Below are 228,667 nucleotides of genomic sequence, written 5' to 3' on the forward strand. Positions count from 1 at the left end.
GCGACATTTTAACGATGATGCGCGAGGAAATGCTTTATTTTTGGCCGCAGCTGGAGACGAAAATCATGAACGAAGGATGGGCGACGTATTGGCATCAGCGCATTTTGCGCGAGATGGATTTGACGAGCGATGAGGCGATTGAATTTGCGAAACTGAACGCCAACGTCGTGCAGCCGTCGCGCACCGGCATCAATCCGTACTATTTAGGGCTGAAAATTTTTGAGGACATCGAAGAGCGCTGGAACAACCCGACGGAAGAGATGAAAAAATACGGTGTCAAGCCAGGCTCAGGACGGGCGAAAATTTTTGAAGTGCGCGAGCTGGAATCCGATATTTCGTTTTTGCGCAACTATTTGACGAAAGAGCTGATCATGCGGGAAGATATGTACTTATTCCAAAAACAAGGGAAAGATTACAAAATTGTCGACAAGCATTGGGAACATATTCGCGACCAACTCGTCAGCATGCGGGTCAACGGCGGGTTTCCGTATATCACGGTCAATGACGGCGACTACATGCGCAATGGGGAGCTGTATTTAAAACATTGGTATGAAGGGATCGAACTCGATCTGAAGTATTTGGAAAAAGTATTGCCCTACATTTATCAGTTGTGGGGCCGTCCGGTCCATATGGAGACGGTTGTTGAAGAGAAGCCGATGTTGTTTACGTATGACGGGAAGACGGTGCATCGGAAGTATTTGTGATCACGAACGGCAGGGGCATCCTGCTTTTTTTGTTTGTCACGGCAGATATGTGAAAAATGTCACAAATTATTCGAATTTGCGATGGATAAGAGCGGGAAGTTTATGGGATAATAAACACAACTGATTTGTGATGTTTATCACAATTATGTCGTGTAGGACTTTACGGAGGGGAAGGAACGTGTGGAAACGGCAAGAAACGTGGCTCATATGGATTAGTTTTTTGGCGGCGGCCGCCGTGTTCGTTTCGTTGATGGGACGGCTGTTTTCACAGGGGGATGAAATATGCACGAGTATGATTCAGTGTGGCTCAGCCGCGTGCTGACAGAGTTGACGCTGACGTTTCACATCATTTACGCCACGATCGGCGTTGGGATTCCGCTTATGATCGCCATTGCCCAGTGGATTGGGATTCGGAAACATGATATGCATTATATTTTGCTTGCCCGTCGTTGGACGCGCGGCTTTGTCATCACGGTGGCGGTCGGGGTTGTGACCGGAACGGCGATCGGCTTGCAGCTGTCGCTTTTATGGCCGAACTTTATGCAGCTGGCTGGCCAAGTGATCAGCTTGCCGCTGTTTATGGAGACGTTCGCCTTCTTTTTTGAAGCCATTTTTCTCGGCATTTATCTGTATACATGGGACCGGTTTGAAAACCAGAAAAAACATTTGCTGTTGCTCATTCCGGTGGCGATCGGCTCTTCGGCTTCGGCCATGTTTATTACGATGGTGAACGCCTTTATGAACACGCCGCAAGGGTTTGAGTTGAAAAACGGCGAGCTTATCAACATCGACCCGATCGCCGCAATGTTCAATCCGGCCATGCCGACAAAAGTCGCCCACGTGCTGGCGACGGCGTATATGACGTCGGCGTTCGTGCTCGCTTCGATCGCGGCGTGGCATTTATGGAAGGGCAACCGACACGTGTACCATCGCAAGGCGCTTCATTTGACGATGAAAACGGCGCTCATTTTTTCCGTAGCGAGCGCTCTTGTCGGCGACTTGTCAGGCAAGTTTTTGGCCGAATACCAGCCGGAAAAGCTGGCGGCGGCCGAATGGCATTTTGAAACGAGCTCCCACGCGCCGCTCTTGTTATTTGGCACGCTGACGGAGGATGGGGAAGTGAAGTATGCCATTGAAATTCCATATGCGTTAAGCATTTTGGCGCACAACCACCCGGGGGCGGTCGTGACGGGGCTGAACGACATTCCGAAAGATGAGCGCCCGCCGCTTTATATCCACTATTTGTTTGATGCCATGGTGACGATTGGCGTGTTTTTAATGATTTTATCGGCTGCTTATTGGCTTGGATCGATTTTTCGTTGGAAATGGACAGCGAAAAACTGGTTTTTTGGATTGTTGACCGCAGGGGGCCGTTGTCGATGATCGCGATTGAAACCGGATGGTACTTGGCGGAAGTCGGCAGGCAGCCATGGATTTTGCGCGGCTATATGAAAACGGCCGAGGCCGCAACATCGTCTGCCCATGTCGATGTGATGCTTGTGTTGTTTTGTGCGTTATACCTCGTATTAGGAATCGCAAGCGTGATCGTCCTTGTCCGTTTGTTTCGCCAAAACCCGATTGAGCGGGAGCTGGCGGAGCGCGGGGAGGTGGCGCCATGACGCTCGAAGTGGTCGGGATTTCGGTGCTATGGCTGTTTTTGTTCGGCTACATTATCGTGGCTTCAATCGACTTCGGAGCTGGGTTTTTCAGCGCCTACAGCCATTGGGCGAACAAACAACATATTTTGCATCGCATCATCCAGCGCTATCTGTCGCCAGTATGGGAAGTGACAAACGTCTTTCTCGTCTTTTTCTTTGTCGGAATCGTCGGCTTTTTCCCGAAAACGGCGTATTATTATGGCTCGGTGTTGCTTGTTCCGGCCAGCATTTCGATTGTTTTGCTCGCCATTCGCGGCTCGTACTATGCGTTTCACACCTACGGAGGGACGGAGCGGAACTGGTATTTGCTCGTTTACGGATTGACAGGCTTGTTGATTCCTGCCTCGCTGTCGATCGTTTTGACGATTTCGGAAGGCGGATTTGTTGAAAAAAACGGCCATGCATTGGCGCTTGATTACGGTGCGTTGGTTGCCAGCCCGCTGTCGTGGAGCGTCGTGTTACTGAGCGTTACAAGCGTCCTTTACATTTCCGCCGTGTTTTTGACGTATTATGCGAACGCGGCCGGGGATGAGCGGGCGCGGGAGCTGCTGCGCCGCTATGCCCTTCTTTGGAGCGGGCCGACGATGTTGTCGGCGCTGCTCATTATTTACCAGCTGCGCTACCATAATCCGGAGCATTACGCCAACTTATGGAAGATGGCATGGGTGTTGGCTGTTTCATTTTTGTTTTTTGCCGCTACCGTGTATTGGCTTTGGAAAAAGCAACGGTTCGGCCGGGCGTTTATCGCACTGGTGTGTCAATACGCGTTTGCATTTTATGCGTACGGTATTTCGCATTATCCGTATTTGCTTTACCCGCACTTGACGATTTACGATGGGTTCACCAATGAAACGATGGCGGTGGCGTTAATTGCGGCGTTTATCGCGGGGCTGTTGCTGCTCATCCCGTCTTTGTATTTGTTGATGCGCCTCTTTTTGTTCAATAAAGCGTACGTCAAAGGGAAATGGGAAGGAGGGAAAGGATGATGCAAACGTTTTTGATCATGTATGCGCCGCTGATGATTGTTGCCCTTTCCGTCGTTGCCGCCTTTTGGGCCGGATTGAAAGATGCACGGATCAATGACTGAACGCGATGGAGACAAGGATGCATAGTTTGCCGCCAATCGCTCACACTAGCGGATGACAACGAATCAAGGAAGGGTGGGCGATCATGAAAGAAGTGCTGCAACGTGTAAAAGAACAATTGGAGCAGGCATTTGAAGAGCCGCGTTCGACGAGTCTTGACGGGGCGATTCGTGAGCTCGAACGGTTAAAAGCGAGCGCCGGGGACAAACGGCAAATGATCGAAGACGTCATCCAGGCGGTGACTCACGCGCGCAATGCACGAATGGAGCTGGCCGAGGCTGGAGATGAATCGGCGACAAACGCTTTCGCTGAGGCCTATCGGGCGCTCGATCAAGCGATTGAATCGTACAGCGGCGTCGATAACGACCCGGTGTAAGACGGATGGGGGCCCCCTCGGCCTTCATCTGTCGGAAATACGCGGAAGGCGGATGGATTGCAAGCATTTGGCTGATGTGTTATACTGATTGGCAGCCAAGTAAATACAGGGAATGTTTTCTAGGGTTCCGCAGCTGCCTGGCGGCTGGACTGCGACCGAGAGAAAACGCGCGTCATTCTCGCGTACACGGAGCGACAAAAGCCCGGGAGGAGTATCATTTTTGATATTTCTCACGGCTTTTTTATTTTTCGAAAGGAGGAATGAAACATGGCGTGGGTATACTTAGTTGTCGCCGGGATATTCGAAATCGTCTGGGCCATTTCCCTGAAATATACGGCTGGGTTCACCCGTCTGTGGCCGTCTGTCGTCACTGTTGCGGGGATGGCGGCCAGTTTTTACTTTTTATCGATGGCAACGAAAACATTGCCGATCGGCACCGCCTATGCGGTTTGGACGGGAATCGGGGCGCTCGGGGCGGTCATCATCGGCATGCTGTTTTTAAATGAGCCGATAAACGCGCCGCGGATTGTCTTTTTATTGTTCATTCTTGTCGGGATCATCGGTTTAAAGTTCACAGCCGGGCAATGAAAAGGCGGAGGGAATTGTTGCGCTGTTTGGAAAGGGAGTGGAGGCGGTTTTTTGCAACAGATGAAAAAATGGTATTGACAGGATGCACAAACATTGAATATCATGAAATTGCAAAGTGAATATGCATTTGTTAAAGGGGAGTAGCTTTAACAGCAAAGTCGTCAGTTCAGGGCGTGCGCCCTCGGCTTTGTTGGCAACGGCAACGTTGTTAGCGAGACCTTTACCGATGTGGGTAAAGGTCTCTTTTACTTATGAAGGCCTTTACCAAGGATGGTAAAGGCCTTCTTTCATGTCATGAAACAAAAGGGGGGAAGATAATCGTAAAAGAAGATAGGTTCGGCTTCAAAAAGAACAAAAAGCGGAGGGGATGACATGCGCAAATGGTGGAAACGGCTTCGGTTCATCGTCCATGTCCGGCGTTTTCTACCGTTTTTGTTCGAATTTTTCGTTTCTCATGAAGTGCCAATGCGAAAAAAATTGTTTTCCGTCGGTTTGCTGCTTTTGTATATAGCGCTGCCGCTTGACCTCATTCCGGATTGGCTTGCGTTGTTTGGTTTGATCGATGATTTGGCCGTCTTCCTATTTATTTTGCAACAAATCATTAACATGGCACCTATTTCATTAAAAGAAAAATATAACTTGTAAAGGGGGATTGTTCCATGGATGTATTGTCAGCAGAGTTTTGGACGGCGTTGCTGTCGATCGTCATTATTGATCTTTTGCTGGCAGGGGATAACGCCATTGTGATCGGATTGGCGGCCCGCAACTTGCCGAAACATCAGCAAAAAAAGGCCGTTGTCTGGGGAACGGTCGGCGCTGTCGTCATCCGGGCGCTGGCAACGATTTTTGTTGTCTGGCTGCTGAAAATCCCAGGGCTTTTGCTTGTCGGCGGTGTGTTGCTTGTCTGGATCGCCTATAAGCTGCTTGTTGAGGGGAAAGATCATGATGATGTTGAAGCCGGGGGAAGTTTATGGGAGGCGATTCGCACCATTATTATTGCCGACGCGTTGATGGGGCTTGACAACGTATTGGCGGTCGCCGGAGCCGCGCACGGAAGTTTTCTCCTCGTGATCCTTGGGCTGCTCATTTCTGTGCCGATCATGGTGTGGGGCAGCACGCTCATTTTAAAATGGATCGAGCGCTTCCCAATCATGATTACGATCGGCGCCGGTGTCCTCGCCTGGACGGCGGCGAAAATGATCGTCGATGAGCCGTTTTTAAAGGCGTATTTTGCCAATCCTGTGGTGAAATACGGGTTTGAGCTGCTTGTTGTTGCTGCCGTCATTATGGTTGGGACAATGAAAAAAAGAAAGTCCGCCAAAGAGCCGCAACCGAAAGCCGCCAATGAATAATTGGCGGCTTTTGTGGTGGGGCAATCACCAAGCGGATGGCTATTTCCATTTCAGCAGCAGAAATTGTAGCAGCCATCCAATGGAGAGCCCGGGGATGACAGATAAGATCGGCAGCCAAATCGGCCCAAAAAACACGCCGCCGATCGTCACGTGCGCCGAGTACATCAAGCCGACCGTCACAAAGTAGGCGGAGAAGACAAACGGCAAAAACGAGTACGGCGTCCGTCCGCCGCCAGCGTCTTTAAACGCATCCCACATGGCGAAAAAGTATAAACATGGGTAAAACATCAGCCATCCGATATCGGTGATGCGGGCGGCCTCATCCGTGCGCCCCAAGAAGCTGAGGCGGATGGCTTCATTGAAATGAGATTGGGTGTTAATCACAAATTCCAACGCAATAAACAAAATTCCTTTGACATACTTTTTGTTCAACAGTTGCCCGAATCCAGGCAAAGCAATGCTCCATAACAATGCTTCGATCGCCTTCACCTTCTCGAACCCTTTACTGAAATAGTAGTTGATCGTTGTTTTGTCCATTGCGCCGTCAGATGGAGCTGGAGACAATCAATGGGTGCTTCATAGTCAGTTGCTGGTTAAGCCGATGGGTGCAATTACATTTTTTGCGCCAAAGACTTGTTTTATACTTTTGTGAAATAGGAATGGGGAAAAACGTTCCTATAGAACCAAATGATACGTTAGTTGAAGATGAAAAAATATCTTTAAATTTTTCAGAATAATGAATATAATAGTAGCGTAAAGGATTCTGACAAATAAAAAAGGAGGAAGCCGTGTGAAGGGGCTAAAATCGATTTTGTTATGGGGCCTGATTTCCATCCTCGGGGCTGCCGCGTTTGCCATTTTGGCTTTAAGCCGCGGTGAGTCGGTCAACGCGATGTGGCTCATCGTGGCTGCGGTGTGTACGTATGCGGTCGCCTACCGTTTTTACAGCCGGTTTATCGCCCGCAAAGTGTTCGGTCTTGATGATAACCGAAAAACGCCGGCTGAGATGTTCAACGACGGGAAAGACTATGTCCCGACGAACAAATGGGTGCTGTTTGGCCATCATTTTGCCGCTATTGCGGGAGCGGGGCCGCTTGTCGGACCGATTTTGGCCGCGCAGATGGGGTACTTGCCGGGGACGCTTTGGATTGTGATCGGCGTTGTGCTCGGCGGAGCGGTGCAAGACTTTGTCATTTTGTTTGCGTCGATGCGCCGCAATGGGAAGTCGCTTGGCGAAATGATCAAGGAAGAAATGGGACCGGTGACGGGCTTGATCGCAGCGCTTGGCATTTTGGGCATTATGATTATTTTATTGGCCGTATTGGCGCTCGTTGTTGTGAAAGCGCTTGTCGGAAGCCCGTGGGGATGTTTACGATCGCCGCGACGATTCCGATTGCGATTTTGATGGGCATTTACATGCGCTTCATTCGCCCGGGGCGTGTTGCCGAGGCGTCGCTTGGGGATTTGTGCTGTTGATTTTGTCGATTGTGGCCGGTCAGTACGTCGCAGAGCATCCGACGCTTTCGGCGATGTTTACGCTCAAAGGGGAAACGATCGCGATCTTAATGATCATTTACGGATTTGTCGCTTCGGCGCTGCCGGTATGGCTGCTGCTTGCGCCGCGTGACTATTTGAGCACGTTCTTGAAAATCGGTACGATCGTTGGACTGGCGCTTGGCATTTTCGTCGTCATGCCGGATTTGCAAATGCCGGCAGTGACGAAATTTATCGACGGTACAGGACCGGTCTTCGCCGGCAATTTGTTCCCGTTCTTGTTCATCACGATTGCCTGCGGCGCAGTGTCCGGGTTCCACGCGCTCGTTTCATCCGGCACGACGCCGAAGATGATTGAGCTTGAAAGCCATGCGCGGCCGATCGGCTACGGTGCGATGTTGATGGAGTCGTTCGTCGCGGTTATGGCGATGGTGGCGGCTTGCGTCTTGACGCCAGGGGCGTATTTTGCCATCAACAGCCCGGCGGCGGTGATTGGCCAAGATGTGGCGCAGGCGGCAAAAGTGGTATCGTCATGGGGTTTCACCGTCACACCGGATATGCTTGCGCAGCTGGCGAAAGACGTCGGCGAGCAAACGGTGTTGTCGCGCACGGGCGGGGCGCCGACGTTGGCGATCGGGATGGCGCACATTTTATCGAGCGTCATCGGTGGCAAGGCGCTTATGGCATTCTGGTATCACTTTGCCATCCTGTTTGAAGCGCTGTTCATTTTGACGACGATTGACGCCGGCACGCGCGTCGGCCGCTTTATGATCCAAGATATTATGGGGACGTTCTACAAGCCGCTTGGCAAAACGGATTCGCTTGCCTCGAACTTGATCGCCACGACCCTTTGTGTGTTGGCGTGGGTTACTTCCTGTACCAAGGCGTCGTCGATCCGCTTGGGGCATCAACACCCTATGGCCGCTGTTTGGCATCGCCAACCAAATGTTGGCGGGCATCGCCTTGTTGTTTGCGACGACCATTCTATTTAAAATGGGCAAAAAGGCATATGTTTGGGTCACGCTCGTGCCGACGACATGGCTTTTGGTCGTCACGCTGACGGCAGGGTATCAAAAGCTGTTCCATGAAAACGTTAAAATTGGGTTCTTGTCGCATGCGAAAATGTTCCAAGACAGCTTGAGCCAAGGCAAAATTTTGGCGCCGGCCACGAATGCGGCGCAAATGCGGCAAATTATTATGAACGACTACATTGATGCGACATTGTGTGCGATTTTCATGCTCGTTGTGATTGCGATGTTGATCTCGGCGTTGAACATCTGGATCAAAGTGCTGCAAAACAAACATGTGCCGCTCAAAGAAGCGCCGTACGTGCCGCGCGATGGAGAAGGAGCGAAGCATTATGCCTAAATGGCTGCAAACTGTGTTGGCCTATCGCCGGCAGTTTCTTGACTTGCTTGTCGGCGTGCCGAGTTATGAAAAATATGTCGAGCATATGAAAACCCATCATCCGGGTGAGCCGATCAAGTCGCGGAAAGAGTTTTTCTGCGAGGCGCAAGAGGCGCGCTACAATGCCAAGGGCGGCAAAGTGTCGCGTTGCTGCTAGCGGCTGGAAAGGAAGGAGGGGGTCCCCTTCTTCCTTTTTTCAACGTCTGCATCGAAACGCTGTCCATTCCAGCCTAGGCTTGGCTATGAACATGTGGGAAAAGGGGATACATAACATGCGCGTTCTTGTCGTGGGAGCGGGGCGGTTGGCGGCTATTTCGGCGGACGCCTGCTCGAAAAAGGCGTCGATGTGACATTTCTCGTCCGTGAGCGGAGAAAGCGGGAGCTTGAGGAACGCGGGCTTGTCATCCGCAGCGTCCACGGCGATGCAGTGCTCGCGCCGAAACTGATCGCGGCCGGTGAACGGACGGAGCCGTTCGATCTTTTTGTGTTTTCAAACAAGGCGTATCATTTGGCGGGCGCCATCGCTGATGCTAAACCGTACGTCGGTGAGACAACGATGATTTTGCCACTCTTAAACGGCATGGCCCATATGGATGTGTTGCGGGAGTCATTTGGCGATGACAAGGTGTTGGGGGTCTTTGTTTCATCGAAACGACGTTAAACGAAAAAGGGGAAATCGTTCAAACAAGTCCGGCCCATGAAGTTCGTTTCGGCGAGTGGTCGGGAGAACGGACAGGGCGGGTGAAAGCGTTGGAATCGTTGTTTGCCGGCGCCAATGCCCGGTTTCGGTTAAGTGAGCGAATCGTTTCGGACATGTGGAACAAGTATTTGTTTATTGCCACTATGTCAGGGGTGACGACGCTGTTTCGCGCTCCGATCGGGCCGATTCGTTCCGGCGAGTACGGGAGCGTCATCATCAGCCGACTGCTTGGGGAAATCAAAATGATTATGCAAGCGCACGGCGCGCCGCTCACTGAGGAGATGGCCGAACGACAGCGCGTTCAGCTCGAACAGATCGCCCCGACGATGAAGTCATCGATGCAGCGTGATATGGAAAAAGGGCTGCCGATTGAAGCCGATCATTTGCAAGGGTATTTGCTGGAGCTGGCGAAACAGTATGACATCCACGCCCCGATGCTTGAAACCGTCTATCATAACTTGAAAATTTACGAAGCGGGCCGCACCGCTAATGAACGTTGATTATCGTTCGAATCGGCCGTTTGCCAGCATGTCGATCGTCTGGCAAACGGCTGTTGTTTTACGGGCGGCAATTGAAAACAACAGCCTAAAAATATTCATCAATCATTTTTTCGCTAGTCTTGAAAAAGAGAGTTGTATATTGCCGTCATGTAGTGTACAGTGGATAGTGAAAACGTGTGCACAAAGGGGAGGCAGCCTTGAAAAAAACATGGTGGAAAGAAGGCGTTGCGTATCAAATTTATCCGCGCAGCTTTATGGATGCCAACGGCGACGGCATCGGTGATCTTCGCGGCATCATCGAAAAGCTGGATTATTTGGTGGAGCTTGGAGTCGACATCGTTTGGATTTGTCCAATTTACCGGTCGCCGAACGCCGATAACGGATATGACATCAGCGATTATTATGCCATTATGGATGAGTTTGGAACGATGGATGACTTCGATGAATTGCTTGCCCAAGCCCATCGGCGCGGGTTGAAAGTCATTTTGGATTTGGTCATCAACCATACGAGTGATGAGCATCCGTGGTTTATCGAATCGCGGTCATCGCGCGACAATCCGAAGCGCGACTGGTACATTTGGCGCGACGGCAAAGACGGGCGCGAACCGAACAACTGGGAAAGCATTTTCGGCGGCTCGGCGTGGCAGTATGACGAGCGGACGGGTCAATATTATCTGCATATTTTTGATGTCAAACAGCCCGACTTGAACTGGGAAAACAGTGAGGTGCGCCAGGCGCTTTATGAGATGGTCAACTGGTGGCTGGATAAAGGTATCGACGGCTTTCGCATCGACGCGATCTCCCACATTAAGAAAAAGCCGGGTCTTCCCGATTTGCCAAACCCGAAGGGGCTGAAGTATGTACCGTCGTTTGCCGGGCATATGAACCAGCCTGGCATTATGGAATATTTAAGAGAGTTGAAAGAGCAAACGTTTGCGCGATATGACATTATGACGGTCGGCGAGGCGAACGGAGTAACGGTTGATGAGGCCGAACAATGGGTCGGGGAAGAAAACGGCGTGTTCAATATGATTTTTCAGTTTGAGCATCTAGGGCTATGGGAAAGGCGTGCGGATGGTTCCATCGATGTCCGCCGCCTAAAGCGGACGTTGACGAAATGGCAAAAAGGGCTTGAAAACCGCGGGTGGAATGCGTTGTTTTTGGAAAACCACGATTTGCCCCGCTCCGTTTCGACGTGGGCAATGACCGCGACTATTGGGCGGAAAGCGCCAAGGCGCTCGGCGCGCTTTACTTTTTTATGCAAGGGACGCCGTTCATTTATCAGGGGCAAGAGATCGGGATGACGAACGTGCGGTTCGATGACATCCGTGATTATCGTGATGTGTCCGCTCTTCGCCTGTATGAACTCGAACGGGCGAAGGGGCGGACCCATGAGGAAGCGATGACGATCATTTGGAAAACCGGGCGCGACAACTCGCGCACCCCGATGCAATGGTCTGGTGCCCCAAACGCTGGATTCACGACAGGTACGCCATGGATCAAGGTGAACGAAAACTATCGTACGATCAATGTCGAGGCCGAGCGGCGCGATCCGAACTCGGTATGGTCGTTTTATCGACAAATGATTCAGCTTCGGAAAGCGAACGAGCTGTTTGTTTACGGAACGTACGATCTGCTTTTGGAAAACCACCCATCCATTTACGCGTACACAAGAACGCTCGGACGTGATCGCGCGCTTGTAGTCGTCAACTTGTCGGACCGCCCGTCACTTTACCGCTATGACGGCTTCCGCCTTCAGTCAAGCGATTTGGCGCTCTCGAACTACCCGGTCCGTCCGCATAAAAATGCGACGCGTTTTAAGCTGAAACCGTACGAGGCGCGCGTATACATCTGGAAAGAATAAGAAGGAATTTGCCTTTCTGTGTGGAATGAATGAATACGGAAGGGAGATGATCAACATGGGACGGTCGATCCGATTCGCTACCCGATCGGAACGTTTCAAGCGCCGCAGCAGTTTGAGGCTGGGAAGGTGCAAGAGTGGATTGCTGCCATCCGCGGGCTGCCGAACGACTTAAGAACCGCTGTTTCCGGCTTGAACGATGAGCAGCTGAACACGCCGTATCGCGACGGCGGCTGGACGGTGGCCCAAGTCGTCCACCATTTGGCCGATGCAAGCATGAACGCGTTTTTGCGCACGAAATGGGGAGTGACGGAAGACGACCCAACGGTGAAGCCGTTTGCGGAAAGCGAATGGGCGAAAACAGCTGATGCCCGTACATTGTCGATTGAATCGTCGCTTTTACTGCTTGACGGGCTGCATGCGCGCTGGACGGTGTTGCTTGAATCGATGATGGAGGTGGATTTTCACCGAACCATTCGGCCGAAAGGGGCAGCGGGGGAGATGCCGCTGTATGTATTGACCGCGTTGTATGCATGGCATGGGAAACATCATACCGCACAAATTGTGTCGTTGCGCAAACGAAAAGGATGGTAAAGGCTGCCGATTGTTCGGCGGCTTTTTTCTTCATCCTATTTCGCGCAGGAGAATCCCACTTCAACGACCAAAGGGAGTAAGTGGGAGAGGAATGCGCGTTCCCCCTTTCTTTTGTGTATGATAGAATAAAGGCATGGAGAAAACCGTTCAATAAAGGCACTCCCATAACGGCTGCTCGATGGATGGAGTTGGTTGCAGGAAACGTTGCAACCGTCAAACATCGATCGTAGGTCCGTCTGTTGTGTGTGGAAGCCAAGTACTGCCAACAGACACACCGAGAGAATCGGTAACGATGCAGACATGACCTGCGTGGTTGGGCAGTTGTCAACCTGCCCCTGATGCAACCCCAAGTCAAGGAAGGAGGACGAAGTCCGTTTGCACTTCTGGGGAGTTGCAAGCCCTCACTTCAAGCGTTCGCGAAGTGGGGGTAGTTGACGCATCATAGAAGGATGGTGCTGCGCAAACAACACCCGGGAACCGCCGGCTGGGCGGGGCTTTTTTGTCGTCATCTTGCCGGGAGAACAGTGAAATCACATTTTGCTTAAACGGCGGCATAGGATTATGTTATACTAACAAATATTAAGGGACACGAAATACATCGTTCGCAAGGGGATCGGTATGGGAGCGGAGCAGCAGCCGCTTATGGCAGAACAAAAAGAAAAAATATGGACGAAAGATTTTGTTTTGATTTGTTTGGCCAATTTTTTTGTGTTTCTTGGGTTTCAAATGACGCTGCCGACCCTTCCGCTGTTTGTCGAGCATTTGGGCGGCAACGATCAGCTGATTGGCGTTGTCGTCGGTGTGTTTACGTTTTCGGCGCTCATCGTCCGTCCGTTCGCCGGCCATGCGCTTGAGACGAAAGGGCGCCGGTTTGTGTTTTTATTGGGGCTTCTCATTTTTGTCATTTCTGTCGGTTCCTACAGCTTGATCTCAAGCATTTTCCTTCTCTTTTTGATGCGGGTCGTCCAAGGAATTGGCTGGGGTTTTCGACAACCGCTTCCGGAACGGTGGCGACGGACATCATTCCAGCGAGCCGCCGCGGGGAAGGAATGGGCTATTACGGGCTGTCGGGGAATATCGCCTTGGCGTTTGGTCCGTCGCTTGGACTTGTGCTTGCCGCTATGATTCCGTTTAGCCATCTGTTTGCCATTTGTGCGGCGCTTGGAGTTGCTTCGGTGCTGTTTGCCGCCGCGATCACGTATAAAAAAGCGGAAGCCGTGCATGGCAAAGGGGCGAACAGATGGGATTTGTATGAAAAAAGCGCTTTGACCCCGTCGTTGCTGTTGTTTTTCTTGACGGTGACGTTCGGCGGCATCGCCTCATTCTTGCCTCTATATACGGCGCAAAAACAGATCGGCGGCCTGCAGCTGTACTTTTTGCTTTACGCGCTGGCCTTGATGGTGACGCGAACGTTCGCTGGCCAGTTGTATGACCGAAAAGGGCATCGAGCCGTCTTTCTCCCTGGTGCGGGGCTTATTTTGCTGGCGATGCTTCTTCTCGCTTGGCTGCCGGGAGAATGGGCGTTGCTTTTGGCGGCGGTGCTGTACGGTTTCGGCTTTGGCATGGTGCAACCGGGGCTGCAGGCGTGGTCCGTCGAGCGGGCGCCTGCCCACCGCAAGGGAATGGCGAACGCGACATTTTTCTCGTTTTTTGATTTAGGGGTCGGCGTCGGGGCGATGGTGTTTGGCCAAATCAGCCATTGGTTCGGCTATCCGAGCATTTATTTAGCTGCTAGCGGTTCGGTGCTCCTTTCGATGCTTGTCTATCTGTCGGTCTTGCATAAAGAACAATCGCTTCGCCCCAGGGAACGAAAAAACGCTTAGGGATAACCCCTAGGCGTTTTTTCTGCCCAGCGGCGCATCGAAACGGCCTTTGAGAGCGGCTCGTCACCGCCGGGAATGCACTTCGTAAATGGCGAATTTTAAGTAGTCGCCTTCTTCCGCGGCAAGGAGTTTCGGGTGGTCGTAGCCGGCGCCGTTCCAATATACTTGGCGCAGCACTTTTTTCGCGTCAAATGCGGCATCAGCGATCATCTCTTGAAATAGGTGCGGGCGGACGTGGTACGAGCAGCTTGATGTGACGAAAAAGCCGCCGTCTTTGACAAGCTTCAATCCGTTTAAGTTAATGTCTTTATAGCCGCGCAGCGCCTTCGGGACGGCATGGGCCGATTTCGCGAACGCCGGCGGGTCGATGATGACGACATCCCACTGTTTGCCGGCGCGCACCGACTCGCGCAAATAGTCGAAGGCGTTGGCGACGACAAATTCAACGTTCGTGAATCCGTTTAACGCGGCGTTCCGTTTCGCCGTTTCGATGGCATGTTCAGAAATATCGACGGCAGTAGCATGTTTTGCCCCATACAGACAAGCGTTTAGCATAAACGAGCCGGTATGGGTGAAGCAGTCGAGCACGGTCGTCTCCGGGCCGATGAGCGGACGAAGAGCGGCGCGGTTTTGCCGTTGGTCGAAGAAAAAGCCGGTTTTTTGTCCGTTTTCAATATCGACGATGTATTTCACGCCGTTTTCCTCGATTTCGATTTCCGTTTCCGCTTCTCCGTACCAAAAGCCTTTTTCTTGTTTGAGGCCTTCAAGCTCGCGGACGGACACATCGTTGCGCAAATAAATGGCCCTTGGGGCAAACACGTCAAGCAAGCCGCGCAAAATCCAGTCTTTCCGCCTTTCCATGCCGAGCGCCAAAATTTGCACAACAAGCACATCTTCATATTTGTCGACGATCAATCCGGGCAAAAAGTCGGCTTCGCCATAGACGGCGCGGCAGGAGCGAACGCCGGGAATCATCCGTTCACGGTACGCCCACGCCTGACGGATGCGGTCGATGAAAAAGCGCTCATCGAGTTCATCGTTTCGGTTTTGCGTCAAGACGCGGACGATGATTTGCGAAGCGGGGTTGATATATCCTTTCGCCAGCCAATAACCTTGATGATTGTAAACGTCAACGAAGTCGCCCGGCGTCGCATCGCCTTCGATGCGGTCGACTTCACTTCGAAAAATCCATGGATGCCCTTGCTCAAGCCGTTTTTTCCGTTCTCTTTTCAGGATGACCTTCGCCATCGTTTCCACTCCCATTCCGTCGTCAATTGCTGCGTTTCCATCATAGCGGATTGCAACGCATAGCGCAACGTCGGAGAAAAAAAGATTGACAATCGTTCGTGCCATGGTATGATTAAGTGTAAAGAAAACTGAAAATTGCACCATCATCCACTAGGGGGCCTTTAGAAAGGCTGAGATCAAAGTGTGCCTTTGAGACCCTTAGCACCTGATCTGGGTAATGCCAGCGTAGGGAAGTGGAGGAGCAGCACAGCAAGGCTAGGCTTTGCCTTGCCAACGTCGCATGCCCACGCCGCTTTCTTTACGCCAATCGGCAAAGGAAGCGGCGTTTTTATTTTGCCAAAAAGGGGGAAAACGAATGTCATTTGCCAAACAATTGCGTCAAGCGGCCGATCCGATCTGGCAGGCGAGTTTCCGCCATCCGTTTGTTCAGGAGCTTGGCCAAGGGACGCTTGCGCGCGAGAAGTTTCGCTATTACGTGATGCAAGATGCCTATTATTTGCGCCATTTTGCCCGCGTGCAGGCGATCGGGGCGGCGAAATCGCCGGATTTGGCGACGACAGCCCGGTTGGCGCACCATGCACAAAGCACGTGCGAAGCCGAGCTGTCGCTGCATGAAACGTTCGCCGAGCTCTTGGGCATTACGGAAGAGGAAAGGGCGGCGTTCATTCCGGCGCCGACGGCGTACGCCTATACGTCGCACATGTACCGCGCGGCGTACGAAGGGCATCTCGGTGATGTTATCGCCGCCATTTTGCCGTGCTACTGGCTGTATTACGAAATTGGCGAGCGCTTGAAAATGTGCCGCCCGAATGATCCGATTTATGAAAAATGGATCGGCACCTACAGTTCGGACTGGTTCCGCTCGCTTGTGGAAGAGCAAATCGCGTGGCTTGACGACATCGCTGACGAGGTCACCGAAGAGGATCGCCATCGGATGAAGCGGCATTTCCTCATCAGCAGCGAATATGAGTACGAGTTTTGGGAGATGGCGTATCGGCTTGAGCAGTGGCCGTCGGCTGAATTGGCGGCGAGCCGTTGACGCAAGACAAGGAGGAGAACAGGATGGAAGTGAAGACAAAAGGGTTAAAATTGGCGGATATTTTAACGACGATCGTCATTGCGATTGTGTTTGGCATTATTTACAAATTATGGGGCCCGCTATATAGCGCGGTGGGAGCAGTAGGGTTTCATCTCGATCAACTCATTTACGGCATGTGGTTTATCGCCTCCTCGCTCGCTTATTTGCTCATTCGCAAGCCAGGGGTGGCGTTGCTCGCGGAGATTGCGGCTTCGTCCGGCGAGCTGATCATGGGATCGCAATGGGGGCTTGAAGTGCTCATTTACGGGGTCGTTCAAGGGCTGTTTGCCGAGCTCGTCTTTGCCGCCTTCCGCTATCGGCGCTTTGATGTGTTCGTTGTATCGCTCGGCGCGGTCGGGGCGACGATTGGCTCGCTCATCATGGACTTTTACAAAGGCTATATTGAGGCGCTCGCCCCATGGAATATGGCGCTCTTTTTGCTGGCGCGTTTTATCGGCGCCATCCTCATCTCCGGCGTGCTTGCTGTTTCATTGGCGAAAGCGCTCGAAAAAACCGGAGTGACGCAAATGTGGCGGCCGGCCTCGAAAGACGATTACGATGCATTGAACCGGTAAGGCGGCGAATGGCGATGAAACAAGCAATTGCGATTGATCGGCTGCGCCTGAAATTTCCCGGGAGCGACGGGCTGCTGTTTCGCGACTTGTCGCTTTCGATTGCCGAGGGGAGAAAGTGCTCCTCCTTGGTCCGTCGGGATGCGGCAAGTCGACATTATTGCAAGTGATGGCTGGCATCATTCCCCACTCGATCGATGTGCCGATGAAAGCGGAGCGCCTTAAGCGGCCGGAACGGTGGGGCTATGTTTTCCAAGATCCTGATGCGCAATTTTGCATGCCGTATGCGGACGAGGAAATCGCTTTTGCCCTCGAAAATCGAAGCGTGCCGCGCCACGAGATGCCCGTCCGCATCCGTGCGCTGCTGAACCAAGTCGGTTTGGAGATCGCTCCGCATACTGATATTCATACGCTTTCCGGCGGGATGAAACAGCGGTTGGCGCTCGCTTCGGTGCTGGCGCTTGAGCCGGATGTGTTGTTTTTGGATGAGCCGACGGCGCTGCTTGATGAAGAAGGGACGAAGGCGGTATGGCAAACGGTGAAGCAGGTGAGCCGCGGCAAAACGGTCATCATCGTCGAGCATAAAATTGACCATGTGCTCGACTTTGTGGATCGCATTGTCTTGTTCGGCCGCGATGGGCGCATCATCGCCGACGGCGAGGCGAAGGCGGTGTTTTCCGACTATAAAGACGTCATTGCCGCTGAAGGGATCTGGTATCCGGGTGTTTGGGACGACTATGACCGGACGGCAAGGCGGCGAAATCGCCATCAAGGCGAGGAGCTTCTTCGCCTCGCCCGTTTTCGCGGGTTCCGCGGCCGGGAGGCGAAAATCTATGTTCCTAAAGCAACGGTGCACGCCGGCGAATGGATTGCCGTCACCGGAAAAAACGGCGCCGGTAAAAGCACGTTGCTGCACGCGCTTATGCAACTCATCCGCACGGACGGAGAGTATATGCTGCTAGGCGCCGACATCAAGCGGCAACACCCGCTCTACCGCCATATTGCGTTTGTTTTCCAAAATCCGGAGTGGCAATTTGTCGCCCATTCCGTCCGCGAAGAGCTCGCCTACTCGCTTCGGCTTGAAGGGCGGCCGGAAGCGGAAATCGAAGAAACCATCACCCGCCTGTTGCGTGAATTTGACCTTGTTGAGCAGCAAGACCAGCACCCGTACCAGCTGTCAGTCGGGCAAAAACGGCGGCTGAGCGTGGCTGCTTCGATCGTCGCCGGCCAACGCCTCTTTTTGCTTGATGAGCCGACATTTGGGCAGGATGCGAAAAACACGTTCGCGTTGCTGGCGATGCTTGAATCATACCGTGAGCAAGGGGCGGCAATCATCATGGTCACCCACGACGAGCAAATTGTCCGTCGTTTTGCGACGAGACGGTGGGTCGTTGAAGATGGAGCGCTTGTTCGCGATGAGCGCCTTGCTGCTGTGGAGCCTGTATTGGCCGAAGGAGGAACATGGCGATGAACTGGGACATTCAGCGCCGTGAAACATGGCTTTATGAAGCGAACCCGAGTTTGAAGCTCATTGTGCTCGTCATGCTCTTTTTTGCGGTGTTGTTCATTCATAACCCGAACGTGCTGATTAACGTTTCGCTCGCTCTCTTCGTTTTGTTTTGCTTTGGCACCGGCTATCCGGCGAATGTGTTGTTTTGGTTGTTTTTGCCGTTTTTCCTCGTGTTTGTTTCGACGGCTTCATCGATGATGATGTTTGGCGAGGGAACGACGACATGGTTTCGCTGGGGGCTCATCCATGTTACAGCGGAAAGTTTTTGGCGCGGGGTGCACATCGGGTTTCGCGCTTTGGCGCTTGGGCTTCTCGGCTTGATTTTTTCGCTGACGACCCGGCCGGTTCCGTTGTTTTATTCGCTCATGCAGCAGTTGAGACTGAAGCCAAAGTATGCATACAGTTTTTTGGCGGCCGTTCGCCTATTGCCGATTATGCTTGAAGAGTTTCAGGCGATCCGCTATGCGTTAACAGTGCGCGGCGTGCCGAATAAGGGCGTCCTCAGCAAAATGAAGCGCTACGCCATTCCGCTGTTGTCGCAAAGCATCCGCCGCGCCCAGCGCATCGCCGTGGCGATGGAAGCGAAACAATTTTCTGGCAGCGGGCGGCGCACGTTTTATTATGAAATCGGGTTCGGCAAATATGATATTTGGCTTGTCGCCTTGTTTGCCGCTTTGATGTTCGCTGCCTACTATGTCGGTGTTCATTATCCGTATATTTCTATAAGCGATGTACGGTAGAAAGAAAGGGATGGCGATGGGGTTCTCCATTTCGTTTCCACCGGGCGTCAGACGGTTGACGAATTCGCCGCGATTTGTGCGCACACCCATCCGTATGCCGACCTGATTCATATTCGCGAAAAAGGGAAGACGGCGCGTGAAGTGGCGGCGTTTGTCGCGGCACTGCTTCGCGTCGGGGTGCCGCTGCAAAAAATCATCGTCAATGACCGGGTTGATGTCGCCGCTGTCTACGGTGTCAAAGGTGTGCAGCTTGCTTATCACAGCCTGCCGGTGCGCGCCGTCCGCCGCTCGTTTCCGGACTTGACGGTTGGTTGCTCGGTGCACGGGTCGGAGGAGGCGAAACAAGCCGAACAGGATGGCGCTCACTTTTGTTTGTATGGCCATATTTTTCCGACGGACAGCAAGCCCGGTTTGCCGCCGCGCGGTCTGGACTCGCTTGCGGAAATCGTGGCCGCCGTGTCCATTCCAGTCATCGCCATCGGCGGCATTCACGCCGGCAACGCCCGTCGGGTGCTGGAAGCGGGCGCAGCCGGGGTGGCAGTATTGTCGGCTGTTTTTTTCGCTGCTGACCCCGTTGCTGAGGCCAAGCGGCTGTCAGACATCGTGAAAGGGAGGGGATAGGGGATGACGCATCGGTATGACGTCGCCATCGTCGGCGGCGGAGTGATTGGGGCGGCCATCGGTTTTGAGCTCGCCAAGCGGCGGCATCGCGTCGCCATTTTTGAAAAAGGAACGATGGGAAGCGGGGCGTCAAGCGCGGCAGCCGGCATGCTTGGGGCGCAATCCGAGTTTTCGACGTCAACCCCGCTTGTGCCGCTTGCCTTGCAAAGCCGAGCTCTCATGCCGGCCTTGGCTGAAGAGCTGAGGGAGAGGACCGGCATCGATATCGGCCTTGTCGAAAAAGGATTGATCAAACTAGCGACAACGGAAGAGGAAGCAGACGATCTCTATCGCCATTATACATTTTGGCGGGGCATAGGCGAACCGGTGCAGTGGCTCACGAAAGGGGAGGCGCTTGAAATGGAGCCGCGTCTTGCGGCGGAAGCGCTTGCCGGCGCGATGTACATCCCTGGCGATGGGCAAGTGAGCGCTCCGGATTTGGCCGCCGCTCTCGCCTATGCCGCCGCCTCCGCCGGCGCTTGTCTGTACGAGTATACGGAAGTGTTCGACATCCGTTCCGACAGCAGTGGGCATGTGGTAGACACAACAGGCGGGACGTTTGCCGCCGAGGCGGTCGTCATCGCTTCCGGCGCTTGGGCGGCGCGGCTCGGCGCGCGGGTCGGGCTTTCGCTTTCCGTTTATCCGGTCAAAGGGGAATGCGTCATGGTGCGCACTCCGGTTCCGTTGTTAAAAACGACTGTATTTGCGAAAAACGGCTGCTACATCGTTCCGAAATCAGGAAACCGGCTGCTCATCGGAGCGACGTCCACGCCCGGCACGTTCGATCGGCGCGTATCGGCCGGTGGGGTGATGAACTTGCTTCACCGCGCCGCCAGTCTTGTTCCGGACATTGAACAGGCGGAATGGGTGGGGGCATGGAGCGGCATTCGGCCGCAGACCGAAGACGGCTTGCCTTATCTAGGCGAGCATCCGGAGCGGCGCGGCTTATTCGTCGCTGCCGGCCATTACCGGAACGGCATTTTGCTCAGCCCGTTGACCGGTCTGCTTGTCGCCGACTTAGTGGAGCGGAAAGAGACGGCGTTTGACCTTGCGCCATTTTCGTTGACACGCCATATCGGAAAGGTGGGGGTGGAATGACGTTAGTGATTAACGGGGAGGCAGTCGCCGTGCCCGACGAGGTGAAAACGGTGGGCGATTTGCTTGCCCATTTCCGGCTTGAGAACAAGCTTTGCATCGTCGAAGTCAATGTCCGCATCATCCAAAAACATGAGTATGAGACGACGGCGCTATGTGATGGCGATCGCGTGGAAATCGTTCATTTTGTAGGAGGCGGTTGAGATGTTGAAAATTGGCCCATATGAATTCTCTTCGCGGCTGTTGCTCGGCACGGGCAAATATCCGAGCTTGGACGTGCAAAAAGAAGCGGTGGAAGCATCAGGGGCGGAAATTTTAACGTTCGCCGTCCGGCGGATGAACATCTTTTCTCCGGAGCAGCCGAACTTTTTAGAGCAGCTCGATTTAAGCAAATATAAGCTTTTGCCGAACACCGCCGGGGCGAAAACGGCCGAAGAAGCGGTGCGCATCGCCCGGCTCGCCAAGGCATCCGGATTGTGTGATATGATAAAAGTAGAAGTGATCGGCTGCGACAAAACGCTCCTCCCAGACCCGATCGAGACGTTGAAAGCGGCGGAAATGCTGCTTGATGAAGGGTTTATTGTGTTGCCGTACACATCCGATGATGTCGTGCTGGCGAAGCGGCTAGAGGAGCTTGGCTGCCATGCGATCATGCCAGGCGCCTCGCCGATCGGGTCCGGACAAGGCATCATCAATCCGCTCAATTTGAGCTTTATCATTGAGCAGGCGAACGTGCCGGTCATTGTGGACGCTGGCATCGGTGGACCGGCGGACGCGGCGCTGGCGATGGAGCTTGGCGCGGATGGGGTGCTCTTGAACACCGCTGTTTCCGGCGCGGCCGATCCAGTGAAAATGGCGAAAGCGATGAAGCTGGCGGTGGAAGCGGGCCGGCTCGGCTATGAAGCCGGACGCATCCCGAAAAAACGGTACGCGTCAGCGAGCAGCCCAACGGAAGGAATGAGTGTTGTTTGAACGAACGGTATTCCCGGCAGCAATTGTTTGCACCGATTGGCGTGGAAGGGCAAAAGAAAATACGGGGAAAGCATGTCGTGTTAGTCGGCGCCGGAGCGCTCGGCACAGGCAACGCCGAAGCGCTCGTTCGCGCCGGCATCGGCAAATTGACGATCATTGACCGCGATTACGTCGAATGGAGCAACTTGCAGCGCCAGCAGCTTTACAGCGAAGCGGATGCGAAGGAGCGGTTGCCAAAGGCGATCGCCGCCAAACGGCGCCTTGAACAAATCAACAGCGAGGTTGAGATCGAGGCCATTGTCGGCGACGCCGGCCCGGAAGAATTGGAAACGATCGCCCTCAAGCAACGCCCTGACTTATGGATCGATGCGACAGACAATTTTGATACGCGCCTTGTCATCAATGACGTTGCCTACAAGTACAACATTCCGTGGATTTATGGCGCTTGTGTCGGCAGTTACGGTTTAAGCTGCGCCTTCATTCCGAACCGCACGCCTTGTTTGTATTGCTTGCTTGAAACGGTGCCGCAAGGGGATTGACGTGCGATACGGCCGGCATTATCAGCCCAGCGGTGCAAATGGTTGTCAGCTATCAGATGGCTGAGGTGTTAAAAATTTTAGTGGAGGACTGGTCGGCGCTCCGCGGCAAGCTCGTTTCGTTTGACCTTTGGACGAACGAATATGCCGCCATTCGGATTGATGGGGTGAAAAAGGACAGTTGCCCGACGTGCGGGCGTTATCCATCTTATCCGTTTCTTTCCTATGAACAACGGACGAAGACTGCCGTCTTGTGCGGGCGCGATTCCGTGCAAATCCGTCCGCCTGCTTTGCGCCAGTACGACTTGAATGAATTGGCGGAGCTGTTTCGCCGCCAAGGGCTTCAAGCGGAAGCGAACCCGTATCTTGTCTCCGTTTCGCTCGGTGACAAGCGATTGGTTGTCTTTCGCGACGGCCGTGCGCTTGTGCACGGCACGAAAGATGTGCAGGAAGCCAAAGCCATTTATTATCGCTATTTAGGCTAAAGCGAGACCCCATGCATTGGCGGCCGCTTTCGTCTTAATATGGCAATGTCATCAAACTGTCAAATCCATCTCCTTCCTCTCCCCTTTTTTTCGCCATCTATATGGTATGATGAAAGCGGGATGGAAAGGGAGGGAGAAGGAATGGACGAGTGGTCGGTGACGTTCAACATTGCCTCATTGCTTGTTCTTGTGTATTTCATTGGTTCTTGTTGGTTTGAGTCATGATGTGAAGGTGTCCCAAAAGGATCGGGACACCTTTTCTTATTTGTTATTTGCTGTATAAATTCAACACGATCAAAACGATCTATTGCTCCCTGCTTAGGAGAGCACGGTCTTTTAAGACAGCCATGTTTTCATTCAAGAAACTGGATTTATGGTGGAAGAAAAACCGCCAGCTGTAGTCAGTTGGCGAAAAATTTGTTATATTTTAAAGTAAGGAGGGCAACGCCGGCTTCCGCCGGCCGCGCGCTCCGTGCAGCCAACGTTGTTTCCATAAGCATGATTCGGCGGAAAAATGGATATGAATAACATCGTCACCATCCATAGGAGTGTGAAGATTCGTTGGAAGAGTGGCCGTTAAGGTTATTCGGGTGGTTTTTCCTCTCCCTGCTTGCCAATGTGCTGTTCGCTTCAGCAGAAGCCGCGTTTTCCCTGGCAAGCAAGGCACGGTTGCGGCATTATGCGGAAGAGCATCTGCACAATAAGCGCCTCCAAGCGGTGATCGGTCAGCTTGACCGCGTGTTGTTGGCGCTTGCTGTGGCCAACCGCTTCACCAACGTCGTGACGGTCGTGCTGTTTACGGACATCGCCGTTTCGTTGCTTGGGGAACAGATGGGCTTGTTTGCCACGCTGGCGGTGATGACCGTATTATTTGTCGTCTTCGGTGAAATTTTGCCAAAATCGATGGCGAAAGAGCATGCGGAGCAGCTCGCCATCCGATACGCCAGTCTTGCCTATGCGCTGATGAAGTTGATGACGCCGGTTACGGCGTCGCTCCAAGCCTTAAAAGATCGAATCGCCAAGAGGTTCGCCAATGGGGGCTGTGCCGGCTGTGACGGAGGAAGATATTAAAGTGATGGTTGAGCTGAGTGAAGAGGAAGGGTCATTGACAACAAAGAAAAAGAATTGATCCAACGTTCGCTCGATTTTGATGAAATTTTGGTCGGAGAAATTTTCACGCCGCGCGCTGATATGGTGGCGGTGGAAGTGAACCAGCCGATTGAAGAGATTCGCGACGTGTTTTTGGAAGAGAAATATTCCCGCATCCCGGTTTATGAAGGGATATTGACAACGTGATCGGCATTTTGTCGGAAAGCGACTTTTTCAGCGAGCTTGTGCAAAAGCGGGAGGTGCGCATCCGCGATTTGTTGCGCCAGCCGTTGTTCGTTGTCGAGTCCATGAAAGTGTCCGATCTCCTGCCGGAGCTGCAAAAAAGCAAAGTGCATATGGCGATCGTCGTCGACGAGTTTGGCGGCACCGCTGGCTTGATTACGCTCGAAGATATTCTCGAGCAAATTGTCGGCGAAATATGGGATGAGCATGATGAGGCGGTGAAAACGGTGCGTCAAATCGACGAGCACAGCTTCGAGTTCAGCGCCGAACTGCCGCTGGATGAATTTTGCGAAGTGATGAACATCGACGTGCCAAAGAGTGAATCGCATACGTTGGGTGGCTGGATTTTTGAGATGTTTGAGCGCATTCCAGCCGTCGGCGAAACGTTGCAATATGGATCGCTGACGTTCACCGTCCGCCAAGTCGACAATCGCCGTATTCGCAAAGTGCTTGTCTCATTGAGCCAACCGCTTGCCGAGCAGGCGGGAGGCGCCTGATTCGCTCCCCGTTTCCCTATGAAAGCGCCCCGGGCTGACGGCCCGGGGCGTTTGCCATCTATATGAAGTTGTTCGTTAAGGCGGTTATTGAATGTTGCCGAATTGGCCGCCAAGTTGTTGCTGAGCCATGGCGACAAGACGTTTCGTAATTTCGCCGCCGACCGAACCGTTCGCGCGAGAAGTCGTGTCAGCGCCGAGGTTCACACCAAATTCTTGGGCGATTTCGTACTTCATTTGATCAATGGCTTGTTGAGCACCAGCGACTAACAATTGGTTGTTGTTATTGTTGCGTGCCATCGTTGATCATCTCCTCTTAAAAATTTTTGATGGTTGGGGTGGTTGGATTTGCACCAACACTTCACGCTACAAGGCATGTGCCAAGCTTGGCTGAACCCACCGGCCCACCCGCTTTTGGCTTCGCCAGCGTCACTGTTGCAACGGATGGGTGGTTTCGCTGGCGGTACTCATAGTTTGGGACGTTTTTTGCCTGTTATGCATGGGGAGAATATGGGAATTTTTAACGTTTTACCGCTGTCACCATTAGGGAATATGTAAAGATAAGGAACATCCTAGAGGAGGAAGCAACATGAATGTATGCCCGCTGTGCAACGGGCTGCGCCGGGAGACGGTGTATTGTAGCTACTGCCGTCAACCAATGGAAGATCATGGGAAAGTTACAGATTATTTCGATGACTACAGCCCGTACATGGATGCGGACGTCATGAAACTTGTCGACGGCTATTTGCGCACGTATACGAATCATGAATGTGTTCATTTGTTTTACTGTCCGACTTGCCATGAGGAGGAAGTGCGTTTTATCAAGGAATAAGGCTGTTGATGGAGTGGAAAGGAAAGGCGTTCCGTTTTTTTCGGAACGCCTTCGAATGAATCTATATGAACAACAATGGGGGTTACTTTTCATCCGCCGCCCGGATGCGCCGTTCCGTTTCAACGTCAAAGAAATGCGCTTTGTTCATATCAAGCGCCAGGTCAATTCGGTGGCCCGGCTTGATTTCCGTGCGGGCGTCGATGCGAGCGACCAATTCTTGGTTGTCGATGCTAAAATAAATCATCGATTCAGCGCCAAGCAGCTCGGCGACTTCGACGAGAGCGGTGACTTTCGTCGCCGGAGATGCTTCAAGGAAGAGCGGTTCGTCGTGAATGTCTTCCGGACGAATGCCTAAAATCACTTCCTTGCCGACATACCCTTGCTCACGCAGCACTTTCATTTTTCCTTCCGGAATGCCAAATGATGTTTGGCCGACGACAAACTTGCCGTCTTGGAGCGTTCCACGAAGGAAGTTCATGGCCGGTGAACCGATAAAGCCGCCGACAAAAATGTTTTCCGGTTTTTCGTATACTTCGCGCGGCGTTCCGACTTGCTGGATGACGCCGTCTTTCATGACGACAAGACGGGTGGCCATTGTCATGGCTTCCGTTTGGTCGTGGGTGACGTAAATGGTCGTCGTTTCCAAACGCTGATGGAGCTTCGCGATCTCCGAGCGCATTTGCACCCGCAGTTTCGCATCCAAGTTCGAGAGCGGCTCGTCCATTAAAAACACTTTTGCATCGCGGACGATGGCCCGTCCCAATGCCACGCGCTGCCGCTGCCCGCCGGAGAGCGCTTTCGGTTTGCGGTCCAAATATTGCTCGAGCCCAAGAATGCGCGCCGCCTCGCGGACGCGTTTTTCAATTTCCGCTTTCGGGAATTTGCGCAGTTTTAAACCGAACGCCATGTTGTCATAGACGCTCATATGTGGATACAGGGCGTAGTTTTGGAACACCATGGCGATGTCGCGGTCTTTCGGCGGCACATCGTTCATTCGTTTGCCGTCGATGTAAAGATCGCCTTTGGAAATTTCCTCAAGGCCGGCGATCATCCGCAACGTGGTGGATTTGCCGCAGCCGGACGGGCCGACAAATACGATAAACTCTTTGTCTTGAATATGTAAATTGAAGTCTTTGACGGCGACCACATTGTTGTCGTAAATTTTGTAAATATGATCAAGAATGAGTTCTGCCATAACCATCCTCCTCATCGCCGAAATCGTTTTCTTGCCATTAGTGTATAGAAAAATAGGAACATTCGTAAATGGACGAGGTGCACAAAAAATGCCGCCGATTTTCGGCGACATGACAAAAAAGCGGGGGATTACGAACGGCGCCGGTGCAAGATAGCCAAATAGATGGCTGCCGCCCCTTTGAACCGTTTGATGTCAACACCAGTTTGCTCCGCCCATTTATCGATTCGATATTGCAAACTATTGCGGTGCATATACAGCTTTTTCGCTGCCATCGAGACGTTTAAGTTGCATTGCAAAAACGTCTCCATCGCCCGCACTTCCTCTTCGTCGAATCCGTCAAGAAACGAGAGGGTTTGGTGAGCTTTCTCACTGACTGCTCCTTCTTCAAAGAGCGGAAGCGGAATGACGTCTTCCCATTCGTACACCGTTCGTTTCGGCCAAAAGCGCCGAGCGGCGGAAAAACACTCTTTTTCAAGGAGAAACGATTCATATAGCCGTTCATCGACGGAGCGGATTGGGCCGATCAAGAAATGAATGGCCGTATAAAAATCAGCGGCGAGCGCCTCCGCCATGTCCGCTAACGAAGGCGGCTCCGTCGTCCGCTTTTGTTTCGCTTCGACGATCAGCCCGCGCCGATCTTGTTCCCAGACGATGGCAACCGGGGAGGAAAATAAGCCGCGAACGGCGTCAGCAAACTCCTCTTTGTTGGTGATCGGCCGGCTGGCTGTAAAATGAATGAACCGGCAATACGGAGCAGCGAGCCGAGCGAGCGCGGCTGGGTCGCCGGTTGCCATCCATCGTTTCCATGCCCGCTCCTCTTCGCTTTCCGGTTCGCGTCGGCGCTCGGCGGGGTGAAAAAAAGCGCCAGCAATCGCCGCTCCTGCTCTGTCAATCGATGCTTGGCGATGCCGATCTCATCACCATCGGCGGTATAAAACCATTCGTAATCTTCGGGGTGTTCCGGCTGACCGTTGATGACGATGTCCCCTTCATAAAGCGATTCGAGCTCTTTTAGCATCGCGGCGCACCACTTTCCGTCAAGGATGATATCACGCCGAAGAGGAATCGGCGTTGTTTTTATTATACCAAATCCCCGCGAATGGAAAGAAAGACAATGGATGAAAGCAGGAAAGCCGCAGGATGAACGGGCGGCCTGGCCAACAGCGGTCGTTTCGAACGATCCCTGCCTAACGCATTGGCGGAGAGGCTTCATAAAACAAAAGGCCGACTTTCCCGAGGCGGGAAAATCGGCTCCGTTTACTGGCCGGCTTCGTACGGCGGCTCTTCTTTGACAAGATCGCGCGCTTCCTCCATGTTGACGTCATCGCCGTGGCCGTACACAGCACCTCCGGCCATCCCTTCGTTGATCATGCGGTCGATGTCCATATAGTATTCATCGCGCCCTTCGTACAATGAATCCCGGCGCTCGGCTTCATTTCGTTCCATCATCTCGCTCCTTCCTCTCATCGTTTTTCCTAAAGTTTGTCCAAAAGAGGCATACGCTATCCATGCCATTCATATGGATGAAAGAGGACAAGCGGGAAGAAAGGGGCGGCACGCGATGATCATGCTGATCAAAAAATTGCTCGAAACAACCGCTGCGGCGGAAGAAAAAGCCCGGCAGCTCGCTGAGATGGAAACGGATGAGGCATGGGCGGTCTATTTGGCTGAAGCCGAGCGGCAGCGTAAACTTTGGCAATACGTGCATTATTTAGTTGCTGGGGCTAACGCCGACGGTCGAGCGGAAAGAGAGCAAAGCAAAGCAGGCGCACCTCGTTGTGATCTCTTGCAAGCCATGGCGGCGGCTGAGTGGGAAAAAGCGATGTTATGCCAGAACGTCTGCCAAAGCTTAAATGGAGCCGCCAAACAAGCGGTTGATGCTGTGTTCCGCCAGGCGCTTCGCTACAGCGGCCAGTTTCTCGCTATGGCGTACGATGAGCGAGCTCGGCAAACAGCTGATTGAGCCTCTCGAGCCGCCGCGTTTCGATCTCCGGCTCATCAAACACCATCGGCTTGGCGTTGATTTCATAAATGTAAAGCTCGCGTTCGCTTCCGACGCCGATGTCGGCGGAAAACTCGCCGACAAAGCCAAACCGTTCGCCAAGGCGTGCGCCGCTCAAGGCAATAAGCCGCTCGAGCGCCGCTTCATCGATGCGTTCCTTGACTTCTTTGTACGGGAGGATGGTTCCGCCATGAAACACATGGGTCGTCACTGACTCGACGTCGGCCGAACGAACACCGATGCCGGTGATCGTATGGCGGCCGTTGTGCCAATGGGCGAGCACGCGCAAATCGTAGCGGCGTCCATTCCACTCGTCCGTTTCAGCCAATGCTTGGGCGATGTAGCGGCCGGACTGAATGAGTGATGCGAGCGCATCGAGCGAGCAGAACCGTTTTTGGCCGCCCGGATATTCGCAAATGGCTTCCGTCTCCGACAAGGCGGTGAGACGAAACAGCCCCATTCCTCTGGCGCCGTCATCCCGCTTCAAGTAAATGCAGCTGTATTGGCGGAGCCAAGCGCGAAGATCGGCCGCTGTTTGGACAGGCGCCGTCGGCAATAGATGCGGCCAGAGCCGGCGGTCGGACCGCAGCGCGTCATAAACGTCCGATTTGCGGAAAAAAGAGCGGTTGACAAGTGGAACGCCATGGGCGCTCAACTGGGCAGCCGCCGTTTGAAACGGCTCGCTTTCTTCTTCTTCGCGGCTTTTTACTCGATTGTAGACGACATCGGGCAGTGGAGCGGCCGCTTCGATGAAACGATGAAGCGTCGGAACGAATACATATCCGGAGACCGTTTTCTCTCCGATGCCGGCGGCCGCACTGACGACGGAGATGCCGCCGGCTTTGTGGATGGAGCGGATGACGGTTTCAAGCCACGGCTTTTTCCCAGCCAGCAAAGCGGAAAGGGACGAGGCGCTGACCAGCACGCCGACGAGCGGTCCCACCCGTCCATATTGCTCGCTTACGGGAAAGACGAGATCGGGAAGGACAGCGGCGGGAGCAACCCAGCCGCTGCCGAATCGATAAGGGCTGCCCGGACTGTTGCACACCCACTCCCCGATGTCAGGACGGTAGCCGATCGTCAGCATGGCCAAAGCGCCTCGGGTTCGGTGATGGCTGTTTTGCTGAGGTGGACGGCGTAAGCGAGCGGCAACCGCGCTGTTCGTTCGTCTGCGTCCTTTAATTTTGGATGCTTAAAAATCGACCGTCCGGGTTTGGAATTGGCTTCAAACATCCAAATCCTTCCTTGTTGGTCAACGCCAAGGTCAAAACCGATTTCGCCGATCAACGTTTCTGATGCTTCATCAAGGCAACGGCTGAGCGTAAGGGCGGCGTCAGAAAGACGGGCGAGCATGATTTCGCGCTCGACGGCATCCGGGAAAATTTCTTCCAGCGTTTTGACGATGCCTCCGCTGTTCATATGGGTCGTGATGCTTTGTTTTCCAGCAATTTTGGCGGCGATGGCGCTCACTTGCCATATGCCGTGTTCGTTTTTGTTAACGTGAACGCGGAAATCAGCCGGTCGGCCGTTGACGGCAAGAAGCGGAACCGCTTGTTGGATGACATAGCGGTGAAGCGGCGCATGGGCGAGCAAATGATGCCACACCGCCATGGCGGTCGGAAACAGCACTGTTTGGATTTCTCCGCTTTCATCGCGGAACCGGCATTCATAGGCGTTTTTTTTCGCTACATGATAAATGCCGCGGCCGAGGCTGCCGTCGGCCGGCTTGATGTACGCTTCACGGTAGCGGGCAAGAAACTGCTCAATGGTGTGCTGCGTCACGTGGGCGGACGTCGCCGGCAAATACGGCTGCGCCTTCGGATGAAGAGCGAGCCGGCGGTAAATGTCCCATTTGTTGAAAAAACACCCGTTAAAGATCGGGATGCCGTAGGTGGTTTGCAACGTCTTCGTCATCGTTTGAAACGCTTCCTCCTTTTCGACGCGCCGGTTTGGCAGCCGGTTGTAAACGACATTCGGCAACGGCACCGTATGGCGTTCCCAGCCGCGCTCTGTGTAAAAATAGCCGTTCGTCATGCCGTTTTCCCAGTCAATATGGGGCGCGCCAAACAAAAAGGCAAATCCGCCGACTTGCTTTTCTTGCGCCAGCAACTTGGCAAAAAAGAAGCTCCGGCTGCCGACTGGGCGGTGGAGCGACTTTGTGAATCCGGCGGTCAAAATGCCGACAAGCGGCCCGAAGTGAACCGTTTCATCGGTCAAAAAGACATGAACGTCAGCGGCAAATGGGATCGACAAGCATCGGGCAACGTCATGCGACACAATCACACGGTCGACAAGACGGGGGAAGAAATGACCCGGCATGGGGTGACAAGGCTGCCGAACGCGGCTGATGTTTGCCTAGATGCTTGGAGCGTGGCGGGAAGAATCACCGTATTGGTTTGTTTTTCGTCAATGATCAACGTGTAGGTCATTGGCTTTTTCCCCCTCTGGCCAAAAACAAGCAATACCGAAGCGGCGCTTCGTACAGTTCGTTTTGTTGCTCCGGGGCAGAAGATGCGCCACTTTTCTCCCCGGCTTGGAATTGACATCCAAAATCCACACCGCCCCGTTGTCGGTCGCGCCAAGATCCAAGCCGATTTCAAACAAAGGTCCGAACATGTGATCTATATAAACTGGCAGCGTGCGGATGATCGTCTCAACGCCATCGAGCACGAAGAGACGTTTTGAAGAGGAAAGGCGGTCGAGCCACTCGGAAAACGGACGAATGTCCGCGCCGGCGCGGACGTTGGCCACCCATGCCCCCGGTCGGCCGACTCGCACGGCCCGCACCCGCTCCACCCAGCGTCCGTTTTCATCCTTTTGCAAAAGAATGCGGAGGTCAAACGGTTCACCCTCCGGGGTTGATAGCTGAAGCAATGGCTGCAGGACATACTCGCCGCGGCGGCTCCAAGAGGCGAGGAGTTGTTCCAGCTCGCTTCGGCGGGCAATGACGGCCTGTTCTTGACCGTGACTGTCTTGGACGGACAGCGCCTTCCCTTTCTTTTGAAAGATGCCAATACCGCGTCCCCCGGAGCCGTGCACCGGCTTGGCGATGGCGGCTTGTTCGCGGCGGAGAAGCGCAAGCACATCATCGGCGCGCTCAAGACGGACAGTCGGAGGCACGTATGCGGACAAGAGCGGGTGAGAGGAGAGCGCTTCATATACGTCCCATTTGCCCGGCAGGCCATAGCCTAAAAACGTGAGGTCAGGTCGCTGCTTCAACCAGTTCATAATCGGTTTTGCTTTTTTGGACCGCTCATCATGGCCGTAAAAGCAGCGGTCATATAAAAATGGCGGAATGGCAAAGACGGCGTTTGTCCATTCGTTCGTTTCCTCTTGAAAGAGAAAGCCGCGGACGTTTTCCGTCTGCGGATCGATCGATAGCGGTGAAAAGCGGCAGACGGAAATGCCGTAGCGTCTGGCGCATTTCGCCACCTCCGTGCAATACGTGTGGTCTTGCTGTTCGTCAAGGGTGACAAAACCAAGTGAAAGCAAAACGGTTCACTCCTTTTCCTCCATCAATGTCAAACTATAGTCGATGATCGCCTTCGCCGACGGGCGAACCGATTGGTAGGAAGCGGCCATATCCGTCTGTTTCGACGGCTTCGTATTCACCTCGATGATCCACGGCTGGCCATGGATGTCAATGGCAAGATCAACGCCAAACTCTCCATACAGTCCCTCCGCTTCCGAGGCGAGAACGGCGGCGGATTCCAGTGCGATTTCTCTCAGAAGCTGTTTTTGCTGGAACGCGTCAACTCTCGTGTACCACTTCCGCAAGACGTCATTGACCGCCATGAGCTCCCCGCCGCGGGCAAGGTTGGCCACGAATTGGCCGGGCGGCGCGATGCGGGCGACGGCGGAAGTGACGCGCCAATCATGGTGGCGGACGCGATGACAAAGCAGGCGAAAATCGACCGGGCGGCCGTCGAGGGTGCGAAGTTCAAGCCCTTGTTGGATGATCATCGGCGTTCGGATTTGTTGCCGCAAAGCGGAAGCTAAAGCGTCCATCGAACGATATACGGACGTTGAAGCGGAAGTGGAATGGCGAAGACAAATTCCGTCGTCCGAATGTTGGAGGCAGAAAATCCCTCGCCCTTGGCTGCCATAGATCGGCTTGAGAAAGACGGATGGGAAAGCGTCAAGGAACGCCTCAAGCGTATGTTGACCGCTCCAGAGCGCCGTTTTCGGCAAGTGCGGGTGCAAGTACTCGTGCCGCTCAAAATGGCAGTGCACTTCCCATTTATGCAAAAAGCGATGGTTGAACATCATCCCGTTTTCTTCGGCAAGCCGGGCGAGCAGCTCGGCAAACAAAGGGGAGCGTTCGAGCTTGCGCGAGTGAAGGCGATTGTAAACGACATCGGCTGGAGGCACGTCCCGCTTGCCCCATCCGCTTTCGGTCCACTGATAGCCGACTCCCTCTAAGTAAAGCGCCGGCGAGGATACGTAAAAAAAGAGACCACGCTTTCTAGCATATGCCGCCAATTCCTCGCAAAAATGATGGATGGATCCAAAGGCAGCCCGTTCACTTGTTTCATTGATTTCCGTCAGCACAGCCATCGTTCGTTGTTTGCTCATCGCAGTCCCTCATTTGCGCATTCGTCAGGCAAGCTCTATAATGAACAATTAGGCAAACGTTTATATCGCCATCGTATGATGACGGACGCCGTTTGGTGACAGCGGCGGGGACGGAAGGAGAAGAGGATGGAAACGTTCGTTTATTTGCTGTTTATGGTGGCGGTCGGGGCGCTCATTGGCGGGGTGACGAATTTGATCGCCATCGTGATGCTGTTTCGCCCATATGAGCCGATGTACGTGTTTGGAAAACGGCTGCCGTTTACGCCGGGATTGATTCCAAAGCGGCGGCGGGAGCTGGCCGAACAGCTCGGGAAAACGGTCGTGGAGCATTTGGTGACGCCGGAAGGATTGCGGCGCAAACTCATGGATCCGTCCTTTACGGCCGAGATGGCCGAGTGGGGCGGGAATGGCTTCGAAAGTGGCTTGCGCGCAAAGAAACGCCGGCTGAGTTGCTTGAACGCCTTGGTATTCGCTCTCCCGCCGAGCGGCTCGAGGCGATGGCGGCCGAGCAAGCTGAGCGAGCGTACGAACGGTGGAGCGAAACGTGGCGTCTGCGGCCGATACGCGATGTATTGCCAGCGGAGTTGAAGCAGACAATGGAAGCGCGCGTCGAAAGTCTAGCGGGTTATTTGGCCGACAGGACGCTTGACTACTTTCGCAGCGAGGAGGGAAAGCAGCAGATTTCCAGCATGATTGAGCGTTTTTTCCAAGAGCGTGGGATGGTTGGAAATATGCTGCAGATGCTGCTTGGCAATGTCCATTTCGTCGATAAGGTGCAGGCGGAGCTCGGTAAATTTTTGCGCCATGCTGGCACAAGAGAGGTGCTCTTCCGCCTTCTTTGGGCGGAGTGGAACAAATGGTTGGACTATCCGCTTGCAGCCGTGGAAGAGATGATCGGCCGCCGGCGCATCGATGAAGCGGTGCGGTCGGCTGTCCGCCGCTTGGTGCAAAGCGGCGGCTGGCTGCATCGCTCGCTTGATGAGCTGATTGCTCCGTACGAGCAACCATTATTTGACCGCCTGATTCCGCAGGCGGCGGCAGCAGCCAGCCGCCTGCTTAGCGGCAAGATTGAGGCAATCGTGGCGCAGCTTGGTCTTGAAGATATCGTCCGTGAACAAGTAGAGTCATTTTCGTTGCAACGGTTGGAAGCGATCATTTTATCGATTGCCCGCCGCGAGCTAAAGATGATTACGTATTTGGGCGCCTTGCTTGGCGGGCTGATCGGCGCCGTTCAAGGCGTCATTGGCTTATGGCTGTAGGCTGTGGCATATCGCCGTCAGATGGCGCATACGTTAGAACGTGAACGATATTCGTATAGGAGGCTCTTTTTATGTCTGAACCCCTTCATGCGCTCGCTAGACAGCTTGAGCAGGCGATTCGGGCGAGCGAGCCGTTTCAGCAGCTGAAACGGGCATACGAAGATGTCCGCCGAGATGAAATCGCCTATCGAATGTTCGCGAATGTCCGCGACATCCAGCTTCGGCTCCATGAAAAACAGATGCGCGGGGCGGCCATTTTGCCTGATGAAATCGAACAGGCGCAAAAGGCGATGGCGCTCGCCCAGCAAAACGAGAAACTCGCCCGCCTGATGGCGCTCGAGCAGCAAATGAGCATGACGATCGCTGAAGTTCAGCAAATCGCCATGAAGCCGCTTGAGGAGCTGCACCGTTCATTCATGGAAGGAAGATAGGAAAAACACCCGGTCGGGTGTTCTTTTTTTGTCCGTTTCGTCATAGTCATGAAAATGATAAGGAATGCAAAGCCGCCGCCAGCTTGCTGGCGGCGGCAAGAGAGGTTGAGACGGACAAAAGGGGGAGACAGCCGTGTATAAGCTGTTGGCGCTCAACATTGACGGAACGATTTTAAAAAACAACGGCCGCCTGCCGCGCGAAACGAAAGAGGCGGTCGACTATGTGAAGAAAAAAGGAGTTTATGTTACGTTAATCACGAGCCGCAATTTGCTTTCCGCCCGCAAAGTGGCGAAAGCGCTGCGGCTTGATGGGATGCTCATTGCATTCCAAGGAGCGATGATTGCCAGAACGCTTGATGATCGGCTGTTTGACGCCGTGATCCCTGAGGAGCGGACGTTTAATATCGTGCAAATTTTGGAAAACTTCAACTGCAACATCCGCCTCATGCATGAGCGGTATTCGCTCGGCAATCGGAAGAAAGTGAAGAAAAACCTTGTCGTGCAAACGGTTCTCTCCTCAAGCGACCCGTTTTTCTATCCGACCCAATTTGTCGACTCGCTTGGCGACGTGTTGATGGACGAACCGATCGCTGTGCCGAAAATTGATGTATATTTTGCTACAGACGAAGAGAGGGATGCAGCGGCCGCTTTATTGACGAAATCGATTCCGTCCATTGATATGATTATGCAGCCAAACGGAAAAATGGAAATTGTCCCGCAAGGAGTGTCTAAACTAGCGGGGCTGCGCCGGCTTGCTCAATATCTCGGCGTGTCGCTGAAGGAAACGGTCGTCATTGGCGACGGCCTTGACGATCTGCCCGCCATTGAAGCGGCTGGGCTCGGCGTTGCCATGGGGAACGCGCCGCTCGAGGTGAAGCGGGCGGCCGACTGGGTGACGCGTTCGAATGAACAGCTCGGCGTCGCCTACATGGTGAAAGAACATTTCCGCAAACAGCAACGGATCGAGTTTTTGCAAAAACTCAAAACGAAACAGTAAGAAGCTTGAGCGGGGAGCGAACCGTGAGCGGACAACTGGCGCTTGCCGTTTTCACGAAAATCATAAAAATGAGGCCGGAGCGAATGCCCGGCTTTTTTAATCTAGTTGGCCGGGCGGGAGTCATTTCCATAAAGTCGGCGGCAAAGGTGCATTCTTCCGCTTGACGAAGGAAACAGCCGTTCAGTACACTGAAAGAAGTTTGAAAGAAAAGGTGATGAACGTGCGGATTGAAATTCAAGGACTGCCGCATCCGGAACGGTTTCGACGCCCGCTTGAGGTGATGACTGAGCTGTTTTTCGAAGCGCCGGAGCTGTCGTTCGCGCCGCTTCCTGAGGCTGATATGGCCGCTATGTTTTCCGTCAAGGAAGACGGGGGCGTCGCTGTTTCGGGGACGCTGCTTGACAAGACGTCCGGGCGCGTGGAGGAAGCGCGTCATGAATGCAGCACGCCGGCGGATGCTGACGGGAAAACGTACGAAAAACAGCTGAAAAACGCCGTTTTGCATGTCTATTTGACGTTGCTTGAGCGTTCTACCGGCCTCATTCAGCCGTGGGGCGTGCTGACCGGCGTGCGTCCGGTCAAGCTGCTTCATCAGCTTTTGCGCTCAGGCCTTTCGAAAGAAGAGGCGCATCGGAAGCTGGCAGAAGAGTATTTAGTGACAAACGAAAAAATCGAATTAATGCAAGCGATCGTGGACCGCCAGCTCACGGTCGTGCCGGATTTGTACGATTTGGCTCACGAAGTGAGCATCTATATCGGCATTCCATTTTGCCCAACGAAATGCGCCTATTGCACATTTCCAGCGTACGCCATCAACGGCCGCCAAGGGTCGGTCGACGCCTTTTTGGCCGGCCTTCATTACGAAATGGAGGCGGTCGGCCGCTTTTTGCGCGAGCGCGGCATTCGCATTACGACGATCTACTACGGCGGCGGGACGCCGACGAGCATTACGGCTGACGAGATGGACCGGCTGTACGCTCATATGTATGACGTATTTCCAGACGTCGACCGCGTCCGCGAAATCACGGTCGAAGCCGGGCGTCCGGATACGATTACGCCGGAGAAGCTCGAAGTGTTGAAAAAGTGGCGGATCGACCGCATCAGCATTAACCCGCAATCCTACATTCAGGAGACGTTAAAAGCGATCGGGCGCCATCATACCGTTGAAGAAACGATTGAGAAGTTCCACTTGGCGCGGCAGATGGGGATGAACAACATCAACATGGACTTAATCATCGGACTGCCGGGCGAGGGGCTGCCGGAGTTTGTGTATACGCTTGAACAGACGGAACGGCTTCTGCCCGAGTCGCTGACCGTTCATACGCTGTCGTTCAAGCGGGCGTCGGAAATGACAAAGAACAAACAAAAGTACAAAGTCGCCAGCCGCGAGGAAGTGCAGGCGATGATGAAGGCGGCCCAAGAATGGACAAAGGAACACGGTTATGTCCCTTACTATTTGTATCGACAAAAAAACATTCTCGGCAACCTTGAAAACGTCGGCTACGCGCTGCCGGGGAATGAGAGCATCTACAACATCATGATTATGGAAGAGCAACAGTCGATCATCGGCCTTGGCTGCGGGGCGTCAAGCAAATTCGTTGATCCGAAAACGCGGAACATCACCCGCCAGGCGAACCCAAAAGAGCCGAAAGTGTACAACGAGCATTTCGCCGAATATACGGAAGAGAAAATCAATATATTAAAGGAAATATTTGGATAAATAACAACATCCCGGGAACAACCCCGGGGTGTTTTGATTAGCGGTGAAATAAAATGAGCTTGCCGCTGGCATTGACGCAACGGTGTGTTTTGTCCCAACAGCCGCGCTCGCGCAGCTTTTGTTCACCGATTTTTTTCGCTTCTTCATCATTGGCTGCTTCAAACGTTTCATCGAGCAATTTTTCCCCGTTGCGTTCAAAAGCGGTCAACGTATACATCGGCATGTCACCATCTCCTTTCGCTGAATCATCATTCATTTCTCTTTCATTTAGAGGTTGGATCGGCAAATTCCTGCTTCTGTCTGAAACTTTTTTTAAGATTGTACGTTTTAATAATGTGGGTGGAAAATTTGTTTTACGTTGGGGGAATGTGGATGAGTTTAGAGATCATTGAGGTGACGAAACGGTTTGGTCAGGCGACGGCCGTCGACCATTTGACGTTGACGGTTCCAGAAGGGGAGATGTTCGGATTGCTTGGGGCGAACGGAGCGGGAAAAACGACGACCTTTCGCATGATTTTAGGCCTTCTGCTCCCGACGGAAGGGGTGATCCGTTGGCAAGGCGAACCAATTGATGACTCGAAAAGCCATCTGATCGGCTATTTGCCGGAAGAGCGCGGGTTGTACCCGAAGCTGAAAGTGCAAGAGCAGCTTCTGTATTTAGGGCGGTTGCGCGGAATGAAAAAGACGGATCTTCTTCCGGAAATCGACCGCTGGCTCGAGCGCTTCCATATCCGCGATTACGCCAACAAGCGGGTGGAGGAGCTGTCGAAAGGCAACCAGCAAAAAATCCAGTTTATCGCTGCTGTGCTTCATCGACCGAAGCTATTAATCTTGGATGAGCCATTCAGCGGTCTTGATCCGGTGAACGTTGAACTGTTGAAAGAAGCGGTGCTTGATTTAAAACGGAACGGCACGACCATTGTCTTCTCGAGTCATCGGATGGAACATGTGGAAGAGCTGTGCGAACATGTCTGCATTTTGCGCCGCGGCCGCGCGGTGGTGGCGGGAGCGCTGCGTGAACTGAAACGCTCGTTTGGCAAACAAATACTTGTTATTCAAGGCGACGGGCCGTTTGAAGAATTGGCGCGGTTTCCTGGCGTTTTGCAGTGGAAGAGGACGGCGGAAGGGGTGCGGCTGCAAATCGCCAATGAGGAGGCAGCGCAAGCGATACTCGGTCATATAGCAGGAAAATTCGCGGTTCGTCTGTTTGCCTTGGAGGAACCGTCCCTGAATGATATCTTTATTGAAAAAGTAGGTGCGGCGTATGAATAAGTTTTTCCTTGTGGCGGTACATACGTATCAGACGAAGCTGAAGGCGAAAGCATTTTTGGTGACCACTGCCATCACTTGCCTGTTGATCATCGGGGTGGCCAACATTCAGTCGATCATCGAGTTTTTCACCGGTGATGAAAAGACTCATGTCGCGGTCATTGACCGCACGGGATCTTTGTACGGTCCGCTTGAGAAGCAGGCAAACCATGACCAAATCGCGTTGACAAAAATTACGGATATGGAAAACGAAGCGAAAGAAGCAGTCAAAGAAGGCAAATGGGACGGATTGCTCGTATTGTCCAGGGATGCGGAAGGATTGCCGGAAGCGGTGTATTATGCCAATACGATTGTGGACAATCAGACGCCTGAGGAGCTGGAACGAGCGCTGAGCCAGCTGAAAACAGCGCTTTCAGCCGCTAAACTCGGGCTGACGGATGAACAAATGGCGGAGCTTTCCAAACCGGTTCCGTTCCAAAAGGTGGCATTGGAAAAAAACGCGAAGACGGAAGAGGAGCTGAACGAAGCGCGCTCTCTCGTTTATGTCCTTCTGTTCGCGATGTATATGTTCGTTTTGATGTATGGCGGCATGATCGCGACGGAGGTGGCGACGGAAAAATCGTCGCGCGTGATGGAAATTTTAGTGTCAAGCGTCCCGCCAGTCCAACAGCTGTTTGGCAAAATCATTGGCGTTGCGCTTGTCAGCTTGACGCAATTTTTCGTTTTTTTCGCCGTCGCGTTCGCCGCGTTAAAAACGAGCGGGCAGGAAGTGTGGCGTTTCCTCGGATTGGACCACCTGCCGGCATCGATCTTTGTGTATGCACTCGTTTTTTTCTTGCTTGGTTACCTCTTGTACGCGGTGCTGTTTGCCGTGCTCGGTTCGCTCGTCAGCCGGGTTGAGGACGTGCAGCCGGCGATTACGCCGGTCATGATGTTGGTTGTCGCTGCCTTTATGATCGCGATGTTTGGCTTGAATGCCCCAGAGTCGGCGTTCGTGACCGGCGCTTCGTTCGTTCCTTTTTTCGCGCCGATGCTCATGTTTTTGCGCATCGGCCTCGTGTCCGTGCCGGGGTGGGAAGTGGCGCTTTGCCTTGTGCTTTTGGTGGCGACGATTGTTTTGCTGATCTATTTTGGCGCCAAAGTGTATCGAGGCGGTGTGCTGATGTATGGGAGAATGAACATTTTCAAGGATATAAAACAGGCCATTCAGCTAACAAAAAAATAAACAGCGTGACGGGACGTTTGGGCTAATGTTTCCTTGCCGTTTCGGCAAGGCTTTCTTTTTGCCCTCTAACCGTTATGATATACTAGAAAGTACGTACAGAGAAACGGAGGAGAACGAAGTGGCGAAAGGCATCATCCATTATGAGGTTGGGGAACAAGTTGATCTCTTTTTGCTCATCAAATCCGCAACGAAAGGCATCGCCAGCAACGGCAAGCCGTTCTTGACGTTGATTTTGCAAGATAAAAGCGGCGACATTGAAGCGAAACTGTGGGATGTCTCGCCGGATGACGAAGAGCGGTATGTGCCGGAGTGCATCGTCAAAGTGGCGGGAGACATCCATAACTACCGCGGCAAATTGCAGCTGCGCATCCGTTCGATCCGTCCTGCTCATCCGGGCGATGCCGTGCGCATCGATGACTTTTTGGAGAAGGCTCCGCTCGGCCGCGAGGAAATGAAGGCGAAAGTCATGGAATACATATTTGCGATGGAAAATCCGAACATCCAGCGCATTACCCGCTATTTGTTGAAAAAATACGAAAAGGCGTTTTTTGAGTACCCAGCGGCGACGAAAAACCATCATGAATTCATCTCCGGACTGGCGTACCACGTCGTGTCGATGCTTGAACTCGCCAAGGCGCTCATCCATCTCTATCCGTCGCTCAATAAAGATTTGCTTTATGCCGGCGTCATTTTGCATGACCTTGGCAAAGTGATGGAATTATCTGGTCCGGTATCGACGGTGTATACGCTGGAAGGCAATTTGCTCGGACACATTTCGATCATGGTGAGCGAGATCAGCAAGGCGGCGGAACAGCTCGGCATTCAAGGGGAAGAAGTCATCATTTTGCAGCATCTTGTGCTCGCGCATCATGGCAAGGCGGAATGGGGCAGCCCGAAGCCGCCGCTTGTCAAAGAAGCCGAGGTGCTTCATTACATTGACAATTTGGATGCGAAAATTACGATGATCGACCGTGCGCTTGAGAAAGTAAAACCAGGTGAATTCACCGAACGCGTCTTTGCCCTTGACAATCGCTCGTTTTACAAACCGGCGTTTTTGTCTGTTTCAAAGCCAAAAAACGCGGGTAGTAAAGAGTAAGGGGCGGACCAAGGGAGGGATGGATCATGATCGAACCGATCATTGAAATCGTCCCGACGGCTCAGTATGAACAGGCGAAAGAAGAGTTGAACGAGCTGCGCCGACAGTGGAAGAAAGCGAAGAAGAAAACAAAGAAGAAGCGAAACGAAGCATAAGCGTTGTCCCTAAGAAAGAGGCGGCTTTCCCGCCTCTTTCTCCATGCATACTGCCCCTTGTTGCGCGTATAGTGTACTAAGACAAGACAAGCATACAAGGGGGAATGGCGATGCTCAGTTTGCCTTGGTGGGTGTATTTGGTTGTTGCCGGTATTATTTTCAGCGGCTATATGACCGTAAAAACGGCGGCGCGCGAGCGGGAAATTGACGAAGCATTTATTGAAAAAGAAGGGGAGATTTACATGGAGCGCATCCGAAAGGAGCGCGAGCGGCGGAAACAAGCGAAGTCCTTGCAATAGCCAAGGGCTTTCTTTTTTTGATTTTTGAAAACGCTTTTTTCAAAAAATTCTCTTTCTTTTTTTTTGAATCGTGTTAGGATAGTAATATCAACGGACTACCAGGAGGCAAAGTGAGGGATGACAATGAAACGCGCGTACAACTTCAACGCCGGCCCGTCAGCGCTGCCGCTTCCGGTGCTTGAGCGGGCGCAAAAAGAGCTCCTTAATTTTCAAAACACCGGCATGTCGGTGATGGAATTAAGCCACCGAAGCAAGGAATACGAGGCTGTCCATAATGCGGCGAAAGAGCGGCTCAAGCGGCTTCTTGGCGTGCCGGACGGATATGACATTTTATTTTTGCAAGGCGGGGCGAGCTTGCAGTTTTCCATGGTGCCGATGAACCTCCTCACGGAAGGGAAAATCGGCTGTTATGTGCTGACCGGGGCGTGGTCGGAGAAAGCGCTGAAAGAAGCGCAAAAAATCGGTTTGACAACGGTCGTCGCTTCGAGCAAAGAAGCGAACTACACGTATATTCCGCCGCTTGATGACGTCCAATGGCCGAAAAACGCCGCCTATGTCCATATTACGTCAAACAACACGATCTTCGGCACTCAATGGAAGGAATTTCCGAACACGCCGGTTGACTTGGTCGCGGATATGTCGAGCGATATTTTAAGCCGTCCGTTCGATGTCAGTCAATTTGCCCTCATTTACGCCGGGGCGCAGAAAAATCTCGGCCCGTCAGGAGTCACGGTTGTCATTCTCCGCAACGATTTGCTTGAGCGCATTCCGGACGGGCTGCCGACGATGCTTGATTACCGGACGCACCAGAAGAGCAATTCGCTGTACAACACACCGCCGACGTTTGCGATTTACATGCTGTCGCTCGTGCTCGAATGGGTCGAAGAGCAAGGCGGTGTGGCGGCGATGGAAGAGCGCAGCCAGCAAAAGGCGGCCGTGCTGTATGAGGCGATTGATGAAAGCGGCGGCTTTTACAAACCGCACGCCGAAAAGGGGAGCCGTTCGCTCATGAACGTCACCTTTACGCTTCCAAATGAGGAGCTGACGAAAATGTTCCTCGCCGAGGCGAAAGAACGCGGTTTTGTCGGGCTCGGCGGACATCGTTCGGTCGGCGGATGCCGGGCGTCGATTTACAACGCGGTGCCGCTTGAGGCGTGCGAAGCGCTCGCGTCGTTCATGAACGAGTTCCGCCGCCGTTTTGCCTGAAAATTTCTTCTTCACTTTTACACTGCAAAGTGATATAATGATAGAAAAATTCTCGAGCAAAAGATATAGACGAGGAGAGATGAGGAGAGATGAGCATGAATGTGAGAGCATTAGTATCGATGGCGCTGTTAGTCGGAATCGGAGCCGTGTTGCACGCGGTCATTCCGGGGTTATTTTTCGGAATGAAGCCGGATATGATGCTGGCGATGATGTTTTTGGCGATTTTGCTTTTTCCGAACGTCAAAGCGGTCGGCCTTGTCGGCGTCGTCACTGGCTTGATCTCAGCCATGACGACGACGTTCCCGGGCGGACAGCTGCCGAATATGATCGATAAGATCATCACCGCCTTTGTCGTGTTTGCCCTAGCGACTTTGATGAAAGCATACAGCCAAACGGTCATTGGGGCTTCAGTGCTGGCGGCAGTCGGCACGGTCATTTCCGGCGGGGTGTTTTTGGCTGCGGCGCTCTTGCTTGTCGGGTTGCCGGGCGGAGCGACGTTTTCGGCGCTGTTTGTCACCATCGTGTTGCCGACAGCGGCGTTGAACGCCGTGGCGATGGCCGTCATCTATCCGATCGCATCGTCGATTTTCCGACGGATGAACGTGACAGCGCACGTGTAAACGGCGAAAAACCCGATCATGGCTGGTCGGGTTTTTTGCTATCAAAGAGAGAGTAGGAAAAAATACTTATGCTCTCAGGCGTGTTGATTAACCATTAAAAACCAGTTGAAATCGCTCTATTATCAGCTTTTTCTGCCGTAGTCGGCAAGCGAACCGCTTGCCGACTGGGCATGCTGTACGCATGCCTTCCTCGAACAATGAACGCTTTGCGGGCAAATGACATTTGCCCGCCGGCGTTCTTGTTCGAGGGAAGAGGCAGAAAAGCTTGTGTTCAGTCAAATGATTCTGTGCTTTTAGTAAAATAATGGATCATCAACACTCGTGTTATGCTCCATTTGTTTTTAACGCGTATTAGACATAGCTGAGAAGCCAAGCGGTGAGCAAGCAAATGAACGCTATTCCAATATAGCGCAAAGTCCGTTCTTTCAGCAATGCTTTCGGCGGGTACGCCCGCGCTTTCCATAAGGCGAAAAATGCGTTTATAAAAAGACAGAAAAATAAGAATCCGACAGCGATAAGCAGCCATTGTATATACACCATGGCATTCTCCTCCTGTATGCGCTAAGCGCCTTATGCTTACTACTATGAATATGCAAAAAAATCATAAAAATAAATACTTTTGTCTTTATTCCTTTTTGTTTTATTGATATAATGGAGAGTAAAAAATACGGTGAGGGAAGAGTGGGTGGAACGATGAAAGCGACAGAACAGCATTATTCCATCAAAGAGGCGATGTTATTCAGCCAACGAATTGCCCAGCTGAGCAAAGCGCTATGGAAATCCATTGAAAAAGATTGGCAACGGTGGATCAAGCCGTTTGACTTGAACATTAACGAACATCACATTTTATGGATCGCCTACCACTTCAAAGGGGCCTCGATTTCGGAAATCGCCAAGTTCGGTGTGATGCATGTGTCGACGGCGTTCAACTTCTCAAAGAAATTAGAAGAAAAAGGATTGCTTTCGTTTTCCAAAAAACAGGATGACAAGCGCAATACGTACATTGAGTTGACGGAAAAAGGCGAAGAAGTGTTGATGAAGCTGATGGAGACGTATGACCCGACGAAAAATGCCGTTTTCAATGGGGCGTTGCCGTTGCGCGAGTTGTACGGAAAGTTTCCAGAAATTTTAGAAATGATGTGCATCGTCCGCAATATTTATGGCGATGATTTCATGGAAATTTTTGAGCGGGCGTTTGAAAACATTAAAGAAGACTTTATCGAGCAGGACGGCAAACTTGTCAAGCGAAAGCCGAAAACGGAAGAGCACGAGAAAGAATTGGCCAGCCAGGCTAACTGATGGTGCGAATGAGCGTTTTCAGCTCGGTCATCAGCGGGACAAACATTTGTTGGGCCAAAAGAGCGTCAACAGTCTGTTCCAGCGGAAGGTTCGGATGAAGCATCCCAGCAAACTGCACGAGCAGGGGAGTGAAAATCGTCAATCCTTCCGCTTTTTGCTGTTCGTATTGGTCGGCAAGCTCTTGGCAAAACGCCAAGAAGGCGTCGACTTCTTCTTTGGTCAAATCCGCGCGGATGATGAGGGAATAAAATGGTTTTTTCGTTTCGTCGATCATTTCCATCAGCAGAGACTGGTGAAATTCCAGCTTGGCCACTCGCTTTTCCAACGATTCCATATATCGTGCTCCTTTTGGTGACGAAAATGCGACCGTTTTTACGTATATTTTACCGAATTTGTGCGCATTCACCAATAGAAAAATCGGTTTGTGTCCGGAAAAAGAAAAATGATTGATTTCCTGCCATGAACGATGTAAAGTTAAAGCCATGGGCGGCGTTTGGCGAAGAATCAAAGAGGAGGGGAACAGTTTTGGTGCTTTCTTTCATCCTCCTGGCGGTTGTGGTCTTATTTTTTATCAACCAGCTCACATACTCGCTTTGCGCGCAACGTGACATCCCGGAGGAGCAGCAGCCGGCGGTTTTTCGCACGATCAATGTCCTGATTACGATTTTATTAATCTCTTCTTACTTTGAAGTGTTGTTTACATAACTTTTCTCTCTTCTAACGGTTGATGCGGGGATTGTTATGTTTTCCTTTTGATGGAGCGAGTTCCATTGTCGTTGCCTCTCCCTTCGTTTCAAGGAAGGCGGCAAAAAAGGGTGCTCCTTTTGCGGGAGCACCCTCTTTCGTTTAGTAGATGACGCAGGCGCAGCCGACAATGATTAACAAAATAAACAGCACAACAATCAACGCAAAGCCTCCGGAATAAGGTGCGCTCATCGTAACACCCCTTTCGGCAAGAAGAAGCCTGTCGAGCGCTTCATCCTCATCATATGTATGGCAAGCGTGCATGTTATGGGCGGATGACTAAAGCGGAAAGAGGTTTTTTTTTCGATGGAAATATGGTATAGTTATTGTCGTGGCTGAAAAGGCGAGCATGTTGTTTCTTGGGCGCTCTTGGGCGCCATTCGATCCGCGCCGCTTGAAAGCGTGGGAACATTCAATCGAAAAAAGATGTAGGAGTTGTGAAGCGAATGAAAAAATGGATGATGGCCGCTGCCGTCGTTTCGCTCATGGCTTTGTCGGCCTGCAGCAACGACGGTTCGGAAGCGATTGTGGAAACGAAAAACGGCAATATTACGAAAGACGAATTTTATAATGAGATGAAAGAGCGCGTCGGCAAATCCGTCCTTCGTGATTTGATTGACGAAAAAGTGTTGAGCAAAAAATACAAGGTAACCGATGAAGAGATCGACCGCGAAATCGAACGAATCAAGGAGGCGTATGGAACGCAATATGATTTGGCCGTGCAGCAGAACGGAGAAAAAGTGATCCGCGAAATGGTCAAGCTCGATTTGTTGCGGACGAAAGCGGCCGTTGAAGACATAAAAGTGACGGAGAAAGAGCTGAAGGAGTATTATGACAACTACAAGCCGAAAATTCGCGCCAGCCATATTTTGGTCAAAGATGAAAAAACAGCAAAAGAAATCAAGGCGAAGCTTGATAAAGGCGAGGATTTCGCCAAGTTGGCCAAAGAATACTCCCAAGATCCGGGCTCGGCGTCCAACGGCGGCGATTTAGGCTGGTTTGGCCCAGGGAAAATGGTCAAGGAGTTTGAAGAAGCCGCCTATAAGCTGAAAGTCGGCGAAGTGAGCGATCCGGTGAAAACGGATTACGGCTACCATATCATTAAAGTGACGGACAAAGAAAAGAAAAAGTCGTTCAACGAAATGAAAGACGAAATTGCGTTTGAAGTCAAACGGAACAAGCTTGATCCTACGACGATGCAGTCAAAAGTGGACAAACTGGTGAAAGATGCCGGTGTTGAGATCAAAGACAAAGATTTGCAAGATGTAATCGGGCAGCAAGGAAAACAGTAAAAAAACGGAAGCAGAACATCCCTGCTTCCGTTTTTTTTATTTGTGGGCTTGACCTTTCTGCTGTTCAACAACGGGAGATCAGCCGAGCTGTTCGCGAATGGCGGCCGCGATCGCCTGCAGGTCAGCGGGTGTATAGTCGCTTGCATGCGACTTCCAGACCGCGCCAAACCCATCCCCTTTGCCGTAGCGTGGAATGAGGTGAAGATGGTAATGGAACACTGTCTGCCCCGCTTGCTCGCCATTGTTGTTCAGTAAGTTGAGCCCGACCGGGGAAAATGTTCGTCTGAGTGCATTGGCAATCGTCGGCACTGCGCGAAACAGTTGGCTGGCCGCCTCCGACGTGAGGGTGAAAATGTTTTCCGTATGTACTTTCGGGATGACAAGCGTATGCCCTTTTGTCACTTGGCTGATGTCCAAAAACGCGAGCACATGGTCGTCTTCGTACACTTTCGCCGCAGGCAATTCGCCGTTAATGATTTTGCAAAAAATGCAATCGCTCACTGTGGTCACCCTTTCCTTCCTATTTTCTTCATTTTACCATAAAAAAACCGGGATGTAATCCCGCAACGCAGGTTACATCCCGGTTGGTGAAAAGGGGAGAGGATGATTCAAGCAAATGTGCGTTTGATGAACACCCCATTTGCAACAAAAGTTGGTTCGGCGTGAGCGCTTCCTTTGTTCAACGTGACCATCCCCTTTGGACAGGCTCGTTGCTTCCCAGCAACGAATGCGATGGTCGCTTCCTAGGAACGTTTACAACGTTTTGCGGCTCACAACGGTGTCTTTGACGAACACCCCATTTCGGATGGATCGTTCATCAACTTTTTGATTCCTCATCCCCTCTTCGCTATTTATCATGCCCGGCTTGAGTGAGTTTATGCAAAAGAACGGTGTGATCTTTTTTTGGTAAGCGAGGCTATCGTTTGGTACAATGGGGACAAAGGCCAGAACGGAAAGGGAGCGGACGATGACGCTTTTAGAAGTGAAGGATCTATCCGGAGGCTACACGGCGCAAAACGTGCTTGAAGACGTGACGTTTGCGGTCGACCGCGGCGAAATGGTCGCCTTGATCGGCCTAAATGGAGCGGGCAAAAGCACGACGATCAAACATATTATCGGCTTGATGGAACCGCGCCGCGGCGCGATTTCCATTAACGGCTATCGGCTTGCGGACGGGCCGGAAACGTATCGAAGGCAGTTTGCTTATATCCCGGAAACGCCGGTGTTGTATGAAGAATTGACGCTTGAGGAACATTTGCGTCTAGCGGCGATGGCGTACGGGTTGAGCGAAGCAGAGTATGAACGCCGCCTTCCGCCGCTGCTTCGCGAGTTTCGATTGGAGCGGCGGCTTTCCTCGTTTCCGGCTCATTTTTCGAAAGGAATGAAGCAAAAAGTCATGATTGTATGCGCCTTTTTGCTTGAACCGCCGCTTTATATCATCGATGAGCCGTTTCTCGGCCTCGATCCGCTTGCCATTCACGCCCTGCTTGAGCGAATGAATGAACAGAAAGAGAAGGGGGCGGGCATTTTGCTGTCGACGCACATTTTAGCGACGGCAGAGCGGTATTGCGACTCATTTGTGATTTTGCACAACGGCCGCGTCAAAGCCAAAGGGACGCTCGATGACATTCGCCGCCAGTTCGGGCTCTGGGGGGCGTCGCTTGATGAACTGTACGTCGAATTGACAAAGGACGATGCGCCATGATTGACGCCCGCCGTCTTTGGAAGCAGCGTTTCCAAGCGGAATGGCGAAAACGGGTCCGCTACTTGCGCTATATGTTCAACGACCATTTGCTCGTCGGTTTGATCATTGTGCTTGGCGGCATAGCGGTGATGTACGAGCGCTTTGCGGCGGCGCTTCCTGACTCGTTTCCGTATCCGGCTATTGCGGCGGTCGTGTTCGGCTGGGCGGCGGCCGCTGGATCGGTGCGCACCTTGTTCCGCGAGGCGGATGCGGTGTTTTTGTTGCCGGCGGAAGAACGGCTCGGTCCGTATATTCAGCGGGCGTTTTTCGTCTCATGGTTATGGCAGGCGTACGGCCTTTCTTTGCTTTTGCTGTTGGCGGGCCCACTTCACGCTCGCTTTTCTCCGGTGCCATGGCCGCTTTTTTTGTTCGGTCTTTTCTGTTTCAAAGGATGGAGCTTATGGGCCAGTTGGCAAGGAAGCTACATCGCCGATCCGTCTTTTCATCGCTTTGGCGCCTTTACCCGTTTCAGCCTAGCGGCGGTGTTCGTTTATTTGGTGCTGGTTGCAGCCCCATGGCCATTTTTCGTTGTTTTGGTCGGTTTGATGGTTGTTCTGTCCATCTGTTTGTCAAGATCGGCCAGAGGTAAAACATGGAAATGGGAACGGATCATCGCGGAAGAACAGCGAGCAGTCACGGCGTTTTACCGGTTGGCCAACTTGTTTACCGACGTTCCGGAATGGCGGGAGGCGGCGAAGCGGCGGCGCTGGCTTGATTCGCTGCTCGCTTTGATACCGTACGACGAGCGGCATGTGTTTTTTCATTTGTATGCCCGCACGTTTTTGCGCACCGGCGGGTATGCTGGTCTGTATGTCCGCCTCACCGCCATTGGAAGCGTCATGCTGGCTGTGATCGATCACCAATACGGGCGGGCGGGCATCGCATTTTTGTTTCTTTACGCGACCGCTGTTCAATTGGCCGCGCTGCCTTCCCATCATCGCTATTTGCTATGGCCGCGGCTGTACCCGTTGCCGCAGGCGCAACCGGATGCTGCGGCGGTTCGGTTGCTTTCCATTCTGCTGATTGGGCAAAATACGATATTCCATCTCGTACTGTTGGCTGTTTCCCCGCGCCTTCTTTGGCTCGCCACTTGGCTTGGCGGAAATATATGGGGGCTTTGGACGGCAGGGCGGTACGTGCGCCTGCAGCGTGGGCAGAACGCCGGACGCTAGCGCTGTTTGCGCTGGCGCCGGCGTTTTTCATTCTTCAATGGATGGCCAAAGCTTTCACACCTTTTTTCCCGCTTCATATGCTGTAGTACACTGGCCTGGGCGCATGTCCGGCGGTCAGGCTGGAAGTCGGGAAGAAAGGGGAATGAATCATGGGTGTAGAGCTTGTAGCGCTGCACTGGATTTACTTGCTGTTCATCGTGCTCATTATTGGGTTTATGGTCGCCCGCAAAGATACATCGCTCATTTGCATTGCCGGCATCTTTTTATTGGCGGCGGTCGCTACCCATTCGTTGAGCGCGGCGGTCAGCGGAGTGTTTAACAGCTTTATTTACGCCATTACGGAGCTATTGCCGACGATTTTAGTCATCTCCATTATTGTGGCGATGAGCAAAGTGTTGTCGGCCACCGGCATCAATGATGTCATGGTTTCGCCGTTTGTCCGTTTCATCCGTACGCCGGCTTGGGCGTATTGGACGATCGGAATTTTGATGATGATCATTTCTTGGTTTTTCTGGCCGTCCCCGGCTGTTGCTCTCATGGGTGCCGTTTTGTTGCCGGCAGCGGTCCGGGTGGGCTTGCCGGCGTTGGGAGCGGCGATGGCAATGAACTTGTTCGGACATGGCATCGCGCTTTCCGGCGATTTTATCATCCAAGGGGCGCCGAAATTAACGGCCGATGCCGCTGGGCTGCCGGTCGGCGATGTCATCGCTGCCAGCGTTCCGCTTGTTTTTGTCATGGGGGTCGTCACAACGGTCACCGCGTTTTCCTTGCTGCGCCGTGACATGAAGCGAGGGCGCCTGGTAAGCGGGGAGGCGGAAATGGCTGCAACGGTCGATTCGACGCTGGAAAAAACAAGCCATTTCCTGACGGGACAAACGAAAAAATGGCTTGCGCTGTTGATTCCGATTTTGTTCGCCCTTGATGTCATCGCGATGTTTTATTTGCGGTTGCAAGGCGGGGAAGCGACCGCCTTGGTCGGTGGGACGGCGATTTTCATTTTGATTCTCATCTCCGTTCTCGCCCATCGGCAAGAAAGTTTTGCGGAAGTGACCCATTACTTTATTGAAGGGTTTCAGTTCGGGTTTAAAGTGTTCGGCCCTGTTATTCCGATCGCCGCGTTTTTCTATCTTGGCGATGTGGGGTTTTTGAAAATCATCGGCGACTACTTGCCGCAGACATCGCAAGGCATCGTCAACGATTTAGGGGTTGCCTTGGCTCATACGGTGCCGCTGAACAATGAGGTGGGAGCGGTTACACTTACGATCGTTGGGGCGATTACTGGTCTTGATGGCTCCGGGTTTTCCGGCATCTCGCTCGCCGGTTCGGTCGCCCATTTGTTTTCTGTAGCGATCGGCGGTGGAGCGGCGACGTTGACGGCGCTCGGCCAAATCGCCGCCATTTGGGTCGGCGGCGGCACGCTCGTTCCGTGGGCGCTCATTCCAGCGGCAGCGATCTGCGGGGTTGACCCGTTTGAGCTGGCGCGCCGCAACCTCATTCCTGTTGCTGTGGGCTTGGTGGTTACGACCGTTGTCGCCATGTTTCTCATCTGAACAGAAAGCTGTCCCGTGCGGCCGGGGCAGCTTTTTTGCTATAATGGGCATGAACGTAAAAATCGGTCGATTTTTTGACAGTTCGCCTTCTTCTCTATACATTGGGTACGGAAAGCTGTATAGTGAAAAGGAGATAGGCAACGTTTAAAGATGAAGAAAACGCGAAACCATTGACGGGATTGTGAGGAAAGAAAGGCGGATGGAGATGGCTAGACAGATCAACGATACATTTTTGCGCGCCTGCCGCGGCGAACAAACATCGTACGTGCCGGTTTGGTATATGCGGCAAGCCGGACGGTCGCAGCCGGAGTATCGGGCCCTGAAAGAAAAATATTCGCTGTTTGACATTACGCATCAACCGGAGCTTTGCGCGTACGTCACGAGACTTCCAGTTGAGCAATATGGCGTCGATGCCGCCATTTTATATAAAGACATTATGACACCGCTGCCGGCCATTGGCGTGAACGTCGAGATTCAGGGCGGCGTCGGGCCGGTGATCGCGAATCCGATTCGCTCGCTTCAAGACGTCGAGCGGCTTGGGGAGATTGATCCAGAACATGATGTGCCGTATGTGTTTGAAACGATCCGGCTCCTTGTCAACGAACAGTTGGATGTGCCGCTCATCGGGTTTGCCGGGGCGCCGTTTACGTTGGCGAGCTACATGATTGAAGGCGGTCCGTCAAAAAATTATCATAAGACGAAAGCGTTCATGTATGCTGAACCGAAAGCGTGGTTCGCCTTAATGGACAAGCTCGCTGAGATGACGATCCGTTATGTGCGGGCGCAAATTCGGGCAGGGGCAAGCGCTGTGCAAATTTTTGATTCTTGGGTTGGCGCCGTCAATGCTGACGATTACCGGACGTTTATCAAGCCGGCGATGGCGCGCATTTTTGCCGCTTTGCGTGAAGAAAACGCGCCGCTGATCATGTTTGGCGTCGGCGCCAGTCACTTAGTGCATGAGTGGAACGACTTGCCGCTTGATGTCATCGGCCTTGACTGGCGGCTGTCGATTCGCGAAGCGCGCCGCCAAGGCATTGCGAAAGCGATTCAAGGCAACTTGGATCCGGCGGTGCTTCTTGCGCCGTGGGACGTGATCGAAGAACGGGTGAAGCGCATTTTGGACGAAGGGATGGAACGGCCGGGCTACATCTTCAACTTAGGCCACGGCATTTTTCCGGATGTTCAGCCGGCGACACTGAAGCGTCTGACCGCTTTTATCCACGAATATACGTCAACGAACTAAACGAGGGGTGGCACAATAGTGAAAAAAACAGTGGGGCTGCTCGTGATGGCGTACGGAACGCCGTACCGGGAAGATGATATTGAACGGTATTATACGCACATTCGCCATGGGCGCAAGCCGCCGCAAGAACAAATCGAGGATTTAAAAGCGCGCTACCGGGCGATCGGCGGGTTGTCGCCGCTTGCGAAAATTACGGAAGAGCAGGCGAAACGGCTCGAGGAGCGGCTGAACGAAGTGCAAGATGAAGTCGAGTTTCGCATGTATTTAGGGCTCAAACATATTGAGCCGTTCATTGAGGATGCCGTCGAGCGCATGCATGATGACGGCATCAAAGAAGCGGTTGGGATCGTCCTAGCCCCTCATTATTCCACATTCAGCATTCGCTCGTACAATGAGCGGGCGAAAGCGGCAGCAAAAAAGCTCGGCGGACCGACCATTTACACGATTGATCAATGGTATGACGAGCCGAAGTTTTTGCAATATTGGGCAGAACAAGTGCGGGCGATTTTTGCCGCCATGCCGGAACGTGAGCGGGAGCGAGCTGTGCTGATCGTATCCGCACATAGTTTGCCGGAAAAAATTATTCAAGCCGGTGACCCGTATCCAGCGCAGCTCGAAGATACAGCGAAACGAATTGCTGATCAAGCCGGCGTCGCCCACTATGCCGTCGGCTGGCAAAGCGCTGGTCAGACGCCGGAACCATGGCTTGGGCCGGACGTGCAAGACTTGACGCGCCAGCTTTACGAAGAGCGCGGCTATACGTCGTTCGTTTACGCGCCGGTCGGTTTTGTCGCCGACCATTTGGAAGTGTTGTATGACAACGACATTGAGTGCAAACAGGTGACGGAAGAGATCGGCGCCCGCTATTACCGACCGGAGATGCCCAACACGAATCCATTGTTTATTGATGCATTGGCGTCGGTTGTGTTAAAGCGGTGGGCGGAAGAAGGCGATCGACATGAATGAAGGGCAACGGACGGTCGTCATCATCGGCGGCGGCATTACCGGCTTGACGGCTGCTTACTACTTGCAAAAAGCGATTCGAGAGCAACGCCTCCCACTTGCATGCAAACTTGTCGAGGCGACGCACCGGCTCGGCGGAAAAGTGCAGACGGTCGTCCGCGACGGTTTTGTCATTGAACGCGGTCCAGACTCGTTTTTGGCGCGGAAAACGAGCGCGTTTCGCCTTGTGAAGGAAGTCGGCCTTGAACATGAGATCGTTCATAACGCGACGGGAACATCGTACATTTTGGTCAACGGCAAACTCTATCCCATTCCGGGCGGAGCGGTGATGGGCATTCCGACGCGCATCGCCCCGTTTTTAACGACCGGACTGTTTTCCCCGGCCGGCAAGCTACGGGCGGCGCTTGACTTTGTGCTGCCGCCGGTGAAAGTCGATGGTGATATGCCGCTTGGCCGCTTCTTCCGCCGCCGCCTCGGCGATGAGGTGGTGGACAATCTCATCGAACCGTTGCTTTCCGGCATTTACGCCGGCGACATTGATGAGATGAGCCTAATGGCGACGTTTCCACAGTTTTTTCAGCTTGAGCAAAAATACGGAAGCCTTGTCCGTGGAGCGAGACGAACGACGCCGAAAGAGCAAAAAGAGCGGAAAGGGGCGTTCCAGACGTTAAAAACGGGCTTGCAGTCGCTCGTTGATGAAGTGGAAAAACGGCTTGAGCCGGGCAGCGTCATCAAAGGGGTGCGTGTCGAGCGGATCGTTCGCACCGATTCGGCGTATCGGCTGCAACTGAGCACAGGAGAGGTGTGGGGGGCAGACGGCATCATCGTGACAACGCCGCATCATGTTGTGCCCGACATGTTCGCTGACTATCCGTTTTTCGCCCCGTTCCGTTCAGTGCCGCTGACGTCGGTGGCGACGGTGGCGCTCGCATTTCCGGAGGAGGCGATCCGCCAAGACATTGACGGCACCGGGTTTGTCGTTTCGCGCCGCAGCGATTACACGATGACAGCGTGCACATGGACGCATAAAAAATGGCCGCACACTGCGCCGCCTGGCAAGGCGCTCTTGCGCTGCTACGTCGGGCGCCCGGGCGATGAGGAGATCGTCGACCAACCTGATGATGAGATCGTCCGTGTTGTATTGGATGATTTAAATAAAGTGATGAACATCGCCGGCCAACCGGAGTTCGCCGTCATCTCGCGCTGGAAGCGGGCCATGCCGCAATACACGGTCGGGCACCGCGAGCGGCTGGCGCACATTAAACGGCAGATGGGCGATGCGTTGCCGGGGTGTTTTTGGCCGGCAGCTCATACGAAGGGCTCGGATTGCCGGATTGCATTGACCAAGGCGAAAAAGCGGTGCGTGACGTGCTTCTGTATTTGCAGCAAGCGCCAGTCCAACAGACGTCCGATCTGTACAGCAGCGTCCGTTAACCAACGGTTTTCCAACGCCCTAGTCCGTTCGCCGCTCATATTTGGACGTCGGTGCGGCCGCCCGCCGTTTGAAGCGAAAAGCAGCGGATGGCTGTTTGTCTCTTTTGGTTCGTGGAAGTGGTTTCCGTTGCAAAAGGGATGTGAAAAGAACGTGGGAGAAGCTTCAACGGCGCTTCTACCCATTTGCCTGGAAAGGATGAGGGAGCAGGAAGAAATTCCGTCCCCAATGCGACGGCCCTTTACATCCATGTTGTTTGATAGTATAATGGATACGGATTGACCAAATTGTTCATTTAGTCAGTTTGAAGGATGAGGAGTATGGCAAGCGACCGCAAACGGCAAATCATCGAAGCGGCGGCCCAATCGTTTGCTGCCTTTGGCTACAAGGCGACGACGATGGAGCAGATCGCCAAGCTCGCCAACGTCGGCAAGGGGACGATCTATACGTTTTTTAAAAGCAAAGAGGAACTGCTTGATGAAATCGTCTCCGGATTGATTATGGAAATCAAGGCGGAAGCGGAGCTGGCAATGGACTCGTCGCTGCCGTTTTCCGAAAACGTCCACCGCGCCTTGTACCGCATTTTGGAATTTCGCCAGCGCCATCAGCTGACGGCGAAGCTGCTTCAGGAAGTGCGCAATATCGGTACGGCGGCGGTGCAAGAAGTTCTTGCCAAACTGGACCGGGCAATGGTCGAGTTCATTCGGCAAAAAATTGATGCGGCGGTGGAAAAAGGGGAGATTCGTCCGTGCAATTCGGAAATTACGGCATTTTTGATGCTCAAGACGTACATCGCCTTGATTGTCGATTGGGAAAAAGATCATGAACCGTTGACAAAAGAACAAATTGCTGAATTGTTTATGCTCTATTTTTTGCAAGGATTGTCGAGATAGATGATCCTCTTTTTTGTTGGAAATTGACCATGCGGACAATTTGGTCATCTGTACAAAGGAGGGAGCGCCATATGCTGCGAAAAGAGCTGCGGGCCATCGTGCTCCGCCCGAAAGTGTTTGTCCCGATCCTTGCTGTTCTGTTCATTCCTCTTCTGTACAGCGGGTCGTTTTTATGGGCGTTTTGGGACCCGTATGGGCATTTGGACCGCCTGCCGGTCGCTGTCGTCAATGAAGACCAAGGAGCTAAGCTTGACGGCGAACCGATGCATCTTGGCGACGATGTTGTCAAGCGACTGAAGGAAAAACATTCATTTGCTTGGCATTTCGTCAGCCGAAAACAAGCTCTTCAAGGTTTGAAAAACGGAGAGTATTACATGGCCATCATCATCCCCGATGATTTTTCCGCCAATGCGACGACGGTGCAAAATGAAGCGCCGAAGCCGCTTCGCCTCATGTATATTCCAAACGAAGGGGCGAACTATCTTGTCGGAAAAATTGGTGATTCGGCCGTGACGGCCATCAAAGAGGAGATTGCGAAAAATGTCACCAAGGCCTATGCGGAAACGATGTTGTCGAAGATGAAAGAGGCAGGAAAAGGACTGGAAAAAGCGAGCGAAGGAGCTTCCCGGCTTCGTGATGGAATCCAATCGGCCAAACAGGGCAGCCGCAAGCTAGTCGAGGGGATGGATGCTGCTGAACAAGGCAGCGCCCGTTTGGCTGCCGGAGCGGAAAAAGCCAAAGACGGGGCGGTTCAATTATCAGGCTATTTAGCCGAACTCGCTCGGAAATCAGTGAAGTTTGAAAACGGATTGCAGTCCGCAAGCGGCGGGGCAAAGCAAATGCAAATCGGCGCGGTCGCATTGCGAGATGGTCTCGGTAGGCTCATTGATGGCAGCCGACGCTTGGCTGATGGGGAAAAACAAGCGCAAACGGGTGCAGCTATGTTGACGGCTGGGCTCCATGAATCCCTTAACGGTGTGGAAACATTGCAATCCCGGCTTCCCTCTCTAACCGATGGAGCGAACAAAGTTCAGGAAGGAGCTCAGCAATTGTCGCAAGGGATGGCGGTTTGGAAACAAAAAGCGGGAGATGCTGCGGCCGGTGCGGACAGGGTGAGCGAAGGATTGCAACAATACGCCGTCAGACTGCAGGCGTTGGCGGAAAAAGCGAGCGATCCAGAGCAAAAAGCGATGCTTCAAGCATTGGCGCAACAGCTAGAGCCGCTTGTCGAAGGCAGCAAAAGCGTGGCGGCCGGCGTCGGGGAACTAGCTGGTAAAGCCGGCCAGCTTCAAAGTGGTGCGGCCCATCTAGCTGATGGTGCATCATCGCTCGCGAGCGGGCAGCAAGCCGTACAGGAGGGAATCGGGAAGATCGCCAACGGCCAACAGCAGCTCGCAGCTGCGGCTGGTCGATTGGTCGCTGCTCACCAAAAATTAACAGATGGAGCGAACGAGCTGGCCGGGCAGCTCGAGCGGGCTTACCGCGGGGCGCAGACGCTTGCGGAAGGCAGCGGCCGATTGGCTGAAGGAGTGCATGAGCTCGCTCTTGGTTCAGGCAAGCTCGTTTCCGGAACGCGCGAATTGGCCAATGGGGCGGGCGAACTGTCAGATGGTGTCGATGCCGTGGCGAAAGGCGCAGCGTCGCTTCATCAGGGGATGGATCGCCTCCTTGGCGGCGGGCAGTCGTTATCGTCCGGGTTGGGACAGTTGGAGCGAGGATCGGCCGAGCTGGCGAATCGGTTGGATGAGGGAGCGAAAGAGGCGGCTGGCGTTCGGGCGAACGAGCGCGTTTATGAGATGATCGCCGATCCGGTGAAAAACGACAAAGAGCCGCTCCATCATGTGCCCAACTATGGAACCGGTTTTGCTCCGTATTTTTTGTCGCTTGGGTTATTTGTCGGCGCTTTGCTGCTGACGATCGTCTTTCCGCTGCGTGAGCCGGTCGAGCGACCATCGTCAGGCGTCGCCTGGTTTTTTGGAAAATGGGGCGTGCTCGTTTTGGCTGCGGCAGCGCAAACACTCTTGGCCGATGCATGGCTGTTGTATGGGCTTGATTTGCATGTAGAAAGCATCAGGCGTTTTCTAGTGTTCACTTGGATCATCAGCATAACGTTTATGATGATTGTTCAATTCCTTGTCACCGTGTTTGACAACCCGGGCCGGTTTCTTGCCATTTTGCTATTGATTGCCCAGCTAGTTGGAAGCGCCGGCACGTATCCGATTGAGCTCGTTCCGGGTGCGTTGCAGTCGCTTCATCCGTGGCTACCGATGACCCATGCGATCCGTGGGTTGCGAGCCGTCATTTCAAGCGGCGATTTCTTGGTCATGTGGAAGGAAGCTGCGATATTGCTTGCGACAGCCGCGGTCTTTGCCTTGGCGACGCTCGTGTATTTTCTCCTTCGGTATCGCCGCCGTTATGCGGTATGGACGGAAACGGAAACAGCAGCTCAAACGTGATGACTGGCTGCGCTGCCGGCTGGCGCAAAAGCAGCCATTTCTCCGACATGCAAATGAGCAATGCGAAATGAGAATGAAGGAAAGGCGTCCCTCTCATCTTTTTGGGGCGCCTTCTTCTTTTCACATGAATCAAACCATCAACCGGGAATCAATGAGAGAACAACCATTGCTGTGATTGGGGCGGGTGGCTGCTGTTCAAACATGGGGTGATGAGGGTGACGGCCGAAAATGAAAAAACTGCCTCTCAACCAGAGGCAGTCAAAAGAAAAGGCAGGCTGCATTAGGGAACAGCCAAACGCCGGCGGGGCAGCCGACGTCGTGACGCAAGAAGGTATTCCGCTTACCTAGTGGCGGTAAGCGGCGCCAAGGCAATCAGAACATGTGTTGCCGTAGCATTCATGCTGCTCGTCAATCTCTTTGCCGCAGTGCGTACATTTTTTAGGTGGCAAGTTTCTGAAAAATTCCAACACTTTCATCAACATTCCGATCCCCTCCGTTGTCTTGGTAATTTTATTGTATTATAACACATAACAAAATGTCAATATGTGTTTTAAAACAAAAATCAACAAAGATGAAAAAATAGGCGCGGTTGTGTATGATGAAGACAAAACGAATGGAAGGAGAGAACCGAAAATGAAAGTGACGGTCATCGGCTATTGGGGAGGGTTCCCGGCCGCCAATGAAGCGACATCGGCGTATTTGTTCGAGCATGACGGATTTTGCCTGCTCGTTGATTGCGGCAGCGGGGCGCTTGCCAAGCTGCAAAACTATACGGCTGTGGAAAACTTAGATGCGGTCATCATCTCCCATTACCATTACGACCATATCGCCGACATCGGCCCGCTCCAATACGCGCGTCTCATTCATAAAAATTTGGGAGCTGACCTTCCCGTCTTGCCGATTTACGGCCATATGGAAGACGAGGCGGCGTTTTCCCGCTTGACGCACAGCGGCATTACGGAAGGAATGGCCTATGACCCGAATGGGACGCTGGCTGTTGGACCGTTTTCGATCACATTTATGAAAACAGTCCATCCGGCGCCATGCTACGCGATGCGCATTACGGCCGGCGGCAAGACAGTTGTTTATACAGCCGATTCAAGCTATATACCGGAGTTTCTTCCGTTTGCCAAAGGAGCCGACTTGCTCATTTGCGAGTGCAACTTTTACGCTGGGCAAAACGCGGCGCCGGCTGGGCATATGACGAGTGAGGAGGCGGCGGCCATCGCGGAGGGAGCACGTGTCGGAGAATTATGGTTGACGCATTTGCCGCACGTTGGCCGGCACGAGCAGCTGGTTGAGGAGGCTGGCCGGACGTTCCGCGGTGTCATCCGCCTCGCCCGCACTGGCCTCACATGGGGGCAATAGGCCAAAAACAGGGGAGAACAGCAAAGGAAACGCTTTCCCTTGCCCTTTGCTGTTCTTTTTTTTATAATGGATATAGTTCGAATTTTTTTACTTATAAAATGAATGGTCATTCATTCATTTTGGGGGAGGAGCGTATATGAACGTAACGACGCGGTTGGCGCAAATTGCGAAGCAGTTGCCGGACAAGGAAGCGTATGTGTTCATGAAAGAGCGGTGTACGTATCAACAATTGGACGAAGCCATTTCCCGATTTGCCGACGGATTGGCGCGGCTTGGCGTTCGCCGAGGCGACCATATCGCTTTGTTGCTTGGCAACTCGCCGCAGTTCGTCATCGGCTTGTACGGGGCGCTGCGGCTTGGGGCGACCGTCATTCCGATCAATCCCATTTACACGCCCGAGGAAATTTCTTATATTTTGCACAACGGCGATGTCAAAGCGGTGATCAGTCTCGACTTGCTTGCTCCGTTGTTTGTGGAGGCGAAGAAGCGGCTTCCGCTGCTCGAGCATGCGATCGTTTGTGAAACGCCGGAAGGGAAGGAAAAAGGCATTTCCCTGTCGGAAGGAATGAAATCGTTTGCAGAAGTGTTGGCGGACGGCAGCCCAGACTTTACCGGACCTGAACTGGGTGATGACGATGTCGCCGTCATTTTGTACACATCGGGGACGACGGGCAAGCCGAAAGGGGCGATGCTCACTCATCAAAACATATACAGCAATGCGCAAGATACGGCCGATTATTTAGGCATCAATGAAAATGACCGCGTCATTGCCGCGTTGCCGATGTTTCATGTGTTTTGCTTGACCGTGGCGCTCAACGCCCCATTAATGAACGGCGGAACGGTGCTCATTATGCCAAAGTTCAGCCCGGCGAAGTTGTTTCAGCTAGCTCGCGAGGAAAAGGCGACGATTTTTGCCGGCGTGCCGACGATGTACAATTTCCTTTATCAATATGAAGGTGGAAGTGCGGACGATTTGCGGACGCTCCGCCTCTGCATCTCAGGCGGCGCTTCGATGCCGGTCGCCTTGCTTGAAAACTTTGAGAAAAAGTTCAACGTCATCATCTCGGAAGGATACGGGCTCTCGGAGGCATCCCCCGTCACCTGCTTCAATCCGCTCGACCGGCCGCGCAAACCCGGCTCGATTGGAACAAGCATTAAGAATGTTGAAAATAAAGTCGTCAACGAATATGGAGAAGAAGTGCCCATCGGTGAGGTTGGCGAGCTTGTCGTCCGGGGGCCGAACGTCATGAAAGGGTACTACAAAATGCCTGAAGAGACCTCGGCCGCCTTGCGCGACGGCTGGCTGCACACCGGCGATTTGGCGCGCATGGACGAGGACGGCTATTTCTATATCGTCGACCGAAAGAAAGAGATGATTATCGTCGGCGGCTACAACGTGTATCCGCGCGAAGTCGAAGAAGTGCTGTACAGCCATCCGGATGTTGTGGAAGCTGCGGTGATCGGCGTGCCGGATCCAGACTACGGAGAGGCCGTGCGGGCGTATGTTGTCGCGAAAAATCAGGAGCTGACGGAAGCAGAGCTCATCGCTTACTGCCGTGAGCGGTTGGCAAAATATAAAGTGCCGAGCGCGATTGACTTTTTGGACGAGCTGCCGAAAAATGCGACAGGAAAAATTTTGCGAAGAGCGTTAAAAGAGCGGCTCGCGTCTTCCCACGCTTGATGGCGCTGAATTTTCAGCACCTTTTCTTTTTTTTGAATAGTATATTGAAAACAAGTAGAGAAATTTATATAATTTAACACATAAAAGTTTAAAAGGGCTAAACTTTTCTACATAGGGGGATGGGATCATGGGCCAATCGATTCGGCGGCTCGCCGCGGTGTGCGCGGCCGGCTTTTTGTTGCTTGGAGGCTGCGGCGGCGCGAAAGAGACGGGAAGCAGCCAGGGAAGCGGCGGGAAGAGCGAGAAAGAAAAGACGTACAAAATCGGCGTGACGCAAATTGTCGAGCATCCATCGCTCGATGCGGCGCGCAAGGGATTCCAGCAGGCGTTAAAAGACAAAGGGCTGTCCGTTGAGTATGACGTGCAAATCGCCCAAGGCGACCAAAGCAACAACCAAACGATCGCCAATAATTTTGTTTCGGACGGCGTCGACTTGATTTTTGCCAACTCAACGCCAAGCGCGCAGGCGGCGCTCAATGCGACAAAAGACATTCCGATCGTGTTCACTTCGGTGACTGACCCAGTCGGCGCGCAGCTTGTCCAATCGATGGAAAAACCGGGCGGCAATGTGACGGGAACGACCGATACGCACCCGGAGGCCATTCCGAAAACGGTGCAGTTTATTGACAAATATATCAAAGGCAACCGTGTCGGCATGGTATATAACGCCGGCGAACAAAACTCCGTCGCTCAAATCGAGCAGGTGAAAAAGGCGATGCAAGGAACGGACTTGAAAATTGTTCCGGCGTCAGTATCGACATCAGCAGAGGTGAAGCAGGCGACCGAGTCGCTCGTCGGCAAAGTTGATTGTCTGTACATCATCACCGACAATACGGTCGTCTCGGCGCTTGAATCCGTCATTCAAGTGGCGAATGAGCACGACATTCCGCTTTTTGTCGGTGAACTCGATTCCGTCAAGCGCGGCGGTTTTGCGGCGTACGGGTTTGACTATTATGACATCGGCTACGAAGCGGGGGAAATGGCGGCGCAAATTTTGCAAGACGGCAAAAAGCCAGCTGATTTGCCAGTGCAATATCCACAAAAATTGAAGCTTGTCATCAACAAAAAAGCAGCGCAAGAAATGGGCATCAAGCGCAATCCAGAATGGGATTCCATTGCGGAATATATTGAATAAGCGGCCGTCCCTCCTTCGATGAAGGAGGGGGCCAAAGTAGGTAAAAGTGCGTTTTGGCACTCAACGTGTCACATGCGCCTTCGGTCTGTTTCCGAAAAGGTAGGTGAAAAGCTGTGTGGACAGCGATGTTCAGTTCCGTCGAAGCCGGCTTGATTTACGCCGTGATGGCGCTCGGCGTCTATTTATCGTTTCGCATTTTGGATTTTCCCGATCTGACGGTTGACGGCAGCTTCGTCACCGGCGCGTCCGTCGCCGCCGTGCTCATTGTCAATGGAACCAATCCGTTTGCCGCCTCAGCCGCGGCGCTTTTGGCCGGCTTTGCCGCCGGGGTGTTGACCGGGCTTTTGCATACGAAAGGGAAAATCAATCCACTGTTATCCGGCATTTTAATGATGATCGCTTTGTATTCGATCAATTTGCGCATTATGGGCAAATCGAACGTGCCGCTCTTGCAGCAGGAAACGGTCATCACCAACATCACCGCCGCCTGGCGGCAAGCCGGATTGGATGCGGCGCTCAACCGACTCGTTTCCTTCACCGGCTTTGCGCCGCGGACATGGGCGGTGCTTATGTCAATGGCGGTTGTCGCGCTAATGGTCAAAGGGCTGTTGGATTGGCTGCTGAAAACAGAAGTGGGGATCGCCTTGCGGGCAACTGGAGACAACAAACCGATGGTGGCGAGCTTTTCCGCCAACACCGATTGGTTGATCGTGTTTGGCCTTGGGCTGTCGAACGCACTTGTGGCGCTTTCCGGAGCGCTCGTCGCCCAGTACGGCGGATTCAGCGACGTCGGGATGGGAATCGGGATGATCGTTATTGGGCTCGCTTCCGTCATCATCGGGGAGGCTTTGTTTGGCGCCCGTTCGGTCGCACGCGCGACGTGGGCGGTCATCGGCGGCGCCATCGTCTATCGCCTCATTTTGGCGCTTGCGTTGCGCGTCGAGTTTTTGGAGACGGGCGATGTGAAATTGATTACTGCGCTCATTGTGATGATGGCGCTCGTCGTGCCCAACACGTTGGCGGCGCAAAAAGAACGGCAGCGGAAAAAGCGGAGGGTGCGGCAGTTGGAGAGGGGGGAAACCGTTGCTGGAGCTGAAACGAATTACAAAAGTGTTTAACGAAGGAACGGCTGACGAGAAAATCGCTTTGCGCGGCATTGATCTGACGCTTGCCCCCGGCGATTTCGTCACCGTCATCGGCAGCAACGGCGCCGGCAAGTCCACGCTCATGAACATCATTTCCGGACGGCTGTCTCCTGATACCGGCGAAGTGTGGATCAACGGCCGCGATGTAACCGCGCTCAAGGAGCATGCGCGCGCCCGCTACATCGGCCGCGTCTTTCAAGACCCGATGGCCGGCACCGCCCCGCATATGACGATTGAGGAAAATTTGGCGCTCGCCTACAACCGGACAAAGAGGCGCACGTTAAGCCTTGGCGTCACGAAGCAAAAGCGCGAATGGTTTCGGGAGACGCTGCGAACGCTTCATTTAGGGCTTGAAGACCGGCTCGCCGCCAAAGTCGGACTTCTTTCCGGCGGGGAGCGGCAGGCGCTTTCCTTGTTGATGGCGACGTTTACAAAACCGGATGTGCTGTTGCTCGATGAACATACCGCCGCCCTTGATCCGGCGCGGGCGGAGTTGGTCACGGAGTTGACGAAGCAAATTGTTGAGCAGCACCGCCTGACGACGCTCATGGTGACGCACAACATGGAGCAGGCGATTCGCCTTGGCAACCGGTTGATCATGATGGATGGCGGACAAATCATTTTTGCCGCAGAAGGAAAGGAGAAAGAAGAGCTGACGGTCGAGCGGCTGCTTGAGGCATTCCAACGCATCCGCGGCAGCCAATTTGCGAGCGACCGCGCCGTGCTCAGCTCATAAACGAAATGAGGTGTCCTTCTTTGGCTGGGGGACACCTCTTCTGTTCGGCCGGCCGATCAGATATTTTGGGTTTCTCGCTGCGTCGCCTGTCGGTAGGCAACTTGCAGCGCCTTCGTCACCGCCCCTGGCGCGCCGCTTCGGATCACCGTTTCGTCGACTTGAATAATCGGGATAATCGCTGACGTCGTGCTTGTTAAAAACAGTTCGTCCGCCTCCCTAAGGTCGTTGGTGGAAAACGCTTCTTCGACAAATGGAATGCCAAGCTCAGCGCAAAATTCCTTCACTTTCGTGCGGACGATGCCGTTTAAAATCCGTGCGGTGGCCGGATGGGTGTACACCGTTTCATTTTTGACAAGGAAAATGTTTGACGAGCTGCCTTCGGTTACGACGCCGTCGCGATGCAAAATCGCTTCAAACGCTCCGCGCTCAACCGCTTCTTGTTTCGCCAATACGTTGGGCAATAAGTTCAAGCTTTTAATGTAACAGTATTCCCAGCGGACATCTTTCGTCAAAATCGTGCGCACCCCATGTGTCATTTCCTCGGTTTTTCGCGCCATCGGCTGGATGTAGGCGTATAAGTTCGGCCGGTTTTCCGCCGGAAACGCATGGTTGCGCGGGAAGCTGCCGCGCGTTATTTGCAAATACAAAATCGCATCTTCCTGCACATCGTTGAGGCGGCGAAGCTCCTCAAGCTGTTCGATGAGCTCTTCGCAGCCGAACGGAACGGATAGGCGAATGGCGGCCGCTGAACGGTACAGCCGGTCAAGATGCTCGCGAATCCAAACGTATGTTCCGATATATAAACGGACGACTTCGTAGACGCCATCGCCGAATTGCAAACCGCGCTCTTCCATCGGGTACGTGACTTGTTCATAACGGAAAATGCCGCGGTCGGTTAATACATACGGTTTCACTGACATGGACGTGCACTCCTTTTCTGTTGCCGTCAATCATGAATCAGTTTGATTATATCATAGATTAGTCTCTCTCTGTGTTTGTCTCGTGTTTGACGTGAGAGGAAACAATGGATGGACGTTCGGGTTGCGAAATGAGACGAATTTTTAGACAATAAAGTTATCAATCTAGTCAAATGGGGGGATGAGTGAATGGAAACGACATGGACAGACGGCAAGATGGCGCCGTTTCGCCAAGGGGTGCAAGCAGGAACAACGATTGCCATCGGCTACATGCCGATCGCGCTGGCGTTTGGGCTGCTCGCCAAGACAACCGGACTGACATTCGCTGAGACCGTGCTCATGAGCATCATCGTCTTCGCCGGCGCCTCGCAATATATCGCGTTAAGTTTGCTTTCGGCGGGCACCGGAGTGTTTGAAATTGTGTTGACGACATTCGTATTGAACATTCGCCATTTTTTAATGTCGGCGTCCCTTAATGAAAAGGCTGGGCCGGACGCACTTTGGAAAAAAGCGCTGTACGCCTTTGGCATTACCGATGAGACGTTTTCGGTGGCGGCGATGAAAGAAGGAACGATCAACGCCTCATATATGTTTGGGCTCATTGCCATGGCGTATGGCAGCTGGGTCGTCAACTCGGGCATTGGTTATGCCGTTGGGTCCGGTTTGCCGGAAAGTTTGCAAGAAAGTATGTCCATTGCCTTGTATGCCATGTTTATCGGCTTGCTCATTCCAGCGTTGAAAAAACAGCGGAAAATCGTCTGGCTAGCGGGGCTGTCGGCTTTATTCAACTCGATCGGCACGTTTGCCTTTCACTTGTCGAAAGGCTGGTCGATCGTGTTGGCTACATTGTTGTCGGCTATCATCGTCCAATGGCTGACGAAGGAAGGAGGAAACGGCGATGAATAGCGCGATCGTATGGATGATCATCGGCATGGGAATCGTGACGTATTTGCCGCGCTTGTTGCCGTTTTTGTTGCTCGGCGGCGTCGAGCTGCCGTCGTTTTGGCAAGGAGTGCTGAAAAATGTGCCGTATGCGGTGCTTGGAGCGCTCATTATTCCGGACGTTTTTTTCATCCAGGATGATCTTTCGTTCGGTGTCATCGGTTTTGCGGTGGCCATCATTACAGCTTGGCTTGGGGCTAACGTCATGATCGTCGTGCTTGCGGCGGTTGCGGCGCTCAGCCTGTATTCTTTCTTTGTATGAACATGGGGCCGATCCAAAACGCGAGTGCGTTTTGGATCGGCCCCCTTTTCCTTTTGCGACAGGTACGCAAATTCGCTGTTTGGTTATGACAATTCCTCCATAATCGCTTCATATACTTCATCGACATGAAATCGAGATGTCCCCATGCCGATTTGTTTGACGACGCTCCCGTTGCGGCCAAGCAAGTAGGCGAACGTCGTGTGTACGATCATGCCGTTGCCCGGGTCGCGGTATTGAAAGTGGAAGGCGTTCGCTACTTTTTTCGTGTCCGCTTCACTGCCGCGCAAAAACATCCAACCTTGTCCGTCGCTCGTGACTCCAAACGCATTGGCATATGTCTGCAGCTTTTCATTCGTATCGCGCGCTGGGTCGATCGTGATCGTGATGAATTCGACTTTGCTTCCGAACACACCGGCTTTTTTCAGACGATCCCGCAGCTTCGCCATTTGCATCGTTGTATTCGGACAAATATCCGGGCAACTTGTATACATAAATTCAACGAGCCGTACTTTCGGTGGAAGGCCGCCAAACTCGTATGATTTTCCCCATGCTGTTTCCATCGTCACGTCATTTGGAAGCCGCATCGTCGATGGCTGGTAGACAGCAAAGTACAGGATGCCGACGCTGATGCCGATGATGACAAGAGAGGCAGCTAACGTATACCATTTTTTCACTATTCATCACTCCTCAATATGATCATATCAAAAAGATTAGCGAAAAAATCGCGATGTTTATGAACAATATGCGACTATTTTCCCAATTAAAAAAAGTTTCAAAAAAAGGCTTGCACTTTCGTTTTTCTGTTATATAATAAAATCGTAAATATAAACAATGTAATATAACAATAGAGAGATGGGGGAAGGAAAAATGGCGTCATTTGCTGAACGTGTCCGGCAATTAGAAGAAAGTTGGAAAAATGAGGAGCGCTGGAAAGGGATCGTCCGTCCGTACAGCGCGGAGGATGTCATTAAACTGCGCGGCTCGCTTGACATCGAGTATACGCTCGCTCGACGCGGGGCGGAAAAATTATGGAAGCTGCTTCATACAGAGAATTACGTCGCGGCCCTTGGCGCGCTGACCGGAAATCAGGCGGTGCAGCAAGTGAAAGCAGGCTTGAAGGCGATTTATTTAAGCGGCTGGCAAGTGGCGGCCGACGCCAACCTCGCTGGACAGATGTATCCGGACCAAAGCCTGTATCCGTCCAACAGCGTTCCGCATGTCGTCAAGCGAATCAATCAAGCGTTGCAGCGCGCGGATCAAATTCAATACTTAGAAGGCAGCGGGGACGTGGACTACTTTGTGCCGATCGTCGCTGACGCTGAGGCGGGATTCGGCGGCCAACTGAACGTCTTTGAGCTCATGAAGGCAATGATTGAAGCCGGAGCGGCTGGCGTCCATTTTGAAGACCAGCTGTCATCGGAGAAAAAATGCGGCCATTTAGGCGGCAAAGTGCTTTTGCCGACGCAAACGGCGATTCGCAACTTGATTGCGGCGCGGTTGGCCGCCGATGTCATGGGGGTTCCGACGGTGCTCATCGCACGCACCGACGCGAACGCTGCTGACTTGATCACAAGCGACATCGACCCGCGCGATCAAGCGTTTATCACTGGAGAACGGACACCGGAAGGATTCTATCGCACAAGAGCCGGTTTGGATCAAGCGATCGCCCGCGGGCTTGCCTATGCGCCGTATGCCGACCTCATTTGGTGTGAGACGAGCGAGCCGAATTTGGATGAGGCGCGCCGGTTTGCCGAAGCGATTCATGAAAAATTCCCAGGCAAGCTGCTGGCGTACAACTGCTCGCCGTCGTTCAACTGGAAGAAAAAATTGGACGACGAAACGATCGCCAAATTCCAGCAAGAGCTCGGCAAAATGGGATACAAGTTCCAATTTGTCACTTTGGCTGGCTTCCATGCGCTCAACTACAGCATGTTCGAACTGGCGCGCGGCTACAAAGAGCGAGGCATGGCGGCGTATGCCGAGCTGCAGCAAGCCGAATTTGCCGCCGAGAAGTACGGCTACACGGCGACGCGCCATCAGCGCGAAGTCGGCACAGGCTATTTCGACGAAGTCGCCCAAGTGATCTCTGGCGGCCAATCATCAACAGTCGCTTTGAAAGGATCGACCGAAGAAGAACAGTTTACGACAGCTTAATGCAAACCGATCACAAACGAAGACGAAAGCCCGGCGTGGCCGGGCTTTTTTCGTGTATAAAAAGGAAAAAGATGGAGCATCCTATAAGACATAGGGAGGCGATGTGATGGAAAAGAATCAAGGCGACCTGCCGGAGCTGATGCCCGCTGAGTTTCGCGTCAGCACGGATCTTCATGTTGAGCAATGGTTGATGGATGAAGAGACGTATGCTGGCGACTCGGTCGGCGAGCATACCGCGTTGGAACAGGCGAATGAATATTTAGCGTCCAAAGAAATCGGTCAAACGTTTGAAAACTCTTAGAACACCCATGACGATTGTCATGGGTTTTTTTAATGGCTCTTCACCACAAGTTGTACTTGAGATTTTAAGATAGGTATGCATAGGGAAAATAGAGGATACAAAAAATGCGAATTTTCCTGTATGGTAAAGGTGTCCAAACCAAACCATTGGAGGAAAATTCGCATGTACGCTCAGTTTATCAAAGAACTCATCGATTTACCAGATGTTTTGATTCAAAAGGTGCGAAAAGAAGAAGAACGTTGGATTTTCGAACTTTCTCTTCCCGAACAATGCCCGTTATGTCCTGTTTGCTTGAAACGCACGATCAAAATGACAGGAAAAAAGAAGCAATGGATGCATGGGTATGCTCAACGGATCGGCATCTTTTGGGTGGAACTCCCTGTGGAGCGTAGACGTTGTTGTACATGTGGCATGACATTCAGCACGTCTTATCCCGGAATTTCCCCTCGAAGTGCAGCGACGGATGCGTTTCAGCAATGGGTGGCGCAATCTTGCATCGGAACATCCATTCAGGCGGTGGCTCGTATGCTCAAGCTTCCGTACACGACCGTTGAACGCTGGTTTTATACCCATGCCCCTTCCTTCCTATCGAATGACATCCAACCAAAGGCAGTTTGTGTCGATGAGTTTGCGTTTCGAAAAGGACATGATTACGGAGTGGCAGTCATGGATGCCGAAACGGGAGAAGTGTATGCCGTTGAAGCAGGAAAGAACGAGGAAGCCATTGGACGTGTGTTGGCTCCTGTGTCTGGTTCTGTTCAGTATGTCGTGAGTGATTTGGCTCCAGCGATGAAAAAAGCCATTCAAGGGGTGTGTCCGGAAGCGAAGCATGTGGTCGATTATTTTCATGTGATTCAATTGTTTACGGAAGCGTTGGATCGATGCCGCCAATCCTTCGGAAAAGGGAACAAGAAACATGGGCATGTTCGGTATGTTTGCCGCTTATTGACCCAGTGCCCCGAGAAACTCACCGAGGAGGAGCGCCAAACGGTGCGGGAGTGGCAGAAAGAGAGCGATTCCTTGCAGGCTGTCTATCAATCCCTTCAACATTTTCGTTATGTATCCAAAAGCCAAAGCGAGCGACAAGCGAAACGTCGTTTGAACGCCTGGGTTCATCGGTATTTGTTTTGTCCTTGTTCTGCTGTTCGCGCCATCGCAAAATCACTCGTCAAACGAACAGACGAAATCATATCGTGCATTTTATCCCCTTATTCAAATGGGAAAATGGAGGGAACAAATAACAAGATCAAGCTGATGAAACGTCGGGGATACGGATACAGAAATATCCAGCGTTTTGCATTGCGGGTTCGGCTAGAAACAGCTAACATACTTTCATGACAGGTGCAAGTACAACTTTTGGTGATGAACCTTTTTAATAGATTTTTTGCAAAATATAGAAAAATATAACTTCTGATGGTATGATAGGAGTAGAGGGTGAGTTGATTAAGAGAGGAGACGAACGGATGAAAGTCAATGAATTCATTGTCTTGGAGCAATTCATCGTAAGCCGTTATACGATGGCAATTCTCCCATACTTTTTAAACAGCGATGTGTATGCGAAAGTCATTGAGGAGGACGGTGAATATATCATCAAACAAACGCCGATGGACATTATTAAACATAGTTGCGATTACTATGGAAGCAGCTTTCAAGGGAGAAAAGAAGGAACAAAAGCCGTCATTGGCATCACCCATAAAGCGCCGATCGCCATTGAACCAGCCAATGAAATTTACGTATTTCCAACCGCCTCTCCGCGTGACTCCCGCTGCGTTTGGCTCTCGCACATGCACGTTTATCGGTATGAGCCTGCCAAATATGAGCGGACCATCGTTTATTTCCGCAACGGAAAAAGCATATCCCTCGATGTTTCCTGCAAATCGTTCATCAACCAGTTATACCGAACGGCTCAACTGCGGACAAAATTATCCGAGCGGATGGAAGCGAGGGAGCGCAAACTCCAATACATATTTCGCATGCAGCAAGAAAAACAGAGTTAGCTGAACAAATTGATAAAAATGGTTTTTCCTAAAGATGAGTTCAAATTAGGCGCCTGGACGTGTAAAATAAAGATATAAACGGCATTTGAATGGGGAATAGACATGGATATGGAAACAATCAAACAATGGTTCACGCTCGACAGCATCCTTTCCCTGCTCGAACAATACCGCTCTTTCGGCGTGCTTCCCGGCATCGCAGCGACGTTGCTTGAGTCGTTTTTTCCCATTTTGCCCATGTTCGTCTTCGTGATGGCGAACGCAGCGGCGTTTGGACTATGGAAAGGGTTTCTGATCTCTTGGCTAGGCGCTTCACTTGGCTCGCTCATCGTGTTTTGGCTGACGCGGAAAGTGGGGCAGAAGCGTTTTTTTCACTTTGTCCGCCGCCACCCGAAAGTGCGGCAGTTTATGCATTGGATTGAGCGACACGGATTTGGTCCGCTGTTTTTGTTGTATTGCTTTCCGTTCACCCCATCGGCGCTTGTTAATATTGTTGCCGGACTGTCGCGCATCAGCCGCCAGCAGTTTGTATTGGCGGTGCTGCTAGGAAAGATGATCATGGTGTTTACCATCAGTTTTATCGGCTATGACTTGAAGGCGCTCATCCGTCAGCCGCTGCGCACGGCGATGATCGCCGCAGTCGTTCTGTTGCTTTGGTACGCCGGAAAACGGGTGGAAGCGCGATTTTCGTTGACGGAAGAACAAGGCGGCGAGGAGGGCGGGGAGTGACCAAGCAAAAAGAAAAACGAGGCCGCCGATGGCCATGGTTTGTTGCCGTTTGTGTTGTCGCCATGCTTCGGTTGTTCGTGTTCAGCAATTACGTGGTGGAAGGAAAATCGATGATGCCGACGCTAGAGAGCGGCAATTTGCTGATCGTCAATAAGCTTTCCTACGACATCGGGCCTATTCGCCGGTTCGACATTATCGTTTTTCACGCCAACAAAAAGGAAGATTACGTCAAGCGGGTTATCGGCCTGCCTGGCGATCGGATCGCGTACAAAAATGACATCTTGTATGTCAACGGAAAAAAAGTTGACGAACCGTATTTGCGCCCGTATAAGCAAAAGTTGCTTGACGGCAGGCTGACCGGGGATTTTACGCTTGAGGAGGTGACCGGGAAAACACGGGTGCCTCCCGGCTGCATTTTCGTTCTTGGCGACAACCGGCTTAGCAGCTGGGACAGCCGCCATTTTGGGTTTGTCAAAATCAACCAAATTGTCGGCAAGGTGGACTTTCGCTACTGGCCGTTTAAACAGTTCGCCTTTCAGTTTTAACCTTAATCTCGAAAGAAGTCTTCCGCTTCTATAACGAAGTGAAGCTTCAGAGACCAATAAATGGATCCTTCGAAGCGAGGTTGTTCAGTCGTCCGACAGTCGCTGACATGTCGGCTGGATCCACAAAAAGAAACAAACGTTAACGTTTCAGATTGCCTCTATATAACCCGCAGCCGGAAGGGCGTTTTTTTCTTCCCAAAAGCGAACATACGTGCTAAAATAAAACAAATAAAGGAAACGAATGGTGGTGGATACAATGTCGCTGCGGTTTTTGCTCGGACGGTCAGGAAGTGGGAAAACGGCTGTCTGCCTCGAAGAAATTCGCCGCCAGTTGCAAGAGGATCCAAAAGGAAGGGCGATCGTCTATCTCGTTCCGGAGCAAATGACATTTCAATGCGAATACGCGTTGATACATACCGAGGGAGTGGACGGGATGATTCGCGCCCAAGTGTTCAGCTTCACCCGTCTCGCTTGGCGCGTGCTGCAGGAAACAGGCGGCATGACCCGGTACCACATTCATGATGTTGGCGTGCAGATGATGATCCGCAAAATTATTGAGCAACGCAAACAAGAGCTGAAACTGTTTGGCCGCGCGGCGGACAAACATGGGTTTATCGAGCAGCTGAACGAAATGATCACCGAATGCAAACGGTATTGCCTGACGCCGGGCGAACTCCGCCGACATGCTGAGGCGTTCGAGGATGGGCCTGATCAACCGGGCCGCCGCTTGCTCGCTGACAAGTTGAGCGATGTCGCGCTTGTGTATGAGGAACTTGAGAAAAGTCTTATCGGCCACTATCTTGATTCGGAAGATTATTTGCGCTTGCTCGCTGAGCATATTCCGCGCTCAAGTTATTTGCGGGATGCCGATATTTACATCGACGGCTTTCATCATTTTGCGCCGCAAGAATATATGATCATCGAACAGCTTCTTCGCCATTGCCGGCGCGTCACCGTTTGTTTGACGATCGACCGCCCGTATGACGACGGAATGCCGGACGAACTTCATCTCTTTTATTTGCCGGCGCAAACGTACCGCCAGCTGAGGGAGTTGGCGCTAAGCAATGACATTGCGATCGAAGAGCCGATCGTGCTTTCGGCCAACCGACGCCATGAAGACAGGGCGCTCGTTCATCTTGAGGCGCAATTTCACCGACGCCCGTTGCTTCCATATGGTGCAAAGACCGATGCCGTCCATCTTTATGAGGCGTCCAATCGCCGAGCGGAAATCGAAGCGGTCGCACGCGAAATCATCCGCCTTGTCCGCGATGAAGGGGCGCGCTATCGCGACATTGCGCTGATCATCCGCCAGACGGAGGCGTACCGCGATCTGGTGAAAACGGTGTTTTTTGATTTTGGGATCCCGTATTTTATGGATGAAAAAGAACCGATGCACCACCACCCGCTCATTGAACTCGTGCGCGCTGCCTTAGAGACGGTCGTGACGCGTTGGCGATATGAAGCGGTGTTTCGGGCGGTGAAAACGGATTTGCTTTTTCCAACGGACGGCGATCTGCACATGTGGCGCGAGGCGGCCGACAAGCTCGAAAACTATGTGCTTGCTTACGGAATCAAAGGGGATAAGTGGACAAACAATGAGCGCTGGGCGTATCGGCGCTATCAGGCGCTTGACGGTTTGAACGTACCACAAACGGACGAAGAGCGGCAGTTTGAGGACATGCTCAATGAATGGCGCGAGGCGTTGGCCGCTCCGCTTCGCCGGTTGGAGCGCCGTCTGCGCCGGGCGGAGGACGGACGCGGGTTTTGTATGGCATTATATCTGTTTTTGGAAGAATTGCAGATTCCAAAAAAACTAGAGAAAATGAGCGCACAAGCGGAAGCGGACGGCCGCCTCGTTGAAGCGCGCCAGCATGAACAGGCGTGGAACGCCGTCGTCGATTTGCTTGACCAATATGTAGAAATGCTCGGGACAGAATCACTGCCGCTCGCTGAGTTTGTCAAGATTATCGAGGCTGGGCTCGATCGGTTGGAGTTCTCCCTTGTGCCGCCGGCGATGGACCAGGTGATCGTGGCTCAGCTTGATCGCTCTCGTTTAATTGACATCAAGTATGCGTTCGTCATCGGCGCCAACGATGGCGTGATTCCAGCGAAAGTGAAGGAAGACGGGCTGATGGCGGAAGTGGAGCGCGAGCAGCTGCGTGAGTTGGGGGTGGCGCTCGCCCCAGGGGACGGGAGCAGCTGTTTTATGACCCGTTTTTTGTCTACTTGGCACTTGTTTGTCCGAGCCGGCGGCTGTATGTTACATATCCGCTTGCTGATGGAGAAGGGAAAGCGTTGATGCCGTCGCCGCTCATCAAGCAGCTTACGGAACTGTTTCCGCATGCGCCGGTGCATCTGTGCGGCAACGACCCGTTCGACGCCCCGGCAGAAAAAGCAGAGGCGTTCGTGACCGCGCCGCGGGCGACGCAAACGTATTTGATCAGCCAGCTCCGAGCATGGAAGCGCAACTACGGCATCGATCCGCTTTGGTGGGATGTGTATAACACGTTCATCGGCCATCAGGACTGGAAGGAGCAGGTGCGGCATGCCGTCTCCGCGCTCTTTTATACAAACGGAGCGACGCCGCTCAAAAAACAGTGGAGCCAGCGGCTGTACGGCAAAAAAATTCAGGCGAGCGTCTCGCGCATGGAGCAGTTTCAAAAATGCCCGTACGCCCATTTCGCATCGCATGGGCTGCGGTTGAAAGAGCGCAACGTTTTCCGACTTGAGGCGCCGGATGTTGGGCAATTGTTCCATGCCGCCATCAAGCAAATCGCCGACCGGCTGCGCGAACAGCATCTTGATTGGCGCGAACTGTCAAGACCAGACTGTGAACGGCTGTCGGCCGAAGCGATCGAGCGAATCGCTCCGCTCATCCAGCAGCAAGTGCTCTCAAGCTCTCATCGCTATGAATATATGAAACGAAAATTGAAACACGTCGTTGCCCGTACAACCCATGTGTTAAGTGAGCATGCGCGGGCGAGCGGTTTCGTTCCGATCGGACTTGAGCTGTCATTCGGCCCCAATGGCGACCTGCCGCCGCTTCGGTTTCGGCTGCCCGACGGAACAGTGATGGAGCTTGTTGGGAGGATCGACCGCGTCGATAAGGCGGAAAGCAGCCAAGGAGTGCTTCTGCGCATTATCGATTACAAATCGAGCGCGAAAACGCTCGATTTGACGGAAGTATATTACGGTCTGGCGCTGCAAATGCTCACCTACCTGGACATCGTGCTGACGTATGCCGAACAGCTTGTCGGACAGCCGGCCTTGCCAGCCGGGGTGCTTTATTTTCACATCCACAATCCGATCGTTCAAGCGAAGCAATGGGTGGATGATGAGGTGGAAATGGCGAAAAAGCTGCTGGAACCGTTTCGGATGCGCGGGCTGTTGCTCGCTGACGTCGAGGCGATCCGGTTGATGGACAGCCGAACGGAAGACGGACAATGGTCGCTGATTGTGCCCGCTCAGCTTACGAAAAGCGGGTCGATCCATTCGCGTTCGTCGGTGGCGAGTCCATCCGACTTTGCCGCGCTCCGCCAGCATGTCCGCCGTTTGTTCATCGACATCGGCGGGCAAATCGCCGACGGCGTCGTGTCGATCGCCCCGTACAAGTTGAAAGATAAAACAGCGTGCGAGTTTTGCGTCTTCAAACCGGTCTGCCAATTTGATGAGGCACTCTCCGGCAACGAATACCGGAAGCTTGCCCCGCAAACGAAGGAAGCGGTCATCGAAAAACTAGCGGAAGGGAAGGAAGGATAAATGAACGCCACGATTCGCCCGAAGCCGGCTGGGAGCCGATGGACGGATGAACAATGGAAGGCGATCGCCGCGGGCGGCCGAGACATTCTTGTCGCCGCGGCGGCCGGATCCGGGAAAACGGCCGTTCTTGTCGAGCGGATCATTCAAAAAGTGACGGCGGAAGAAGGAGCGGTCGATATCGACCGGCTGCTTGTCGTTACCTTTACCAATGCGGCAGCCGCGGAGATGAAAGCAAGAATCGGCGAGGCGCTCGAGCGGGAATTGGCCAAGCGTCCGCATTCGCTCCATTTGCGACGTCAACTCAGCCTGCTTCCCCGCGCCGCGATCTCGACGCTCCATTCCTTTTGCTTGGATGTCATTCGCAAATATTACTATTTGCTTGATTTGGATCCGTCGTTTCGCATCGCCGATGAAACGGAAATCGAGCTGTTGAAAGAGGATGTCCTTGAAGAGCTGCTTGAGGAGGAATACGGAAAGCCGGACAACGAGCGGTTTTTCGCTGTCGTGGATGCCTATACGGGCGACCGGAGCGATGCGGAGCTGCAGGAGATGATTGTCGCCCTTTATGAATTTTCCCGCTCCCATCCGGAACCAGATGAATGGTTGGCCGGTTTGACCTCGATGTATGATGTCGATGAACGAACAGATATAAAGACGCTGCCAGCAGCCCGCTATATCGCGCAACATGCCGTGATGGAGCTGACGGCGGCCAAACGGCTGATCCGAAGGGCGCTTGAGCTTGCTGAAGAGCCGGGCGGACCGCGTCCGTACGCGGAGCGGCTACGCGAAGATCGAGATATGATCGCTGATTTGGAAACGCGTCTTTCTGGACCGTGGGCCGAGCTGCATCGCGCGCTAAAGGCGCTGTCGTTTGGGCGGCTGCCGGCCTGCCGCGGCAAGGACTATGACGAGCGGCTGATCGACGAAGCCAAATCGCTGCGCGATCAGGCGAAAAAGAAAGTGGAGGCGCTGCGCGACAATGTGTTTTCGCTCGATCCATCCGTTTGGCTCCGCCATATGCGGGAAATGAAGCCGATCGTTGAAACGATCGCTAACCTTGTCCGCCGTTTTGCCGTCATGTTCCAAGCGGCGAAACGGGAAAAAGGAATCGTTGATTTTTCTGACTTGGAACATTATTGTTTGCATATTTTGCGGCGGCGCGATCCGGAAACGAGCGAATGGCAGCCTTCCCCCGCCGCCTTGGAATACCAGGCGCAGTTTGATGAAGTGCTTGTTGACGAGTATCAAGATACGAACCTCGTTCAAGAAGCGATTTTGCAGCTGGTGAAAAAAGGGAGCGAACGAACAGGCAATTTGTTTATGGTCGGCGACGTGAAACAGTCGATTTACCGATTCCGCCTTGCCGAGCCGATGCTGTTTTTGGACAAATACAAACGATTCACCGCCGACGGGGAAGAAGGGGGGATGAAAATCGACCTCGCGAGCAACTTCCGCAGCCGCCGCGAAGTGCTTGACGGGACGAATTTTCTGTTTGCGCAACTCATGGGGGAAACCGTCGGCGAAATGGTTTACGACGAAGCGGCGCAGCTAAAATACGGCGCCGATTACCCGGAAGGGAAGGATGCGGCGCCGGAAGTCATGATCATCAACCGGCAGCGTGCGGCGGAAGAGGACGAAGAGGAAGCGGCTGAATGGGAAGCGGCGGAGCTCGAGGCGCGGCTGATGGCGAAAAAAATCAAAGAGATCGTTTCCGCTCCGTTTTATGTATACGATCGTTCGAGCGGGCAGCCGCGGCGCGCCATGTACCGTGACATCGTCATCCTTGTCCGCTCGATGACGAATGCGCCGCAGATGATCGAGCAGTTGCAGGCGCAAGGCATCCCGGCGGCCGCGGATTTGTCATCCGGCTATTTTCAGGCGACGGAAATTTCGATCATGCTCTCACTGTTAAAAGTGATTGACAACCCGCACCAAGACATTCCGCTCGCCGCGGTGCTCCGGTCGCCGCTCTTTCGTTTTGACGAGAATGAGCTCGCCATGATTCGCCTCGCCGATCCAAAAGGCACGTTTTATGAAGCGCTCTGTTCGTTTCGGCAAAAGCCGGCGGAAACAAAAGAGGAGGCCAACGCCCAAAGGAAAGCGGCGGCTTTCTTAGAGCGGCTCGAGGGCTGGCGTACGATGGCGCGCCGCCGCTCATTAGCTGATCTCATTTGGCAGCTGTACCGCGATACGCAATTTTACGATTTTGTCGGCGCACTGCCGGGCGGCAGGCAACGGCAGGCGAACTTGCGCGCTTTGTACGACCGCGCGCGGCAGTACGAGTCGACGTCGTTTCGCGGCTTGTTTCGCTTTCTTCGCTTCATCGAGCGGCTGCAAGAGCGCGGCGACGATTTAGGGGCGGCCCGGCCGCTCGGCGAGCAGGAAGACGTCGTGCGCATCATGACGATTCACAGCAGCAAAGGATTGGAATTTCCGATCGTGTTTCTCGCTGGGCTTGCGCGTCCGTTTCATACACGTGATTTGCACCACCCATATTTGCTCGATAAAGAGCTGGGCTTTGCCGCCCGCTTTGTCCACCCGCGGCTGCGCATCAGTTATCCGACGCTGCCGCTGTTGGCCATCCAAACGAAAAAGCGGCTTGAACTGCTTGCGGAGGAGATGCGCATTTTGTATGTCGCGCTCACAAGGGCAAAAGAGAAGCTGTATTTGTTGGCGTCGGTCAACGATGCGGCCAAGGAGATTGAAAAATGGAAAAGCGCTGCTTCGGAACGCGGCTGGCTTCTCCCCGACGATGTGCGGGCTTCGGCCCGCTCCTACTTGGATTGGATCGGCCGGGCGCTCATCCGTCATCGGGATGGGGGGGCGCTTGCGGGAACGAAGGCGCCTGAAGAGGTCGCCTCTCACCCGTCTGTATGGCGTGTTGCCATCGTGCCGGCCGCCGATTTGCGCGGCGAAGAGGCTGCGAGGGAGGAGATGGATGACGGCGTGCTTCTTGCCCTCGAACAAGGACGACCCGTTCCCGTGGGAGGAGGGTGGCAGAAGGAGGTCAAACGCCGCTTGTTGTGGCGGTATTCGTATGAGAAAGAAACGGCCGTGCGCGCCAAGCAATCGGTGTCAGAACTTAAAGAACAGCGCGCGCTCTTTGGCGAGCAAGCGGACGAATGGCGGCCGCGACAAGGGACGGCTCCGGTGTTTTCTCGGCCGCGTTTCATGCAGGAGAAAACGTTGACGCCGGCCGAAAAAGGGACGGCGCTCCATGTCGTTATGCGCCATCTCGATTTGCAAGCGCCGCTTGATGAATCGTTGATCCGCAGTCAGATCGTCCGCCTTGTCGAAAAAGAGCTGCTGTCGGCAGAACAAGCCGAGGCGGTCGATCCAGCGGCCATCGCTGCCTTTTTCACTGCAGATCTTGGCCGCCGCCTTTGCGCCGCCCGCGAAGTGCACCGTGAAGTGCCGTTCAGCTTGGGGCTTAAAGCGGCTGAACTGTACGGCGGCGAAGGGACGGAAAGCGGCCGGCGCGTCCTCGTGCAAGGGGTGATCGACTGCGTGTTTGCCGACGAATGCGGCTATGTGATGATTGACTATAAAACGGATGAAGTCGTCCACCGTTTTGCTGGGCAAAAGGAAGAAGCGGCTCGTTTTCTGCTCGGCCGCTATGGGACGCAAATGCGCTTGTACCGGCGGGCCATCGAGCAAATTTGGCGTGCGCCGGTGGCGGAATGCTATTTGTATTCGTTTGACGGCGGGTTTGTTGTGGCTGTTGAGTGATGCAAGGGGGGAAAGAGAGAATGCGGATTTTGCATACCGCGGACTGGCATTTGGGGCGAACGCTTGAGGGACGGAGTCGGATGGCCGAGCAAGAGGCATTTGTTGATGAGCTTGTGGAGATTGTCAAGAAAGAACAAATTGACATCATCCTTGTGGCCGGCGACGTATTCGACTCCGTCAATCCGCCGGCGGCTGCGGAACAACTGTTTTATGAAAGCCTCGCCCGCCTGTCCGACAAAGGACGCCGCCCGGTGGCAGTCATCAGCGGCAACCACGACCACCCCGACCGGATCAGCGCTGCCCGGACGTTGATGTGTGCGCACAACATTTTTCTTTTCGGCCGCCCGCAAGCGGCTGTTTGCCGGATTGACGTTCCATCGTGCGGCGAAACGATGATGCTTGCTCCGTTGGCCTATCCGTCCGAATCGCGCCTCGCCGAGCTGTTGTCATCCGACTGTAAGGAGACGACGATGCGCGATCGGTACGATGACCGCATCCGCGCCCTATTAGCGGCGATGGCCGCCTCGTTCACGGCGGAGACCGTCAATATCGCGATGAGCCATCTTTACGTTGCCGGCGGACGTACGTCCGATTCCGAGCGGCCGATTGAAGTCGGCGGCGCTTATACGGTGGCGGCTGAGAGCTTGCCGAAAGCCGCGCAATATGTGGCGCTTGGCCATCTGCACCGGCCGCAGGATGTCAAGCAGGCAAAGACGGCGGCGCGCTATTCCGGCTCGCCGTTGGCGTACAGCTTTTCCGAAGCCGGTCAAGCCAAATCGGTCACGGTCGTTGACGTGCATCCAGGCAGGAAGGCCAAGGTGGCGGAGATACCGCTCGCTGCCGGCAAACCGCTCATCCGTTGGAAGGCGACAGAGGGGCTCGCTCAAGTATACCGCTGGTGTGAGGAAGGAAGAGACCGATCAAGCTGGATCGATTTGGAGATCCATGTGACCGAGTCGTTGACAATGGAAGAAATTGATCGGCTGCGTAAGCTTCATCCCGGATTTGTCCACATTCGCCCGGTGCTTCCCAATCGGGCGGAAGAGATGATGGAAATGAGCCGCGAGCCGCTTTCACTTGAAGAAATGTTTCACCGCTTTTACGAACGGCAGACTGGGGGACAAACGCCGGATGAAGAGCTCGTCCGCCTCTTTTTGGAGCTGGCGGCGGAAGAAGAGAAGGAAGGGGAGGGAGAATGAAGCCGATCTCGCTGACGATCGCCGGGCTTCATAGCTTTCGTGAAAAGCAGACGATCGATTTCACCGCACTGTGTGAGGGCGGTGTGTTCGGCATTTTCGGGCCGACTGGAAGCGGCAAATCAACGATTTTAGACGCCATGACGCTCGCCTTGTTCGGCAGCGTCGAGCGGGCGGCCAACCGCACGCAGGCGATCATCAACCACGCGGAGCAAGAGTTGTTTGTCTCGTTTACGTTTGAGCTGGAAAATGCGGCAGGAGCGAAACGGTATACAGTCGAACGAAGCTTAAAAAAAGTGGACGAATGGCGGACGCGCAGCGCCGTTTGCCGCCTAATCGAGCATCGGTCCGAGCCGGTCGTGCTCGCCGATAAACTGTCGGAGGTGGACAAGGCGATCGAGCAATTGCTCGGCTTGACGATGGAGGATTTCACCCGGGCGGTCGTCTTGCCGCAAGGAAAATTTGCCGAATTTTTATCGCTCAAAGGGTCGGAGCGGCGGCAAATGCTGCAGCGCCTCTTCCATCTTGAGCGGTATGGCGATCAGTTGAATAAAAAGTTGAAAGACCGGCTTGCCGCCGCTCGGCAAGAATGGGAAAAAATCGAAGCGGAAAAAGCGGGGCTTGGCGATGCTTCAAAAGCAGCGCTCGAGCAGGCAGAGGCGGATGTGCGGGAGCTCGCGGGGCTGTTTGCCAAGCGAAAAAAAGAGCTTGAGGAAGTCGAAGCAGATGTGGAACGAACAAAACAACGATGGGCATGGCAGCAAGAAAAAGAAGCGGTCGAACAAGAGCTCGCCGCGCTGCGCCAACATGAATCCGCCATCCGCGAGCTTGAGGCGAAAAAGGAGCGCGCCGAGCAAGCAGAGCGCATCTGGCCGTATTGGGAGCAGTGCGAGCAGGCATGTCGCTTGCGGGCAGAGGCGTTTCGTCGGTATGAAGGACTGGCGCGTCGGTTAGAAGAAGCCCAATTGAGCTATGAAGAAGCGGCGCGGCGTTATGAACGGGCGCGCCAAGAAAAGGCGCAGCGCGAACCGGAATTGCTCGTCCAGATGGAACGGCTGCGGCAGGCGGCGCAGCTTGAGCAGCAAATGGAAGTGCTTGGACAGGAGCTCGCAGCTCTTCGTGAAGAGAGGAAGCGACTCATTGCCCAGGAGAAGGCAGCTGCACGCCGGTTTGAAGAGGCGTCGGTCTGGTATGAGCGCGGCGCGAAGCGGCAGCGGGAGTTGAAAGAAGAACTGAAACAGCATGAAGAGGCGCTGGATGGAAAAGATGAGGCAGAGCGGGCGTACAGGCAGAAGCAGCATATTGAGCAAGCGGCGTCAGCCATCGCTCGCGTCGATGCCCAACTTCAGCAAAAGGAGGCCGTTTGGCGTCGGGCGAAAGAGGAAAAGTTGGAGCGGGAACGCCGATCAGCCGCTGTCGGCTCCCGGCTTCAAGAGCTGTTCCGGCGTGTGGAGCGGACGTATCGTTTCGTCTGCTGGCGGCAGCAGGACGCTGAAAAACAATTGTATACGTTGCAGAAAACCATAGAGGCGGAGCGACAGCGAGCCGAAGAAGCGCGGACGGCGCAACTCGCCTCCGCCTTGGCTGAGCGGCTCCGTCCCGGCGAGCCGTGTCCAGTGTGCGGATCGCGCGAGCATCCGCATCCGGCCGCCGCACCGCACGATGTCCAACTTGAGCGTCTGTCCGAGCTTGAGGCAGAGCGGCAGCGGTATGAACAAGATTGGCAAATGATCATTTCGTTCAAGGCGCAGCTCGAGCAGCTCGCCGAGCTGGCGGCAGGCCATGAAGCGCCGTCTCTGTTTGCCGAAAGCCGCTCGGTGGAGGAGGCCGTCGACCTCACTGTGGAAGTGCGGGCGCTTGCGCAAGATGTCATTGAATTGAAAGAAGCGGTCTACCGGGTGCTTGCCCAATGGAATGAAGCCGAGTCAGCGCGGCGCGAAGCGGAGAAAGCGTGCCAATGGATAGCGGCGGACATCGAAGCGCTGCAAGTTGAAAAGCAGCGGCTGAAGGAAGAGCGGCGGCAACTTGAACAGCAATGGCGGCAGATGTATCCTTTCCTTTCGCTTGAGACGATCGATGCGGTGTATGAACAGCTGTGTGAACGGGAAAACGTGCGGCGCGACGTGCAAAAACGGCTGGAGGACAGCGTGCTGTTTTTAGAGGAAAAACAGCGGGCGAAAGAGGAAGCGGCCAAAGAGCGGAGCCGGCTTGAGACGGAGCGGGTGCGTCTTGACTCGCTGATTAGTGCCAAACAGCAGCAATGGAACGAATATGAGCGGCAACGGGGCGAGAAGGCGGGGGAAGGTCCTGCGGCCGTGCAGCTTCAGAAGGTGGAGGCCGAATGGCGCCAGCTGCAAAACGGCGAGCAACAGGCGTATGAGGCCTGGCAGCGAGCCCAGCGGGAATATCAAATGCTTGAAAGCGAAACAAAAGCAGCCAAGCAGGCGTGGGAAGAAGGCGTCCGCCGCGAAGAAGAGGCGCTCGCTCGCTGGCGCGGCGCGCTTTTGGACACCATGTTTGCCGATGCCGAACAAGTCAAGCAAGCAAAGGCGGAAAAAGCGCAGCGAGATGAATGGGATGAGGCAATCCGCCGCTATTGGCGCCAAATCGAGCAAGCCGAACATCGCCTCGCCCAGCTGGCCGCCGCCATCGGGGGGCGGCGGTGAGCGCTGAACAATGGGAGACGATGCAGCGTGTATACGCCGAGTTGAAGGGGCAAGTGGAGGCGATGACGCAGCAGCTTGGGGCGGCTCAAGCGAAGGTGGAAGAGTTGAGAAAAAAACATAGCCGCTTTGTTGAACTGGAGGAGAAGCAGACGGAGCTCAGCCGGCGCATCGAGCGGTATAAACAGCTGCAGGCGCTGCTTCGCGGCAACAGCTTTGTCGAATTTATGGCTGAAGAGCAGCTCGAGCAAGTCACCGCCATGGCTTCGGAACGGCTGCAGCGGCTGACACGGCACCGGTATTCGCTCGAATTGGATTCGCAAGGCGGGTTTCTGATCCGTGATGATGCCAATGGCGGCGTCAGACGGCCGGTATCGACGCTCTCGGGTGGGGAGACATTTTTGACGTCACTGTCGTTGGCGTTGGCGTTATCGGCGCAAATTCAGCTGCGCGGCGAGTATCCGCTCCGCTTTTTCTTCTTGGACGAAGGGTTTGGCACCCTCGATGCTGAGCTGCTTGAGACGGTCATTTCCGCCTTGGAAAAGCTGCATACCGAGCGGCTGGCGGTCGGCGTCATCAGTCATGTACAAGAAATTCGCCACCGTCTGCCGCGACGGCTCATCGTCGAACCGGCTGAACCGTCCGGACGCGGCACGCGTGTCTGGCTGGAAATGATGTGAATGGCTCGCCCGTTGAGCTGAACGGGCTTTAGGGGAATAATGGAGAGATGCGGTCGCAAAAGGTTGGTTTCCTTTCGATCAAGCACAATGTATGGTTTTTTAGATATAGAGGTAAATAAGCAAAGGTGTCCGGATCCTTTTGGGACACCTTCTCTTTTTGGTTTCGGCAGCGTTCGGCTGATAAGGTTGATGTTGGCAAATGAAAAGCGAGGGGATTCGTTTTCTGCCATGTTCAGTTGTTGGCGGCCACGTTTTGGTCGGATACATCCGGATCAAACGCGTTTGTAAAGCTGATCGCGTTGTTCGTCATCACAAAATCGCCGGTGTTGAACCCGCCGGATCCGGCTTGCGTTTTCGTGGCGACTTTCGGCGCGATGTACAGACAGTCGCCCATTTGGACGACAGCTCCGCTGCTGACGTTGTTGATTTTAATCGGGCCGACAAACGAAGGCATTATAAATCCCTCCCTCTTGTTGGCGCGCTCGACTCAGAGCCGACCAGCTGGCGGATATGTTTAATTCTTGCCTCTGCCTCCGCTGTCGAGGTCGAGCCGATATGGACGATGGCGGACGAAGAAATGGCGAGCACGCGCACAGACTGAACGGAAATGACCGGGGACTCATGGAGCGTTTGGCGTGCAGCTGTCGGCGGTGGAGAAGTCCAGCGCGGGATCGGCTTCGCAAAAACAGGGAATATTTGTTCTCCTTCTGGGCCAAAAAACAGTTCATATTGCCGCTGAACGGCAAAGGCGCGCGTGCGGGCGGAAATTCGCTCTGAGTCGCCGATTTGCAGCACAGAGCTAATGATGAGCGTTTCGGCATGGAACGTTTGCACAACTGACGTTCGTTTCACGGCGTATCCCCTCGGGCCGGCACGAGCGGGACGAACGGGCCGATGATAAGCGATTCCGGTGGTGTGTCAAACGCGGATGACAAGTGAATCGCATCGGCGTCGCCGATTAAAAACAGCGAGGCACTGGCGACGGCCACGAGGCGGATGTCGCCAACATGCAGATGACGATTGATCACTGTATAATTCACGTCTATCCCTCCTTTGAAGGCAAATGTTTCAAAAACGCATCGAGCGATTGTTCGATATCGGCTTTCACTTTTTGAAAAATTTCATTTTCGACTGCTTCATCGCGGTCGCCGGACGGAACGTAGCCATGGTTGGCTTTCTCTTGCAAATAGAAGCGGATGCGTTCGTCTGTTTGCCGGGCGATGTCTTGCAAAATGAACTGGCGGTACGTATCGTCGAGGCGGCGGCCGTATTGCTGCTCAAGGCGTTTTAACGTTTCCGACGCTTCCCCGTTGAGATAGGCGGCTACTTTTTCTTGAATCGGGCGCATCAGCACCGGTTCCGGCTTTGGAATTACGGTTTTGACCGGTTCGACGGCAAAGTCTTCAATTGTACCGCCGGCTCCGGACGGAGCGATCCCGATGTTTAGCGTTCCTTCGAGTGTTTCCACTTTGAGCTGGTCAAATTTATATTCAATTCGTTCGATCGATGTGCGCGGTTGAGCCTCCATTTCCCGAAGCCGGGCTTCGAGTGCGTGGAGACGGCGTTCCAGAGCCCGTATTTTTTTGTTTGCCATAATAAATAGCGGTGCAGCTTGACGAAATACTCGTAAATGCTCATTGTGCACCATCATCCTCTCCAAAGAGCCCTCTTACTTCAATATATGGACGGCCTTTCGCTCTCATCACTTTTTTTCGCTGAATTTAGCGGGTGGCTGAATGGAGAGGAACGAGAGGAGCGGATGCACCGGGCGGCACGGTCGCCTGTGGGGCCGGACCGGTGAATCCGCCGGTGTTGGCAAGCGTTGAGAGCGCTTGAATGCTTCCGGCGCTGCCGATTTGCAAAACGGATGAATTGGTGACCGAGCCGATCCGCAACTGGTGGATGCAGATGCTTTGGCTGATGTAAACGTGCACCCTCCTTCTCCTCCTTCAAACGTTTCCGACGACATTTTCATCGGCGACATCGGCGTCATTCGTATTGGTATTGCTGTAATAGTTATAGATATGAAGCCCGTCGCCGGTGTTAAACGAACCGGCGCCAGCGAACGTTTTCGTCACGCTTTGCGGGGAAATCGCAAACACATCGCCAATATGGAACACGCCGCTGCTTCCGATGCTGTTCAGTTTAACGACTCCGACAAAAGCCGGCATGTGGGCATGCTCCCTTCCATGTTTTCTTCGTTGATACTAGTGTATGGGCGCAAGCTGCGAAACGTTCGCTTTAATTGTTGGCGGCATTATTTGAGTCGAACACATCCGGATCGCCGTTGTTTGTAAAGCTGACGAACGTATTCGTCTGCAGGAAGTCCCCGTTGTTGCCGCCGCCTGAGCCGGTATTGGATTTCAACGTGCTCTTTGGTGTGATTTGCAAGACGTCGCCGAAATTCACCGTGCCGTCGCCGCTGACATGGGTGATTTTAATTGGACCGCTGATAAATGAAGGCATGAAGAGCCCCCTCCTTTTTCGTCGTGTCGCTATCGTTATTGTATGAAAACGGAGAAAAAACGGTTCAATGCGGGGCGAGAGTCCAATTGAGGAAAGCAGCTCCCGCGTATGATAAAGAAAGGGAACGGGCAGAAAGGAAGGGGAAAGGGGATGCCAGCAATCGTCATTGGTGGGCTCAAAGTGACGAACGTAAGCGGCAATGGCACTGTCAACATGGGCGATGTGCTGCAAATCGCTCCGAAAAGCACCACGAAGTCAAACTCAGGCGCCGGCGGCGGCAATACTGGCGATTTCTTGCAAACGAATACGTTTTGCAGCGTCACGAATACGGTCGATCCGGACGTCTCCGACGCCGGGGTGAAAGGAAATAACTAGCGGTTGTCGAGACGATTCGCCTAGCATTCGTTTTTGGGAAAAAAGAAGAAACTGGGTTCTTTTTTGGCGCAATGGAGCGGACTAGCCAAGAAAGAGGGCTGGCTTCAAAAGTCATTTTACGACTTTTGGGACGGCCCTCTTTTTCTTTATGCCATCTTTGTTATATAATACAATTGTGAATTTTCTAAAACATAAAACAGGGGATGGGAGAATGAATGCGCCGCTCGTGCTCCATCACTTTTTCGATCGCGCCGTGGCTCTCTATGGGGACAAGACAGCCATGATTTGTTTGGGGCGGACGGTGACGTATCGTGAGCTTGGCGAACGGGTGCGGAGGCTTGCCAACGGGCTGCGGGGGCTTGGCGTTCGCAAAGGCGACCGTGTGGCGTACTTGGCGCCCAACACGCTCGAGATGCTCGAAGGGTTTTACGGTGTGTTTGAAGTGGGAGGGGTGATGGTGCCGCTGAATACGCGGCTGAAACCGGATGATTACGTTTTTATTTTGAATCACAGCGAAACGAAAGTGTTGTTTGTGGATCAGGAGCTGTATGGGCTGATTGCACCAGTCAAAAACAAGCTTGAAACGGTCGAGGAGATCATTGTCCACCATAAAACAGAGGCGGCGATTGATGAAACCGTTTACGATGAATGGCTCGCCGCCCAGTCGTCAGCGCCGGTTCCGCGCCCGATGATCGATGAGAATGATATATGCAGCTTGCTATATACAAGCGGGACGACAGGCAACCCAAAAGGAGTCATGCTGACGCATCGGAACAACTATTTGCATGCGCTTGTGACGATGCACCATTTGCGTGTGTCCGACCGCGATACGTATTTGCACGTGCTGCCGATGTTCCACGTCAACGGTTGGGGGGCGCCGTTTTATTACACCGCCAACGGGGCAACGCAAATCGGTTTGCGTAAAGTCGATCCGAAAGTCATTTTTGATCTTGTCAAGGAACATCAGGTGACGGTTATGCATATGGCTCCGACTGTGCTCAATATATTGCTGCAATATTATGAGCAATATCAACCAGATGTCCCGGAAGGCGTGCGGGTCGTCATCGCCGGTTCTGCGCCGCCGCCGGCATTTGTCGCACGCGTTGAGGAAAAGCTCGGCTGGGAGTTTATCCAGGTGTACGGCATGACCGAATCATCTCCGCTCAGCACGATTTCGCTCATTCGTCCGCAGCTTGACGGACTGCCTGTGGAGCAAAAGCAGCGGATCAAGGCAAAAGCCGGCTATCCGATGATCGGCTGTGAAGTGAAAGTGGTCGATGAAAACGGCGACGAAGTGCCTCATAATGGTCGGACGATCGGTGAGGTGATCGTCCGCAGCCATGGCGTCATGAAAGGATATTGGAAAAACGAAGAAGCAACCGCCGCAACGATCCGCGACGGCTGGCTGTATACCGGCGATATGGCGACCGTCGATGAATACGGGCATATTGATATCGTTGACCGGAAAAAGGATATTATTATTAGCGGAGGGGAAAATATTTCGTCGATTGAAGTCGAAGGTGCGCTTTATGAACACCCTGCTGTGCTTGAGGCAGCCGTCATTGCCGCGCCGCACGAAAAATGGGGAGAAACGCCGCATGCGTTTGTCGTCGTCCGCCCAGGGCACAATGTGACAGAGGAAGAGCTGATCGCCTTTTCTCGGGAAAAACTGGCTCATTTCAAAGCCATTACAGGCGTTACGTTTGTCGATGAGCTGCCGAAAACAGCCTCCGGAAAAATTCAGAAAGTACACTTGCGCCGCCAATATTGGGATGCAATTGGAAAATCGGGCCGCTATGTCAACTGATGATACAGGCATGCGCCTTCAGACGGGCAGAGGAGAGCGCGTCGAATGAAATGGATAAGGCGGCGGGCGTGCCGGCAAGGCGATAAAGCGTCGCCGATTGCGCAGACGGCTAGGCGGTAGAAAGAAGGGAGAAAGCGATGATCAGATCGCCCGAGCGAATCGCCGCGGCCGATGTGCTGCGTGGATTCGCTTTGCTTGGCATTTTGCTTGTCAACATGCGTTATGTTTCCTCGCCGGCGTTATACGACGACGGCGTCAAGGACAGTGATTTTGACCGAGTTTTCGTTGCCGTCGTGGATGTGTTGTTTGAAGCGAGCGCGTATCCGCTGTTTGCCTTTTTATTCGGCTTTGGCGCCGTGATGATGTTCCGCCGGCTCCAAAGCCGCGGGGAGCGGCCGATTCCGATTCTGTTGCGCCGCTTCTTTCTTTTGCTTGGGATCGGCATTGCTCATGCGTTTGGCCTTTGGTTTGGCGATATTTTAATCCCCTACGCCCTCGCCGGGTTCATCATGCTTTTCTTTTTCGCCGCCCCGCCTCGTTGGTGGCGGACGGCGGCTGTTGCCGTCTTTTTTCTTTTTCACGGCCTTATGGTGCTGCTAATGGCCTTAAGCATGTGGATAGGAGGAATGAAACCAGTTGAAGGTCATGAGAGAGCGGCGGCCGCAGCGCTTCACAACTATCGAAATGGTACGTTTTCCGACGTGTTTTGGCAGCGGTGGAACGACTGGATGTATATCAACGGCGATGGAGGGCTTTTGCTTACGGTGTTGACCGTGCTGCCGTTTTGTTTGCTTGGCGGCTATGCCGCCGACCAACGTTGGCTTGAAGCCGACCGTCACTCGCCTGCGAAGCTGCGACGCCTGATGAGGTGGGCGCTATGTTTTGGTTTAACGTTGAAAACCATTCCGTATTGGGCTGCGGCCAACGACTTGACCATGTACATCCAAGACAGCTTCGGAGGCGCCGCTTTGGCGGTGTTTTACGCGGCGGCTGCCGTGTTTGTCTGCCGGAAACCAAGTTGGCAGCGCGCTTGGCGGTGGTGGCAAGACGTCGGGAAAATGTCGCTCACCCATTACCTCGCGCAATCGCTCGTTTGTACGTCGCTGTTTTATGGTTATGGGCTTGGGTGGTATGGACGCACAAGCGCATGGCAGGAGATGTTGATTGCGTTTGCCTTGTATGCAACTCAAGTGTGGATAAGCCGCTTTTGGTTTGCGCGTTTTCATTATGGCCCAATTGAGTGGATGTGGAGGTGGGGAACATACGGAACGCGGCCGCCGTTTCGCCGCCGGCCGGGGCAATAAAAACCCCCGCTTACTGAACGGACGGGGAAGGCGATTCCAACATCCTTGTTTGCTGCAAATATTGATTGATCAATTGGTCAAGCTCTTGGCTGCATTCGATCGTCTCTTTGGCCGTGAACCCATACGTGAGCGCCAATTCGATCATTTGTTGTCGTTTTTCTTCAATTTGCAACAGAACCATTTCCTTCACCATCAATTCGTTTGAAATGTTGGTTGAGGCATGCCCGTCGATGCAAGACGTTTGTTGCATGACGAAAGTCGCAATCGACGCCCTAGTGGAAACTAAACATTATTATACATATCCCGACGAAAAAAGGAAGCGATTCGGGAAAATAAGTGATAAATTTCCTAATTTAGACAAAATTCTACAAAAGCAGGACTTTTTCGCCTCGATGGCGAATACCATCCTCAACGCGCCAAAATGGCGAAGGCGGGTGGAAGAGAAGAGTTCACGAAGCGTCCGCTGCATAACAAAGAAAGGGAGAGAGGCACGATGAAACTGATCACCGCACTTTTCGATGGAGAAACGTTTGTTGGAGCCGTGCCGCAAGGAGACGACCGGGCGGTTCATTTGCGCCGCGCCGAACGGACGATGGATGGAACGGAGACGATGCCGACGACGATGCTTGAGGCGATTGCCCAAGGGGAGGCGTTTTTCACCCGAGCACAAGAAGTAGTTGACTGGGCGCTGCGCCACCCGGCACCGGAGTACGTTTATCGCCTCAGTGATGTCCGTCTTTTGGCCCCGATCCCACGGCCGGCGAAAAACATTTTTTGCATCGGCAAAAACTATGTTGATCACGCGCTGGAGCTCGGCGGCGCCGATGTGCCGGAGCATTTGATCGTCTTCACGAAAGCGCCGACAACGGTCATCGGTCATGAGGAAACGATTTTGCGCCATGCCGATGTCACGGATGAAATGGACTATGAAGGGGAGCTGGCGGTGGTCATCGGCAGACAAGGGCGGGCGATCCGCCGCGAAGACGCGCTTGATTACGTATTTGGATACACGATCATCAACGATGTGACAGCAAGAGATTTGCAGGAGCGGCACCAACAATATTTTCTCGGCAAAAGCTTGGATACATTTTGCCCGATGGGGCCATGGATCGTGCCAAGCAAATTTGTGCCAAATCCAAACGATTTGCGCATCGAGACACGGGTCAACGGCGAAGTGCGCCAGCAAGCGAACACGAAACAATTGATTTTTTCCATTGAATCGATCATCGAGACGATCTCAAAAGGCATTACGCTTGAGCCGGGCGACATCATTGCGACAGGAACGCCGGCTGGAGTCGGCAAAGGGATGAACCCGCCGCGCTTTTTGCAGACGGGTGATGTCATTGAGGTGACGGTGGAAGGCATCGGCACGTTGCGCAACAAAGTGGGAGAGTAAACGGTGAAAGTGAGGAAGCTCCCATTGATGCTCAAAAGGCGTCCTTTTGAAAGAAAGGGCGTCTTTCGTTTTCGTGTGAGTAAAATATTTGTGGGTGACATTTCGAAATGATCCCCGACGAGGGTTGCGAACTTTTGTTCGCAACCCTCGTCGGGGCCACCAAGCGAAGCGCGGTAGAACAAGCAAATGTCATGCAAAAAGGACTCTCTCCCTGCTATGATGGTGATTGTCAACATCAACCGAAAACAGGAGGGAGAGAGTCCATGAAACATCTTACCACAGAATGGCCTTTATTAAAAGAGTTGGAGGAACAATTGTTGAGAACTCTTCAAAAGGTGTTCGCTGTCTTGTTGGCGGCCCTTTTGGAGGAGATCGATCAACAACTGGCGGAAGCGCGGGACAAGCGCCGGTATCAGCTGAAAGACAAACGGCCGACTACGATCCAAACGCTGTTTGGGGAAGTGACGTTCCGACGGAACTACTACTATGATCGACAAACGGGGGCGTATACGTTCTTGCTGGATGCCGAACTGGGCTTTGATGGAGCGCAGTCGATCAGCCCTTGCCTCGAGGAAACGGCGGTCGAGTTGGCCGTCGAGTGCTCTTCCTACCGCAAAGCGGCTCGCACGCTGGAGTCGATCGTGGGGTATGCGGTCCTCAGCCACGAGGCGATTCGCCAGTTGGTGCTCGAGGCCCCTGTCTCGCTGCATCACCCTGTTTCCAAACGGCACGGCCGGGTGCTGTTTGTGGAGGCCGATGGACTGTTTATTTCCCGCCAGGGGAAAGGGAAACGGGCGAAAGAAGAGAAAATCCTGGCGGTTCACGAGGGATGGAGACGAAACGGGTCGCAGCTTGAGCTGGTGAACCGGCGCCACTATCTCCATGAAGGGACGGGGGACGTGTGGGAACGGTTTGAGGAGTGGCTGATGAAGGAATATGCCTATGATCCGTGCCGAGACCTATTGGTCATCAACGGCGACGCGGCGTCGTGGATCACGGCCTGCCGGGAGTATTTTGGGAAGCGGGCGTGCTTTCAGCTGGATCGATTTCATGTGGCGCGGGAGCTGCGTCAGTGTCTGTCCGGCCATCCGCGTTGGCGGGAGGTGCGGAAGAAGCTGGCGAAACAAGATGAAGAAGGGCTTCTCGTGGAGCTGAACAGCGCGGTCGGCACGTTGGAGGACGAAGCGAAAGAGAAGCAGCTGGCTGCCATGATCCGCCGGATCGAGTCGATGCCGGGATGCATCCGGGACTATCGGGGGTGGCTGTCGGAGCAAGGGGTGGAGACGACCGGCATGCGTCCGATGGGCCATGCGGAGAGTGTGATGAGCCGGTTTGCGCATCGGGTGAAATCCCGCCGCAGCTGGAAAGACCAAGGGCTTCGGGCGTTTCTGAAGGCGATGGCAGCCCGAATCGACGGGATCCGGTGGAGAAAGGGGCCGTTGGAGGCAGAAGAGCTCCAGTCGGCCGTCTCGGCCTCAACAAAGTCCAAGCGGATCGAACAGGCCAAACGGAAGGCCGGACGGTTGTGGATGGATGTGGTGCGTCAGAATATACCGTGTCTGCAACAGTCATCCGGGACGCCGATCCATCAAGCGTTGTCGGCGCTCCGGGATGGTGGTTGGGTGTAAAAAAATGGAATATCGTATCATCGCCTCAAGATGAGGGATGAGAGTCCGAAAGCGCTTACGATATGAATTCCTGAAAATGGTTCGCTAACTAGTGATTGACAACGCTCGTAGTGAATCGAAAAAATGTTCTCCACAAAGTCTTGACTGACTCGTTTTCGTGAAGTTTGTCAACCGTAAGCCCGCTGTGCTATGATGGGAAGGAACAAGGAATGGTTGGAGGGATGGACGTTGACGCATGCCCATATTACGAGCTGGCTCATCACGATTGTTTTGTTTTTCCTTGCGGTGTCGATGGAGCGGCAAGGGGCGGGCAAAGCCAAGATCGTGCAAATGGTGTTGCGGCTGTTTTACATTCTCACGATCGTGACGGGGGGCTTTTGCTGCATAGCATTGCTTCGATATCCGCGCTTTATTGGCTAAAAGCGCTTGCCGGGCTGTGGGTGATCGGAGCGATGGAAATGGTTTTAGCAGCTGTAAAAAAAGGAAAAAGCGCGGCGGCAAGATGGACGCAATGGGTCATTGCCCTTGTGGTGACGCTGTTCCTTGGCCTGCTGCTGCCACTTGGTTTTGACTTATTCTAAAGCGAAGCGGCAGCCTTCTATTGGTTGCCGCTTTTGTTGAAGATGAAAATATGGTATGGTAAAAGAAATATCATTTTTTGAATTTTTTGACCTTATTGGTCAGCGGAGGGGGCATGATCGTTTATGCGTTGGTTCTGCTGCCGCCGCGCCGAGGAGCTGGATCATTTGCTCAGGGAGCATAGTTCTTCCTTGGATGAGCCGTTGTTTGTCCAAATCGCGGGCAATGATGAGGAAGCAGTGCGCCATGCGGCCGCCGCGTTAGCCCGTCGTTGGCCGCACGCCCATATGGTTGGGATGGCAGGGCCGCTGCCAATGGCCGGGGAGGCGAATCTCGCTGTTGGCGTCGCGTCGATGACGTCTTCAACCGTTTCGTCGTTGGCGCTGCCAGCTGATGAGTTTGACCGCCCGGATGGATTGGCGGCGTTGATCGCGGAGGCGGTCGTTCGTCACGATACGACGTTGCTTTTGTTGTTTACGAATCACCGCTCGGCTTTGCCGCCTTTGCTTCGCCATTTGCCGCTTGCAAACGAACGAATGGTTATCATCGGCTGCGCGCTTCCCGAGGACAGCGTGTTATTTTCGCCCGACGGTCGGCTTGAGCGCGGAGGAATCGCCGTCTCTTTCAGTGGAACAGCGCTTCGCGGCCACTGTGCCGCACCGTTTTTATGGGAGCCGATTGGCTTGGCGTTTTCCATCACGAAAAGCCGCGATCAACAGATTGACGAGCTAAACGGACAAAAAGCGTCGAGCTATTTGGAACGGTATTTAGGAAGAGAGTTTGTCGAACGCCTTCCGTTTTCTGGGGTGGAATTTCCGTTTCTTATCGAACGGAACGGACGCGATGTCTGTCTGCCGATTGTCGCTGTCAACCAGGATGGCTCGGTTGCAGTAAGGGGACATGTCCATAACGGAGAAAAGGTGCGATTTGCTTATATTCATGCCGCGTCCCTTTACTGGAGCGCGCGTGATGTGGCGATGCAAACGGCCAAGCAACCAGCAGAAGGAATGCTGCTTTACTACAGTGCGGCGCTCGGTGGGTATACGCGCCCGCTGTTTGACGGCGTGGCTGCGGCGTTTGGACAGGCAGCGCTGTTTCCGGCCGTCGAGGTGTTGGTGAAAGATGCGTATACGGCGGTGCGGCCGGCCGCATTTGCGGCCATTTCGCTGGCGGAAACAGCGGCCTCGGCGGAGAGCGGCCTACTGTCACCGTGGTCATCGCCGCCAGAAGGGATGATGACATTGGCGCAGCTCATGTCAACATCATCCCGCGACATGGAGCGGCTGCACGTCCGCCTGCAAATGTCGGAGCAACGCTACAAATCGTTGTTTGAGCATAACACGGACATTGTCTATTCCACAGATTTGCACGGCCGTTTGACAAGCGTCAACCCCGCTTTTGAGCAAGTGCTCGGTTACAAGAAAGAAGAGATTTTGTATACGAATTCGCTCAAGTATATTCATCCGAATGATATTCCCCGCGTCACTCGCTATTTTTACCGAGCGCTGCAGGGGAATATCCAAACGTATAACTTGGAAATTCCGGCGAAATCGGGAGAACGGCTTTTGTTTCAAATGAAAAACATTCCCATCATTGTGGATGGCAAAAAGGTCGGCATTTACGGAATCGGACACAACATTACCGAGCAAAAAAAGGCGGAAGAGAAAATCTCTTATTTAGCATATTACGACATCGATACGAACTTGCCCAACCGGACAAAGTGGATGGAATTGTTTTCCGAACAGCTGGATAAAGCCAAGCAGAAGCAGCGAAAGATGGCGGTTGCTTTGATCGATTTGGACCGGTTTAAATGGATTAACGACAGCGTCGGCCATTACGCCGGAGATGACATTTTGCGCCAGCTTGTCGAGCGCATTCGCCGCGTCTTGCCGCCTAGTGCGGAGCTTGGCCGATTTCATGGCGACAAGTTTTGCTTGCTTTTTCCGCTCAAAACAGAGGCCCAGGCGGCGACGGAAGCGGCGCTCCGCATCGTGCGCGAAGTGGCGCGGCCGATTGTGTACGACGGAAAGGAATTTTTCGTTACAGCAAGCGTTGGTCTAGCGATGTTTCCAGATGACGGAGAGGACGAACATGCGCTCCTTAGGCACGCCGATATGGCGGTCAATATGGCGAAAAAAGGCGGCGGCAACCGGGTGGAGCGCTACTGCGCGCAAATGAACGAAGAAGCAATGCACCGATTGGAAATGGGCGGACATTTGCGCAGGGCGATCGAAGAGAATGAATTATTTCTTTGCTACCAACCAATTGTCGACGTACATACGGGTGTGGTGAAGGCGACGGAGGCGCTGATTCGCTGGCGCCATCCGAAGCTTGGGCTTGTGCGGCCGGATGAATTCATCCCTTTGGCGGAAGAGACTGGGTTGATTCATGAGATTGGGCGCTGGGTGCTGAAAACCGCCTGCAGACAGACGAAACAATGGCAGGAAATGACGGGAAATAACCGACTTGCCATTTTTGTCAACGTCTCCCCTGTCCAGTTTCAACACGAGCGGTTTGTAGACAATGTAAAACAAGCGCTTAAGCAGTCACGCTTGTCTCCGTCCTGTTTGCATCTCGAATTGACCGAACATTCGATGCTCCGTTATCTGTCCAGCACGATGCGGACAATGGAGGAGTTGAGGAAGCTTGGCGTCGGCATCGCCGTCGACGATTTCGGCAGCGGATATTCCTCGTTCCATTATTTAAAGCGGTTGCCAGCGACAATATTGAAAATTGACCGTGCCTTTATTGAACAATTGCATGCCAACGCTTCCGATGAGGCCATTGTCAAGGCGATGATTACGATGGCACACGGGTTGGGGCTTGAGACGATCGCCGAAGGGGTGGAAACGCCGGAACAGCTCAACCGGCTTCGCGATTTGCAATGCACGTATGCGCAAGGATACGTGTTTTGTCCGCCGCTTCTCGCTGAAGAAGTGATGCGGTATGTGACGGAAAAGCAAAAGTGATCCCCCGCCCGCGTCGGTTGACAGCTGTCGTCCGTCGGCACTCCGCCTGAAGCAAAACGGCTGCTAGGCTTCGCTTCGGGCGGAAGGATGGCCGGTAAAAAAACATTGACAGCTCGCCGTTGGACTTCGACGACGTGAGGATCAACAGGCGATTCAGCCGATTTGGGCGCAAATGGCTCGCTCACCGCTGTTTAATGTGATTTCAAAACGGTCGCTTGACGCCCGTCCGCGCTCGTAATAATGGTGGATGCTGCCAATTTGTTCGGTGTTGTCGTAAATGATGAAATTCACGCCAGACGATTTGGCAAACAATAGGCCGTTGTAGCAATATAAGCAGTCATACAGCGAAAATCCGAGGCTGTTCAGCCATTGAACAAACTGGAAAAAGGTTGAATCCGAAAGCGCGGCGAGCCATTGTTGATAGGCATACGTTAGCCGTTTGCGGAAACGGATGCGATCTCCGTTTTCGAGGGGAAAGACGCCAAGATCCGTGGCGACCGCGCCCTGATCCTGCCATTGCCCGGACAGCCAATGCCCGCAGTGAAACCATTCGATGCCTTGCTCGGCAATTTCTTCTACTAAAGAGGCTTCCTCTTCTTCTTCGTCGAAGAAGATCCATTCATCGTTGACGAACTCCACTGTTCCATACACATACGCCCGCGGCTGTTCCACAATGCATTGCAGTCGTTCCTCGATGTTCAATGTCTCTCATCCTCCTTGTACTCCTCTGTTTTTCCATTTTTTTGCTGATTTATTCATGCGACGACCGACGTCGGACAATTCATCGAAATGACGGGGGGTGCATAAAATGGAATCATGCCGACGTGGAGAACCATCGTGAATCAAAGGGGCGATCGCTGGAAACGATCGTGAAAAAAGAACGGATGAAATGATGGAAACGGGTGAGAACTTGCCATCTTTGATAAAAGAAAGGATTGGTTTGTATGTGTGGCATTACTGGCTGGGTCCATTTCGGGCGCAATTTGCGCCGCGAGCGGACGGTCATTGACAGCATGACAGAGACGCTCGCCAAACGTGGACCGGATGATACAAATACGTGGCTGGACACTCATGTCGCCTTCGGCCATAAACGGCTTGTCGTCGTGGATCCGGCTGGAGGCAAACAACCGATGGTCCGGCAAAAAAACGGACATCGTTATACGATCGTCTATAATGGCGAGCTGTATAATACGGAAGACATTCGCAAGGAACTGTTGCGCCAAGGCTATCGATTTGATGGTCATTCCGATACAGAAGTGTTGCTTGCCGCATATATGGAATGGAAGGAGAAATGCGTCGATTGGCTCAACGGCATTTTTGCCTTCGCCGTTTGGGACGAGGAGCGCGAGCTGTTATTTATGGCGCGCGACCGGCTCGGAGTAAAACCTTTGTTTTATCGAGAAGATGGCGGGGGGCTGCTGTTCGGCTCGGAAGTGAAAGCCATTTTGGCCCATCCCGATGTAAAGGCAGAAGTCAATTATGAAGGACTCGCCGAAGTGTTCGGCCTCGGACCGTCGCGCACACCGGGGCACGGCGTGTTTGACGGCATTCGAGAGCTGCGCCCGGCACATGCGCTCACGTTCTCTCGCAGCGGGCTTCGCATTTGGCGGTATTGGAATGTCGAAAGCGACGTCCACCGCGACTCGTTCGAGGAAACGATCGAAAAGCTGCGCTTTCTATTGACGGATGCGGTCACGCGCCAACTCGTTTCCGATGTGCCGGTCTGCACATTTCTATCCGGTGGAGTCGATTCAAGCGCCATTACAGGGATTGCCGCCAATGCCTTCGCGGCAGATGGAAAAGGGCCGCTGCACACCTACTCGATCGATTATGAAGGAAACGACCAGTATTTCAAAGCCAACGATTTTCAACCAAACACGGATGCGCCATTTATCGAACAGGTGTCAAACCAATTTCAAACGGTTCATCATCGCTGCGTGATCACGCAAGAAGAACTGTTCCGCCATTTGCATGAAGCCGTCATCGTCCGCGACGTTCCGGGCATGGCCGATGTCGATTCTTCGCTTCTTTGGTTTTGCAAACAAATTCGCGAACGGTTTGTCGTCAGCTTATCAGGGGAGTGCGCCGATGAAATTTTCGGCGGCTATCCATGGTTTCATCGGCCGGACGATTTGTCTCGGAAAGGATTTCCGTGGATGCGTTCGGTCGACGCGCGCATGGGCCTATTAAAGGATGAGTGGCGGCAAAAGCTTCGCCTTGACGACTATGTGCAAATGCGTTATGAACAAACGCTTGCTGAAGTGCCGCGTCTCGAGGGGGAAAGCGCCGAGGAGGCGAAGCGGCGTGAGCTGTTTTACTTAAATATGATTTGGTTTATGACGACACTGCTTGACCGAAAAGACCGGATGAGCATGGGAGCAAGCTTGGAAGTGCGCGTGCCGTTCGCTGACCATCGCATTGTCGAATACGTTTGGAACATTCCGTGGGATATGAAAATGTACGGCGGCCGAGAAAAAGGCCTTTTGCGAAAAGCGCTCGAGGGATTGCTTCCCGAAGAGGTGCTCTACCGGAAAAAAAGCCCATATCCGAAAACGCACCATCCTCTATATACGAAACTTGTCAAGCAATGGCTTGAGCAGTTGCTCCATGATCGCTCTTCGGTTTTGCACGAGTTTTTCGACCGGGAAAAATTGCTGGCGCTCATTGAAACAGAAGGGAAGTCGTTCCAAGTGCCGTGGTTTGGGCAGCTCATGACCGGTCCGCAGCTGCTCGCTTACCTTGGCCAAGTGCACGTTTGGTTTGATCATTACGGCATTCGCATTAAAGAATAAGAGCTGCGCCTACGCGCAGCTCTTATTCGATTTGGCGGCGCTACGCCATTTTTGCTTGTGGCACCATTGTTTTTTTCATCCAGACGCGCGACCGCCAGCGCCAAAGCATCAACAGTCCGCGCAGCCATTCGTCGGCGATGAACGACAGCCAAATGCCGACGAGGCCAAATCCGAGGGCGATGCCAAATACGTAAGCAATGGTCACGCCGACGCCCCACATCGACAAAATGCCCATATAGACAGGGAATTGCACATCGCCAGCGGCACGAAGCGAGCTGATAATCACTAAATTAAATGAGCGCCCCGGTTCAAGGATAATCGTTAACAGCAACAGTTTGCGGCCAAGAACAATCATTGAGCGGTCATCGGTAAAGAGCGACAGCAACGGCTCGGCAAACCAATAGGCGGCTGCGGCCAGCAGCACTGAGATGGCGATGGCGCTGTACAAACTTTTCAAGCAGCGGGCGTAGGCTTCCTCGTATCGCCCGGCCCCGACGAAGTGGCCGACGAGAATTTGCGTTCCTTGGCTGACGGCGATGCCGAATAAAAACACAAACATCATAATGTTTTGCGTGTATATACGGACGGTCAATGCCTCAGCGCCAAGCCATGTAATGAAATACGTAATGACCATTTGCGCCGTATTGTACGAAAGATGTTCCCCGGCTGCCGGAACACCGATTTTCAGCAGTGAGCGCAAATAGTGAAACGGAAGGCGGCGAAACGCCCTTGGTGCGAGCGGAATGTTTGTTCGTTTGCGCAACAAAGCAAGAAGTGCGAGAAAGGCCATGCCACGGCTGGCGGCGGTCGATATAGCAGCCCCTTGGATGCCGAGGGCGGGCAGGCCAAACAAGCCAAAAATGAGGACCGCGTTGCTGATGACGTGCAAAACGTTCATGCCAACCGCCACATACATCGTGTCACGGGTGAAGCCATAGCTTTTCAAAATGGCGCCGACCGTCATCATCAGCGCTTGGATGAACAAAAATCCACCGACAATCGCCAAATAATGGGTTCCTTCATCGAGCAGCTCGGCGGGCAAATCCATCATTCGCAAAATCGGCTCGCTGAATGCGGCGAGAATGGCGCTTAACAACAATCCGAATAACAAATTGGCCACGAGGGATACAAGCGATACGTCAACGGCTTCTTGCTCTCGGCGGGCGCCTAAATATTGAGCAACAAGCACTGCTGTCGCTAAAGCGACGAAGTTGAACAGCACGATCGTTAAAGCGATGATTTGGTTCGCCACCCCGACGGCAGCAACCGCGTGATCTGAATACTGGCTGAGCATCAGTGTATCGGCGTTGCCCATCACCATATAGAGCAGCGTTTCAATAAAAATTGGCCACGTCAAGGAAAACAGTGACCGCGTTTTGGCCTCATGGCGCATGTTGAGACAACTCCTTTTTCTTATTCCGACTTGAACGATATATTCAGTTTAGCTAGTTTGTTGCATAATGGAAAGAGAAAGAAGCGATTTTGCTTGCACATTTCCGACAAAAGAGGGGAGAGGCCGATGGATACGGTCACATTTTCCATGCCGCCGCTGCCGGTGTTCATCAAAGGGGCGGAAAGTGTATTTCTGGAAGGAAAGAAGCATTTCCGCCGCACATTTTCCGTCTTTGATTTGCTTTACGTGAAACGAGGCTGTTTGTATATGACAGAAAACGGGCGCGAGTTTGCGGTTGGCAGTGGACACTATTTGTTGTTGATTCCGGGAAGGGAGCATTACGGACACCGCCCATGCGAAGAACGGACGGAGCTGGTTTGGCTTCATTTTTTGCTGCCAGACTTTGCGGTCGTTTCCGATTGCGGTGTCAGCCGGCAGATCGTGATCGAAAAGGAGGCGACATACACCGAGCCGATCCAATACCGGCTCTCCATCCGTCAATATGGCGAAGTCAAGCAGCGCGAGCGGGTGGAACAGCTGCTAAGTCAAATCGTGGAACAAAACATTCGGCGGGATATCGATCAGCCGCTCCGGCAGCTGCTGTTGTTCATCGAATTCCTTTGGCACTTGCAAAAACAAGAGCTTTCCGTCCCGAGTGCGTCTGAACAGATCAGCGCCGCGGTGGTTGCGTATATCGAGAAACATTTCAGCGAGCCGATTACACTGGACATGCTCGCGCAGGAGCTCCGATTCCACCCGGACTACATCACCCGCTGCATGCAAAAAACGATGGGCATGGGATTTAGCCGCTACTTGGCGCATTATCGGTTGTCAAAGGCAAAGCAATGGTTGGCGGAGACGAACGAGACGATTGAGGCGATCGCCAAGCGGGTTGGCATTGACGATGGCGCCTACTTTTCGCGCCTGTTTAAAAAGGTGGAAGGAATCACGCCGACCGAATATCGGCGCATGGCGCGGCGTAATTGACCTTCTTCTATGCCGGTGGTATAGATGGGGACGGTCAGCAAAAAATCAAACCGGTGCAGCTTGTCCTCTGCACCGGCAACCGATATGTTTGTCCGTAACCGCCCGCTCAGTCGCCTTACCAGCTTTCGACCACGTAAAGCACAAACCCGTACGGCGGCAAGGAGACGCAAAGTGTTTCCGCCTCTGCAGCGAATCGCTCCCCTGTCAGAAGGTTGACCAGCCATTTTCCACGCGCATCGATCGGCATGGGAATTTCTGCTGCTTCGTTGCTCCGGTTGATGATGATCATGACCGTTTCATTGCCATCCGTTTTTTCATAAACAAGATGGTTCGCTTCATCATCGGCGGCGAGAAAAGCGACATCGCCGCGTCGAAGCGCCCGATATTGCTTGCGAAGAGCGATCAGTTGCTTGACATGTTCATACAGTTCTTTGTTTTGCTTCTCTGGATCCCACACCATACATTTCCGGCATTCCGGATCGTTTCCCCCCGTCATGCCGATCTCATCGCCATAGTAAATACACGGCGAACCAGTGAACGTGAGCTGGAACAAAAACAACAACTTCGCTTTGCGGACGTCGCCGCCGCAAACCGTAAGCAGCCTTGGTGTATCATGGCTGCCAAGCAAGTTAAACGCCGCTTCGTTCACATGTTTCGGATACGAATGAAGCAACCGGACCATGATATCGGCAAACTGGCGGGCGCTGATTTCCTCTTTCGCGAAAAAGCGAAGCGCTCCGTCCGTGAACGGGTAGTTCATGACGGCGTCAAATTGGTCGCCGCGCAGCCACGGCATGGCGTCATGCCAAATCTCGCCGAGAATGTACACATCGGGCTTTAGCGCCTTCACCGCCTGACGGAATTCGCGCCAAAATTGGTGATCGATTTCGTTTGCCACATCGAGCCGCCAGCCGTCAATATCAAACTCGCGAATCCAGTACGTCGCGACATCAAGCAAGTAGCGCTTCACTTCCGGATGGGCGGTATTGAGTTTGGGCATTTGCGGCACGAACGCAAATGTGTCGTAATTCGGGCGCGGCTCCGTTTGGAGCGGAAACTCGCGAATATGGAACCAATCTTTATACCTAGACGCTGCACCGTTTTTTAACACATCTTGAAACGGGGCAAACTCATAGCCGCAATGATTGAAGACTGCATCGAGCATGACGCGGATCCCTTTTTCATGGCAGCGCTTGACAAGTGTTTTCAACGTCTCTTTGTCCCCAAAGTGCGGGTCGATTTCAAAATAATCAGCGGTGTCGTATTTATGATTCGACGGCGCGCGGAAAATCGGCGTCAAGTAAAGGCCGGTGATGCCGAGATCAGCCAAATAGTCAAGGTGATCGATGATTCCTTGCAAGTCGCCGCCGAAAAAGCTCGTCGGCGTCGGGTCCTCGCTTCCCCACGGCCGCGCCCCTTTCGGACTGATGGCCGGGTTGCCGTTGGCGAACCGCTCGGGGAAAATTTGATACCATACGGTGTCTTTTACCCAGTCCGGCGCTTGGAATAGGTCGACCCGATGAAGAAAGGGGAAGCAAAAGTAGTAAGCGGTGTCGTCGCTCGGAGCTTCATGGTAAAATCCTTTTTCCGTATAGACCAGTTGTTCGTCCCCAGATCGAAGCACAAACCCATAGCGCAGCCGTCGATATGGCGGTTTGACTTCGGCGAGCCAATAGTCAAACAACCCGTCGCTTCCCGTTTTCTGCATCGGCATCGTTTGAAACTGCCAGGCGCCGTCTTGCCACTCGTACGGGTCGCCGTGCAACAGCTCCACCCGATCAACATCATCTTTTTTTGTCCGAAGCCGAAGATGAAGCGTTTCGCCATCATAGGCATAGGCGAAGTTGTCAGTCGGACGGTGGTGAATGGCTTCTTTTTGCATCATCGTTCCCCCTCTTGAATCCAATTTGGGTAAAAGCAATCGTTTGCATGATAGACTTCCGTTAAACAAAGCGTACGCCAATGTAAAAAAAAGTCAAATTTCATAGAAAATAAGCTTGTAAAATGAAAAATAGACGATATAATAGAGTTGAAAGGTGCAATCGTTTTCATTGGAGTGATTGCGATTTTAATGCGCAAACGGTTTCGCTATGGTTGCACTGAAAAAGAGTCGATCAAAAGAGGAGGGAGAGCATGAAGAAAACATTGTCTTTGTTTCTCATGGCTGTGCTGCTCGTGGGCGTGCTCGCTGCCTGCGGACCGAAACGGGACGTTCAACAGCCGAAAGAAAGTCAAGGAACGACCGAAAAGGCGGAAAAACCGGACAAACTGGTCGTTTGGGTGAACGACGACGAAAAGCAGAAACAAGCATTAAAAGATATTTTCCAAAAGTACACAGAAAAAACCGGAATCAAAATCGAGATGGTTGGGGTCAACATGCTCGATCAAACGAAAAAACTAGCGCTCGACGGACCGGCTGGCAAAGGGCCGGATGTGTTCTACCAGCCGCATGACCGCATCGGCGACATTGTGCTGCAAGGATTGGCCGATCCAGTCGACCTTGGCGATGCGAAAGGCGAGTACAGTCCGACAGCCATCAACGCGGTCACCTATGACGGGAAAACGTACGGCGTGCCGATGGTCGTCGAAACGTACGGCGTGTTCTACAATAAAAACTTAGTTTCAGAAGCGCCGAAAACGATGGAAGACTTGATGAAGATCGCCAAGGAAAAAACGAATGCAGCGAAAGACCAATATGGCTTTTTAATGGAAGCAGCCAACTTCTATTTTGTCTATCCGTTCTTCGCCGGATACGGCGGCTATGTGTTTAAAAATGAAAACGGCAAATACGACATAAGCGACATTGGGCTCGCGAATGATGGAGCCGTCAAAGGAGCCGAGCTCGTCCAATCGTGGTTTAAAAACGGCTACATTCCGAAAGAAATCACCGGCGATATTATGAACGGGCTGTTTACGAAAGGAAATGTGGCGGTTGCCATCACCGGACCATGGAACATCGCGTCGTATAAAGAAGCGTTGGGCGACAAATTGGCGACGGCGCCGCTGCCGGTTTTGGACAACGGCGAGCATCCGAAATCGTTCGTCGGCGTAAAAACATGGATGCTCTCCGCCTATTCGCAAAACAAAGAATGGGCGGTCGACTTCATGAAGTTTGTCACGAACGAAGAAAATTCGCTTCATTACTATGAAGTGGCGGGCGAAATGCCGGCGAACGAAAAAGCGTTGACAAATGAGAAAATTACGAACGACCCGCTGATCGCCGGCTTTGCGGAGCAAATCCAATACGGCGAGCCGATGCCGAACGTGCCGGAAATGTCGCAAGTGTGGGAGCCGATGGGCAATGCGTTGCAATTTATCGCGAAAGGCGACAACCCGAAAGCGGTGCTCGGTGAGGCAGTGAAAACGATTCAAGATAAAATCGCCGCCAGCGGCGCTGGAAAATAGCGCGTGATATCGTGGTGGATAGGATCAGCCCTATCCACCATTCTTATCCATACGATAGGGGGGATTGGAATGCCGGAAGCAAACGTCCGCCATCGGCCGGCGGTGGCGATGGCGCTGTCGCTGTTGTTTGCCGGCCTTGGGCAGTTGTACAACCGCCGGTATGTCAAAGGCATCTTGTTCATCATCATTGAAGCTTCGTTTTTGCTGACGTTTTATAACTTTTTGAACATCGGGCTGTGGGGACTCGTCACGCTTGGCGAAATCCCAATGTTGGATCATTCGATTTTTCTCTTGATTCAAGGATTGGTTTCGGTCATCATCATCGCATTTGCCGCCGCCCTGCATATTGCGAACATCATTGATGCGCGCAACGACGCCCGCCGTCGGCAGCGCGGCGAGCCGTTCCCATCGCTGATCGAATCGTGCCGTCATGCGTGGGATCGGGGGTTTCCGTACATCTTTGTGACGCCTGGGCTTGTGATGCTGTTGTTTATCGTCGTGCTGCCGCTGTTGTTTATGGTGTCGCTCGCGTTTACCGACTACAACTTGTACCACTCGCCGCCGCGCCATTTGTTGAATTGGGTTGGGTTGGAAAACTTCAAAAACTTAGTATCGATTCCGATTTGGAAAAGCACGTTTTTTAGCGTCCTAGCGTGGACAATCGTTTGGACAGTTGTCGCGACAACGATGCAAATCGCCCTTGGCCTGTTGTTGGCGCTCCTTGTCAACGACCCGCGCATCAAGTTCAAGCGGTTCATCCGCACGGTGTTGATTTTGCCGTGGGCCGTGCCAGCGTTTGTCACGATTTTGGTGTTTGCGGCGATGTTCAACGACAAATTCGGCGCCATCAACCGCGAAGTGTTGAGTTTGTTTGGGGTGTCGATCCCGTGGATGACCGATCCGTTTTGGACGAAAGTGGCGCTTATTTTGATTCAAACGTGGCTTGGCTTCCCGTTCGTATTTGCGTTGTTTACCGGCGTTTTGCAAAGCATTTCCCGCGACTGGTACGAAGCGGCCGACATCGACGGAGCGACGCGATGGCAAAAGTTCAAATCGATCACGCTGCCGCACGTCTTGTATGCGACGGCGCCGCTGTTGATTATGCAATATGCCGGCAACTTCAACAACTTTAACATCATCTATTTGTTCAACGACGGGGGCCTGCGGTGCGCGGGCAAAACGCCGGCGGAACGGACATCTTGATCTCGTGGGTGTACGATTTGACGTTCACGACGAACAACTACAACATGGCGGCGGCGATCTCGCTCATCATCGGCTTGATCGTCAGCGGGTTTGCCATTTACCAGTTCCGGCGCACCCGTTCCTTTAAAGAGGAGGGGAACATTTGATGAACCGCAAATGGAAATCGCGCGTGGAAGTAGCGCTTATTTATTTGTTTATCGCCTTCATGTTTGTCGTCATCGCCTATCCGCTCCTTTGGACGATCAGTATGTCGCTCAATCCAGGAACGAGCCTGTATTCGGCGTCGCTCATCCCGGAGAAGTGGTCGTTTGAGCACTATAAGTGGTTGTTTACCAGTCCGAACAGCGATTATTTGCTTTGGTATAAAAACAGCTTGTTTGTCGCGGCGGCCAATGCGGTGTTGTCCGTCTTGTTTACCGCGCTCATCGCCTATGCGTTTTCGCGCTACAAATTCGTCGGGCGGAAAACAGGGCTGTATTTGTTTTTAGTGCTCCAAATGTTTCCGTCGCTCATGGCGATGGTGGCGATCTATATTTTGCTCAATATGCTCCATTTGCTCGATTCGCTGTGGGGGCTCATTCTCATTTATGTAGGCGGACAAATTCCGTTTAACGCCTGGCTGGTCAAAGGCTACTTTGATACGATTCCGCGCGAGCTGGATGAGGCGGCGCGCATCGACGGCGCCGGGCATTTCGGCGTCTTTTTCCGCATTATGCTGCCTTTGGCCAAGCCGATTTTGGCCGTTGTCGCGTTGTTCAACTTTATGGCGCCGTTCACCGACTTTTTGCTGCCGTCGATCGTGTTGCGCGACCCGGACAAATTTACATTGGCGGTCGGGCTGTTTAACTTCATCAGCGACCGGTTTGCGAACAACTTCACCCGCTTTGCCGCCGGCTCGATTTTGATTGCCGCGCCGATCGCCGTCGTCTTTTTGTTCCTGCAACGGTATTTGATTTCCGGCTTAACGGCCGGTGGCACAAAAGGGTAAGAACCGCTATCATAAATAGTGGGCTTACCCGTTTCCACAGGACAAACAGACGGCAAAGGAGGGGAAGGAAATGGGGAACCGGCTCTTTATGCTGCTCGTCCTTCCGTTCCTTCTTTTTTATGCCTGGCCGGTGCAGGCGGCGGAGAAAGAAGAACGGACGTGGCAAGATGAAGCGATTTATTTCATTATGGTCGACCGGTTTAACAATATGGATCCGACGAATGACAAGGGCGTCAATGTCAACGATCCGAAAGGGTATTTCGGCGGCGACTTGAAAGGGGTGACGGCGAAACTCGATTACATCAAGGAAATGGGATTTACCGCCATTTGGCTGACGCCGATTTTTGAGAACATGCCGGGCGGCTATCACGGCTATTGGATCAAAGATTTTTATCGTGTCGATCCGCATTTCGGCACGCTTGACGACTTGAAAACATTGGTGAAAGAAGCGCATAAGCGCGACATGAAAGTCATTTTGGATTTTGTCGCCAACCATGTCGGTTACAATCACCCATGGTTACATGACCCAACGAAAAAAGATTGGTTTCACTCGAAAAAAGAGATTTTCGACTGGAACGACCAAACACAGCTTGAAAATGGCTGGGTGTATGGGCTGCCGGATTTAGCGCAGGAAAATCCAGAAGTCAAGAAATATTTAATCGATGCGGCCAAATGGTGGATTAAGGAAACGGATATTGACGGCTATCGCCTCGATACGGTGCGCCATGTGCCAAAATCATTTTGGCAGGAGTTCGCCAAAGAAGTGAAATCGGTGAAACAAGACTTTTTCCTTCTTGGCGAAGTGTGGAGCGACGATCCGCGCTATATTGCGGAATACGGCAAATACGGCATCGACGGCTTTGTCGATTACCCGCTGTATGGCGCGGTGAAGCAGTCGCTTGCTAGGCGCGATGCGTCACTGCGCCCGCTGTATGATGTCTGGGAATACAACAAAACGTTTTACGACCGACCGTATTTGCTCGGGTCGTTTTTGGACAACCATGACACCGTCCGCTTTACGAAGCTCGCGATTGACAACCGCAACAACCCGATCTCGCGCATCAAAGTCGCCATGACGTATTTGTTCACCGCCCCTGGCATCCCGATCATGTATTACGGGACCGAAATCGCCATGAACGGCGGCCAAGATCCGGACAACCGCCGTCTGATGGATTTCCGCGCCGATCCGGAGATCATCGATTACTTGAAAAAAATCGGCCCGCTCCGCCAACAGTTGCCGTCTTTGCGGCGCGGCGATTTTACGCTCCTGTATGAAAAAGACGGCATGTCGGTGTGGAAACGGCAATATGAAGATGAAACAACGGTTATCGCCATCAACAACACGGGCGAAACGCAGCACGTTCACCTAACGAACGACCAGCTGCCAAAAAACAAAGAGCTGCGCGGCTTTTTATTGGACGATCTCGTCCGCGGCGATGATGACGGCTACGACCTTGTGCTCGACCGCGAAACGGCGGAAGTATACAAGCTGCGGGAAAAAACGGGGATCAACATCCCGTTTATCGCCGCCATCGTATCGGTTTACGTGTTGTTTCTTTTGTTTTTATATTTGGTGAAAAAACGGGCAAAACGGATCAATGAATAAATGGAAAGGAGGGGGCTTATGACCGTTACGATTAAAGATGTGGCGAAACGAGCGAACGTTGCGCCGTCAACCGTCTCGCGCGTCATCGCCGACAGCCCGCGCATCAGCGAGAAGACGAAACAGCGGGTGCGCGAAGCGATGAAAGAGCTCGGCTATCACCCGAACTTTATTGCTCGCAGCCTCGCGAGCCAAATGACGCAAGTGATCGGCATCGTCATGCCGAGCTCCGCCGACCAAGCGCTGCAAAACCCGTTTTTCCCGGAAGTCATCCGCGGCATCAGCAAAGCCGCCCATGAAAAGCGATATGCTTTGCAAATGTCGACCGGAGAGAAAGAGAACGACATTTACGAGCGAGTCGTGGAGATGCTGCAAGGACGGCGCGTCGACGGCGTTATTTTGCTTTACTCGCGGCAAAACGATAAGCTCATGAAGTACTTGTTAAAGCATGGCTTTCCGTTCGTCGTCATCGGCAAACCGCACCAAAAAGCGGAACAAGTGACCCATGTCGACAACGACAACGTCCAGGCGGGGAAAGATGCGGCAAACTGGTTGATCGCTCGCGGGCACGAACGCATCGCGTTTGTCGGCGGCAATCCACAATATTTGGTGACCGTCGACCGCCAAAACGGCTACGCCGCGGCCTTGCAGGAGGCGGGGCTTCCGTACCGGCCGGAATACGTCGTCCATGCAGAATTTTTGCAGGAAGGCGGCCAAGAGGCGATGAAGGAGCTTCTTTCCTTGCCTGAGCCGCCGACCGGGCTCGTTGTCGCCGATGATCTCATGGCGCTCGGCATCTTGAAAACGCTTGATGAAATGGGGCTTGGCGTCCCGGAAGATGTATCGATCGTCAGCTTCAACAACACGCTGCTCGCCGAAATGTCGCGTCCGCCGCTCACGTCGGTTGACATCGGCATTTTTCAGCTCGGCTACGAAGCGGCGAAAAGTTTAATTGAGAAAATCACCAACCCGAATGAACCGATCAAACGCATCATCATCCCGCACCGGCTCGTGGAGCGGGGGTCGTGTGCACAGCGTTAGAAAGAAGCGGTGTTGGCAAAGAGACGTCCGTCGTATTGGCGGGCGTTTTTTCGTTTTCGGGCATGATCACGGTTTCTTTTGGGATCATCATGCAAAAGCATAATGGACAGTGTATGTTCAAGCTTGGAAGGAAGAAACGAAAAAATTAAGGGAAAATTAAGCAACCCTTTGGATAATCGGAGTGTCGATGCTTATTTGAAATGGAGAAAGGGGAATGCGAAGTGAAAAAATGGATCATCGCGTTGGTCGCGATTGTGGCTGCAGCCGGCGCCGGCGGTGCATGGTACTTCACGCAGGCCAAAAGCGAGCCCGCCATGGCTCAGACGGCGACCGCTTCAGTGCAAAAAGGAACGTTGGAAGTGAAAGTGAGTGGATCGGGAACGGTTGAGTCCGTAACGAGCACGGACATTCAAGCTGACGGCAGCAAAGAAGTGGATGAAGTGCTCGTTTCCGAAGGGGAAACCGTGACGAAGGGGGAAGACCTCATTACATTTACTGATGGCAGCGATCCGATTGAAGCGCCAGCAGCTGGAACGATCACCTCGCTCGACGTGGAAGAAGGAGACCGCGTCAATGACGGACAAGTCGTCGCCCATCTCACCAATTACAGCGATTTGCAAGTAAAAGTGCAAGTGGATGAGCTCGATATTCCAAAAGTGAAGGTCGGACAAACCGCTGCGATTAAGATCAACGCTTTTCCTGAGGCGACATATACCGGAAAGGTCACCTCCATCGCCAAAGAAGGGACGGTTTCGAACGGTGTGTCGACTTTCGATGTGACGGTGCACATCGATAAACCGACGAATGTGAAAATCGGCATGACAGCGGAAGTAAGCATTTTAGTCGAAAAGAAAGATAATGCGTTGTATGTTCCGATCGAAGCGGTTCACACGATGAATGATGAAAAGTTTGTGCTTGTCGTCCAACAGTCGGCGGACGGGAGCAGCACGGCTGTGCGCCAAACGGTGAAAACCGGCATTAGCAATGAAGACAACATTGAAATTACCGATGGATTGAGCGAAGGGCAAATCGTGCAGCTGCCGAGCGTTTCTACTTCCTCCAGTACGAATAATCCAGGGCGGCAAGAAAGAATGATGGGCGGGATGCCAGGGATGGGCGGCATGCCAGGAGGCGGAATGAACCGTCAGACAGGTGGCCAGCCATGAGAGGAAGGAGGAGAATCGTATGTTGATGATTGATATTCAAGGGATGACGAAAGCGTACCGTTTAGGAGGAGAAACGGTGCATGCGCTGCGAGGGGTTTCATTGCAAGTCAAACGAGGGGATTTTGTTGCAATTGTCGGTCCCTCTGGTTCGGGCAAGTCGACGCTGATGAATATGATCGGCTGCCTTGACCGCCCGGATTCCGGCAGCTACCGGCTCGACGGGAAGGAAGTCAGAACGATGAAAGAGGATGAACTCGCCGTCATTCGCAATCAAAAAATCGGATTTGTATTTCAAAATTTCAACCTTCTATCCAAACTGACGGCGCTGGAAAACGTTGAGCTTCCCCTCATTTATCGGGGAGTGAAGGTGAAAGAAAGGCGAGCCATTGCCTATGAATGCCTTGAAAAAGTGGGGCTGCAGGAGCGAGTCCACCATTTGCCCAACCAGCTGTCAGGCGGCCAGCAACAGCGCGTCGCCATTGCCCGCGCTCTTGTCGGCCATCCGCCGATTTTGCTCGCTGACGAGCCGACCGGCGCGCTTGACAGCAAAACAAGCAAAGAGATTATGCACATCATGAAGCAGCTCAATGAGCAAGGGCATACGATCGTACTCATCACCCATGATTGGGAAGTCGCCAGAGAAGCGAAGCGGATCGTCCGCATTCAAGATGGCGAGTTGTTGGAAGAAAGAGGTGAGTTCGTTGGGGCTTCTTCCATCCATTAAAATGGCGTGGCGCAGCATTCGCGGCAACAAGTTGCGCTCCTTTTTGACGATGTTGGGCATGATCATCGGCGTATCGTCCGTCATCGTGCTCGTCTCCATCGGTCGAGGCTCAAGTGAGCAAGTGACAAGCCAAATCAATCAGCTCGGAACGAATTTATTGACGGTCAACGTCATGAACAGCGATGAAGTAAAGCTGACGGTTGAAGACATGAACAAGTTTCGCGAACTTTCCGGTGTAAAGGACATCGCTCCTATCGTGTCTGGGAGAGTGAATGTCAAACAAGGGACTGCTTCAGCGCAAGTATCGTTAATCGGCACGACAGCTTCGTATGAAGCGGTTCGCGATGTCAATGTGAGCAGCGGCCGATTTTTATCAGACATCGATATCGAGTACAGGCAAAAAATCGTCGTGCTCGGCGCGACGACAGCGCAAACGTTGTTTGGATTCGGGGATCCGGTTGGCCAGTACGTGCAAATCGATGGGACATCGTTTAAAGTTGTCGGCGTTTTGGCGTCCAAAGGCGGTTCTCTTGGACAAAGCGGGGACGATGTCATTTTGATGCCGCTGTCGACCGCCCAGCGCCTGACAAAGACGATGAACATCCAAACCGTGTATATCCAGGCAGACAAGGCTTCAGACGTCAACTTCGTGATGGTGGAAGCAAAACGGCTTCTTGCCCATTTGTTCCCAAACAATGAAGACAGCTACAGCGTCTTTAATCAGCAGGATTTGATGGAAACGGTCAGTTCCGTAGCCGATACGATGACGCTGATGCTTGGCGGCATCGCTGGCATCTCGTTGCTTGTCGGCGGCATCGGGATTATGAACATCATGCTCGTCTCGGTGTCCGAGCGGACGAAAGAAATTGGCATCCGCAAAGCGGTCGGCGCCAAACGCCGCCACATTTTGCTTCAATTTCTTGTTGAGGCGGTGGTGCTCAGCTCATGCGGTGGAGCCATTGGCGTCGTTCTTGGATTTGGTGTTGGCCAAGTGCTGAAGTCGGTGATGGGGATGACAATCTCCTATTCCCCTTCCGTGTCATTGCTCGCCTTTTTGTTCTCTTTGTTGGTCGGAGTGGTGTTTGGCGTATTTCCAGCGAACAAAGCGGCCAAGCTTGACCCGATTCAAGCGTTGCGCTACGAATAAAAGAAAGAAAAACAAAGCGTTCGCATCATGCGGCGCTTTGTTTTTCCTTTCCCGATACGGCATGTATGGTGCTTAGCTGTTGCCTTTCACTGCGAAGGGAAGTTCCTTACAGCCATAGGTTAAAAAAGAGGAGGGAAGATAGTTGAAGCTGCTTGTTGTCGAGGATCACCACGACTTGCGGGAGGCTATGATCGAGATGCTGGCGGATGAGTTTGAGGTTGATGGGGCATGTGACGGCGATGAAGGGTTGTTTTTAGCGCAGCAAAACATTTACGACGCCATCATCTTGGACGTTATGCTTCCCGGCATCGATGGTTTTTCCATCGTCCGTCGTCTTCGTGAAGACGGAATCGAAACGCCGGTGTTGTTTCTGACGGCGAGAGACTCGCTTGAAGATCGGGTGAAGGGACTTGATTTTGGCGGAGACGATTACTTGGTGAAGCCGTTTCAGTCTCCGGAACTGAAGGCGCGTCTGCGGGCTCTTTTGCGGCGCAGCGGCGCCCTGACGACGAAACAGACGATCCGCTACCGCGGCATCGAATTGTTTGGCAAAGAAAAAGGAGTCTTGGTTGACGGTCAACCGCTGAAATTGACCAGCAAACAGTACGAGCTTTTGGAATATCTCGTTCATAACCAAGGCGTCATTTTAACGAAGGAACAAATTTTTGACCGTATTTGGGGATTTGACTCTGATACGACGATCGCCATTGTCGAAGTGTTCGTTCATCAGCTGCGGAAAAAGCTTGAGCCGTTTGGCTATCATGCAGATATTCAAACTGTCCGCGGCATCGGCTACATGCTGGTGCGGGAGCAGGAGTGAAAATGTGCCATGTTTCACAAAACCCTTTGGCGTTTGACATTCGTCAACTCGCTCGTCGTGTTTTTCGTGATTAGCGCGCTTGGCGTCGTGCTGTACGTGTATATGCAGGAGCGTCTGTACCATGCGGCCGATGTTCCGCTTGAACGATTGGCGGAGCGGATTAGGCAGGGCGGGCCATGGCGTAAGGATGATGCGCTGTTAGGAGATCCGCTCTTTCATGATCCGCTGTTGCGCGACCCGCGGCTGTTGGTGGTCATCTGGAACGAGAAAGGAGAAATGGTCGGCATGACCCGCGACGCTTCTTTTTTCACCGGGCTGCCGCTCACTCCCCAGAAAGGCTTGATGAACTGTATGAGGTGAACGTAGGCCATCTCTATTTTCGGACGTTGGCTGTTGAAGTGAATACGGCGTTTGGCCCGATGACGGTGCAAATGCTGCGTAATACGAACTCTGAACGCGAGCTGCTTGGCGAATTGATGTTCATGATTGCAACTGGATGCATGCTGAGCGCTCTTTTTGCGATAGCCGCAGGCTATTTTCTGGCTGGCCGGGCGCTCGTTCCCATTCAAGCGGCGTGGAAAAAACAGCAGCAATTTGTCTCCGACGCCTCCCATGAATTGCGCACGCCTCTTTCTGTCATTCAGGCAAAAACGGATGCGCTTTTTCGTTCTCCGAAAGCAACCATTGAAGAGAAAAGCGTCGATATTTCTGTGATCGCCAAAGAATGCCGCCGCTTGTCGCGGCTCGTTTCCCAGCTACTCACCTTGGCGCGTTCAGACTCGAATCAGTTGGAAATGCAAAAAGAAGCGTTTCGGCTGGATGAATTGGTCCGCGACATTGGCGAACAGTACAGCGAGATCGCTTCGTACCAGCAGAAAACGATGAGCGTCGAAGCGCAAATCCCTATTGAGTGGGTGGGCGACCGTGAACGCCTCCATCAATTGATCGTCATTTTGCTTGACAATGCCTTGAAATATACGACGGAAGGCGGACACATTCGCCTTGCATGCCATCGTTTTTCCTCATCGGTCGTGGTGGAAGTTGAAGATGACGGCATCGGCATTCCAACTGAAGATCTCCCTCGCATTTTCGACCGCTTTTACCAAAGCGACAAGGCGCGCTCGCAATCGGATGGAGCCGGTCTTGGATTGGCGATCGCCAAATGGATTATTGATCAACACCATGGCAAGGTGATGGTGGAAAGCAAACTCGGCGAAGGAACGCGGTTTCAAGTGATGTTCCCGGCGGCGAGATGGAAATATAAGCGGTCGGGGGATTAAACATTGACGTTCTGTTTATGTTTGTATACAATTGTATACGAATAGGATCAGAAGGAGGGAAAGCATGGAACCGAAGCATCCGCACGATCGCCATGAAGGATGGGAGTTGTTTCGGCAATTAAACCGTTACATGAATGAACAGTTTGCTCCGCAAGATGAAGTGCTTGCCAGCATCCGACGCTCAATGGAGGAAAACGGCCTTCCGCCGATTTCTGTTTCGCCGGCGACAGGAAAGCTGTTGACGATGCTTGTCGCCATCTCCGGCGCCAAAAACGTGTTGGAAATCGGAGCGCTTGGAGGCTACAGCGGTGTTTGTCTCGCGCGCGGGCTTGGGCGGGGCGGGTTGTTGACGTCGCTTGAGCTTGTGGAGGACTATGCCCGCTTGGCAAAACAGAACCTAGAAAAAGCCGGTTTCGGCAGCCAAGTCGTGTATATGGTCGGACCGGCCTTGGAAAGCCTTGAAGCGCTTGTTGCCCAAGGCTCGCGCTTCGACTTCTTCTTCATTGATGCGGACAAAGAAAACTATGTTCATTATCTCGATTATTGCCTCCGCCTCGCCAATCCAGGCGCGATCATCGCAGCGGACAACACCATGGCAGGAAGCGGCATTGGCACTCCGCGCGCCTTGGGACGGCGCGGGGAAATCATGAGGCAGTTCAATGAGGCCGTTGCTCGACATCCAGCGCTTGATGCCTTGTTTCTCCCCATTGGGGACGGTGTGACGGTGGCGAGAGTGAAAGCGGCGAAGGAGGAAAGATGACGGCATGCATGGACATTTTTTTCATGGACATGGACATCCATTCGAAGGCCATCCCGCATGGAAAGGCGCGCATATGCACAAAGGGCCGCATCGCGGCGCCAAAACGTTTCGTCGCGGGCGGGCGCTCGAATTTTTAGCACGGCTTTATGTCAAACGGGAGACATTGAAACAGCAACTGCAATCGCCGGAGCTTCAATCGATTCATCCCGTGCTGACAGGAGAGTTGAAAGCAATCGAGATGGTGATCAATGAATTCATCCAATCGTTTGATATTCATGACGAAGAGCTGAGCAGTATATGGGGAGTTCAAAATCGCGACGGAGATGCCCCTATCGATGAACAGCGCAACGATGAGGACAGCAGTGAACAATAATCGCATCATCATCAACAGAGAAAGGGAGAGGATTTATGTTCGTTCAAATGCGTAAAATCACAGTGGCCGAAGGATTCGCCGACCAAGTGGCTGAGCGGTTTCGAAAGCCTGGGATCATCGAACAGCAAGAGGGGTTTGTTGATTTGAAAATTTTGGTTAAGAAAGCGCGCCGCGGCGATGAGGAAGTCGTCATTTTGATTACATGGGAATCGGAGGAGCATTGGAAAAAATGGGAGAAAAGCGACGCTCATATCGCCGGGCATAAACAGAGACGAAACGAAGCGAAGCCGGAGTACATCCTCAATGTCGAGGTCGGACATTATGAGGTGAAGACGGTGAAACAGGCGGCACAGTCAGCGTCGGCTGAAGATTGAAAAAGGGAAATGAAAAAGAGCTCCTCTTTTCGCTGATGGCATTGGCGTTGAGAGGAGCTGAATGCGGTTATGGTTTTATGTTGCTTGGAATGCTAGGTGTTCCGTACGTATGGAATGTTTCCGCATTGCGGTAGCTGGTGTTTGTACAATGGGGACGCAAAGTTTGTTGAATGCATTTGTCTCGCAATATTATCCCGCCCATGTCCGCTCTACGGGCATTGGATTGGCCAATGGCGTCGGTCGCTTAGGAGGAATGGTTGGCCCGACGCTTGGCGGGGTGCTGCTAGGAATGAAAGCCCCCATTTTCATGTGCTTTGTTGCTTTTGCGCTGCCAGGCGTTATCGCTTCTTTGGCTGTTCTTTGCGTGCGCAAGAAAAAACGAGGCATAGCGGTTGCTGGGCAAGAGGTGGAAACGCTCTTCACATGAGATGGTGAATAGAAAACATGCAGTGGCATTCCCCGAACTATTGACTGCTTAAAACAGAGGGGGAGCCGCGGAGGCATTTTTAGGTTCAACGATCTACCTTTAGTGAACCTTTAACGTGAAAAAAAATCCACCCCATTCCGGAGTGGACGGAGAGAAGAGGGGCACCTTGTAAAGAAGTAGAGGAACATCGTAGCTTTATCGTACTCGTTTTTTTACAATCACGCCATATTTTTGTGAGAAAAGGTAACGCGATTTTGTTAAAAATGATTGGCAACAGCGGTGGCTGCGGTCAATCGCTGATGAACTTGCCGCCATTTACATGAAGCATTTGTCCGGTCATGTACGACGACTCATCGCTCGCCAAAAAGACGTAGCACGGAGCGACTTCGCACGGTTGGCCGGGACGTTTCATCGGGGTGTTGGCGCCGAATGTGGCGACTTGCTCGCTTTTGAACGTCGACGGGATGAGCGGCGTCCAAATCGGGCCTGGGGCGACGCCGTTGACGCGAATGCCTTGGCCGACGAGCGCTTTGGCGAGCGACCGGGTGAAGGCGACGATCGCGCCTTTTGTCGCCGAGTAGTCGATGAGCTGTTCGTTTCCTTCGTAGGCGGTGATCGAAGCGGTGTTAATAATCGCGCTTCCGCTTTTTAAGTGTGGGAGCGCCGCTTTCGTTAGGAAAAAGCAGCCGAATACGTTCGTGCGAAACGTTTTTTCCAGTTGCGCGGCGGTGATGTTGAGAAAGTTCGGCTGCGGGTGCTGCTCGGCGGCGTTATTGACGACGATGTCGAGCTTGCCGAACGCTTCGATCGTCTGTTTCACCGCTTCTTTGCAAAACGCTTCATCCCCGATGTCTCCCGCAATGGCCAGGCACCGTCTTCCTTCCTGTTCGACAAGCCGTTTCGTTTCTTCGGCGTCTTCATGTTCGTTGAGATAGAGAATCGCCACATCGGCTCCTTCTTTGGCGAAATGAACCGCGACCGCGCGGCCGATGCCGCTGTCGCCGCCGCTGATGATGGCGGTTTTGTTGTTGAGCTTGCCGCTTCCTTTATAGGTGTCTTTGATGGTGACCGGCTGCGGGTTCATCTCCGTTTGCAGGCCGGGCTGGCGCGTCTGGTGCTGCGGGGGCAGTGTCGTTTGTTGCTTTGTGACCATGTTTGTTCCTCCTTAGCATGTATTGTCATCGTTAGTATGGGACGGAGGAGGGGAATTATGTGTGAAGAGGGGATGGACCGTGCTGTTCAATAGATCTGGAAATTTGGGGAACATGTTTTTCTCTTCTGTTTTTTCGTTTCTTGCCATAGAAGTCTTGGGGATTAGACAATCTTTACTTTTTGATTAAGCAAAGATAAAATGATTAGCAAAGAGGAAAGGAGGATTCGTGATGAAGCCATCCTCACATGAAACGTACACGTATTACTCCACACTTTCTTCGAAACATCAAGTGACGATTCCAATGAAGATCAGAGAAGTGCTTGGGGCAGAACCGGGAGACCAAGTCGCATTTGTTTATGGGGAAAATCAAGAGGTGACGTTAAAGGTGAAAAAGAAAGATGCGTTGCTATCTTTGTTCGGCACCATGCCGCCTAGGGGGACAGTCGTCCGATGACATGGGAGGATATTCGCAAACAGGCGAAAGAGGAACGGATGTCCAAGAGGGAAAAAGACGTGGAGTAGATGATAGGGAGAAGAGGATAAAACGTGTATATTTTAGACACGAACATCATCATTCGTTTTTTAGCCAATGACGATGAGAAACAATCTTTGGTTGCCTATCGGGTATTTGAAAAGGCGGTCAACGGTGAATTTGCGTTTCTATTGCATCCTCTTGTCGTGGCGGAATGCTGCTGGGTGCTCGAGTCGAAACGGTACGGGTATACGAAAGGAGAAATCGCAAGTAAGCTGAAGCAAATCATGGAGGCTTCTTGTATTAAGACGATAGACAAAGAAGTTGTTGGAAAGGCATTGGACGATTACGCCCGTTGCAGTGTCGATTTTGCTGACGCGTATCTTTCGGCGCTGGCGCAGCACACTTCATCCATCCAAGGGATCATCACCTGGAACGAAAAAGATTTTCGTCGGCTTGGCGTGGAATGCTATATGCCTGAATCCATCATTTGAATCAATGATGGCTGACATTTGAACAAACATCATGATTTTCCCAGATCGCCAATCCCTCGTCTTTTTTGCTGCAAAACGGGAAACATCTCCGCGGCCAAGGGTTGGTGCGTAAAAAGCAAACGAGCTGGTTCACATAGTCCAGCTCGTTTCTCGTTCCCCGCTTATAACACATTGAAATACCGCGCTTCCGGATGGGCGAAGACGATCGCGGAAACCGATGCTTCGGGTTCCATCATATAGCCGTCGGTGAGACGGATGCCGATGTCTTCTGGATGAAGCAGACGGAACAGTTTCTCCTGGTCTTCCAAGTTCGGACAGGCCGGGTAGCCGAACGAGTAGCGCTGGCCTTGGTATTTGGCGGCGAAGCGCTCTTCCATCGTGAAATCCGGGTCGTCCGGGAAGCCCCAGCGGTCGCGCATAATTTGATGGACTCGTTCGGCGAACCCTTCGGCAATCTCGAGCGCCAACGCTTGGATGGCATGGCTTTTCAAAAATTCGCCTTCTTCCTTCCAGCGCTGGGCGAGTTCGCGGACGCCATGCCCGGCGGTGACGGCGAACAAACCGACGTAATCCATTTCGCCGCTTTCTTTCGATTTCAAATAATCGGCGAGGCAAAGATGCGGCGCCCGCGGCTGGCGCGGAAAGTCGAACATCTCGAGCACTGTTTTGCCGTCAGTCGGATCGTAAATGTAAACCCGGTTGCCGTCGCTTTGCGCCGGGAAGAAGCGGTAGACGCCGGCGGGCTGAATCCAGCAGTGCTCTTTCGCTTCGTGGACGAGTTCGTCGATGACCGCTTTTAACGCCAACGCTTTTTCGTCTTTCTCTTCAAGCAGCCGTTTCACTTTTCCTTTCAAGCCGAGGTGGTGGCCGAGCACCATTTGCCAGTTGACGTACGGCAAAATGTGGTCAAGCGGCACGTTTCGCAGCACGTGGCGCTCGAGATCGGCTGGGATGTAGACGGGAACGTCGGTCGAGACGTTCGATTTGACCGCTGTGACCACCATCGTTTGCCGCGTTGGCTCGCTTTCGGCCGTTTCTTTTTTCTTGTAGTCAATCTCGCCCTGCTGGATTTGGTTGGCAAGGGCGAGCCCGTCCATGGCGTCTTTTGCGTACAAGACGATGCCGTCGTATTCGGGCGCGATTTTGTTTTCGGTAAATTTGCGCGTCAAGGCGGCGCCGCCGACTAAAATCGGGGTCGAGATGCCCGCTTGGCGCAAGTCTTGGGCGGTGACGACCATCTGTTGAGCCGATTTCACAAGCAAGCCCGACAACCCGATGATGTCCGGCTGATGTTCGCGCACCGCTTCAATGAGTTGCTGCGGAGCGACTTTAATGCCGAGGTCGATCACCTCGTAGCCGTTGTTGCTTAAAATGATGTCGACCAAGTTTTTGCCGATGTCATGCACATCGCCTTTGACGGTGGCGAGAATGACTTTTCCTTTTGTGCTTCCTTCTTTCTTTTCCATATACGGCTCTAAAAAGGCGACCGCTGCTTTCATCACTTCCGCGCTTTGCAATACTTCAGCGACGATAAGCTGGTTGTTGTTGAACAGCCGCCCGACTTCATCCATGCCGGCCATGAGCGGACCGTTGATGATGGACAGCGGATCGGAGTAGGTCTCAAGCGCCTTTTCCAAATCGGGAATGAGCCCGTCTTTCGACCCTTCAATAACGTAGCGGGCGAGCCGCTCTTCCAAGCTCAAGTTCGTCTGCGCCGGTTTGGCGGCGGTGATTTTGCTTCGGTAAAATTCGATAAAGGCGTTTAATGTTTCGTCGTTTGTGTCAAAAAGAAGCGCCTCAGCCATTCGCACTTCCTCTTCCGGAATCGAGGCGAACCGCTCCAATTTCTCGGTGTTGACGATGGCGTAATCGAGCCCGGCTTGCGTGCAATGGTACAAAAAGACGGAGTTGAGCACTTCGCGTCCGGCCGGCGGCAAGCCGAACGAGACGTTGCTGATGCCAAGCATCGTCAAGCAATGAGGCAGCCGCTCTTTAATGAGGCGGATGCCCTCAATGGTTTCTTTCGCCGCGCCGATGTATTGCTCATCGCCGGTGCCGACCGGGAAGACGAGCGGGTCGAAAATGATGTCGCGCTCGGGGACGCCGTAGCGGTTCACCAGCAAGTCATACGAACGCAAGGCGATTTCAAGTTTCCGCTCAGCGGTGACGGCCATTCCCTGTTCATCGATCGTGCCGACGACGACGGCGGCGCCGTATTGATGAAGCAGCGGCACGACTTTTGCAAACCGCTCCTCGCCGTCTTCCAAGTTGATCGAGTTAATGATCGCTTTTCCTTGCGAATAGGTGAGGGCGCGTTCAATGACGCGCTCGTCGGTCGAATCGATGACAAGCGGCACTTTCACTTTTTTCACGACTTCGCGGACGAACTGCTCCATGTCATGGAGTTCGTCGCGGTCTGGGTCGGCGAGGCAGATGTCGATGACATGGGCGCCGTTTTTCACTTGGGCGCGGGCGATTTCCGCCGCTTCTTCGTATTTCCCTTCGGCGATGAGGCGTTTGAATTTGCGCGAGCCGATCACGTTTGTCCGCTCGCCGACAAAGAGCGGGCGCATCGTTTCCTCATAAATGAGCGCCTCGATGCCGGAGACGGCGTGGACGTCAAACGAAGACGGGATCGCCCGCGGCGGGAGATCACGCACCGCTTCGGCGATGGCGCGAATATGGTCCGGCGTCGTGCCGCAACACCCGCCGACGATGTTGATCCATCCCTTTTCGGCAAAGCGGCGGATTTTCTCTGCCAACATCTCCGGCGTTTCATGGTAGCGGCCTTCTTCATCCGGCAGCCCGGCGTTCGGATAGCAGCTGACCGCCGTGTCAGCGAGCGAGGCGAGCGTCCGCAAATGGTCGGTCATAAACTCCGGGCCGGTCGCGCAGTTTAAGCCGACGGCGATCGGCTTCATATGGCGCACCGAGATGAAAAACGCATCGATCGCCTGGCCGGCGAGCGTCGTGCCCATCGGCTCGATCGTGCCGGAAATCATGAGCGGCACGCGGCGGCCGACCGCCTCAAACGCCTTGGAAATGCCGAGAAATCCGGCTTTTACGTTCAACGTATCTTGGCACGTCTCCAGCAACAGAAGATCGACACCGCCCAACAGCAGCCCGCGCGCTTGTTCTTCATAGGCGGCGACGAGTTCCTCAAAGGTCGCGCCGCCTGTCACCGACAACGTCTTCGTCGTCGGCCCCATCGAACCAGCGACAAAGCGCGGCCAGTCGGGAGTTGAGAACGCCTCCGCCGCTTGTTTGGCGAGCTTGGCCGCTTCGATGTTCAACTCGAGCGCCAAATGCCCGAGGTTGTATTCATCGAGCACAATGCGCGTCGCCCCGAACGTGTTCGTTTCGATGATGTCAGCGCCCGCTTCCAAATACGCTTCGTGAATGCGGCGGATGACAGGCGGGGCGGTGAGGGTCAAATATTCGTTGCACCCTTCATACGCCTCGCCGCCAAAATCGGCGGCTGATAGGTTGGCGCTTTGGATCATCGTCCCCATCGCGCCGTCAATGACGAGAATTTTTCGCTGCAGCTGCTGTTCTAAGGTGATGTTAGCCATGAACAACCTTCCTTTCTTTGGCGGCCGCTTCTTTTTCGTGAATGTAGCGGACGAGCTCGACCGTCATGTCATAGCGCAAGAACGGCGTGATCAAATAAATGCCGTTAAACAAATCGAATGCCGCGTCAATGAGCGATTTGGCGATAGCGATGCCTTCCTTGGCTGCTTGCACCGGGTCACCGCTGCAGGCGGCCATGCGGGCGCGAATCTCGTCAGAGAGCGTAATGCCCGGCACTTCATGATGCAAAAAGTCGGCGTTGCGCGCGCTCACAAGCGGCATAATGCCGATGTAAATCGGTGTGTCAAGATGCTTGGTCGCTTCGTGCACTTCAACGATTTTCTCTTCCGAGTAAATCGGCTGGGTCAAGAAATAGTGGGCGCCGCATTGAATTTTTTTCTCCATTCGCTCAACTGCTTTATCCAAATGGCGGACGTTCGGGTTGAACGCAGCGCCGATCGAGAAGTTCGTTTTTTGCCCAAGCGGTTTGCCCGAGTACGACAGCCCTTCGTTAAACTGGCGGATCAAGCGGATCAAATCGAACGATGATAAATCATACACCGACGTTGCTCCTGGGAAGTCGCCGATTTTCGACGGGTCGCCGGTAATGGCGAGCACATCGGTGATGCCGAGCGTATGCAAGCCCATCAAATGCGACTGCAAGCCGATCAAATTGCGATCGCGGCATGTAATATGCACAAGCGGGCGGATGCCGAGCTGCTCCTTGATGATCGTGGCGACAGCGGCGTTGCTGATGCGCGGCGTGGCGAGCGAGTTGTCGGCCAACGTCAGCGCATCGATGCCGGCGTCATGGAGCGCTTTCGCCCCAGCAAGAAACTTGTCAATCCCCAATTTTTTCGGCGGATCCAGCTCCACAATGACCGAGCGGCGCGTGCGGGCAAGCTCGGGAAGCGGAGTCGGCGCGGGCCGCTCGGCTTGCACCGATACAGATGCCGTGCGCCTCTTCACCGTTTTTTCCGTCACCGGCGTTCGGTCGGAGAGCGCTTTTGCCATCGCTGCGATATGCTTCGGCGTCGTGCCGCAGCACCCGCCGATCAAGCGCACCCCTTGGTCGCGGAACGCTTTGGCTGTTTCCTCGAAATATTCAGCGTTCGTCTCATAGACAAGCCGGCCATCGCGGTAATCCGGGAGGCTGGCGTTCGGATACGCCGACAAAAACGCTCGATTTGGCAGCGGCACTTCCTCGAGCGACCGAAGCATATGATATGGACCGAGACGACAGTTCAGTCCGACGACATCGGCCCCGAGCGCCTCCAGGCGGATAAGGGCGTCCGCGAGCGGCGTGCCATCTTGCAAGACGCCGACTTCATGGAGCGACACATGGGCGATGATCGGCAAATCCGTTTCTTTGCGGGCGATGGCAAGCACCGTCTCCAACTCTTCCAAATCGTAATACGTCTCGAGCAACACGCCATCAACCCCTTCAGCCAGCAGGACAAACAGCTGCTCGCGAAACGTCCGTTTCACTTCTTCGAGCGTGACGACGCTTTTGTTTAACGTGCGCAGCCCCCCGATCGTCCCGAGCACGTACGCCCGCCCGTTCGCCGCTTGTTTCGCCAGCCTTACAGCGGCGCGGTTGATGGACGGCACCTCATCTTCAAGGCCGTAGCGCGCGAGTTTCACATAGTTGGCGCCGTATGTATTCGTCTGAATGACGTCGGCGCCCGCGGCGATATACGCTTCATGAATATGGACGATTTCGTCCGGATTCGATAGATTCAATTCTTCAAAACAACGGTCAATGCCGTGCGAATATAAAAGCGTCCCCATCGCTCCGTCAGCGATGAGAATGCGTTGTTTCAACTCATCGAGCAGCCCCACATTTGATTCCCCCGTTTCCTTAAAGTAAAAGAAAAAAGTCTTCTAAGAAGAAGACTTTTCGTTCGCTTCTTCTTATCTTCCAGGCATCCGCCTGTCTGGATTTAGCACCTTGGCCGCGGGCCAGGTTGCTGAGGGTTCACCGGGCCAGTCCCTCCCCCTCTCTTGATAAGAATGTCCGTATGCAATTGTGCGGTGACGTTTTGATGATTACTATATAATTTAATGTATTTTTCGAAATTATTCAATACGGTGAAGCAAGGAAATTTCAAAAAAGAATTTCTTGGATCAACGCTTACCTTGTACCAAGCTCTTAAAAGCATCTCTGTTTCATTTCAATAGCACGAAATATGTCGAAATGTGTAAAAAAAGGTAAAATTGTCGAACGATTTCTCTTTTTTTTTTTAGAGTCAAGGTGTATGATTAAAATGGATGATATTAACAAGGAATTTACTAGAAACCGCATCGCAGACAGGAGTGAAGTGGGTGAAACAATGGTCGTGGCCGTATTTTATTCTGATTAGCCTGCCGCTTGTTGTGTTGATTGGAGTTGCTTTTCGCCTAAAAGCGGCCAGCATGCCCATCAAAATAGGATTTATTGTATTGGTGCTGCTTTACGGCGGGGTTTATTCTCGTTTAGTGCGAAGGATGAGATAGACACAGAATGTTTTTGAAAAAAGTTTTGATCGATTATCATTTACTGGAAGAAAGTGATAGGTTATGAGTTTGCTGGCGCTTGTTGCCGGGACGCTCGGCGTGTCGCAGTCAATCGCGACGACGGTTGTTTCGATTGTGTTGACCGGCTCCACTCTTATTTCTATTATTCTTGGGATCACCGCTATTTTATCAGGTGGAGTCGACGCCATTTTGGAAATTGGGTGGTCAACTTTTGTCGCGACGGTGAAAAAAATAGTGGCGGAACGAGGAAAAGCGGCAGCGATTGCATGGTAAAAGGCAAAACGGCAGGGGAAAAACTCCCTGCCGTTCCTAATGAGTAAATCAATGTGGGGGAAGAGAAGTGAAACTCGTATGGCTGTTATATCAACAACGACAACGAAGTAGTTTGGCCCCATTGCAGAAAAAATCGCCTTTTTCTCCAAAGATGACCATGTTCTTGGTGGAAGCGGCGAAATGGCTTGTTTCGGGGATATTGGTTGTGATCATTTGCACTCGATCATTTATCATGTTTCGTCCTTCTGCGATTATGGCGTTTCTCTTTTTTATGTCTGTCAGTCCTTTAATAGGAGTTTTGCTTGAGTCCAAAGAGGCATTGCAACGTCAATACCATTATCATTATGTGCGTCTGTCTGGGGTGCGGGATGACGAGGTATGGCGGCGATTGCTCAAAATCCACTATGCTGTGTCGCTTTTGCGGCTATTGCCGATTTGGTTGCCTCCTTCAATTGGGTTGATGGTGATGTTCGGGATCACAGGCGCATCATTAGTATGGTTTGGACATACGATGTTGTTGCTTCTTTATGTGACATCGCATATAGTGCGTGGCTCAACTTTTAGAGCGATGGGCGCATTTTCTGCCTTTTTCTTTCGAATGGCATCATTCGCGATTGGTTATGTCGTGCTTGCGGCGATTATGCCGTTGCTGCAATTGTCCCGCCAAGCGGTTCGAATGTATGGGTTGTCGCTCTCTTATCTTGTGTATATGGATGGTTATGTTGCTCATTGGCAACAGCTGTTTTATGAACGCATGACAAGTTGGGGGGAAGGGTGGTCATTTTCAAGTACAGCTTTATCATTCATCGGTGCTGGATTCGCTCTGTTGGCTTTGATTTGTTTTTCTTTCACTCGTGCGTCTCATTCTGACAAGGCAGCGTACATGCTATATTCATGGCATCAGCGTGTCATAGAGTCGTTAAAAATTCGCAGCACGAATAATGCAATTTTATATAAAGATCTTTGTCTGTTAACACGCCAAGCCCGTGAGTTGACGAAACCGCCTTGGTCGCTATTTTTGCCGGGGGAATGGTTTCTGGTTGCGGGAGCGAATTTGGCGCTGTTGCCGATCGTTCATAATGGGTTGATCATTTTGTTTTTGTTTATGTTTGAAATGTATATGGTCATGACAGGCACGTTGCGAGCCATTACCGACGTCTTTCGCGACATTTTTCAGTTTGAAAGCGAGATGGAGCGTCTCACTGTGTTTCGTCTTCTTTCTCCACCTCCTCTTGTACCGTTAATCGAAGCGAAATGGACGCTGCTTGAGCGATTAGGCGTCTACCCATGCATGACGGCAGTAGGATTGCTGCTTCTCGAATACATAGGATTATTGGGGATGAGTGGAGGGCTTTGGGCAGCAATGGGAGCTGTGGTGATGATGCCCGCCTATTCGCTTGTTGTCAAACGGATTTTGCGCACCGATTATGAAGTGTTCTGTCTCGTTTTAGCTAGCGGCGAGCAGGCGGCATTGACATCTCCACGTGATTATGCGGGGTATATGGTGATTGCGGCTGGAAATCATTCGTTTCATCGCTTATTGATTTACATAACCGTTTTTTCATCGCTTCTTTCTGCCTTTTTTATGCTCTTGAAAGGTTGGAGTTGGGCATGTTACAGCGTTTTGTTTGTCTTGATGCTGTACCTTGTATTATGGAATAGTTCTCAATATGCTCGGCGCACGTGAGGAGGCATTTGCGGTGATCAGACGAGCGATTCACACTCATTTGCCGTATATGTTATTGTCGTTAGGTGTGTACATTGTATGTTTTGCTTTTGGAGCAGTGATTTTTTCACAAAAGCTTACGATTCATCCGACTTCCATGGCGTTTTGGACCACTTTAGGCCACAACTTGATGGTTGGAGCCATTTTGATGGTTGGCGGATGGCTGACGCTAGGAATGGCCAATACCCTTTATCTCGGTTACAACGCAGCAATGCTAGGCGTGATCGTGAGAGGAGTCGCCACAGGATATGGCATGCAGCCGTTGATGACCGGTGTCTTTCCTCACGCGATTCCTGAAATCATCGGCCATATCTTGTTTTGTACATTAGGGTACGAGACATGGCGGTTTCTTCAAATCGTCAAAAAAAGAGCAAGAGGAGAAGAAGAAACGCTCTATATACGGGATATCCTCTTTTTACTAGTGCTGGCGGTCGCGCTGCTCATCATCTCAGCATGGTTGGAATCAACGGTGTCTCATGTATAAAAATAGACGGTCTAAAAAGCAGGAGGCTCTTCACCACAACATGTACTTGACAAGCAATACAGCTTCCTGCACAAAGATTTGAAAAAATCACTGATTTGTTGATTTTCCCTTACAAGCGTAAATAGAGTTCAGAAAAAATCAAGTACAACTTTTGGTGAAGAGCCAAGCAGGAAAAGGGGAAGAAATAGATGGAACCGTTATTTTCATTGCAAAACTTGACGTATCGCTATGATGGGGGAGCCACGATTTTTCAGCAATTCTCATTTTCCATTTTTTCAGGGGAGACCGTGCTTCTCACCGGCCCCAATGGAGTGGGGAAAACGACTCTTTTGCATATTATTTCGGGATTGCTCGATAAAGGAGAGCTGCATTATCAAGCCTTTTATAAAGGCAATCCGATTCAGCTTCCCGACATGCGCGCTCATTTGTCTTATGTGACATCCGAGACTGTCATGTTTTCAAAATTGACGGGTTATGAAAATATCGAATGTTTCCGGCTTTTATGGAAGCTGGATCAACAGTACGTCCGCAAAGCGAACGAATTATGCAGTCTGCTTGGAATGGAGGAGATGCTCCCGCTCCCGGTGGATCAGTATTCATTAGGAACAAAACAAAAACTGCATATTGCGATTGCTTTAGCCCGCCCGGTCGAATTGTATTTGATGGATGAACCGTTCAATTCCCTTGATAGGCTAAGTCGCGATCGGTTGGCGGAGTGGATTCAAGGCGACCGTCAACATGCTTATCTCATTGCTTCTCACGTTCATCAAGAGCGCTTCCCTGGCTCCCGCATAATCTCGCTTACACGTCCAAACAATGAAGATAAAATGGAAAAATGACGGCGGGATCTTCAGGAAAAATTCAGTTTTCATACGTGTGATCAAGGATTTTTCCGTTGCACTTTCCACTCTCCTATGTTCTAATTAGGAATAGTGAACATCAAGAAGACGGGGGGCTGGAAGTGAACGGGGAAGAGATCATCCGCTTCGAGCGAGTGACGAAGGAATACGACGGAACGGTCGTATTGGATGACGTCAGTTTTGCGATGGAGCGCGGGAAGTTTTATACGCTGCTTGGCCCGTCAGGGTGCGGGAAGACGACGATTTTGCGGCTGATTGCCGGGTTTATCGAACCGACGGAAGGAACGATTTATTTCCACGGGAAGCCGATTCAAAACGTCCCGCCGAACAAACGGCAAGTCAACACTGTCTTTCAAGACTATGCGTTGTTTCCTCACCTCGATGTGTTTGAAAACGTGGCATTTGGCTTGCGCGTGAAAAAGATGAAAGAAGTGGACATCCGCCAAAAAGTGAGCGAAGCGCTCCGGTTTGTCAACTTGGAAGGCTATGAGCGCCGCCGCATTCAAGAGATGTCCGGCGGCCAACGCCAGCGCGTCGCCATTGCCCGGGCGATTGTCAATGAACCTGAGGTGTTGCTCTTGGATGAACCGCTGTCAGCCTTGGATTTGAAATTGCGCACGGAAATGCAGTATGAATTGCGTGAGCTCCAACGTCGATTGGGCATTACGTTTATTTTTGTCACGCATGACCAAGAAGAAGCGCTGGCGATGTCCGATTACATTTTTGTTCTGAATAAAGGAAAAATTCAGCAGTTTGGGACGCCGAAAGACATTTACGACGAGCCCATCAACCGATTCGTCGCCGATTTCATTGGCGAATCGAACATTTTGTCGGGGCGCATGATCGACGATTTCCTCGTCGAATTCGCGGGCAAGCGGTTTGTTTGTGTTGACCGCGGCTTTGCCCCGAACGAACCGGTTGATGTCGTCATCCGCCCGGAAGATTTGGAACTCGCAGCGCCGGAAGACGGGCAGATCGTCATCCGCGTCGATTCGCTCTTATTCCGCGGTGTCCATTATGAAATTTGCGGCTATGATGAAAACGGCAACGAATGGCTTGTCCATTCGACGAAAAAGGCCGAAGTCGGGGAAACGGTCGGCCTTCGTTTTGAACCGGAAGCGATTCACGTCATGCGAGTCGAAAGGGAGGATGAGGGCGCATGACGGAACGGGCGTGGCGGAACTGGTATTTAATCCCTTATGGCATTTGGTTGGTGTTGTTTGTCATCGCTCCGATCGTCTTTTTATTATATGAATCGTTTTTGGATATAGACGGACATTGGACGGTGGCGAATTATGAAAACGTGTTGACGCCCATTTATTTAAAAATGATGGCGTATTCGTTTTGGTACGCGTTTTTAATCACGCTTGTGTCGCTGCTCATCGGCTATCCAACCGCCTATTGGCTGACAAAGACGAGGCACAAGCAGTTATGGCTGTTGTTGCTCATCTTGCCGATGTGGGTGAATTTGCTGCTGAAGGTGTATGCGTTTTTAGGGCTGCTCGGCACGTACGGGCTGGCCAACGCCCTGTTGCAGACGCTTGGCATTGGAGCGCGGCAGCTGTTGTTCACCGATTTCAGTTTTGTGTTTGTGTCGGTGTACATTTTTATTCCGTTTATGGTGCTGCCGATTTTCAACGCGCTGGAGGAGCTGCCGCCATCGCTTGTCGATGCCGCCCGCGATTTGGGCGCTTCGGCTTGGACGACGTTCCGCCGCGTCGTCTTTCCGCTCACGCTTGGCGGAGTGAAGGCCGGCTGCCAAGCGGTGTTCATCCCGGCGCTGTCGCTGTTTATGATTACACGCCTTGTCGCTGGCAACCGCGTCATTACGCTCGGCACCGCCATTGAACAGCATTTTCTTGTCACCCAAAACTGGGGAATGGGGGCGACGATCGCTGTTGTGTTAATGATCGCGATGGCGGTCATCGTCGGCCTGACAGGAAGCGGAAGAAAAGAGGGAAGCCGATGAAACGGATGCAGGCATGGGGACGTGTGTACCTGTTAGCCGTGTTTGCCGTGATGTATACGCCGATTGTGTATTTGATGTATTATTCGTTCAACAGTGGCGGGGCGATGCACGATTTTCAATCGTTCACGTTGAAGTGGTACCGCGACGTGCTGTCCGACGACCGCTTGCTCATCATCGTTTTGAATACAATCGTCATCGCGCTGCTGTCGGCGGCGGTCGCGACCATACTCGGGGTCATCGGGGCGCTCGCCATTTACTATGTCAAGCGGCAGCGGACGAAAAACGCTCTTCTCGCTCTCAATAACGTGTTGATCGTCAGCCCAGACGTCATCATCGGCGCTTCGTTTTTGCTGCTGTTTACGATCGCTGGCATTCAACTAGGGTTTACATCCGTGCTGTTGTCCCATATCGCATTCAGTGTGCCGATTGTCGTGTTGATGGTGCTGCCGAAGCTGGAAGAAATGAGCCCGACGCTGATTGATGCGGCTAGAGATTTAGGAGCCAGTCATTGGCAAGTGCTGTCCGGTGTGGTGCTGCCGTTTTTGGCCCCGAGCATATGGGCGGGCTTTTTCATGGCGCTCACGTATTCGCTTGATGACTTTGCCGTGACGTTTTTTGTCACGGGAAATGGATTCTCGACGCTGTCGGTGGAAATTTATTCGCGGGCGCGCCAAGGCATTTCCTTATCGATCAATGCGCTGTCGACGCTGCTGTTTTTATTTACGATGCTGCTTGTCATCGGTTATTATGTGCTCAGCCAAAAAGGCGGCCGAATGTACGGGATAGGGGGGCGAAAGTAGGTGAGACGGCTTGTCCAAGGATTTGCGGCCGTGTTCATCGCGGCGTTCGTCCTCATGTTCATCACCCACCGGCTGAACGAAGCGGAAGGGTACGGCGGAGGCAAAACGGTGACGGTCTACAACTGGGGTGATTACATTGACCCGGCGCTCATTCGTGAATTTGAAAAAGAGACAGGGTGGAAAGTGATTTACCAAACGTTCGATTCCAACGAGGCGATGATGGCGAAAATCGCCCAAGGCGGGGCGACGTTTGATGTCGCCGTTCCGTCCGATTACGCCATCAGCAAAATGATCGAGGAAAAGCTGCTTCTGCCGCTTGATCACCGAAAGCTTCCCAATTTGCAATATATCGAACCGCGGTTTCTCAACTTGCCGTTTGACCCGCACAACCGGTATTCAGTGCCGTATTTTTGGGGAACGGTCGGCATCGTCTACAACCGCGAGATGCTTGGCGGCAAAAGAATGACGAGCTGGAACGACTTATGGGATCCAAGCTTGCGCAATCAAATTTTGCTTGTCGACGGGGCGCGGGAAGTGATGGGGATGGCGTTGAACAGCCTCGGCTATTCGCTGAATGACACGAACAAAGCCCATTTGCAAGAAGCGAAGCGGAAGCTCGACCGGCTTATGCCGAACGTGAAGGCGATTGTCGGCGATGAAATCAAGCTGCTGCTTGCCAATGAAGAAGCAGCCATCGGCGTCGTCTGGTCGGGCGATGCGGCCGAAATCATCGCCGAAAACGACAAGCTCGACTATGTCGTGCCAAAAGAAGGCTCCAACCTATGGTTTGACAACATGGTCATTCCGAAAACAGCGAAAAACATCGAAGGAGCGCACGCGTTCATCAACTTTATGCTCGACCCGAAACACGCGGCGCAAAACGCCGAGTATGTCGGCTACTCGACGCCGAACAAAAAGGCGCTTCGCTATTTGCCAAAAGACATCGCAGGCGATCGGCGCTTCTACCCCGATTTGGATTCAGCAGGGCATCTCGAAGTGTACGAAAACTTAGGAAAACACATGCTCGCCTACTACAACGAGCTGTTTTTGGAGTTTAAGATGCAGCAAAAGTGAACAAGCGATGTCCCCTTTACCAACAAAGCGGGCGCCGTCTTCATTCATGAGGACTGGCGCTCGCTTTGTTGACAGAAGGGCTGAGCGGCTTCTTTTTTGGGATGGTCAGTGTCTCCCAGTGATCGGCGTTCAGATGTTTGGTAATATAGACGATTTGTCTGATATGAATAATGGTGTGCTACAGGTGGTGCGGTAACGGTAAAAGTGAGAGAGCCGTTGCGATGTACTAAAATGATGTGTCGGTGAATGTAGACGAGATTGTATTGGAACGACATTGAGAAGAACGAACATATCCGTGGCGTTGCGTCCTATAAAAGTCGGACAGTGTCAGGATTTTTGTTTGCAGGCAGTGCTCACCATGTTTGCTAAGTGTGTCATTAATCATAGAGGGATTTTCGTCTTGATCTCTCATTCCTCCTTCTCGTGCAGAAAATCAGGAGGATTTTTCATCCAGATGTCGAATGAGTGCTTAAAACAAAAAAGTTGTTGAGCAATAAAAAGAAGACGGCCAATAAGGGGGCACGAGGATGAACATTCATAAGTTCGTGATGCCCGAAGTGATTTTTGGCAACGGTTCCATTCAGCAAGTAGGGGAAAGTTGTCTAAGGCTTGGTGCGACAAATGTGTTGATTGTCAGCGATCCAGGTGTTGCGGAAGCCGGTTGGCTCGATGTTGTCATCAAGAGTTGCAGGCAGGTAGGATTAAAATACGCGACATTTTGTGATGTAACAATAAATCCAAAGGATGAAGAAGTGACAAAAGGCTGTGAAGCATATCTTGAAAATGAATGCGATTCTATCATTGGAATCGGTGGAGGCAGTTCTATTGATGCCGCAAAGGCTGTCGCCATTCTTGCTACAAACGGGGGACAAATTCATGAATATGAGGGAGTGGATAAAATTCAATTGCCCCTTCCTCCTCAAGTGATGGTTCCAACAACAGCAGGATCGGGATCAGAAGTGTCTCAATTTTCTGTTATTGTTGATACAAAAGAGAAAAAAAAGATGACGATCATTTCCCGATCTCTTATTCCTGATATTGCAATCATTGATCCAGAAACATTATCGACAAAAAGCGCTCATTTGACAGCCTCAACAGGATTAGATGTTTTAACGCATGGCATTGAGGCTTATGTAAGCTTAGCAGCTACACCACTTACAGATGTTCAAGCTCAAAACGCTATTTCTTTAGTAGGAAAATATTTACGCCCTTCTGTCGCCTCTAAAATCAACCAAGAGGCAAAAGCAAATATGGCAATGGCGAGTTTACAGGCAGGATTGGCTTTTTCCAACGCGATTTTAGGCGCTGTTCATGCCATGTCCCATGCTGTCGGGGGAAGGTATCCTCTTCTTCATGGGGATATAAACTCTATATTGCTTCCGCATGTGATGGAGTTCAACCTGTTGGCGAATCCGAAAAAATTTGCTGATATTGCTTATTTTCTCGGAATTGATACTCGCGGCATGTCCTATATGGAAGCGGGAAGAAAGGCGATTGAGTATGTAAAACAATTGGCAGAGGATATTGGGGTGCCGCAGCGATTATCTGATATAGGAGTGAAACAAGAAGAAATACGGAAAATGAGTTTGGTCGCCTTTCATGACGCATGTATGATCACCAACCCTCGTGATATCACTGCAGAAGAAATTGAGGGAATATTCAGAAAGGCGTGGTAAACAAAATGAATGACCGGCAACAACTCATTAGCCTTTTAACAGGAGTTCAATCTTCGAAAAAAAGTTATTACACAGAATTAAAAAAGATGGTCACAGAGTTAAAAAAGAAAAATATGCAGTTGGAGATTATTAATGATATTACAAAAAGCTTCAATATTGATATATCAATGGATGAAATGATGAAAAATAGTATGGATAAATTGAAAACAATTTTTCCAGTGGAACGAATCAGCTTATCGTTATGTGAAAATCATAAATTAGTGTTAACAAATGTATATCCCGCCCACTCTTTGTATTTTCCTATTGGTTTTGTTTTGCCAAAAGAGAGGTCGCTCTATTGGAAAGTCGTACAATCGCTCGAAAAAATTTTTTATCAAATAGAAGAAGACGAAGATTTGTATGTTGAAACAGCTGTATATAACGCCTTAGGAGTTCGCAGTGTATTATTGATCCCACTTATTAGCAAAGGAAAGGTGATCGGGGTACTGAGTATAGGAAGCAAGGAAAAAGTGGTGTATGATGAAGATGATCTGTCCTTTTTTCAGCAATTTTGCGACCAACTGGCGGTTTGTATTGAAAATGTCCGTCTTTATAATGAGGTACTTACCAGTAAAAAAGAATGGGAAGAGACATTCCGAGCTGTTTCAGAAATGATATTCCTCGTCGACCTAGAAGGGAATATTTTACGGTGTAATGATGCAGCTAACGAGTTTTTTCAAGTTGACTTGTATAAAAAAGATATATGTAAATTGTTATCAATTAATCCAAAGGAAAGCCCGATCGTGGAAATTTTAGAAACAAAAAAATCTGTTCATCGGCGTATTCATATCCAGCAGAGGGTATGCGAATTGCGTTCTTATCCCGTCTTGAATGAAAAACAAAATATGTACGCTGTGATTATGTATCTTAATGACATTACTGAAAAATTGCAGATTGAAGCCCAACTTGTTCAATCAGGAAAGTTAGCTGCAATTGGGGAAATGGCTGCTGGAATTGCGCACGAATTGAATAACCCTCTCACCGCCATTCTTGGTAATGCCCAGTTGTTGTTGAGGTCTTTTTCAAAAGATGATCGTATATATAAACTACTATTTGATATTTATTCATGCGGGAAACGCTGCAAAACCATTATTCAAAATTTATTGACATTTTCAAGACAAGATGAATATAGGTTTGAAGATTGTTCTATAAATGATGCCGTTGAACAAGTATTAGGCTTAATTGGTGATCAAATTTGCAAACAAAATATTAGTATTCAAAAAAGATTAGACGCTTCCATTGAATTGATTGAAGGAAACCTTCAACAGATAAGCCAAGTTATTTTAAATTTATTAATAAACGCCAAAGATGCGCTTGAAGAGATGGATATTCCAGAGAAAATCATTGTCATAGAAACAAAGTCGATCGTTGAAGCCGGAGAACATTGGGTTGTTCTATCGATCCGTGACAACGGAAAAGGAATAGAAGAACAACATTTGCAGGAAATTTTTAATCCATTTTTTACAACGAAGAGGCCAGGTAAGGGAACCGGGCTTGGGCTGTCTGTTAGTTTAGGGATTGCTGAGGCGCACGGTGGAACGATTGAGGTGGTCAGCGAACTTGGTAAAGGAAGTGAGTTTATATTAAAACTTCCAAAAAAGAAATAAGGGGGAGATGAGTGGGGAATATTTTAGTTATTGATGACGAAAGGGAAGTAGGAACGTTTTTTCAACATTTATTAGAGGGGAAAGGGAACAAGGTCAAGCTTGGATTTAGCGGGAAAGATTTTTTTCAGTTGATTCAACAATACAAGTTTGATCTTGCTTTCATCGATGTGAAACTTCCAGATGCGAACGGTTTAAATTTATTAAAACAGTTAAAACGCTCATATCCTTCTTGCAAAGCGGTTGTAATGACAGGCTATAGCACAATAAAGACAGCAGTTGAAGCGATTAAACATGGGGCAAACGACTATATTGAAAAACCGTTTGACGATATTGAACAGTTAGAGCGATTAATCGATGAATTATTAAGTGATGGTCCTCTTTCATCCCAAGATGATATGTATAAGTTAGCTGAGACGCTCGGTTTCATCGTTGGAACAAATAAAGAGATGAATGATTTGCTTAAATTAGCTTATAAAATTGCGAAAAAAAATGTGAATGTGTTGATTGAAGGAGAGACTGGGACTGGAAAAGAAGTGCTCGCTCATTTTATCCACAACGCGAGCATGCGCTATGATCAGCCTTTTATTGGGGTGAATTGTGGCGCTGTTTCGGAAACACTGTTAGAAAGCGAATTGTTCGGACATGAAAAAGGGGCGTTCACAGGAGCGGTAAAAGAAAAAAAGGGGATTTTTGAAATTGCTAACCGTGGCACATTATTTTTAGATGAAATTGGAGAAGCGTCTCTTGCAACGCAAGTAAAACTGTTAAGAGTGCTGGAAACAGGGGAGTATATTCGCGTCGGGGGTGAAACGATCCGCAAAACGAATACACGCATTATTGCTGCTTCGCATGTCAATCTGGCAAAAGCAGTCGAGGAGAAGACGTTTAGAGAGGATTTATTATACAGATTAGATGTTGTGAAACTTACCATTCCTCCGCTTCGAGAACGGCTCGAAGATCTTCCAATTTTGATTGATTATTTTTTAAAAAAACTAAATACACCTCTATCGTTTTCAGAGGACTGTATTTCCCAGATGAAACAGTATCATTGGCCGGGGAATGTGAGAGAATTGTTTAATGTTGTTAAAAGGGCGGTAACTTTAGCGGAAGGAGAAACAGAGGTGATCACCCTTGACTATTTGCCGGAGAAGCTTAAGATTCCGTTGCATTTAGGGCAAGTATCGAATAGCGTGCGAAGTCCAAAAGATGGAGTAGAAGACTTAGAAGCCTATTTGCAAGAATGGATGAATGGTGTGCTAGCACTATGGAGAAACAGTGATCGGTTAGATCTTGAACATGTATTATCTTCAGTGAAAGAACTAGAAACGAAAATCGGCCGATCTTTTGTACTGAAAATGTTAAAAGAAACGTTAGGAAATCGTAAAGAAGCAGCAGAACGGTTAAATATCACTGTACGAACATTAAGATATTTATTAAAAGAAAAAGGAGCTGATCCAAAAGCGTAAATGGCTTTCGGATCAGCTTTTTGTTGCTTGATTGATCAGAAAAATCCTAATGGTTTTGGATTGTAGCTAACGAGTAAATTTTTCGTTTGTTGATAGTGCGCTAACATCATATGATGGGTTTCACGACCGATCCCAGATTGTTTATATCCTCCAAAAGCAGCATGGGCCGGATAAGCATGATAGCAATTTGTCCAAACTCTTCCTGCCTGAATGCCTCTTCCGAAACGATAAGCCAAGTTGATGTTTCTCGTCCATACCCCGGCACCAAGGCCGTACAACGTATCATTAGCAATCTCCAAAGCCTCCTGTTCATCTTTAAACGTTGTTACTGAGACTACTGGACCGAAAATTTCTTCTTGGAAAATGCGCATTTTATTATGTCCTTTAAATACGGTTGGCTTGATATAATACCCGTTTTCGAATCCAGGGATTATGTTTTTTTCGCCGCCGATTAGGCATTCGGCGCCCTCTTGTTTTCCAATATCAATGTATGCAAGAATTTTTTCCATTTGTTCTGCTGAAGCTTGCGCTCCCATCATTGTGCTTGTATCAAGCGGATTTCCTGTTCGAATCTTTTTCACGCGTTCAAGAGCTCGCTCCATAAATTCGTCATAAATGGACTCATGGATGAGAGCACGAGAAGGGCACGTACAAACCTCGCCTTGGTTTAAAGCGAACATGACAAATCCTTCAATCGCTTTATCTAAAAAGTCATCGTCTTTTTCCATTACATCAGGAAAGAAGATGTTTGGGGATTTGCCTCCCAATTCCAGTGTAACAGGAATAATATTTTGTGAAGCGTATTGCATAATCAGCCGCCCTGTCGTTGTTTCACCGGTAAACGCGATTTTGGCGATACGTGAACTAGAAGCTAATGGTTTGCCAGCTTCTAATCCGAACCCATTGACAACGTTGAGCACTCCAGGAGGCAACAGATCGCCAATCAGCTCCATAAGCACCATAATCGATGCTGGAGTTTGTTCAGCTGGTTTTAGCACAATGCAGTTTCCGGCAGCAAGCGCAGGAGCAATTTTCCATGCTGCCATCAATAATGGAAAATTCCATGGGATAATTTGCCCGACAACGCCGAGTGGTTCATAAAAATGGTACGCGATCGTATCGTCATCAATTTGGCTGATTGTTCCTTCTTGGGAGCGTATGGCTCCAGCGAAATAACGAAAATGATCGATGGCTAGGGGTAGGTCGGCGTTTAACGTTTCACGGATCGGTTTGCCGTTATCCCATGTTTCGGCAACCGCTAACATTTCCAAGTTTTCTTCCATGCGATCAGCGATTTTATTTAAAATCAACGCTCTGTCAGCCGGGGATGTTTTTCCCCAAGCTTCTTTTGCCGCGTGCGCGGCATCTAATGCCAATTCAATATCCTCAGCCTGCGAGCGTGCTGCTTCACAAAATACTTCTCCTGTTATGGGCGTGATATTTTTGAAATATTGGCCTGAAATAGGCGGCACCCATTCTCCGTTAATATAGTTATCGTATCTTGCTTTGAATTGAACTTTTGCGTCTCTTTCGCCTGGTTTGCTGTAAATCATTTGCATCCTCCTTGTGTAATAAAGATGTTTAAATTAAGCTATTTTCCTTCAGATATGCTCTTAGGGGAATGGGAATCTTCCCCTAAGAGTTTGACATAATCGGATAGCACTTTTCGTAATACTAGAAAGCAGGTGATTTATTAGGCATTGGTGGTTGAACCGGTCGATTTCTCAAAATGAGAAACTTTATGATATCGATCTGTGCCTAAACTAAAAACAGGCAATGCTGAAAAAATCGCCATTTTTCTCCGTTTCCCTAGAAAATTTAGGATTGTTCTTCTGCAGCTTTGTGTTACATTGTTAAAACAATGCGGCCATTGATTTGGCCTTTTTCCATCCGTTCAAATACTTCGTTAATTTTTTCTAATGGTACCGCTTCCACAATGGGGCGGACTTTTCCGCGTGCGGCGAAATCTAAAGCTTCTTGCATATCTTTTCGTGTACCGACGATCGAACCTTTTATTGTAACGCCATTTAATACAGTGTCAAAAATAGGGATCGGTAGTTCATCGTGAGGCAGTCCAACGATGACAAGGCAACCACCGCGTCGAACGGATTGATAGGCTTGTTCGAAAGCTTTTTTCGTTACAGCAACGCTAATAGCTGCATGCACTCCGCCTACTTTTTCACGAATTGTTGCTACGGGGTCTTCACGCAGGCCATTGATTGTAATATCAGCTCCTAACTTTGCTGCAAGCTCTGCCTTTTCATCACTGATATCAACAGCAACAACATTTAATCCCATTGCTTTGGCATATTGAAGAGCAATATGGCCCAATCCCCCGATTCCATAAATAGCGACCCATTCACCAGGCTTGGCATTTGAAACTTTTAATGCTTTATACGTTGTGACTCCAGCACAAAGAATAGGAGCAACTTGTACAGGATCGAGATTTTTAGGAATTCGTGCGACATAATCGGCCGGGGCTTTGCAATATTCTGCATAACTGCCATCGACAGAGTATCCACCATTTAATTGATGTGGACAAAGTGTTTCTTGACCGCTTAAACAATATTCACATTCACCGCATGCCGAGTATAACCATGGAATGCCAACACGGTCGCCAATTTTGATTGATTTCACTCCCTCGCCGACCTCAACAACGATTCCTACTCCTTCATGACCAGGAATAAGCGGAAGTTTCGGTTTTACCGGCCAATCTCCATGGGCCGCATGCAAATCGGTATGGCAGACGCCACAAGCTTCAATTTTCACAAGCACTTCGCCATACCCTAGTTTTGGTTTCTCCACTTCTTCAATTTGAAGTTTTTGTTTGAATTTGTGAACAACGGCGGCTTTCATTCTCACCATCTCCTTTATAAAGTTTTTTTGTTTCACCTGCTATGAAAAGCAAAAATCGTGCCAAGCAATAGTGATGGGGAAAAGGGACCGGTGGTAAAGTGAAAGAACTTTTCAAGCAAGCAAGTTTCTGAGTTTGAAAAGCAATACGGCCGCCGTCTTCTTTAGGATTGGCGAATAAGTGGTTGAGAAGAAATAAATGTGTTTCGCCAGCGCCTAAAGAGATTTTATAGGGGAAATGTGCCAAGATTTCGTCCATTTTCTCCGAATGTTCGGCAAGTTTGTTCAAAAAATTGTCATATTTTGATGAGAAAGTTTTCACAAAGTCTTGATGACTTGTTTCTTTGTTGCAGAACAATATTGTACGTTAGGATATGAGACATGGCGGCTGCTTTATATGTGAAAAAAGAAAGTAATGTTGCTCAAATGAGGTAAATTGTATAAAAAGGAAAAACGTTATTTTGATTTTTTATTATGAACATCTTTCTTTGTCAAGTGCATTTTGTGGTGAGAGTCAGTCAAGACTTTGTGGAGAACATTTTTTCGATTCACTACGAGCGTTGTCAATCACTAGTTAGCGAACCATTTTCAGGAATTCATATCGTAAGCGCTTTCGGACTCTCATCCCTCATCTTGAGGCGATGATACGATATTCCATTTTTTTACACCCAACCACCATCCCGGAGCGCCGACAACGCTTGATGGATCGGCGTCCCGGATGACTGTTGCAGACACGGTATATTCTGACGCACCACATCCGCCCACAACTGTCCGGCCTTCCGTTTGGCCTGTTCGATCCGCTTGGACTTTGTTGAGGCCGAGACGGCCGACTGGAGCTCTTCTGCCTCCAACGGCCCCTTTCTCCACCGGATCCCGTCGATTCGGGCTGCCATCGCCTTCAGAAACGCCCGAAGCCCTTGGTCTTTCCAGCTGCGGCGGGATTTCACCCGATGCGCAAACCGGCTCATCACACTCTCCGCATGGCCCATCGGACGCATGCCGGTCGTCTCCACCCCTTGCTCCGACAGCCACCCCCGATAGTCCCGGATGCATCCCGGCATCGACTCGATCCGGCGGATCATGGCAGCCAGCTGCTTCTCTTTCGCTTCGTCCTCCAACGTGCCGACCGCGCTGTTCAGCTCCACGAGAAGCCCTTCTTCATCTTGTTTCGCCAGCTTCTTCCGCACCTCCCGCCAACGCGGATGGCCGGACAGACACTGACGCAGCTCCCGCGCCACATGAAATCGATCCAGCTGAAAGCACGCCCGCTTCCCAAAATACTCCCGGCAGGCCGTGATCCACGACGCCGCGTCGCCGTTGATGACCAATAGGTCTCGGCACGGATCATAGGCATATTCCTTCATCAGCCACTCCTCAAACCGTTCCCACACGTCCCCCGTCCCTTCATGGAGATAGTGGCGCCGGTTCACCAGCTCAAGCTGCGACCCGTTTCGTTTCCATCCTTCGTGAACCGCCAGGATTTTCTCTTCTTTCGCCCGTTTCCCTTTCCCCTGGCGGGAAATAAACAGTCCATCGGCCTCCACAAACAGCACCCGGCCGTGCCGTTTGGAAACAGGGTGATGCAGCGAGACAGGGGCCTCCAGCACCAGTTGGCGAATCGCCTCGTGGCTGAGGACCGCATACCCCACGATCGACTCCAGCGTGCGAGCCGCTTTGCGGTAGGAAGAGCACTCGACGGCCAACTCGACCGCCGTTTCCTCGAGGCAAGGGCTGATCGACTGCGCTCCATCAAAGCCCAGTTCGGCATCCAGCAAGAACGTATACGCCCCCGTTTGTCGATCATAGTAGTAGTTCCGGCGGAACGTCACTTCCCCAAACAGCGTTTGGATCGTAGTCGGCCGTTTGTCTTTCAGCTGATACCGGCGCTTGTCCCGCGCTTCCGCCAGTTGTTGATCGATCTCCTCCAAAAGGGCCGCCAACAAGACAGCGAACACCTTTTGAAGGGTTCTCAACAATTGCTCCTCCAACTCTTTTAATAAAGGCCATTCTGTGGTAAGATGTTTCATGGACTCTCTCCCTCCTGTTTTCGGTTGATGTTGACAATCACCATCATAGCAGGGAGAGAGTCCTTTTTGCATGACATTTGCTTGTTCTACCGCGCTTCGCTTGGTGGCCCCGACGAGCGTCGCGAACAAAAGTTCGCAACCCTCGTCGGGGATCATGTCGAAATGTCACCCACAAATATTTTACTCACACTTGTGGTGAAGAGCCAATATTAAAAAGGAAGAGGAGGAATGGAAAAGAGAAGTATAGAAGAAATATCACCTTACCTTGATGAAAGGGGCTGTAAACATGCATAAACATTTGCCGATGGAAGAGGAAGTGATGGATTTACTCATTGGCGTTTTTTCCGTCGTGATGTTGATCGTCACCATGACGGTCGTTTCCCTTTGGCGGAAGAATCGGACGCGTCGTTTGGCATTCCATTGGATTTTTGCTCATTTTTTGCTGCTCTCTATTGCCGCCTACTTTGCGTTAAGAGCCATTTCTTTTGATCCTACCCATGCGCAGGCATCCGAAGAAATCTCCCTCCTTCTCGGCAAGGCGGGGTTGGCGTGGGGAGCGGGGATGGTTTGTTTGCTGGCCGGCATTGTGAAACTTTCTAGACGCTGACCACGATCCCTGATAAGGCGGTATGATTGTGAAGGAATGTCAAGCCGCAAAAAAGCCATCCGCCTTGATCGGCTGACGATTCCGAGGGGTGGATGGCGTTTGCAAGATGATTCCAATAAGGAGTTGCCTATGTTGTTTTTCGATTTCTTGGTATGGTCAGTGTTTTCCAGTTGTTTGCGTTCAGCTGTTTCGCGATATAGACGATTTGCCCGATATGATACGAATAATGGTACATTTGCCGCTCAATGGCTTCGATGACGGAATGGGGTTCGCCGCGGATCGTGACCGTCCGCAACAAATCCGTTTCTTGCAGTTCGTTCAGCGTCTGAAAGAAAGCAGACCACCCCTTTTCCCAGCAATCCATGACTTCTTTGCGCGTATGGAAGTCATTGATAAACTCATCATCGCGGTTTCGGTCCGGTTTTTCCCCATCCGATGACAAAAAGTCTGTCCAGCGCGACACCATATTTCCGCTCATATGTTTGACAATGATGGCGATGCTGTTGGCTTCCTCATGAAAGCAATGGAACAGCTGTTCCTCGGAACATTGGTCCATAGCCTGTTCGGCGGTCTTTTTCATGTCAAGAAAGCGCGCGCGCACCACTCGCAAATATTCTTGGCCGATGTTCATTCACACACCTCCGTCAAAGAAATGCCATCTCTTTTATTCGCCGTTGATGCGGTGATTTCTTTCTATGTGACGGCAAAAAGCAAAAAAAAGCAACGCCTTGGGCGGACATGACTATGGGTCATGTTTTCGAAGCAGGCGAGTGAATAATCAGATCATAGCGGCACGCTTCTTTGCCCGTGTTGATCAACTGATGTTCGCAGGCGGCGTCGGAATAAAGAGAGCTCTCTTCGCGCAAGATGTCCGTGTTATGAAAACTCCTTTGCTTTCCCTGAGTGCCGAGGATTCATTCGGCATGGTCGCGAAAACATCCTCTCGATTTTCGCCGAAAGGTGAGGGATAACGTCCACTCTTTTAGACGTAGCTTCCGATTTTTCCATTTTTTCTCGCCCAATGCCATTGTTGCTTCAAGACCAATGAGCCCATGGCCAGCCAGAATAGCGAGATACCAAGAGCAGGAAAGAATACGGGCCATCCTTCATTCACGCCTTGCACGGCCCAAGAAAGAGGAGAAAAGCAGTTGAGAATATGAAACGCTGTCGGCAATGCATTCGAAGATAGAAAAAATCCTGAGAAGATCAATAAATAATAAAGCAGCACCTCGGTAACGGCTCCCACTTGCTTTAAGCGAAGGGACAACCCTAAAATGAACACGCCGATTCCCGTCATCCCGATGAGGCTGACTCCGCCAAAGATGACGATCTCCGTTATCATGGATGCGATTCCCGAGAGAATTTCGGAAAATCCGATCATCAAAGCCGCACAAATGAAAAAGAGCGTCACCCACATGGACGATAACGCGATTTCAGCGATCACTACGCCGATCAAAATTTTCCATGGAGCAGTCTTGGTGGAAAGCACTTGCTCGGCGGTGCCGAGATACGCTTCTTCGATCACCGTGTTGCCGAGCTTCGAGATCAAATGAGCGCTTAAGTACCAAAGGCTGAAACCGAACAGTTTGACCGTCGCTTCTTTTCCGGTCTGTATCGGGCTTGCGTACAGCGTGCCGAGAAAAAAGACAAATTTAATGATCAGCCCAACGGTAAAATCGAACCAATACCGGCGATACTCTGCCCTTTTTTTCAAAAAGGACGCCCATACGACATTCAAAATTTGCGGGGACAACCGACTCACCTCCTTAGACGGATAGGTTGGAACGAACAGCGGCCAAAAAATGAGTTTCAAGGTCGGCTGGAGTGGAAAAATGTTCTTTTGTGCCGCTCCAAACGATTTTTCCGTCTTGGATAAAGACAAACTTATTTCCAACGGCGTGGGCAAAAGGAATGTCATGGGTGGTGATGAGAACGGCTTTCCACCATTGGTTTTCTTCCGTTAACATGGTGCGGATATGATGCTGCGACTCCACATCAAGGCCAAGAGTCGGCTCATCAAGGAACAAAAACGGCGCTCCTTTCATTAAGGCGATCGCAAATGCCAGTTTTTGTTTCATCCCACGTGAAAGGGTTTGGGTAAGACGCTCAGCGTATGGGGTTAGATTCAACACGGCCATCATTCGTTCGGCTCTTCGTTTTGCTTCAGCACGACTCCATTTGTTCAGCAAGCCGAAGTATAAGAGATTTTCTAAAACAGTTAAATAGGAATAGGAGTTGTCAGCTTCTTCAAATACGACCGCAATCGACTCGCGTGCTTCATCTGGATGGCGGACAACATCCACTCCATTGACATAGATGCTGCCGCTGTCTGGTGCGGTAAGCCCGATGATGCACCTTATTAAAGTAGTTTTTCCGGCTCCATTCGGCCCTAACAGAATAAGCCGATCCCCTTCAACCAGTTCGAGAGAGACATCATGTAATACTTGGCGGTTTGGCGGATAGATTTTGTTTACGTCTTGCACGGCAATCATTTTTTCTACCCTTTCAATTTAGTAAGCTAGGGTGGTGCCCTATAGCCCAAGCGCATTGAGCAGATAAAGCGGTGGTAATAGCCAGGCCTTTCGTTGGTCTATGATTTTTTCCACCCATATTCTCTTTCTCCTTTCTTTTCCTAATTTAATTGCATTATACAAAAAAAAAGAAAAAAGTAAATATTTAAAATTAAGGATCTTCACCAAAAGTTGTACTTGATTTTTTTCTGAACATACTCTATTTACGCTTGTAAGGGAAAATCAACAAATCAGTGATTTTTTCAAATCTTTATGCAGGAAGCTGTATTGCTTGTCAAGTACATGTTGTGGTGAAGAGCCAAAATTAACGTGATATTAGAAATCGATCAAAAATACACGCCAAGACAGGGACTCCGTGAGCTTGTGTAAAAAGAGGGTCGTTTTCTGTGAAGTCGTCGTCAACACCATGCTTTTTTGAGCAGTTGGACTCCAAGCTCAATGTCCTCGAGCGACAAGCCGCTAAAACCGATCTTGATCATGGGTTGGTCTGGCTGTTGGTTCACAAAATAGCGCGAAGTGGGATACACTTTTACCCCACACGATAGGGCGCGCTGAAGCAACTGTTCTTCCGTACAATCCGACTGAACTTTGATTAACACGTATAAACCGGACTGTTCGCCAATAATGGAGATCATATCCCCAAATGCTTTTCGCAGCAGTGATGTTAAGTGCTCCATTTTTCGTCTATACACGAGGCGCATGCGTTTAATATGGCGGCCCCATTCCCCCTCCTCCATAAATTTGGCCATCGCCAATTGGCTGAGGATGGACGCAGTGCTTTCGAAAAGGCGAAACCGCTGCTGATAACGGTCCAAAAGCGACGGCGGCAACACCATGTAACTTAAGCGAATCCCAGGCAGAAACGATTTTGAGAAATTGCCCAGATAAATGACTCTTGACGAATCAATGGAGGCAAGAGCAGGAAACGGCTTTTGCGTGTAACGGAATTCGCTGTCGTAATCGTCCTCGATAATATAGCCATCGACGTTGTTCACCCATTGAATGAGCCTGTGCCGCTGCTGGATCGGCATGCTGACTCCCATGGGGCTTTGATGCGAAGGGGTGACATAGATGAGCCGCGATCGCCTGTTCTCGAGCGGCGAAAGATCGATGCCGGTTTCGGAAACAGGCACCGTTTCCAGCTGAAAGCGGTGAAACAAAAACGCTTCTCTGGCGCCGTCATAGCCAGGGTCTTCGACGATCACGCTGTTGAACTCATCTTTTAGAATATGGCCAAGGGAGAGAAGCATTTGCTGTGTGCTGCTTCCAATGATGATGGCGTTTGGCTCTGTGATCACCCCGCGGGATTCGAGAAGATAGATGGAGATTTGTTTGCGCAAGCATAATTCCCCAAACGGATCCCCATAGCGAAAACATCCTTTGGCCGCCAATACTTGATTGGAAATTCTTCTCCATGCTTTAACGGGGAAATGATCGGCATCGACAGTATCGGCGCGAAAATCGACAACAACGGACGTTGCTGCTTCCCTTGCCGATTGGCGTGCAGAAATGCGGGCTTTTGGAATGAAAAGAGGTTCCACTTCATTGGCAAAATACCCTTTTCGTTTTTCCGCGCGAATATATCCTTCCGCTACCAGTTGTTCGTAAGCCATTAAAGTTGTGTTCCGGCTGACATTTAATGATTCGGCGAGTTGGCGAATGGAAGGAAGCGGCTCATTAGCTCGAATGTCGCCTTGTTCAATCAATGATTTCAATTTTTCGTAGATTTGCTTGTATTTAGGCGAGCCGTCCTTCAAGTCAAAAATGATCGTCTTCATGTTCATCCTCCTGACATGTTTATTTTTTTGTTATTGTCACTTTTTTTATGTCAGTTTTGATTATATTATACATTGTGAACAATGGAATGCTGTAATTGAAAAGATGGGGGAGAGGACTGATGTATATTCCGAAGCATTTTCTCATCAACGATATGTCTGTCGTCTATGAGGTGATCGAGGAGAACAGTTTTGCCACCTTGGTGTCGATGCATCAAGGGGAGCTGTTTGCCACCCATTTGCCGCTGTTGCTCGATCGGGAGAAAACGTGTTTGTACGGCCATTTTGCCCGTTCGAATCCGCAATGGAACGACATTCAACATCAGACGGTCTTGGCGATTTTCCACGGTCCGCATTGTTATATTTCTCCTTCTTGGTATGAAACGAACCAGGCGGTGCCAACATGGAATTATGTGGCTGTCCATGTGTACGGGAACGTGGAGTTGATCGACGATGAAGAAGAAATCATGCAGTCGCTGCACGATATGGTAGAAAAATACGAAGCACCGGGCAGCCGTTACCAGCTGTCAGAGGTCGATGCCGGGATGCTGTCCGGCATGAACAAAGGAATTCAAGCTTTCAAAATCATCATCAAACGAATCGAAGGAAAAGCCAAGTTGAGCCAAAACCATCCTGCACACCGACAAGAACGGATCATCAAGCAGCTCGAGCAAATGCCATTTGAAAACGAAAAGCGAATCGTTTTCCTGATGAAAAAGCAACAGCAGTGAAATAGAAAATGAAGGAGTGAGATGTGATGGATCTTGCGGCGATCGGTGTGTTTATAGTGGCAGCCATGGCGCTGCTCATCGTCCCCGGACCGGCAGTATTGTACATCATGGCTAGGAGCATGAGCCAAGGAACGAAAGCAGGGGTTGTATCGGTGCTCGGCGTAGCTTTTGGGGGCGCTGTCCATGTTATCCTTGGAGCCGTGGGCGTTTCCGCGATTTTGATGACATCGGCGGCTGCCTTTACGATGATCAAATATTTAGGAGCCGTTTATCTTATCTATTTGGGAGGCAAAACGTTATTTTTTGCTTCCACCAAGGATGAGGAAATCCCGAACACGAAGTCCAAGGAGAAAACATTGGCGCAAGTGTTTTACGAATCTCTATTTGTCGAAGTGACCAATCCAAAAACAGCGCTCTTTTTTCTTGCCTTTTTTCCCCAATTTATTTCGCCTTCTGCTGGATCGGTGGCTGGTCAATTTTTGCTTTTGGGGGCGATATTTGTTGTTCTCGCCTTGCTGAATGACAGCTTGTATGCCATGTTGGCCGCAGGCATCCGCAAACGGCTGGCTGTCAAGAAAGGAAGTGTGAAGGTGATGAACCGGGTGGCGGGCTGTTGTTATATCTTGTTAGGACTATTCTCCGCATTGGCGAACCCTTCGAAACCGTAAGGGAATGGAGGAGTGAATGATGACACGTTTTGTTGTTGAAGACGATGTTTGGGCCATATTTCCCCATGCCAAAATCGGTGTGGTCGTTGCCCAAGGGATTGACAACAGCATCAAGAATACCAGTGTTTACGAACAAATGCTGTGGGAGGCGGAGAAAGAGGCACGGAAATTCCTAGAGTTTGAAGAGTTGAGCCGCAACCCCGTCATCAGTGTTTGGCGAGAGGCATTTCGACGATTCAGAACAAAAAAAGGGGCGCGTTGTTCGGTTGAAGCGCTGTTGAAAAGAGTGAAAAACGGTCAGCACATTCGAACGATCAATCCGCTTGTGGATATTTATAATTCTGTTTCATTGCGTTACGGGCTTCCATGCGGAGGAGAGGATATCAACAAGTTTGTCGGCGACATCCGGCTGGCGCTGGCAGATGGTCATGAACCGTTCATCCCACTGGGAGGAGAGGAAAACGACCCGCCATATAAAGGAGAAATCGTGTATAAAGATGACGTGGGCGCCATATGCCGCTGCTGGAATTGGCGGGAAGCCCAACGAACAATGCTCACCGAACAGACGAAGCATGCTTTTCTTTGCATCGAATCGATTGATAATACGAGGCATGAGGCGCTTCATCAAGCATTAGAGGAACTGGCTTATTCCGTCCGACACTATCTTGGTGGCACGGTGAAGATGCACATATTGGATGCCCACCATTCGGAAATATCGATAACAGATTAAGAATCACTTCTTTAGTCTTGCTTTGGATGCTGCAGTGATCGGTTGCCTCAGCGGGGAAGGAGAGGCGATGCCCCTTGTGGGGCCGATTGTCGGAGCGGCGCTGGTGATCACTGTTGCCGATGTTCTGGTCGGAAGAATGGTTGGCGTCTGATGATGGTTGCCTGTTTAACATTTATCGCTTTTGCCGGTCATTGCACCCGGCTGTCGGGTGACCGAACAACGCTGTTTCCAGGTTGTTGTTCGGTCTTCCGTTAAGATATGTGAAACGATTTCGTTGCATCTATATATGCAGCCAATCTTTCACAAAATCAGGAAGCGATTCACGCCAACAGTCGCGCCACCATAATCGAAGTTTTTTGGTGTTCCATCCTGTTTCGGTCGTGCGGAGCGAATGAATGCGCCAATACATCGGCCCGCGGAGAAATACACTTTTCCAAGCAGCCGCTTCCAATTGCTTGGATGATAAAACGGCTGGATGCGAATCTCTTTCTGCGAAGACAACGGTTTTGGAAGGATGTTCATTGATGCCACCGATCCAGGATTGAGATACACTCGCTCCCCTGGAAACGACAGTTTCTACGTTTTTCCTATATTGACGGTATAGTCGGCATGAGGGGAGAACAAGTGAAACAGATGGAATAGCTGCAAAATATCCGGGGCTGTATGCATTTGGATGTCAACGCACTGATCCAATGGATATCGTTTTACCTCAACGGAAGAGATGAGATAGAGCGCATGGTCGTGTTGGTCATAAAACAGGCGGAGCGAACGAAAAAGCGCCATCCGTTTGAAAAGTCCCGCCGCCATCGATAAAATGCCGTATAAGAGAAACAGCTCCACAACGGGAGATGGAGAGCCAATCCAAAAATACGGAATGGCGATGCCGATGAATAAGGCCGAGAAGCCGATATCAAGCAACGCTCGCGTTTTTTCGCGCGGAACAAGAATTTTCTTTTGCTCCTTTCGCTTGCAGTTCGGACATGATGTCATATGTTGGCACGCGGTTTCGTTTTGGCAGCGGGATGACTTCACAACTGAGCCAAAACGCGCCGAACATCGCAACAGACTGCAGCAATCCGCCTTGAACAAAACCGCACCATGCCCAAACCGCTCCAATCAATGCAGCGAATAGCCGGACGTATAAGGCTGCGTTCCATCTTTCCAATTTTTTGGACGCCCATTGAAGGGAAAAGCCGAGAAGAAACGAAACAACCATCCCCCAATCAGACACACTTGCTTCCTCCCCTATAAACATCACTCTTCTATATGATGAAAAAACAGGCAGCGCGCTTCTGCCTGTTTCAGCGGTAGTTCACAAACTGCACGTCAATCGGCAAATCGGCTTCGCGAATGGCGGCGATCACCTTTTGCAAGTCGTCTTTGCTTTTTCCGCTGACGCGGATTTGGTCGTCTTGCACTTGGCTTTTCACTTTCAAGCCGGTGTTTTTGATGATCGTGTTGATCTTTTTCGCATTCTCTTTGTCGATCCCTTGGACGAGCTTGGCGCGCTGGCGCACCGTGCCGCCTGCGGCCGGCTCGATTTTGCCGTATTGGATGTTTTTCGTCGCCACTCCGCGCTTAATGAGCTTGCCGATGAGCACATCTTTCAGCTGCTCAAGCTTAAACTCGTCGTCGGAGATGAGAACGAGTTCGTCTTTCTCGAGCGAAATGTCGCTTTTGCTTCCTTTGAAGTCGTAGCGTGTTTTGATTTCTTTCATGGCGATGTTGATGGCGTTCGCCACTTCCGACAAATCGACTTTGGATACGATATCGAACGAACTTTCTTTGGACATAAGCAACCTCCCGGGCGTGTGATGTACTTTCATTATAGAAAAAGGTGGGAGGAAAGACAACAATGATCAAAGAGGCAAGAAGGTCGGTTTCGTCTTTTAGCCGGAAGAGGCCGGCATGTAGCGCCATGCTGAAAGTGGGGACTTGGTGCGGGGGGAACAATGTGAAAAAGGCGGTGTTTCGGCCGCCTTTTTGTCATTTTGCTCATAGATGATCCGTCTTCTTCGAATACGCGAATTTCCCGGCTTCGCGGTTTTTCTCGCGCATCATGTTTTTCTCATGGCGCTTCGCTTGGTTGTCGCGCGCTTTTTTGTCGTTGTCGCTCGTGTTTGGCATCGGTAGCCCTCCCTTGTTTCGATCGTCCATCATTAGTATGCGGTAAATGGAAATAAACTATATGGAAATAGGGGAAGGTAGTTTATGGAAAGATAAATGGAGAATTTTTCTTCACAAATGGTTCGCCACAGAGTATAATTAAGTGCAAAAATAGAGATAAATGTTTGTAATAAGGTAAATATAGGTGTTTAACGATCATTTTTTAATAAAAATGTTCATAAAGGGCAATAGAAAATGAAACGAAACCCGTTTGTCCCTTCAAGCTTCCGCTTAGCGAAGATGTCGTGAATCAAATGCGTTTTCTTTTTTGTCAGCGATGTGCTGGAACGGGATAAGCACAAGTATTACCGCTATTTGAATGATACACGCTACACAGGAGACTGGACGCAATGGATTCAATTTTTCCTGCAATGTGTCCATTTGCAGGCGAAACAAAATGTTCGATTGATTCAAAAAGTAAACGATTTGTATGAAGAAGATTTGGAAAAGGCAAGCGCGCTTGTGAACAGCCATCATATTCGAACCGTTGTCAATGTCATGTTCCAGCACCCGATTTTTACCGCGAACATGATGGCGGAGTTGACCGGTTTGCCGGAAGCAACGGTTCGGCGCTATTTGAATCGGTTTGAGGAGCAGAAGCTCATTTTTTCGGATGGCCGGATGCGGTCCAAAACGTACTACTACTACAACCTTCTTGATCAACTTCGGTGATGAAAACAGGCGCCTGTGTTGGGCAGGCGCCTTTGTTTCGTCCAGCGGGAAAGGCGTCAGATCTCAATATATTTGTTCAGAAAAAAGAGGGCAATCGTCCCCGGTCCGGCGTGGGCGCCGATGGCGCTGCCGATGTCGGAGAGGAAAAAGCGCGTGCAACCGTGTGTTTCTTCGATCATCCGCTTCAGCTCAAGCGCCGTTTCTTCATCATCCGCGTGGCTGATGCCGATCGTTTGCTTTTGCAGGTCGTCGCCGCGTTCACCCATCAACTCGACCATGCGTTTCAACACTTTTTTCCGCCCGCGCCATTTTTCAAGCGGGACAAGCGCTCCGTCCTCGACGTGGAGAAGCGGCTTGATGTTGAGCAAGCCCCCAAAGGCCGCGGCGGTTTTGCTGATGCGGCCGCCGCGCGCCAAGTAATCCAAGTTGTCAACGGTGAAAATGTGTTCCATATGGCGGCAGTACGATTCGATCGTTTCACAAAGCAAGTTGTACGGTGTGTTTTGTTTCGCCAGCTCGACTGCCTTCATGACGGCGAGCCCTTGGCCAAGAGAGGCGCATTTCGAGTCGATGATTGTCAGGCGAAATTCCGGATATTCATCAAGCAGCTCGCTGCGCACGGCCACCGCTGTTTGGTATGTACCGGATAATTTCGATGAAAAGGCGATGTAAAGGCATGGCCGGTTTTCTTTGGCGTATGGCAAAAACAGCTCCTTCATCGCCAGCGGGCTTGGCTGTGCCGTTTTCACCGTATGCCCTTGGCGCATGGCGTCATATACTTGCTTCGGCTCGATTGTGATGCCGTCTTCGTAATCTTGGCCGTTCCAATGAACGACAAGCGGCAAAAAGGCGATTTGATGCTCGCGAATGTACGATTGAGGCAAATCCGCGCCGCTGTCGGTGATGATTTGAATGGACATATCCGTTCCCTCCTTAGGCGGGATGAATGACGGTTCATAGGTTTAGTGTATCGGTTTTGGCGGGAAAACACAATATGGAAGTAAAAGATGAAACAATATGGAAGTAAAAGACGATGAATCAGAACGAAGGCTGCGGATGGCCCGCAGCCTTTCATTGGGTGATTTCATCAAGCTCGGCTTGAAATTGACGCAACTGCGCTTTTTCCGCCGTGTTGGAATGCGCATAGGCAGATGACAAGGCGTTTTTGGCGATGGCAATGGCGCGGTCGACGCTCATGTCGATCTCGCCGCTTTTGGCTTGTTTCGCCTGCGCGACCGCTTTGCGCGCCTCTTGGAACAGGCGGTTGCCCATCGCTACGCTCCTCCAAGCGACGTTTCCATCGCTTTTTCCGCTTTGCGCGCTTCCGCCTCGGCGTACGTTAAATGGTAAGGGATTCGCTTGTCATGCCGTTCAACCGCATCGACGCTTTGCTGGACGAAACGCTTCGATTTGTTTCGTTTGCCCATGACCGATTCCCCTTTAAAAAGTTGAAGACGCGCGTTGCGTCACGTATAGTGTAACCGCACGGGGGGAACAGTAGTAAGGAAATTCGTTACAACACAAGTCGCTCTACAAAACGGCAAGGCGGTTGGAGCAAGGTGAAAAGAGGAGCATCAGCCAGCGTTTAGATTGTAGGAAGCAGATAAGGCTGGCGATAGAGCGAGGAAAACGCTCCGGCAAAGCGTTCGCCAACGGAGCAGCATCGAAACGGTTCTTTTTTGGAGAAACGCGCTTTTTCGTCCACCCTTAATGGATGGCGCCAAAAAAAGGCGGCTCGGAAGCCGCAACGATGGAAACTACAAACGAAGCAAATCCTGCAAGTATACACCGACGCCGTCTTCTTCATTGGTTTTTGCCACATCGTCGGCAATAGTTTTCAACGGTTCGATGGCGTTGCCCATCGCAACACCGAGACCGGCCCAATCGATCATTTCGAGGTCGTTGTCTTCATCGCCAAAAGCAATGACGCGCTCCCTTGGGATGCCGAAGTAGTTGGCGACTTGTTTTAAGCCCGCGGCCTTATGGACGCCATGGCGGATGATTTCAATGACATGCCACGGTTCGCTCCAACGCCGTTGGTGGATGACGTTGGCGTACACATTCGCTAAGTGTGATTGAATCCGCTCGATATGATCATCGTCTGTGTACACGAGCACGCTCGTCGGATCTTTGCCGAGCGAGCGGCGCAAATCACCGATTTCCACGGTCGGGTTGCCAAGGCGGACGATGTCAAGCAACACTTCGTCATGTTGGTGAAAATAAACATCGTCTAACACTTCGGCCATCATATTCTTGATTCCATAGGATTCGCTGATTTCAACAATGTCTTTGACGACCGCAAGCGGCAACGGGTAATGGCGCATGCCCCACGACGGCTGGCGCGGATGGTGGACAAACGCGCCGTTGAAATTGACGATCGGCGTTGCAAGGCCAAGTTCTTCGTAATACATGGAGCTTGCCCGGTACGGGCGGCCGGTGGCGATGACAACAAAATGGCCGGTGTCGATGGCGCGGCGGATGACGTCTTTGGTAAATGGAGAAATCGTTTTATCCTCTTTGAGCAACGTTCCATCCAAATCCAACGCGATTAAATACGGCTTCATGTCCGACTCCTTTGCCCTCGTTATTCTTTACACTACATAGTGTAACTCTTTTCCAAAATCGCTGTCCATATGGTAAACTATACAGCGATGGAAAAAGAAAAGGGGTTTGTGCAACCATGGTGATCATTGAACAGGAACAGTTGGCCGGCGTGCCGGTTCTTCACGTTGTCAAGCCGGAAAAGCGGGGCGAACGGCTGCCGCTGATTTTCTTTATCCACGGCTTTACGAGCGCCAAAGAACATAATTTGCATTTCGGCTACTTGCTTGCGGAGGCGGGCTACCGCGCTGTGCTTCCCGACGCGCTGTTTCACGGCGAGCGGGACGAAGGCTTGAGCGAACGAAAATTGCAGCTGTCGTTTTGGGACATTGTCGTGCGCACGATCACCGAAATCGAGGAGATGAAAAACGACCTTGTCAGCCACGGATTGGCGGATCCTGAACGGATCGGGCTCGCTGGGACATCGATGGGCGGCATCGTCACGTTTGGCGCGCTCGCTGTGTATCCATGGGTGAAGGCGGCGGTGGCGCTTATGGGCTGCCCGAACTACAGCGCCTTTTTTGACGCGATGATGGAAGAAGCGAAACGGCGTCAGATTGACATCCCGATGCCGCCGACGCTGCTTGCGCTCGAAAAAGAAAAGCTCGCCCGCTACGATTTATCCAAGCAGCCGGAAACACTCGCCGGGCGGCCGTTGTTCATCTGGCACGGGAAAGCCGACCAAGTCGTCCCGTATGCTTATACATATGAGTTTTACAAGCAAATTAAACCACTTTATGAAGGAAACGAAGACCGGCTGCAATTCATCGCCGACCCGCACGCCGGCCATAAAGTGACGCGTGAAGCGTTTTTGGAGACGGTGCGCTGGTTTCGTGAGCATGTGTAAGCAAAATCGGCAATGAGGAAACGAACATGTTTGTGGTCAGCTAAAGCGTGCTTCACAAGAGGGAATCCGCCTTTTAAACAAAAAAGGCGGATTTTTCGTTTGAGCACATTTTTATTCAAATGAATATTTGAATATAAGGGGGAGATATGCTATTCTATATTCAAATGAATATTTGAATATTGACAAGGAGCGAGAAGGAATGCACCGTCATGATGTGTGCGACGTTTACTGTTATGACGAAGAGAAGGTCGAGCGGGTTCAGCGGCGGCTTCGTGATGAAAACATTGCCGCGATCGTGCCGTTTTTCAAGGCGCTTGCCGACGAAAATCGGGCGAAGATCGTGTATGCGCTGTGCAGTGAGGGAGAGCTGTGCGTTTGCGATCTGGCCAACGTGATCGGGGCGACGGTGGCGACGACATCGCATCATTTGCGCATCTTGTATAAGCAAGGAATTGTGCAGTATCGAAAAGATGGGAAACTTGCCTTTTATTCTCTTGATGATGATCATATTCGCGAGCTGCTGCTTGTCGCGCTCGCCCATCGGAAAGAGGGGGACGGCCGTGGGGAATGAACAAACATTGGATCGGCTTGAGGCCAAAACATACCGCGTGCAAGGACTGACGTGCACAAACTGCGCAGCTAAGTTTGAGCAAAACGTGAAATCCTTGCCCGGCGTGAAAGAGGCGAAAGTGAATTTCGGAGCCGCCAAGCTCACCGTTTGGGGCGAGGCGACGATTGATGAACTTGAGCAGGCGGGAGCGTTTGAACGCCTGAAAATTCGTGAAGAACGCGAGCGCACCATCCGGCGGGAGCCGTTTTGGAAGCGAAAAGAAAATCGAAATGTCTTCGCCTCTGTGGCACTGCTTCTGTTTGGCGTTGCGGCGGATGCGGCAGACAAGGGGATGCTGGCGGTCGCTATGTATTTGGCGGCGATCGTGATCGGCGGCTACTCACTGTTTTGGACGGGGCTCCGGAATTTGGTCCGCTGGCAGTTTGATATGAAAACATTAATGACGATCGCTATTCTCGGTGCGGCGGCGATCGGCGAATGGCAAGAGGGAGCAGTCGTTGTCATTTTATTTGCCATCAGCGAAGCGCTCGAGAGCTACTCGATGGATCGAGCACGGCGGTCGATCGCCTCGTTGATGGAGATGGCGCCCGTTGAAGCGATCATTCGTCGCGGCACGGAGGAAATGACCGTGCCGGTCGAAGACGTTCGCGTCGGGGATGTCATGATCGTCAAGCCGGGTGGAAAAATCGCTTTGGACGGCATCGTCATAAGCGGCGCCTCGACAGTGAATGAAGCGGCGATCACCGGCGAAAGTCTGCCGGTGGAAAAAGCAGTGGGAGACGCAGTGTTTGCCGGGACGCTGAATGGAGAAGGATTCCTCGAAGTTAAAGTAACGAAGCGGGCGGACGAGACGACATTGGCGAAAATGATTGATCTTGTGGAAGAGGCGCAAGCGGAGCGGGCTCCGATGCAAGCGTTTGTCGACCGGTTTGCCCGCTATTATACGCCGTTTGTGATCGTGACCGCGCTTCTGATCGCTCTTGTGCCGCCGCTCGTGATGGGCGGGGAGTGGCTTGATTGGATTTACCGCGGTCTTGCCGTTCTTGTCATCGGCTGCCCGTGCGCGCTCGTCATCTCCACCCCGGTGGCGATTGTGACGGCCATCGGAAACGCGGCTCGGCGCGGCGTGCTCATCAAAGGCGGGGTATATCTCGAACAAATCGGCCGGCTGCGGGCGATTGCCTTTGATAAAACCGGGACGTTGACGGAAGGGAGACCAGCCGTGACCGATGTCGTCGTGTATGAAGGGAGCCGTGAACAACTGCTGGCGGTGGCGGCGGCGATCGAAAAACGATCGCAGCATCCACTCGCTTCAGCCATCGTCCGCCAAGCGGAAGAGGAGGGAGCGCCGTTTCTTGGCGCGCCAGTTGATGCGTTTCAGTCGTTGACCGGAAAAGGAGTCAAGGCCGCTGTCGGAAACGAAACGTATTATATCGGCAGCCCGGCCTTGTTCACCCGCTTGATCGGGGAGTGGCCGGATGAAGTGGAACAACAAATCGCTGTTTTCCGCAGCGAAGGAAAAACGGTGATGGCCGTTGGCACCGCCGATCGGCTGTTGGGTCTTATCGCCGCGGCCGATCCACTGCGGCCGTCCGCATCGGAAACGGTCGCCGCGCTGCGGCGCCTTGGAGTGGCGGAAGTGGTGATGGTGACGGGCGACCACGAGCAAACCGCACAGGCCATCGGTCGTCAAGCGGGTGTATCTGATATTCGCGCCGAGCTCCTTCCGGAACAGAAGCTGGCGGCGATCCGCGAGCTGAAAGAACGTTGCGGCATGACCGCCATGGTCGGCGACGGGGTGAATGACGCCCCTGCCTTGGCCGCGGCCGATATTGGTGTGGCGATGGGCGGGGCGGGGACGGATGCCGCCTTGGAAACAGCCGATGTTGTGCTCATGGCCGATGATTTGCGCCAGTTGCCGTACACCGTCCACCTTGGGCGCCGAACGCTTGCCGTCATCCGGCAAAACATCGCCGTCGCCTTAGGACTCAAAGCGTTGGCGCTCGCCGCCGCCGTCCCGGGCTGGCTCACCCTTTGGCTCGCGGTGTTCGCCGATATGGGCGCGACGCTGCTCGTGACATTCAACAGCATGCGCCTGCTGCGGGTGAAAGAATGAGACGGGGCTGCGGGCAGCGAGGAAAGGACTGCTTCGGCGCCTCTCTCAACTTCGAAGGAGTGCATTGGTCTTCCCTCATGAAAGGCGTGGAAAATATGGGTGCTTTCTGACGATGAGAGACGGTATAATGAAAGAGGAAAATGCCAACCGCTGATTAGGTCGAACGTTTGGGATGGCAGTTGTTAAACGTTTTGGCCTGTTCAGGAAAATCATGGGGAAGAGGGGGCGGCATGAAGGGATCTCGAGAAGAAGAGAGGCATGAAACACAACGGATAGAAGAGGTTCAACGGGTGGACGACCGGGTGTTTTCGCCGACCGAAGAGTTGGATCGGATCGCTGCGGGAGGGGCGATGAAGCGGGAAGCCCTCGATTGGCGAGGATTTCCCCGGTGGATTCAATATGTCGGATGCATCGCCTTGGCCTTTTTTGTCATCGTTCCTTTGATGGCATGGTTGTGGAACGTGTTGCTTGAATAGCCGATCAAATGCCAACCTTAGAATTGGAGCAAGAAAGACACGGAATCATGTCCACTTCCGTGTCTTTTTCTTGTACTGTTTCATTCGTCTTCCATCCCTAACGCGTACAAATAGTGGCGCAAGCTTTCTTCGACACATGCGGCGATCAATTGAATGAACGGAGTGACCTCGCCTTCGACGCTCGCTTTTTCCAGCGTTTCGTAATACTTCCGGCGCTGCTCTGGATTTGCTTTCACAATAGCGGGCGGATAGCCATGCTGCATTAAAATGAAATTCATCATTAAGCGGGCAGTTCGTCCATTTCCGTCAGCAAATGGATGAATGGATACGAGCTGAAAATGGAAACGAGCCGCCAGTTCGATTGGATGAAGAGCATATTGATTCGTTTCATACCAAGAAAACAATCGATTCATTTCATCTTGTACATGCAAAAAGTGAGGGGGGGTGTACGAGCTGCCGGAAATGCGCACATTGTATGTTCGATATTTCCCGGCATTTTCATTGTCAATGCTCTTTAATACTAAATAATGGACCTGTTTCAACACGTGCTCGGTCAAATGTTCTTTGTTTGCGACTAACTCTTCAATAAAGTCAATCGCCTCCGCATGGTTAATCGCTTCCAAATGTTCCTTGAGTCGTTTTCCACCAATGGTAATCCCTTCTTCTACGACTAGCTTTGTTTCTAACAAGGTTAACGTATTGCCTTCGATGGCGTTAGAATGGTATGTCCATTCGATCCGAAATGATTCCCGCAAGTTTTTCACCAACCCTGGAGGCAAAGGGCGCAACGCATCCAACCGTTGTTTCAGCTCGTCGATTTTAGCAAACATCGCTCTCACCTCTTGGTATATGATTCGCGGCCTCGATTCGTTTTTCCTTTAAATAGCCAAGCGATGGCTCTCGTTTTTTCTATACGATACAAAAATAAAGGGCGGGGAGTGTTCAGCAGTTGCAGGACAATGAAACAACCGTCCGCCCAACACGGGCGAACGGCGAAAAGGGATGGAAAAGTGGACCGTTTCAGGAAAAATGCCCAAGCTGCCGGAGCGCTTCTTCGCTCATTCGCTCCGGCGTCCATGGCGGGTTCCATGTCACTTGGACGCGCACGTCGCGGATGCCGTCGATTTGCTCGAGCGCCCGTTTGACGCCGCCGGCGATCGAGTCGTGAAGCGGGCAGCCCGGGGTCGTGAGCGTCATCAGGACATTGATATGCCCATCTTCGATTTTTAAGTCATAAATCAACCCTAAATCGACGACGTTAATGCCGAGCTCCGGATCAAGGACCGTTTTCAGCTGTTGAATGGCAAGTTTGCGGACATCCATCGTTCTTTTCCTCCTCATTCGCTTATTTTCGGAAGACCGTTAAAATCGTTCCGGCAAAGGCAACGCTTAATCCAGCCAACAGCACTTGAGTGATGGCGAACAGCGGCACGCTCGCGACAGCAAGCGCCACAGCCGCCAGCGCGAGGGCGAAAAGCCATAGGCGGCATTGGACGGTGACGGCTCGCTCATTCATCATTTGCCTTAACGTCGGCACGTGTTGTTGGCCGACTTTTTCGCTGTAGCGATGCGTCCACCATAAAAACGGCACGATTTTGAGCAAATAGCCGATGATGCTAAACAGGATCCAGCCAACAATGAATAGATAAACAATGATGCCAAGCAGCCGTCCGCTGCCGACAACGATGGCGGCAAAGGCGGCAACGTGCAGCCCGAGGCCGATGACGATGGCCGAAAGAGAAAAGCGGAACGGGCGGTCAAGCGTTTTTTTCATCCGCTTTTGCAAAATGGCGCGGATATGCCAGGCGAAAACAACGAATCCGCTCATGAGCAAGGCTGCACCGGCTATAAGCCATGCGTGGCTTCGCAAGAATAAGCTGGCGAACGCCACCGCAATCCCGCTGATGTACAGCGCATAGACGTAACGCGCCGGCCGCAGCGAAAAGCCGTGGGCGAGCGAGAACATCGGCGCCATTTTGTACGAAAAGCCTATGATGAGCAGTGTGAACCAGCCGCACAGCCCGAACAGCACATGCAAGCCGAACACCACTTCATGACTGTTAGCGCCTTTGGCGGCGAAAAAGTGAAACGCCAAGAGCCCCCCGGCGGCCGCCGTCAGCAGCAAAAACAACAGTGACGTGGCGACAAAGAGCGTCATGATATTTTTCGTTTCTTGTTTTCTTAACGTCATCGCCATTTGCCAGACGAATAGGATGATGCCAAGCAAAAGCAACAAGCTGGGAAGAAACGCCCGGTTTGGCGCCGCCGCCAGGCTTACGGCAAATGCGACAATTCCGGCCGCTGTCACTGCAAATTGCCAAAAGCCGAGCCGCTCGCTCCAAATCGGCGTCAAAAAGGCGACCGGAACGAGCTGATACATCGCCCCCATGGCCGTCATCAACGCAAAGCCAAGCAACGCCAGGTGGGCCGCCGCCCAGACGAACGGCAACCGGAACGCGCCGCTGCTAAGTGAGGGAATCGCTCCAAGCAACATAAGCTGCGACGCGGCGAACGCCAACACGGCGAACATGATAAACGAGAACGGAAGACGGACGTCTGTTTCTGTCCCCGTGCGAGTAGGAAACACGTTGCTCATCCTTTCGTAATGCGGATTTCAAAACTGCCGTCTTCGCGTGCGACCGTCTCGTGCCGGTAGCCGAGCTCATCAAGCTGCTCGTACAAAAACATCGGGCGGCGGTCGTTAATGATCGTCAGCGTCTCCCCAGGATTCAGCTTCGCGAGGGCGGCTAGCGTCCGCATCATCGGTTGCAGCGGCTCGAGTCCGCGGTTATCGAGGATCATCGGTCATCCCCCTGCTTCACAAACGTTACTTTCCAATGTTTTTTTTCGATTTGTTCCACTTCATACGTAAATCCTTTCGCTTTCATAATCGGAAACAACGGCAGCGGCTTGAACGGGGCGTGCAAAATGAACGTATCGCCCGGTTTGAGTGGCTTAATGGCGTTCATAATTTTTTCAAAAGGTTCCCGCTTCTGCCGCAAATCTTCGCGCACATCGAGTTCAATCGTCACACCCATGCGCTTTCCCTCCTTTTTGACTATCATGATAATCATTTTCACTGCGGAATGTTGTGATATAGCTCACATCTTTCGGCCGAAACATGACATATTCCACTTTGGAAAAAAGGTTTCGTCTTCGTTTGAAAGGGCGGAATAGCATGTTTCAGAAAGATGGGCTTGCCCAAGTGTTTGAAAGGAAACCCCATCAGCTCCATTGCGCATCCCGACCGGTGCCGGACGATGGGGAAAAAGGAGTTAGAAAAAGATTTCTTGTTCGAGCCCTTCGCGGTCAATCAAATAAAAGCCGTGTTCGTCGACGTCAATCAGCCCTTTCCGTTTCAGCTGGCTCAACGTGCGGCTCACCGTTTCCCGGGCGGTGCCGATCATGTTGGCCAGCTCGCGGTTCGTCACATGGGCGGTGAGCCGATGCCATTTCCCTTGCTTGACGGCGTTCGTGCGCGTCAACCGCAACAAAAGCAGCACGATTTGTTCGTACGTATTATGGAGCACTTGCGCCTCAAGCCGGTTTTGCAAGTCGACGATTTTTTCGCCCATGACGCGGAACAGTTTTATGCAAAGTTCAGGGCTCGCCATCAGCACTTGTTCGAAATCGTGGATCGGGATCGCGATCAATGTCGCTTCCTCGACCACTTCGGCGTGGGCCGGATAGGTGCCTTTTAAGAAAAAGCCGGCATGCGGAAACATTTCTCCCGTCTGCAAAATCGAGATGATTTGTTCTTTTCCGCTTATATGGAAGTTCATCGATCCGTTCGCCCCAACATGCGGCCGGGGCGGCAAACGACCAACAGTTTTCTCAAATCGATTCTCATTTTCACTATTGTGATCAGCTTCACCGTCCTGCTTGTCGGCGGGTATTGGATTTTTAAAGAAATGGCGCCAAGGCCGAAGGAAGTGCGCAGTGAAGATGGCCAAGTGTTGATGACGAAAGAAACGATCATCGGCGGGCAGGCCGTCTTCCAAAAATACGGGCTGATGGATTACGGAACCGTGCTTGGACACGGGTCGTATATGGGGCCGGACTATACGGCGGAAGCGTTGAAAATTTATACGGAAGGCATGCAAGATTACAAAGCAAAAGAGCGGTATCACAAACCGTTTGCCGATTTAACCGCCGATGAGAAAACGATCATCCGCGAACAAGTCATCAAGGAAATGCGAAAAAACCGCTACAACCCGGTTACGGATGTTCTCGTCCTGACGGATGCGCAAGTATACGGGTTGGAAAAAGTGCGCGACTACTACCGCGATGTCTTCACCAATGGCGACGGCTGGGGATTGAAAAAAGGATTGATCAAAGAAAGCGACATGCCAAAATCGAACCGTGCCTGGGTGGCGGATGGCGACCAAATCAAGCAAATTGCCGACTTTTTCTTCTGGACCGCCTGGCTGTCCAGCACGCCAAGACTTGGAGACAAGATCACATACACCAACAACTGGCCGGACTATGAAGACGCCGGCAATACGATGTCGTTCTCGGCTGTCTGGTGGAGCGGCGCGAGCGTCACGATTTTGATTTTGTTCATCGGGATTATTTTGTACGTGTTCCACCGCTATCAGTTAAGCATGCAAGAAGCGTATGCTGAAGGGAAGTTTCCGGTCATCGACTTGCGGCGGCAGCCGCTTACTCCGTCGCAAGTGAAAGCGGGCAAATATTTCGTTGTCGTCGCCGCGCTCTTTTTCGTGCAAGCGATGTTTGGGGCGCTGCTCGCCCACTACTATACGGAACCGGACAGCTTCTTTGGCATCAAATGGATCCATGACCTGTTGCCGTTTAACATCGCCAAAGGATATCATTTGCAGCTGGCGATTTTCTGGATTGCCACTGCTTGGCTTGGCATGGGGATTTTCGTTGCTCCGCTTGTCGGCGGGCAAGAGCCGAAAAAGCAAGGGCTGCTCGTCGATCTGCTCTTCTGGGCGCTTGTCGTGCTTGTCGGCGGCAGCATGATCGGCCAATGGCTAGGCGTCAACGGCTACTTAGGGAACGAATGGTTTCTGTTTGGCCATCAAGGTTGGGAATACATTGAGCTCGGCCGCGTTTGGCAAATCATTTTAGTCGTGGGCATGCTGCTTTGGCTGTTCATCGTCTTCCGCGGCGTCAAACGAGGGCTGAAGCAAGAAAGCGACAAAGGCGGGCTCATTCACTTGCTGTTTTACTCAGCCATCGCCGTTCCGTTCTTTTACATCTTCGCGTTCTTTATCGAACCGGATACGAACTTTACGATGGCTGACTTTTGGCGCTGGTGGATCATCCACTTATGGGTCGAAGGCATTTTCGAAGTGTTCGCCGTTGTCGTCATCGGGTTTTTGCTCGTCCAGCTGCGGCTCGTGACGAAAAAATCGACGGTCCGGGCTCTCTACTTCCAATTTACGATTTTATTGGGCAGCGGTGTGATCGGCATCGGCCACCACTATTACTACAACGGTTCACCGGAAATCTGGATCGCCCTTGGCGCCGTGTTCTCGGCGCTCGAAGTGATTCCGCTCACGCTCCTTATTTTGGAAGCGTACGAGCAATACAAAATGATGCGCGACGGCGGAGTCAACTTCCCGTATAAAGCAACATTCTGGTTTTTGATCTCCACAGCGATCTGGAACTTGGTCGGCGCCGGGGTGTTCGGCTTTCTCATCAATTTGCCGGCGGTCAGCTACTTTGAACATGGGCAATTCTTAACGCCGACCCACGGCCATGCGGCGATGATGGGCGTGTATGGCATGTTTGCGATCGCCGTGCTCCTTTACTCGCTGCGCAACATCGTCAAACCGGAAGCATGGAACGACAAATGGCTGAAATTCTCTTGCTGGATGCTGAACATCGGCCTGGCTGGCATGGTTCTCATCACGCTTCTCCCGGTGGGGGTGCTGCAAATCAAAGAAGCGTTTGAACACGGCTATTGGGCGTCCCGTTCGCCTTCGTTTTTGCAACAAGATGTCGTACAAAATTTGCTGCTTGTCCGCTTCGTTCCGGATACGATCTTTTTAATCGGCGTCGCCGCCTTGCTTGTCTTTGCCATCAAAGCGATGTTCCATTTGCGCAAACCAACTCACGGCGAAGGGGAAGAGCTGCCGGCGGCGAATTTGGCGGAGGAAGAATAACAAAAACGGGCTGACCCAAAACGCGAATGCGTTTTGGGATTAGCCCGTTTTTACACGAAAATAGAAGAGAATCGTTCGTTTTCTGGCAGAATAGAGTTATCATAACCGCTATCGCCGGAAAAGGAGCGATTTGTTTATGAAACATCATCATAATTTTTGAAGAGTGTACCATGAATCATCTCACGTTGCCAGGCGATATCATTCCACTGGATCATATGGCTCATGTAGTTCACGAAATGGTCGAGCTTCTTTCTTACATAAAGGCCGCCGCACCTAAGAAAGGTAGGGAGGGATGCTCTCTCCTTGCTTATGGTGCCTTAATAAGACGAATGCTGGAAATTGCCGCTTCTTGTTCAATCGAACGCCTAGAAAGAAGATCTAAAATCCGTTCGTGCTTTTCCATGTTTTGTTCTATTTTCTTAACGATTTCATTTGTTTCAAGCACTGCTTGTTGGACGAAAGCAAACTCTTGCTTCGTGACCATATTGGCTTTGACATGATCTAATTCTTTCATTAGGTTGTTCTTTACGTCCTCAAGCTCCTGTTTGGTGGCCATGTTGGCTTTGATGTCTTCAAGTTCTTGTTTGGTGGCCATGTTGGCTTTGATGTCTTCAAGTTCTTGTTTGGTGGCCATGTTGGCTTTGATGTCTTCGATCTCTTTTGTGAAACTATGCTTCACTTCTTCAAGTTCTTGTTTGGTGGCCATGTTAGCTTTAATATCTTCTAGTTCTTTTGAGAAGCTTTGTTTTACTTCTTCGAGCTCCTGTTTGGTGGCCATGTTGGCTCTAATGTCTTCGAACTCTTTTGTGAAACTATGCTTCACTTCTTCAAGCTCTTGTTTCGTTGCCATGTTGGCTTTAATATCCTCAAGCTCTGTTGTGAAGTTTTGCTTCACTTCTTCGAGTTCTTGTTTCGTTGCCATGTTTGTTTTGACGTCGCTTACTTCCTGTTCGATAATTTGGAGCTTGTCCAAAATTTGTTTCAATATCGCTTCCAAGGAAAATCCTCCCTTCTTATACAGTAGCCATGGGAAAGCGGGTGGTGATGAATCGCTCCTTTCTTTTGAGAACTGGGGAAACGAGCGTGTAGAGTAAGTGGTTGAGGAAAGGGATGGGATTGTAGCGCAGAACAAATGAGGATCATCGTTCCCCATTCATATTATAAATGATTCACAGAAATTTGAACATAACGTTTTGGGTCATTGTCGCTTTGCATCCGTCCAGGAAAAGGAGTGCGTTTTAGCCCGTACGGTCATGTTAATCCCGGCAGCGGCATTGTTTTGACGAAAATCGAACTTCCTTTATTAAGGTGAAACATGGGATTTAGTCGGAATCGTTCATGATCAATACACGATTTCATAAAGAAAGAGCTGACTCCAAAAGTCCGCTTTTTAGCGGATTTTTGGGTCAGCCCCCTTTCGTTTGTGAACGTTTTCAATCACTTGTGGCATTTGTCCGGCGTGGTGTGTTCGTTTTCCTTTTGCTTGTCATGGCACGGAAAGCAGTACAACGTCTCTGTTTCTCGGCTGACGACGCCATTTAAAAACCCATGCAGACAATGGATCGGCTTGCCGCATTGCGCGCAAAAGCCAACAAGCTCTTCCAACCGCCATTTCTCCTTTCATGGGGATTGAACATGTTCACCTTCGGGCTGTGACGCTCGTCACTACCCCCAAGGTTCAAGCGGTTATGATAAAGTATATAATTCATTATACTACAAAGGAGGCCAATGTTATGAACCAATTTGCCGCCAAAATCCACGCCCCGGACTATCCGCCGCGCGATCGCCATCCGGCAATTTTTCGGCTGTTTGACAGTTTGAAGCCGGGGGAAGTGATGGAGCTTGTCAATGACCATGACCCGCGTCCGCTGCAATACCAATTCATGATGGAGCGTCCGGATCAGTTTACATGGGAGTACTTAGAGGAAGGGCCGGACGTCTGGCGGGTCGCCATCGGCAAAAAATAAATCATCCGCTCCATTGGGATTTCCGTCTGCAGGCGGAAATCTTTTTTTTCGCCGGTTGGTATGGTACGGTAAAAACAAACGATGGATGTCCGGAAAGGGGAAGCATGATGAAACAAACGATTGCCGGAGCGGTGCTCGCCGGCGGCCAGTCGCGCCGATTCGGGCGGCCGAAGGCGTTTGCGCTGCACGAAGGAGCTCCGTTTTTCACTTGGTCGGTCGCGGCGCTCGATCCGATCGCGGATGAATTGTACATCGTCAGCCACCCGTCGCTTGTCGATGAATTCCGCCGGCAAACGGACATCCCGGTGCTGCTTGATGTGGAGCGTTACCGTGGTTCTGGGCCGCTGGCCGGCCTTTACACCGTCATGGAACAGAGCCGAGCCGACTGGGTATTCGTCTTGCCGTGCGACATGCCGTACATGCGGAGGGAAGTGACAGAGCGGCTTGCTTCTCATATCGATCCGATGGTTGATGCCATCGTCCCGCTCCATGGCGGCCGCCCCGAGCCATTGGTCGCCTTATACCACCGGCGGATCAGCCTCGTGATTGCTGAACTGCTTGATGACGGCGAACGGAGGATGGCGGCGCTCCTTGACCGCGCCCGCGTCCGCTGGGTGGATGCCGAGCAGCTTGCCGCGGATGGAGACGTGTGGCGCAATGTCAATACGGAGGAAGAGTACCGGTGAAGGGGGGATTGTGGCCGAAGCAGACACAGCATACACTTTTTTCAATCAGAAGAGCCATCCTTGACCATGGAATGGTTCAGCTGCCTGAATCGCCCACCACTAAACAGGGTTACTCAAGCAAGCCAAGTCTAAATGCTTTTCCGACTGCTCCCGCCCGCGATTTGACGCAAAGTTTTCGCAAAATGGAAGACACGTGGTGTTCCACGGTTCGTTTGCTGATGTTCAGTTGTTCGCCGATTTCGCTGTTTGTTTTGTCTCTAGCAATGAGATCGAGAACGGCCAATTCCATGTCGGTCAAGGGCGAACCATCATAGAAAGCAAGATCGGCCGGAAACGATTTCACCCCGCGATAGCTTTCCCGAATGGCGTGAATCAGGGTTTCGGCAGAGTCGCATTTGGATACAAAAGCATAGGCCCCTGCTTCGTGGACGGCCTGTACATATTCTGTACTGGCATCCCCCGATAACACGACCACTTTGCTTGCAGGGAATCGTGATGAGATGTTCTTTGTCCAAATGAGGCAGTTTTCCCCTTGGCTTGGAGCATCGATGACAATGATATCAGGCTGGAAGTGAGCGATCTCCTTCTCTAGTTCGGCTGGAGAGAAGACGGTTCCCACTACTTCCAAGTCGGGCTCGCGTTCCAAAAGCTGACGGATGCCATCCATGACAAGGGCATGCTCCCCTATGATCAAAATGTTGATTTTCACCATTGTCTCTCCCCTCCCCTCGTAAAACGCAGCGAGCAGCGACGCATTTGGTTGGAACACACGTTGCGGTGAAACATGGAGTTTTACAGGGGATGAGTGATGTGATGTGCTGTTTTGATCCATGAGGACATTTCTCTCAACTTCATTCGTTAAAATTTTACAATATCGATCAATCTCTGTAAATGAAATTTCAAAAAATAGGTATTTTCCGCCATGAAATTTGCGGAAAATACGGATGTTTTTTTCAATGTTATTTTGGTACAGTAAGGGTGAAGCCGGCCGGCTAATTCCTGTGTTCTGAATCATTGGTGATGTATTTTGGATCAAAGCATGAAGTATAAAAAGGAGGATTACTGATGTTTGGGATTCTTGCTTCGCCTAAAACCGTCCATGTACTGTTGCGAAAGGTCATGGCATTGGTTGGTGTGTTGGTGCTTTCCATCGTCGCTTTTGGCTTGGCAAATCCCAATCAAGCTGGAGCGTAGCTGCATCCAGGTCCTACCGTCCAATATCCAAGTGAGGGAGGAAAATGGACATATGGCTTCTGGAATGCTATGGTTCGCTCCTATTACTATCATCCAACTTCGTGCCACGGTTCAACAGTTGTATACAATGGTGAGATGTTAAGAAGTGTCGATACCCCTGCAGGATTGACCTCTGCTGCTGAGAAAGGTGCTCTAAATTTCCCATGGTCTGATGACGCCTATTACTATAGAATTTGCAAATAATGAATCTGTTTGACTGGGAGTTTTTTTTCACCCCTTCCCGAGCGGGATGGGGTCTTTCTCTTCCGGGGGATGATGGATTAGGGAAGGAATGAGGCTCATGCATAAAAAAATCGTAGTCGCGGTTTCCGCTGTGCAGTTTCTTCTCTTAGCTTTGGTGGCGGTCGTTGTTTCGGATATCCATGACCGATTTTTTCCTGAGCAGCTAGGTGTGAAAGCGAAAGTGACATTGGATTTTAGCCAGTCTGATTTGCGTCAGGAAGATGTGTTTCGACAGTTGGGGGCGATGAGCGATCGATGGGAATTAGGATTGATGAAAATCGCGCCAGATTTACGGGGGAATCAGTCAGGGCAGATCTTTGTTCAAGTGGGACAGAAAGGGGATTTTCCAAAGAAAATTCAGCGTTTTGGCCATGAGCCAGAGGCCAAGATTCGCGATCGCCGCGCGTTGGCCCATTCGTTTGCCAATGGTGATTATTTGGTGACAGGGAAAACCGATCATATAGACGAGTTGAAACATTGGCTGACGTCGCATCGGGTCGATCAGAAGTGGAACGAAGAAACACTGTTGACCATTCTCCAATTTTTGATTGTGCAAAGCGATTTCGGTGTAGCGCTATTGGCTGTTTCGATGTTGATGGTGTCATTAGCTTTATACTGGCTGGCGGTCAAGGCGAAAGGGCGTGCGTTGCGTGTGTTGGCGGGAGTTCCGACGTCGCGCATCCAATGCGAGGATTTCAGCCACTTTTTGCTGGCTATGGTTCTCGCCGCTGCCATATTGGACGTCTTGGCGGCTCTTTATGTAGGCTTTGTCCATGGATGGGGATTTGTGCCTTACTATAGCAAAGTATTGCTTTTGGCTGAGTCAATGGTAATCTTCTCGACACTGATTTGCGCGCTGATATTTTCTGTTGCCTCATGGCCGAATCCAGAGATGTTAGCGATGCGCGAACCTGCTGTCAAGCGTTTGGCCAGAAGTTCGGCTGTGTTGAAGCTGGCTGTATTTGCTTTCGTCCTTTCCACTGTTTCACCGGCGGTTTCAGCTTATATGAATGCCAGAAAAACGGCACAGGAACAAGCCATGTGGAAGTCGTTGGCCGATCAAGTGGTGTTGGTGTTCCCGTCCCGTCCAGGAAGCACTGGGGGAGCAGAAATCGAGCAGTTGTTTCAGACGTTGCAGCCGTCGGTAGGAGACATCGTTCGACAAGCAGAGACCGACCATCGCGTCGTGTTATCGAAAGCATGGAAAGAAGACGATTTGTCCATCGATGGCATGAGCATTGCACCATACCGTTACATGATCATCGTGAATGAACAATGGTTGGATATCGTTCGCAGAAAGAACAAAAGGTTATCTCTCGTTCCTCTTGCGTTGGAGCAAATTCCAAAGGGTGCAAAACAATTTCTAGAACTCTCGATCCCGTTATATGTCAGAAAACAGCAGCAAGCAAGCAATATATGGCATGAGATCAAAATGTATCGTTTGACCGGATCGTCCCCATTTCCATTTGTCCGCTTTGGCGGGCAGCTTGAGTTTGCCCGGCCGAAGGAGGTGTTATTGTTCGTTGCCCCTCATGTCCATGCATTATTCAACGACAACTTTTTGATTTCTGTTGCTTCTTCATCGGAGTTGAGTTTTGTCGGATTAGAGGAAACACAGAAGCTCGTATCTGAGCGCGGCCTTCAGAACCGAATCCGCGTCAACTATATGGCGGAGGAAGGAATTTTGCGCGCGCAGCTTTATGCCTATTTCGTGTGGCTTAGAATTGGATCGATTGTTGGCCTTTTAGCGGCCTTGGCTATTGCCTCCGCCATTAGTGCGTTTATTATGGCTGTGTTAAAAGCAAAACGCGATTTTCCTCTTCGCCTTGCTGGGGCATCTTGGTGGGCGGTGTTGCGCGGGCGAATCGTGAAAGAGTGGTTTTTAGGGGGGATCATGGTCATGGTGATCATGCTATTTCAAGGAACAAACAGCTGGTTGCCAGTCGGTTTAACAGGGGCGCTTGTACTGCTTGCTTTGCCGTTCATACATATTGGCGCGGCAGCTTGGGTGTTTGCGAAAAACTCCCTGCGCCAGTTGTAGAAAGAAGGAGGAAGGCTCCATGAGAATTGAGGCCGATCAAGTGACGATGATGATTAATGAGCGAACGATTATGGAGAACGAAAGTGTCGTATGCTCCCTGGAGCTTTGACGGCGCTTGTCGGTCCAAGCGGAGCGGGCAAAACGACGCTTCTCCATGTGCTTGGCTTGCTTTTGCGGCCGACAAGCGGACGGGTATTGATGGATGGTGTCGACACAACCAATTGGGGAGCGAAGCAACGCCGTCTGTTTTGGAAACACCATGCGGCATTCGTTCTCCAAGATTACGGAATCATTGAGGAAGAATCGGTTGCGTTTAATGTCACAATGGCTTCGAGTTTGTTTCGTTCGAAAGTCGTTGGCGACAAGGAGAAGGTGCGCAAAGTGTTATCGGAAACGGGATTGGATGGAAGAGAACGAGAATTGGCCGCTCGGCTAAGCGGAGGTGAAAAGCGACGTTTGGCCATTGCCCGCGCTCTCTATAAAGATGCACAAGTCATTTTTGCTGATGAGCCGACGGCCTCTCTTGATGAGGGCAACGGTGATCGCGTCATCGAGCTGCTTCAATTATTGGCGAAGCAAGGAAGAACGGTTATCGTCGCCACTCATGATGAGAAAATGATGCAAGCTGCTCATGCCATGCACGCGCTAAAAGGGATTCGTCATGGTTAAGGAGGGAGGGCAAATCAAGATGACGAAAAAAAGATGGTGGGCCATTGGCATTGCCGTAGTGTTGGGCGGAGGGCTTTTGGTGGCAGGAGGAGGGATAGGGTTGTCGCTTATCCCGTTTCCGGGCAAACAAGAATTCTCTCGACCTGAATGCGGAAAGCTGCCGAGCCAATCCGAAGTGAAACGTGCATTGAGTCAGCACCGGGATCTTGTCGCTCGCTTAGAGAACATCGGAGAGGGCGTCAGCGTGAGAGTGGGGGCACCGTGCGGAGATCAAGCGGATGAAGCGCTTATTCACATTGTTTATCATACAAAAAAGGAACGGGATGCTGTTTCTTTCATTTTGACCAATCACAGTTTCGGGGTTCCGGTTGAACTGATCAAAAGATGAGAAGGTGCTCATTTCTCAAGTTTGAAAAAGGACGTGGTTGAGCTGCTTTTTCATGGCAATAGGGCTGACCCAGAACACGAGAGAGTTTTGGATCAGCCCCTTTTTCATTTGTGAACGTTTTTAATTACTTTGTGTCTTTTATCTGGCGGCCAAAGGCGTTTGCGCTATACGAAGGAGCTCCGTTTTTCACTTGGTCGGTCGCGGCGCTTGATCCGGTCGCCGATGAATTGTATATCGTTCAGCCACCCGTCGCTTGTCGATGAATTCCGCCGCCAAACGGATATCCTGGTGCTGCTGGATGTCGAACACTGATTTGGTTGGAACACACGTTGCGGTGAAACATGGAGTTTTACAGGGGATAAGTGATGTGCTGTTTTGATCCATGAGGCCATTTCTCTCAACTTCATTCGTTAAAATTTTACAATATCGATCAATCTCTGTAAACGAAATTTCAAAAATAGGTATTTTCCGCCATGAAATTTGCGGAAAATACGGATGTTTTTTTAATGTTATTTTGGTACAGTAAGGGTGAAGCCGGCCGGTGATCTCTGAAATAATGAGGAGGATGATGCTCAATGAAGAAGAAATTTGCCGTGCTTGCTTTAGCAGCAGGGCTTCTGGCCGCAGGAGGAGTAGCTCAGGCGGGAACGACGTATGATGATTATGACGTGATTGTTCCAAGATTCAATGATAATGCGTTTACTCCTCAGCAAACGAAGTCGACTACCGGCGCGTCAGCAGATTTGAAAGTATCGATACTGGGGAAAGCACTGGATGCAAGAGTGTATTCTTATAGCGGAGGAACTGGACCTTGGGTCCGTATCGAAACGGTTGGGGGACCATTCAAACTGCCTAATTCGATCAAAGCAGGCAAGGATGCGAGAGTGGAGTTTAGCTCGGATCTTACTCAATTAGTAGATGTCAGGGTAAAAGGGGAGTGGAGAAGCAATTGATTTATCATGAGAATGGACCAAACCGTTTGGATGGTCCATTCTCTTTGAACATGAAAACAAGCTTGGGAAAGGGTGTAAAGCATGTTGGGGCATCAAGTGAAAGTGGAATTTGTGAGAGTCTTTACGTGGCGTCAGTGCATTGTTTGGGCTGCATTGGTGTTGGTTCTGCCTGTCATCCAATTTATGCTAATCAAGGATGGCTACGTTTACTATAGGCAATTGGATCTTTTTCTCCGCTTGAATTCGAATTTTGTGCCGCTGTTGTTTCCCATTATCATGGTTCTTGTGTATTCGATTTCCTTCCCAAGTGAACAAAAAAACCATTTTATCCCATATGTACGTATCCGCATCCCTTTGACGACTTACTTCTTGAGCAAATTGATCGTCAATGCGATTCTATCTTTTTTGATTGCCTTTTTGATCGTATTCGTCCCTTTTATATTTTCTATGTATATTGAACCTTATTTAGGAATTGTTCGTTTCTATCCAACTAATGGGAATCCTATCCCTTATACAACGTTTGAGCAGTTGCTTGTCCTTGGCACGCTGCCATATGGAGTTCTTTACTCACTATGGGTAGGGCTGAATGGAATGATGTATGCGACAATGGGATTATTGCTCGTCATGATTTTGGAGAAGCCTTTTATAGCGCTTTCCATTCCATTTGTTTATTACTTGTTGGGAAACTTTATTACTCAAGTTTTGGGGTATGATCAATTTTCCCCTACCTTTACGATTTTTCCTTTCAGTATATCGCAACAACCTTTATGGACAGTATTCGTGCCATTCCTCTTCTTATGTTTTGTGGTGATGGTATTGATGTTCTATTTAAAGGAAAGGTTGCATAAGCACCATGACTAGGGTAGTAAACAAATGGAAGGATTTTGTGGATGAACTATTGGCATTCAAATGGATTCTCTTCGGAGTAGTGATTTACATATATGGATTAAGTGCTAAAGAGCATATGTATGTTGCTTCGTTGCAAACAAAATTATTGTTGAATAAATGGGATTTGTTGCATAAGTTTTTTGGTGATATTTACCTTATCTTATATTTTATCTTGCCGGTCTTTCTATACCGTTCTATTTCAATTATGATGTCTGATTTTGATTATGCAGTTTTGATACGGTTGGGTTCTTATCGAAGTTGGGTGTATGCGACACTAGTTCGATTGATGCAAAGTGCCAGCATATCGATAATCGTTTGGGGAGCAGTGAGCCTCGTTTTGTCAATCGGCGCCCCTTCTTTTGCTGGCTGGAGTCCGTTTAGTAGGCTGAATGCTTCTCTAAGCGAAACGCAAATATTGCAAAAATTTATAAACAGTCCCATTTTAGCGTTGGTGTTGCATTTAGCTTTGCTTGTTTTCAGTGTCAGCTGTATTCACCTTGTTTTGGCCATCCTTTATGTAAAGTGGAAAAACAAGGACATTGTCGTGTTTGTTGCGGTGTTCATATGGGTGTATGGCGTAGTGTCATTTAAACTTCTTTCTCCTCATTCCCTGTTTAATTTGTGCCATTACTTGATTTTGCATTCGGGGGTTGCTCAGTTCAGCAATATATGGGGATCGTTTTCGGTGGTTATAGGATGGATGATCCTGCTCATATGGATTGTCAATCGACTGGATTTGAATGTGAAAGGGTACAATTGGAAATATACCGCTTTTATTGTCTTGGTTGTTCTAGCATTATGGTCTGGAATGCGAGAGAACGTGGGACAAACTGTTTGGGACCAGTTTCTTTTCATGTTTATAGGCGGTTCCAAACAAGCGTTTTATTTCAAGTCGTTTTTATGTTATTGGGTTCTTTATTTTGGGGTCATCTATTTGGTCCAATTGCATTTGCAGACGGAATTGTCGGAAATGGGGTATTACAAGTTAGTACGTTATCAGTCGATCAGCCGATGGTTTTGGGCGTGGTATCATAAGATCATGCTATACATTGGATTATATTTATTCGCTTTAGCATTGCTCGCTTTGTTCATTTTGTCGTTGAAACGTTTTTCTTTTGATTTCCATGTTTCTATTGACCGTTCAGTTACATTGCTTGATATGTTTTATCATTTTTTGGTCAACGGCTACCTTCAAGTTTCGTTTTATGTCCTATTTGTGTTTCTGATCTCTTGGCTGAGCAAAGAAACATTTTATAGTTTCGTAGGGATCGCTATACTTTCATTTTTTATGTTCCCGGGTTTTAATAACTGGGGGATTATTCCATCTGGATTGAATAGCATGGCGTATTTATTGACAAATGATTCGATTTACCGCATCAGCACCGTTCTATTCTTATGGAATGTTTTCGCCATTGTTTTCTTGCTGTATGTCTTTTCCAAACAAGATCTCGATTTCTAAAAAGGAGTGAGTAAGTTGCCGCATATCCTGTTAGATCAAGTCAGTAAATCATTTAAAGGAGCAACGATTTTTGAAAACGTGAATTTTGCAGTGGAAAAGGGGAAAATTTATGGAATTATTGGTCCTAACGGTTCAGGAAAGTCTGTCTTATTCAAACTCATATGTGGATTTCTATTCCCTAATCACGGTAGGGTGATCGTGGACGGGGAAGAGTTGGGGGTCAATAAACGATTTCCCAGTGATTTTGGAATTATCATTGATCGGCCTGGATATATAGCGGGAAAGACAGGGTTTGATAATCTAAAAGCATTGGCTCTCATTCGAAACAAAATCAGTGATGACAAAATAAAGCAAACGATGAGGTTGGTCGGTTTAGATCCAGAATCGACGCAAAAGGTCAAACATTACTCACTTGGAATGAAACAAAAGCTTGCTATTGCTCAAGCCATTATGGAGGATCAACAAACGCTTATTTTATATATATGCTCATTGAAAAGTTAACCTTCGTATAAGTGGTTCCCACTCCGGTTATACTGCTCCTAAGGAAAAGCATGGAAAAGGAGCGGAATTCTGCATGAAACGTCTCAAAATCACCAACGATCACGGATGGACACCTCGGACACTTCGCAAACAGGAACGGAAAATCAAAAACACCCTTCTTCGCCAACGGGTGATGGCGGTTCGCCTGGTCATGGAAGGCTATTTGGGCAAAGAGGTGGCCTCCATGGTCAACGTGTGCCGACAAACCGTTTCCCATTATGTGTCGCTGTTCAACGAAGGCGGTCTGGAGCTCTTGCTTCATCGGGATTTCGCCCCCGGGCGGGAGCCGTTTCTCACCGAAGAACAGCAGGAAGAGATCAAACAGCTTGTGTTGACCACCACTCCCGCGGAACTGGGCTGGGACGTCGCTTCGGCGTGGAACACCAAACTCCTGCAATCCTATGTCGAAAAGCACTTCGGTGTTTGCATTTCCCGCGAAGCGTTGCGAAAACTCCTGCACCGCAAAGGGCTGTCGTGGACACGGCCGACCTACACATTGGCGAAAGGCGATCCGGATCGACAAAAGAATTTTGAGAAACAGATCGACTTCATAAAAAAAACTTAATGGATCCTGATTCGGTCTTGTTGTACCTTGATGAAACACATATCCGCTCTTACCATGTCTTGCGGTCCACATGGTCGGAAGTCGGCCGCCAAAAACAAGTGCCGACGTTCGGCCATCATGCCCACGTATCGCTGTTTGGCGCGGTCAACATCCACGATGGCGAAACGGTGCTTCATCAAACGACCGCTGCCAATGCCGCGACGTTCTTGGATTTCTTGAGAATGCTCAAAGAGCGCTATCCGGACCGTCTCATGGTCTTGGTGTTGGATAACGCCCGCATTCACCATGCCAAAATGGTCAAGGAGTTTTTGCGGGAAGAAGGGCAGTGTTTTCACTTTATTTACCTTCCTCCCTATTCGCCACAGCTGAACCCGATTGAACGCTTATGGAAATGGCTGAAAGATACGGTGATTGCCAATGTATTTCACAAGGATCGCAACGATATCATTCAAGCCATTACTCGGTTTGTCAACTACATCCACGAACGTCCGGAGGAAGTGCTGCAGCGCTTAGGGTGTGCAGGATGACTGAGAAGTTAACTCTTCATGTTGCATGTATATAGATGAACCATTCAATGCTTTAGATGCTGACAGCGTTGAAAATATCCGAAACTTGCTTCGGAAATTCAAGGAAGAAGGGAGGACGATTTTGCTCACTAGCCATAATCAAGAGGATATTGATGTTCTTTGTGATGAAGTGTACAGAATCAATCGTTTCAGACTTGAAAAAGTAAAAAAGTAGAACGCGATGTTATAAGCTCACATTCATATATAAATTGAAATAAAGGTCTCCTCCATTTTGGCTGACCACAGTTTCGGAGTTTCAGTTGAGCTAATCGAAAGATAAGATGGAATTAGCGTTGAGGTCTAAATGTGATCCATATCACATAACGCGCCTGAATGTTGCGGTACAATGAAGGCCAAGGAGGGGGCCGCCATGCGCGATTTTAATGAAAATCCGTTTATTGTGATTTGGGAATTGACGAGAGCTTGTCAACTCAAGTGCCTTCATTGCCGCGCCGAAGCGCAATACCATCGCGATCCGCGCGAGTTGACGTTTGAGGAAGGGAAAAAACTGATCGATGAGATTTACGAGATGGATCAGCCGATGCTCGTCTTTACGGGCGGCGATCCGCTCATGTGCCCGGATGTGTACGATTTAGCGAAATATGCGATCGATAAAGGATTGCGCGTGTCCATGACGCCGAGCGCGACGCCGAACGTGACGAAAGAGGCGATCCGCAAAGCAAAAGAGGTCGGCCTGTCGCGCTGGGCGTTTAGCCTTGACGGGCCAAACGCCGAGATTCACGACCATTTCCGCGGCGTGAGCGGCTCGTTTGATTTGACGATCCGTGCGATTCACTACTTGCATGAGCTCGACATTCCCGTGCAAATCAACACCGTCATTTCGCGATACAACGTTCATGTGCTTGACGAGATGGCGGCGTTGGTGGAGAGGCTGAAATGCGTCCTTTGGAGCGTCTTTTTCCTTGTGCCGACGGGAAGGGGAGAAGAGGAGGATATGATTTCTCCGGTTGAGCATGAGCGGGTGTTCCGCTGGCTGTATGAAACGAGCAAGCGCGTTCCGTTTGACATCAAAACAACGGCGGGCCAGCATTACCGCCGCGTCGTGCTGCAGGCGAAAATGCGTGAAGGAAAAACGGCAAAAGGCGGCATCCGTTACGAAGACGTGTTGAACAAAGGCTTAACCGGACAAGTCGACGGGCTCGGCCGCGCGCCGAAAGGAGTAAACGACGGCAACGGCTTTGTTTTTATCTCCCATATCGGCGATGTCTACCCGAGCGGGCTGCTGCCGGTCAAAGCAGGGAACGTCCGAGAAACGCCGCTGGCGGACATTTACCGACACTCGCCGATTTTCCAAGACTTGCGCAATCCGGACAAATATAAAGGAAAATGCGGCGTCTGCGAGTTCCGATATGTGTGCGGCGGCTCACGCTCGCGGGCGTATGCGGTGACGGGAGACTATTTGGAAAGCGAGCCGTATTGTGTTTACATTCCAAAGGCGCTGCGGACAAAAGAGCGAAGCCAACGGTAAGAGGGCGGTGAAAAACGGCCGCTTAAAATGACGGCGCTACGGCGTTGGTGAGACGGTTGCCCGGGCGCATGCGGCGGATGTTGGATGTGTGTTCAAAACATACGGGGAAGGAGTAGGCGCCCTTCCCGTTTTTATCATCCTGAACCGAGAAGATCCCCCACTTCCACGCGTGAGCGTAAGTGGGGGATGAATCGGGATTTGCCGTCACTCTTCCTCTTGCTTCCACAGAACAGAAGGTGTAAAGAACCGTGGGACGCACGGGGATGGCTTGGTGGACAGCCTGCTGTGGGGCGGGTGTTCCCAAGAATCTCCCACCTCAAAGCTCAAGCGTAGGTGGGAGAGCGTTCAATGTTGAAATATCATTCGTGGTCCAAATCGACAATAAATGTCTCCGGCCCGGTCGGCGCCGCGCTTCCTCCCTTTGGTTCGAGGCTCGCTTTAATTTGCTTGAACTGTTTGACATCCTCGCCGGTGATCAAAATGCGCGCCGCTCCGTGGCGGATCGTCAACAGTTCCCCTTTGACCTCGTTGTTGGTGTAAATGATCCACAATTGATAATCGCGAGTCGCAAACGGCGGCAACCCTTCAATTTCCATCAGCATTTCCTTCGTATCGTCATTGAGCCAAATCGTGCCGTCCATCTGTTGAAAGAGCGCCGATGGTTCAATCGGAATTTGTTTCGTTTTGGGATTATGGATGATTCGCTCGATCGGAATGTCGGTATGTTGTTCGACAATCTGGTATCGATATGGCTCATCCGATCCGTCATGGGAAGCGGTCGGCCCGTCGTTCGAAGCGGAAAGGCGCAAGGCGAAAAGGAAGACGGCCAAAGCAGCGCCGATCAATCCCGAAGCGATGCGGACCTTTCGCTGCGCGCGCGCTGTTTGTCTTTGCGCTTCCGCTTGGGCCCAAATTCGCTCTTTGTGAGAAAGGGGCGGTGCTTCATATTGGGCTGCCTCTTTAAGCCCAATGTCTTTCCACGCTTCAAGCAGGCGTTGGCATTCAAGGCAGTACTTAAGATGGTTGGACACGTCTTCTTTTTCTTGTTCTGACAGCATCCCTAACAGCCAGTCCACGATTTTTGCTTCCGAAATATGGCTATGCTTCATGCTGTTCTTCACCTCTGCCAGCCTCCATCCAGTGGAACAACTCTTTTTGTTTCCGCAAATTGCGCAAGCCGTAGCGGATGAGCGACTTGACGGAGCCTAACGGTTTGTTCATCGCGGCGGCGATTTCCCGCTGGGTTTCCCCGTGAAAGTAAAAGTGAATGATCGCTTGCCGCTGCTCCTCGGGGAGATGGGTTAACGCATCGAGGATGACTTGTTGTTCCAGTTGGCGGAGAAAGTAGAATTCCGCCCCCTTTTCTTTTAAAGCCGCTTCCTCAAGGCGGCTCACTAGCAAATCCCGTTTCTTGCGCAGGCGGTCGAGCGACCGGCTTTTCGTTTTCACGGCAAGAAAGGCTTGAACGCTTCCCCGCTTCGGATCAAATTGGTGCGGTTTTTGCAAGATTTCGAGAAACACATCGTGGCTGACATCTTCCGCCTCCACCTCGTTGCCGACGATTCGAAGAGCGATATGATAGACCATCGGAGCGTATTTTTCGTAAAAACGGTCAAAGGCGGCGCGCGAGCCTTCGGCGATCTTCTCGAGCAGTTCCATGTCTTCCCGTCGATCTTCCATCTTGCCCACCTCCCGACACATGCTTGATGGAATTGTTGCCCCTACTGCATCTATTCTACAATTTCATTTTTCTCCTGCAAAACAAATCCATTGATCCATTTCTGGCGTATACGAAGTGAAAACAGAAGGAGGGAGTGAACGTCGTGCGAAGCAGGGTCATCATGATGTTCGCCATGATCTTGACACTCTTTTCGCTTCTTCTTCCGATCCGCCCGGCAGCGGCGGCAAGCGGTGTTGTTCTCTTCACGCCATACACCGGGCTTTCCGTGACGCCGGGGGAAACAATCGACTATACGGTCAATGTCATCAACAACGGTTCCAACATTGAAAACGTCACCTTCTCGTTTGACCACCTGCCGAAAGAATGGTCGACTTCGATGACCGCTGAGGGGAGAACGATTGAGCAGCTGTCCGTCCGAGGCGGAAAAGAAGAAGAGGTCACGTTGGAAGTGACGGTGCCGCTGGATGCCGACAAAGGGATTATCGTTTTTCCCTTGTCGCGAAAGGGGAAAGCGGCGTCTCCAAATTGCCCTTGCTTGTCCGCGTGACGGAACAAGGATCGTTTAAAACGGAACTGACGTCGGAACAAACGAACCTCGAGGGGCACGCGGATTCGAGCTTCACGTATGATGTCACGCTGAAAAACCGAACCGCCAAGACGCAAAATTACGCGTTAAGTTCGGCGGCGGAAAAAGGATGGCAAGTCACGTTCAAATCGGAAGGCAATTCCGTTACGTCGGTGAAACTCGAGCCGAACGAATCAAGAGACATTACCATAGAGATCAAACCGCCGGAAAATGTGAAAGCGGGCACGTACAAAATCCCGATCAAAGCGCAAACGAGCGATACGTCGGCTGAGCTGACGTTAGAAGCGGTCATTACGGGCACGTATGCGCTCAAACTGACGACGCCGTCAGGAAACTTAAGCACCGATGTGACGGCGGGCATGAACGGGTGATCGATCTTGTCGTCAAAAACACCGGAAGCGCCCCGCTTTTGAACATCAATATGACGGCTGACGCTCCGCCTGATTGGGAAGTGGAATTCGATCAAAGCACGATCGCCCAGCTGAACCCGGGCGATTCCAAAACAGTTAAGGCGAAAGTGAAAGCGTCGGATGAAGCGATCGCTGGGGATTATGTCGTCAACTTCCAGGCGCAAACGGCGGAAACGTCGGCGGAGGCGGCGTTCCGCGTCTCTGTCAAAACGTCAACGCTTTGGGGATTGTCGCCCTGTTGATCATTGCAGGGGTGGCTGGAGGGCTGTACTATTTGATCAAAACATACGGGAGGAGGTAAGCATGGCAGCACCCGCCGTCATCGAGCTTGACAATTTGTGCAAAACGTATGGCGACCACCGAGCCGTTGACCATTTGACGCTTTCGATTCAAAAAGGGGAAATTTTTGGCCTCCTTGGCCCGAACGGGGCGGGGAAAACGACGACGATTTTGATGATGCTCGGGCTCACCGAACCGACGTCCGGTTCGGTGAGGGTATGCGGGATCGATCCGGTGCGAAACCCGATTGAGGTGAAACGGAAAGTCGGGTACTTGCCGGATGATGTCGGCTTTTACCATCACATGACAGGCTTGGAGAACTTGTTGTATACGGCGGCGTTAAACGGCATTCCCCGCGCCGAGGCGGAAAAGCGGGCGTGGGAGCTGCTTGAGAAGGTGAAGTTGACCGATGCCGCCCATAAAAAAGCGGGAACATATTCACGTGGGATGCGGCAGCGGCTCGGTTTGGCCGATGTGTTGATGAAACGGCCGGAAGTGATCATTTTGGATGAGCCGACATTAGGCATTGACCCGGAAGGAGTGCGTGAATTTTTGCAGCTCATTCGCGAATTGAGCCGCAATGAAGGCATTACCGTTCTTTTGTCGTCCCACCAATTGCACCATGTGCAGCAAATTTGCGACCGGGTCGGCTTGTTCGTGGGCGGCCGGTTGTTGGCCGAAGGGAATATCGAGCGCCTGGCGCAACAACTTTTTTTGCAAGATGCGTACGTCATTCACGTCGCCGCCTCGCCGCTCGATGACCGTTTGATGGCAAAAATTGAAGCGATTCCGGGCGTCAACAAGGTTGAACGCACGGAAAACGGATTGGATGTATATTGCCAAACCGATGTGAGCGCCGCCATCAGCCAGACGATCATCGAAGCCGGATCTTCGCTGTTCCATCTCAGCCGGCGGGATTTTGGACTTGATGAGATTTATCACCGCTATTTTGAAGGGAGGGATGGACATGAGGGCGAGTAACGAAGGGCGATGGGCAAACGATGTTTTTTCATATGTGAAAAGATGGAGCGAACGGCTGAAGGCGGGTGCGCCGGATGAGAAGAAACGGGCAAGAGGGGCAAACAGCGCCTTTTCGGCCATGGTCAAAAAAGAACTGGCCGATTATTTGACGAGTTGGCGCATGATCATTTTAATCGCCCTCATCTTGCTTACTTGCTTCGGGTCGCTGTACACAGCGATGACGGCGATTCGCGACGCGTTAGATTCTTCGGACGAAGCGAAAGAAATCGCGAAAGGCGCCTACTTGTTTCTGAAACTGTTCACCGTCTCGGACGGAACGTTGCCTTCGTTTCTGACGTTTGTCAGCTTTCTCGGGCCGCTGCTCGGCATCGCTCTTGGATTTGACGCCATCAATTCGGAGCGGAATCGGGGGACGTTAAGCCGGCTCATGGCCCAGCCGATTCCGCGCGATTATGTGATCAATGGCAAGTTTGTCGCGGGTCTTTTGTTGAACGCTGTGTTGTTTTTCTCTCTCGGTCTGCTTGTGACGGCATTGGGCATTTTGATCTTGGGCATTCCACCCACGTTCGAGGAATTTGCCCGCATCATATGCTTTTTGTTGTTATGTCTTGTGTATATCGCCTTTTGGCTGAATCTCGGCATTTTGTTTTCCGTCGTCTTCCGCCAGGCGGCGACATCCGCGTTGTCGTCGATGGCCGTTTGGCTGTTTTTCAATCTCTTCTACTCGATGATTGTGGAAGTGTTTGCGAAACCGTTTTTGCAGTCTGACGCCATTACGTCCGTCGAGCAGGCGGTCGGCCGTCAAGAGTTGGTGCTTGGCCTCATGAGATTGTCGCCGAGCTACTTGTTCAATGAATCAACAACCGCCTTGCTTTCGCCGGACGTCCGAACGCTAGGGATCGTCACGGTGGAGCAAACGGCCGGCGCTGTTGCGGCCCCTTGCCATTTTCGCAAAGTTTGCTGCTCATTTGGCCGCAGGCGACCGCGCTCATTGCCGCCACTCTCATCTGCTTTGCGATCGCGTATTGGTTGTTTATGAGGCAGGAGATACGGGCGAGTGGGTGAGAAAACAAGTTGTTTGCCGCAGACGGGGCGGAAGAAATGTGTGCGCCCAACAGCGTTTCTTATCTAAGGGGGGAGAACGATGAAACAAAGGATGTCTTCGTTATTGTCCGTCGCGTTAGCCGCTTCGCTTCTGGCCGCATGCAGCAACGGGGGAGGAGGAGAGGCAAAGGCGGAAAATAAAAACGGAACAGCGGCAACTACGCAACAGTCTGCTGCGAACATGTTAGCGGCGCATAAAGGAGTGAACCAAGCACCGGTGCCGTTGAAAATGGAGCGGATCGGTCTGCATGATGTCCGCGTCGAAATGACGGCGCAAATCACTGACATTGAAATTGACAAAGGGAAAACGCATTATACGGCGGTGAAAAGAAACAGAAGTGATTCGCATCACAACCGACAAGAAAAAAAGAGCGTCCGGCGTGCCGAGAACAACGGCCGGCCGGGCGCTTTTTTCATCAGTGTCCTGAGACGGCTCGATCCGTTTTGTTGTCCTTGGCGTTTTGCTCACTCAATGCAGCAAATATCCGCCGGGCAATCTTCACATTGGATTTCCGCTTTCAAATAGTTTAAATCATGAACCGTAATTTTCCCCCGCTTCATCGAGATAATCCCTTCCTGTTTTAAGGCGTTGAGCATCCGATTGACGCTTTCGCGCGTCGTGCCGCAAAAGTTGGCTAAATCTTGGTTTTTCAATGTGACATCAATAAAAATGCTTCCGTCCTCAAGCGGGACGCCATAACTGTTGCAAAGGCGGATGAGCGTTGAATAAAGCGCCCCTTTTTTGCCGTTCATAATTAAGTCGCGAAACTTCGTCTGCGTCCGCCGGGCATGCTTGCTGATCCAGCGCATATATTCAAGGGTAAGGGGCGGATTGATCAGCAGCTGCTGTTCCAGTTCCTCTTTGTTTATGACTGCCGCTTCGCCTGGCTCTATTACCTTGGCCGTCAACAAGTAGCGTGCATCGTTCGTAAACAGCGTCAATTCACCAACGATTTCCCCGCTTCCGCAAATGCGGAAGCACATTTCTTTTCCGTCCGGACAAATTTTGCTCACTTGCACTTTGCCGGAAAGAATCAAGTACAGCTCATTGGCCGGCATCCCTTCTTGGAACAAAAAGGAGTTGCTTGCGAAGTGGAATCACTTTTTTTGACGACTGCAGCAACGAACGCAAGCGGGAGAAATCACGATTCATGGCAGTGCGGCTCTCACCGTGCATTGTCGACACCTCCATTTGTTCGACTACTTCTATTGTAAAAAACATCACAGCGGGAGAAAGTGAAAAAAATCATCAGTTGCCCCTTTTTGTGCGGGTTGTCACAAATTTTTCTAAATCGGATTTCTGCGCATATATGATACAATCAATGTGAGCAGTATCACAGCATATGGCTGCTCATTTTCGTATAGTGAGATGGAGATGTAGCAGAGAAGGGTTGATTCATGGCGGAATTTTGGTCACCCGTTTGGTTATCGATAAACGTATCGCTTCTTGCCGGCGTGATCGTCGCGATCCTCGGGACAGCGGCGGCGAGACGGATGGCGCGCCGCCGGTTTCGCGGCAAGACAGTGGTGGAGACGGTGTTTATGCTGCCGCTTGTATTGCCGCCGTCGGTCGTCGGGTTTTTGCTCGTTGTCTTGTTTGGGCGTCATAGCCTAATCGGACAGCTGGTGGAAAGGTGGTTTCACACAACGATATTGTTTACGCCCGGCGCAGCGGTGATCGCGGCGGTTGTCGTGTCGTTTCCGCTCATGTATCAGGCGGCCAAAGCGGGGCTGGAGGCCGTCGACCCCGCCATTGAAGGAGCGGCGCGCATCGACGGGGCGAACGAGCGCCAAGTGTTTTGGCATATTTCACTGCCGTTGGCTAGAAACGCTTTGTTGTCCGGAGCGGTGCTGTCGTTTGCCAGAAGCCTCGGGGAGTTCGGCGCAACGCTCATGTTTGCCGGCAACATCCCAGGCAAAACGCAAACGATCCCGACCGCCGTCTATATGGCGATGGAGTCGGGGCGGATGGAGTTGGCGTGGGCATGGGTGGCGGTCACGATTGGATTGTCGTTTAGTTTATTGTCTTGTGCGGCGAAACTAGGCCGTTGGCAGCGATAAGGAGCAGGCCGTTGGAACATCACGCGGCCATGATATGGAAAGGAGGGAGCGCCATGGAAGAGCGCGACCGGGTGACGATCGCCGACCGCCTGTCCCGCCCGTTGCGCGATTTGCGGCTGTCGGTCATCGACCAATGCAATTTTCGCTGCGTCTACTGCATGCCGGCGGAGGTGTTCGGGCCGAATTTTCGCTTTCTGGCGGAAGACCAGCTGTTAACCGTTGACGAAATGGCGCTGTTGGCGGAATGCTTTGTCGAGCTTGGCGTTGAAAAAATCCGCCTGACCGGCGGCGAGCCGCTGCTTCGGCGCGATTTGGATGTGCTTATTGAGCGGTTGTCCATGATTCCCGGCTTGCGGGACGTTGCCCTTACGACAAACGGCATCCATTTGGTGAAATGGGCGAAACGGCTGAAAGCGGCCGGGTTGAAGCGCGTCAACGTCAGTTTGGATGCGTTGGATGATGACATTTTCCGAAAAATGAACGGCATTGGCGTCGGCGTCACCCCGGTGTTAAAAGGCATCGAAGCCGCCCTGGCGGCGGGGCTCGGCGTGAAAGTGAACATGGTCGTCAAAAAAGGATGGAACGACTCGCAAATCGTGCCGATGGCGGCTTACTTTAAAGACTTGGGCATTCCGCTCCGCTTGATTGAATTTATGGATGTCGGCACGACGAACGGCTGGGATTACTCCCATGTCGTGACGAAAAAAGAGATGTACGAGCAAATCAACGCCATGCACCCGCTCGAGCCGATCGAACACGAGTACTTCGGCGAGGTGGCGAGCCGCTACCGCTACGTGGGCACGGACGTGGAAGTCGGCTTTATCGCCTCCGTGACCGAAGCGTTTTGCCAAAGCTGCACGAGGGCGCGCATTTCCGCCGACGGCAAGCTGTATACGTGCCTCTTTGCCTCGAAAGGTGTGTCTTTGAAAGAAAAACTGCGCGCCGGGGCAGGGAAAGAGGAGCTGAAGGCGCTCATTACAGCCGTCTGGAACCGGCGGACGGACCGCTATTCGGAAGAACGGACAGCCGAAACGGCGAAACAACGGCCGAAAATTGAAATGTCGTATATTGGAGGGTGAAAAAAACGGGAGCGCTCTTTCCGTAGAAGAAGCGATCCCGTTTTTGGTTTATGTTTTCGGAAGTGCGAATCGGCGTCTTTCTTCCTTTAATTCTTCACCGCCGCCAACACGCGCGGGAAGAGGATGTTGTTTTCCAAATGGATGTGGGTGAACAAATCGTCTTCAAGCGCCGCGAGCCGGCTGTAGACGAGCCGGTACGTGCCGCATGCGTCTTCCGGCGGGGTGAAGTCGTTGGTGATGTCGCGAATGTCTTTGATGAGATCGCCAGCGGCGTCATGCTCATGGACGAGTTCGCGAACGGCCTGCTCGACCGCCTCCCGGTTTTCCGGCGACGGGTTGTCGGCGAATTGCAAAATGAGTGGGAATGCGCCCGTTTCCTCCTTAATCAAGTGTTGCTCAAGCTCCGTTTTTAACTCATGGAACAGTTTATGCACCCGGGAAAGATGCGGGTGATGCATGCCGTGCACGCGCAACACTTTCGTGACATACGGGCTGAGCTGCGGCAGCTCCTCGTTCAAATAGCGGTGGTGCGTGTTGATGATATGCTCGACCAAGTCGGCTAGCGGAGCTTCACTCCAGTTTCCGGACGGCTTGTTTTGCGCCTCCGCGTAAAGGGTGTTCAGCTCGCGAAGGAGCGCTTCGCCGTCCAGTCCGCGCTCTTCGATGGCCTCTTTTAACGGGCGCTGCCCGCCGCAACAAAAATCAATCCGCCGCGCTTTAAACAAATCCGCTGCTTTCGGAAAGACCGTGACAATATCACCAATCAACGATTGTTCGGTAAACTGCTGTTCCATTTCGGATCCCTCCATCACCAAATCGTTACAGCTTCAGCATACCTTGTTTTGGACGCCAACGTTGTGACACATCTCACACAAACGAAAAAGTGGACAACTAAGGAAATGTGATGAACATCACAACAGTGGCTCCCTTCTTTCCTGTACAATAAAACGGACGATATAAATTGGCTCTTCACCAAAAGTGGTACTTGATTTTTTCTGAACATACTCTATTTACGCTTGTGAGGGAAAATCAACAAATCAGTGATTTTTGCACATCTTTGTGCAGGAAACCGTATTGCTTGTCAAGTACATGTTGTGGTGAAGAGCCTATAAATTGTGAATGTGCTGCATAGAAGATGTGAACGGCCGAAAAAAGAGGAGGAGTCAGCATGTGGCTGCTGGCCAAGGCAAGCCGCTGGGAGGAAGAAAAAGATGATTTTGCAACATATTGATGATGCCAGCGTCGTTGATGAAAAATTGGACAAAACCATTAAGCAGCTGCAAGATTGGAAATCATTGTGATAAAACGATAAAATGGGCTTAGTGAAGTGAATGAGGGAAAGAAAGGGGAGAACACCGTTGGTCGAAAGACGAACCCCCATTCCCGTAGCGGAAGCCATCACCCGGGTGATGCGTTACGCTGGGAGAGGAGAAGAGGAGATCGTGCCGCTTCGCCAGTCGTATGGCCGCTATTTGGCGGAAGATTTGCGCGCCGATCATGACGTGCCGCCGTTTGACCGCTCGCCGTATGACGGATTTGCCATTCGCGCCGCCGACTCGGAAGGAGCGGGGCTGGATCGTCCGGTCGAGTTTGAAGTGATCGAAACGATCGGCGCCGGGCAAGTGGCGAAGCGGCCCGTCGGCCCGTTTCAAGCGGTGCGCTTGATGACCGGGGCACAAATTCCGGAGGGGTGCGATGCGGTCGTCATGCTCGAGCTCGCTAAACAGTACGAGCGGGATGGAAAAACGTATATGGCCATTAAACGCCCGTTCCGTCCCGGCGACAACATCTCGTTTCAAGGAGAAGACGCCAAAAAGGGACAGCAGCTTGTCGAAAAAGGGACGCGCATCAATCCCGGGGTGGCGGCGCTCTTGGCGACGTTCGGCTACGCCGAAGTGAAGGTGGCGAAAAAGCCCCGGATTGGCATTTTTGCGACCGGCAGCGAACTGCTCGACGTCTCCGAGCCGCTCGTGCCGGGGAAAATTCGCAACAGCAACGCCTACATGATCGAGGCGCAGGTGTTCAAAAGCGGCGCCGAGCCGATTTATTTCGGCCAGCTCGCCGACGACCTCGATGCGTGTTTTCACGCTGTGCGCCAGGCGCTCGATCAAGTGGACATGCTCATTACGACCGGCGGCGTTTCGGTCGGGGATTTCGATTATTTGCCCGCCATTTACAAGCGGCTCGGAGCGAACGTGTTGTTTAACAAAATCGCCATGCGCCCGGGAAGCGTGACGACCGTTGCGGAACGGGACGGCAAGCTGCTGTTCGGCTTATCCGGCAACCCGTCGGCGTGCTACGTCGGGTATGAGCTGTTTGTCCGCCCGGTCGTGCGCACGCGGCTGTTTTCGGCCAAGCCGTATTTGAAAAAAGCGAAAGCCACCCTTGGCGCCGATTTTCCGAAGCCGAATCCGTTCACCCGCTTCGTTCGCAGCCGGGTCGAGGCGATCGATGGTCGTCTCATCGTCAAACCGGTCGGCATGGACAAGTCGAACATCGTCACCTCGCTTGCCTTTGCGAACGCCTTGATGGTGCTGTCGGGCGGAACGAGAGGGTTTGCGGTTGGCGATGAGGTCGAAGTGTGGCTTCTTGATGACGATGAGGGGTCAAGCGAATGAACGTCTGGCAAGTCGTCGGCTATAAACATAGCGGCAAAACGACGCTTATGGAAAAATGGGTGGCGGCCGCGGTCCGGGAAGGATGGCGCGTCGGGACGGTGAAGCACCACGGCCATGGCGGCGAGCCCGCGCGGCCGGAAGGCGTCGATTCCGTCCGCCATGAGCGGGCCGGGGCGGTGGCAACGGCGGTGGAAGGGGACGGGCTTTTGCAGCTTCATCTCCGCCGCCCGTTGTGGCGGTTGGATGATATTTTGGCGATCTATGCGCCGCTTCGGCTCGATCTCGTGTTGGTCGAAGGCTACAAACAAGAGCGGCACCCGAAGGTCGTGCTCGTCCGCACTTGGGAAGATTGGGCATCGCTTCAGCACCTCGCCAATATCCGCGCCGTCATCGCCTGGGAGCCGCTCGAAGGGCCGCTAGCGCACCCGGTGTTTTCGTTGGCCGATGATGACGAATATATTCCATGGCTCATGAACGAGGTGAGAACACGAACATGACAGAACCGTTGTTTGCCATTACCGACCGGCCGATTTCGGTCGAGGATGTGATGAAAAAAGTGATGCGTCCGGAAGCGGGGGCGGTCGCTGTCTTTGCCGGCACGGTGCGCGAATGGACAAACGGCAAGCGGACGCTCTTTTTGCAATATGAGGCGTACGTGTCGATGGCCGAGAAAATGCTCGCGCAAATCGGAGCGGAAATTGCGGAGAAATGGCCAGGGGCGAAAACCGCCATCACCCACCGGATCGGGCGCCTTGAGATCGGCGACATCGCCGTCGTCATCGCCGTTTCTTCGCCGCACCGCGCCGAAGCGTATGAGGCGAACCGCTATGCCATTGAGCGGATCAAGCAAATCGTGCCGATTTGGAAAAAAGAGCAATGGGAGGACGGAAGCGTCTGGGTGGGCGACCAGCTTGAAACAACGGCGTATCCGTCCGGAAAACCGGAGGTGAAAGAGGAATGATCCGTCTATTGTTTTTCGCCCATTTGAGCGAGCAAATCGGCGAGCGGGAAGTGATGTGGCCGCACGTTCCGGAAACGGTGAAAAAACTGAAAGACGAAGTGGAAGAGCGCTACGGCATCTCGCTCGGGCGCGTCATGACAGCGGTTAACGAGGAGTATGTCCGCGACGAAGCGCCGCTTCACGCCGGCGACACGGTCGCCTTTATTCCACCGGTAAGCGGAGGATGAGACGGATGGCGAACAAAAGCAAATGGGTGATGCCAAAACAACACGGCGCCTGGGCGATGCTCATCATCCCGTTTTGGCTCGGAGCGTACGCCGGTGGGCTTTCGTGGATTCACGCGCCGCTCTTTGTCGCCTGGCTTGCGCTCTATTTGGCAACGTATCCGCTCTTGATGGCGGTGAAAACGAAGCGGAAAGAGCCGTACGTGCCCGCTGCCGTTCGCTATGGCGCCATCGCCGCGCCGGCCCTGGCCGTTTCCCTTTGGCAGCGGCCGACCCTTGTTCTCTTCGGATTGGCGATGATCCCGTTTTTCCTAGTAAACACCTACTACAGCAAGAAAAAGAATGAGCGCGCCTTTTGGAATGATGCAGCCGCCATCGCGGCGTTTTGCATCGGCGGCCTCGCCGCCTTTTACGCCGGACGCGGGGCGTTGACAATCGAAGCATTTGAACTCGCCCTGTTTTCCTTCCTCTTTTTCATCGGCAGCACGTTTTACGTCAAAACGATGATTCGCGAAAAGAAAAACGAGCGGTACAAATGGCTGTCATGGGGCTACCACGCCTTGTTGATCATCGGCCTCATCGCCATCGGCGAGCCGTTCGCCGTTTTGGCCTATGTCCCGAGCGTCATTCGCGCCGTCTATTTATATGGCAAGTCGCTGCCGATCATGAAACTCGGCATGCTGGAAATCGCCAACGCGGCGTACTTTTTCATCGCGATGATCGTGCTTTACTCTTGAACGAACCCCAAACGGGAGGCGGCCATGACCGTTTGGGGTTTTCTTTTGGTTAGGCGGTATTGCTTTTTCACTGCACAAGCATGATGTGAAATGGGCGTGAATTCCTTGTAACGGTTTTGCAAAGGGTCGTTTCAAAAGCCTACCTCTTCTTCTATGCTCGTTCTCAAATAAATAAAAATTAGAACATGTCGATTCACTTCAAGTAGACTTTCGCTAAGTGTTCGGCTTCCCAGTGGTTCGCGTGGAAGTCACTCAACATGAGTGGGAAATCAATTGTTTTCAATTCTGGCAATCCTAGTGGTGTCGAAAGCCCTTACGAGACTTCCTTAATGTTGATTTCACCGCTAACATTATGGCCAGGATCTCGTCAGTGCTTTCTCTTTTGTCACTAAATCACAAAATTTGGTGATGAGCCAAAAAACAACTCGATAAAGCTTAAAAATCTTACTTTATGCGACAAAGAAACAAACAATTCAAATTTTTATTGACAATTTTAGTAAAGGCGAAATATAATCTAATTGTATCTCAAAGCGGGAACAAGGTGATTGAAATAACAGACCTAGAATTTCTTAAAAGATTAGAAACTTCTGTTCGGCTCTTCACCAAAAGTTGTACTTGATTTTTTCTGAACATACCCTATTTACGCTTGTGAGGGAAAATCAACAAATCAGTGATTTTTGCACATCTTTGTGCAGGAAACCGTATTGCTTGTCAAGTACATGTTGTGGTGAAGAGCCTTCTGTTCCTGGACCAAAAGGGAAAAAACTATATACATGCAACATGAAGAGTTAACTTCTCAGTCATCCTGCACACCCTAAGCGTTGCAGCACTTCCTCCGGACGTTCGTGGATGTAGTGGACAAACCGAGTAATGGCTTGAATGATATCATTGCGATCCTTGTGAAAGACATTGGCAATCACCGTATCTTTCAGCCATTTCCATAAGCGTTCAATCGGGTTCAGCTGTGGCGAATAGGGAGGAAGGTAAAGAAAGTGAAAACACTGCCCTTCTTCCCGCAAAAACTCCTTGACCATTTTGGCATGGTGAATGCGGGCGTTATCCAACACCAAGACCATGAGACGGTCTGGATCGCGCTCTTTGAGCATTCTCAAGAAATCCAAGAACGTCGCGGCATTGGCGGCAGTCGTTTGATGAAGCACCGTTTCACCATCATGGACGTTGACCGCGCCAAACAGCGATACGTGGGCATGATGGCCAAACGTCGGCACTTGTTTTTGGCGGCCGACTTCCGACCATGTGGACCGCAAGACATGGCAAGAGCGGATATGGGTTTCATCGATGTACAGAAGAACAGCATCTTCTGTCTCCTTGGTGATCAAGTTTTTTTTATCAGATCCATTTGTTTTTCAAATTGCTTTTGCTCATCCGGATTTTCTTTCGCCAGTGTGTACGTCGGTCGTGTCCACGACAGCCCTTTGCGGTGCAGGAGTTTTCGCAGCGCTTCGCGGGAAATGCAAACACCGAATTGCTTTGCGACATAGGATTGCAGGAGTTTGGTGTTCCACGCCGAAGCGACGTCCCAGCCCAGTTCCGCGGGAGTGGTGGTCAATACAAGCTGTTTGATCTTTTCTTGCTGTTCTTCGGTGAGAAACGGCTCCCGCCCGGGGGCGAAATCCCGATGAAGCAGGAGTTCAAGGCCGCCTTCGTTGAACAGCGACACATAATGGGAAACGGTTTGTCGGCACACGTTGACCATGGAAGCCGCCTCTTTGCCCAAATAGCCTTCCATGACCAGGCGGACGGCCATCACACGTTGGCGGAGATGAGCGTTTTTGATCTTCCGTTCCTGCTTGCGGAGTTTCCGGGGCGTCCATCCATGGTTGTCGGTGATTTTGAGGCGTTTCATGCAGAATTCCGCTCCTTTTCCATGTTTTTCATTAGGAGCAGTATAACCAGAGTGGGCACCGCTTATGCGAAGGTTAACTTTTCAATGAGCATGTATATAAAGTAGGGTATGGATATGCCGCTAAGCCTGTAGGGGTATGTTTTTATTACTATGAGTAATGTTCTGTGTTCTGTTATTTATAGTAATATTGAAGCAAGTTTCCTGATGGAACTTGCTTCTGTTTTTGTGTTTCGTTTAAGCATAACGGATAGTCATAAAAAGGAGCATTCCCGTTAGGAGCTTTTCCGGGGACTTGATCAAAAAAAGCCCTCTTGGTATGATGCAGGGGTGTCAAACACATCACTCACCATACCAAGGAGGACTTCAGATGAATTGTACACAAAACTATAAAATTGATCAAGTCACCGAACAAACGCTTGTGGTGGGCATCGATATCGCGAAACGAACCCACTACGCCTGCTTCGTGGATGACCGGGGGCGTGTGCTTCGCAAATCGTTCCCGATCTTCCAGTCGAAAGAGGGCTTTCGCCAGCTGTATGAAGCGATTCAGGAGGCGATGCAAGCGTTCGGGAAGTCAGAGGTGATCGTCGCGGTGGAGCCGACCGGGCACTACTGGTTGAACCTCGCCTACTTCCTTGAGGAGCACGAGATCCCGTTGGTCATGGTCAATCCGGCGCATGTGTGCCGGTCGAAAGAACTCGATGACAACCTGCCGACGAAACATGACGCCAAAGACGCCCTAGTCATCGCCAGACTGGCGAAAGACGGACGATTCCTCGTCCCCCGGCTGCTGCACGAGATCGAAGCCGATTTGCGCGTCGGGAGCACGCTCAAAGAGAAGCTCCGCAAGGAACAGACGGCGGTGAAAAACGCGATCGTCCGCTGGACCGACCGATATTTTCCAGAGTTTTGGACGGTGTTTCGCGACCTGGGGAAAACGGCGCTTTCGGTGCTGGAGTGGACGCCGCTTCCAGCCGATATGGCCGGCCGGACGGTGGAGGAGCTTCTTGAGGTGTACCGGCAAAGCGAAGGGCTGAAATGCCCGCAGAAGGCCAAAATTCAGGCGTTGATCAACGCCGCGAAGGACTCGATTGGGGTGACGGAAGGGACGACGATGGCCCGGTTTGAGATCGCCGCGCTCGTCCGCCGATACCGCCAATTGGAGGCTGAGATCGCCGCGTTGGACGCCGAGTTGAAGGCGTTGGTTCAAACGACGATGGAGTATCAATGGCTGAAAACGGTCGACGGGTTGGGAGACGCCACGATCATCGATCTGCTGGCGGAGATCGGCAGCTTCGCCCACTATCGGGACCCGCGTCAATTGGTGAAGTTGGCGGGCCTGACGCTCAAGGAGAACTCCTCCGGCCAGCGCAAAGGGCAAAAGCACATCTCCAAACGGGGACGGAAACGGCTGCGATCGGTGCTGTTTCGGGCGATGATTCCGCTGATTCGGCACAACGAGGCGTTTCGCGAGCTGCATGAGTATTATACGACCCGCCCCGTCAATCCGCTGACCGGAAAGCAGTCCATCGTCGCCTTGTGCCGGAAGCTGTTGAATGTGCTGTTTGCGATTTGTACGAAGAAACAAGCCTTTGACGCGGAGCGAATGAAACAGGACGTCTTGTCCCAGGTGCAACGGGCGGCCTAAGGCCTCCCCTGCGAACGGAAGAATCGTTGGACAACAGGATGACACCGGAGAAGCTGGCGTGATTGTATCCATTCGACCTTGAGTCCCCAAAGGAGCTTGGCCGGCCTCCGCCTGATGACGAGACCGAACGAGGGAATGTTGGCGCAAAGACGCCCGGAGACATGGGAGGGTTCGTCCTCATCAGCGACGCGGAGATCCAAAGGGTGCATCGAATACGCTTCCTCCCACGGCAGGAAAATATGTCCAGCCGTGGCCGCGAAGCGCACCCTAGGTCTGTAAGATATCCACAAAACTGAAAAAGAATGTAAGGGATTTTGTCGAAAAATATTTTTTGGACACCCCTGAGGGGCCGAAAAGCCTTGATAAATCAACATTTCTAGAGGGAGGATGCAAAATGAATATTTTAAAAAGCCCAAACAAAATGAATTTTGTTTCACTCGTTCTTTCTCTCATCGGATTGTGGTTGATGTTAAATAGTCCTGAATTAGGGAGTCGTTCTGCTTCATCCTGGGTTCGATCCATGGGGGGATCTGTGGATTCTCAAGAATATTTGCAAATGTTAAAAGAATATATAAGCACTTATAAAACGATGGGGGGGATTTTTTTGTTTGTGGGCTTGTTTTCTTTTCTTAACAATCATCATCAGTAAACATCGTATTTGCCTGCAGGGCAACGAGAGGTCTGTATTTGCGCATTTTTTGTTATCTTTTTTAACATCTTTTCGAAAGAAGTCTCCCACCGCAAGGAACGCGAAGGGTGTAACTCAGTGAGTAGGTGGGAGATGAATGTCGTTTGGCGTTAGCCAACGAATAGGATAGAATATGGTTAGAACGGACACCTTCCGAACGAAGGGAAGCGTAAAGGGTTCTTGTGTGTGGCTTACCGTTCGGCGAACGCACACAAGTCGCTTGAAGCCCCCACCTCTCAGCGAAGCGTAGGTGGTGGGTAGTTCACTGGAGACGATGGCCGTCTGAGTTGGATGGATCGGGATATGGTGAAGTAAGGTGCGGTGTGAATGATTGCTCCGAAAAGAGCAAAAGGGGCTGACTCAAAAGCCCCCTTTTTGGTGAAATTTAACCGAAGTATGTGAAAGAGACCACCTCTGAAACCCTTGGTTTTACCGGGTTTTTCGTGGTGGCCTGTTTTTCCATGTCGCCCTAAATAGGAACATTACCGCTCTTTTCGGTCAGCTCCTTTTTTTTGCCGCACCCGCCCGTCAGTCAATGCGGCACAGCTCGGGCGGGCAGCCTTCGCAGGCGATTTCGTCGCGCAAGTATTGCAAGTTGTGGACGCAAATTTTTCCTTTTTCCACGGAGATGACGCCTTTTTTCCGCAAATCGCCGAGCATGCGGTTGACGACTTCGCGGGCGGTGCCGCAAAAGTTGGCGAGCTCTTGGTTCGTCAGCGGCACGTCGATCAAAATGCCGTCTTCTTTCATGACGCCGTAGCTGTTGCACAAACGGATGAGCGTTGAATAGAGCGCTCCTTTTTTGCCGTGTAAAATCAAGTCGCGGAACTTCGTCTGCGTTTTGCGGAAATGGAGGCTCATCCATTTCATGAACTCGATCGCCAACGTCGGATTGTTGGCGAGCTCTTGTTCAAGCCTTTCGCGCGGAATGGCGGAAACGACGCCGTCTTCCAGCACTTTCGCCGTCAGCATGTAGCGGGCGCCAGGGCAAAACAGCGTCAGCTCGCCGATCAAATCTCCTTGGCTGCAAATGCGCAGCGTGAGCTCCCGTCCGTCCATATCCATTTTGCTGATTTGGATTTTCCCCGATTGGATATAGTAAATATCGTCTGCTTTTTCCCCTTCTTGAAACAAGTACGTTCCCTTCTCAAGGCGAAGATCGCGCCCAAGCGATGTAAGCCACTTCTGCCATTCACGAGATTCAATCTCGTTCATCCGATCACAACCTTACGTAAAATGTATCGCTATCTAAAAGTGTACAGGAAAAAAGAGGGAAGTCAATATAAGGATAGTGGAAAGATTGAAAACTTGTTGAACATCGGTGGAATCGTTTGTGAAAGTCTTTGCATCCCAAGAACATGAGGGCGATGGAGTCAAGGATGCACCTTGGCTGCCGGGGCAAATCGGTATTCGTTTCTCATAGACAGAGGGAGGGGCAAGAAAAAATCCTTGAAAATTATTAAATATACATTTGATTTTATTTTTATACAGTATTATAATGAGAACTACATGAGACATACGGGTGAGGGGGAACGTCATGAAAGTGGCAATCATCGGGGCGACGGGATACAGCGGCACGGAGTTGTTCCGCTTGCTATACGGGCATCCGCATGTGAGCCGTTGCGACGTTTTCTCGTCGTCGCAGGACGGGGTTCATGTATCGGAAAGTTTCCCGCACGTCGGTTCGGTCGATGGTGCGGTGTTGCATAAACTTGAAATCGAGGCGCTTGCCAAGTATGACGTGGTCTTTTTCGCCACGCCGCCCGGGGTGTCGGGGGAGTGGGCGCCGGCGCTTGTCGATCGGGGAGTGAAAGTGATCGATTTATCCGGGGATTTCCGGTTGAAAGACGGCGCGGTGTACGCACAATGGTACAGGCGCGAGGCGGCGCCGGCGGAATATTTGCAAAAGGCGGTGTACGGGCTGACCGAGTGGAACCGCGAGGCGGTGCGCGAGGCCGTGCTCCTATCCAACCCGGGCTGTTATCCGACGGCGACGCTGCTTGGCTTGGCGCCGCTTGTCAAAGAAGGATTGATTAAGGAAGACTCGATCATCGTTGACGCCAAGTCCGGCGTATCAGGCGCGGGGCGGAAAGCCGGGCTTGGGACGCATTTTTCCGAAGTGAACGAAAACGTGAAAATTTATAAAGTGAACGTCCATCAGCACATTCCGGAAATTGAGCAAACGCTGCAAACGTGGAATGAAGCGATGGAGCCGATTACGTTCAGCACCCATTTGATTCCGATGACACGGGGCATTATGGCGACGATCTATGCGAAGGCGAAACAACCGATTTCGCCAAACGACTTGGTAGATTTATATAAAACAAGTTATGAAGGTTCGCCGTTTGTCCGCATCCGTCAACTTGGACAGTTTCCAGCGACAAAAGAAGTGTACGGCTCAAATTATTGCGACATCGGCCTCGCCTACGATGAACGGACGGGACGGGTGACGGTCGTGTCGGTGATCGACAACTTGATGAAAGGCGCTGCCGGGCAGGCGGTGCAAAACTTCAACTTGATGATGGGGTGGGATGAGGCGGAGGGCCTCCGATCCTTGCCGATCTATCCGTGAGGGAAGGGGAACGAACAATGACAGCAACGAAACAAACGGCGCAAGTAACGGTGGTCGCCGATGGAACGGTCGTCACGCCGAAGGGATTTCAAGCGGCTGGGGTGCACGCCGGGCTGCGCTATTCGAAAAAAGATTTAGGGGTTATTCTATGCGACGTGCCGGCTTCGGCGGCGGCGGTGTATACGCAAAGCCATTTCCAGGCGGCGCCGCTCAAAGTGACGCAGGCGAGCCTCGCTGTAGAACAAAAATTGCAGGCGGTCATCGTCAACAGCGCATGCGCGAACGCCTGCACCGGCGAGCAGGGGCTCAAGGACGCCTATGAAATGCGCGAGCTGTGCGCGAAACAGTTTGGCCTGGCGCTGCACCATGTGGCTGTCGCTTCAACGGGCGTGATCGGGGAATATTTGCCGATGGAAAAAATTCGCGCGGGCATCGAAAAGCTTGTTCCAGGGGCGACGATGGCGGATGCGGAGGCGTTTCAAACGGCGATTTTAACGACGGATACGGTGATGAAGCACGCCTGTTACCAAACGACCGTCGATGGGAAAACGGTCACCGTCGGCGGGGCGGCGAAAGGATCGGGGATGATCCATCCGAACATGGCGACGATGCTCGCGTTCATTACGACCGATGCGAATATTTCATCGACGGTGCTGCACGCGGCTCTGCGAGCGGCTACGGACGTTTCGTTTAACCAAATTACGGTTGATGGCGATACGTCGACGAATGACATGGTTGTGGTGATGGCAAGCGGTCTTGCTGGAAATGATGAGCTGACGCCGAATCATCCGGATTGGGGGAACTTTTACGAGGCGCTGCGGAAAACGTGCGAAGACTTGGCGAAGCAAATCGCCAGAGACGGCGAGGGGGCGACGAAGCTCATTGAAGTGCGCGTGCGCGGCGCGAAAACGGATGAGGAAGCGAAAAAAATCGCCAAGCAAATCGTCGGCTCCAACTTAGTGAAAACGGCCGTTTACGGCGCGGATGCCAACTGGGGGCGGATCATCGGCGCGATCGGCTATGCGGACGCTGACGTTGATCCGGACAATGTTGATGTCGCGATCGGGCCGATTGTGATGCTGAAAGGAAGCGAGCCGCAGCCGTTCTCGGAAGAAGAAGCGACGGCGTATTTGCAACAAGAGACGGTCGTCATTGAGGTGGATTTGCACTTGGGCGATGGCTTCGGCGTCGCGTGGGGCTGCGACTTGACGTACGATTATGTGAAAATCAACGCCAGCTATCGGACGTAAGGAGAGAGAACGATGGGGAAAACGGTCGTCATCAAATGCGGCGGCAGCGTGCTCGATGAGCTGTCTCCCGCCTTTTTTGCCAGCGTGAACATGATGCGGGAACAAGGGATGGATGTCGTCATCGTCCACGGCGGCGGGCCGGAAATCGGGCAAATGTTGAAAAAACTGGCGGTGCCGAGCGAGTTTGTCAACGGCTTGCGGAAAACGACGAAAGAGGTGCTTGCCGTTGTGGAAATGGTGCTCTCCGGCAAAGTGAACAAACAGCTTGTGGTGATGCTCAGGCAGAACGGCTTGCCGGCGGTCGGCGTTTCCGGCGTGGACGGGGGGCTGCTTGAAGCAGAACCGATCGATTTGGCCAAACTCGGCTATGTCGGCCGGGTGAAAACCGTTCGTTCCCAGCTGTTGCGCACGCTGCTTGCGGCGGGCTACATTCCGGTCGTTTCGCCGCTTGGCATCGACCAAAACGGGCAAACATACAACATTAACGCCGACACGGCGGCTGGGGCGGTCGCGGCCGCCATTGGCGCCAGCCAGCTCGCGTTTGTGACGAACGTGCCCGGAATTTTGCGAGACGGCGCGCTCGTGGCCGAGGCGACGGCGGAAACGATTGAACGACTGATCGAAGACGGCGTCATCACGGGCGGGATGATTCCGAAAGTGAAAGCGGCGCTGTCCGCCCTGTCCGATGCGCTGCCCGAGGTGATGATCGTCAGCGGCAAAACGACGTTTTACCAGAACGGAACATGGCACGGCACAACGATTCGCAAAGAAGTGGGGGTATATTTATGAGCGCGCTGTTTCCGACATACAACCGTTGGAAGATCGCCGTCCAAGCCGCGGAAGGGACGGTTGTGACCGATGTAAACGGAAAACAATATCTCGATTTTGTTTCCGGCATTGCCGTTTGCAATCTCGGCCATCGTCATCCGCACGTGCAAAAGGCGATTGAACAACAGCTGAATCAATATTGGCACGTATCGAACTTGTTTACAATTCCGATTCAGGAAGAAGTTGCTTCTCTTCTCGCCGCCCACAGCGCCGGCGACTGCGTCTTTTTCTGCAATAGCGGAGCCGAGGCGAACGAAGCGGCGCTGAAGCTGGCGCGCAAACATACCGGACGACACAAAGTGATCACGTTTTCCCAATCGTTTCACGGCCGGACGTTCGCGACCATGGCCGCGACCGGGCAGGAGAAAGTGCATAGCGGTTTTGGTCCGCTGCTTCCGGAATTCATTCACTTGCCGCTGAATGATGTCGACGCTCTCAAGCAGGCAATGAACGAAGAAGTGGCCGCGGTGATGCTTGAGGTCGTCCAAGGGGAAGGGGGCGTCCGCCCGGTTGACCCGGCGTTTTTGCAAATAGCGTCGGAGCTGTGTCAACAGTACGGGGCGCTTCTGATCATCGACGAAGTGCAAACCGGCATCGGCCGGACCGGAAAGCCGTTTGCTTACCAGCATTTCGGCGTGGAGCCCGACATCATCACCGTGGCGAAAGGACTTGGAAGCGGCATTCCGGTTGGTGCGATGATCGGCAAAGCGTTTTTGAAAGAGTCGTTTGGGCCTGGCGTGCACGGGTCGACGTTTGGCGGCAACCCGATCGCGATGGCCGCTGCCAAGGCGACGTTAGAAGTGGTGTTCGATCCGGCGTTTTTGCAAGAGGTGCAAGAAAAGGGGAGCTACTTGCTCGGACGGTTAAACGAGGCGCTCGCTCCGCTTGACATCGTCAAGGACGTGCGCGGGCTCGGGCTGCTTGTCGGAATCGAGTGCCAAACGGACGTCGCACCGCTGTTGCCATTGATTCATGAAAACGGCTTGCTTGTCCTCTCGGCGGGGCCGAAGGTGATCCGCCTGCTGCCGCCGCTTGTCGTGACGAAAGCGGAAATCGATGAAGCGGTGGACATTTTAACAAACGTGTTGAACAACGCCAACGCCTCAGCCGTCTTGTAAACGGACGGCCGACGGCTTAATTTTTATTCCTGTTCATGCATAAAAATTCTTAAACGGTTATAAAAACTCAAACGATGAGGTGGCGCCAATGAAAGCGTACTTGCATGTGGCGAGCGGAAAAATGTTCAGCGGCGAGCTCGCCGCTCCGCTTGAAGAAAAGGTGAGCGGGGAGATCGTTTTTTTCACCGGCATGACCGGTTATCAAGAAGTGTTGACCGACCCGTCGTATAAAAACCAAATCATCGTTTTTACGTACCCGCTGATCGGCAATTATGGCATCAATGAAGACGATTTTGAAAGCAAGCGGCCGCACGTCGAAGCGGTCGTCGTCTACGAAGCGAGCAGCACAGGATTTCATTACGGGGCGAAATACAGCTTGGCAGAATACTTGCAGCATTGGAACATTCCGCTTCTTGCGCACGTGGACACGCGCGCCCTTGTGAAAGAAATCCGCACCGCTGGAACGATGATGGCGGAATTAAGTTTGTCGCCCATTCCAGCAGTTGCGGATGAGGAAGCGGCGTTTCCAGTGCGCGCGGTGTCAACGAAAACGATCGAAACATACGGCGAAGCCGGGCCGCATTTGGTGCTCATCGATTTCGGCTATAAAAAGTCGATTTTGCAGTCGCTCCTTGCACGCGGCTGCCGGGTGACGGTCGTGCCGCATGATACGGCGCCGGAAGCGATTGACGCGCTGAAACCGGACGGGCTTGTCCTCTCGAACGGCCCAGGCGATCCGAAACAGTTAAGCCATCAGCTTCCCGCTATCCGTCAGCTGATCGACCGGTATCCGACGCTTGCGATTTGCCTTGGCCATCAGCTTGTCGCCTTAGCGTACGGGGCGGATACGGAAAAACTCCGCTTCGGGCACCGCGGCGCCAACCAGCCGGTGTGGGACGCCGGGAAGCAAAAAGTAATGATGACATCGCAAAATCATAGTTACGTCGTCAAAGAGGAAAGCTTGGCGGGCAAGCCGTTTGACATCCGCTTCATCAACGTCAACGATGGCTCGATCGAAGGCATCGTTCATCGCCATAAACCGATTTTGTCGGTGCAATATCACCCGGAGGCGCATCCGGGGCCGCAAGATACCGGCTATATTTTCGACGAATTTTTGCAAACCGTGTTCAAGGGAGAGAACGTGTATGCCTAAAGATTCTTCGCTTCAGTCGATTCTCCTGATCGGGTCGGGGCCGATTGTCATCGGCCAGGCCGCCGAGTTTGATTATTCCGGCACACAAGCGTGCATCGCCTTAAAGGAAGAAGGATATCGCGTCATTTTAGTGAACAACAATCCGGCGACGATCATGACCGATGAAGTTCATGCCGATGCCGTGTATTTTGAACCGCTCACCGTCGATGCGGTCGAAGCGATTATTGCCAAAGAACGCCCGGATGGGCTACTCGCCACGTTCGGCGGCCAGACAGGGCTCAACTTGGCGTTTCAGCTGCATGAAGCCGGCGTGCTTGAAAAGTATGGGGTGAGACTGCTCGGAACACCGATTGAAGCGATCAAGCGCGGGGAAGACCGCGAAGCGTTCCGCGCGTTAATGCATGAGCTTGGCGAACCAGTGCCGGAGAGCGAAATTGTCACAAGCGTTGAGGAAGCGGTCGCGTTTGCCGAACAAATCGGTTTTCCGATCATTATTCGTCCCGCGTATACGCTCGGCGGGACGGGCGGCGGCATTGCCGAAAACATGGAGCAGTTTCTCGCGCTCGTGGAGAAAGGGCTGGCCGAAAGCCCGATCCGCCAATGTTTGATCGAACGGAGCGTCGCTGGGTTTAAAGAAATTGAATATGAAGTGATGCGCGACCAGTCGAATACGTGCATCACGGTTTGCAATATGGAAAACGTCGATCCAGTCGGCATCCATACGGGCGATTCGATCGTCGTCGCACCGTCGCAGACGTTGACCGATGAGGAGTACCAAATGCTCCGTTCGTCGGCGGTGAAGATCATTTCCGCATTAGGGATCATCGGCGGCTGCAACATTCAGTTCGCCCTTGACCCAAGCAGCAAACAATATTACTTAATCGAAGTCAACCCGCGTGTCAGCCGCTCGTCAGCGCTCGCGTCCAAAGCGACCGGCTACCCGATCGCCCGCATTGCGGCGAAGCTGGCGGTCGGCTATACGCTCGCGGAACTCGTCAATCCGGTGACGAAAACGACGTACGCCAGCTTCGAGCCGGCCTTGGACTACGTCGTCGTCAAGTTCCCGCGCTTGCCGTTTGACAAGTTCCCGCACGCGGACCGGAAGCTCGGTACGCAAATGAAAGCGACCGGGGAAGTGATGGCGATCGACCGCAATATGGAGCGGGCGTTCCAAAAAGCGGTTCAGTCGCTCGAAGGCAAAAACAACGGACTGTTTTTGCCAGAGCTTTCGGCGAAAACGGATGACGAGCTGAAACAGCTGCTTGTCGACAAAGACGACCGCCGCTTTTTCGCGATTTTGGAACTGCTCCGCCGCGGGGTGGCGGTCGAAGCGATTCACGAATGGACGAAAATCGACCGCTTTTTCCTTGCTTCGTTCGAACGGCTCGTGGCGCTCGAAAAACAAGCGGCAGCCACCACGATTGATACGATCGATGAGCCGACGTTGCGCTTCTTGAAAGAAAAAGGGGCAAGCGACGCCTTTTTGGCCGAAACGTGGGGCGTGACGGAGCTTGAGGTGCGCAACAAGCGGAAGGAACTTGGCATCGTGCCGTCATACAAAATGGTCGACACGTGCGCGGCCGAATTTCATTCGGAAACGGATTATTACTACTCGACCTATTTCGGCGAAGACGAGCGGAAGAAAGCGAGCGGCAAGGAGAAAGTGCTGATCATTGGAGCCGGTCCGATCCGCATCGGCCAAGGCATTGAGTTCGACTACAGCTCTGTTCATAGCGTGTTCGCCTTGCAAAAAGAAGGCTATGAAACGGTGATGATCAACAACAATCCGGAAACAGTGAGCACCGACTTTGCCGTCGCCGACCGTCTGTACTTTGAACCGCTGACGCTTGAGAGCGTCCTCGATGTCATTGAAGCGGAACAAATCAAGCATGTCATCGTTCAATTTGGCGGACAGACGGCGATCAATTTGGTCAAAGGGCTTGAAGAAGCCGGTGTGCCGCTGCTTGGCGTCACCTATGATATGATCGACCAGCTCGAAGACCGCGACCGCTTTTACCAGTTGCTTGAAGAGCTTGACATTCCGCACGTGCCTGGCCTAATGGCGAACGACGCTGAGGAGCTCGCCGCCAAAGCGGCCGAAATCGGCTATCCGGTGCTGCTTCGCCCGTCGTATGTCATCGGCGGCCGCGGCATGTTCATCGTCCGCGATGAAGTCCAGCTTGCGGCATTGGTGGAGCAAGGCGAGTTAACGTATCCGATTTTAATTGACGCGTACTTGGATGGGAAAGAAGCGGAAGCGGACATTGTGACGGATGGAATAGACATCGTGCTGCCGGTCATCATTGAACATGTCGAAAAAGCCGGCGTCCACTCCGGCGACAGCTATGCTTGGCTGCCGGCGCAGACGCTCACAGACGAAGAAAAAGCGAAAATCATCGACTATGCGGGCCGGATTGCGAAAAAACTTGGCTTTAAAGGAATCATGAACATTCAATACGTCATTGCGGACGGCAATGTATACGTCCTTGAAGTGAACCCGCGCGCGAGCCGGACGGTGCCGATCGTCAGCAAAACGACCGGCGTGCCATTGGCGCAAATTGCGACAAAGTTATTGCTTGGGAAATCACTCGTCGACATCGTTGACGAAAAAGCTCGCGGATTGGCGGTCATGCCGTACGCCGTGTTAAAGTATCCGGTCTTTTCGAGCCATAAGCTGCCGGGGGTTGACCCGATGGTTGGACCGGAGATGAAATCGACCGGTGAAGGCATCAGCATCGCCGCGACGACGGAAGAAGCGGCGTACAAGGCGTTTTACGCTTACTTGCAAAAGAAAGCAACCGCCAATGAAGTGTATGTGATTGGTAACATCGATGAGGAACTGGAAACGGAAATCGAAGCAAAACAGCTTGCGATCGTGTCCGATATCCCGTTTGCCGACTGGGTGAAGCGCGACACGGCGCTCGCGGTGATCAACTTGGGCAAAGAGGAAGACGAGGCAAACAAACGAATGACTGCGTTGTCCCGACAATTGCTCGTCTTCACGGAACGTGAGACATTGAAGCTCTTCTTGCAGGCGCTCGATGTCGATCATCTTGATGTGCAGCCGATCCATGGCTGGTTGGAAAAGAAAAAACAGGCAGAACAGGCGGTGATCGCATGAATGCAGTGATGTCATTAAAAGGGAGAGATTTTTTAACGCTGCTCGATTTTTCAACAGACGAAATTATGGACTTGTTGGCGCTAGCAGCCGATTTAAAAGCGAAACAAAAAGCCGGCGTGCCGTATGCGCCGCTTTCCGGCAAAACAATGGCGATGATTTTTGAAAAGCCGTCAACGCGCACGCGCGTGTCGTTTGAAGTCGGCATGATTCAGCTTGGCGGCCAGGCGATGTATTTAAACGGAAACGATTTGCAGCTTGGCCGCGGTGAAACGATTGCGGATACGGCGCGCGTCTTGTCGCAATACGTCGATGTCATTATGATTCGGACGTTTGCCCATCAAAAAGTCGAGGAATTGGCCGAGTATGCGTCCGTTCCGGTCATCAACGGCCTGACGGACGACGATCATCCGTGCCAGGCGTTGGCGGATTTGCTGACGATTTACGAGGCGAAAAAAACGTTCCAAGGCGTCAAGCTCGCCTATGTCGGCGACGGCAACAACGTCGCCAACGCCTTGCTTGTGGCCGCGGCGAAAGTTGGCATGAATGTCGCCATCGCCTGTCCGCCAGGCTATGAGCCGAAGGCGGAATACGTCGAGGCAGCGCGCCGGATCGGCGAGAAAACCGGGGCAACCGTTGTGGTGACGCACGACCCGCTTGTAGCGGTGGCGGGGGCGGATGCCATTTATACGGATGTCTGGACGAGCATGGGCCAAGAAAGCGAAAGCGCCGAGCGGCTTAACGTGTTCCAGCCGTACCAAGTGAATGAAGAGCTCGTCAAAGCGGCGAAGCCGGATTACCTCTTTTTGCATTGCCTGCCGGCCCATCGCGGCGAAGAAGTGACGGCCGGCGTCATGGACGGCCCGAACTCGGTCGTCTTTGAGCAGGCCGGCAACCGGCTTCATGCCCAAAAAGCGATTTTAGTGTCGATCCTATAGGAAAAAGGAATTCCCGTTTCGGGAGTTCCTTTTTTCTTTTTTTGCAAAGAAAAGGATTTCCATGAGGAAGAAACGTTTTTATTGTGAACGGCTTGACGCTCCGTGTGCGGCGGCCCCATCATTTCCCTTCTTATGAACAGCGGCAAAACCGGGAATGCTAACAAATGCAATCGAAGCAAGGGGGATGAAACAAATGGGCCAACCGCGCCATTTCAAACCAGGGGATAAAGCGCCGAACAACGGCGTGTACATTGAAATCGGCGAAACGGGCGACAATGTAAAACACCCGAAAAAGCTGAAACTGAAAGCCGGCGATACGTTCCCGGAAACGTCGAACCATAATCGACATTGGACGTATTTGCGCAAACCGTGAAGTACAACAAAAGCCATTCCAAGTATGGAGTGGCTTTTGATTTGCCGTGTGCTTCGTGATCGGCTATAATGATTTATGGTCAAAGAAGGTCAAATGGAGGGAACGGCATGGACGCAAGCCGTTTGACGGAAAAACTGCAAGAGGCGCTGATGGCGGCGCAGTCGCTCGCCAAAGAACGACATCATCAACAGCTTGATGTCGAGCATCTCCTGATTGCGCTGCTCGAACAAGAAGGCGGCCTGGCGCCGCGGCTCGTGGAGCTTTCCGGCGCCGACAAGGAAAAGGCCGCTGACTGGCTTCGCACCCAGCTTCGCCAAAAGCCTGAAGTGCATGGGGCGGACGGGCAGCTGTATGTTGCGCCCGCCTTAGCGCGGCTGCTTGAGGAGGCGGAAAACGAAGCGAAGCGAATGCAAGATGAGTACATATCGGTCGAACATGTGCTGCTCGCGCTGTCTCATGGCGCCGAGCCGGTTGCCCGGCAACTGGCATCGTTTGGCTTGACAGAGGAAGCACTGGTAGAAGCCGTGAGAAAGGTAAGGGGAATCAACGCGTGACGAGTCCACATCCGGAAGTAACCTATGAAGCGTTGGCAAAATACGGGCGCGATCTTGTCGCCGAGGCGAAGGCGGGAAAAATCGACCCGGTCATCGGCCGCGACAGCGAAATTCGCCGCGTCATCCGCATTTTGTCGCGGAAGACGAAAAACAACCCGGTGTTGATCGGCGAGCCGGGCGTTGGGAAGACCGCTATTGTCGAGGGGCTCGCCCAGCGCATCGTGCGCAAAGACGTCCCGGACGGGTTGAAAGACAAAACGATTTTCGCTCTTGACATGAGCGCGCTCGTCGCCGGAGCGAAGTTTCGCGGTGAATTTGAAGAACGGCTGAAAGCGGTGCTCAATGAAATCAAAAAAAGCGACGGCCGCATCATTTTATTTATTGACGAACTGCATACAATCGTCGGCGCCGGCAGAGCGGAAGGGGCGATGGACGCCGGCAATATGCTCAAGCCGATGCTTGCCCGCGGCGAGTTGCGCTGCATCGGGGCGACGACGCTTGATGAGTACCGGCAATACATCGAAAAAGACCCGGCGCTCGAGCGCCGCTTCCAACAAGTGCTTGTCCAAGAGCCGAGTGTCGAGGACACGATTTCGATTTTGCGCGGATTGAAAGAACGGTATGAAGTGCACCATGGAGTGAAAATCCACGATCGCGCGCTCGTCGCGGCCGCCGTTTTGTCCGACCGTTACATCTCTGACCGCTTTTTGCCTGACAAAGCGATCGATTTGGTCGATGAAGCGTGCGCGACGATCCGGACGGAAATGGAATCGATGCCGTCGGAGCTGGACGAAGTGATGCGCCGCGTCATGCAGCTTGAAATTGAAGAGGCGGCCTTAAGCAAAGAAACGGACGAAGCGAGCCGCGAGCGGCTTGCGGCATTGCAAAAAGAACTTGCCGATTTGCGTGAAAAGGCGAACGCCATGAAAGCGCAATGGCAACAAGAGAAAGAGGCGCTTGACCGTGTCCGCCGCGTGCGCGAGGAACTTGAGCGGGCGAAGCGTGAGCTCGAGGACGCGGAAAACGACTACGATTTAAACAGGGCGGCCGAGCTGCGTCATGGACGGATCCCGCAGCTTGAGAAGCAGCTCAGGCAGCTCGAGCAAGAAATCAGTGAGCAAAGTGAAGGGAAATTGCTGCGCGAGGAAGTGACGGAAGAAGAGATTGCCGAAATCGTGTCACGCTGGACGGGCATTCCGCTCACCCGCCTCGTCGAGGGAGAAAGAGAAAAGCTGCTTCGCCTTCATGAATTGCTGCATAGACGGGTCATCGGTCAAGACGAAGCGGTGGAGCTCGTCGCCGACGCCATCTTGCGGGCGCGGGCCGGGATGAAAGACCCGAACCGTCCGATCGGATCGTTTTTGTTCCTCGGACCGACCGGCGTCGGCAAAACGGAGCTGGCCAAAGCGCTGGCCGAGGCGCTGTTTGACAGCGAGGAGCAGCTCATTCGCCTCGATATGTCCGAATACATGGAAAAACATGCTGTCTCCCGTTTGATCGGGGCGCCGCCTGGCTATGTCGGCTATGAGGAAGGCGGCCAGCTGACCGAGGCAGTGCGGCGCAAGCCGTATTCCGTTCTGTTGTTCGATGAAATCGAAAAAGCTCATCCGGACGTGTTCAACATCCTGCTGCAGCTGCTGGATGACGGACGGCTCACCGATTCGCAAGGGCGGACGGTCGACTTTAAAAACACGGTCGTCATTATGACATCGAACATCGGATCGCCGCTGTTGTTGGAAAACAAACAGGGCGACATCGATGAAGAAACGCGCAAACAAGTGTTTGACCAACTGCGCGCCCATTTCCGCCCAGAATTTTTAAACCGGATCGACGATATCGTCTTGTTTAAACCATTGTCGATGAATGAAGTGAAAGGCATCGTCGAAAAGTTCGCCCGCGAGCTGTCGGCCCGTTTGGCCGATCGGCATATCGAACTCGTGCTGACCGAAGCGGCGAAGCAATACATCGCCGAAGCTGGCTTCGACCCAGTATACGGCGCCCGCCCGCTCAAACGGTTTATGCAAAAGCAAATCGAAACGCCGCTTGCGAAAGAGCTGATCGCTGGGCGGGTGAAAGATTACAGCACCGTCACCGTCGATGCCGAAAACGGCCGGCTTGTCATCCGTCCACAGCCGTAAAGACGCTGTGGCAAGAAAACGGGGAAGCGCTCCGGATTGTGTTGGCGCATCAGCGAGAAAAAGACGTTTGTTTTTGCCCGGCCATGACGCATGATCGATATCGTTGGCAAAAAGGGATCAAAGCTTAGGCTGCCTCATCCGTGTGCGGTCCCTCGTCTTGGCCAAAAGCGCCTTGCTTTTTGCAGGCGCCTTTTTCTTTTTCCCTAAAGGAGATGTATAATGTGTGCGGGAATGTCTGTACTGACATAAGGTGAAAAGGGGGCGATCAAGTGGCGCGCGAACGGAAATTTTCGTTAAACGAATTGTTTCAACATACAAAACAACTTCTCCTTGAACACGGCTATGAAGGGTTTACCTTTGGGTTGTTAGCGGAACGGCTTGGTGTGTCAAGAACGGCCATCTATAAACATTTCGAGAACAAAGAAGAAGTCATTACCGCTTATATGGTGGATGAGATGGAGCAAGTGTTTGCCAAACTTGTTCATATTCATGACTATCCGACGTTTGATGAACAGTTTCGCTTTTTGCTTGACTTGATTTTGTACCATGACGATCTTCATCAAATGATCGCGATCGGAAGGCGCATCCCGGATACGACTCCGGCTGTGCGGGCGAATAAGGCGCGTCTTGCAGAGTTTCACGAGCAGATGTATAAGGAGCTTGACCAGTTGGTGGAACGGGGGAAACAGGAAGGCAAAATGAAACCGCACCTTCCCAACCGGATCGTTCTGGCGTATATTTTTCAATCGGTGACGGTCCCTCATTTTCCCGGCATTTCGCTTGACCAATGGGCGGAAAGTATTAAGGAGATCATCATGTATGGGGTGATGAATGGAAATTGACAGTGGTGTCACTTTCCCATTATGATAAGAATGTGCCTAAAGTGACAAAATTGTCACTTTAGGCAATTCAGGAAAAATGGGGATCGTGATGAATCGATGGCTGCATGTGTTGACCGACCGGGTGGCAACGAAACAAGGAATGGGGTGGACGTTGATCGTTTGGCTTGCGGCCGTTGCCGTACTGGGGGTTGTAGCGCCAAGCGCCAAAGAGTATGAGGTGTCAAGCATTGAAACGCTCCCGGAAGAAGCGCAGTCGATGGTGGCCGCAAAAAAGGTGAATCAGTATGTGTCAACGAGCGACGGCGTTCCGGCTATTTTTGTTTTTCATTCGGAAGATCGCCCAATTGCCAAGGACGAACTGCAACGTTTGGTCGGTCATATTGAGCAAACGCATCGTGATGCATTGGAACAAGTTGTTCCGGTTGCTTCGCTTCCGCCGCAAGCGATGGCCGGTTTCGTTTCGGAAGATGGGAAAACAATCGTTGTTCCGGCTGTCTACCGGGCAACGATGGAATCTAAGGACATCCAAACGGTGAACGACGAGATTCGCAAATGGGTCAAAAAGGAAAGCGATGTGGCGGTCTATATCACAGGGCCGGCCGGTATTGCGGCTGATACGCTGGCGTTGTTTTCCCGCGCTGATATGGTGCTTATGCTGTCGACAGTTGGATTGATTCTTGTGTTATTGATCGTCATTTACCGCTCGCCGCTGTTGGCGTTGATCCCGCTTGTAGCGGCCGGGTTGGTTTACGAAGTGGTGATGCAGCTGCTTGGGGTGATGGGCAAAGCCGGGTTGGTGATCTCGAAACAGACGGTTTCGATTATGTCGATTTTGCTGTTTGCCGCGATCACTGATTATTCGTTGTTCATCTTTTCCCGTTATCGTGAAGAGTTGAAGCGGCACGAGAACAAATGGCAAGCGATGAAATGGGCGATGCGTGAGACGGGGCTGCCGGTGTTTTTCTCTGGAGGCACGGTGCTGGCGGCTATGCTTGTCTTATTTTTTGCAAAAATCGGCGATTACCGGAATTTCGCCCCGACGTTTGCGTTGGCGATGGCCGTTATGATGATCGCTTCGGTCACATTGCTCCCAGCGTTGTTTACGCTGTTTGGCCGCAAAGCGTTTTGGCCGAACATCCCGCGCGTCGGCGGGAGTGATGAAAAAGGAACAAGCGGATTTTGGGGGAAAATCGGCCGTTTTGTTGTCGAAAAGCCTCGCTTGACGGTCTCCTTGATCGGCTTGCTTCTTGTCGTGATGGCGGGCCATACGACTGCGCTCCGGTATGAGTATGATCTGATTAAATCGTTTCCGGATGATATGCCGTCGCGCCAGGGATATGAATTGCTGGAACAGCATTTTGCCAAAGGGGAGCTGGCGCCGATAACGGTGTTGTATGAAGGAAAGGAGGCGCTGTCCCCGCAGCAGCTGAACCGGCTGCAGGATGAACTCGAAAAGCAGCCACTTGTCAGTGAGGTGCGCCCAGCCGGCACGGCAGATGATGGCCGTGTAGTCTCGTTTACACTGACGTTTCGTGAAAACCCGTATGATGTCGAAACGATCGATGCGATGGAACGAATCATGGACCGAAAGGAAGCAATCGTCAAACGAAGCGGGCTTGACGGGCGCCTCTATTTTGCCGGGGAAACAGCGGCAAAAGTGGATGAGCGGGCGTTGAATAAACGCGATATGATCGTGATTGTTTCGCTGGAAACGCTCTTGATTCTGTTGCTGCTCATTACGCTGACGCGATCGGTGAAGCGGTCGATGTATATGATGGCGACGATTCTCGTTTCGTTTGCGGCTGCGCTCGGGTTTGGAATTTGGCTGGCCGATTGGCTGTTTGGCATCGACGCTGTCAGCGACCGCGTGCCGATTTATGCATTTGTGTTTTTAGTGGCGCTTGGCATTGACTACAATATTATGCTCATCTCCCGTTTCCAAGAGGAGTGGAGGACGCATTCGCTTCATGAAGCGGTGAAACAGGCAGTAACTCATACCGGCGGCGTCATTTCTTCGGCCGGCCTCATTTTGGCGGCGACGTTTGCCGTGTTGATGACCCAGCCGGTACAGCTGTTGTTTGTGTTTGGTTTTCTTGTCGCCATTGGCATTTTGCTTGATACGTTTTTGATTCGCGGGATGCTGCTGCCCGGGCTTATTGCATGGCTGGAAAAAGAGCGAAGAGCGCCGGCCGAGACGGGCGGCGAAACCGTATAGACAGCTGCAAAAAAACAACGCCTTAGAGATGGAAACTCCAAGGCGTTGTTCGTTTTAATGATGATGATCCCCGGCCGGCTCGTCCGGAATCAAGGCGGCGACGACGAAGATCAAAACGGTCACGATCACGCCGAGCAAGGCGCCGGTTGTGAAGTTGTAGCCGATCCCTTGCATCGAGCCCATGACGTACGTCGCCATTTGCACAAGCAAAAACGTCCAAAAAAACGTCCAAAACAAGCGCATCTTTGTTCCTCCCATCTTCTCGTCATTCCTTTTCTTATCTTATCACAATTTGTCGCGTAGGCATATACCCGGACGTTTTTTTTGGCCGCGCATATCGTATACTGTACCATTATGCATTGCCAAACAAGGGTGAATGGAAACGATGGCAGGACAACGGCGGTTTTTTCAACTCGATGAGCAATGGTGCATCGTTCACGTGCCGGAGCGCCCAAATGGGTTTGCCCTTTTTTTAATGGGCGACGGCGACCATTTTGTGAACGAACAGACGAGTTTTTGGCTCGAACATCCGGGGCGGCGCCAATGGCTGGGAGATTGGTTGAAACGTGGGTATACGGTCTTTTCGTCCCATTTGTACGGCCGGCATTGGGGAAGTCCGAAAGCGGTCCGGCTGGCGCGCCAGCTCATTTACTCGGTGTTGAAAAGCGAAATTGTGAACCAGCGCATCTATATCGTTGCCGAAGGAATGGGCGCGCTCGTCGCCCTGCAGTTGCTTGGCGTCATGCCGAGGCAAATCCGCGCCGTCGCCATGATCAACCCTTGCCTTGATGTGCGCGCCCAGCTTGAACACGAGCGGGGCCACCCATTCGTGTATCGGCGGATGGTAAAAGAAATCGCCCTCGCTTACGGATTAAAGGAAGAGGAAGTGCCGGAGGGTGTCCCGTCTCTTTTCCTTAGCCCGCACGATGTCCCGGTGATGATTTGGCAGCTCGCCGGCGTGAGCGAATACCCGTCCGCATTGCATAGCCGGAAGTACGAACAATGGATGAAAACAACCAACCACCGGGTGCGCATCGTCTACCAGCTGCCGGAAAAGCGGCGCCAGCTTGCTTGGCAGATCGGGCAATTTTTTCGCCAATATAACGAACTCCCGTAAAGAGCGAAGGCAGACGCATGAGGTTGTTGCGTCTGCTATTTTTTCAATCCATCGATGAGCGAGGAGATTTTTTTGATGAGCGGTTTCAGCTGCTGCAACGAGTCCGTCAGCGTACCGACGTTTTCGACGAGTTTCATCAAATCAATGTTTGGCAGCGGGAGCGGCTCCGTTTTTGTTTGTTCGTCCCGCCGGCCGGTTCGTTTTGGAGGAAAGGGGCCAAACATGAGGCGGGAGAAGCGGTCGCGCTCTTCACGGCTTTGCCGGGATGATGGGACGTTCGCCATAAAATCAGTCCTCCTTTTTTCCTCATCGTTTGCTTGTCATTGTATTGTATGGCGGAGGTAAAACGTTGGTTTGGACAAATGCCTTCGGGCGGGAAGAAAGCAATAGGATTCCGGCCGGGAAGGCGCGCTTTTGCTATTGCGCATATGCGCTCTTTCCGTTAAAATTAGTACCAAGTAATAATAATTGGTTATGTGGACTGATTGTACGTTGACAATTGTGCTGTACTTGGGAGGCTTTTCGGTTATTTTGGAAGAAAAAAAGGAGATGAATGGTATGGGAGCAGGAATTATCGGGGTCGGCCGCTATGTGCCGGAAAAGGTGTTGACCAACGCCGATTTGGAGAAAATGATGGATACATCAGACGAATGGATTCGGACGCGCACCGGGATTGAGGAACGCCGCATTGCGGCAGATGACATCGATACGTCCGATATGGCGTATTTTGCTGCCGAAAAGGCGCTTGCGGATGCCGGTGTCGAGGCGAAAGACATCGATCTCATTGTCGTTGCTACCGTAACGCCAGACCGTTCCTTTCCATCAGTTGCTTGCATGCTGCAAGAGCGGCTTGGGGCTGTCAACGCCGCGGCAATGGATCTCAGCGCCGCCTGCTCCGGATTTATGTACGGAATGGTCACGGCTGCCCAATTTATTGACACAGGCGCCTACAAGTATATATTAGTAGTGGGGGCAGACAAACTATCGAAAATCACCGATTGGACAGACCGCAATACGGCGGTGTTGTTTGGCGATGGAGCCGGTGCGGTTGTCATGGGCCCAGTGTCGCCAGGGCGGGGCATTTTATCATTTGAATTGGGCGCTGACGGAACAGGAGGAAAACATTTATACAAAGACGAATATATCGTGATGAACGGCCGGGAAGTGTTCAAGTTCGCCGTCCGGCAGATGGGAGAGTCAAGTGTGCGGGTGCTTGAAAAAGCGGGGCTGACAAAAGAGGATGTCGATTTTCTCATTCCCCATCAAGCGAACATCCGCATTGTGGAGGCGGCGAGACAGCGGCTCGAGCTGCCGGAGGAAAAAATCTCGACAACGATTCGCCGCTATGGAAACACATCCGCGGCCTCCATTCCGATTTCGCTCGTGGAGGAGCTGGAGGCAGGAAACATTCGCGACGGTGATCTCATCGTCATGGTCGGGTTCGGCGGCGGGCTGACATGGGGCGCGATTGCCTTGCGTTGGGGCCGTTGATGTTCTGTATCCCAACATCATTATCCAGAATAAAGGAGAGGCAGAGGAATATGGAAAAAAGACGAGTCGTCGTGACCGGAATAGGCGCCGTCACCCCGCTGGGGAATGACGCAGAAACGACGTGGAAAAACATTGTCGCCGGCCAGTCCGGCATCGACATTGTCACCCGCGTCAATCCAGACGATTTTCCAGCGAAAGTGGCGGCAGAAGTGAAAGATTTTGATCCGTCGTTGTTTATGGACCGCCGCGAAGCGCGGAAGATGGACCGGTTTACGCAATACGCCGTGGCGGCGGCGCTCATGGCGGTGAAAGATGCGAATTTGGAAATCGGTGAGCATAACGCCGAGCGGGTCGGTGTTTGGATCGGCTCCGGCATCGGCGGTATGGAGACGTTTGAGCAGCAGTTTGAAATTTTCCAGCAGCGCGGCTATCGCCGGGTGAGCCCGTTTTTCGTGCCGATGATGATTCCGGATATGGCTGCGGGGCAAGTCTCAATCATCCTTGGGGCGAAAGGAATGAATTCATGCACGGTCACCGCTTGCGCGACGGGCGCAAACTCGATCGGCGACGCGTTTCGGGTCATTCAGCGCGGCGATGCGGATGTGATGATCGCGGGGGGAACGGAGGCGCCGATTACGAAAATGTCGTTTGCCGGCTTTTGTGCGAATACGGCCCTTTCGACCAATCCGGATCCGAAAACGGCAAGCCGCCCGTTTGATAAAAACCGTGATGGCTTTGTCATGGGGAAGGGGCAGGCATTATCGTGCTTGAAGAGCTGGAGCATGCGTTGCGCCGCGGGGCGAAAATTTACGCGGAAATTGTCGGCTACGGCGCGACGGCTGACGCATATCATATCACTGCACCGGCGCCGGGCGGTGAAGGCGGCGTGCGGGCGATGCGACTGGCGCTGCAGGATGCCGGCTTGCAGCCGGAGGACATCGACTACATTAACGCCCACGGCACAAGCACGGAGTACAATGACAAATATGAGACGATCGCCATTAAAGAAGTGTTTGGCGACCATGCCTATAAGCTTGCGATCAGTTCTACAAAATCGATGACCGGTCACCTGCTTGGCGCAACCGGCGCGGTGGAAGCCATTTTCTCTGTGTTGGCGATCCGCGATGGCGTCATTCCACCGACCATCAACTATGAAACGCCGGATCCGGAATGCGACTTGGACTATGTGCCGAACGAAGCCCGCCGGCAGACTGTGCGCGCAGTGTTAAGCAATTCGTTTGGATTTGGCGGCCATAACGCGACATTGATTTTCAAAGCGTATGCGCAATAGATAGCAATGAAGGCCATTAGCCTCGGCCGGACGAACCCGGCCCCGTTGGAAGACGGGCGCCGGGCTTCACTCCGGACGGGGCTTTTTTCGTTCACCGTCCCGGTTGCCTTGACATAAGGTAGCAAAAAGGGAGGGAAGACGATGGGACTGGCTCCAACTGATCGTTGGCTTGAACAAGATGAAGGCGATCCGCTCCGTGTTTGCGCCCGGCTGGCGCCGTTTTTTGCCGATGCACCAGCGCGCGCCATTCATCGTTATTTATGCTTATATGGCATGTATCGAAGCGCCCGGCAGGCCGTTCGCCTTTTGCCGGAGATGAAGGCAAAAGGCCTTTGGGAGCGGCTTGCCCGCTTATATGACGAACAGCGGGTGAGATGGAAAGGGCCTGACGTTCCGGTATGTTTGCTGCCGGCCGATGACGAAAACTGGAAGCTTGCGCGCGAGTTTCAAGGAAAAGGCGGGGTGGCGTTTGCCGATAAGCTCGTTTTCTTTTTGCTGCCCGATCATCGCGACGAGGAGGTCGCGGCATTGGTGGCGCATGAGTACAACCATGTTTGCCGGCTGAAGCAGCTGCCGTATGGCGGCAAAGAGGCGACGCTGTTAGATGCGGTGATTATGGAAGGGCTGGCAGAACATGCGGTCGCTGAAACAGTCGGACCGGAACAATGCGCCGACTGGACGTCGTATTATACTGACAGGGAGATCGAGCGGTTTTGGCGCCGCTACATCGCTCCCAATCAAGATGCCGCTGTTTCGCACCCACTCAGCTCCCGCATTTTATACGGCCTTGGGTGGTATCCGAACATGGGCGGCTATGCAGTCGGTTATGCCATCGTCCGCCGCTGTTTGGAGCGGGGGTATTCATTGGCTCAATTGATGGCGATGGAGGCGAAACAAATGGTTGCTTTAGCCGGTCTGGACAGCCGCGGGTAAGGCGGGATGGACCAGGGGCGATGATAGGCATCTTGTCCACCGAACAGGCATATACGTAAAGAAAGGACGTGGACAAGAAGGAAGGGAAGCCCGATGGTCCGCCTGTTTTTTTATTTGGTCGGCTTTGGTTTTTCGGTCGTCGGCGGCATGATGGTGATCGCTTATTTAAACATCATCACCCCAGAGCGCGGTTTTCACGAATACTTGTCTTATATTTCGACAAGGGTGGAATGTTATTTATTCCCTATTGGCCTTCTTTTGATGTGGGGGAGCTTGACGTTTCCAAGCCGCAGCTCCTAGAGGGGAAAAGAGGACGAAATGGAATAAAATTCTCCCCCTCTGCCTATACTGATGGACAAACACGTCTGGAAGTGAGGGGTCTCGCATGCTTTATCTGCACGACATTTGGGTCAACTGGTTTGAAGGAGAAGAGAACGGATACAACGTCTGCCATTTCCATGAATGGCGCAAGGACGATCAAATCGAGCTGCTTGACCAAGTGCCATTGTTAAAAGTATCTCCGGCCCTGTTTCATTACATTGAAAACAGCTTGTCCGAGCTTCCAAAACCGCTGCTAGACGATGTGCATCAGAAGGCGTATGTCCGCAAAAACCATGAACGCATTCAGCTGGACTATTGTTTCGTTGTCACGGACGGTGCCGGCGTTTTGGCTGTCGATACAATCGGTTATCAAATCCCGATTCGCAAAAGCCGTCTCATTCCGCGTCAGGAACAACTCGTCTACGAAATGGCGGCCGAAGCGGAGGAACGGGACTATCCGCTGCCGAGGTATGAAAAAGAATACCATATTTTATCGCCGGCTCCGGAACTGATGTGCGGACTCACGCGCAAAGAGCGGCAGTTGAAACAGCTGTTGTTTATGGCGCTTGACCAGCTTTATTCGACAAAAAATACGGCCCAGATGCGCTATTGGTATACGGAATGGGCGCCGGAAAAATACGCCGCTATTCAAAAAATGTCTTTTGATGAAGCGTGGGAACAATTGTATAATGAGACGAAATACGGGTGGTCCGAACGGCATGAGCAGCTGTGCGAAAACTTGATCAAAGGGCAGCCATTTTTCGAAAAACTGTGGGAAATGGAGCAAGAACCAAAAGTCAATTAAAAAACGGGCCAAGGCGATAGGCGCCTGCCCGTTTTTGTATGGCTTCGCTCGATGCGGCTATTTACCGCCGCCGCCCGAGCCCCATGGCTTGCTCCATTTTGCGCACCATTTCCGATGCAACCCGATTTGCTTTTTCCGCCCCTTCATCCAACACGCGGTCAAGCTCCTCGCTTTCCATCCAATGGTGATACCGCTCTTGAATCGGTCGAAGCGTTTCGATGACGACTTGAGCGAGGTCGGCTTTGAAGACGCCGTATCCTTTTCCTTCGTATTGCCGCTCCAACTCCTCGATCGATTGACCGGATAGCGTCGAATAAATATTGAGCAAGTTCGAAATGCCTGGCTTCGCTTCTTTGTCGTAGCGAATCGTTCCTTCCGAGTCGGTGACGGCGCTTTTGATCTTCTTCTCGATCGTTTTTGCATCGTCAAGCAGTGTGATGTACGCTTTCGGGTTCGGATCGGATTTGCTCATCTTCTTCGTCGGGTCGACAAGCGACATGATGCGGGCGCCGACTTTCGGAATGCGCGCCTCAGGGATCGTAAACAGCTCGCCGTACCGTTTGTTGAACCGTTCCGCCAGATCGCGCGTCAGCTCGATATGCTGCTTTTGGTCTTCGCCGACCGGGACGATGTCGGTGTTATAAAGCAAAATGTCAGCGGCCATCAGCGGCGGGTACGTGAGCAGTCCGGCGCTGACCGCCTCTTTGCCGGCCGATTTTTCTTTAAATTGCGTCATCCGCTCAAGTTCGCCGATATAAACGATGCACTGCAGCATCCAAGCGGCTTGAGCGTGCGCCGGCACTTCTGACTGGATGAACAACGTCGCTTGCGTCGGGTCGATGCCGACTGCTAAATACAAAGCGGCGAGGCGGCGGATGTTTTGCCGCAGTTCGTGTGGGTCTTGCGGAACGGTAATGGCGTGTTGGTCAACGATGCAAAAATAGCAGTTGTATTCATGCTGCAGCTCGACAAACTGCCGCAGCGCCCCGATGTAGTTGCCAAGGGTGATGACGCCGCTTGGCTGAATGCCGGAAAAAATGGTTTTCATCGATCTTCACTCCCTCAAGCAAAAAATAAAAAAGGCCCTGCCATCCCTCTGATAGGGACGGTAGGACCGCGGTGCCACCCTACTTATTGCGCCGACAAGCGCAATCGCTCAGCCCATGCTTAGCGCATGGCCCCCTGTAACGCGGGGAACGTCCCCGCCTACTGCGTCGCCGGTTCGGCGGGAAGCTCGAAAGCCCATTCCATATGGCTAGCCGCTTGTTCGCACCGTCCACAAGCTCTCTGAAGGCATCGCCATATGTACTTTTCTTTCTCATCGCTCGGTTTATTCGAGATTTGCCTTATATTATACGAAAAACATTCAGCTGTTGCAACCTTATTGCACGGCATATCCGGCGGCAATCATCGCCAGAAACAGAAGCAGACCAGAAAAGAGAAGCGGATACGTGATGGCGAAACGCCGCGGACCGTGCAGCTCATCCGATTCATGTTCTGCTGCCGCTTCCTCAAGATACCGCTCCACCCTCGCGCTGCTTCTGCGCAATCGGCGAAACCCGTATGCGAATCCGCTGAAAAACCCGCGTTCATAAACAAACAAAAGCCCGCCGAGCGACAGAGGCAAAAGGGAGAGCAAAAACGAAACGTTAATAAAAGCCACTATACTCCATGCACCTTGTCCCACGACAATGAGTGAGCTTGCCGCCAGCATCGCAACGACGAGCCATCCAGTCCGCACAGCCGTTTGTTTCATATCGTCTGTTCCCGCCTTTCCCTTCTCACTGCTTATTTTATCATAAATCGTGTGGGCGGGAAGATTGTCAAAATTATCAACAAAATTATATTAAAAAAATCATAGAAGAAATATGGAATTTAAGGAGGGATTTGCTTTGGAGCCGAGGGGAAGGGCAAAAAAATTATATTGTAAGCGTTTTCTTTTTTCTGTAGGCAGAAATTTTTTGTTTACAATTGCGGAAAAAGTCATTACAATGCAAATGTAAATGAATCCGATCCCTATCTTGTTTTTAATTAGTTTGAAATTTTTTTATTTAAGGAAATAAAAAAATCCTTTTCAAATATACTAACACAGGATATAATAAGCGATGTAAGTGCAATCTTCTGAAATCAAATGGTTCAGAAGATTTGTAATACGCTACATAAATTTTTAAGGGGGGTTTTTTAGTGAAGAAGCGATTTTCTTTCTTCCTCGTCCTGCTTCTCGCGCTGTCAACGTTCCTCGCGGCGTGCGGCGGAGGCAAGGACAACAACAACGCTCAAGGCGGCCAGGGAGGCGAAAAGCCGGCGGAGAAAAAGGAGCAGGTGCTGAACTTGCTTGAAAGCCAAGAAATCCCGTCGCTTGATTCGGCGCTCGCTACCGACCAAGTATCGTTTATCGTCTTGAACAACGTCATGGAAGGCCTGTACCGTTTAGGCAAAGACAACAAGCCGGTGCCGGGGATCGCGGAAAGCTATGAAGTGAGCCAAGACGGCAAAACGTATACGTTCAAGCTTCGCAAAGACGCGAAGTGGTCGAACGGCGATCCGGTGACGGCGCACGATTTTGAATTCGCTTGGAAGCGTGTGTTGGATCCGAAAACGAAATCGGAATATGCGTACATTATGTACGACATTAAAAACGCCGAAGAAGCCAACACAGGCAAGGTGCCGCTTGACCAAGTCGGCGTCAAAGCCCTTGATGACTACACCTTGAAAGTCGAGCTGAAAAACCCAGTTCCGTATTTCGTCGGCTTGACAGCGTTTGGCACGTTTATGCCGCAAAACGAGAAATTCGTGAAAGCGCAAGGCGACAAATACGGCTTGGAAGCCAACACGACGCTGTACAACGGCCCGTTCGTGTTGAGCGAGTGGAAGCACGAACAAGGTTGGGTATATACGAAAAACCCGAACTACTGGGACAAAGACAACGTCAAGCTGGAAAAAGTCAATGTGAAAGTCGTCAAAGACACGGCACCGGCCGTCAACTTGTATGAAACAAAACAAGCGGACCGCGTCGGCTTGACGGCGGAGTTCGTCGACAAGTACAAAAACGACAAAAACTTCCATACGAAATTGGATCCGTCGCTTTACTGGCTGCGCATGAACACGAAAAAAGAACCGTTGAACAACGTCAACGCCCGCAAAGCGATCGCGATGGCAATCGACACGCAAGCGATGGTCGATACGCTCTTGAACAACGGTTCGATTCCGGCGAAGTTCACTGTTCCGAAAGACTTCGTCACCGGTCCGGATGGCAAAGACTTCCGCGATGTGAATGGCGATTTGGTCAATTACAATCCGGATGAAGCGAAAAAACTATGGGAACAAGCGAAAAAAGAACTAGGCAAAGACAAATTTACGCTTGAACTGCTGAACTATGACACCGACAACGCGAAGAAAATCGGCGAGTACGTCAAAGCGCAGCTTGAGCAAAACTTGCCGGGCTTGACGGTCAACATTAAACAGCAGCCGTTCGCGCAAAAACTGAAGCTCGAAAGCAACATGCAATATGATTTGTCGTTCTCCGGCTGGGGTCCGGACTATCAAGACCCGATGACGTTCCTGCAACTTTGGACGTCGACAAGCCCGCACAACGAAACAGGCTGGTCGAATCCTGAGTACGACAAGCTGATCAAAGACGCGCAAACGACGCTGGCCAACGATCAGCAAGCTCGTTGGGATGCGATGCTGAAAGCAGAAAAAATCGTCTTTGAAGGAATGCCGATCGCTCCGCTGTACCAACGCGGCGCTGCGTATTTGCAACGCGAATACGTCAAAGATTTCGTCACGCACACGTTTGGCGCCGACTACAGCTTGAAATGGGCGTATGTTGAGTAACCGTTCTCTTGAGAGATGCGGAGGAGAGTATATGCATAGGCATATACTCTCCTTTTGCCTGCCAAGGCGAAAAATGTCGAAAAACAACGAAGATTATAAGAAAAGCAGAGGAGGTGCGGTCATGGCGCGGTATACGCTTCAGCGGTTCGTTTATATGATCATCACGTTGTTTATCATTGCGACGTTGACGTTCTTTTTAATGAAGCTGTTGCCTGGTTCGCCGCTTCAGAACCAAGAGAAATTAACGCCGGAACAGAAGGCGCTTATTTTAAAAGAGTACGGATTGGATAAGCCCGTGCCTGTTCAATACATTCAATATTTAGGGAATTTGTTGAAAGGAGACTTGGGGGTATCGTTCCAATATGACAACCGCCCCGTGACAGAGCTCATCAGCGATCGAATCGGCCCGTCGGCCCAGCTCGGGTTTCAGGCGATTGTGTTTGGGACGATCGTTGGGTTGATTCTCGGAATTGTCGCGGCGATTCGACATAATCATTGGGAAGATTACACCGCTACGGTCATTGCGGTGTTGGGCGCCTCGATCCCGTCGTTTGTGTTAGGGGGGTTTTTGCAATATTTTATCGCTGTGAAACTGCAATGGCTTCCGGTCGCCTTTTGGGAAGGCTTCAAATATACGATTCTCCCGACATTGGCGCTGTCTGTCGGGGTCATCGCCAGCATCGCCCGCTTTATGCGCACGGAAATGCTGGAAGTGTTAAGCTCTGACTACATTTTGACGGCTCGGGCGAAAGGGATCAGCCAGGCGGGGGTTATCATCAAGCATGCCATCCGCAACTCGCTTATCCCCGTCATTACCATTTTAGGACCGATGACCGTCAATTTAATGACAGGAACGCTTGTCATTGAGAAACTGTTTGCGGTCCCTGGTCTTGGAGAGCAGTTTGTCCGCTCGATTGAACTGAACGATTACCCGGTTATTATGGGAACGACGTTGTTTTATTCCGCCTTGTTGATTTTGGCCGTCTTTATCGTTGATGTGTTGTACGGGGTTGTCGACCCACGCATCCGGTTAGCGGGAGGGAAAAAATGATGGCGAAACAACAATACGAACAACTTTCACCGGAATGGTTTCAGCCCGCCCCGCCGAACGTCGGTGAGCAGGAAAAAATCAATCGTCCAAGCTTGACGTTTTGGCAGGATGCTTGGCTTCGCCTTCGGGAAAACAAGGCAGCGATCGTCGGGCTCGTGATGATTATCATTTTGACGCTCATGGCGATCATCGCCCCGATGGCGAGCGACCGGACGTATAAAGATCAAAACTTGCGGCATGCGAAACTTCCGCCGAAAATCCCGGTGCTCGAGCATGTTCATTGGCTTCCGTTTGACGGCCGGGATGCGAACGGCGTTGATGTGTATAAACAGCGCGGCGTGAAAGAGTACTATTGGTTTGGCACGGATGACTTAGGACGCGACTTGTGGGTGAGAACGTGGTATGGCACGCGCATCTCACTTTACATTGGTTTGCTGGCGGCGTTGATCGACTTATTGATCGGGATTGCGTACGGCGGCATTTCCGGCTACTATGGCGGCCGCGTCGACAATGTGATGCAGAGGATCATCGAAATTTTAAACGGCATCCCGTATTTAATTATGGTCATTTTGTTCATTTTGATTTTTGAGCCTGGAATCATTTCCATCACGTTGGCGATGGTCATTACCGGTTGGACGACGATGGCGCGGATCGTGCGCGGACAAGTGTTGAAATTAAAGAACATGGAATACGTGCTGGCGGCAAGGACGCTCGGAGCGCCGACATCACGGCTCATTTTCAAACATTTGATCCCGAACGTCATCGGCCCGATCATTATTACGACGATGTTCACGATTCCATCGGCCATCTTTACCGAAGCGTTTTTGAGCTTTATCGGCCTTGGCATCCGTCCGCCGGAAGCGTCGCTTGGCTCGCTTGTCAATGACGGATACAAATCGATCCAAACATATCCGCATTTAATGATTATTCCGGCCGTTGTCATCAGCTTGCTCATTTTAAGCTTCAACTTGGTGGCAGACGGAATCCGCGATGCACTTGACCCGAAAATGCGCAAATAACCGACGGAAGGGGTGAAACCGATGGAGAAAATTTTGCAGGTGAACGATTTGCATATTTCCTTTGACATCCACGCCGGTGAAGTGCAGGCGGTTCGCGGCGTCACGTTCGACTTGTATAAGGGAGAAACGCTGGCGATCGTCGGCGAGTCAGGGTCTGGGAAATCAGTGACTTCAAAAGCGTTGATGCGCCTGTTGCCGACACCGCCGAGCCGGATTAAGCAAGGGGAAATTTTATTTGAAGGAAAAGACTTGACCAAGCTGTCGGAGAAAGAAATGCAATCGATCCGCGGTGCGAAAATTTCAATGATTTTCCAAGATCCGATGACGTCGCTCAATCCGACGATGACGATTGGGAAACAAATTATGGAAGCGATTTTAAAGCATCAAAAGCTGTCGAAAGAGGAAGCGCGCAAACGGGCGATTGAACTATTGCAGCTGGTCGGCATTAAAAACGCCGAGCTGCGCATGAAGCAATACCCGCACCAATTTTCCGGCGGGATGCGCCAGCGTGTTGTCATCGCCATCGCCTTGGCGTGCAATCCGAAAATTTTGATCGCCGATGAACCGACGACAGCGCTTGATGTGACGATTCAGGCGCAAATTTTGGAGCTCATGAAAGACATTCAGAAAAAGCTCGGCATGTCGATTATTTTCATCACCCATGATTTAGGGGTTGTCGCCAACATGGCCGACCGAGTGGCCGTGATGTATGCCGGGAAAATCGTGGAGATCGGCACGGTGGATGAAATTTTTTACAATCCGAAACATCCGTACACGTGGGGATTGCTGGCCTCGATGCCGAGCCTTGATCATAAAGATACGGAGCTGTATTCGATCCCGGGTTCGCCGCCGGATTTGTTAAATCCGCCAAAAGGCGATGCGTTTGCGCCGCGCAATCCGTATGCGCTCAAAATTGATTACGAGCTCGAGCCGCCGATGTTCCAAGTGTCTGATACGCACTATGCGGCGACATGGCTCTTGCATGAAATGGCGCCGAAAGTGGAACCGCCGGCGATCGTGCGCGAGCGGATGAAACGGTTTGCTGACATCGTCGCCCGGAAAGGAGGAAAACCGCGTGGCTAGACAAAAGCTGCTTGAAGTGAAAAACTTAAAACAATACTTCCCAGCCGGCCGCGGCGAGGTCGTCAAAGCGGTCGACGGCGTCACCTTTGACATTTATAAAGGTGAAACGTTCGGCCTTGTCGGCGAGTCGGGCTGCGGCAAGTCGACAACGGGGCGGACGATCATTCGGCTCTATGAGGCGACAGACGGGGAAGTGCTGTTTAACGGGGTCAATGTGCACGGCAAAAAATCAAAAAAAGAGCTGAAAGAGTTAAACCGAAAAATGCAAATGATTTTCCAAGATCCGTATGCGTCGTTGAATCCGCGGATGACGGTCGCGGACATTATCGCTGAGGGCATCGACATCCATGGGCTGGCGAAAACGAAAGAAGAACGGATGCAACGCGTGTATGAATTGCTTGAGACGGTTGGTTTGAACCGCGAGCATGCGAGCCGCTACCCGCATGAGTTTTCCGGCGGTCAGCGCCAGCGGATCGGCATCGCCCGGGCGTTGGCGGTCGAACCGGAATTCATCATCGCCGATGAGCCGATTTCGGCGCTTGACGTTTCCATTCAGGCGCAAGTCGTCAACTTGCTGAAGCGCCTGCAGCGTGAAAAAGGGTTGACGTACTTGTTTATTGCCCATGACTTGTCGATGGTCAAATACATCAGCGACCGGATCGGCGTCATGTATTTCGGGAAAATGGTCGAGCTCGCTGAATCGGAAGAGCTGTACCGCAATCCGATCCACCCATACACGAAGGCGCTCTTGTCGGCCATTCCGCTTCCTGATCCGGAAACAGAGCGGACGCGCAAGCGGATCGTTTACGATCCGGCGCAACATGGCTACAAAGATGGAGAGGAACTTGAATTCCGTGAAATTACGCCTGGCCATTTTGTGCTTTGTTCAGAGGAAGAGTATAAGCGGTATCGGGCGATGTATGCCTAGCAGAATAGAAAAGAGCGCCGCTCCTTCATCGCCGCATGATGCGAACGGTGAAAGAGGCGGCGCCCACCTATGCGCCTGTCTTGGCGCGTTATTTTTTTCCTCCGACGACTTTCCATCCTTGTTGGATGCGGCGAGAGGCCTCGACATGCTTTCCACTTTTGTTTCGGCCGAACATCCGCTCTCCGATCGTGTTGCTGATGTTCCCCATCAATGCGGTGAGGACGACGATCAATGCCGAAGCAATGGCAAAGTCGATGAAATAGCCGGCCATCGGTTCTTCCTCCCTTTTCCTTTTCTACTTTGATTGTAGAGGATTTGCCTTCACTTTGGAAGAGGAAAGAAAGAAAATTGCATTTATCATCGAAAAACTATATCTTTCTTGGCCGATGTATTGTATAATATATCATGTTAAAGTCATTTCAATTTGCAAACGATTGGCAAAGCGGCTGATCGCCAGACTGGCGTCCAGGCCGTGTCGCTATGCTGTCAGACGTCAAACCGGCATAGCGGTGCACGTCTGTCGTCTGACGGACGAGGGAAGCAAGGGATTCCTTGTCAAAAGGAGTGATCGAAGTGGTCAAGCTATACACATCACCGAGCTGCACGTCATGCCGGAAGGCGAAGGCGTGGCTCGAGAAGCACAATATTCCTTATGTCGAGCGCAATATTTTCTCCGAGCCGCTCACGGTCGAGGAGATTAAAGAGATTTTGCGGATGACGGAAACGGGGACGGATGAGATCATTTCCACTCGTTCGAAAGTATTCCAGAAGCTGAATATTAACTTGGAAGCTCTGCCGCTGCAAGATTTGTACGAACTCATTCAAAAAAACCCAGGCATTTTGCGCCGGCCGATCATCATTGATGAAAAGCGGCTTCAAGTCGGCTACAACGAAGATGAAATCCGCCGCTTTCTGCCGCGCAAAGTGCGGGCGTATCAGCTTCGTGAAGCGCAGCGGCTGGTGAACGGGTAATAAAAAAACTTCTACATGGTCTGCCATGTAGAAGTTTTTTATCATTTGCTTTATGCGGCGCGCGACCGGCGGTGGGCCGCCAAGCCGAGCAAAACGGCAAGAACGGCCGCCGCCATTGGAAACAGCGCCTCCCCATTCGGGGGGTAAAACGGGCGCAACCGCTCTTCGGCAGCGATCATCTTTCCAGCGGTGTACGCCAAGAGGGCGCCGCCGGCATAAATGAGAATCGGGAACCGTTCCATGGCATAAAGGATGATTTTGCTGCCTAAAATGATGATAGGAACGGAACAGAGAAAACCGAACACAACAAGTCCGATATGGCCTTGAGCCGCTCCAGCGATGGCGATGACGTTGTCAAGACCCATGGCGACATCGGCGGCGACGATCGTCTGGATGGCTTTCCAAAGCGACGGTTCGGCTTTGATCATAGTCGGTTTTTCGTCTTTTTGCCCGATCAGTTTCAAGGCGATCCAAAAGAGGACGACGCCTCCAGCGAGCTGCAAGAACGGAATCGTCAACAGCCAAACGACGGCCACCGTCAAGACAATGCGAACAGCGATCGCCAGCGCGGTGCCGACAATGATGGCCACATTCCGCTTTTGTTCCGGCAAGTTGCGGCTTGCTAGCGCAATGACAACCGCATTGTCCCCGCCAAGAATGACATCAATGCCGATAATCAGCAAGATGGAAACGATGTATTCATCCACCATAGGCGTCCCTCATTCCGTCCGTGTTCATCATCATTATAGTAGGGCATGGCCGGTTTCATAACCAATTTTTAAAAATGCGTTTTTTTATTTCCCTTCTTTCGCTTTTTATCATAAAATAAAAGTACAAGATCATAAGTTTTGATTTAAATAGTTTCAGGGGCACAATCCCTTCCTTTTTTATTTCTCTGTTTTAGAAGGGAGAGTTGAGAAATGGAAATCGAACGCATCAATGAACATA

214 protein-coding genes, 26 pseudogenes, 3 riboswitches and 1 other annotated feature (2 of these 244 only partly in view) are annotated in these 228,667 nt (G+C 51.9%); of the genes and pseudogenes, 168 read left to right on the forward strand and 72 right to left on the reverse strand.

The genetic code is table 11. From position 1 onward, the window contains the following. The 8 genes and pseudogenes from A0V43_RS00390 to A0V43_RS00420 all read left to right on the forward strand — a co-directional run. Positions 1-704, forward strand: partial view of a SpoVR family protein gene (locus tag A0V43_RS00390; RefSeq protein WP_063192100.1) — the 3' portion only. 718 nt of this gene lie to the left of the window's left edge; 704 of the gene's 1,422 nt are visible here — the last part of the coding sequence; its start codon lies beyond the left edge, outside the window; it ends in the stop codon at positions 702-704. A gap of 282 nt (positions 705-986) precedes the next feature. Further along, positions 987-2,323 (forward strand): annotated as a pseudogene (locus A0V43_RS00395) (cytochrome ubiquinol oxidase subunit I). After that, positions 2,320-3,348, forward strand: a complete 1,029-nt coding sequence (locus A0V43_RS00400; protein ID WP_020755173.1) for a cytochrome d ubiquinol oxidase subunit II — start codon at positions 2,320-2,322, stop codon at positions 3,346-3,348. The pseudogene A0V43_RS00395 and the gene A0V43_RS00400 overlap by 4 nt, the downstream one beginning before the upstream one ends. Beyond that, complete coding sequence (gene cydS, locus A0V43_RS20935) at positions 3,348-3,449, forward strand: cytochrome bd oxidase small subunit CydS family protein (protein ID WP_396231578.1); 102 nt, start codon at positions 3,348-3,350, stop codon at positions 3,447-3,449. The genes A0V43_RS00400 and cydS overlap by 1 nt, the downstream gene beginning before the upstream one ends. An 83-nt stretch (positions 3,450-3,532) precedes the next feature. Next, positions 3,533-3,823, forward strand: coding sequence for a hypothetical protein (locus A0V43_RS00405; protein ID WP_020755171.1), 291 nt, complete (start codon positions 3,533-3,535; stop codon positions 3,821-3,823). A gap of 108 nt (positions 3,824-3,931) precedes the next feature. Continuing rightward, a riboswitch (guanidine-I (ykkC/yxkD leader) is annotated at positions 3,932-4,034 on the forward strand. 56 nt (positions 4,035-4,090) lie between these two features. Beyond that, a complete protein-coding gene (locus A0V43_RS00410; RefSeq protein ID WP_050368256.1) occupies positions 4,091-4,411 on the forward strand; it encodes a DMT family transporter in 321 nt (106 codons plus the stop codon). A 372-nt stretch (positions 4,412-4,783) separates the two neighbouring features. Then, positions 4,784-5,056, forward strand: coding sequence for a YkvA family protein (locus A0V43_RS00415; RefSeq protein ID WP_053414427.1), 273 nt, complete (start codon positions 4,784-4,786; stop codon positions 5,054-5,056). 14 nt (positions 5,057-5,070) lie between these two features. After that, a complete protein-coding gene (locus tag A0V43_RS00420) occupies positions 5,071-5,763 on the forward strand; it encodes a TerC family protein (RefSeq protein ID WP_063192101.1) in 693 nt (230 codons plus the stop codon). Between the two features lie 39 nt (positions 5,764-5,802). On the opposite strand, the gene A0V43_RS00425 is transcribed toward A0V43_RS00420, so the two are convergent. Further along, entirely contained in the window at positions 5,803-6,252 is a 450-nt protein-coding gene (locus tag A0V43_RS00425; RefSeq protein WP_063192102.1) for a hypothetical protein, read from the reverse strand. A gap of 403 nt (positions 6,253-6,655) precedes the next feature. Between A0V43_RS00425 and A0V43_RS00430 the strand changes: the two are divergent. The 7 genes and pseudogenes from A0V43_RS00430 (at position 6,656) to A0V43_RS00455 (ending at position 14,142) form a co-directional block, all read left to right on the forward strand. Continuing rightward, positions 6,656-8,249: pseudogene (locus A0V43_RS00430) on the forward strand (carbon starvation CstA family protein). After that, entirely contained in the window at positions 8,203-8,625 is a 423-nt protein-coding gene (locus A0V43_RS20940; RefSeq protein ID WP_442899701.1) for a carbon starvation CstA family protein, read from the forward strand. Before A0V43_RS00430 ends, A0V43_RS20940 begins: the two are co-directional and overlap by 47 nt. Beyond that, positions 8,618-8,821 carry a YbdD/YjiX family protein gene (locus A0V43_RS00435; RefSeq protein ID WP_015374005.1) on the forward strand — a complete coding sequence of 68 codons (204 nt, stop codon included), beginning with the start codon at positions 8,618-8,620 and terminating at the stop codon, positions 8,819-8,821. The genes A0V43_RS20940 and A0V43_RS00435 overlap by 8 nt, the downstream gene beginning before the upstream one ends. A 115-nt stretch (positions 8,822-8,936) precedes the next feature. Then, positions 8,937-9,864, forward strand: a pseudogene (locus A0V43_RS00440) (ketopantoate reductase family protein). Positions 9,865-10,061: 197 nt separating this feature from the next. After that, positions 10,062-11,728 (forward strand): annotated as a pseudogene (locus A0V43_RS00445) (glycoside hydrolase family 13 protein). Between the two features lie 33 nt (positions 11,729-11,761). Further along, positions 11,762-12,319: a YfiT family bacillithiol transferase gene (locus A0V43_RS00450; protein WP_063192103.1), complete on the forward strand. Its 558-nt coding sequence runs from the start codon at positions 11,762-11,764 to the stop codon at positions 12,317-12,319. A 618-nt stretch (positions 12,320-12,937) separates the two neighbouring features. Continuing rightward, positions 12,938-14,142: pseudogene (locus A0V43_RS00455) on the forward strand (MFS transporter). Positions 14,143-14,205: 63 nt separating this feature from the next. Here the strand turns inward: A0V43_RS00455 and A0V43_RS00460 are convergent. Then, positions 14,206-15,390, reverse strand: a complete 1,185-nt coding sequence (locus A0V43_RS00460; protein WP_033005731.1) for a class I SAM-dependent rRNA methyltransferase — start codon at positions 15,388-15,390, stop codon at positions 14,206-14,208. A 142-nt stretch (positions 15,391-15,532) separates the two neighbouring features. Next, positions 15,533-15,639, forward strand: a riboswitch (TPP riboswitch). Positions 15,640-15,745: 106 nt separating this feature from the next. On the opposite strand from A0V43_RS00460, the gene tenA reads away from it, so the two are divergent. The 10 genes and pseudogenes from tenA to A0V43_RS00510 all read left to right on the forward strand — a co-directional run bounded on the left by tenA (position 15,746) and on the right by A0V43_RS00510 (position 24,867). Next, entirely contained in the window at positions 15,746-16,429 is a 684-nt protein-coding gene (gene tenA, locus A0V43_RS00465) for a thiaminase II (protein WP_063192104.1), read from the forward strand. 23 nt (positions 16,430-16,452) lie between these two features. Next, positions 16,453-17,043: an ECF transporter S component gene (locus A0V43_RS00470; protein ID WP_015374012.1), complete on the forward strand. Its 591-nt coding sequence runs from the start codon at positions 16,453-16,455 to the stop codon at positions 17,041-17,043. 14 nt (positions 17,044-17,057) lie between these two features. Then, positions 17,058-18,511 (forward strand): annotated as a pseudogene (locus A0V43_RS00475) (ABC transporter ATP-binding protein). Beyond that, entirely contained in the window at positions 18,508-19,290 is a 783-nt protein-coding gene (locus A0V43_RS00480) for an energy-coupling factor transporter transmembrane component T family protein (protein ID WP_015374014.1), read from the forward strand. Before A0V43_RS00475 ends, A0V43_RS00480 begins: the two are co-directional and overlap by 4 nt. A 72-nt stretch (positions 19,291-19,362) precedes the next feature. Next, positions 19,363-19,911 (forward strand): thiazole tautomerase TenI, encoded by a 549-nt coding sequence (tenI, locus tag A0V43_RS00485; RefSeq protein ID WP_063192105.1) that lies wholly within the window; start codon positions 19,363-19,365, stop codon positions 19,909-19,911. Between the two features lie 3 nt (positions 19,912-19,914). Further along, positions 19,915-21,048, forward strand: coding sequence for a glycine oxidase ThiO (gene thiO / locus A0V43_RS00490; RefSeq protein WP_063192106.1), 1,134 nt, complete (start codon positions 19,915-19,917; stop codon positions 21,046-21,048). Further along, positions 21,045-21,248, forward strand: a complete 204-nt coding sequence (thiS, locus tag A0V43_RS00495) for a sulfur carrier protein ThiS (protein WP_013523031.1) — start codon at positions 21,045-21,047, stop codon at positions 21,246-21,248. Before thiO ends, thiS begins: the two co-directional genes overlap by 4 nt. A 1-nt stretch (position 21,249) precedes the next feature. Then, positions 21,250-22,017, forward strand: coding sequence for a thiazole synthase (locus A0V43_RS00500; protein ID WP_063192107.1), 768 nt, complete (start codon positions 21,250-21,252; stop codon positions 22,015-22,017). Next, a pseudogene (locus A0V43_RS00505) lies at positions 22,014-23,038 on the forward strand (thiazole biosynthesis adenylyltransferase ThiF). The gene A0V43_RS00500 and the pseudogene A0V43_RS00505 overlap by 4 nt, the downstream one beginning before the upstream one ends. 561 nt (positions 23,039-23,599) lie before the next feature. Next, positions 23,600-24,867, forward strand: a pseudogene (locus tag A0V43_RS00510) (hemolysin family protein). An 84-nt stretch (positions 24,868-24,951) separates the two neighbouring features. Here the strand turns inward: A0V43_RS00510 and A0V43_RS00515 are convergent. Then, positions 24,952-25,164: an alpha/beta-type small acid-soluble spore protein gene (locus A0V43_RS00515; protein ID WP_011230133.1), complete on the reverse strand. Its 213-nt coding sequence runs from the start codon at positions 25,162-25,164 to the stop codon at positions 24,952-24,954. Positions 25,165-25,453: 289 nt separating this feature from the next. On the opposite strand from A0V43_RS00515, the gene A0V43_RS00520 reads away from it, so the two are divergent. Beyond that, on the forward strand, positions 25,454-25,696 hold the full coding sequence (locus A0V43_RS00520) for a hypothetical protein (RefSeq protein ID WP_063192108.1): 243 nt from the start codon (positions 25,454-25,456) through the stop codon (positions 25,694-25,696). Between the two features lie 82 nt (positions 25,697-25,778). On the opposite strand, the gene A0V43_RS00525 is transcribed toward A0V43_RS00520, so the two are convergent. The 3 genes and pseudogenes from A0V43_RS00525 to A0V43_RS00535 all read right to left on the reverse strand — a co-directional run bounded on the left by A0V43_RS00525 (position 25,779) and on the right by A0V43_RS00535 (position 28,337). Further along, positions 25,779-26,891 carry an ABC transporter ATP-binding protein gene (locus A0V43_RS00525; protein WP_013146253.1) on the reverse strand — a complete coding sequence of 371 codons (1,113 nt, stop codon included), beginning with the start codon at positions 26,889-26,891 and terminating at the stop codon, positions 25,779-25,781. A gap of 128 nt (positions 26,892-27,019) precedes the next feature. Beyond that, a pseudogene (locus tag A0V43_RS20850) lies at positions 27,020-27,909 on the reverse strand (PucR family transcriptional regulator). Between the two features lie 239 nt (positions 27,910-28,148). Beyond that, positions 28,149-28,337, reverse strand: a complete 189-nt coding sequence (locus A0V43_RS00535; protein ID WP_063192109.1) for a hypothetical protein — start codon at positions 28,335-28,337, stop codon at positions 28,149-28,151. 115 nt (positions 28,338-28,452) lie between these two features. On the opposite strand from A0V43_RS00535, the gene A0V43_RS00540 reads away from it, so the two are divergent. Further along, positions 28,453-28,854, forward strand: a complete 402-nt coding sequence (locus A0V43_RS00540) for a hypothetical protein (protein ID WP_011230138.1) — start codon at positions 28,453-28,455, stop codon at positions 28,852-28,854. On the opposite strand, the gene A0V43_RS00545 is transcribed toward A0V43_RS00540, so the two are convergent. The 4 genes and pseudogenes from A0V43_RS00545 to A0V43_RS00560 form a co-directional block, all read right to left on the reverse strand. Then, positions 28,814-29,980 (reverse strand): YheC/YheD family endospore coat-associated protein, encoded by a 1,167-nt coding sequence (locus A0V43_RS00545; RefSeq protein ID WP_063192110.1) that lies wholly within the window; start codon positions 29,978-29,980, stop codon positions 28,814-28,816. The genes A0V43_RS00540 and A0V43_RS00545 overlap by 41 nt on opposite strands. Next, a pseudogene (locus tag A0V43_RS00550) lies at positions 29,974-31,322 on the reverse strand (YheC/YheD family endospore coat-associated protein). The gene A0V43_RS00545 and the pseudogene A0V43_RS00550 overlap by 7 nt, the downstream one beginning before the upstream one ends. Then, positions 31,319-32,385, reverse strand: a pseudogene (locus A0V43_RS00555) (YheC/YheD family endospore coat-associated protein). The pseudogenes A0V43_RS00550 and A0V43_RS00555 overlap by 4 nt, the downstream one beginning before the upstream one ends. A 6-nt stretch (positions 32,386-32,391) precedes the next feature. Beyond that, positions 32,392-33,468 carry a YheC/YheD family endospore coat-associated protein gene (locus A0V43_RS00560; RefSeq protein ID WP_063192111.1) on the reverse strand — a complete coding sequence of 359 codons (1,077 nt, stop codon included), beginning with the start codon at positions 33,466-33,468 and terminating at the stop codon, positions 32,392-32,394. 126 nt (positions 33,469-33,594) lie between these two features. Here A0V43_RS00560 and A0V43_RS00565 point away from each other — a divergent pair. From A0V43_RS00565 to A0V43_RS00580, 4 genes and pseudogenes are all read left to right on the forward strand, one after another. Beyond that, positions 33,595-34,727, forward strand: a pseudogene (locus A0V43_RS00565) (DUF445 domain-containing protein). A gap of 71 nt (positions 34,728-34,798) precedes the next feature. Beyond that, positions 34,799-35,158: a YlbF/YmcA family competence regulator gene (locus tag A0V43_RS00570; protein ID WP_033024793.1), complete on the forward strand. Its 360-nt coding sequence runs from the start codon at positions 34,799-34,801 to the stop codon at positions 35,156-35,158. A 133-nt stretch (positions 35,159-35,291) separates the two neighbouring features. Further along, positions 35,292-36,155: a Cof-type HAD-IIB family hydrolase gene (locus tag A0V43_RS00575; RefSeq protein ID WP_063192112.1), complete on the forward strand. Its 864-nt coding sequence runs from the start codon at positions 35,292-35,294 to the stop codon at positions 36,153-36,155. A gap of 214 nt (positions 36,156-36,369) precedes the next feature. Then, entirely contained in the window at positions 36,370-37,875 is a 1,506-nt protein-coding gene (locus A0V43_RS00580; RefSeq protein WP_063193769.1) for a coproporphyrinogen III oxidase, read from the forward strand. 37 nt (positions 37,876-37,912) lie between these two features. Here the strand turns inward: A0V43_RS00580 and A0V43_RS00585 are convergent, their stop codons facing one another. After that, positions 37,913-38,098, reverse strand: a complete 186-nt coding sequence (locus A0V43_RS00585; protein ID WP_011230147.1) for a YhzD family protein — start codon at positions 38,096-38,098, stop codon at positions 37,913-37,915. Between the two features lie 149 nt (positions 38,099-38,247). Between A0V43_RS00585 and A0V43_RS00590 the strand changes: the two genes are divergently transcribed. From A0V43_RS00590 to A0V43_RS00620, 7 genes are all read left to right on the forward strand, one after another. Continuing rightward, the gene (locus A0V43_RS00590) at positions 38,248-39,147 is read left to right on the forward strand and encodes an ABC transporter ATP-binding protein (RefSeq protein ID WP_063192113.1); all 900 of its coding nucleotides are present in this window, start codon (positions 38,248-38,250) and stop codon (positions 39,145-39,147) included. After that, positions 39,140-40,369, forward strand: a complete 1,230-nt coding sequence (locus A0V43_RS00595; protein ID WP_063192114.1) for an ABC transporter permease — start codon at positions 39,140-39,142, stop codon at positions 40,367-40,369. Before A0V43_RS00590 ends, A0V43_RS00595 begins: the two co-directional genes overlap by 8 nt. 118 nt (positions 40,370-40,487) lie before the next feature. Next, positions 40,488-41,465, forward strand: coding sequence for a 3'-5' exoribonuclease YhaM (yhaM, locus tag A0V43_RS00600; protein ID WP_063192115.1), 978 nt, complete (start codon positions 40,488-40,490; stop codon positions 41,463-41,465). Positions 41,466-41,491: 26 nt separating this feature from the next. Continuing rightward, positions 41,492-41,620: a hypothetical protein gene (locus A0V43_RS00605; RefSeq protein WP_013523055.1), complete on the forward strand. Its 129-nt coding sequence runs from the start codon at positions 41,492-41,494 to the stop codon at positions 41,618-41,620. 110 nt (positions 41,621-41,730) lie between these two features. Further along, complete coding sequence (locus A0V43_RS00610) at positions 41,731-41,919, forward strand: sporulation YhaL family protein (RefSeq protein ID WP_011230152.1); 189 nt, start codon at positions 41,731-41,733, stop codon at positions 41,917-41,919. Between the two features lie 123 nt (positions 41,920-42,042). Further along, entirely contained in the window at positions 42,043-43,125 is a 1,083-nt protein-coding gene (gene serC / locus A0V43_RS00615) for a 3-phosphoserine/phosphohydroxythreonine transaminase (RefSeq protein ID WP_063192116.1), read from the forward strand. Between the two features lie 95 nt (positions 43,126-43,220). After that, a complete protein-coding gene (locus A0V43_RS00620) occupies positions 43,221-43,745 on the forward strand; it encodes a tryptophan transporter (RefSeq protein WP_063192117.1) in 525 nt (174 codons plus the stop codon). A gap of 351 nt (positions 43,746-44,096) precedes the next feature. Here A0V43_RS00620 and A0V43_RS00625 read toward each other — a convergent pair whose 3' ends face one another. Beyond that, positions 44,097-44,285, reverse strand: coding sequence for a membrane protein YhzF (locus A0V43_RS00625; RefSeq protein WP_013146234.1), 189 nt, complete (start codon positions 44,283-44,285; stop codon positions 44,097-44,099). A gap of 153 nt (positions 44,286-44,438) precedes the next feature. On the opposite strand from A0V43_RS00625, the gene A0V43_RS00630 reads away from it, so the two are divergent. Beyond that, a complete protein-coding gene (locus A0V43_RS00630) occupies positions 44,439-45,044 on the forward strand; it encodes an HTH-type transcriptional regulator Hpr (RefSeq protein ID WP_011230156.1) in 606 nt (201 codons plus the stop codon). On the opposite strand, the gene A0V43_RS00635 is transcribed toward A0V43_RS00630, so the two are convergent. Further along, positions 45,037-45,378, reverse strand: coding sequence for a YhaI family protein (locus A0V43_RS00635; RefSeq protein ID WP_011230157.1), 342 nt, complete (start codon positions 45,376-45,378; stop codon positions 45,037-45,039). The genes A0V43_RS00630 and A0V43_RS00635 overlap by 8 nt on opposite strands. Before the next feature lie 191 nt (positions 45,379-45,569). On the opposite strand from A0V43_RS00635, the gene A0V43_RS00640 reads away from it, so the two are divergent. After that, positions 45,570-45,749 (forward strand): hypothetical protein, encoded by a 180-nt coding sequence (locus A0V43_RS00640; RefSeq protein ID WP_063192118.1) that lies wholly within the window; start codon positions 45,570-45,572, stop codon positions 45,747-45,749. Positions 45,750-45,890: 141 nt separating this feature from the next. Here A0V43_RS00640 and A0V43_RS18400 read toward each other — a convergent pair whose 3' ends face one another. Continuing rightward, a complete protein-coding gene (locus A0V43_RS18400; RefSeq protein ID WP_021322511.1) occupies positions 45,891-45,980 on the reverse strand; it encodes a YjcZ family sporulation protein in 90 nt (29 codons plus the stop codon). A 254-nt stretch (positions 45,981-46,234) separates the two neighbouring features. On the opposite strand from A0V43_RS18400, the gene A0V43_RS00645 reads away from it, so the two are divergent. Then, positions 46,235-47,080: a peptidylprolyl isomerase gene (locus A0V43_RS00645; protein WP_063192119.1), complete on the forward strand. Its 846-nt coding sequence runs from the start codon at positions 46,235-46,237 to the stop codon at positions 47,078-47,080. 78 nt (positions 47,081-47,158) lie between these two features. Here A0V43_RS00645 and A0V43_RS00650 read toward each other — a convergent pair whose 3' ends face one another. Further along, entirely contained in the window at positions 47,159-47,581 is a 423-nt protein-coding gene (locus tag A0V43_RS00650) for an HIT family protein (RefSeq protein WP_063192120.1), read from the reverse strand. A gap of 466 nt (positions 47,582-48,047) precedes the next feature. On the opposite strand from A0V43_RS00650, the gene A0V43_RS00655 reads away from it, so the two are divergent. From A0V43_RS00655 to A0V43_RS00690, 8 genes and pseudogenes are all read left to right on the forward strand, one after another. Continuing rightward, the gene (locus A0V43_RS00655) at positions 48,048-48,785 is read left to right on the forward strand and encodes an ABC transporter ATP-binding protein (protein WP_063192121.1); all 738 of its coding nucleotides are present in this window, start codon (positions 48,048-48,050) and stop codon (positions 48,783-48,785) included. Next, entirely contained in the window at positions 48,782-49,996 is a 1,215-nt protein-coding gene (locus A0V43_RS00660) for an ABC transporter permease (RefSeq protein WP_063192122.1), read from the forward strand. The genes A0V43_RS00655 and A0V43_RS00660 overlap by 4 nt, the downstream gene beginning before the upstream one ends. A gap of 149 nt (positions 49,997-50,145) precedes the next feature. Further along, on the forward strand, positions 50,146-51,546 hold the full coding sequence (locus tag A0V43_RS00665) for a hypothetical protein (protein WP_063192123.1): 1,401 nt from the start codon (positions 50,146-50,148) through the stop codon (positions 51,544-51,546). 205 nt (positions 51,547-51,751) lie between these two features. Next, positions 51,752-52,789, forward strand: a complete 1,038-nt coding sequence (hemE, locus tag A0V43_RS00670) for a uroporphyrinogen decarboxylase (RefSeq protein WP_063193770.1) — start codon at positions 51,752-51,754, stop codon at positions 52,787-52,789. A 15-nt stretch (positions 52,790-52,804) separates the two neighbouring features. Then, positions 52,805-53,755 carry a ferrochelatase gene (gene hemH / locus A0V43_RS00675; RefSeq protein ID WP_063192124.1) on the forward strand — a complete coding sequence of 317 codons (951 nt, stop codon included), beginning with the start codon at positions 52,805-52,807 and terminating at the stop codon, positions 53,753-53,755. Continuing rightward, positions 53,748-55,186: pseudogene (gene hemY, locus A0V43_RS00680) on the forward strand (protoporphyrinogen oxidase). Before hemH ends, hemY begins: the two are co-directional and overlap by 8 nt. 318 nt (positions 55,187-55,504) lie before the next feature. Beyond that, a complete protein-coding gene (locus A0V43_RS00685; protein WP_063192125.1) occupies positions 55,505-56,077 on the forward strand; it encodes a TetR/AcrR family transcriptional regulator in 573 nt (190 codons plus the stop codon). A 71-nt stretch (positions 56,078-56,148) separates the two neighbouring features. After that, complete coding sequence (locus tag A0V43_RS00690) at positions 56,149-58,533, forward strand: YhgE/Pip domain-containing protein (protein WP_063192126.1); 2,385 nt, start codon at positions 56,149-56,151, stop codon at positions 58,531-58,533. Between the two features lie 344 nt (positions 58,534-58,877). On the opposite strand, the gene yhfH is transcribed toward A0V43_RS00690, so the two are convergent. Continuing rightward, positions 58,878-59,015 (reverse strand): protein YhfH, encoded by a 138-nt coding sequence (gene yhfH, locus A0V43_RS18405; RefSeq protein WP_013146223.1) that lies wholly within the window; start codon positions 59,013-59,015, stop codon positions 58,878-58,880. A 151-nt stretch (positions 59,016-59,166) separates the two neighbouring features. On the opposite strand from yhfH, the gene A0V43_RS00695 reads away from it, so the two are divergent. From A0V43_RS00695 to A0V43_RS00715, 5 genes are all read left to right on the forward strand, one after another. Beyond that, on the forward strand, positions 59,167-59,901 hold the full coding sequence (locus A0V43_RS00695; RefSeq protein WP_063192127.1) for an MBL fold metallo-hydrolase: 735 nt from the start codon (positions 59,167-59,169) through the stop codon (positions 59,899-59,901). 136 nt (positions 59,902-60,037) lie between these two features. Beyond that, positions 60,038-61,582, forward strand: a complete 1,545-nt coding sequence (locus tag A0V43_RS00700; protein WP_013146221.1) for a fatty acid--CoA ligase family protein — start codon at positions 60,038-60,040, stop codon at positions 61,580-61,582. Positions 61,583-61,709: 127 nt separating this feature from the next. After that, positions 61,710-62,717 carry an ABC transporter substrate-binding protein gene (locus A0V43_RS00705; protein ID WP_063192128.1) on the forward strand — a complete coding sequence of 336 codons (1,008 nt, stop codon included), beginning with the start codon at positions 61,710-61,712 and terminating at the stop codon, positions 62,715-62,717. 125 nt (positions 62,718-62,842) lie between these two features. Beyond that, positions 62,843-63,835 carry an ABC transporter permease gene (locus A0V43_RS00710; RefSeq protein WP_013146219.1) on the forward strand — a complete coding sequence of 331 codons (993 nt, stop codon included), beginning with the start codon at positions 62,843-62,845 and terminating at the stop codon, positions 63,833-63,835. Further along, positions 63,801-64,598, forward strand: coding sequence for an ABC transporter ATP-binding protein (locus tag A0V43_RS00715; protein ID WP_013146218.1), 798 nt, complete (start codon positions 63,801-63,803; stop codon positions 64,596-64,598). The genes A0V43_RS00710 and A0V43_RS00715 overlap by 35 nt, the downstream gene beginning before the upstream one ends. 56 nt (positions 64,599-64,654) lie before the next feature. On the opposite strand, the gene dat is transcribed toward A0V43_RS00715, so the two are convergent. Further along, positions 64,655-65,518 carry a D-amino-acid transaminase gene (gene dat, locus A0V43_RS00720; RefSeq protein ID WP_063192129.1) on the reverse strand — a complete coding sequence of 288 codons (864 nt, stop codon included), beginning with the start codon at positions 65,516-65,518 and terminating at the stop codon, positions 64,655-64,657. 186 nt (positions 65,519-65,704) lie between these two features. On the opposite strand from dat, the gene A0V43_RS00725 reads away from it, so the two are divergent. Both A0V43_RS00725 and A0V43_RS00730 read left to right on the forward strand, forming a co-directional pair. Then, positions 65,705-66,421, forward strand: coding sequence for an AzlC family ABC transporter permease (locus tag A0V43_RS00725; RefSeq protein WP_063192130.1), 717 nt, complete (start codon positions 65,705-65,707; stop codon positions 66,419-66,421). Next, on the forward strand, positions 66,414-66,719 hold the full coding sequence (locus tag A0V43_RS00730; protein WP_063192131.1) for an AzlD domain-containing protein: 306 nt from the start codon (positions 66,414-66,416) through the stop codon (positions 66,717-66,719). Before A0V43_RS00725 ends, A0V43_RS00730 begins: the two co-directional genes overlap by 8 nt. Positions 66,720-66,802: 83 nt before the next feature. Here A0V43_RS00730 and A0V43_RS00735 read toward each other — a convergent pair whose 3' ends face one another. Further along, complete coding sequence (locus tag A0V43_RS00735) at positions 66,803-67,393, reverse strand: SCO family protein (protein ID WP_013146214.1); 591 nt, start codon at positions 67,391-67,393, stop codon at positions 66,803-66,805. Positions 67,394-67,586: 193 nt separating this feature from the next. Between A0V43_RS00735 and aceA the strand changes: the two genes are divergently transcribed. From aceA to A0V43_RS00785, 10 genes and pseudogenes are all read left to right on the forward strand, one after another. Next, complete coding sequence (gene aceA / locus A0V43_RS00740) at positions 67,587-68,873, forward strand: isocitrate lyase (protein WP_063192132.1); 1,287 nt, start codon at positions 67,587-67,589, stop codon at positions 68,871-68,873. Positions 68,874-68,979: 106 nt separating this feature from the next. Then, positions 68,980-69,174: a hypothetical protein gene (locus A0V43_RS00745; protein ID WP_013146212.1), complete on the forward strand. Its 195-nt coding sequence runs from the start codon at positions 68,980-68,982 to the stop codon at positions 69,172-69,174. 162 nt (positions 69,175-69,336) lie between these two features. Beyond that, the gene (locus tag A0V43_RS00750) at positions 69,337-70,512 is read left to right on the forward strand and encodes an ISL3 family transposase (RefSeq protein ID WP_033015914.1); all 1,176 of its coding nucleotides are present in this window, start codon (positions 69,337-69,339) and stop codon (positions 70,510-70,512) included. A gap of 125 nt (positions 70,513-70,637) precedes the next feature. Next, positions 70,638-71,171, forward strand: a complete 534-nt coding sequence (locus tag A0V43_RS00755) for a competence protein ComK (protein ID WP_013146211.1) — start codon at positions 70,638-70,640, stop codon at positions 71,169-71,171. A gap of 102 nt (positions 71,172-71,273) precedes the next feature. After that, positions 71,274-71,897 carry a TVP38/TMEM64 family protein gene (locus tag A0V43_RS00760; RefSeq protein ID WP_013146210.1) on the forward strand — a complete coding sequence of 208 codons (624 nt, stop codon included), beginning with the start codon at positions 71,274-71,276 and terminating at the stop codon, positions 71,895-71,897. Next, the gene (gene lepB, locus A0V43_RS00765) at positions 71,894-72,442 is read left to right on the forward strand and encodes a signal peptidase I (protein WP_013146209.1); all 549 of its coding nucleotides are present in this window, start codon (positions 71,894-71,896) and stop codon (positions 72,440-72,442) included. Before A0V43_RS00760 ends, lepB begins: the two co-directional genes overlap by 4 nt. 256 nt (positions 72,443-72,698) lie before the next feature. Beyond that, positions 72,699-76,201: pseudogene (gene addB, locus A0V43_RS00770) on the forward strand (helicase-exonuclease AddAB subunit AddB). Further along, on the forward strand, positions 76,202-79,930 hold the full coding sequence (gene addA, locus A0V43_RS00775; protein ID WP_063192133.1) for a helicase-exonuclease AddAB subunit AddA: 3,729 nt from the start codon (positions 76,202-76,204) through the stop codon (positions 79,928-79,930). 20 nt (positions 79,931-79,950) lie between these two features. Beyond that, positions 79,951-81,129: an exonuclease SbcCD subunit D gene (locus A0V43_RS00780; RefSeq protein ID WP_013146206.1), complete on the forward strand. Its 1,179-nt coding sequence runs from the start codon at positions 79,951-79,953 to the stop codon at positions 81,127-81,129. Continuing rightward, a pseudogene (locus tag A0V43_RS00785) lies at positions 81,126-84,469 on the forward strand (SbcC/MukB-like Walker B domain-containing protein). Before A0V43_RS00780 ends, A0V43_RS00785 begins: the two are co-directional and overlap by 4 nt. A gap of 232 nt (positions 84,470-84,701) precedes the next feature. On the opposite strand, the gene A0V43_RS00790 reads toward A0V43_RS00785, so the two are convergent. From A0V43_RS00790 to A0V43_RS00815, 7 genes and pseudogenes are all read right to left on the reverse strand, one after another. Next, positions 84,702-84,923: a spore germination protein gene (locus A0V43_RS00790; protein WP_011230188.1), complete on the reverse strand. Its 222-nt coding sequence runs from the start codon at positions 84,921-84,923 to the stop codon at positions 84,702-84,704. Then, the gene (locus A0V43_RS00795; RefSeq protein ID WP_063192134.1) at positions 84,923-85,321 is read right to left on the reverse strand and encodes a spore germination protein GerPE; all 399 of its coding nucleotides are present in this window, start codon (positions 85,319-85,321) and stop codon (positions 84,923-84,925) included. Before A0V43_RS00795 ends, A0V43_RS00790 begins: the two co-directional genes overlap by 1 nt. Beyond that, positions 85,318-85,509 (reverse strand): hypothetical protein, encoded by a 192-nt coding sequence (locus A0V43_RS00800; protein WP_013146202.1) that lies wholly within the window; start codon positions 85,507-85,509, stop codon positions 85,318-85,320. Before A0V43_RS00800 ends, A0V43_RS00795 begins: the two co-directional genes overlap by 4 nt. Before the next feature lie 2 nt (positions 85,510-85,511). Next, positions 85,512-86,107: pseudogene (locus tag A0V43_RS00805) on the reverse strand (spore germination protein GerPC). Between the two features lie 83 nt (positions 86,108-86,190). Next, positions 86,191-86,403, reverse strand: coding sequence for a spore germination protein GerPB (locus A0V43_RS18410; RefSeq protein ID WP_013146201.1), 213 nt, complete (start codon positions 86,401-86,403; stop codon positions 86,191-86,193). A 15-nt stretch (positions 86,404-86,418) separates the two neighbouring features. Then, positions 86,419-86,640 carry a spore germination protein gene (locus tag A0V43_RS00810; protein WP_011230193.1) on the reverse strand — a complete coding sequence of 74 codons (222 nt, stop codon included), beginning with the start codon at positions 86,638-86,640 and terminating at the stop codon, positions 86,419-86,421. Positions 86,641-86,710: 70 nt separating this feature from the next. Then, the gene (locus A0V43_RS00815) at positions 86,711-86,935 is read right to left on the reverse strand and encodes a spore germination protein (RefSeq protein ID WP_013523084.1); all 225 of its coding nucleotides are present in this window, start codon (positions 86,933-86,935) and stop codon (positions 86,711-86,713) included. Positions 86,936-87,085: 150 nt separating this feature from the next. Here A0V43_RS00815 and A0V43_RS00820 point away from each other — a divergent pair, with 150 nt between their 5' ends. The 3 genes from A0V43_RS00820 to A0V43_RS00830 all read left to right on the forward strand — a co-directional run bounded on the left by A0V43_RS00820 (position 87,086) and on the right by A0V43_RS00830 (position 90,421). Further along, positions 87,086-87,310 carry a spore germination protein gene (locus A0V43_RS00820; protein ID WP_013146199.1) on the forward strand — a complete coding sequence of 75 codons (225 nt, stop codon included), beginning with the start codon at positions 87,086-87,088 and terminating at the stop codon, positions 87,308-87,310. Between the two features lie 211 nt (positions 87,311-87,521). Then, complete coding sequence (locus A0V43_RS00825; RefSeq protein WP_025038858.1) at positions 87,522-89,117, forward strand: fatty acid--CoA ligase; 1,596 nt, start codon at positions 87,522-87,524, stop codon at positions 89,115-89,117. A 137-nt stretch (positions 89,118-89,254) separates the two neighbouring features. Next, positions 89,255-90,421 (forward strand): DUF418 domain-containing protein, encoded by a 1,167-nt coding sequence (locus tag A0V43_RS00830; protein WP_013146197.1) that lies wholly within the window; start codon positions 89,255-89,257, stop codon positions 90,419-90,421. 10 nt (positions 90,422-90,431) lie between these two features. Here A0V43_RS00830 and A0V43_RS00835 read toward each other — a convergent pair whose 3' ends face one another. Further along, a complete protein-coding gene (locus tag A0V43_RS00835; protein WP_020278948.1) occupies positions 90,432-90,614 on the reverse strand; it encodes an aspartyl-phosphate phosphatase Spo0E family protein in 183 nt (60 codons plus the stop codon). A 300-nt stretch (positions 90,615-90,914) separates the two neighbouring features. Here A0V43_RS00835 and A0V43_RS00845 point away from each other — a divergent pair, with 300 nt between their 5' ends. From A0V43_RS00845 to A0V43_RS00860, 4 genes and pseudogenes are all read left to right on the forward strand, one after another. Next, the gene (locus A0V43_RS00845; RefSeq protein ID WP_013146195.1) at positions 90,915-91,817 is read left to right on the forward strand and encodes a fumarylacetoacetate hydrolase family protein; all 903 of its coding nucleotides are present in this window, start codon (positions 90,915-90,917) and stop codon (positions 91,815-91,817) included. A 263-nt stretch (positions 91,818-92,080) separates the two neighbouring features. Continuing rightward, positions 92,081-93,445: an ISLre2 family transposase gene (locus A0V43_RS00850; RefSeq protein WP_063192135.1), complete on the forward strand. Its 1,365-nt coding sequence runs from the start codon at positions 92,081-92,083 to the stop codon at positions 93,443-93,445. A 228-nt stretch (positions 93,446-93,673) separates the two neighbouring features. Continuing rightward, positions 93,674-94,026 (forward strand): annotated as a pseudogene (locus A0V43_RS00855) (YisL family protein). 123 nt (positions 94,027-94,149) lie between these two features. Further along, the gene (locus A0V43_RS00860) at positions 94,150-96,993 is read left to right on the forward strand and encodes an EAL domain-containing protein (RefSeq protein ID WP_063192136.1); all 2,844 of its coding nucleotides are present in this window, start codon (positions 94,150-94,152) and stop codon (positions 96,991-96,993) included. A gap of 153 nt (positions 96,994-97,146) precedes the next feature. On the opposite strand, the gene A0V43_RS00865 is transcribed toward A0V43_RS00860, so the two are convergent. Further along, complete coding sequence (locus tag A0V43_RS00865) at positions 97,147-97,695, reverse strand: DUF2777 domain-containing protein (protein WP_013146192.1); 549 nt, start codon at positions 97,693-97,695, stop codon at positions 97,147-97,149. A 242-nt stretch (positions 97,696-97,937) separates the two neighbouring features. On the opposite strand from A0V43_RS00865, the gene asnB reads away from it, so the two are divergent. Next, complete coding sequence (asnB, locus tag A0V43_RS00870; RefSeq protein WP_063192137.1) at positions 97,938-99,785, forward strand: asparagine synthase (glutamine-hydrolyzing); 1,848 nt, start codon at positions 97,938-97,940, stop codon at positions 99,783-99,785. A 40-nt stretch (positions 99,786-99,825) separates the two neighbouring features. Here the strand turns inward: asnB and A0V43_RS00875 are convergent, their stop codons facing one another. Next, positions 99,826-101,178 carry an MATE family efflux transporter gene (locus tag A0V43_RS00875; RefSeq protein ID WP_063192138.1) on the reverse strand — a complete coding sequence of 451 codons (1,353 nt, stop codon included), beginning with the start codon at positions 101,176-101,178 and terminating at the stop codon, positions 99,826-99,828. A 126-nt stretch (positions 101,179-101,304) separates the two neighbouring features. Here A0V43_RS00875 and A0V43_RS00880 point away from each other — a divergent pair, with 126 nt between their 5' ends. Beyond that, complete coding sequence (locus tag A0V43_RS00880; protein WP_015374066.1) at positions 101,305-102,165, forward strand: helix-turn-helix transcriptional regulator; 861 nt, start codon at positions 101,305-101,307, stop codon at positions 102,163-102,165. 115 nt (positions 102,166-102,280) lie between these two features. Here A0V43_RS00880 and A0V43_RS00885 read toward each other — a convergent pair whose 3' ends face one another. Next, complete coding sequence (locus tag A0V43_RS00885) at positions 102,281-104,047, reverse strand: alpha-glycosidase (RefSeq protein WP_063192139.1); 1,767 nt, start codon at positions 104,045-104,047, stop codon at positions 102,281-102,283. Between the two features lie 251 nt (positions 104,048-104,298). On the opposite strand from A0V43_RS00885, the gene A0V43_RS00890 reads away from it, so the two are divergent. The 15 genes and pseudogenes from A0V43_RS00890 to A0V43_RS00955 all read left to right on the forward strand — a co-directional run bounded on the left by A0V43_RS00890 (position 104,299) and on the right by A0V43_RS00955 (position 117,476). Further along, on the forward strand, positions 104,299-105,570 hold the full coding sequence (locus A0V43_RS00890; protein ID WP_063192140.1) for a sugar ABC transporter substrate-binding protein: 1,272 nt from the start codon (positions 104,299-104,301) through the stop codon (positions 105,568-105,570). Between the two features lie 69 nt (positions 105,571-105,639). Next, positions 105,640-106,919, forward strand: a pseudogene (locus A0V43_RS00895) (ABC transporter permease subunit). Further along, positions 106,919-107,761 (forward strand): sugar ABC transporter permease, encoded by an 843-nt coding sequence (locus tag A0V43_RS00900; RefSeq protein WP_063192141.1) that lies wholly within the window; start codon positions 106,919-106,921, stop codon positions 107,759-107,761. Before A0V43_RS00895 ends, A0V43_RS00900 begins: the two are co-directional and overlap by 1 nt. Before the next feature lie 70 nt (positions 107,762-107,831). After that, the gene (locus A0V43_RS00905; protein ID WP_063192142.1) at positions 107,832-109,367 is read left to right on the forward strand and encodes an alpha-amylase family glycosyl hydrolase; all 1,536 of its coding nucleotides are present in this window, start codon (positions 107,832-107,834) and stop codon (positions 109,365-109,367) included. A gap of 18 nt (positions 109,368-109,385) precedes the next feature. After that, a complete protein-coding gene (locus A0V43_RS00910) occupies positions 109,386-110,405 on the forward strand; it encodes a LacI family DNA-binding transcriptional regulator (protein ID WP_063192143.1) in 1,020 nt (339 codons plus the stop codon). A 200-nt stretch (positions 110,406-110,605) separates the two neighbouring features. Then, on the forward strand, positions 110,606-111,571 hold the full coding sequence (locus A0V43_RS00915; RefSeq protein WP_063192144.1) for an efflux RND transporter periplasmic adaptor subunit: 966 nt from the start codon (positions 110,606-110,608) through the stop codon (positions 111,569-111,571). Between the two features lie 19 nt (positions 111,572-111,590). After that, positions 111,591-112,295, forward strand: coding sequence for an ABC transporter ATP-binding protein (locus A0V43_RS00920; RefSeq protein ID WP_013146181.1), 705 nt, complete (start codon positions 111,591-111,593; stop codon positions 112,293-112,295). Then, complete coding sequence (locus A0V43_RS00925; RefSeq protein ID WP_236930877.1) at positions 112,273-113,442, forward strand: ABC transporter permease; 1,170 nt, start codon at positions 112,273-112,275, stop codon at positions 113,440-113,442. The genes A0V43_RS00920 and A0V43_RS00925 overlap by 23 nt, the downstream gene beginning before the upstream one ends. 142 nt (positions 113,443-113,584) lie before the next feature. After that, a complete protein-coding gene (locus A0V43_RS00930; protein ID WP_063192146.1) occupies positions 113,585-114,262 on the forward strand; it encodes a response regulator transcription factor in 678 nt (225 codons plus the stop codon). Positions 114,263-114,271: 9 nt separating this feature from the next. Beyond that, positions 114,272-114,622, forward strand: a complete 351-nt coding sequence (locus A0V43_RS20945; RefSeq protein WP_236930878.1) for a hypothetical protein — start codon at positions 114,272-114,274, stop codon at positions 114,620-114,622. Next, entirely contained in the window at positions 114,619-115,542 is a 924-nt protein-coding gene (locus tag A0V43_RS00935; RefSeq protein WP_236930879.1) for a sensor histidine kinase, read from the forward strand. The genes A0V43_RS20945 and A0V43_RS00935 overlap by 4 nt, the downstream gene beginning before the upstream one ends. Before the next feature lie 64 nt (positions 115,543-115,606). Then, the gene (locus A0V43_RS00940) at positions 115,607-116,302 is read left to right on the forward strand and encodes an O-methyltransferase (protein WP_063192147.1); all 696 of its coding nucleotides are present in this window, start codon (positions 115,607-115,609) and stop codon (positions 116,300-116,302) included. Positions 116,303-116,306: 4 nt separating this feature from the next. Beyond that, on the forward strand, positions 116,307-116,675 hold the full coding sequence (locus A0V43_RS00945) for a hypothetical protein (RefSeq protein WP_013146176.1): 369 nt from the start codon (positions 116,307-116,309) through the stop codon (positions 116,673-116,675). Positions 116,676-116,710: 35 nt separating this feature from the next. Then, positions 116,711-117,049: an antibiotic biosynthesis monooxygenase gene (locus tag A0V43_RS00950; protein ID WP_063192148.1), complete on the forward strand. Its 339-nt coding sequence runs from the start codon at positions 116,711-116,713 to the stop codon at positions 117,047-117,049. 109 nt (positions 117,050-117,158) lie between these two features. After that, entirely contained in the window at positions 117,159-117,476 is a 318-nt protein-coding gene (locus A0V43_RS00955) for an MFS transporter (RefSeq protein ID WP_206501574.1), read from the forward strand. A 289-nt stretch (positions 117,477-117,765) separates the two neighbouring features. On the opposite strand, the gene A0V43_RS00960 is transcribed toward A0V43_RS00955, so the two are convergent. After that, on the reverse strand, positions 117,766-118,629 hold the full coding sequence (locus A0V43_RS00960) for an SDR family oxidoreductase (RefSeq protein ID WP_063192150.1): 864 nt from the start codon (positions 118,627-118,629) through the stop codon (positions 117,766-117,768). Positions 118,630-118,858: 229 nt separating this feature from the next. On the opposite strand from A0V43_RS00960, the gene A0V43_RS00965 reads away from it, so the two are divergent. Beyond that, positions 118,859-119,083 (forward strand): AbrB/MazE/SpoVT family DNA-binding domain-containing protein, encoded by a 225-nt coding sequence (locus tag A0V43_RS00965; protein ID WP_236930880.1) that lies wholly within the window; start codon positions 118,859-118,861, stop codon positions 119,081-119,083. A 92-nt stretch (positions 119,084-119,175) separates the two neighbouring features. Beyond that, positions 119,176-119,595, forward strand: a complete 420-nt coding sequence (locus A0V43_RS00970) for a type II toxin-antitoxin system VapC family toxin (RefSeq protein WP_020279350.1) — start codon at positions 119,176-119,178, stop codon at positions 119,593-119,595. Positions 119,596-119,756: 161 nt separating this feature from the next. On the opposite strand, the gene metH is transcribed toward A0V43_RS00970, so the two are convergent. After that, on the reverse strand, positions 119,757-123,167 hold the full coding sequence (gene metH, locus A0V43_RS00975; RefSeq protein ID WP_063192151.1) for a methionine synthase: 3,411 nt from the start codon (positions 123,165-123,167) through the stop codon (positions 119,757-119,759). Beyond that, complete coding sequence (locus A0V43_RS00980; RefSeq protein WP_063192152.1) at positions 123,160-125,007, reverse strand: bifunctional homocysteine S-methyltransferase/methylenetetrahydrofolate reductase; 1,848 nt, start codon at positions 125,005-125,007, stop codon at positions 123,160-123,162. Before A0V43_RS00980 ends, metH begins: the two co-directional genes overlap by 8 nt. A gap of 69 nt (positions 125,008-125,076) precedes the next feature. Then, positions 125,077-125,179, reverse strand: a riboswitch (SAM riboswitch). Positions 125,180-125,490: 311 nt separating this feature from the next. On the opposite strand from A0V43_RS00980, the gene A0V43_RS19625 reads away from it, so the two are divergent. From A0V43_RS19625 to A0V43_RS01020, 9 genes are all read left to right on the forward strand, one after another. Beyond that, entirely contained in the window at positions 125,491-125,661 is a 171-nt protein-coding gene (locus A0V43_RS19625; protein WP_015374078.1) for a hypothetical protein, read from the forward strand. A 63-nt stretch (positions 125,662-125,724) separates the two neighbouring features. After that, complete coding sequence (locus tag A0V43_RS00985; RefSeq protein WP_063192153.1) at positions 125,725-125,955, forward strand: uberolysin/carnocyclin family circular bacteriocin; 231 nt, start codon at positions 125,725-125,727, stop codon at positions 125,953-125,955. 298 nt (positions 125,956-126,253) lie between these two features. Beyond that, positions 126,254-127,642: a hypothetical protein gene (locus A0V43_RS00990; protein ID WP_236930881.1), complete on the forward strand. Its 1,389-nt coding sequence runs from the start codon at positions 126,254-126,256 to the stop codon at positions 127,640-127,642. Between the two features lie 13 nt (positions 127,643-127,655). After that, positions 127,656-128,165, forward strand: coding sequence for a stage II sporulation protein M (locus A0V43_RS00995; RefSeq protein ID WP_011230224.1), 510 nt, complete (start codon positions 127,656-127,658; stop codon positions 128,163-128,165). A gap of 188 nt (positions 128,166-128,353) precedes the next feature. Next, on the forward strand, positions 128,354-129,004 hold the full coding sequence (locus A0V43_RS01000) for an ABC transporter ATP-binding protein (RefSeq protein WP_063192155.1): 651 nt from the start codon (positions 128,354-128,356) through the stop codon (positions 129,002-129,004). 122 nt (positions 129,005-129,126) lie between these two features. Next, the gene (locus A0V43_RS01005; protein ID WP_063192156.1) at positions 129,127-130,188 is read left to right on the forward strand and encodes an ABC transporter ATP-binding protein; all 1,062 of its coding nucleotides are present in this window, start codon (positions 129,127-129,129) and stop codon (positions 130,186-130,188) included. Next, the gene (locus A0V43_RS01010; protein ID WP_063192157.1) at positions 130,185-130,994 is read left to right on the forward strand and encodes an ABC transporter permease; all 810 of its coding nucleotides are present in this window, start codon (positions 130,185-130,187) and stop codon (positions 130,992-130,994) included. The genes A0V43_RS01005 and A0V43_RS01010 overlap by 4 nt, the downstream gene beginning before the upstream one ends. Next, the gene (locus A0V43_RS01015) at positions 130,991-131,794 is read left to right on the forward strand and encodes an ABC transporter permease (RefSeq protein ID WP_063192158.1); all 804 of its coding nucleotides are present in this window, start codon (positions 130,991-130,993) and stop codon (positions 131,792-131,794) included. The genes A0V43_RS01010 and A0V43_RS01015 overlap by 4 nt, the downstream gene beginning before the upstream one ends. A 54-nt stretch (positions 131,795-131,848) precedes the next feature. Further along, on the forward strand, positions 131,849-132,868 hold the full coding sequence (locus tag A0V43_RS01020; RefSeq protein WP_442899716.1) for an ABC transporter substrate-binding protein: 1,020 nt from the start codon (positions 131,849-131,851) through the stop codon (positions 132,866-132,868). Positions 132,869-132,908: 40 nt separating this feature from the next. Here A0V43_RS01020 and A0V43_RS20950 read toward each other — a convergent pair whose 3' ends face one another. After that, complete coding sequence (locus tag A0V43_RS20950) at positions 132,909-133,040, reverse strand: DUF1572 family protein (RefSeq protein ID WP_128578071.1); 132 nt, start codon at positions 133,038-133,040, stop codon at positions 132,909-132,911. 355 nt (positions 133,041-133,395) lie between these two features. Between A0V43_RS20950 and A0V43_RS01025 the strand changes: the two genes are divergently transcribed. From A0V43_RS01025 to A0V43_RS01035, 3 genes are read left to right on the forward strand one after another with little or no spacing between them, the layout of a single operon-like run. Continuing rightward, positions 133,396-134,544: an iron-containing alcohol dehydrogenase gene (locus tag A0V43_RS01025; RefSeq protein ID WP_063192160.1), complete on the forward strand. Its 1,149-nt coding sequence runs from the start codon at positions 133,396-133,398 to the stop codon at positions 134,542-134,544. Positions 134,545-134,549: 5 nt separating this feature from the next. Next, the gene (locus A0V43_RS01030) at positions 134,550-136,190 is read left to right on the forward strand and encodes a GAF domain-containing sensor histidine kinase (protein ID WP_063192161.1); all 1,641 of its coding nucleotides are present in this window, start codon (positions 134,550-134,552) and stop codon (positions 136,188-136,190) included. A gap of 11 nt (positions 136,191-136,201) precedes the next feature. Further along, complete coding sequence (locus A0V43_RS01035) at positions 136,202-137,656, forward strand: sigma-54-dependent transcriptional regulator (protein WP_013146147.1); 1,455 nt, start codon at positions 136,202-136,204, stop codon at positions 137,654-137,656. Between the two features lie 35 nt (positions 137,657-137,691). Here A0V43_RS01035 and adh read toward each other — a convergent pair whose 3' ends face one another. From adh to A0V43_RS01050, 4 genes are all read right to left on the reverse strand, one after another. Then, complete coding sequence (gene adh, locus A0V43_RS01040) at positions 137,692-139,209, reverse strand: aldehyde dehydrogenase (RefSeq protein ID WP_013146146.1); 1,518 nt, start codon at positions 139,207-139,209, stop codon at positions 137,692-137,694. A 292-nt stretch (positions 139,210-139,501) separates the two neighbouring features. Beyond that, positions 139,502-140,512, reverse strand: a complete 1,011-nt coding sequence (adhP, locus tag A0V43_RS01045) for an alcohol dehydrogenase AdhP (protein WP_013146145.1) — start codon at positions 140,510-140,512, stop codon at positions 139,502-139,504. Then, positions 140,466-140,798 (reverse strand): hypothetical protein, encoded by a 333-nt coding sequence (locus tag A0V43_RS18430; RefSeq protein ID WP_236930882.1) that lies wholly within the window; start codon positions 140,796-140,798, stop codon positions 140,466-140,468. Before A0V43_RS18430 ends, adhP begins: the two co-directional genes overlap by 47 nt. A 373-nt stretch (positions 140,799-141,171) precedes the next feature. Beyond that, positions 141,172-142,536, reverse strand: a complete 1,365-nt coding sequence (locus A0V43_RS01050; protein WP_063192162.1) for an ISLre2 family transposase — start codon at positions 142,534-142,536, stop codon at positions 141,172-141,174. 286 nt (positions 142,537-142,822) lie between these two features. On the opposite strand from A0V43_RS01050, the gene A0V43_RS01055 reads away from it, so the two are divergent. Beyond that, positions 142,823-143,143 carry a hypothetical protein gene (locus A0V43_RS01055; protein ID WP_063192163.1) on the forward strand — a complete coding sequence of 107 codons (321 nt, stop codon included), beginning with the start codon at positions 142,823-142,825 and terminating at the stop codon, positions 143,141-143,143. 127 nt (positions 143,144-143,270) lie between these two features. On the opposite strand, the gene A0V43_RS01060 is transcribed toward A0V43_RS01055, so the two are convergent. From A0V43_RS01060 to pdxR, 4 genes are all read right to left on the reverse strand, one after another. Then, positions 143,271-143,774 carry a DUF1572 domain-containing protein gene (locus A0V43_RS01060; RefSeq protein WP_063192164.1) on the reverse strand — a complete coding sequence of 168 codons (504 nt, stop codon included), beginning with the start codon at positions 143,772-143,774 and terminating at the stop codon, positions 143,271-143,273. A gap of 351 nt (positions 143,775-144,125) precedes the next feature. Continuing rightward, a complete protein-coding gene (locus A0V43_RS01070; RefSeq protein ID WP_236930883.1) occupies positions 144,126-144,905 on the reverse strand; it encodes an ABC transporter permease in 780 nt (259 codons plus the stop codon). A gap of 4 nt (positions 144,906-144,909) precedes the next feature. Further along, positions 144,910-145,635, reverse strand: coding sequence for an ABC transporter ATP-binding protein (locus A0V43_RS01075; protein ID WP_063192167.1), 726 nt, complete (start codon positions 145,633-145,635; stop codon positions 144,910-144,912). Between the two features lie 437 nt (positions 145,636-146,072). Then, positions 146,073-147,452: a MocR-like pyridoxine biosynthesis transcription factor PdxR gene (gene pdxR, locus A0V43_RS01080; RefSeq protein ID WP_063192168.1), complete on the reverse strand. Its 1,380-nt coding sequence runs from the start codon at positions 147,450-147,452 to the stop codon at positions 146,073-146,075. Between the two features lie 119 nt (positions 147,453-147,571). On the opposite strand from pdxR, the gene A0V43_RS01085 reads away from it, so the two are divergent. Genes A0V43_RS01085 through A0V43_RS01095 form a run of 3 tightly spaced genes read left to right on the forward strand, consistent with a single transcriptional unit; the run spans position 147,572 to position 149,578 of the window. Then, entirely contained in the window at positions 147,572-148,180 is a 609-nt protein-coding gene (locus A0V43_RS01085; RefSeq protein ID WP_063192169.1) for an FMN-binding negative transcriptional regulator, read from the forward strand. 26 nt (positions 148,181-148,206) lie between these two features. Continuing rightward, positions 148,207-148,848, forward strand: a complete 642-nt coding sequence (locus A0V43_RS01090; protein ID WP_063192170.1) for a LysE family translocator — start codon at positions 148,207-148,209, stop codon at positions 148,846-148,848. Positions 148,849-148,867: 19 nt separating this feature from the next. Further along, positions 148,868-149,578, forward strand: a complete 711-nt coding sequence (locus A0V43_RS01095) for a B3/B4 domain-containing protein (protein ID WP_063192171.1) — start codon at positions 148,868-148,870, stop codon at positions 149,576-149,578. 300 nt (positions 149,579-149,878) lie between these two features. On the opposite strand, the gene A0V43_RS19630 is transcribed toward A0V43_RS01095, so the two are convergent. The 5 genes from A0V43_RS19630 to A0V43_RS18440 form a co-directional block, all read right to left on the reverse strand. After that, the gene (locus tag A0V43_RS19630) at positions 149,879-150,130 is read right to left on the reverse strand and encodes a hypothetical protein (protein WP_164834602.1); all 252 of its coding nucleotides are present in this window, start codon (positions 150,128-150,130) and stop codon (positions 149,879-149,881) included. A gap of 24 nt (positions 150,131-150,154) precedes the next feature. After that, a complete protein-coding gene (locus tag A0V43_RS01100) occupies positions 150,155-150,496 on the reverse strand; it encodes a hypothetical protein (protein ID WP_063192172.1) in 342 nt (113 codons plus the stop codon). Beyond that, the gene (locus A0V43_RS01105) at positions 150,489-150,809 is read right to left on the reverse strand and encodes a peptidase (RefSeq protein WP_236930884.1); all 321 of its coding nucleotides are present in this window, start codon (positions 150,807-150,809) and stop codon (positions 150,489-150,491) included. The genes A0V43_RS01100 and A0V43_RS01105 overlap by 8 nt, the downstream gene beginning before the upstream one ends. Positions 150,810-150,879: 70 nt before the next feature. Then, positions 150,880-151,371 carry a YajQ family cyclic di-GMP-binding protein gene (locus A0V43_RS01110; protein WP_013146140.1) on the reverse strand — a complete coding sequence of 164 codons (492 nt, stop codon included), beginning with the start codon at positions 151,369-151,371 and terminating at the stop codon, positions 150,880-150,882. A 202-nt stretch (positions 151,372-151,573) separates the two neighbouring features. Beyond that, positions 151,574-151,705: a DUF3941 domain-containing protein gene (locus tag A0V43_RS18440; RefSeq protein ID WP_008879040.1), complete on the reverse strand. Its 132-nt coding sequence runs from the start codon at positions 151,703-151,705 to the stop codon at positions 151,574-151,576. 318 nt (positions 151,706-152,023) lie between these two features. On the opposite strand from A0V43_RS18440, the gene A0V43_RS01115 reads away from it, so the two are divergent. Next, on the forward strand, positions 152,024-152,416 hold the full coding sequence (locus tag A0V43_RS01115; RefSeq protein WP_083509265.1) for a Fic family protein: 393 nt from the start codon (positions 152,024-152,026) through the stop codon (positions 152,414-152,416). 56 nt (positions 152,417-152,472) lie between these two features. Here the strand turns inward: A0V43_RS01115 and A0V43_RS01120 are convergent, their stop codons facing one another. The 4 genes from A0V43_RS01120 to A0V43_RS01130 form a co-directional block, all read right to left on the reverse strand. Continuing rightward, the gene (locus A0V43_RS01120) at positions 152,473-153,336 is read right to left on the reverse strand and encodes a DegV family protein (protein WP_063192174.1); all 864 of its coding nucleotides are present in this window, start codon (positions 153,334-153,336) and stop codon (positions 152,473-152,475) included. A gap of 151 nt (positions 153,337-153,487) precedes the next feature. Continuing rightward, positions 153,488-153,688 (reverse strand): DUF3813 domain-containing protein, encoded by a 201-nt coding sequence (locus A0V43_RS01125; RefSeq protein WP_063192175.1) that lies wholly within the window; start codon positions 153,686-153,688, stop codon positions 153,488-153,490. Positions 153,689-153,690: 2 nt separating this feature from the next. Then, a complete protein-coding gene (locus A0V43_RS19635) occupies positions 153,691-153,843 on the reverse strand; it encodes a hypothetical protein (protein WP_011230248.1) in 153 nt (50 codons plus the stop codon). A gap of 330 nt (positions 153,844-154,173) precedes the next feature. Further along, positions 154,174-154,980, reverse strand: a complete 807-nt coding sequence (locus tag A0V43_RS01130; protein WP_063192176.1) for a Cof-type HAD-IIB family hydrolase — start codon at positions 154,978-154,980, stop codon at positions 154,174-154,176. A 116-nt stretch (positions 154,981-155,096) separates the two neighbouring features. On the opposite strand from A0V43_RS01130, the gene A0V43_RS01135 reads away from it, so the two are divergent. From A0V43_RS01135 to A0V43_RS01150, 4 genes are all read left to right on the forward strand, one after another. Continuing rightward, a complete protein-coding gene (locus A0V43_RS01135) occupies positions 155,097-155,864 on the forward strand; it encodes an alpha/beta fold hydrolase (RefSeq protein ID WP_033005422.1) in 768 nt (255 codons plus the stop codon). Between the two features lie 199 nt (positions 155,865-156,063). Then, positions 156,064-156,435, forward strand: coding sequence for an ArsR/SmtB family transcription factor (locus A0V43_RS01140; protein WP_013523123.1), 372 nt, complete (start codon positions 156,064-156,066; stop codon positions 156,433-156,435). After that, a complete protein-coding gene (locus tag A0V43_RS01145) occupies positions 156,425-158,551 on the forward strand; it encodes a heavy metal translocating P-type ATPase (RefSeq protein WP_063192177.1) in 2,127 nt (708 codons plus the stop codon). Before A0V43_RS01140 ends, A0V43_RS01145 begins: the two co-directional genes overlap by 11 nt. Positions 158,552-158,781: 230 nt before the next feature. Next, the gene (locus A0V43_RS01150) at positions 158,782-159,027 is read left to right on the forward strand and encodes a hypothetical protein (protein ID WP_033024861.1); all 246 of its coding nucleotides are present in this window, start codon (positions 158,782-158,784) and stop codon (positions 159,025-159,027) included. Between the two features lie 80 nt (positions 159,028-159,107). Here the strand turns inward: A0V43_RS01150 and A0V43_RS01155 are convergent, their stop codons facing one another. The 6 genes and pseudogenes from A0V43_RS01155 to A0V43_RS01180 form a co-directional block, all read right to left on the reverse strand. After that, a complete protein-coding gene (locus tag A0V43_RS01155) occupies positions 159,108-159,857 on the reverse strand; it encodes a Fic family protein (protein ID WP_033005429.1) in 750 nt (249 codons plus the stop codon). A gap of 190 nt (positions 159,858-160,047) precedes the next feature. Beyond that, a complete protein-coding gene (locus tag A0V43_RS01160) occupies positions 160,048-160,350 on the reverse strand; it encodes a metal-sulfur cluster assembly factor (protein ID WP_033024863.1) in 303 nt (100 codons plus the stop codon). A 22-nt stretch (positions 160,351-160,372) separates the two neighbouring features. Next, positions 160,373-161,623 (reverse strand): membrane protein, encoded by a 1,251-nt coding sequence (locus tag A0V43_RS01165; protein WP_033024865.1) that lies wholly within the window; start codon positions 161,621-161,623, stop codon positions 160,373-160,375. Next, positions 161,620-161,829, reverse strand: a complete 210-nt coding sequence (locus tag A0V43_RS01170) for a DUF2249 domain-containing protein (RefSeq protein ID WP_063192178.1) — start codon at positions 161,827-161,829, stop codon at positions 161,620-161,622. The genes A0V43_RS01165 and A0V43_RS01170 overlap by 4 nt, the downstream gene beginning before the upstream one ends. After that, entirely contained in the window at positions 161,826-162,065 is a 240-nt protein-coding gene (locus tag A0V43_RS01175; RefSeq protein WP_063192179.1) for a DUF2249 domain-containing protein, read from the reverse strand. Before A0V43_RS01175 ends, A0V43_RS01170 begins: the two co-directional genes overlap by 4 nt. Positions 162,066-162,302: 237 nt before the next feature. Next, a pseudogene (locus A0V43_RS01180) lies at positions 162,303-162,797 on the reverse strand (Crp/Fnr family transcriptional regulator); the annotation flags it as partial. On the opposite strand from A0V43_RS01180, the gene A0V43_RS01185 reads away from it, so the two are divergent. Continuing rightward, positions 162,798-165,161: a nitric-oxide reductase large subunit gene (locus tag A0V43_RS01185; protein ID WP_063192180.1), complete on the forward strand. Its 2,364-nt coding sequence runs from the start codon at positions 162,798-162,800 to the stop codon at positions 165,159-165,161. A 307-nt stretch (positions 165,162-165,468) separates the two neighbouring features. On the opposite strand, the gene A0V43_RS01190 is transcribed toward A0V43_RS01185, so the two are convergent. After that, positions 165,469-166,158, reverse strand: coding sequence for a hypothetical protein (locus A0V43_RS01190; protein ID WP_063192181.1), 690 nt, complete (start codon positions 166,156-166,158; stop codon positions 165,469-165,471). A gap of 440 nt (positions 166,159-166,598) precedes the next feature. Next, a complete protein-coding gene (locus A0V43_RS19640) occupies positions 166,599-166,766 on the reverse strand; it encodes a hypothetical protein (protein ID WP_013146120.1) in 168 nt (55 codons plus the stop codon). Positions 166,767-166,894: 128 nt separating this feature from the next. On the opposite strand from A0V43_RS19640, the gene A0V43_RS01195 reads away from it, so the two are divergent. Both A0V43_RS01195 and A0V43_RS01200 read left to right on the forward strand, forming a co-directional pair. Continuing rightward, the gene (locus A0V43_RS01195) at positions 166,895-167,128 is read left to right on the forward strand and encodes a DUF2249 domain-containing protein (protein ID WP_025950040.1); all 234 of its coding nucleotides are present in this window, start codon (positions 166,895-166,897) and stop codon (positions 167,126-167,128) included. A 104-nt stretch (positions 167,129-167,232) separates the two neighbouring features. Then, positions 167,233-167,814: a molybdenum cofactor guanylyltransferase gene (locus A0V43_RS01200; protein ID WP_063192182.1), complete on the forward strand. Its 582-nt coding sequence runs from the start codon at positions 167,233-167,235 to the stop codon at positions 167,812-167,814. Positions 167,815-167,923: 109 nt separating this feature from the next. On the opposite strand, the gene A0V43_RS01205 is transcribed toward A0V43_RS01200, so the two are convergent. Beyond that, complete coding sequence (locus A0V43_RS01205; RefSeq protein ID WP_236930885.1) at positions 167,924-168,829, reverse strand: response regulator transcription factor; 906 nt, start codon at positions 168,827-168,829, stop codon at positions 167,924-167,926. A 50-nt stretch (positions 168,830-168,879) separates the two neighbouring features. Between A0V43_RS01205 and A0V43_RS20750 the strand changes: the two genes are divergently transcribed. The 14 genes and pseudogenes from A0V43_RS20750 to A0V43_RS01260 all read left to right on the forward strand — a co-directional run bounded on the left by A0V43_RS20750 (position 168,880) and on the right by A0V43_RS01260 (position 178,848). Beyond that, on the forward strand, positions 168,880-169,008 hold the full coding sequence (locus A0V43_RS20750) for a hypothetical protein (protein WP_257722294.1): 129 nt from the start codon (positions 168,880-168,882) through the stop codon (positions 169,006-169,008). A 69-nt stretch (positions 169,009-169,077) separates the two neighbouring features. Beyond that, positions 169,078-169,251, forward strand: a complete 174-nt coding sequence (locus A0V43_RS20060) for a lactococcin 972 family bacteriocin (RefSeq protein ID WP_236930886.1) — start codon at positions 169,078-169,080, stop codon at positions 169,249-169,251. A 97-nt stretch (positions 169,252-169,348) separates the two neighbouring features. Continuing rightward, positions 169,349-171,331, forward strand: coding sequence for a hypothetical protein (locus tag A0V43_RS01215; RefSeq protein ID WP_063192183.1), 1,983 nt, complete (start codon positions 169,349-169,351; stop codon positions 171,329-171,331). Between the two features lie 90 nt (positions 171,332-171,421). Next, the gene (locus A0V43_RS01220) at positions 171,422-172,000 is read left to right on the forward strand and encodes an ABC transporter ATP-binding protein (protein WP_236930887.1); all 579 of its coding nucleotides are present in this window, start codon (positions 171,422-171,424) and stop codon (positions 171,998-172,000) included. Between the two features lie 19 nt (positions 172,001-172,019). Beyond that, entirely contained in the window at positions 172,020-172,388 is a 369-nt protein-coding gene (locus A0V43_RS01225; RefSeq protein WP_063193772.1) for a hypothetical protein, read from the forward strand. Between the two features lie 110 nt (positions 172,389-172,498). Next, a pseudogene (locus A0V43_RS18455) lies at positions 172,499-172,694 on the forward strand (hypothetical protein); the annotation flags it as partial. Positions 172,695-172,963: 269 nt separating this feature from the next. Continuing rightward, entirely contained in the window at positions 172,964-173,341 is a 378-nt protein-coding gene (locus tag A0V43_RS01230; protein ID WP_020753632.1) for a hypothetical protein, read from the forward strand. Between the two features lie 81 nt (positions 173,342-173,422). Beyond that, positions 173,423-174,202 (forward strand): hypothetical protein, encoded by a 780-nt coding sequence (locus A0V43_RS01235; RefSeq protein WP_020753631.1) that lies wholly within the window; start codon positions 173,423-173,425, stop codon positions 174,200-174,202. Then, the gene (locus A0V43_RS01240; RefSeq protein ID WP_020753630.1) at positions 174,195-175,688 is read left to right on the forward strand and encodes a hypothetical protein; all 1,494 of its coding nucleotides are present in this window, start codon (positions 174,195-174,197) and stop codon (positions 175,686-175,688) included. The genes A0V43_RS01235 and A0V43_RS01240 overlap by 8 nt, the downstream gene beginning before the upstream one ends. Positions 175,689-175,703: 15 nt before the next feature. Continuing rightward, positions 175,704-176,165 (forward strand): annotated as a pseudogene (locus tag A0V43_RS01245) (ATP-binding cassette domain-containing protein); the annotation flags it as partial. 97 nt (positions 176,166-176,262) lie between these two features. Continuing rightward, positions 176,263-176,793: an IS630 family transposase gene (locus tag A0V43_RS20675; protein WP_063192184.1), complete on the forward strand. Its 531-nt coding sequence runs from the start codon at positions 176,263-176,265 to the stop codon at positions 176,791-176,793. Then, positions 176,793-177,320: an IS630 family transposase gene (locus tag A0V43_RS20680; protein WP_014195312.1), complete on the forward strand. Its 528-nt coding sequence runs from the start codon at positions 176,793-176,795 to the stop codon at positions 177,318-177,320. The genes A0V43_RS20675 and A0V43_RS20680 overlap by 1 nt, the downstream gene beginning before the upstream one ends. Positions 177,321-177,345: 25 nt before the next feature. Beyond that, positions 177,346-177,534, forward strand: a pseudogene (locus tag A0V43_RS20070) (multidrug ABC transporter ATP-binding protein); the annotation flags it as partial. Between the two features lie 195 nt (positions 177,535-177,729). Then, positions 177,730-178,848, forward strand: coding sequence for a TIGR04053 family radical SAM/SPASM domain-containing protein (locus A0V43_RS01260; RefSeq protein WP_063192185.1), 1,119 nt, complete (start codon positions 177,730-177,732; stop codon positions 178,846-178,848). A gap of 359 nt (positions 178,849-179,207) precedes the next feature. Here the strand turns inward: A0V43_RS01260 and A0V43_RS01265 are convergent, their stop codons facing one another. Then, positions 179,208-179,957, reverse strand: a complete 750-nt coding sequence (locus A0V43_RS01265) for an anti-sigma factor (protein ID WP_206501575.1) — start codon at positions 179,955-179,957, stop codon at positions 179,208-179,210. After that, a complete protein-coding gene (locus A0V43_RS01270) occupies positions 179,947-180,528 on the reverse strand; it encodes a sigma-70 family RNA polymerase sigma factor (RefSeq protein ID WP_013146107.1) in 582 nt (193 codons plus the stop codon). Before A0V43_RS01270 ends, A0V43_RS01265 begins: the two co-directional genes overlap by 11 nt. Positions 180,529-180,662: 134 nt before the next feature. On the opposite strand from A0V43_RS01270, the pseudogene A0V43_RS20855 reads away from it, so the two are divergent. From A0V43_RS20855 to A0V43_RS20090, 4 genes and pseudogenes are all read left to right on the forward strand, one after another. Continuing rightward, positions 180,663-181,826 (forward strand): annotated as a pseudogene (locus tag A0V43_RS20855) (NEW3 domain-containing protein). Positions 181,827-181,828: 2 nt separating this feature from the next. Further along, positions 181,829-182,785 (forward strand): ABC transporter ATP-binding protein, encoded by a 957-nt coding sequence (locus A0V43_RS01280; RefSeq protein WP_063192187.1) that lies wholly within the window; start codon positions 181,829-181,831, stop codon positions 182,783-182,785. Continuing rightward, positions 182,772-183,850 (forward strand): annotated as a pseudogene (locus tag A0V43_RS01285) (ABC transporter permease). Before A0V43_RS01280 ends, A0V43_RS01285 begins: the two are co-directional and overlap by 14 nt. Before the next feature lie 79 nt (positions 183,851-183,929). Beyond that, on the forward strand, positions 183,930-184,415 hold the full coding sequence (locus A0V43_RS20090; protein ID WP_060787878.1) for a hypothetical protein: 486 nt from the start codon (positions 183,930-183,932) through the stop codon (positions 184,413-184,415). Here the strand turns inward: A0V43_RS20090 and A0V43_RS01295 are convergent. Further along, positions 184,355-185,066 (reverse strand): annotated as a pseudogene (locus tag A0V43_RS01295) (Crp/Fnr family transcriptional regulator). The gene A0V43_RS20090 and the pseudogene A0V43_RS01295 overlap by 61 nt on opposite strands. Positions 185,067-185,287: 221 nt before the next feature. Here A0V43_RS01295 and modB point away from each other — a divergent pair. Together modB and moaA are read left to right on the forward strand one after the other, a co-directional pair. Continuing rightward, positions 185,288-185,950 carry a molybdate ABC transporter permease subunit gene (gene modB / locus A0V43_RS01300; RefSeq protein ID WP_063192188.1) on the forward strand — a complete coding sequence of 221 codons (663 nt, stop codon included), beginning with the start codon at positions 185,288-185,290 and terminating at the stop codon, positions 185,948-185,950. Positions 185,951-186,003: 53 nt separating this feature from the next. Beyond that, positions 186,004-187,029 carry a GTP 3',8-cyclase MoaA gene (moaA, locus tag A0V43_RS01305; RefSeq protein WP_063193773.1) on the forward strand — a complete coding sequence of 342 codons (1,026 nt, stop codon included), beginning with the start codon at positions 186,004-186,006 and terminating at the stop codon, positions 187,027-187,029. A gap of 86 nt (positions 187,030-187,115) precedes the next feature. Here the strand turns inward: moaA and ric are convergent, their stop codons facing one another. After that, positions 187,116-187,823 (reverse strand): iron-sulfur cluster repair di-iron protein, encoded by a 708-nt coding sequence (gene ric, locus A0V43_RS01310; RefSeq protein WP_063192189.1) that lies wholly within the window; start codon positions 187,821-187,823, stop codon positions 187,116-187,118. A gap of 564 nt (positions 187,824-188,387) precedes the next feature. Between ric and A0V43_RS01315 the strand changes: the two genes are divergently transcribed. From A0V43_RS01315 to A0V43_RS01335, 5 genes are read left to right on the forward strand one after another with little or no spacing between them, the layout of a single operon-like run. Further along, positions 188,388-189,647: a molybdopterin molybdotransferase MoeA gene (locus A0V43_RS01315; RefSeq protein WP_063192190.1), complete on the forward strand. Its 1,260-nt coding sequence runs from the start codon at positions 188,388-188,390 to the stop codon at positions 189,645-189,647. After that, positions 189,644-190,144, forward strand: coding sequence for a molybdopterin-guanine dinucleotide biosynthesis protein B (mobB, locus tag A0V43_RS01320; protein ID WP_063192191.1), 501 nt, complete (start codon positions 189,644-189,646; stop codon positions 190,142-190,144). Before A0V43_RS01315 ends, mobB begins: the two co-directional genes overlap by 4 nt. Beyond that, complete coding sequence (locus tag A0V43_RS01325) at positions 190,141-190,608, forward strand: molybdenum cofactor biosynthesis protein MoaE (protein WP_063192192.1); 468 nt, start codon at positions 190,141-190,143, stop codon at positions 190,606-190,608. The genes mobB and A0V43_RS01325 overlap by 4 nt, the downstream gene beginning before the upstream one ends. Continuing rightward, positions 190,605-190,835, forward strand: coding sequence for a molybdopterin converting factor subunit 1 (gene moaD / locus A0V43_RS01330; protein WP_063192193.1), 231 nt, complete (start codon positions 190,605-190,607; stop codon positions 190,833-190,835). The genes A0V43_RS01325 and moaD overlap by 4 nt, the downstream gene beginning before the upstream one ends. Positions 190,836-190,840: 5 nt before the next feature. Continuing rightward, positions 190,841-191,569, forward strand: a complete 729-nt coding sequence (locus A0V43_RS01335) for a YwiC-like family protein (protein WP_063192194.1) — start codon at positions 190,841-190,843, stop codon at positions 191,567-191,569. A gap of 800 nt (positions 191,570-192,369) precedes the next feature. Here A0V43_RS01335 and A0V43_RS19935 read toward each other — a convergent pair. Next, the gene (locus tag A0V43_RS19935; protein WP_063192195.1) at positions 192,370-192,909 is read right to left on the reverse strand and encodes an IS630 family transposase; all 540 of its coding nucleotides are present in this window, start codon (positions 192,907-192,909) and stop codon (positions 192,370-192,372) included. Next, entirely contained in the window at positions 192,906-193,436 is a 531-nt protein-coding gene (locus tag A0V43_RS19940; RefSeq protein ID WP_063192196.1) for an IS630 family transposase, read from the reverse strand. Before A0V43_RS19940 ends, A0V43_RS19935 begins: the two co-directional genes overlap by 4 nt. Positions 193,437-193,803: 367 nt before the next feature. Between A0V43_RS19940 and A0V43_RS01350 the strand changes: the two genes are divergently transcribed. Both A0V43_RS01350 and A0V43_RS01360 read left to right on the forward strand, forming a co-directional pair. Continuing rightward, positions 193,804-195,084, forward strand: a complete 1,281-nt coding sequence (locus A0V43_RS01350; RefSeq protein WP_063192197.1) for an IS110 family RNA-guided transposase — start codon at positions 193,804-193,806, stop codon at positions 195,082-195,084. Between the two features lie 394 nt (positions 195,085-195,478). Then, positions 195,479-195,733 carry a hypothetical protein gene (locus A0V43_RS01360; RefSeq protein ID WP_063192199.1) on the forward strand — a complete coding sequence of 85 codons (255 nt, stop codon included), beginning with the start codon at positions 195,479-195,481 and terminating at the stop codon, positions 195,731-195,733. 567 nt (positions 195,734-196,300) lie between these two features. Here the strand turns inward: A0V43_RS01360 and A0V43_RS01365 are convergent. Continuing rightward, the gene (locus tag A0V43_RS01365; protein ID WP_060787889.1) at positions 196,301-196,987 is read right to left on the reverse strand and encodes a Crp/Fnr family transcriptional regulator; all 687 of its coding nucleotides are present in this window, start codon (positions 196,985-196,987) and stop codon (positions 196,301-196,303) included. Between the two features lie 322 nt (positions 196,988-197,309). Between A0V43_RS01365 and argC the strand changes: the two genes are divergently transcribed. The 12 genes from argC (at position 197,310) to A0V43_RS01420 (ending at position 212,871) form a co-directional block, all read left to right on the forward strand. Beyond that, positions 197,310-198,344 carry an N-acetyl-gamma-glutamyl-phosphate reductase gene (gene argC / locus A0V43_RS01370; RefSeq protein WP_063192200.1) on the forward strand — a complete coding sequence of 345 codons (1,035 nt, stop codon included), beginning with the start codon at positions 197,310-197,312 and terminating at the stop codon, positions 198,342-198,344. Between the two features lie 17 nt (positions 198,345-198,361). Beyond that, on the forward strand, positions 198,362-199,594 hold the full coding sequence (gene argJ, locus A0V43_RS01375; protein ID WP_063192201.1) for a bifunctional ornithine acetyltransferase/N-acetylglutamate synthase: 1,233 nt from the start codon (positions 198,362-198,364) through the stop codon (positions 199,592-199,594). A 12-nt stretch (positions 199,595-199,606) separates the two neighbouring features. Next, the gene (argB, locus tag A0V43_RS01380) at positions 199,607-200,383 is read left to right on the forward strand and encodes an acetylglutamate kinase (RefSeq protein WP_063192202.1); all 777 of its coding nucleotides are present in this window, start codon (positions 199,607-199,609) and stop codon (positions 200,381-200,383) included. Beyond that, positions 200,380-201,540, forward strand: a complete 1,161-nt coding sequence (locus tag A0V43_RS01385; protein WP_063192203.1) for an acetylornithine transaminase — start codon at positions 200,380-200,382, stop codon at positions 201,538-201,540. Before argB ends, A0V43_RS01385 begins: the two co-directional genes overlap by 4 nt. A gap of 88 nt (positions 201,541-201,628) precedes the next feature. Then, a complete protein-coding gene (locus tag A0V43_RS01390) occupies positions 201,629-202,693 on the forward strand; it encodes a carbamoyl phosphate synthase small subunit (protein WP_063192204.1) in 1,065 nt (354 codons plus the stop codon). Continuing rightward, positions 202,686-205,814 (forward strand): carbamoyl-phosphate synthase (glutamine-hydrolyzing) large subunit, encoded by a 3,129-nt coding sequence (locus tag A0V43_RS01395; protein ID WP_063192205.1) that lies wholly within the window; start codon positions 202,686-202,688, stop codon positions 205,812-205,814. The genes A0V43_RS01390 and A0V43_RS01395 overlap by 8 nt, the downstream gene beginning before the upstream one ends. Beyond that, on the forward strand, positions 205,811-206,749 hold the full coding sequence (gene argF, locus A0V43_RS01400; protein WP_063192206.1) for an ornithine carbamoyltransferase: 939 nt from the start codon (positions 205,811-205,813) through the stop codon (positions 206,747-206,749). The genes A0V43_RS01395 and argF overlap by 4 nt, the downstream gene beginning before the upstream one ends. A 193-nt stretch (positions 206,750-206,942) precedes the next feature. After that, positions 206,943-207,122 (forward strand): YjzC family protein, encoded by a 180-nt coding sequence (locus A0V43_RS01405; protein WP_011230299.1) that lies wholly within the window; start codon positions 206,943-206,945, stop codon positions 207,120-207,122. A gap of 107 nt (positions 207,123-207,229) precedes the next feature. After that, on the forward strand, positions 207,230-207,676 hold the full coding sequence (locus A0V43_RS20955; protein WP_442899704.1) for a Clp protease N-terminal domain-containing protein: 447 nt from the start codon (positions 207,230-207,232) through the stop codon (positions 207,674-207,676). Then, on the forward strand, positions 207,610-209,814 hold the full coding sequence (gene clpB, locus A0V43_RS01410; RefSeq protein WP_442899717.1) for an ATP-dependent chaperone ClpB: 2,205 nt from the start codon (positions 207,610-207,612) through the stop codon (positions 209,812-209,814). Before A0V43_RS20955 ends, clpB begins: the two co-directional genes overlap by 67 nt. Positions 209,815-210,083: 269 nt before the next feature. Next, positions 210,084-210,656: a TetR/AcrR family transcriptional regulator gene (locus A0V43_RS01415; RefSeq protein ID WP_063192207.1), complete on the forward strand. Its 573-nt coding sequence runs from the start codon at positions 210,084-210,086 to the stop codon at positions 210,654-210,656. An 88-nt stretch (positions 210,657-210,744) separates the two neighbouring features. Beyond that, complete coding sequence (locus tag A0V43_RS01420; RefSeq protein ID WP_063192208.1) at positions 210,745-212,871, forward strand: MMPL family transporter; 2,127 nt, start codon at positions 210,745-210,747, stop codon at positions 212,869-212,871. Between the two features lie 54 nt (positions 212,872-212,925). Here A0V43_RS01420 and A0V43_RS01425 read toward each other — a convergent pair whose 3' ends face one another. Further along, on the reverse strand, positions 212,926-213,114 hold the full coding sequence (locus tag A0V43_RS01425; RefSeq protein ID WP_063193774.1) for a YjzD family protein: 189 nt from the start codon (positions 213,112-213,114) through the stop codon (positions 212,926-212,928). Positions 213,115-213,247: 133 nt separating this feature from the next. Here A0V43_RS01425 and A0V43_RS01430 point away from each other — a divergent pair, with 133 nt between their 5' ends. Then, entirely contained in the window at positions 213,248-213,988 is a 741-nt protein-coding gene (locus A0V43_RS01430; protein ID WP_063192209.1) for an alpha/beta hydrolase, read from the forward strand. 35 nt (positions 213,989-214,023) lie between these two features. Here the strand turns inward: A0V43_RS01430 and A0V43_RS01435 are convergent, their stop codons facing one another. After that, positions 214,024-214,272, reverse strand: a complete 249-nt coding sequence (locus A0V43_RS01435) for a hypothetical protein (protein ID WP_047817923.1) — start codon at positions 214,270-214,272, stop codon at positions 214,024-214,026. Positions 214,273-214,546: 274 nt separating this feature from the next. Here A0V43_RS01435 and A0V43_RS01440 point away from each other — a divergent pair, with 274 nt between their 5' ends. From A0V43_RS01440 to A0V43_RS01460, 5 genes and pseudogenes are all read left to right on the forward strand, one after another. After that, entirely contained in the window at positions 214,547-215,479 is a 933-nt protein-coding gene (locus A0V43_RS01440; RefSeq protein WP_063192210.1) for a beta-ketoacyl-ACP synthase III, read from the forward strand. A gap of 50 nt (positions 215,480-215,529) precedes the next feature. Further along, positions 215,530-216,770 (forward strand): annotated as a pseudogene (gene fabF, locus A0V43_RS01445) (beta-ketoacyl-ACP synthase II). A gap of 141 nt (positions 216,771-216,911) precedes the next feature. After that, positions 216,912-217,703 carry a DUF2268 domain-containing putative Zn-dependent protease gene (locus tag A0V43_RS01450; protein WP_063192211.1) on the forward strand — a complete coding sequence of 264 codons (792 nt, stop codon included), beginning with the start codon at positions 216,912-216,914 and terminating at the stop codon, positions 217,701-217,703. Positions 217,704-217,796: 93 nt separating this feature from the next. After that, positions 217,797-218,003, forward strand: a complete 207-nt coding sequence (locus tag A0V43_RS01455; RefSeq protein ID WP_015374150.1) for a YuzI family membrane protein — start codon at positions 217,797-217,799, stop codon at positions 218,001-218,003. Between the two features lie 85 nt (positions 218,004-218,088). Next, complete coding sequence (locus tag A0V43_RS01460) at positions 218,089-218,829, forward strand: YjbA family protein (RefSeq protein ID WP_015374151.1); 741 nt, start codon at positions 218,089-218,091, stop codon at positions 218,827-218,829. A 61-nt stretch (positions 218,830-218,890) separates the two neighbouring features. Here A0V43_RS01460 and trpS read toward each other — a convergent pair whose 3' ends face one another. Both trpS and A0V43_RS01470 read right to left on the reverse strand, forming a co-directional pair. Then, a complete protein-coding gene (gene trpS / locus A0V43_RS01465; protein WP_063192212.1) occupies positions 218,891-219,877 on the reverse strand; it encodes a tryptophan--tRNA ligase in 987 nt (328 codons plus the stop codon). 50 nt (positions 219,878-219,927) lie between these two features. Then, positions 219,928-220,160 (reverse strand) — a binding site (T-box leader). A gap of 50 nt (positions 220,161-220,210) precedes the next feature. Continuing rightward, positions 220,211-220,585 carry a DUF3899 domain-containing protein gene (locus A0V43_RS01470; protein ID WP_063192213.1) on the reverse strand — a complete coding sequence of 125 codons (375 nt, stop codon included), beginning with the start codon at positions 220,583-220,585 and terminating at the stop codon, positions 220,211-220,213. Between the two features lie 428 nt (positions 220,586-221,013). Here A0V43_RS01470 and A0V43_RS01475 point away from each other — a divergent pair, with 428 nt between their 5' ends. From A0V43_RS01475 to A0V43_RS01495, 5 genes are all read left to right on the forward strand, one after another. Continuing rightward, positions 221,014-222,666: a peptide ABC transporter substrate-binding protein gene (locus A0V43_RS01475; protein WP_063192214.1), complete on the forward strand. Its 1,653-nt coding sequence runs from the start codon at positions 221,014-221,016 to the stop codon at positions 222,664-222,666. 121 nt (positions 222,667-222,787) lie between these two features. Then, a complete protein-coding gene (gene opp3b / locus A0V43_RS01480; RefSeq protein WP_011230313.1) occupies positions 222,788-223,717 on the forward strand; it encodes an oligopeptide ABC transporter permease in 930 nt (309 codons plus the stop codon). Beyond that, the gene (gene opp3C, locus A0V43_RS01485) at positions 223,714-224,736 is read left to right on the forward strand and encodes an oligopeptide ABC transporter permease (protein WP_013146073.1); all 1,023 of its coding nucleotides are present in this window, start codon (positions 223,714-223,716) and stop codon (positions 224,734-224,736) included. Before opp3b ends, opp3C begins: the two co-directional genes overlap by 4 nt. 21 nt (positions 224,737-224,757) lie before the next feature. Beyond that, complete coding sequence (locus tag A0V43_RS01490) at positions 224,758-225,819, forward strand: ABC transporter ATP-binding protein (protein WP_063192215.1); 1,062 nt, start codon at positions 224,758-224,760, stop codon at positions 225,817-225,819. Further along, the gene (locus A0V43_RS01495) at positions 225,812-226,747 is read left to right on the forward strand and encodes an ABC transporter ATP-binding protein (protein ID WP_013523169.1); all 936 of its coding nucleotides are present in this window, start codon (positions 225,812-225,814) and stop codon (positions 226,745-226,747) included. Before A0V43_RS01490 ends, A0V43_RS01495 begins: the two co-directional genes overlap by 8 nt. Positions 226,748-226,835: 88 nt before the next feature. On the opposite strand, the gene A0V43_RS01500 is transcribed toward A0V43_RS01495, so the two are convergent. Then, positions 226,836-227,018, reverse strand: coding sequence for a hypothetical protein (locus tag A0V43_RS01500; RefSeq protein ID WP_011230317.1), 183 nt, complete (start codon positions 227,016-227,018; stop codon positions 226,836-226,838). Positions 227,019-227,320: 302 nt separating this feature from the next. Here A0V43_RS01500 and spxA point away from each other — a divergent pair, with 302 nt between their 5' ends. Beyond that, on the forward strand, positions 227,321-227,719 hold the full coding sequence (gene spxA, locus A0V43_RS01505) for a transcriptional regulator SpxA (RefSeq protein WP_011230318.1): 399 nt from the start codon (positions 227,321-227,323) through the stop codon (positions 227,717-227,719). 50 nt (positions 227,720-227,769) lie between these two features. Here the strand turns inward: spxA and A0V43_RS01510 are convergent, their stop codons facing one another. Next, on the reverse strand, positions 227,770-228,429 hold the full coding sequence (locus tag A0V43_RS01510) for a TerC family protein (protein ID WP_014195176.1): 660 nt from the start codon (positions 228,427-228,429) through the stop codon (positions 227,770-227,772). Positions 228,430-228,639: 210 nt separating this feature from the next. On the opposite strand from A0V43_RS01510, the gene mecA reads away from it, so the two are divergent. Further along, positions 228,640-228,667: the beginning of an adaptor protein MecA gene (gene mecA, locus A0V43_RS01515; protein WP_020753707.1), read on the forward strand. It continues 653 nt past the right edge of the window; the window shows 28 of its 681 coding nt (coding positions 1-28); it begins with the start codon at positions 228,640-228,642; the stop codon falls past the right edge of the window.

It is taken from the genome of Geobacillus sp. JS12 (assembly GCF_001592395.1).
Classification (GTDB): Bacteria; Bacillota; Bacilli; order Bacillales; family Anoxybacillaceae; genus Geobacillus; species Geobacillus zalihae.

What these genes read in the sequence shown, in the direction of transcription:
- A0V43_RS00400 (WP_020755173.1), top strand. Translation starts at nt 2,320, where the DNA reads ATGACGCTCGAAGTGGTCGGGATTTCGGTGCTATGGCTGTTTTTGTTC.
- cydS (WP_396231578.1), top strand. Translation starts at nt 3,348, where the DNA reads ATGCAAACGTTTTTGATCATGTATGCGCCGCTGATGATTGTTGCCCTT.
- A0V43_RS00405 (WP_020755171.1), top strand. Translation starts at nt 3,533, where the DNA reads ATGAAAGAAGTGCTGCAACGTGTAAAAGAACAATTGGAGCAGGCATTT.
- A0V43_RS00410 (WP_050368256.1), top strand. Translation starts at nt 4,091, where the DNA reads ATGGCGTGGGTATACTTAGTTGTCGCCGGGATATTCGAAATCGTCTGG.
- A0V43_RS00415 (WP_053414427.1), top strand. Translation starts at nt 4,784, where the DNA reads ATGCGCAAATGGTGGAAACGGCTTCGGTTCATCGTCCATGTCCGGCGT.
- A0V43_RS00420 (WP_063192101.1), top strand. Translation starts at nt 5,071, where the DNA reads ATGGATGTATTGTCAGCAGAGTTTTGGACGGCGTTGCTGTCGATCGTC.
- A0V43_RS20940 (WP_442899701.1), top strand. Translation starts at nt 8,203, where the DNA reads ATGTTGGCGGGCATCGCCTTGTTGTTTGCGACGACCATTCTATTTAAA.
- A0V43_RS00435 (WP_015374005.1), top strand. Translation starts at nt 8,618, where the DNA reads ATGCCTAAATGGCTGCAAACTGTGTTGGCCTATCGCCGGCAGTTTCTT.
- A0V43_RS00460 (WP_033005731.1), bottom strand. Translation starts at nt 15,390, where the DNA reads ATGGCGAAGGTCATCCTGAAAAGAGAACGGAAAAAACGGCTTGAGCAA.
- tenA (WP_063192104.1), top strand. Translation starts at nt 15,746, where the DNA reads ATGTCATTTGCCAAACAATTGCGTCAAGCGGCCGATCCGATCTGGCAG.
- A0V43_RS00470 (WP_015374012.1), top strand. Translation starts at nt 16,453, where the DNA reads ATGGAAGTGAAGACAAAAGGGTTAAAATTGGCGGATATTTTAACGACG.
- A0V43_RS00480 (WP_015374014.1), top strand. Translation starts at nt 18,508, where the DNA reads ATGAACTGGGACATTCAGCGCCGTGAAACATGGCTTTATGAAGCGAAC.
- thiO (WP_063192106.1), top strand. Translation starts at nt 19,915, where the DNA reads ATGACGCATCGGTATGACGTCGCCATCGTCGGCGGCGGAGTGATTGGG.
- thiS (WP_013523031.1), top strand. Translation starts at nt 21,045, where the DNA reads ATGACGTTAGTGATTAACGGGGAGGCAGTCGCCGTGCCCGACGAGGTG.
- A0V43_RS00500 (WP_063192107.1), top strand. Translation starts at nt 21,250, where the DNA reads ATGTTGAAAATTGGCCCATATGAATTCTCTTCGCGGCTGTTGCTCGGC.
- A0V43_RS00515 (WP_011230133.1), bottom strand. Translation starts at nt 25,164, where the DNA reads ATGGCACGCAACAATAACAACAACCAATTGTTAGTCGCTGGTGCTCAA.
- A0V43_RS00520 (WP_063192108.1), top strand. Translation starts at nt 25,454, where the DNA reads ATGAATGTATGCCCGCTGTGCAACGGGCTGCGCCGGGAGACGGTGTAT.
- A0V43_RS00525 (WP_013146253.1), bottom strand. Translation starts at nt 26,891, where the DNA reads ATGGCAGAACTCATTCTTGATCATATTTACAAAATTTACGACAACAAT.
- A0V43_RS00535 (WP_063192109.1), bottom strand. Translation starts at nt 28,337, where the DNA reads ATGGAACGAAATGAAGCCGAGCGCCGGGATTCATTGTACGAAGGGCGC.
- A0V43_RS00540 (WP_011230138.1), top strand. Translation starts at nt 28,453, where the DNA reads ATGATCATGCTGATCAAAAAATTGCTCGAAACAACCGCTGCGGCGGAA.
- A0V43_RS00545 (WP_063192110.1), bottom strand. Translation starts at nt 29,980, where the DNA reads ATGCTGACGATCGGCTACCGTCCTGACATCGGGGAGTGGGTGTGCAAC.
- A0V43_RS00560 (WP_063192111.1), bottom strand. Translation starts at nt 33,468, where the DNA reads ATGAGCAAACAACGAACGATGGCTGTGCTGACGGAAATCAATGAAACA.
- A0V43_RS00570 (WP_033024793.1), top strand. Translation starts at nt 34,799, where the DNA reads ATGTCTGAACCCCTTCATGCGCTCGCTAGACAGCTTGAGCAGGCGATT.
- A0V43_RS00580 (WP_063193769.1), top strand. Translation starts at nt 36,370, where the DNA reads ATGAACGTGCGGATTGAAATTCAAGGACTGCCGCATCCGGAACGGTTT.
- A0V43_RS00585 (WP_011230147.1), bottom strand. Translation starts at nt 38,098, where the DNA reads ATGCCGATGTATACGTTGACCGCTTTTGAACGCAACGGGGAAAAATTG.
- A0V43_RS00590 (WP_063192113.1), top strand. Translation starts at nt 38,248, where the DNA reads ATGAGTTTAGAGATCATTGAGGTGACGAAACGGTTTGGTCAGGCGACG.
- A0V43_RS00595 (WP_063192114.1), top strand. Translation starts at nt 39,140, where the DNA reads ATGAATAAGTTTTTCCTTGTGGCGGTACATACGTATCAGACGAAGCTG.
- A0V43_RS00605 (WP_013523055.1), top strand. Translation starts at nt 41,492, where the DNA reads ATGATCGAACCGATCATTGAAATCGTCCCGACGGCTCAGTATGAACAG.
- A0V43_RS00610 (WP_011230152.1), top strand. Translation starts at nt 41,731, where the DNA reads ATGCTCAGTTTGCCTTGGTGGGTGTATTTGGTTGTTGCCGGTATTATT.
- serC (WP_063192116.1), top strand. Translation starts at nt 42,043, where the DNA reads ATGAAACGCGCGTACAACTTCAACGCCGGCCCGTCAGCGCTGCCGCTT.
- A0V43_RS00620 (WP_063192117.1), top strand. Translation starts at nt 43,221, where the DNA reads ATGAATGTGAGAGCATTAGTATCGATGGCGCTGTTAGTCGGAATCGGA.
- A0V43_RS00625 (WP_013146234.1), bottom strand. Translation starts at nt 44,285, where the DNA reads ATGGTGTATATACAATGGCTGCTTATCGCTGTCGGATTCTTATTTTTC.
- A0V43_RS00630 (WP_011230156.1), top strand. Translation starts at nt 44,439, where the DNA reads ATGAAAGCGACAGAACAGCATTATTCCATCAAAGAGGCGATGTTATTC.
- A0V43_RS00635 (WP_011230157.1), bottom strand. Translation starts at nt 45,378, where the DNA reads ATGGAATCGTTGGAAAAGCGAGTGGCCAAGCTGGAATTTCACCAGTCT.
- A0V43_RS18400 (WP_021322511.1), bottom strand. Translation starts at nt 45,980, where the DNA reads ATGAGCGCACCTTATTCCGGAGGCTTTGCGTTGATTGTTGTGCTGTTT.
- A0V43_RS00645 (WP_063192119.1), top strand. Translation starts at nt 46,235, where the DNA reads ATGAAAAAATGGATGATGGCCGCTGCCGTCGTTTCGCTCATGGCTTTG.
- A0V43_RS00655 (WP_063192121.1), top strand. Translation starts at nt 48,048, where the DNA reads ATGACGCTTTTAGAAGTGAAGGATCTATCCGGAGGCTACACGGCGCAA.
- A0V43_RS00660 (WP_063192122.1), top strand. Translation starts at nt 48,782, where the DNA reads ATGATTGACGCCCGCCGTCTTTGGAAGCAGCGTTTCCAAGCGGAATGG.
- A0V43_RS00665 (WP_063192123.1), top strand. Translation starts at nt 50,146, where the DNA reads ATGGGTGTAGAGCTTGTAGCGCTGCACTGGATTTACTTGCTGTTCATC.
- hemE (WP_063193770.1), top strand. Translation starts at nt 51,752, where the DNA reads ATGGCTAGACAGATCAACGATACATTTTTGCGCGCCTGCCGCGGCGAA.
- A0V43_RS00685 (WP_063192125.1), top strand. Translation starts at nt 55,505, where the DNA reads ATGGCAAGCGACCGCAAACGGCAAATCATCGAAGCGGCGGCCCAATCG.
- A0V43_RS00690 (WP_063192126.1), top strand. Translation starts at nt 56,149, where the DNA reads ATGCTGCGAAAAGAGCTGCGGGCCATCGTGCTCCGCCCGAAAGTGTTT.
- yhfH (WP_013146223.1), bottom strand. Translation starts at nt 59,015, where the DNA reads ATGTTGATGAAAGTGTTGGAATTTTTCAGAAACTTGCCACCTAAAAAA.
- A0V43_RS00695 (WP_063192127.1), top strand. Translation starts at nt 59,167, where the DNA reads ATGAAAGTGACGGTCATCGGCTATTGGGGAGGGTTCCCGGCCGCCAAT.
- A0V43_RS00700 (WP_013146221.1), top strand. Translation starts at nt 60,038, where the DNA reads ATGAACGTAACGACGCGGTTGGCGCAAATTGCGAAGCAGTTGCCGGAC.
- A0V43_RS00705 (WP_063192128.1), top strand. Translation starts at nt 61,710, where the DNA reads ATGGGCCAATCGATTCGGCGGCTCGCCGCGGTGTGCGCGGCCGGCTTT.
- A0V43_RS00710 (WP_013146219.1), top strand. Translation starts at nt 62,843, where the DNA reads ATGTTCAGTTCCGTCGAAGCCGGCTTGATTTACGCCGTGATGGCGCTC.
- dat (WP_063192129.1), bottom strand. Translation starts at nt 65,518, where the DNA reads ATGTCAGTGAAACCGTATGTATTAACCGACCGCGGCATTTTCCGTTAT.
- A0V43_RS00725 (WP_063192130.1), top strand. Translation starts at nt 65,705, where the DNA reads ATGGAAACGACATGGACAGACGGCAAGATGGCGCCGTTTCGCCAAGGG.
- A0V43_RS00730 (WP_063192131.1), top strand. Translation starts at nt 66,414, where the DNA reads ATGAATAGCGCGATCGTATGGATGATCATCGGCATGGGAATCGTGACG.
- aceA (WP_063192132.1), top strand. Translation starts at nt 67,587, where the DNA reads ATGGCGTCATTTGCTGAACGTGTCCGGCAATTAGAAGAAAGTTGGAAA.
- A0V43_RS00745 (WP_013146212.1), top strand. Translation starts at nt 68,980, where the DNA reads ATGGAAAAGAATCAAGGCGACCTGCCGGAGCTGATGCCCGCTGAGTTT.
- A0V43_RS00750 (WP_033015914.1), top strand. Translation starts at nt 69,337, where the DNA reads ATGTACGCTCAGTTTATCAAAGAACTCATCGATTTACCAGATGTTTTG.
- A0V43_RS00755 (WP_013146211.1), top strand. Translation starts at nt 70,638, where the DNA reads ATGAAAGTCAATGAATTCATTGTCTTGGAGCAATTCATCGTAAGCCGT.
- A0V43_RS00760 (WP_013146210.1), top strand. Translation starts at nt 71,274, where the DNA reads ATGGATATGGAAACAATCAAACAATGGTTCACGCTCGACAGCATCCTT.
- addA (WP_063192133.1), top strand. Translation starts at nt 76,202, where the DNA reads ATGAACGCCACGATTCGCCCGAAGCCGGCTGGGAGCCGATGGACGGAT.
- A0V43_RS00780 (WP_013146206.1), top strand. Translation starts at nt 79,951, where the DNA reads ATGCGGATTTTGCATACCGCGGACTGGCATTTGGGGCGAACGCTTGAG.
- A0V43_RS00790 (WP_011230188.1), bottom strand. Translation starts at nt 84,923, where the DNA reads ATGCCTTCGTTTGTCGGCCCGATTAAAATCAACAACGTCAGCAGCGGA.
- A0V43_RS00810 (WP_011230193.1), bottom strand. Translation starts at nt 86,640, where the DNA reads ATGCCGGCTTTTGTCGGAGTCGTTAAACTGAACAGCATCGGAAGCAGC.
- A0V43_RS00815 (WP_013523084.1), bottom strand. Translation starts at nt 86,935, where the DNA reads ATGCCTTCATTTATCAGCGGTCCAATTAAAATCACCCATGTCAGCGGC.
- A0V43_RS00820 (WP_013146199.1), top strand. Translation starts at nt 87,086, where the DNA reads ATGCCAGCAATCGTCATTGGTGGGCTCAAAGTGACGAACGTAAGCGGC.
- A0V43_RS00825 (WP_025038858.1), top strand. Translation starts at nt 87,522, where the DNA reads ATGAATGCGCCGCTCGTGCTCCATCACTTTTTCGATCGCGCCGTGGCT.
- A0V43_RS00830 (WP_013146197.1), top strand. Translation starts at nt 89,255, where the DNA reads ATGATCAGATCGCCCGAGCGAATCGCCGCGGCCGATGTGCTGCGTGGA.
- A0V43_RS00835 (WP_020278948.1), bottom strand. Translation starts at nt 90,614, where the DNA reads ATGGTGAAGGAAATGGTTCTGTTGCAAATTGAAGAAAAACGACAACAA.
- A0V43_RS00845 (WP_013146195.1), top strand. Translation starts at nt 90,915, where the DNA reads ATGAAACTGATCACCGCACTTTTCGATGGAGAAACGTTTGTTGGAGCC.
- A0V43_RS00850 (WP_063192135.1), top strand. Translation starts at nt 92,081, where the DNA reads ATGAAACATCTTACCACAGAATGGCCTTTATTAAAAGAGTTGGAGGAA.
- A0V43_RS00860 (WP_063192136.1), top strand. Translation starts at nt 94,150, where the DNA reads ATGCGTTGGTTCTGCTGCCGCCGCGCCGAGGAGCTGGATCATTTGCTC.
- asnB (WP_063192137.1), top strand. Translation starts at nt 97,938, where the DNA reads ATGTGTGGCATTACTGGCTGGGTCCATTTCGGGCGCAATTTGCGCCGC.
- A0V43_RS00875 (WP_063192138.1), bottom strand. Translation starts at nt 101,178, where the DNA reads ATGCGCCATGAGGCCAAAACGCGGTCACTGTTTTCCTTGACGTGGCCA.
- A0V43_RS00880 (WP_015374066.1), top strand. Translation starts at nt 101,305, where the DNA reads ATGGATACGGTCACATTTTCCATGCCGCCGCTGCCGGTGTTCATCAAA.
- A0V43_RS00885 (WP_063192139.1), bottom strand. Translation starts at nt 104,047, where the DNA reads ATGCAAAAAGAAGCCATTCACCACCGTCCGACTGACAACTTCGCCTAT.
- A0V43_RS00890 (WP_063192140.1), top strand. Translation starts at nt 104,299, where the DNA reads ATGAAGAAAACATTGTCTTTGTTTCTCATGGCTGTGCTGCTCGTGGGC.
- A0V43_RS00900 (WP_063192141.1), top strand. Translation starts at nt 106,919, where the DNA reads ATGAACCGCAAATGGAAATCGCGCGTGGAAGTAGCGCTTATTTATTTG.
- A0V43_RS00905 (WP_063192142.1), top strand. Translation starts at nt 107,832, where the DNA reads ATGGGGAACCGGCTCTTTATGCTGCTCGTCCTTCCGTTCCTTCTTTTT.
- A0V43_RS00910 (WP_063192143.1), top strand. Translation starts at nt 109,386, where the DNA reads ATGACCGTTACGATTAAAGATGTGGCGAAACGAGCGAACGTTGCGCCG.
- A0V43_RS00915 (WP_063192144.1), top strand. Translation starts at nt 110,606, where the DNA reads ATGGAGAAAGGGGAATGCGAAGTGAAAAAATGGATCATCGCGTTGGTC.
- A0V43_RS00920 (WP_013146181.1), top strand. Translation starts at nt 111,591, where the DNA reads ATGTTGATGATTGATATTCAAGGGATGACGAAAGCGTACCGTTTAGGA.
- A0V43_RS20945 (WP_236930878.1), top strand. Translation starts at nt 114,272, where the DNA reads ATGTTTCACAAAACCCTTTGGCGTTTGACATTCGTCAACTCGCTCGTC.
- A0V43_RS00940 (WP_063192147.1), top strand. Translation starts at nt 115,607, where the DNA reads ATGGAACCGAAGCATCCGCACGATCGCCATGAAGGATGGGAGTTGTTT.
- A0V43_RS00945 (WP_013146176.1), top strand. Translation starts at nt 116,307, where the DNA reads ATGCATGGACATTTTTTTCATGGACATGGACATCCATTCGAAGGCCAT.
- A0V43_RS00950 (WP_063192148.1), top strand. Translation starts at nt 116,711, where the DNA reads ATGTTCGTTCAAATGCGTAAAATCACAGTGGCCGAAGGATTCGCCGAC.
- A0V43_RS00955 (WP_206501574.1), top strand. Translation starts at nt 117,159, where the DNA reads ATGGAATGTTTCCGCATTGCGGTAGCTGGTGTTTGTACAATGGGGACG.
- A0V43_RS00960 (WP_063192150.1), bottom strand. Translation starts at nt 118,629, where the DNA reads ATGGTCACAAAGCAACAAACGACACTGCCCCCGCAGCACCAGACGCGC.
- A0V43_RS00965 (WP_236930880.1), top strand. Translation starts at nt 118,859, where the DNA reads ATGAAGCCATCCTCACATGAAACGTACACGTATTACTCCACACTTTCT.
- metH (WP_063192151.1), bottom strand. Translation starts at nt 123,167, where the DNA reads ATGGCTAACATCACCTTAGAACAGCAGCTGCAGCGAAAAATTCTCGTC.
- A0V43_RS00985 (WP_063192153.1), top strand. Translation starts at nt 125,725, where the DNA reads ATGAGTTTGCTGGCGCTTGTTGCCGGGACGCTCGGCGTGTCGCAGTCA.
- A0V43_RS01000 (WP_063192155.1), top strand. Translation starts at nt 128,354, where the DNA reads ATGGAACCGTTATTTTCATTGCAAAACTTGACGTATCGCTATGATGGG.
- A0V43_RS01010 (WP_063192157.1), top strand. Translation starts at nt 130,185, where the DNA reads ATGACGGAACGGGCGTGGCGGAACTGGTATTTAATCCCTTATGGCATT.
- A0V43_RS01015 (WP_063192158.1), top strand. Translation starts at nt 130,991, where the DNA reads ATGAAACGGATGCAGGCATGGGGACGTGTGTACCTGTTAGCCGTGTTT.
- A0V43_RS01020 (WP_442899716.1), top strand. Translation starts at nt 131,849, where the DNA reads ATGTTCATCACCCACCGGCTGAACGAAGCGGAAGGGTACGGCGGAGGC.
- A0V43_RS01025 (WP_063192160.1), top strand. Translation starts at nt 133,396, where the DNA reads ATGAACATTCATAAGTTCGTGATGCCCGAAGTGATTTTTGGCAACGGT.
- A0V43_RS01030 (WP_063192161.1), top strand. Translation starts at nt 134,550, where the DNA reads ATGAATGACCGGCAACAACTCATTAGCCTTTTAACAGGAGTTCAATCT.
- adh (WP_013146146.1), bottom strand. Translation starts at nt 139,209, where the DNA reads ATGATTTACAGCAAACCAGGCGAAAGAGACGCAAAAGTTCAATTCAAA.
- adhP (WP_013146145.1), bottom strand. Translation starts at nt 140,512, where the DNA reads ATGAAAGCCGCCGTTGTTCACAAATTCAAACAAAAACTTCAAATTGAA.
- A0V43_RS01050 (WP_063192162.1), bottom strand. Translation starts at nt 142,536, where the DNA reads ATGAAACATCTTACCACAGAATGGCCTTTATTAAAAGAGTTGGAGGAG.
- A0V43_RS01055 (WP_063192163.1), top strand. Translation starts at nt 142,823, where the DNA reads ATGCATAAACATTTGCCGATGGAAGAGGAAGTGATGGATTTACTCATT.
- A0V43_RS01060 (WP_063192164.1), bottom strand. Translation starts at nt 143,774, where the DNA reads ATGAACATCGGCCAAGAATATTTGCGAGTGGTGCGCGCGCGCTTTCTT.
- A0V43_RS01075 (WP_063192167.1), bottom strand. Translation starts at nt 145,635, where the DNA reads ATGATTGCCGTGCAAGACGTAAACAAAATCTATCCGCCAAACCGCCAA.
- pdxR (WP_063192168.1), bottom strand. Translation starts at nt 147,452, where the DNA reads ATGAAGACGATCATTTTTGACTTGAAGGACGGCTCGCCTAAATACAAG.
- A0V43_RS01085 (WP_063192169.1), top strand. Translation starts at nt 147,572, where the DNA reads ATGTATATTCCGAAGCATTTTCTCATCAACGATATGTCTGTCGTCTAT.
- A0V43_RS01090 (WP_063192170.1), top strand. Translation starts at nt 148,207, where the DNA reads ATGGATCTTGCGGCGATCGGTGTGTTTATAGTGGCAGCCATGGCGCTG.
- A0V43_RS01095 (WP_063192171.1), top strand. Translation starts at nt 148,868, where the DNA reads ATGACACGTTTTGTTGTTGAAGACGATGTTTGGGCCATATTTCCCCAT.
- A0V43_RS01110 (WP_013146140.1), bottom strand. Translation starts at nt 151,371, where the DNA reads ATGTCCAAAGAAAGTTCGTTCGATATCGTATCCAAAGTCGATTTGTCG.
- A0V43_RS18440 (WP_008879040.1), bottom strand. Translation starts at nt 151,705, where the DNA reads ATGCCAAACACGAGCGACAACGACAAAAAAGCGCGCGACAACCAAGCG.
- A0V43_RS01120 (WP_063192174.1), bottom strand. Translation starts at nt 153,336, where the DNA reads ATGTCCATTCAAATCATCACCGACAGCGGCGCGGATTTGCCTCAATCG.
- A0V43_RS01125 (WP_063192175.1), bottom strand. Translation starts at nt 153,688, where the DNA reads ATGGGCAACCGCCTGTTCCAAGAGGCGCGCAAAGCGGTCGCGCAGGCG.
- A0V43_RS19635 (WP_011230248.1), bottom strand. Translation starts at nt 153,843, where the DNA reads ATGGGCAAACGAAACAAATCGAAGCGTTTCGTCCAGCAAAGCGTCGAT.
- A0V43_RS01130 (WP_063192176.1), bottom strand. Translation starts at nt 154,980, where the DNA reads ATGAAGCCGTATTTAATCGCGTTGGATTTGGATGGAACGTTGCTCAAA.
- A0V43_RS01135 (WP_033005422.1), top strand. Translation starts at nt 155,097, where the DNA reads ATGGTGATCATTGAACAGGAACAGTTGGCCGGCGTGCCGGTTCTTCAC.
- A0V43_RS01140 (WP_013523123.1), top strand. Translation starts at nt 156,064, where the DNA reads ATGCACCGTCATGATGTGTGCGACGTTTACTGTTATGACGAAGAGAAG.
- A0V43_RS01150 (WP_033024861.1), top strand. Translation starts at nt 158,782, where the DNA reads ATGAAGGGATCTCGAGAAGAAGAGAGGCATGAAACACAACGGATAGAA.
- A0V43_RS01155 (WP_033005429.1), bottom strand. Translation starts at nt 159,857, where the DNA reads ATGTTTGCTAAAATCGACGAGCTGAAACAACGGTTGGATGCGTTGCGC.
- A0V43_RS01160 (WP_033024863.1), bottom strand. Translation starts at nt 160,350, where the DNA reads ATGGATGTCCGCAAACTTGCCATTCAACAGCTGAAAACGGTCCTTGAT.
- A0V43_RS01165 (WP_033024865.1), bottom strand. Translation starts at nt 161,623, where the DNA reads ATGAGCAACGTGTTTCCTACTCGCACGGGGACAGAAACAGACGTCCGT.
- A0V43_RS01170 (WP_063192178.1), bottom strand. Translation starts at nt 161,829, where the DNA reads ATGATCCTCGATAACCGCGGACTCGAGCCGCTGCAACCGATGATGCGG.
- A0V43_RS01175 (WP_063192179.1), bottom strand. Translation starts at nt 162,065, where the DNA reads ATGGGTGTGACGATTGAACTCGATGTGCGCGAAGATTTGCGGCAGAAG.
- A0V43_RS01185 (WP_063192180.1), top strand. Translation starts at nt 162,798, where the DNA reads ATGGAAGTTCATCGATCCGTTCGCCCCAACATGCGGCCGGGGCGGCAA.
- A0V43_RS01195 (WP_025950040.1), top strand. Translation starts at nt 166,895, where the DNA reads ATGAACCAATTTGCCGCCAAAATCCACGCCCCGGACTATCCGCCGCGC.
- A0V43_RS01200 (WP_063192182.1), top strand. Translation starts at nt 167,233, where the DNA reads ATGATGAAACAAACGATTGCCGGAGCGGTGCTCGCCGGCGGCCAGTCG.
- A0V43_RS01205 (WP_236930885.1), bottom strand. Translation starts at nt 168,829, where the DNA reads ATGATTCAGAACACAGGAATTAGCCGGCCGGCTTCACCCTTACTGTAC.
- A0V43_RS20750 (WP_257722294.1), top strand. Translation starts at nt 168,880, where the DNA reads ATGTTTGGGATTCTTGCTTCGCCTAAAACCGTCCATGTACTGTTGCGA.
- A0V43_RS20060 (WP_236930886.1), top strand. Translation starts at nt 169,078, where the DNA reads ATGGTTCGCTCCTATTACTATCATCCAACTTCGTGCCACGGTTCAACA.
- A0V43_RS01215 (WP_063192183.1), top strand. Translation starts at nt 169,349, where the DNA reads ATGCATAAAAAAATCGTAGTCGCGGTTTCCGCTGTGCAGTTTCTTCTC.
- A0V43_RS01220 (WP_236930887.1), top strand. Translation starts at nt 171,422, where the DNA reads ATGCTCCCTGGAGCTTTGACGGCGCTTGTCGGTCCAAGCGGAGCGGGC.
- A0V43_RS01225 (WP_063193772.1), top strand. Translation starts at nt 172,020, where the DNA reads ATGACGAAAAAAAGATGGTGGGCCATTGGCATTGCCGTAGTGTTGGGC.
- A0V43_RS01230 (WP_020753632.1), top strand. Translation starts at nt 172,964, where the DNA reads ATGAAGAAGAAATTTGCCGTGCTTGCTTTAGCAGCAGGGCTTCTGGCC.
- A0V43_RS01235 (WP_020753631.1), top strand. Translation starts at nt 173,423, where the DNA reads ATGTTGGGGCATCAAGTGAAAGTGGAATTTGTGAGAGTCTTTACGTGG.
- A0V43_RS01240 (WP_020753630.1), top strand. Translation starts at nt 174,195, where the DNA reads ATGACTAGGGTAGTAAACAAATGGAAGGATTTTGTGGATGAACTATTG.
- A0V43_RS20675 (WP_063192184.1), top strand. Translation starts at nt 176,263, where the DNA reads ATGAAACGTCTCAAAATCACCAACGATCACGGATGGACACCTCGGACA.
- A0V43_RS20680 (WP_014195312.1), top strand. Translation starts at nt 176,793, where the DNA reads ATGGATCCTGATTCGGTCTTGTTGTACCTTGATGAAACACATATCCGC.
- A0V43_RS01260 (WP_063192185.1), top strand. Translation starts at nt 177,730, where the DNA reads ATGCGCGATTTTAATGAAAATCCGTTTATTGTGATTTGGGAATTGACG.
- A0V43_RS01265 (WP_206501575.1), bottom strand. Translation starts at nt 179,957, where the DNA reads ATGAAGCATAGCCATATTTCGGAAGCAAAAATCGTGGACTGGCTGTTA.
- A0V43_RS01270 (WP_013146107.1), bottom strand. Translation starts at nt 180,528, where the DNA reads ATGGAAGATCGACGGGAAGACATGGAACTGCTCGAGAAGATCGCCGAA.
- A0V43_RS01280 (WP_063192187.1), top strand. Translation starts at nt 181,829, where the DNA reads ATGGCAGCACCCGCCGTCATCGAGCTTGACAATTTGTGCAAAACGTAT.
- A0V43_RS20090 (WP_060787878.1), top strand. Translation starts at nt 183,930, where the DNA reads ATGAAACAAAGGATGTCTTCGTTATTGTCCGTCGCGTTAGCCGCTTCG.
- modB (WP_063192188.1), top strand. Translation starts at nt 185,288, where the DNA reads ATGGCGGAATTTTGGTCACCCGTTTGGTTATCGATAAACGTATCGCTT.
- moaA (WP_063193773.1), top strand. Translation starts at nt 186,004, where the DNA reads ATGGAAGAGCGCGACCGGGTGACGATCGCCGACCGCCTGTCCCGCCCG.
- ric (WP_063192189.1), bottom strand. Translation starts at nt 187,823, where the DNA reads ATGGAACAGCAGTTTACCGAACAATCGTTGATTGGTGATATTGTCACG.
- mobB (WP_063192191.1), top strand. Translation starts at nt 189,644, where the DNA reads ATGAACGTCTGGCAAGTCGTCGGCTATAAACATAGCGGCAAAACGACG.
- A0V43_RS01325 (WP_063192192.1), top strand. Translation starts at nt 190,141, where the DNA reads ATGACAGAACCGTTGTTTGCCATTACCGACCGGCCGATTTCGGTCGAG.
- moaD (WP_063192193.1), top strand. Translation starts at nt 190,605, where the DNA reads ATGATCCGTCTATTGTTTTTCGCCCATTTGAGCGAGCAAATCGGCGAG.
- A0V43_RS01335 (WP_063192194.1), top strand. Translation starts at nt 190,841, where the DNA reads ATGGCGAACAAAAGCAAATGGGTGATGCCAAAACAACACGGCGCCTGG.
- A0V43_RS19940 (WP_063192196.1), bottom strand. Translation starts at nt 193,436, where the DNA reads ATGAAACGCCTCAAAATCACCGACAACCATGGATGGACGCCCCGGAAA.
- A0V43_RS01350 (WP_063192197.1), top strand. Translation starts at nt 193,804, where the DNA reads ATGAATTGTACACAAAACTATAAAATTGATCAAGTCACCGAACAAACG.
- A0V43_RS01360 (WP_063192199.1), top strand. Translation starts at nt 195,479, where the DNA reads ATGAATATTTTAAAAAGCCCAAACAAAATGAATTTTGTTTCACTCGTT.
- A0V43_RS01365 (WP_060787889.1), bottom strand. Translation starts at nt 196,987, where the DNA reads ATGAACGAGATTGAATCTCGTGAATGGCAGAAGTGGCTTACATCGCTT.
- argC (WP_063192200.1), top strand. Translation starts at nt 197,310, where the DNA reads ATGAAAGTGGCAATCATCGGGGCGACGGGATACAGCGGCACGGAGTTG.
- argJ (WP_063192201.1), top strand. Translation starts at nt 198,362, where the DNA reads ATGACAGCAACGAAACAAACGGCGCAAGTAACGGTGGTCGCCGATGGA.
- argB (WP_063192202.1), top strand. Translation starts at nt 199,607, where the DNA reads ATGGGGAAAACGGTCGTCATCAAATGCGGCGGCAGCGTGCTCGATGAG.
- A0V43_RS01385 (WP_063192203.1), top strand. Translation starts at nt 200,380, where the DNA reads ATGAGCGCGCTGTTTCCGACATACAACCGTTGGAAGATCGCCGTCCAA.
- A0V43_RS01390 (WP_063192204.1), top strand. Translation starts at nt 201,629, where the DNA reads ATGAAAGCGTACTTGCATGTGGCGAGCGGAAAAATGTTCAGCGGCGAG.
- A0V43_RS01395 (WP_063192205.1), top strand. Translation starts at nt 202,686, where the DNA reads ATGCCTAAAGATTCTTCGCTTCAGTCGATTCTCCTGATCGGGTCGGGG.
- argF (WP_063192206.1), top strand. Translation starts at nt 205,811, where the DNA reads ATGAATGCAGTGATGTCATTAAAAGGGAGAGATTTTTTAACGCTGCTC.
- A0V43_RS01405 (WP_011230299.1), top strand. Translation starts at nt 206,943, where the DNA reads ATGGGCCAACCGCGCCATTTCAAACCAGGGGATAAAGCGCCGAACAAC.
- A0V43_RS20955 (WP_442899704.1), top strand. Translation starts at nt 207,230, where the DNA reads ATGGACGCAAGCCGTTTGACGGAAAAACTGCAAGAGGCGCTGATGGCG.
- A0V43_RS01420 (WP_063192208.1), top strand. Translation starts at nt 210,745, where the DNA reads ATGAATCGATGGCTGCATGTGTTGACCGACCGGGTGGCAACGAAACAA.
- A0V43_RS01425 (WP_063193774.1), bottom strand. Translation starts at nt 213,114, where the DNA reads ATGCGCTTGTTTTGGACGTTTTTTTGGACGTTTTTGCTTGTGCAAATG.
- A0V43_RS01430 (WP_063192209.1), top strand. Translation starts at nt 213,248, where the DNA reads ATGGAAACGATGGCAGGACAACGGCGGTTTTTTCAACTCGATGAGCAA.
- A0V43_RS01435 (WP_047817923.1), bottom strand. Translation starts at nt 214,272, where the DNA reads ATGGCGAACGTCCCATCATCCCGGCAAAGCCGTGAAGAGCGCGACCGC.
- A0V43_RS01440 (WP_063192210.1), top strand. Translation starts at nt 214,547, where the DNA reads ATGGGAGCAGGAATTATCGGGGTCGGCCGCTATGTGCCGGAAAAGGTG.
- A0V43_RS01450 (WP_063192211.1), top strand. Translation starts at nt 216,912, where the DNA reads ATGGGACTGGCTCCAACTGATCGTTGGCTTGAACAAGATGAAGGCGAT.
- A0V43_RS01455 (WP_015374150.1), top strand. Translation starts at nt 217,797, where the DNA reads ATGGTCCGCCTGTTTTTTTATTTGGTCGGCTTTGGTTTTTCGGTCGTC.
- A0V43_RS01460 (WP_015374151.1), top strand. Translation starts at nt 218,089, where the DNA reads ATGCTTTATCTGCACGACATTTGGGTCAACTGGTTTGAAGGAGAAGAG.
- trpS (WP_063192212.1), bottom strand. Translation starts at nt 219,877, where the DNA reads ATGAAAACCATTTTTTCCGGCATTCAGCCAAGCGGCGTCATCACCCTT.
- A0V43_RS01470 (WP_063192213.1), bottom strand. Translation starts at nt 220,585, where the DNA reads ATGAAACAAACGGCTGTGCGGACTGGATGGCTCGTCGTTGCGATGCTG.
- opp3b (WP_011230313.1), top strand. Translation starts at nt 222,788, where the DNA reads ATGGCGCGGTATACGCTTCAGCGGTTCGTTTATATGATCATCACGTTG.
- opp3C (WP_013146073.1), top strand. Translation starts at nt 223,714, where the DNA reads ATGATGGCGAAACAACAATACGAACAACTTTCACCGGAATGGTTTCAG.
- A0V43_RS01490 (WP_063192215.1), top strand. Translation starts at nt 224,758, where the DNA reads ATGGAGAAAATTTTGCAGGTGAACGATTTGCATATTTCCTTTGACATC.
- A0V43_RS01500 (WP_011230317.1), bottom strand. Translation starts at nt 227,018, where the DNA reads ATGGCCGGCTATTTCATCGACTTTGCCATTGCTTCGGCATTGATCGTC.
- A0V43_RS01510 (WP_014195176.1), bottom strand. Translation starts at nt 228,429, where the DNA reads ATGGTGGATGAATACATCGTTTCCATCTTGCTGATTATCGGCATTGAT.